This is a genomic window from Streptomyces odontomachicola, from assembly GCF_039605595.1.
In the GTDB taxonomy this organism is placed as follows: Bacteria; Actinomycetota; Actinomycetes; order Streptomycetales; family Streptomycetaceae; genus Streptomyces.
The window spans coordinates 57077-282433 of record NZ_JBCFOK010000008.1; the positions used below are offsets into that span (position 1 = coordinate 57077).

A 225357-nucleotide genomic window follows, 5' to 3' on the forward strand; every position below is an offset into this window, starting at 1 on the left:
CACGGGCGTGCGCTGCAGGACGCGCTTGCCCCAGGCGAGGGTGCGCTCGTAGCCGTCGGCGGTGCGCAGGGTGGCCAGCCGGTCGGCGAGGCCGCCGATGGTGGGGGCGTACGAGCGCCCGTTGTCGTTCACGACGATGACCAGCGGGCGGTCCCGGCAGGCGCTGATGTTGTTCAGCGCCTCCCAGGCCATGCCGCCGGTCAGCGCGCCGTCCCCGATGACCGCGACCACGCGGTGCCGGTCCCCGCGCAGCGCGTGCGCCTTGGCGAGGCCGTCGGCCCAGCCGAGCACGGTGGACGCGTGGCTGTTCTCGATCACGTCGTGCTCGGACTCGGCGCGCGAGGGGTAGCCCGACAGCCCGCCCTTCCCCTTGAGCTTGGAGAAGTCCTGCCGTCCCGTGAGCAGTTTGTGGACGTACGCCTGGTGCCCGGTGTCCCACAGCAGGCGGTCGGCCGGCGAGCGGAAGACCCGGTGCAGCGCGAGGGTCAGTTCCACCACGCCCAGGTTGGGTCCCAGGTGGCCGCCCGTGCGGCTCACCTCGCGCACCAGGAACTCCCGGATCTCCGCCGCGAGCCCGTCCAGCTCCTCCAGGGTCAGCGCGTCCAGATCGCGCGGCCCCGTGAGGTGTTCCAGCAAGGTCATGGGCCTCCCCCCTCCGTTCCGTCCCGCTCCTGTACGCGCCCGCACCGCGCGGGTCACGTCCCCGTGCCCGTGCCCGCGCTCACTTGCCGCCCGCGACCGTCTCCCGCGCCGCGCGCAGCGACTCCTTGAGGGAGCCCATGGTCGCCAGGACGGCCGTGGGCTCGTAGCCGCAGTGCGCCATGCAGTTGGCGCAGCGCGGGTCCTTGCCGCGGCCGTACTTGCTCCAGTCCGTCTCCTCGATGAGCTCCTTGTACGTGGCCACGTAGCCGTCGCTCATCAGGTAGCAGGGCCGCTGCCAGCCGAAGAGCGAGTAGTTCGGGATGGCCCACGCGGTGCACGGGAAGTCCGCCTTGCCCTCCAGGAAGTCCAGGAAGAGCGGGCTGTGGTTGAGCCGCCACCGGCTCCGGTTGCCGCCGGCGAACGCCTTCTTGAACAGCTCCCTGGTCTGCTCGACCCCGAGGAAGTGCTCCTGGTCGGGCGCCTTCTCGTAGGCGTAGGCGGGCGAGATCATCATCTCGTCCACCTTCAGGTCGTCGTTGAGGTAGTTGAGCACCTCGACGATGGTCTGCGGGGTGTCGGTGTTGAAGAAGGTGGAGTTGGTGGTGACCCGGAAGCCGCGCCGCTTGGCCTCCTTCATCGCCTCCACCGCCTCGTCGAAGACGCCCTCCTTGGCGACCGACTCGTCGTGCCGCTCGCGCAGCCCGTCGATGTGCACGGCGAAGGCGAAGTAGGGCGAGGGCGTGAACTCGTCCATCTTCTTCCGCATCAGCAGCGCGTTGGTGCACAGGAAGACGTACTTCTTCCTGGCCACGAGCTGCCGCACGATCTCGCCGATCTTGGGGTGCATCAGCGGTTCGCCGCCCGCGATGGACACCATCGGGGCCCCGGACTCCAGCACGGCGCCGACCGCCTGGGCGACCGGCATGCGCTGCTTGAGCACTCCGGCGGGGTGCTGGATCTTGCCGCAGCCCTCGCACTTGAGGTTGCAGGCGTACAGCGGTTCCAGCTCCACGATCAGCGGGAACTTGTCGCGGCGCCGGAGCTTCTGCTGAAAGAGATAGCTGCCGATCCGAACGGTCTGGCGCAGAGGCATGGCCATGGTGAGTTCTACCTCCGTGGAAGCAGGAAGGAGTGATTCCACTCGAAGAAAGCGGACGTAGCGTTATGTAGTACGCAGAATGCTGATATTCCACCTCGAAGCGTTCCCACGCGGATCAGTTCGTGCCGGGGAGCGTCCACCACCACCCGTACGGCCGCAACCGGGCGCACGGGTGCACCAGCGGTAGCGGCGCGCAGCACGGCCGCCGACTCCATGTCGGCCGCGACGGCCCCGGTCTCCTCGCGCAGGGCCGCGCGCCGGTCCCCGCGGACCACGCGCCCGACCCCGGCGAGCGTGCCGGTGTGCACCGTGCGCCCCGGGCAGCTCTCCGCGAGGGCCCGCACCAGAACCTCCGTACCGGCGCATTCCGTACGGGCGTGTTCCGTGCGGGCATGCTCCGTACCGGCGCGTTCCGAGCGGCCGCATTCCGTACGAGGAACAGGCGCGCCCCCGGTGAGGTCCACGGTCTGCTCGGCCACCACCAGATCGCCCGGCCGCATGCCCGGCGCGAGCCCCGCGCAGAAGCCGGTGGCCAGCACGGCGGTGCCGCCCGCTTCCGGCTCCTCGCCGAGCGCCACGGTCACGGCGGCGCGCGCCGCACGCGGACCCATCCCGGTGCGCAGCACGGCCGCCCGCCCGGACGCGCCGCGCAGCGCCAGGCGCTCGATGCCCAGCGCACAGGCGAGGAGCAGCGGCCTCGGTACGGGCGGCCCGTGCATCAGCCGTCCCGGCGCGGCGGCCCGTCCAGTGCGCCCAGGCCGTCGCCGTGCAGATAGCGGCCGAGGGCGGTGACGGGGAAGACCATCCGGTAGAGGTGGTAGTTGATCGAGAAGTCCCAGGGGAATCCGGTCCCCGTGAAGTACGGCTCGTCCCACGAGCCGTCCTCCTGCTGGGTCTCCGCGAGCCAGGCGATGCCGCGCGCGACGGCCTCCGACTCCCGCTCCCCCGCCGCGAGCAGCGCGAGCAGCGCCCATGCGGTCTGCGAGGCGGTGGAGGCGCCGCGGCCCGCCCACGCGTCGTCGATGTAGGAGCGCTGGTCCTCGCCCCAGCCGCCGTCCTCGTTCTGCACCCGCACGAGCCAGTCGACGGCCCGCCGGACGGCCGGATGCGAGGTGGGCAGCCCGGCGGCGACCAGCGCGGGGACCACGGACCCCGTCCCGTACAGGTAGTTGGTGCCCCAGCGCCCGAACCAGGAGCCGTCGGCCTCCTGCTCGGCCAGCAGCCAGGTGATGCCCTTGCGGGTACGCGGATCGCTCTCCAGTCCTTCGGCCGCGAGCATCTCCACGACATGCCCGGTGACGTCCGCCGAGGGCGGGTCGATCACCTCGCCGAAGTCGCAGAACGGCAGCCTGTTGGGGAACGCGCTGGTGTTGTCCACGTCGAAGGCCGCCCACGCGCCGTCGGCCGACTGCATGCCGAGGTTCCAGCTCGCGGCGCGGGACACCGCGGCGTCCACCCGCGCGGGGTCGGGGTGCCGCACCCTGCGCAGTGCGAGGGCCACCTCGGCGGTGTCGTCGATGTCCGGGTAGGTGTCGTTGTGGAACTCGAACGCCCAGCCGCCAGGCTCGAGTTGGGGCCTGCGCTCCGACCAGTCGCCCTTGCGGTCGATCTGCTCGCCGAGCATCCAGTCGGCGGCCCGCAGCAGCGCCGGGTGGTCGCCGGGCAGTCCCGCGTCGGCCAGCGCGATGGTGGCCAGGCACGTGTCCCACACCGGGGACTGGCACGCCTCCACCATGCGGCTCTCGCCCTTCTCGTCCCACACGGCGAAGCGGTCCAGCGACTCCAGGCCGGCGCGCATCACCGGGTGGTCCAGGTCGTAGCCGAGCAGCCGCAGGGCGATCAGGGAGTACACCGCGGGGGGCTGGATGCCGCCCCAGCAGCCGTCGTTCTCCTGCCGCTCGATGATCCAGCGCGCCGCGTCCCGCAGCGCCGCCCTGCGCAGCGAGCGGACCGCGACGCCGCGGTACCTGTGCAGCACCTTGTCGAGCCGCTGGAAGACGCCGTCCCAGCTCGTGAGGGAGGCCGTCGGCTGCGGCGGGTTGGGGCGCGCCGGGTCCACGTGCAGCTCGTCGATCTGGAACGGGGCCTCGTGCACGGGCCGCTTCGCCGAGACCACGGTGAGCGGCACGATGGTCTGCCGCGCCCAGCAGCCGAAGTCGTAGATGTTGAGCGGGAACCACTTCGGCAGGTAGATCATCTCGGGCGGGAGCTCCGGCAGGTCCTCCCACTTCCACCAGCCGAAAAGCGCGAGCCAGATGCGGGTGAAGACCCTGCTGGACGCCACCCCGCCGCGCTCCCGTACGAAGGCGGAGGCGCGGGCCATGTGCGGCTCGTCCGGCGCGTCTCCCGCGAGCCTCAGCGCGACGTACGCCTCGACGGTGGTGGACAAGTCGCCGGGCCCGCCGTGGAAGGTGGCCCAGGTGCCGTCCTCGCGCTGCTGTGCGCGGACGTGGCGGGCGGCGGCGCGGGTGGTCTCCTCGTCGCGTACCCCGAGGAACTCACGGAGCAGCAGGTCCTCGGCGTCCATGGTGACGTTGGTCTCCAGGTCGCCCTTCCACCAGCCCGCGTCGTCCTGCCGCGCGAGGAGGTTCTGCACCGCGCGCTCAGCGGTCCGCTCGGCCAGCGCGGTCAACTCTTCCGGGGCGCCGAGGAGAGCGCCGGAGTCCGCCGCCCCGGCGCCCCCGTCGGTCGTGGCTGTCATCTCGTCCCCTTTCCGGCGTGCCCGATGTGCACGCCGTGTCTGGATTCAGCGAGTCTGCCCACGACGTCGCGCTCCGGCCAGCCGCCTTCACGCCGTATCCCGCATACGCCACACAACGACACCCACCCGACGTAAGAACGTTTTTCCGCCGCAGCGGCGAGTCGTCCGGCGGTGCGGCCCGGCGGTGACAGCCGAACCGGCTGCGCGGCCCGGCGAGTTGCATCGAGTGGAGTACGAGACGCACCCCGGCGAATCGAAGTTCCGGGTTCCGGCGCGGAGCCCCGGGAAGGGACGAGGCACGCAAGCCGCGGCCCGTAGCGCTCCGGAACCACCGGAACGCGGGGCCGCGGCTCACGCGCCGTCAGGCGCACTCAGCTCTGCCGCACCACGACGAAGTCCGCCAGCGCCACCAACTGGTCCCGCACGCGCTGCGGCATGTCGACCGGGTCGAGGGCGGCGATGGCGGTGGCGTGCTGCCGCTCCGCCTCCTGGGTGGTCCACTCGCGCCCGCCCGCCTCCTCGATGAGCGCGGCCCGCGCGGCGAACTCCGCCTCGTCGAAGTCCTCGAACTCGGCCTGGCTCTTCTTGGCGTCGGTCGTCATCAGGTCGGCCAGCCGCTTGGCCGCGTGCCCCTCGGCGTCCAGCGCGGCGACCACGGGCAGCGACTTCTTGCGCTGCCGCAGGTCGCTCCACGCCTGCTTGCCGGTCTCCTCCGGATCGCCCCAGATGCCCAGCACGTCGTCGACCGCCTGGAAGGCCAGTCCGAGGTGGTAGCCGTAGGACTCCAGCGCGTCCGCCGTACGGTCGTCGGCGCCGCCCAGCACCGCGCCGATGGACACCGCGCAGGCCAGCAGCGCGCCGGTCTTGTTGCCCTCCATCTCCAGGCACTCGGCGACGGTGACCCGCTCCCTGTGCTCGTACGAGATGTCCTGCGCCTGACCGTCGATCAGCTTCCGCGTGGCGCTGGTCAGCCGGCGCGTGGCGCGTCCTGCCTCGGGGGTGCCGAGCTCCAGGAGCAGTTCGTTGGCGAGCGCGAACAGTGCGTCGCCGACGAGGATGGCCTGCGCCGGGCCGTGCACCTTCCACACCGTGTCGCGGTGCCTGCGCTGCTCGTCGCCGTCCATCAGGTCGTCGTGCAGCAGCGAGAAGTTGTGCACCAGCTCGACGGCCACGGCGCCGGGGATGCCGGTCTCCGGCGTGGCCCCTGTGACCTCGGCGGACAGCAGCGCGAGCGCGGGCCGCACGGCCTTGCCCCCGCCCGCCTCCGAGGGGCGGCCGTGCGCGTCGAGCCAGCCGAAGTGGTAGGCGGCGACGGTGTCCATCGGGGGTGCCAGCCGGTCGACTGACGTGCGCAGCACCGGCATGGCGAGCGTGCGGCCGCGGTCCAGCAGCGCCCGTACGCTCTCGGTGTCGACGGTGCGCTGGTTCGCCGGGATCACAGGGTCTCCTCGTCGTTCTGTGCTGGCTGCCTCGATGGGGCTGTCGATGGTCATGCCACCGCCCTTCCTTCCGTTCCGGGCACCGGCTCGTCGTGCGGTCTGCCCAATGCGGCCAGGGCTTCCCTGGCGGCGGCCGCCCCACTGCGAACAGCGCTTTCCATAGTTGCTGGCCAGCCAGTATCGGTCCAAGCTCCGGCGAGGCAGACACCGGGCACCCCGGTGCGCGCTCCCGGGCGCAGCCGGCCCACTCCGGGAGCCGGATCGAAGGTGGCGGTGCGTTCCCGTGTGACGAAGAAGTCCCGTACCCGCGCGTCCCTCGCGGCGGGCAACAGGCGGGCCAGCTCCGGCAGATAGCGCTCGCGCAGCGCCGCGACCGGCAGGTCGATCTCCTCGGCGGCGGCGGACTGCGAGAGCGCCAGATACTGCCCCTCGGCGAGCCCCGAGGGCGCGGTGCGGTCGAAGACCCACTGCACGGGGCTGCCCAGCGCCGCGAAGAACGGGCGGCGCAGCACTTTGCGGTCGTACACGACGTGGACGTTGAGGATGGGCGCGTTGCCGATCTCCAGCAGGCGCCCCGGGTCCTCCAGCGCGCCCTCGGGGAGCAGCCCGTGCGCCTCCTCCTGCGGCACGGCGAGCACCACGCTGCCCGCCTCCAGGACCTCGCCGGGGCCCGAGCCGTTGCTCACCGCGACCCGCCAGCCGCCGCCCGTACGGGGCTCGATGGAGCGGGCCTTCGTACGCAGCATGGTGTGCACCCCGGCGCCGTCGAGCGCGGCGCGGGCCAGCCCGTCGTGCAGGTCGCCGAGGGGAACGCGGGAGACGCCGATGTCGGCCGCGCCGGGGTCGGAGAGCAGCCCGGTCTTGAAGACCATGGCCGCGAGCCCCATCGAGGCGTGCGGGGCCGTGGCGTTGAGGGTCGCGCGGCCGACCAGGTCCCACAGGGCCTCGACGGCGCGGTCGCTCTGCCCGTGCCTGCGCAGCCAGGTGCCGAAGTCGATGCCGTCGAGGGCCGGGTCGGCGGGGTCGATGCCCTTGAGCGCGAGCGCGGCCCGGCCGACGGCGGCACGCTCGGCGAGCGAGAGATGCGGGTACGTGGCGAGGCTGCCCAGCAGATGCAGCGGCACCGGCAGCGCGGTGCGCCGCAGCCTCCCCAACTTCGGCTTGTCCGGGGCCACATCGAGCACCGGCACGTCCATCCTGCGCTGGAGCGGCGCGAGCCCCGCGGCCCCCACCCTGTCCAGGAACCACTCATACGCGGTGCAGCAACGCAGGTGCACATGCTGCCCGTTGTCGATGGTGAGCTCCCCCGCGGGGGAGCTGCGGCGGAAGGAGAAGGCGAGACCGCCCAGCCGCGGGCGGGTCTCCAGCAGCGTGACCCGCACGCCGGCATCGGCCAGCCGGAGCGCGGCGGTGGTGCCCGCGAGCCCCCCGCCGATCACCAATGCGCTGTCGGGGCGGCCCCGTTGGCCGTCGTCCCCGCTGCCGTCTCCCCGTCTTCCGCCGTCCGGTCCGCCCTCATACGGGCTCATCTGACCACGCTCCCGCTTCCGCCCGCTTGCGTGCCGCCTGCCGCGCGTCCAGCCCCGACAGGCCGCGCACCGCCACGTACGCCTTCTGCCGTGCCGGGAGGCTGACGCGCTCCCGCAGCACCGCGTACGGGTCGGCGGCGATGCGGGCGAGCAGCCGGTGGTAGATCCCCGCCATCGCGGCGACGCAGGCTCCGGAGCGCCGGTCGAGCAGCGGCAGCAGCCGGTACCCCTCGGCGAACAGGGCGCGTGCGCGCCGGACTTCGAAGTGCACCAGGCCCGTGAAGTCCGCTCCCGCCTGCAGCGTGCCGCCGGCGAAACCGGCGGCGCAGCCGAACTTTTCAAGATCCTCCGTCGGAAGGTACGTGCGTCCGTCGTCCGCGTCTTCCCGAACATCCCGGAGAATATTGGTGAGTTGGAGGGCGAGTCCGAGTGTGTCGGCGTATTGCGGGGCGCGCGAAGCATCGCGTACGCCCGGCAGCGTACCGAACACACCGAGTGACAGTCGCCCGATCGCCCCGGCAACGCACCTGCAGTAGTCCTGGAGTTCGTCCCAGGTCGCGTAGGTCGCGCCGTGCACGTCCAGCAGGACGCCGTCGATCAGTTCGTCGAGGCCGTGCAGCGGGATGGGATAGTGCCGCGCCGCGTGGCTGAGGGCGACCGCGACCGGGTCGGTGTCGTCCTCGGTCACCTCGCCCGACCTGATCCCGGCGAGCAGCCGCCGGGTCTCCTCAAGGCGCCGCTCCTTGGCCCGCTGCTCCAGCGCGCCGTCGCCGATGTCGTCGACGCGGCGCGAGAAGGCGTACAGCGCGGACATCGCCTGCCGCTTGCCGGCCGGCAGCAGCCTGATGCCGTAGGCGAAGTTGCGCGCCTGCTGGCCGGTCACGGTCTCGCAGTAGCTGTACGCCGCCGCCACGGCGGGAGGCAGCGACGCCGCCGGCCTGGCTCTGTCCACGGTCAGGTCACCCCTCTCTGCGCAGGGTCGCGAGCACTTCGCGCACCAGCGCACGCTTGGTGGGCCGGGGAGGTCCGTTCAGTACGTCGTATCCGGCGCCGCGCAGCGCCCCCACGGCCGCGCGGCCGCCCCCGGCGAACCCCGCGAGCAGCAGCCGCAGCCGCCCGCGCACGCTCAGCGCCAGCGGGGTGCCGGCGCCCAGCATCCGCAGCGCGCGGTCCGCCTCGTACGCGACGAGGGTGCGCAGCGAGGCGCCGGCCGAGGGCGCGGCGAGGTCGGCCTCGCCCACCCGGAACCTCTCCATGTCCTCGGCGGGGAGGTAGATCCGGTCCCTGGCGAGGTCCTCCGGCACGTCCTGGAGGTGCTCGACGATCTGCAGCGCGGTGCACACGGAGTCGGAGAGGCGCACGCGCTCGGGTGTGGCGGTGCCGGTGATGGCCAGAACCAGACGTCCCACGGGGTTGGCCGACAGCTCGCAGTAGTCGAGCAGTTCGCCGTGGGTCGCATAGCGGCGGACCTTCTGGTCCTGCCTGTTGGCCTCGATCAGGCCGAGGAAGGGCTCGACGGTGAGCCCGGCCCTGCGCACGGTGGGTACCAGGGCCGCGAGCAGCGGGTGTTGCGGGGGCGGCGCGCCGTGCTCGGCGGCGTCGAAGGCGCGGCGCAGCCCCGCCTCGAAGGCGTCCAGCAGGGCGAGCCGGTCGGCGGCGCGGCCCGGGTCGACGCCGAGCAGCGCGGCGTCGGGGCCGCCGGGCACGAGGTCGCCGTCGCCGATGTCGTCGACGAGGCGCGCGTAGCCGTAGACGGCCATCAGGTCGTCGCGCCACGCGTGGGGCAGGAACCGCGGTGCGACAGGGAAGTTCTCGCGCGCCGCCTTGGCGAGCACGGCGCGCGCGTGCGCATCCGCCTCCGCCGTCACCAGGTGCTGCCAGTAGCCATTGCCGTCACAACTCCGTTTCTACACTGTCACCCCATATCAGCCCATTTCGGACACGCCGTACGAAGCAGGCCTACGGGTCCCCCCAGCGACAAGGCAGCACACGGGCTGCATGCGCGGATATCCCCTGATTCAGTACCCGCACAGCCTACGCCGGAGGCTCTGACACCGTAGGGGCGAGGAGAGTTGAAAACCGGTCAAGGTGCGCCAAGACCGGCCGTCGCCGGGCACAGCGGACGCACCACCCTGCCGCCGGGGCCCGCGCCGCATAAGCGGAAACCCGGCCGTCCTCGCGCGGGCGCGCGGAGCGGGCCGGGCGCCGCACACGACGGCGGCCCCGGCGCTCTGGGCGCCGGGGCCGCCGTTTCGCCGGTCGCCGGGGACCGGGCCGGGCTACTTGCCCGTGAACTTCTCGTATTCCTTGAGGACTTCCTCGGTGGGGCCGTCCTGCACCAGCTCGCCCTTCTCCAGCCACAGCACCCGCTCGCACGTGTCGCGGATGGACTTGTTGTTGTGGCTGACCAGGAAGACCGTTCCCGCTTCCTTGCGCAGTTCGCGGATCCGGGCCTCGGAGCGCTTCTGGAACTTCTTGTCGCCGGTGGCCAGCGCCTCGTCGATCATCAGGACGTCGTGGTCCTTGGCCGCCGCGATGGAGAACCGCAGCCGGGCCGCCATGCCGGACGAGTAGGTGCGCATCGGCAGGCTGCTGAAGTCGCCCTTGTCGTTGATGCCGGAGAACTTGATGATGTCCCCCGCGCGCTCGTTGACCTCCTCGCGGGTCATCCCCATGGCGAGGCCGCCCAGCACCACGTTCCGCTCGCCGGTGAGGTCGTTCATCAGCGCCGCGTTCACGCCGAGCAGCGAGGGCTGCCCGTTGGTGTAGACGCGCCCCGACTCCGGCGGCAGCAGCCCGGCGATGGCGCGCAGCAGCGTCGACTTGCCCGAGCCGTTGGTGCCGATCAGGCCGATGGCCTGGCCCTTGTACGCGGTGAAGTTCACGCCCTTGACGGCGTGCACCTCGCGGACGCCGCCGCCCGGCTTCCGCTTGATGATGCGGTTGAGCGCCGCGGTCGCGCTGCCCTTGCCCTTCGCGCCGCCGTACACGCGGTAGACGATGTGCAGGTCCTCCGCGATGACGGTCGGGACCCACTCGCCGGGCGGCGCGTCCTGCGGTTCCGGGCTCGCCACCTCGGCCTTCTCGGTCTCCTCAGCCACGGCCATAACGCTCCTCCGCCTTCCAGAAGAAAACAAATCCGCCGATGCCGAAAATCAGGGCCCAGCCGAGTGCGACGGTCCACACGTGCGGCGGGAGATCACCGCGCTCGTATCCGTGGATGAAGGCGAACCGCATCAGGTCCATGTAGACCGACATGGGGTTGGCCATCGCGATGTCGGTCAGCCAGTCGGGGGCGCCGGCCCGCACCTTGAGCATGTAGCGGAGCGGGAACATCACGCCGGACGCGTACATCCACGTGCGCATCACGAACGGCATGAGCTGGGCGAGGTCGGGCGTCTTGCTGCCCATCCTGGCCATGATCAGGGCCACGCCGGCGTTGAACAGGAACTGCAGCGCCAGTGCGGGAAGCACCAGGAACCACGACCACGTGGGGTAGTGGCCGTAGCAGAGCAGGATGACGACCAGGACGATCATCGAGTACAGAAGCTGCTGGAGCTGCTGTAGACAGATCGAGATGGGGAGCGAGGCGCGCGGGAAGTGCAGCGCGCGCACCAGGCCCAGGTTGCCCGAGATGGCCCGGACGCCGTTGAGCACCGAGGTCTGGGTGAAGGTGAAGATGAAGACACCCGTGACCAGGAACGGAATGTAGTTGTGCTTCCCGCCGGGCACACCGGCCCGGCCGTCGAGCAGCAGCCCGAAGATGAAGTAGTACACAGCCGCGTTCAGCAGCGGCGTCGCGACCTGCCACAACTGGCCGAGCTTCGCCTGGCTGTACTGCGCCGTCAGCTTCGCCCTGGAGAAGGCGAGGATGAAGTGCCGCCGGTCCCACAGCTGCCGTACGTACTCGGTCAGCGAGGGCCGCGCCCCGCTCACCGACAGGCCGTACTTGGCCGCGAGTTCGGCCGGCGCCAGCCGGTCGTCGGGCGAGGGCGGCGGTGTCACGCCGACCGCACCGCCGTGCGTCTTCTCGCTCACGTTGGAAACTTTCGTCCTCACACTGCGCAAGTGAATGCGGCCGGTCGTGGAGCCCGGCCGATGCTGTCAGATCCGAGCTTGTCAGATCACCGGAGGCCGGCCGAGCCGGGTCAGCCGCCATACCGTACGCCACCGCATCGGACGCCGCGGACCGCAGGGTGTGGTCCAGCCCTCCTTGAAGCCGCCCAGCCAGGCGCGCAGCGCGGGCCGCGAGGGGCGGCGGGCCAGGGTGAGCAGCAGCCACACCCCCAGGTAGACCGGCACCAGCGGCGCGGGCAGGTTGCGGCGGGCGAGCCACACGCGGTTCCTGGCCACCATGCGGTGGTAGACCGCGTGCCTGCTCGGCGGGTGGGTGGGGTGGGTGAGCACCATGTCGGCGCGGTAGTCGATCATCCAGCCCGCGTTCAGCGCGCGCCAGGCCAGATCGGTCTCCTCGTGCGCGTAGAAGAAGTCGTCGGGAAGCCCTCCGACCTGCTCGAACACCTTCGTACGCACGGCATTGGCGCCGCCCAGGAAGGTGGTCACGCGGGAGGAGCGCATCGGGTCGGCGGCCCGCAGCCGCGGCACGTGGCGGCGCTGGGTCTCCCCCGTGTCCGGGTCCGCGATGCGGAAGCTGATGATCCCCAGCTCGGGGTCGGCGGCGAACGCCTCGCGGACGAGCTCCGCCGTGTCGAGGTACGGCAGGTCGCCGTCGTCGTCGAGGAAGAGCAGCGCGTCCACCTCGCGCCCCCCGGGGCCGAACGCCTCGATGCCGACGTTGCGGCCCCCGGGGATGCCGAGGTTTTCCGGAAGCTCAACCGTCCGTACACCTTCGGGCAAGGCGGGCAGCGGCGCGCCGTTGCCCACCACGACGGTCTCGATCCGGTCGCCCTCCTGCTTGGCGACGGAGTCCAGCAGGGCGCGCAGCTCCTCGGGGCGGTTGCCCATGGTGAGGATCACCGCGCCCAGCTTCATGGGCCCGCGCGTGTCCATCTTCCCTACGCTCCCCATCACTTGAGCCGGCTGGAGACGAGTACGGACACCAGGTGCAGCAGCGTCTGCAGGACCGCGATGCCCGCGAGTACCGCGACGCCGAGCCGCGAGAAGAACAGGTCCCCGCGTACGGCGTCGAGCACGGACAGCAGGAAGACCAGCAGCGATGCCTCGATGCCGAGGATCAGCCTGTGGAACTTCAGCGCGGCGGCCGCCTTGCGTGCCGAGGCGACGCCGGACGAGCGCGGCTCGGAGGCCGCCTCCTTGACGGGCGGCAGCCCGCCCTGGTGGCGCGCCACGCCGACGAGGTCGGTCTCCGCCTTGATGAGGACGGCGCCGAGCGCGGCCACGGTTCCCAGGAACGCCCACAGCCAGTCGATGCGGCCCTCGCCCCAGGGGTCGGCCGCGCGCATGCCGAAGCCCACGAGGACCGCGGCGTCGCACAGGTACGCCGCGACCCGGTCGAGGTAGACGCCGGAGAGCGAGAACTGCTTCTTCCAGCGCGCGACCTCGCCGTCCACGCAGTCCAGCAGCAGGTAGAGCTGCACCATCACGACGCCGAGCACCGCGCCCCACACGCCGGGGACCAGCAGGGCCGGCGCCGCGAGGGCGCCGGCCAGCGTCATCAGGTACGTGAGCTGGTTGGCCGTGACCCGCGTGGTCACCAGGTGCCGGTCCACACGCAGCGAGAGCTCCCGCATGTAGAGCCGGCCCGCCCAGTGCTCACCGCTCCGTCTGTCCTTCACGCCCTCGGGGTGAACGACGGGACGGAGTTCAGCTACTGATGGCTTGTGCATAGTCGGCGTACGCGTCCCTGATCTGGTCGGCGGACAGGTCGAGGTGTTCCAGGATCGTGTACCTGCCGGGGCGGGTCTGCGGCGCGTACTCGACCACCTTCACGAACTCCTCCTCGGAGAAGCCGATGTCGGTGGGCAGCACGGGCAGGCCGTGCCGCCGCAGCACCTCGACCATCAGGCCCGCGGTCTCCTTGTCGCCGCGCAGGTGCGTGGCGAAGGCGGCGCCGAGCCCGCACTGCTCGCCGTGGCTGGCGGCGCGCTTGGGGAAGAGCAGGTCGAAGGCGTGGTTGATCTCGTGGCAGGCGCCGGATGCGGGGCGGCTGTCGCCCGCGACCGACATCGAGATGCCGGTGAGCACCAGGCCCTCGGCCAGCACCTGGAGGAAGCTGTCGTCGCCGACGCCGCCCGGGTGCCGCAGCACGGCCTCGCCGGCCTGCCGCGCGATGGCCGCCGCGAGGCCGTCCATGTCCTCGCCGCGCACCTCGTGGCCCAGCTCCCAGTCCTTGACCGCGGAGATGTTGGAGATCGCGTCGCCGATCCCGGACCGTACGAAGCGGACCGGGGCCTCCCTGATGACGTCCAGGTCGATGACGACCGCGATCGGGTTCGGCACACCGTAGGAGCCGCGGCCCGCGTCGTTGTCGAGGGTCGCGACCGGCGAGCACAGACCGTCGTGCGAGAGGTTGGTCGCCACGGCGACCAGCGGCAGCCCGATGCGGGCAGCGGCGAACTTCGCGCAGTCGATGATCTTGCCGCCGCCCAGGCCGACGACCGCGTCGTAGCGCCCGGACTTCATGGCGTCCGCGAGCTTGATCGCGTCGTCGATGGTGCCGCCGCCGACCTCGTACCAGTCGGCGTTCGGCAGCTCGGGCGAGAAGCGCTCGCGGAGCGCCGCGCCCGAGCCGCCGCTGATCGCGAAGGCGAGCTTGCCGTTGGAGGAGATCCGCTGATCGGCCAGCAGGCCCGCCAGGTCGTCCAGGGCGCCGGCGCTGATGTCAACGACAACCGGGGACGGGATGAGGCGGGTCAGTACCGGCATGCGATGTCACGGCCCTTCGCGAGGTCGTCGTGGTTGTCGATCTCGACCCAGTCGACGTCGCCGATGGGCGCGGTGTCGATGCGGAAGCCGCGGTTCACCAGCTCCTGGTAGCCGTTCTCGTAGAACTCCTGCGGATCGCGCTCGAAGACGGCCTGCAGCGCGTCGGCCAGCTCCTCGGCGGCCTCCTCCTCGATGAGGGTGACGCCGATGTACTCGCCCTTGGCCTCGGAGGGGTCCATCTTCTTCGTGATCCGGGTCATGCCCTTCTCACCGTCGAAGACGACCTTCATCTCCTCGTCGGCCAGGTCCTTCACGGTGTCCAGCGCGAGGATGATCCTCTGGCCCTTGCCGCGCTCGGCGAGCAGGGTCTTCTCGACCGAGACCGGGTGCACGGTGTCGCCGTTGGCGAGCAGCGCGCCGCCGCCGTTCTTGATGACGTCGCGGGCGCACCACAGGGAGTAGGCGTTGTTCCACTCCTCGGCCTTGTCGTTGTCGACGAGGGTGAGCGAGACGCCGTGCTTCTTCTCCAGCGCCTCCTTCCGCTCGTAGACGGCCTCCTTGCGGTAGCCGACGACGACCGCGACGTCGGTCAGACCGACCTCGGCGAAGTTGCTGAGGGCGATGTCGAGGACCGTGGTCGCCTCCTCGCCCTCCCGCTCGGGGCCGACCGGGACGAGGGCCTTGGGGAGGGTGTCGGTGTAGGGGCGGAGACGCCGTCCGGCGCCTGCGGCCAGCACGAGGCCGATCATTCGGGTTCTCCTGTTTCGTCGTGTACGGCGGGTGCAGCTGAGGACACCCAGAAGCGGATGCTCTCGATGAGCACCGCGGCCGCGATGACCACGGCGAGGGCGGTCAGCGCGATGGTGAAACTCTGCCCGGGGCCCCCGTCGCCGCCGAGCCACAGGGCGGCGGCGAGGGTGACCACCAGGGTCCGTCCTTCGTGCCCCCCGATCGCCCGCACCAGCCGGTGCGGAGGCGCTCCGGTGCCGCCGCGGATGCGGTACACCGTGTCGTAGTGATGGTAGGCGACCGCCGCGACCAGCCCGAACGCGGCGGGAACCGCGCCACCGACGCCCGAACGGGCGGCAAGGGCCAGAATGACGGTGTATTCCGCTGCCCGGAAGAGGGGCGGAACGAGCCAGTCCAGCGCGCCCTTGAGCGGCCGGGCCACGACCACCCCGGACAGCAGCGCCCAGACCAGTGCGGCCAGGCACGGCCACCAGGAGCCGAGCGGCGTCCAGTACGTGACGGCGAGCAGCCCCGCCGAGCCCAGCAGCGCCAGCGCGGGAGCACCGAGCCGGGGCAGCCGCACCCTCCGGAAGGCCGCGGCCGAGCCAGCGGCGAGCGGGCCCACGTCGGCGAGGTCGGCCAGCGCGCGTGCGGCCCTGTCGGTGCGCTGCGCCCTGCGCGTGAGGGAGCGCAGCAGGCGGCCGGCTGTGGTGTAGCAGGCCGCGAGGGCGCAGCCGATGAGCAGCACCACGAAGGTGATGCGCGGGGTGGTGCAGGCGGTGAGCACCGCGATGAGGAACCAGCGCTCGCCGATCGGCAGCACGATCATGCGGCGCAGCCACACCGTCCAGCCGACGCTGTCGAGCTTTCCCGAAAGGGCTGCCGTGGGGCTGGTGTTGGCGGCGGCGTCGTGGTTCGCCTCGTTGAAGGAGAAGTCCACGATGTGCCGTACGGCTTGCAGGACCATGGCGCCGAGGGCGAGGGCCCACACGTCGTCGCCCGCGCGCGAGGCGCCGATCGCCAGGCCCGCGTAGTAGCTGTACTCCTTGGCCCGGTCGAAGGTGGCGTCCAGCCAGGCGCCGAGCGTGGAGTACTGGAGGTCGTAGCGGGCGAGCTGCCCGTCGGCCGCGTCCAGGACGAAGGAGGCGAGCAGCAGCACACCCGCGGCTATGAAGCCCCAGCGCTCCCCCGTGCCCGCGCAGCCCGCGGCGATCAGGGAGACCAGCAGCGAGGCCGTGGTGACCTGGTTCGGGGTCAGTCCGCGGCGGGCCGCCCAGCGGGCGACGTAGCGGGAGTAGGGGCTGATGCAGAAGGTGGTGAAGAAGCCGTCGCGCGACTTCACGGCGGAGCGCAGCCGTACCGATTCGTCGTCCACGGCGGCCACGGACCGCTCGGCCTCGGCGCGCGCCGCGGCGTCCTCGGGGACGGCGGCGGTCAGCACGCCGAGCTCGGGGCGCTGCACGGCGACACCCTCGGCGTCCAGTGCCTCCACGGCCGCGTCGAGCAGCCGCGTGTGCGCGGGCTCGGGCGGATGGCCGAGGTGCGCGGTCCGGTGCGGGTCCTGGTCCAGCTCGTCGAGCGCGGAGGAGAGGTCCTCGGCCGTCGCGGGCCCGCGGCCCAGCGCCCTGCTGGCGGTCGCGCCGTGCGCGGCGACCGGGGTCTGCGGGGCGCCGGTGGCGGCCGCCACGGCGCGGGCCAGCGCCCTGCGCACCTCGGGGCGCGCGGTCAGCGCGCCGGGTACGGCGGCGGCGGGGAAGCGGGGGTCGGTCAGCGCGAGCCGCAGGGCGTGCCGGTGCCCGACGAAGCGGGGGTCGACCAGGGCGACGCGCTGGCCTGCCGGAACGGCGGCGAGCCGGTCGGGCACCTCGGCCGCATCGGCTGCCACGCACACGTCGAACCCGAGCGCCCGCAGATCGCCTTCGAGCGGCGAACCCGCGACCGGCGGACCGGTGAGAATGGCGGTCGACAGAACGAACTCACTCCTTGGAAGCTCTTGCGCACCCACCGCTGTGGCCTGGGGAAACGGCCGTGCTGAGGGTCGGGACGCGCCGCCGCACGGGGGCAGGCGGGCGCGCGTCGGCAGAGGCTATCCGATCGACGGAGCGAGCATTTACCGCGCGTTCACCGGACCAGTGTTGCTCGGCCGCGGCACAGCATGGTCGATCATGGCCATGGCGCACAAACGCCGGAGCCCGGCTGTGACCGACCCCGCGCCGGATAGGGTGCCGATATGACGTGGTTGATCACAGGTGGGGCGGGTTACATCGGTGCGCATGTGACGCGCGCGATGATCAGGGCCGGTGAACGGGCCGTCGTTCTCGACGACTTGTCCAGCGGTGTGCCGGAGCGTCTGGAGCACCTGCGCGAGCAGGGGGCCGAGGTTCCGCTGGTGCGGGGCTCGCTGCTGGACGGCGAGCTGGTCGAGCGGACGCTGCGCGAGCACGCCGTGGACGGAGTGATCCATCTCGCGGCCAAGAAGCAGGTCGGCGAGTCCGTCGAGCGCCCTCTGCACTATTACGAGGAGAACGTGCAGGGCCTGACCGTGCTGCTGCGCGCGCTCGACGCGGCCGGAGTGCGGCGCTTCGTCTTCTCCTCCTCCGCCGCCGTGTACGGCATGCCGGATGTGGACCTCGTCACGGAGGACACCCCCTGCCTCCCGATGAACCCGTACGGCGAGACCAAGCTCACGGGCGAGTGGCTGGTGCGGGCCGCGGGCCGGGCGCAGGGGCTGAGCAGCGCGTGCCTGCGCTACTTCAACGTGGCGGGCGCGGCCGAGCCGGAGCTCTCGGACACCGGGGTGTTCAACATCATCCCCATGTACTTCGACGCACTGACCCGCGGCGAGGCCCCGCGCATCTTCGGCGACGACTACCCGACGCCCGACGGCACCTGCGTGCGCGACTACATCCACGTCGAGGACCTGGCCGAGGCCCATGTGGCGGCGGCACGGCGGCTCGACCCCGCGGGCGCGGGCGGCGACCTGACCCTCAACATCGGCACCGGCACCGGGGTCTCGGTGCGGGAGATGGCCGATCTGGTGGCCGAGGTGACCGGCAAGAAGGAGCCCGCTGCCGAGGTGGTCCCGCGCCGCGCGGGCGACCCGGCGCGGGTGGTGGCCTCGGCGGAGCTGGCCGCGAAGGAGCTCGGCTGGACCGCGCGGCACGACGTGCGCGAGATGGTCCGCTCGGCCTGGGAGGGCTGGGAGCTGCGCTCGGCGGGAGCGCGCTGAGCCGGCGCCGTACGGGACGGCCGTGACGCTGTACGGGACGGCCGTGACGCCGTACGGGACAGCCGTGACGCCGTACGGGACAGCCGTGACGCCGTACGGGACGACCGTGACGCGCTCGCACGAAGCGATGTGCGAAGCGGCCGTTCCCCCTCCTCTCTCCACCCCCTCCGAGGCCCGGTCACCGGCTGACCTGCGGGGACAAAACCGCAGGTCAGGGGAATGACAACGGTATTCGGCTTCGCGTTGCCAGATACCCCCGGGGCCTAGTTCACTGATCTCGCGCCGGGCCGGTTCGCGGGCCGGTGAGCCGTACCGGGAGGGGATGCGGAGATGGGTGCTGGACACGATCACGGCGGGCCGCCGCCGACGGGTGGCACCGCCTCGGCGGCGTACCGCACGCGGCTGCGGATCGCGCTGTGCATCACGCTCGGCGTGCTGGTGGTCCAGGTCGTCGGCGGGCTGCTCGCGGACTCGCTGGCGCTGCTGGCCGACGCGGGGCACATGGCGACCGACGCGCTCGGCCTGGGCATGTCGCTGCTGGCGATCCACTTCGCCAACCGTCCGGCGACCGAGCGGCGTACCTTCGGCTTCGCGCGTGCCGAGATCCTCGCCGCGCTCGCCAACTGCCTTCTGCTGCTGGGCGTCGGCGGCTTCATCCTCTTCGAGGCCGTCGACCGCTTCCTCGACCCTGCCGAGACCAAGGGCGGGCTGGCGATGGCCTTCGCCGCCGTGGGCATGGTCGCCAACATCGTGTCGCTCTCGCTGCTGATGCGCGGCCAGAAGGAGAGCCTGAACGTGCGCGGCGCCTTCCTGGAGGTGCTGGCCGACACGCTGGGCTCGGTCGCGGTGCTGGTCTCGGCCGCGATCGTGATGGCCACCGGGTGGCAGCCGGCCGACCCGATCGCCTCGCTGCTGATCGGCGCGATGATCGTGCCGCGCACGGTGCGGCTGGCCCGCGAGGCGCTGGACGTGCTGCTGGAGTCGGCGCCCAAGCACGTGGACGTGAGCGAGGTGCGCGAGCACATCCTGTCCGTCGAGGGCGTGGAGGATCTGCACGACCTCCATGTGTGGACGATCACTTCGGGGATGCCGGTGCTCTCGGCGCACGTCGTGGTGGCCCGCGAGGCGCTGGACTGCCGGGGTCAGGAACGGATACTGCACGAGCTCCAGGAGTGCCTGGGCGGCCACTTCGACGTGGAGCACTGCACGTTCCAGCTTGAGCCGCGCGAACACGCCGCGCACGAGGCGCATCTGTGCCACTGAGCGCCGGGGCGGCCGAGGGGGTCGGGCGTACGTACGGGGAACGGATCAACCACCCGCTTTCGTGGTAACGCGGGGCACCGGCGTGGTGCGGCAGACTGGGGGCCTGTCCAGGCCCGCTCAAGACAGAAGGATGCACATGGCGAACAGCGCAGCGGCTCCGGTGATGCTCGAACTCGTCGACGAGGACGGCACGACGATCGGCACCGCCGAGAAGCTCTCCGCCCACATCGCCCCGGGCAGGCTGCACCGCGCCTTCTCCGTCTTCCTCTTCGACACCGAGGGACGGCTGCTGCTCCAGCGCCGCGCGCTGGGCAAGTACCACTCCCCCGGTGTGTGGTCCAACACCTGTTGCGGGCACCCGTATCCGGGCGAGCTGCCGTTCGCGGCCGCGGCGCGGCGCGTGGGCGAGGAGCTGGGGGTGGCCCCGGCGCTGATGCGCGAGGCGGGAACGGTCCGCTACAACCACCCGGATCCCGAATCGGGCCTGGTGGAGCAGGAGTTCAACCACCTCTTCGCGGGGGTGGTGACCGCCGAGCTGCGGGCCGACCCCGAGGAGATCGCGGAGACGGCGTTCGTGACGCCGGACGAGCTGGAGAAGCGGCAGCGCGCGGACGTCTTCTCGGCGTGGTTCGACACGGTGCTGGACGCCGCGCGGCCCGGGGTCCGCGAGGTGACGGGGACCGCGCCGGGCTGGTGAGGCGAGCGCCACGGGGAGCTCGCGCAGACCTGCGGGAATCGCGGGGATGACGGGGGACGAGCGGAGAACGGGTGGTCTGGGCGGCGGCTAACGCGGAGTCAGCGGGAGCGCCGCCCAGACCACTTTGCCGCCGGAGCCGGTCTGCTCGACGTCGCAGACTCCTCCGGCCTCCAGGGTGACGGTCTTGACCAGCAGCAGGCCGCGGCCGCCCGTGTCCTGCTGCTCGGGGTCGGCGATCAGCGCCTTGGGCCGATACGGATGGCTGTCCTCGACCGAGACGCGCACGGTCGCGGTGTCCAGCGCCACCTCGACGCCGATCTCGGGCGAGAGCAGCGCCGCGTGCCGCACGGCGTTGGTCACCAGCTCGGAGAGGATCAACAGGACGCTGTCCAGGACGTCTTCGTGCACCCTGTCGCCCTGGCGGCGCAGCAGATCGCGCACGGTGTGCCGGAGCTCCGGCACCGAGGCCTCGCGGGCCGGCCTGGTGAACCGCCAGGTGCCCTCGCGTCTCCGGACGACGGCCTCGGGCAGCAGCCCGGCGGGCTCCTGCACCGGGGTCACCACCGGCGTGACCACCGGCACCGGACCGCCTGCCGGTCCGCGCGCGTCCGGCGGGAAACTCCCGCGGCTCTCCATTTCTTCGGCACCCCGCTCTCTCGGTGTACGTGCATCTGTACGTGATTGCTGTACTTGCATCTGTACGTGCATCGAGTGTTGATAAGCGGAGGCCCTGGTCCGGTCCACTGACCGCAAGTCGGCACTTATCGATGGCAAATGACAACGGATGCCCACGCCGATCAGATCTGTGACTGATCTTGCATCGGAGTTGGCAGTCCCGCCGGGAGGTACGCGGCTAGCATCCGCGCATGGAGCCAGCCCAGCCCGCGCAGCCCGCTCTGCTCGCCGAGACCGCCGACGGCGTCGCCACCGTCACCCTCAGCAACCCCGCGAAGCGGAACGCGATGACGCCGCAGATGTGGCGCCGCCTCCCGGAGATCCTCAAGGAGCTGGCCGCCGACCCCGCGGTGCGCGTGCTCGTGCTCACCGGTGCCGAGGGTACGTTCTGCGCGGGCGCCGACATCTCCGCGCTGCGTGAGACGGCGGACGGCGCACAGGGCACGGGCGGCACGGAGGGCACCAGCAGCACGCAGAGCCTCGCGACCGAGGCCGAGGAGGCGCTGGCCGCCTTCCCCAAGCCCACGCTGGCCATGGTGCGCGGGCACTGCGTGGGCGGAGGGTGCCAGCTCGCCGCCGCCTGCGACCTGCGGTTCGCCGCCGAGGGCGCGCTGTTCGGGATCACCCCGGCCAAGCTCGGCATCGTCTATCCGGCCTCCTCGACGGAGCGGCTGGTGCGGCTTGTCGGCCCCGCGACGGCGAAGCACCTGCTCTTCTCCGGCGAACTGGTCGGCGCCGAGCGCGCGTTGCGCACCGGACTGGCCGACGAGGTGCTGCCGGACGGCGAACTCGGCGCGCGCGTCGCGGAGTTCGCCCGCACCCTCACCACCAGGTCGCTGCTGACCCAGGCGGCAGCCAAGGAGTTCGCCGACGGCGCGGCCGACGCGGACCGCGTGGCGCACTGGGCGCGCGAGGCCGCCGCGTCCGGTGAGGCGGCCGAGGGCGTCGCCGCGTTCCTGGAGCGCCGGACGCCCGCGTTCCGCTGGACCGTGTGACGCGGAGGGGCCAGGGGTGCCCGGCCGGGAGACGTACAGGCCCGGCGGCCGGAACCGCGTGCTCCGGCCCTTTACGGTCCTTGACGGGGCCAGCCCTTCAGGTGCGATCTACCCGGGGGTAGCGTGCGGGCATGACGTCTCTCCCGGAGCGCGCCGGGCGCCGGTGCCACAACGTGATCAACCCCCTGCACTCCACCGTGTACTTCGCCCCTGAGCTGGGCAAGGAGCTGGCCCCTTACGGGATCGAGGACACCGGCGCCGTCTACCTCGCGGGGCGCGCGGCGCCCATGGGAGCGGTCGGCGCGGGCGCGGTGACCGCGACGTTCTACAACTTCAGCCACACGCTGGTCGCCCGCTATGTGCCCGAGGTGTGGGAGCACGCCTCCCCCGACACCGTGATCGCGGCCCGGCTGCGCGCCGTGGACGGGACGCTGCGCCGCCTGCTCGGCGACGAGGCGGTGGGCTCGGAGGAGCTGGCCGAGGCCGCGCGGCTCGCGCTGCGCGCCGCCGAGGGCTGCACGCGCCCCGGGCGCCCGCTCTACGCGGCCAACGCCGACCTCCCCGTACCCGAGGCGCCGCACCTCGCGCTGTGGCACGCGGCGACCCTGCTCCGCGAGCACCGCGGGGACGCGCACATCGCGGCGCTCCAGACCGCGCGCCTCGACCCGCTGGAGGCGCTGGTCAGCCACACCGCGACCGGACGCGGGATGGCGCCGAGGGCGGTGCTGGAGACCCGCGGCTACAACGAGCAGGACTGGGCGGCCGCGCAGCAGCGGCTCCGCGACCGCGGGCTGCTGGACGGCGCGAACGAGCTGACCGAGGAGGGCACCGCGCTCCGCAAGCGGCTGGAGGCGGAGACCGACCTGATGGACGCGGGGCCGTACGAGCACCTGGGCGCCGAGGGCGTGGCGCGGCTGACCGAGCTGGGCGAGAAGTTCTCCGGCGCGGTGCTGGAGGCGGGCGCGTTCCCGGCCTCGATGTTCGGCAAGGGCTGAGCCGCGGGAGCCGGAGGGTCCGGGCTCCGGAGGGGCGGACCGGGCACGTCCGGGAGCCCCAACGGGACCTCGTACGCCGCTTGTTCGGGTGCCCGGCGTGGTTTACGCGGGTCGGGCGCGGCAACCCGTGGGCGCATGTTCCGAGCGATAGCCGATGCGCTCCGCATGATCGGCAGCGCGATCGCGACCGTGGTCACCCTCCCCTTCCGGCTGCTGGCGCGGCTCTTCGGCGGTCTGTCGGGGCCGCGTCGCAGGAGGGTCTGACCCGCGACACGCCCGGCCGCGTCCGCGCGGTCGGGCGTGCGCCCCGCCGCTCCGTCGCGCGGCCGTACCGGCGGCTGGCCCCCGGGCTGTCGGAGGCACCTGCCAGAATGCAGGCCCAACGGGGACAACCAGCACCGAGAAGGCGGAACGAAGCATCGTGACGACGACCATCGAAGGCAGGATCGCCGAGGAACTCGGCGTACGCGAGCGGCAGGTCAGGGCCGCTGTCGAGCTGCTCGACGGCGGGTCGACCGTGCCCTTCATCGCGCGCTACCGCAAGGAGGCGACCGAGACCCTCGACGACTCCCAGCTCCGCACGGTCGAGGAGCGGCTGCGCTATCTGCGGGAGCTGGAGGAGCGCCGCGACGCGATCCTCGAGTCCGTCCGGTCGCAGGGCAAGCTCGACGAGGAGCTGGAGGCGCGGATCAGGGCGGCCGAGACGAAGGCCCGCCTGGAGGACATCTATCTGCCCTTCAAGCCCAAGCGCCGCACCAAGGCCCAGGTCGCCCGCGAGGCGGGTCTTGAGCCGCTGGCCGACGGGCTGCTGAGCGACCCCACCGTGGAGCCGCAGGCCGCTGCCGCCGCCTTCGTGGACGCGGAGAAGGACGTCAAGGACGCCGCGGCCGCCCTGGAGGGCGCACGCGCGATCCTGGCCGAGCGGTTCAGCGAGGACGCCGACCTGATCGGCGAGCTGCGCGAGCGCATGTGGTCGCGCGGCCGGCTGGCAGCGAAGGTGCGCGAGGGCAAGGAGGAGCAGGGCGCCAAGTTCAAGGACTACTTCGAGTTCGCCGAGCCCTTCACCGCCCTCCCCTCGCACCGGGTGCTGGCGATGCTGCGCGGCGAGAAGGAGGAGATCCTCGAGCTCGACCTGGAGCCCGAGCCGCCGGAGGACACCGTGGAGGGCGCGCCTTCCGCGTACGAGGAGTCCGTGGCCCGCCACTTCGGGATCTCCGACCAGGGGCGGCCCGCCGACGCCTGGCTGCTGGAGACGGTGCGCTGGTCGTGGCGCACCCGCATCCTCGTCCACCTCGGCATCGACCTGCGGCTGCGGCTGCGCACCGCCGCCGAGGACGAAGCGGTCGGCGTCTTCGCCGCCAATCTGCGCGATCTGCTGCTCGCAGCCCCGGCCGGCACCCGCGCGACGCTGGGCCTCGACCCGGGTCTGCGTACGGGCGTGAAGGTGGCCGTCATCGACGCCACCGGCAAGGTCGCGGCGACCGACACGATCTATCCGCACGCCCCGGCGAAGAAGTGGGACGAGTCGCTGGCGAAGCTGGCTGCCCTGGCCGAGGAGTACGGGGTCGAGCTGGTCGCCGTCGGCAACGGCACCGCCTCGCGCGAGACCGACAAGCTCGCGGGCGAACTCATCGCGAAGAAGCCGGAGCTGGGCCTCACCAAGGTGATGGTCTCGGAGGCCGGCGCCTCGGTGTATTCGGCCTCCGCCTACGCCTCGCAGGAGCTGCCCGAGCTGGACGTCTCGCTGCGCGGCGCGGTGTCCATCGCGCGCAGGCTCCAGGACCCGCTGGCCGAGCTGGTGAAGATCGACCCGAAGTCGATCGGGGTCGGCCAGTATCAGCACGACCTGTCCGAGGTGAAGCTCTCGCGCTCGCTCGACGCGGTCGTCGAGGACTGTGTGAACGGCGTGGGCGTCGACGTCAACACCGCCTCCGCGCCGCTGCTCTCGCGCGTCTCCGGCATCGGCTCGGTCCTCGCGGAGAACATCGTGGCGCACCGCGACGCCAACGGCCCGTTCAAGAGCCGCAAGGAGCTCAAGGACGTCTCGCGGCTGGGCCCGAAGGCCTTCGAGCAGTGCGCGGGCTTCCTGCGGATCCGCGGCGGCGACGACCCGCTGGACGCCTCCAGCGTGCACCCCGAGGCGTATCCGGTGGTGCGGACGATGGTGAAGTCGGCCGAGACCGACGTGCCCTCGCTGATCGGCAACACGGGCGTGCTGCGCTCGCTGAAGCCGGACGACTTCGTGGACGACGCGTTCGGCCTGCCGACCGTGACGGACATCCTCAAGGAGCTGGAGAAGCCGGGGCGGGACCCGCGTCCCGCGTTCAAGACGGCCAGCTTCAAGGAGGGCGTCGAGAAGCTGGGCGACCTGTCGGCCGGGATGGTCCTGGAGGGCGTGGTCACCAACGTCGCCGCGTTCGGCGCCTTCGTGGACGTCGGCGTGCACCAGGACGGCCTGGTCCACGTCTCCGCCATGTCCAAGCAGTATGTGAGCGACCCGCGCGACGTGGCCAAGCCCGGCGACATCGTGAAGGTCAAGGTCCTCGACGTGGACGAGGCGCGGAAGCGGATCTCGCTCACGCTGCGGCTGGACGACGAGCCCGGCGCGGGCGGAGGTTCCGGCGGCGGCGAAGGCCGGCGCCAGCGGGGCGGCGGCGCGCCGCGACAGCGCGGCAACGGCGGCTCCGGCGGCAACAACGCCAAGGGCGGCAACGCCGGCGGCAAGGGCGCCAAGCAGCAGTCAGGCGGCAAGGGCGGCGCCCGCCGCCAGCAGTCCCCGGACAACAGCGAGATGGCCGAGGCACTGAAGCGCGCGGGCCTCGCCTGAGCGGTCCGAGCTGGTACGAAGCGGCCCCCGGCGACACCATGTGCCGGGGGCCGCTTCGCGCGCTCACACGTACAGATGCATGTGGCGGGCCTCGAACTCGTCGGGGTCCCAGTCCTGCGGGAGCACATCGCCCATGGCCCACACATAGGCGAGGGCGGTGCCGCCGCCCTTGAGCGCGAGCTCCTGGACCACGTACTCCGGACCCTCGAAGTCGTCGAGGCGCCGCCACTCGTCCCCGGAGAGCCCGGTCAGCACGCGCCCCCGCACCAGGCCCGGCTCCGCCGGGACGAGCCCCGGATAGGGACGCCCCCGCAGCGCCGCGGCACGCCAGCCGGGCGCCTCAGCGGGCGTGCTGTCCGGTACGCGGCCGAGGAGCGCGGTGAGGACGGGCGCGAACCTGAGGGTGCCGTAGACGAAGAGGCGGCGGTCGGGCGGCGCGGCAGGGTGCATGCGGACGACTGTAGGCGGCGGGCCCTCAGAGCTCGGTCATGACCTCATCCAGGCTCTTCTTCTGGATGTCGGGGACATGGGCGTCCTCCGCCGGGTAGCCGACGGGGATCACGTAGGCGGCGCGCTCCTCCGGCGGGCGGTCGCAGACCTCGTTGAGGAAGCGCATCGGGCTCGGGGTGTGGGTCAGGGTGGCCAGGCCCGCCTGGTGGAGGGTGGCCAGCAGCAGGCCCACGGCGATGCCGACGGACTCCTTGGTGTAGTAGGGGCGCGGGGTCTCCGGGCCCTTGTGCACCTCGAAGACCACGATCACGGCGGGCGCCGTCTCCAGGAACGGCTTGTGCTCGTCCGTGCCCAGCGGCGCGAGCGCGCTCAGCCACTCCTCGGAGGCGCGGCGCCCGTAGAACTCCCGCTCCTCGGCCTCGGCCGCCTCCCTCAGCCGCCGCTTGCGCTCGGGATCGGTGAGGACGACGAAGCGCCAGGGCTGCACGTTGGCGCCGCTCGGCGCGGTCGCCGCGGTGCGCACGGCGCACTCCAGCACGCCGTCGGGCAGCGGGCGCGGGTCGTAGTCGCGGACCGTGCGGCGCCGGGCCATCACGTCGTGGAAGGCGCGGGCCCGGTCCAGCGCCTCGTCGGCGGGGACGGTCATGGGGCTGAGCGGGACGGTGGGGTATGCGGGTGCATCGGCCATGCGCGGAGCATAAAAAGCTTTGCGCGTCCGGCGCGAGAGGCGTACTTTCGCCAATGTCTCTGCTCCCGGCGATTGGAAGGCCGTTGCGCATCTGAGGTCCGAGACACCGTGTGCTCCGCGGCAGTGCTCCGTGACCGGTCCCCGTGATCGTTCCTGTGCCCCTGCTGCGTTCCGCCCGCCACTGTGCTTACCCACGGGGCGTCGTGCGGTGCCACGGGTGTGACCTCATGAGGCGAACGGCCAGTGCCTCCCGGGCTCTCTTTCCGCCCCGGTGCCGGTCCTCCCCTCCGTCCCTGCCGGGGCGCGGTGTCTCCACGTGCTGCCAGACGATCACCACGAGGAACACCCCGGGAGCCGCCCATGTCCGCCTCTTCACCCACCACGTACATCACCTGCCGCGGGCTCACCTTCGGCTGGGCCGACGGCACGCCCGTCTTCGACCGCTTCGACCTGACCGTCGGCGCCGGGCGCACCGGCCTGATCGGTCTCAACGGCACGGGGAAGTCGACCCTGTTGAAGCTGCTCGCCGGGGAGCTGACCCCGGCTGAGGGTTCGGTGCGCATCGCCGGCGAGGTCGGCTATCTGCCGCAGAACCTCACGCTGGACACCGGGCTGCGGGTCGATCAGGCGCTGGGCATCGCGAGCGCGCGGGCCGCGCTGCACGCCATCGAGGCCGGTGACGCCTCGGAGGAGAACTTCGCGGCGGTCGGCGACGACTGGGACGTGGAGGAGCGCACCCGGGCGATGCTCGACCAGCTCGGCCTCGGGCACGTCACGCTGGACCGCACGGTCGGCGAGGTCTCCGGCGGCGAGTCGGTGCTGCTCCGCCTCGCCGCACTGCTGCTGCGCAGGCCCGACGTACTGCTCCTCGACGAGCCGACGAACAACCTCGACCTGCACGCGCGGCAGCGGCTGTACGAGGCCGTGTCGGCGTGGACCGGGGTGCTGGTCGTGGTCAGCCACGACCGGGAACTGCTGGAGCGGGTCGACCAGATCGCCGATCTGCGCGGCGGCACGGTGCGCTGGTTCGGCGGCACGCTCTCGGCGTACGAGGAGGCGCTGGCCGTGGAGCAGGCGGCGGCCGAGCGCACGGTGCGCGCCGCCGAGTCCGATGTGAAGCGCCAGAAGCGGGAGCTCCAGGAGGCGCAGCAGAAGCTGGCCGTGCGGGCGCGCAACGGGCGGAGGCAGCAGTTGGCCGGCGGCATCCCGAAGATCGTCGCGGGCGGCAAGAAGCGGGCCGCGCAGGTCTCGGCGGGCAAGCACCGGATCATGCACGAGGAACGCCTGGAGGACGCCAAGGAGAGGCTGGACGAGGCCGAGGAGCTGCTGCGGCAGGACGAGGAGATCCGCGTGGACCTCCCGCACACCTCCGTACCCTCCTCGCGCCAGGTGCTGACCCTCCGCGACCTGGAACTGCGGTACGGGGCGCGGGCCACGCTCGATGTGCTCGGGCCCGAGCGGATCGCGCTGGTGGGGCGGAACGGTGCGGGCAAGTCAACGCTGCTGCGCACCATCGCGGGGGAACTGCCGCCCGAGGACGGCGAATTGGCGGCCCATGTGCCGCTGCGCTATCTGCCGCAGCGGCTGGATCTGCTCGACGGCGAGCTGTCCGTGCTGGAGAACGTGGCGCGCTTCGCGCCCGGCGCAGGCGGCAACCGCATCCGCGCGCAGCTCGCCCGCTTCCTCTTCAAGGGCGCCCGTCCGGATCAGGCCGCCGGCACGCTGTCGGGCGGCGAACGGTTCCGCGCGACGCTGGCGGCGCTGATGCTGGCCGAGCCCGCGCCGCAACTGCTCATGCTGGACGAGCCGACCAACAACCTGGATCTGGCCAGCGTCCGGCAGCTCCGCTCGGCGCTGGCGTCCTACCGCGGCGCGCTCCTGGTGGCCTCGCACGACATGCCGTTCCTGCGCAGCATCGGGATCACCCGGTGGCTGAGGCTCGACGGCGAACTGGCCGAGTTCACGCCCGACGAGGAGGAGCGGACACCCCCGGACCTCCCGTGACGGGCGTTCCGCGGATAGCGTCGTGTTCATGGTGGACACGATCGTGGTGGGCGGCGGAGTCATCGGTCTGACGACGGCGGTACGGCTCGCGGAGCGCGGGCTGTCCGTACGGGTGTGGACCAGGGACCCCGCCGCCGAGACCACCTCCTCGGTGGCCGGAGGGCTGATCTGGCCGTATCGCATCGAGCCGCGGGAGCGGGCGCTGGAGTGGGCGGTGCGCTCCTTCCGGGTGTTCGCGGCGCTGGCCGAGCAGCCGGAGCGCACCGGGGTGCGGCTGATGCGCGGCACGATGAAGGAGAACGGCGACGGCGTACCGCCCGAATGGGAGGCCCTGGTGGGCAGCCCGCCACGCGCTCCGCTTGTCGACATGCGGACCTATCTCCCCTATCTGCGCGACCGTCTCGAGGTGGCCGGCGGCAGCTACGAGCAGTGCACCCTGCGCTCGCTGGACGAGGCGGCGCGGGAGGCCAGGACGGTCGTCAACTGCACGGGCCTCGGCGCCCGCGAGCTGGTGCCCGACCCCGGGATGCGGGCCGTGCGCGGCCAGTTGGTGATCGTGGAGAACCCGGGCCTTGAGGAGTGGTACGTGTCCACCGACGAGGAGAGCGGCGAAAGCACCTATGTGCTGCCGCAGCCCTTCGGCGCGGTGCTGGGCGGCACCGCCCACGACGGCGAGGAGCAGCGGGAGCCCGACTCCCTCGTGGCCGAGGCGATCGTGCGGCGCTGCGCCCGCATCCACCCGGAGCTGGCGCAGGCGCGGGTGCGGGAACACCGGGTGGGGCTGCGGCCGTACCGCGAGAGCGTCCGCCTGGAGGCCCAGCGCCTGCCCGGCGGCGGCCTGCTGGTGCACAACTACGGGCACGGCGGCGCGGGCGTCACCGTCTCCTGGGCCTGCGCGGAGGACGCGGCGCGGCTGGTGCGGGAGGAGACGCCGCAGGAGGGCTGAGCGCGCGGGCTTCCGGCGGGGCCGCGGTGTGCGGCCCCGCCGTTCCGTACAGATCGCGCCGTGCGGATCGAGCCAGGTCAGCGGCAGTTCTGGACCGGTGTGCCCTCGGTCAGCGAGTAGGCAGCGCGCTTGTCGAGGAGCAGCGGGACGAGGGAGCGCTGCGACTGGCGGAGCGGTACGAAGGCGCCGTCGCCCGTGTGCTTGGCGCGCACGCCGTGCAGGGCCAGTTCGTCGCCCACGTCGCGCAGTTGCTTCGCGGTGAGGCGGTAGCCGCAGGGCGGGTCCTGGAGCACCTTGTCCTTGGCCGGCGCCTCGTTGTCGGCGCCGCCGAGGTAGACGGGACCGCGGTCGGCGAAGCCGGAGAGGCGGGCCGCCGCGGTGGCCGCCTCGATGCGCGTGCGGTGCTCGCGCGCGAAGGCGAAGGCGCCCTTGAGACCGGCGAGTTGAGAGTTCACGCGGCGGTTGTGGTTGACCGCCCGGTCCTTCTTCTCGTCCTCGGTGAGCGGGTCGACGCGGGTCTCCACGAGCTGGCCGACCGCGTGCTTGACCCCCACCGTGTTGCGCAGGATCCGCTCCTGGCCGTCCCCGGCGACCTGCTTCACGGGCTCGCCGGTGTGCGGGTCGGTCCAGATACCGTAGGTGCCGGTGGTGAAGCCCGCGCGCTCGGCGCTGGGCCGCACGTACTGCTCGGCGAGCGCCTGCGACTCGCGGTGCACGGGGCCCGAGGCGTTGAGGTTGCGGGGCCACAGCGCGAGCAGGTCCTTCACGTAGTACGGGGCGTGCGCTCCGTATTCGTGCAGGTCGTAGACCGTGTCCGGGCGGAAGTCGCGGAAGAGCCGCGCGAAGGTGCGGGCCTCGCGGGTCTTCAGCGCGATGTGGTCGCGGTTGATGTCGACGCCGTCGGAGTTGCCCCGGGTGTCGGCCGCGCGGCCCTCGGGGTTGGCGGTGGGCACCACGAGCACGCTGGTGTGCTGCAGGAAACGCCGGGTCTCCGGGTCCTTCGCGAGGGCCAGGTCGCGGATGGTGGACAGGCACGCCTCGCGGCCCGAGGGCTCGTCGCCGTGCTGGCTGCACAGCAGCATGACGGAGTTCCCGCGGCGCACGGAGGACGCGTCCGGCGGGGCGTCGGCGCCGATCCTCACCAGCCGGAGCGGGCGGCCCTCCTTCGTCGAGCCCACCTGCTCGACGGCCGTGCGGGCGCTGGCCCTGTCCACCGCCGCGAGGAACCTGCCCTCGTCCGCCTGCGAGGTCCACTCCTCACCGTGGCTGCGCTCGAAGCCCGTACGGGGGCGGTCGCGCGAGTCGTCGGCCGCCCCGGCCGGCGCCGTGAGCACCAGCGGGGCCATGACGGCGCCGGTGGCGGCCAGGGCGAGGGATCTCCACGGAGTGCGGCTGTACCGCGTGCGTTTCGGCATGCGCGGACGCTATACAGCGGCACACGCGTACGAAAGAGGGCGTACCGCGGCTGGTCGAGAGCCCACCCGGATGTCGGCCTGATGACGGTCCCATGAAAGGAGGCACTGTGGACATGTGTGCGGGTGCCGGAGTACATACCCTTCGTGGCAGGTGACACCTGACACCTGTTGAGGCACCGCAACACGGCGGTGCCGTAAGGGGGTTGGAGGACACGTGCGGTACAGATACATCGCTCCGGCGGCGATCACTGCGGCTCTGGTGCTGGCGATCCCGGCATCCGCAGCGGAACCGTCGCCCGGGTCGGCGGGGATCGGGGACCCCTACTACCCGGACTACGGGAACGGCGGGTACGACGTCTCCCACTACGACCTGCGGCTGAAGTACCAGCCGAAGGACGACAAGCTGGAGGGCACCGCCACCCTGCTCGCGACCACGAAGCAGGAACTCTCCCGGTTCAACCTGGACTTCGCGCTGAACGTGAGCGAGATACGCGTGAACGGCAAGCCGGCCACGTTCGCCAAGTCCGGTGCGCACGAGCTCGAGGTCACCCCGTCGGCCCCGCTGGCCAAGGGCCAGCGCGTCACCGTGGTGGTCCGCTACGCGGACACCCCGTCCAAGGTGAAGGTCGGCGGGAGCAGCAACTGGCACCGCACCAGGGACGGCGGTGTCGCGGCCAACGAGCCCGAGTCCGCCTGGTGGTGGTTCCCGAGCAACGACCATCCGCGGGACAAGGCCACGTACGACGTGAGCATCGCCGTGCCGAACGGCACCCAGGCGATCAGCAACGGCACGCTGCAGTCGGAGCGTTCGCAGGCGGGCTGGACCCGCACCGCCTGGCGTTCGGACAAGCCGCAGGCCACCTACCTGGCCACGCTCGCGGTCGGCAAGTTCGACGTGGTCAAGGACAAGACCGCCAGTGGACTTCCGGTCATCAACGCCTACAGCAAGGACCTGGGTGCGAACGAGGGCGCGGCGCGGGCCAGCGTGGACCGCACCGCCGAGGTCACCGAGTGGCTGGAGCAGCGCTTCGGCCCCTACCCGTTCAACTCGGTCGGCGGCTATGTGCCGAGCGTGGACGCGGGCTTCGCGCTGGAGACCCAGACCAGGCCGTTCTACGGGCAGAACGCGTTCAGCAGGGGCTCCAACGTGTCCGTCGTGGTCCACGAGCTGGCGCACCAGTGGTACGGCGACAGCGTGTCCGTGAACAACTGGAAGGACATCTGGATCAACGAGGGCTTCGCCGCCTACTCGCAGTGGCTGTGGTCCGAGGACCAGAACGAGGGCACCGCGCAGGAGCTGGCGGACTACACGTACGCCTCGCGGGACGCGAGCGACCCGTTCTGGAAGGTGAAGCCGGCCGATCCGGGCGCGGGCAACGAGTTCCACAGCGCCGTCTACGACCGCGGCGCGCTCGCGCTCCAGGCGCTCCGCAACAAGATCGGCGACAAGGACTTCTTCGAGATCCTGAAGGGCTGGCCGGCCAAGAACGCGTACGGCAACGCCACGGTGGAGGACTTCATCGCGTACGCGGAGCAGGTCTCCGGCGAGCAGCTCGACGGGCTCTTCGACACCTGGCTCTACCAGCCCAAGAAGCCCTCGGCGCCCGCGGCGCAGTCCGCGAAGATCGCCAAGCAGGGCCTGGCGGGCAAGGGCGCGCCGAAGCAGCCGAAGTCCTGGAAGCAGATCCAGCAGGCCAACAAGAGCGCACACGCGCACTGACCCGCGCGCGCTGAGCTGAGCCCCGTGCACTGCCCTCCGCCCCGGTACGCACGCCGCGGCGGAGGGCGGCGGGGCTTCCGGGCGCCCGCCTCCGCCCGCCCGGAGACCTGCGCCCGGAGACCTGCACTCGGCGACCCGCGCCTTAGCCGTAGATCTCCGGATGCGCCGCGCGGGCCCGGCGGGCGCGTGGCATGAAGCGGAGGCGTGCGGGGAGCAGCGGCACCACGGTGCGGGTGACCGCGCCCAGCCGCCGCAGCTTCCGCTCCTGGTGTTCGGTCCACTCCAGGTCCAGGGCGCGGCGGGCCTCCGGCGGCATCAGGCCGATGATGCCGAACCGCATCAGCGACGCCACCCGCGGCATCAGCCAGGGCCACAGCAGCTTCGCCGCCAGGCGGAACGGGGCGGGGCCGCGGTCGGGCGGCGGGAGGTACCGGGTGACGTCGGTGAGTTCGCGCACCACGAGGGTGGGCTCGGCCTCCTCGGCGAGCTGCTTCTCGTAGTACGGCCAGAACTCCTCGATGGTCTGCGGCATGTCGCGGTCGTTGATACCGAGCACCCGGCCGACCCGCAGCCACTCCGCGTACAGCCGCCGCTCCTGCTCGGGGGTGATCTCGCGCCACAGGTAGGGCATCGCGTGCCGGAAGACCGGGAAGCCGGTGGCGTGCACCCAGGCGTAGTGCTGCGGCATCAGCGAGTGGTAGTCCCGGCCGTACGCGTCCGTGCCCTTGATCGACCTGTGCAGCCTGCGCAGCCGCCGCCCCTCCTCGGCCGCCTCCTCGCCGTCGTACACCCAGCGCAGCACGCTCTCCACGGAACGCTCCAGGCGGCCCCAGGGGTCGGTGCGGAAGACCGAGTACGCGTCCACGCCCGCGCCCACGGCAGGGCGCGCGACCTGCATGGTCAGCGCGGCGGGCAGCATCATCACGGTGCGGATGTCGCCGGAGATGCTCCACAGGACGCCGCCGGGAGGCGGGGGCTCGGGCAGGGCCTCGCGGTCCTCGTCCCTTTCCATGTCGTTACGCCGTTTCCGCTGCTCGTGCTCGGTGTTCACGCTCCTCATGATGCCCCCAGCGGTTCACGGGCGCGCGGGTCTGTGCCCGGTTTGTGGGTGTTCCAGTACGCGAGGGCGAGGAACCCCGCGGTGCGCAGCGGCGGCGGCGTGAGGGCCCCGGCGATCCGTACGAGACGCGCGAAGCGGCGCAGCGAGCGGGCGTCCTTCTCGGTGAAGGGCTGGCCGAACCGCTCGCGCAGCTCCTCGGGCAGGCCGCCCACGGTGACCACCCGCGCGTAATGCGCGGCGACCTTGCCGAGCGGCCTCCACAGCACGCCGGGCACCCAGCGGAAGGGCGGCTTCTGCGGCGCCGTGAGCTCCTCGAAGACGTCCTGGACCGACGGGTTCATCTCCAGACGCGCGGCGACGACGCGGTCGTAGTAGTCGAGGAACGCGGACCAGTCCGGCGGCATGTGGTGCTCCTTGAGCCCCCATACGCGGCCCACGTCCCGCATCTCGCGGTAGTACTCCTCGGTCTGCTCCGGGGTGAGCGGCCTGCCCAGCAGCCTGTGCCCGTCGACCGCTCCCTTGACCAGGGTGGCGTGCACCCAGTGGTACGCCTCCGGGTTGAGCGCGTGATAGCGGCGGCCCTGCTCGTCGGTGCCCTTCATCGGCTTGTGCACCTCGACCAGGCGCCGGGCCTCGGCCTCGGCCGCGCGCTGCCCTCCGTAGATGACGGTGGACAGGGAGCTGAGGGTGCGGCCGAGGCGCTGCCAGGGCTCGGCGCGGAAATTCGAGTGGTCCTTCACGCCGGCGCCGACCACCGGGTGCGCGACCTGGAGCACCAGGAGCTGCGGGCCCATGAAGATGTTGCGGTTGTCGCCGAAGAAGCGCCAGGCCATGCCGCCGCGCCGGGGCGAGCGGACGGCCGAGGGCGCGGGTGCGGGGGCTTCGCGGGCGGGTGCTCGGGGTGCGGGGCTGGTCGCCATGGTCCCCTCCGTGGCTCGCAATTGAATCCGTGTCAGGAGTGTTGACGCGCTCCGTGAAACAAGTCAATAGTCTCTGTAACTTTGATTCACCGCTGGACTCACACTGCTTCACCCGACCAGGAGGGGGCCGCCAGATGGCCGTTGCAGAGCGGGAGTTGACGAACCGGCAGGGTGCGCCGGGACCGCCGGAGGGGCGGATCCGGTGGAAGCGCACGGCGTGCATGCTCGTGCCCGGGGTGCTGTGCGTCGGCGCGGTCGCGGTGGCGCTGGCACAGGGCGCGGTGGCCGCCTCGTTCGCGGTCTCGGGCAAGAACGTGAAGGCCAGCGTCAAGGAGCTGTCGGGCTCGGGGATCACCGCGTTCCCCGCGTCGACCTCGGGCAAGGGCGGTAAGGCGCACCCGGTGATGCTCGCGACCGTCCGCCAGGGGCAGGCCAAGGGCGTGTGCGCCTCGATGGTGCAGAAGGTCCCGGTGCTCGGGGACGTCTCGATCGTCGTGCGCGCGGCGGAGAGCAGACCCGCCGAGGCGAACAACGTGATCGTGAACGCCGACGCGCTGCTCGACGGCGAGGGCGAGGTGTCGGGCGCGCAGGTCGGCAGGGACGCCTCGACGCTCACCGGGATACCCGGGAGCGCGGGCCCGCAGGGCCTGTTCGGCATCCAGGCCGACAAGGCCGTCGCCAAGAACATCAAGGGCACCGCGTGGGCGGCGAACGGCGGTTCGCTCAAGGCCAGCGGGCTCAAGGTCGAGATGCGCCAGGACGGCAAGCAGTGCTACTGACCCCGGTCGAGAGGAACAGCCCGTGCTCACCTTCGTCTTCGGCTTCCTCGCCGAGCTGAGGCGGGAGACCGGCTCCTGGCTGGACCGGATCCTGCCGCTCCCCCGGCTCCGCCGCCCCTTCCGCGCCTGGCGGCGCAGCCGCCCGCTGTGGCCCGGCGTGCTCACCGCGGTCGCCGGGATCGTGCTGATCGCCCCGCCGATGGCCCCGCTGCCGCTGATGCTGCGGGTGGGCATCGGGGCCATGTCGGGCGTCGGCATCGGCGCCGTGCTCGTCGCAGGCGGCATCTGCTTCGTCGTGGCGCCGAGCCAGCGCCTGTTCGCCTCCGTGGTGACCGCCATCGCCTCCATCACCTCGCTCGCCACCAGCAACCTCGGCGGCCTGGGCGTCGGTTGCGGCCTCGGCCTGCTCGGGTCGTCGCTGGCCTTCGGGTGGACGCCTGATCCGGTGCGTACGGAGGGGGCGGGGCCGGTACGTACGGAGGCGCACCACGAAACCTCCGCGCCCGAGTCGGAGGTGCCGGAGGTGGAGGCCCCAAAAGTCCGCAGGGGCAGCGCGCCTAGGGGCGTGACCGCGCTGTCCCTCGGGATGCCCCTGGTGCTGGCCGCGGCGCTGACCGCCGCGCTGCCTCCGCACACCGCGTCGGCTGCGGAGAGGTGCGACCGTCCGACCTGGCCGTTCACGGACGTTCCGCTGCCGGGCACGTCGTGCGAGGGCGGCTCCGGCGGTGGCAGCTCGGGGTCCAACGGCGGCTCGGGGAGCGGCGGTTCGGGCGACGTACGACTGCCGCACCCCGGCAAGGGGCTGCCCGACCCCGGCCGGGACAAGGGCGAGAAGCCCGGCAAGGACGCCTCGGACAGCGGGGACAGCACGGACCCCGGCGACCCGCGGCAGGGGCCCGCGCGCTGGCAGGTTCCCTGCGCCGCCGGCGCGGACACCGGCGGGCGCGACAACCCGCCGACCGGCGAACCCCCGTCCCGTGGCGGAGAACCGCAGGACCCCGAGGTGGCCAAGCGCGGCGAGATCAACGATGACGACGACTACTCGCCGCGCCGCCCGCCCCTCGTGGTGGGCGACCAGCCGGGTCCGGGCCGCGCGGGCTATCCGGTCTCGCCCCGCTATCCGGAGGTGCGGTCCGACCGGCTCACCGCGTACAACGCCGTCATTCACGGCTCGACGTACCTCAGGAAGAAGGGCGGCGGGCGGATCAAGGTGCTGTGGGTGCACGCCGACCGGCTCGTGGCGAAGAACTACCACCTGGAGGTGCGGGGTCCTGACGGTACGAAGCATCGGCTCGACACGCAGCTCGACATTCCCAACGTCGACGTCTACGCGACCTATCTGAACGGCTCCGTCGAGATTCCCAAGCTGAATGTGAACACGCCGAAGATCTGCGTCGGGGCCGACGCCATTCCCGCGAATCTGCCGGTGGCCGTGCAGCTCCCGGCGCTCACGATGGACCCGGTGCGCGCCGGGCAGGTCCTGGTGGACGCGGACCGGGTGGGCTTCTCCGGCATGCGCACGGACCACGGGAAAACGCGCTGAGAACACCCGCCGAGGAAGGGAGTTGCCCATGAGCCGGTACGGCCGCATGCGCCGGATCCAGCGGATGGACCCGGAGCGCGACTACGAGGAGATCTTCCGGCAGATCACGCTGTACGAGTTCCCCTGGGACTACCAGCAGGGCGTGAGCATCGCGTTCCTGCGGGACTACGGCATACCCCGGATATCGGAACTCCTCGACCGCACCCAGGAATTCGAGAAGGCGGGCCAGAAGCGCTACGACGACACGCTGCTCTTCGCCTACGAGATGTCCGTGGACGGCTTCGGCTCGGAACGCGGAAAGGCGGCGGCCCGCCATCTGAACCGGATACACGGGAAGTACCGCATTCCCAACGAGGATTTCCTGTACGTGCTGGCCACCACCGTGGTCGGCCCGAAGCGGTGGATCGAGCGCTTCGGCTGGCGCCCGCTGTGCGCCAACGAGCGGACGGCGATGGCCCTGGTGGGGCACCGCATGGCCGAGGTGATGGACATTCACGGCGCGCCGCGCACGATGGAAGGGTTCGAGCGGCTCCTCGACACGTACGAGGCGGAGATGTTCGCGTACCACCCCGCCAACCGCCGGGTCGCCACCGCCACGTTCCGCACCATGGCCTCCTGGTATCCGGCGCCGCTGCGGCCCTTCGTCGGCCGGTTCTCGCTGGCCCTGCTGGACGGGCCGCTGCTGAGCGCGCTCGGCTTCCCGCGCCAGCCCGGGTGGCTGCGCGCGCTGGCGGCCGCCGCGCTGCGCACCCGCTCCACGCTGCTGCGGCTGGGTCCGGCGCGGCCCCGGTGGCGCCCGGCGAAGCTCAAGCTCCGCTCCTATCCGTTCGGCTACACCCTGGACGACCTCGGTCCCGCCTGGGCGCACAACCGCCCGCTCAAGCCGCTGCCGGAGGAACGCGAAGCGGACCAAGGCGGCGCCACCGTCTCCGACCTCCGCGAGGAAGCCTCATGACCAGCACCGGAGCGGGTGACACCCGCAGTGCCCGCAGCTTCTTCTCCCTCTCACCCGCGACCGGCGAGCAGCTTGCCGAGTACCCCGTGCACGGCGACGAGGAGGTACGGGCAGCGGTCGGCCGTGCGCGCGAGGCGGCCTCGGGCTGGGCCGCCGCCGGCTGGAAGGGCAGGCGCGCCGCGCTGCTCGCCTTCAAGCGCGCGCTGGCCTCCCGTACGGACGAGCTCGCCGAGACGATCACGGCCGAGACCGGCAAGCCCGCGCACGACGCGCGCGCCGAAGTCCTGCTGGCCGTCGTGCACCTGGACTGGGCGGCCCGCAACGCGCGGCGTGTGCTGCGCCGCCGCCGGGTGCCCTCGGGTGTGCTCTCCGCGCATCAGCGCGCGCTCCTCGCGTACCGCCCGTACGGCGTCATCGGCGTGATCGGCCCGTGGAACTACCCCCTCTACACGCCCATGGGCTCGGTCGGCCACGCGCTCGCCGCCGGCAACGGCGTGGTCTTCAAGCCCTCCGAACTCACGCCCGGCGTGGGCGTGTTGCTGGCCCGCGTCTGGCGCGAGACGGTCCCGCGGCACGCGGGGCTGCTCAACACCGTGACCGGCATGGGCCCCACCGGCGAGGCCCTGGTACGCGCCGGAGTGGACAAGGTCGCCTTCACGGGGTCGCCGGGCACGGCGCGGAAGGTGGCCGCGGTGTGCGCGGAGAGCCTGACGCCGCTGGTGGCCGAGGGCGGCGGCAAGGACGCGGTGCTGGTCGGCGCCGACGCGGACCTGGACGAGGCGGCCGAGGCCGTGGTGTGGGGCGCGATGTCCAACGCGGGGCAGACCTGCGCGGGAGTGGAGCGCGTGTACGCCGTGACCGAGGTGCACCCGCGGCTGTGCGAGCGCATCGTGCAGCGCGCGCGGGAGCTGAGCGTGGGGCCTCAACAGAACGCCGCTTACGGCCCGTTGACGCTTCCCTCACAGGTGGGGACCGTCGAATACCACGTGAAGGAGGCCATCGGCGCGGGTGCGCGCGCCCCGCTGGGCGGCCCCGAGTCGGTGCGGGCGCCGCATGTGCACCCCGTGGTGCTGGTCGACGTGCCCGAGGACTCCCCCGCGATGCGCGAGGAGACCTTCGGTCCTGTGGTCGCGGTGAACGCGGTGCGGGACCTGGACGAGGCGGTGGCCCGCGCCAACGCCTCCGGGTACGCGCTCGGCGCCGCGGTCTTCACCGGCTCGCGGCGCACGGGCCTCGCGGTGGCCGAACGGCTGCGCGCGGGCGCGGTGTCGGTGGGCTCTGTGCTGGGCTTCGCGGCGATCCCCTCGCTGCCGTTCGGCGGCTCGGGCGAGTCCGGGTACGGCCGCGTCCACGGCGACGAGGGGCTGCGGTCCTTCGCCGTGCCGCGCTCGGTGACGGTCCGCAGGATGCGCCCGCCGGTGGACCTCATGTCGTACGCGACCCCGCAGGCGAAGGCCGCGAGGGCGGTCGAGCTGGCACGCCGTGTGCACACGCGCCGTTGAGGCGCCGGGAGTCGGGCCGCAGGGTGATCACGGCGCGCCGCGGAACGCCCTGCGGTACGCCGCCGGCGTGGTGTGCAGGGCCGCGCGGAAGCGGCGCCGCAGGTTCGTGGCGGTGGACAGCCCGGTGCGCGCGGCGATGGCGTCCACCGGCAGGTCGGTGCTCTCCAGCAACTCCCGCGCCCAGTCCAGCCGCTGGGCCAGCAGCCACTGGCCAGGACCCACGCCGAGCTGCCCGGTGAAGCGGCGGGCCAGGGTGCGCGGGGACACGGCCGCCCGCTCCGCCAGTTCCTCCACCGTGATCCGCTCGCCCAGCCGCTGCCGCGCCCACTCCAGCAGCGGCGCGAGCGAGTCGCAGGGGTCGGGCGTCGCGGAGGAGCCCACGGGAGGCGCCGCGTACTGGAGCTGCCCGCCCTCCCGGTGCGGCGGCGTCACCATATGCCGGGCCACCTGCGCCGCGTGCGCCGCGCCCCGGTCCTCGCGTACGAGGTGCAGGAACAGGTCCACGCCCGCGCCCGACCCGGCGCTGGTGGCCACGTCGCCGTGGTCGATGTACAGCACGTCGGGCTCCACGGTGATCCGCGGGTGCCGCCGGGCCAGTTCGCCGGCCAGCCGCCAGTGGGTCGTCGCCGTACGGCCGTCCAGCAGCCCGGCATCGGCGAGCACGAAGGCGCCCGAGCAGCTCGTGACCACCCGGGCTCCGCGCGCGTGCGCCGCGCGCAGGGCCTCGACGAGCGCGCCGGGCACGGGCGCCGACGCGGGGAACCAGCCGGGCACGAGGACGGTCCCCGCGCCTTCGAGCGCCTCGAGCCCCTCCCGTACGAGGAGTTCGGAGCCGGTGTCGGTGGCGACCGGGCCGGGCTCCACGGCGCAGAGCCCGAACGCGTACCGGTGCGGGAGCTCGCCGTGCGGGCCGAACACCTCGGCCGCGCAGCCGAGCAGATACGAGGAGGCCGGAGGGTGCGCCACGGCCACGACCCGGTGGGGAGGCGGCGTCGAGGCCACGGAGGCTGTCATGACAGCCCAGCATGCCAGGGGTGGCAGGAAAGTGCTCCACCACGTCAGAACAGACACTGGGGCGGCGTGCCGCGCCCAGGCACGGTGGAGTCATGACCACAGAAGCGCGCGAAACCACCGAGTACGCCTCCGAGAAGAACGGCCCCTCCTCCCCCGGCTACGAGTGGGCGCTGCTCTCCGGGGCGCCCGTCCACGAGCTCTTCCCCGGCATCCGGCTGCGGCCCCTGTGGCAGGGCGGGGCGGCGGGGGCCAAGGCCCAGGTCGTGGAGTTCGACCCGGGCAGCACGTGGGAGAACCCCGACGTGCACGCGCCGGGGCCGGAGGAGGTGTACGTCGCCTCCGGCACCTTCAACGACGGCGAACGGGACTACCCCGCGGGCTCGTTCATCCACGCACCGGCCGGCTCCTGGCACGTCCCGCAGTCGGCGACCGGCTGCACGCTGTTCGTCTTCTATCCGGAGGGCTGACCTCCGGACCGGCCTCAGCGGGGAGGGGTGCGGCCGGGGCCACGGCGGTCCGAGAGCAGTGCGAGCTCTCAGCGGTCCAGCAGCGGTGCCAGGTAGCGGCGTACGAATTCCCGCGCCTGGTCCGCGTCGTCGAGCTCGAAGACGCTGACCGGGTTGAGCAGGAACGACGTGGTGATCCGCACCATCAGCTCGGCCACCGGCACCGGATCGCGCTCCGGCCGCCCCTCCACCCGCTGCGCCCTGCGCAGCCGCGTCGCCAGGTATTCGCGCATCGCCACGAACGTCGGCCCGGACTCGACCGTGAGGAACGGCAGCATCGTCTCGGGCTCCAGGCGCAGCAGCCCGCCGATCAGCGGGTGGTCGCGCACGTGCCGGAGGAGCAGCACGAAGCCCTCCTCCATCCGCCGCTCCATGGTGGGCACTTCGGCCACCGCGGCGTCGACCTCGGCCACGAAGGCGCGGTACTCGCGCATCAGGCACTCCTGCACGAGCTGGTCCTTGTTGCCGATGCGGCGGTAGACGGTCACCCGGGAGACCCGGGCGCGCTTGGCGACGTCGTCCACCGTGGAGCGGCGCAGCCCGAACGTCATGAACTGCTCGCGCGCCGCGTCCAGGATCTTCTCGCGCAGCTCGTCGCCCTCGGGGGCGGGGGCCAGCGCGCGGGCGAACAGGGACGCCTCGTCCCGCACACCGCTGCCGCTTCCCTCTGTCGACGGTGCTTCGTTGACGGCCATCGGCCCGCCCCTCCCTGAGCTCTTCTCCCCACTCAACCACACGGCATCAGCAACACAGATACTATCCCAATCACTTTGTTTCAGGGCCCTGCGCAGGGCAGCTCAGGAGGCGTCGATGCGGTTCTCCCTCTCTCCGGAACAGCAGGAATTCGCGGCCGCCGTACGGGACTTCGCGCGCCGCGAGTGCGGCACCAAGGAGCAGCGGGACGCGCTCGCGGCGGAGAGCGAGGGCCCGCACAGCCCGCGCCTGTACGCCAGGCTGGCCGGGCTGGGCTGGCTCGGGGTGTGCCTCGGCGAGGAGTTCGGCGGCGGGGGCGGCGGCATGACCGAGGGCTGCCTCTTCCTGGAGGAGTCGGCGTACGGCCTGCTCCCCGCCGGCGGCTTCGTCACCTCGGTCATCACGGCCAAGGCGTACGAGCGCTTCGGCACCGGCGAGCAGAAGCGGGAGGCGGTCGGCGGCGCGGCGGCCGGCGAGGTGCTGTCCATCGCCATGTCGGAGCCCGAGGCCGGTTCCGACGTGGCCGCGCTGCGCTGCTCGGCCGAACGCCGGGCGGACGGGGGCTGGTTGATCGAAGGACACAAGACGTGGATCTCCAACGCGCATCTCGCCCGGCACATCCTGCTGGTCGCGCGCACCGGGAGGGAGGGCGGGAAGCACGAGGGGCTGACGATGTTCCACGTCCCCGCCGGCACACCGGGCGTGGAGATCCGCTCCATTCCGACCATGGGCGGACGCGAGGTCAACGACGTGTACTTCACCGGCGTACGGCTGCCCGCCGAGGCCGTGGTCGGCGCCGTCGGCGAGGGGTGGGACCAGTTGATGGCCGGGCTGAACGCGGAGCGGCTGTTCCTCGCCGCGAACATGCTCGGGCTCGCCCGCCGCGTCTTCGACGACACCCTCGAACACGTCCGCACCCGCGAGCAGTTCGGCCGACCCGTCGGCTCCTTCCAGGCGCTCCGGCACCGGCTCGCCGACCTGGCCACCGAGCTGGAGTGCGCGCGGCTGCTGGTGTACGACACGGCGGCGCGCTGCGACGAGGAGCCGGCGAGGCTGTTCCCGCGCGAGGCGTCGATGGCCAAGCTCAAGGCCACGGAACTGGCCAAACACGCCGCGCTGGAGGGCATGCAGATGATGGGCGGCTACGGCTACGCCACGGAGTACGAGATGGAACGGCACCTGCGGCAGGCCGTGGTGTCCACGGTGTACGGCGGCACCAGCGAGATCCAGCGCGACATCATCGGCAGGTCGTACGGGCTCTGACCCCGTGCAGGGGTTACCGGCGGTCCGCCCCGCGAACGCGGCGCGTGCGCAGGTGACGGTGGCGTGAACGGGACGTTCCCGTACACCCCACCTGCCACAGGGGTTGCTCAACACACATATATTGGTCCGGCGTTGATCGGAAACCTGCGGCCTCCGCCCTCCCCTGCCCGGACCTGACCTGTCCCCGAGGACCCTGATTGATGACCCCCGACATACCCGCGCCCAGCCGGACCAGCGCGGCCGGCGCGGCCGCGCGGCGGTCGCCGCGGCCCGGCACAGGAGCGGCACTCGCCCTGCTGGCCGCCGTGGTGGTCACCGCCGCCGCCTGCCTGCTCGCCGTCTCGGCGACGCCGACGCCGCAGCGCGCCGCCGTCGCCTGGGGCGGCTCGGCGGCCGCCGTCCTGCTCTGCGCAGCCGTCACCCTCGCCGCGTACCACCGCCTCGAAGCGCGGCGGCTGCGCGGCGAGATCGCCGACCGGGACGGCGAACTCGCGGCCCGGGACGCGGCGGCGGCCGCGCGGGAGACGGCGTACGAGCGGTTCGCCACCGAGACCGTGCCCTTCGTGGTGGAGCGGCTGCGGCAGGGCGCCTCGGCCGAGACCGCGCTCGCCTCGGCGCCGCCCACCGAGACCCGCGCGCAGCGCGACGTGCTCACCACCCTCGCGCGCGAGGTGCACCGCGGCGAGGGGCTGCGCGCCTCCGCGATGTCCGCGTGCGCCAACGCGGCGGGCCGCGTCCAGGCGCTGTCCACCTCCATGGCGGCCGACCTGCGCGACATGGAGCACCGGCACGCGGACGAGGAGGTGCTCGGCGACCTGCTCCACCTGGACCACCGCGTGGCGCAGGCGGGCCGGCTCGCGGACTCCATCGCGGTGCTGACCGGGGCCCGTTCGGGCCGGCGCTGGGCGAAGCCGATCGTGATGGAGTCCATCCTGCGCGGCGCGCTCGGCCGGATCAGCGGCTACCAGCGTGTGCGGCTGCACTCCACCAGCACAGCGGCGGTCGCGGGGCACGCGGCCGAGGGCGTCATGCACGTGCTGGCCGAAATCATGGACAACGCGGCGAACTTCTCCCCGCCGACCTCCGAAGTGCACGTGTACGTGGAGGAGGTGACGGCCGGCGTGGTCGTCACCGTCGAGGACGGCGGGCTCGTCATGGGCGAGGTCGCGCTGCGCCGGGCCCAACAGGCCGTCTCCGGCGAGGCGTTCGACCTCTCGGCGCTCTCCGGCTCCCGGCTGGGTCTCGCCGTGGTGGGGCGGCTGTCGCGCAAGCACGGCCTCAACGTCTCCTTCAGACCCTCCGCGCACGGCGGCACCGGCGTGGTCGTGATGCTGCCGCAGGAGCTGATCACCGAGGCGCGGGCCGGCGCGCCCGCGCGGGAGGCCACTGCGGCACAGCCCTCCGCGCCGGCCACTTCGGCGCGGCCCGCTGCGTCGGAGCCCGCGCCGACGCCCCAGAGCACCACCCCCGCGCCCGTGGAGTCCGCTCCCGTGCAGTCCGCTCCCGCGGCGCCCGCTTCCCCGGCGCCCGCTCAGGAGCCCGCCGTGGAGCAGACCATGCAGTTGCGCCCCGAGGACATCGCGCAGCACGTACCGGAGCAGCACTCCGAGCGGAGCGGCGAGCGCACCGGCGAACACGCGAGCACCGCCGACACCGCGCCCGTCGGGCGCGGCGCCGGACACCCCGCCGAGCGCACGGCGGAGCGCCCCGCCGAGCGCACCGGCGAGACCCGCCTCCCCGACGTACCGGAGACGCCGCCCGCGGCCGAGGTCGGCGAGAGCGGGCTGCCCAAGCGGCGCAGGGGGCAGACCCTCGCCGCGGCGCAGCAGCAGCGCGAGCGCGCGCGTGCGGCGGAGAAATCCGCCGACCGCGGCGCGTCCCGCCCCTCGGGCGCCCGCTTCGGCGCGTTCCGCCAGGCCGTGCAGGGCGCGCAGGAGGCCCGCGACGGCGAAGGCCGCACCGACACATCCGACACCGGCCGGGACACCGGCTCTCCCTCCCCCACGACCGCCTCTTCACGCGCGGAGGACGACACCGAATGATCACCGACAGCAAGCTGGACTGGCTGCTGGAGAACCTGCTGGAGCGCACGCCCGGCACCCGGCACGCGCTGGTGCTGTCGCGGGACGGGCTCAAGCTGTGCCGCACGCCCGAACTCACCGTCGACCAGGCCGACCAGCTCGCCGCCATCTCGGCGGGCATCCAGTCGCTCTCGCACGGCGCCTCCGTGGAGTTCGGCACCGGCGGCGGCGGAGTGCGGCAGGCGATGGCCGAGTTCTACGGCGGCATCCTGTTCGTCGTCGAGGCGGGCGACGGCGCCCATCTCGCGGTCGTGGCCGACGAGGAGGCCGAGGTCGGCGTGATCGGGCACAACATGAACGAACTGGTCGAGCAGCTCGGCGAGTACCTCAGCGCGCCGCCCCGCGAGGCCGGCGCCGGGAACGAAAGCAGCGGGCCGGCATGACCCGCGCGGGCCGGGACGAGGACCCGGACCGGCTGTACACCCTCACCGGGGGCCGCAGCCGGTCCGACGCAGACACCTTCGACCTGGTCACACTCGTGGTCAGCGAGTGTGACCCGGCCCCCGGGATGCAGTCGGAGCACCGCGCCATCCTCCGCATCTGCCGCCATCCCACGGCGGTCGTGGAGCTCGCCTCCGACCTCGGCCTGCCGGTGAGCATCGTCCGCATCCTGCTGGGCGACCTGCTCGCCGCGGGGCGGATCACCGCTCGCCACCCGCGCGTTCCCGACGCGGCCGACTCTCTCCCCGACCCCGAGATCCTGAAGCAGGTGCTCGTTGGACTCCGCAATATCTGACCCCCGCGCGGGCGGCCCGGCGGCGCCCGGCAGCGCCTCCGCGCGTACGGACGCCCAGCAGGGCCCGGACGCGCAGGAGCGCCCGGCGCTCGCCGACACGGCGAACAGCGGTCTCAAGATCGTGATCGTGGGCGGCTTCGGCGTCGGCAAGACCACCATGGTCCGCTCGGTCAGCGACATCAGGCCGCTGAACACCGAGGAGACGATGACCCAGGCGGGCGAGGGCGTGGACGACGTCTCCGCCGTCGACGGCAAGTCGACCACCACGATCGCCTTCGACTTCGGCCGGATCAGCCTGAACGCGCAGACCGTGCTGTACCTGTTCGGCGCCCCAGGACAGGAGCGGTTCTGGTTCCTGTGGGACCGGCTGTTCAGCGGGTCGCTGGGCGCCGTGGTGCTGGTCGACACCCGCCGCCTCGCCGACTCCTGGTACGCCATCGACCGCCTGGAGCAGCACGGCACCCCGTTCGTCGTCGCGCACAACGACTTCGGCGGCCCCCGGCACACCCCCGAGCAGATCCGCGAGGCGCTGGACCTGCCCGAGAGCGTGCCGCTCGTGGAGTGCGACGCGCGCTCCAGACCGTCCAGCCGCGACGTGCTGATCGCCCTCGTGAACCATCTGTACGCCCTGTCGTCCGCATCCGCGGGGTCATCGGCCTCCACGGCGCACCCCGCCTCCGCGACGTACTCCGACCAGGCGGACACCGCAGCCAGGGAGACCTCACCGTGACCACGCCCAGCCCGCAGTCAGCCGCGCCCGGCACGGCGCCCGGTGCCGCGCAGCCGCCCGCCGGGTGCCCCGCGCACGCCGCCTTCGCCGGCGCCGTGCCGATGAGCGGCCCGCGCTTCCAGAACGACCGGGCCGAGCTGTACCGCGAGCTGCGCCGCGAGCACGGCGCGCTCGCCCCCGTGACCCTGCCGGGCGACGTGCCGGGCTGGCTGGTGCTGGGCTACCGCGAGCTGCTCCAGATCACCAGCAACCCGCAGCTCTTCAGCCGCGATTCGGACCTGTGGAACCTGTGGCCGCAGATCCCCGCCGACTGGCCGCTGATGCCGATGCTGGGCAGGCAGCCCTCGATCCTGTACGAGACCGGCGACCGGCACGCGCTGCGCTCCTCCCTGGTGAGCGAGTCGCTGGAGGCGGTCGACCCGTTCGAACTGCGGCAGCACGCCGAGCACTTCGCCGACCGGCTGATCGACGCGTTCTGCGGCAGGGGCGAGGCTGACCTGATCGCCGAGTACGCCAAGCTGCTGCCCGCGCTCGTGCTGGCCAGGCTGTACGGCTTCCCCGACGAGGACACGCCGCGGCTGGTGAAGGCCGTCAACGACATGATCGACGGCGGCAAGGACGCGCTGGCCGGTCGCGATCACAACATGGCCGCCATGAAGCAGCTTCTGGAGTGGCGGCGGCAGCTTCCCAGCGCCGACGTGGCCAGCCGCATGCTGCACCACGAGCACGCGGGCGAGTTCTCCTTCGACGAGATCGTCGAGGACATGATGGTGAACATGGCCGCGGGCCACCAGCCGACCGCCGACTGGATCGGCAACTCGCTGCGCCTGATGCTCACCGACGACCGCTTCTCCGCCTCGCTGACCGGCGGCCGGCACAGCGTCGGCGAGGCCATGAACGAGGTCCTGTGGGAGGAGACCCCCACCCAGAACGTCGCGGGCCGCTGGCCCACCCGGGACACCCAGCTCGCCGGGAAGCGGGTGCAGAAGGGCGACCTGCTGATCCTCGGCCTCGGCGCGGCCAACACCGACCCCCAGGTGCGCCCCGACCAGAGCGTGTTCACGGGCGGCAACAACGCGTTCTTCTCCTTCGGGCACGGCGACCACCGCTGCCCCTACCCCGCGCAGGACATCGCCGAGAGCATCGCGCGTACGGGGATCGAGGTGCTGCTCGACCGGCTGCCCGACGTGGACCTGGGCGTCGCGCCCGGCGCGCTGGTCTGGCGCTCCTCGCCGTGGCTGCGCGGACTGGAGTCGCTGCCGGTGGAGTTCACGCCGACAGCGGCGGTGGGAGGCCGCGCGTGAGACGCGGCGTGTCCCGTGGTGTTTCCCTTACGGAGGAGGACCGCTCATGACCTCGTGCCCCGTGACCGGCCGGGCCGGCGACGTACCGGAGGACGCACGCGTCGTCCTCGACCCGCTCGTACGCGATCTGGTCGGCGAGGGCGCGAGGCTGCGCGCCGCGGGCCCGCTGGCCGCGGTGGAGCTGCCCGGCGGCGTACCGGTGTGGGCCGTCACCCGGCACGCCGAGGCCCGGCGGCTGCTCACCGACCAGCGGCTGGTGAAGGACATCGGCCACTGGGACGCGTGGCGGCGCGGCGAGATCCCGCGCACCTGGCCGCTGATCGGGCTGGCCGATCCGGGGCCGAGCATGCTGACCTTCGACGGGCCCGAGCACCGGCGGCTGCGCACGCTGGCCGCGCAGGCGCTCACGCCGCGCCGGGTGGAGGCGCTGCGGCCGAGGGTCGAGGCGATCACGGCGGAGCTGCTGGACGAGCTGGCGGATCATGCGGGCTCAGGACCCGGTTCCGGCCCCGTCGATCTCAAGAGCGCGTTCGCGTACCGCCTCCCCATGGCCGTCATCAGCGAGCTGATGGGCATCGACGCGGCCGACCATCCGCGGCTGCGGGAGCTGTACGACGGCTTCTTCTCCAGCGTGACGCCGCCGGAGCGGGTGCCGGAGATCATCGCCGAACTCTTCGCGTTCTTCCGCTCGGTGGTCGAGGCGAAGAAGGCGGCACCGGCCGACGACCTCACGTGCGCGCTGCTGGCCGCGGCCGAGGACGGCGACCAGCTCACCGAGGACGAGGTCGTCGCGACCCTCCAGGTGATGATCGCCGCGGGCCACGAGACCACCATCAGCCTGATCGTGAACGCGGTCGTCGCGCTGCTCACGCACCCCGGGCAACTGCGCATGGTGCTGGCCGGCGAGGTGTCCTGGGACGCGGTCATCGAGGAGACCCTGCGCTGGAACGCGCCGACCACGCACGTCCTCATCCGCTTCGCGACGGAGGACGTCGAGGTCGGCGACGCGGTCATCGGCAAGGGCGAGGCGCTGATCGTGGCGTACGGCGCGATCGGCCGGGACGAGACCCAACACGGCCCGGACGCCGAACAGTTCGACGTGACCCGCCCCCCACCGAACCGCCACCTCTCCTTCGGCCACGGCCCCCACGTATGCCCCGGCGCCCCGTTGTCCCGCCTGGAGGCAAAGGTCGCACTCCCGGCCCTCTTCGCCCGCTTCCCGGAAATGTCTTTGGCGGTCCCGGCTTCAGACCTCCGCAACAAACCGGCGGTCACACAAAACGAGCTCTACGAGCTGCCGGTACATCTGACCCCGTAGGCCCCCGTACTAGCTGTGGGCAGTCGTTCCGCAGGGGCGGAACGGGTGGGCACAGCGGACCGCGGCCCCGGGCACCGGCGCAACCACGCACGCAACGGGGCCCGGGGCGAAGCCCCGAAAGCTAGCCGCGGACCCGCTTACGGACCGCGAACCACCCACCGACAAGCGCCACCGCAATAACCGGCACCAACATCAACGTCTTCCGCCCCACCTCGGGATCCCCCCACATCAACACGATGATGCTGAGCAGGAAGAGAATCGTGAGGATCTCCGTCACGGGAGACCCGGGCAGCCGGAACGAGGGCCGCTCGACAAGCCCCTGCTTGGCCCGCCGCACGAACACCAGGTGACACAGCATGATGATGCACCACGTGCTGATGATCCCCAGCGAAGCGATGTTGAGCACGATCTCGAACGCCTTGCCCGGCACCACGTAGTTGAGCCCGACGCCCAGCACGCACACGGCGGAGGTCAGCAGGATGCCTCCGTACGGCACCTGGCTCCGGTTCATCTTGCCGGTGAACTTCGGCGCTGACCCCGCCATCGCCATCGACCGCAGGATGCGCCCGGTCGAATAGAGCCCGGAGTTGAGGCTGGACATGGCAGCCGTCAGCACGACGAGGTTCATCACGTCGCCCGCCGCCGGCACGCCCACCTTGGACAGCACGGTCACGAACGGGCTCTGCCCGTCGGTGTATTCGCCCCACGGCAGCAGCAGCGCCAGCAGCAGCACCGAGCCGACGTAGAAGAAGCCGACCCGCCACATGATCGCGTTCACGGCCTTCGGCACGACCTTCGCGGGCTCGGCGGTCTCGCCCGCGGTGACGCCGACCAGCTCGACGCAGGAGTACGCGAAGACCACGCCCTGCATCACGATCACCACGGGCATGACGCCCTTGGGGAAGAAGCCCCCGTGCTCGGTGAGCTGATGCAGCCCCGGCGTCGAACCACCCACCGGGTGCGCGGTGACCAGCAGGCCGATGCCGATCAGCATGAAGACCACCAGCGCCGCGACCTTGATGATCGCGAACCAGAACTCCAGCTCACCGAAGATCTTCACCGAGATCATGTTGATCGCCAGCACCACGGCCAGCGCCACCAGTGCCAGCACCCACTGCGGGATGTCGGTGAACAGGCTCCAGTAGTGGGTGTAGAGCGCGATCGCGGTGATGTCGGCGATGCCGGTGGTGGACCAGTTCAGGAAGTACATCCACCCGGCGACGTACGCGCCCTTCTCGCCGAGGAACTCGCGCGAGTACGACACGAAGGAGCCGGAGGAGGGGCGGTGCAGCACCAGCTCGCCCAGCGCCTTGACCACGAAGAAGGCGAAGAGGCCGCACACCGCGTACGCGATGGCCAGCGCGGGCCCGGCGGAGTGCAGGCGGCCGCCCGCGCCGAGGAAGAGGCCGGTGCCGATCGCCCCGCCGATGGCGATCATGTTGATGTGTCGGGCCTTGAGGTCCTTGCTGTAGCCGGTGTCCCCGGCGTCCTGCGCGCCCTCGGGAAGTCCGCTCGTCCCGCCGGATGGCGGTGGGACGTCGGCCTGGAGAGTCTCTTTGCTCACGGCTGGTTCAACTCACTCTGGTCGGGCCATGGGTCGGCCCACCGCGTTCAACCACCGGTTCCGTCGAGCAGGCCGAGGCGTCACCTTTCCGTGCGTTGACCAAGTACGCGGTGGCGTACATCACATTCGGAGACATCTCACATGCCGGACGGGAACATTCTTCCCCTCGGTAACACCCGCCTCACGAGGGGTGACCGGCGTCACAACTCCCGTACGCCTGCAGGGGTTACACGTATGCCTGAGTTACACGTACTCCTCGGCGAGAAGCCGCTCATTCCGCTGACGCGTCCTGACGGGCATGCGGTCCACCAGCCCGGCGATGGTGACCTCGCGCAGCGAGGCCCGCCACGCGTCGTCGGCGGCGTCCATCGCGGCGTGCACCCCGCAGGGCTTCGCGCACTCCTCGGGCGGCACGGCGCCCGCGCCGCGCTGCCGGATCTCCTGGCACTGGAACGGGCGCGCCGCGCCCTCCACCGCCTCCACCACGTCCAGCAGCGTGATCTCCCCGGCCGGGCGCGCCAGCCGGTAGCCGCCGCGCGGCCCCGGGGTCGCCTGGAGAACTCCGGCCCTGGCCATCGCCTGGAGGTGCTTGGCGAGGTTGGTCTCGGAGACCCCGTAGTGCCGGGCGAGCGTGTCCCGGCGCAGCGTCCGCGCGTTCCCGGCGAGCGCGAGCAGCGAGGCGCAGTGCACGCCCCACTCGACCCCTTGCGACAACTTCATGCCCGCAGTCTAAAATCCGGGGATCGTGGATACTCGACATCCGGAATCGATGACGCGTCACCCGTCTCCGTCCCTCTCGCCGCGCACCGCGGGCATGCTGGCCGTGCTGCTCTCCGCCGTCTTCCTGGCCCAGTTCGACTTCTTCGTGGTGAACGTGGCCGCGCCGTCCCTCGGCAGGGAGTTGCACGCGGGCCCCGCCGCGCTCGAACTCGTCGTGGGCGGCTACGCGTTCGCCTACGCTGCCGGGATGATCACCGGCGGCCGGCTCGGCGACCGGTACGGCCACCGGCGCGTGTTCGTGTGCGGCGTCGCGGGCTTCACGCTCGCCTCGCTGCTGTGCGGACTGGCGCTCACGCCCGCCCAACTGGTCGCCGCGCGGCTGCTCCAGGGGCTCGCGGGCGCGGTCATGGTGCCGCAGGTGCTGGCCGTGCTCACCGCCGCGCTGCCGTCCGGCGGGCAGCGCAGGGCGCTGGGCTGGTACGGGGCGGCCTCCGGGCTCGGCTCGATCGCCGGTCAGGTGCTGGGCGGCCTGCTGCTCGACGCCGATCTGTGGGGTCTGGGCTGGCGGGTCGCCTTCCTGCTCACCGTGCCGGTCGGCGCCCTCGCCGTACCGGCCGCCCTGCGCCTGCTCCCCCGGCTCCCGCCCGCCGAGCGCCCCGCGCGCCTCGATGTGCGCGGGGCGCTGGGCATCGCTGGCTCGCTAGGTCTGCTGCTCGCACCGCTGACCTTCGGCCGCGAACAGGGCTGGCCCGCCTGGACCTGGGCGTGCATGGCGGCCTCGCTCCCGGCCGCCGCGCTCACCCTCGTACGGCAGCGAGCGCTGCTGCGGCGCGGCGGCTCCCCGGTGCTGGACCTGTCCCTGCTGCGGGACCGGGTCTATGTGTGCGGGCTGGCGGCGGGCGGTGCCTTCCTCGCGTACTTCGCGAGCTTCATGTTCACCCTGACGCTGCTGTTGCAGGACGGGCGCGGGTTGTCGCCGCTCGCCGCGGGCTCGGTCTTCGCGCCGATGGGCGTCGCGTTCGCGTGCTCCTCGCTGCTGGGAGGGCGCGCGGTACGCAGGTTCGGGCTGCGGGCCGTACGGGGTGGGGCGCTGCTGATCGCGCTCGGCCTGCTGTCCCTGCGGTGGGCGTCCGACGCCCCGCTCCCGTGGCTGGTGGCCGCCCTGGTCATGATCGGCACAGGCAACGGCCTGGTCCTGCCCCGCCTCTTGGGCATCTCCCTCCTGCGCATACCGCCGACGAGCGCGGGGGTGGGCGCAGCGATGCTGACAACGGTCCAGCAGTTCGGAGGAGCAGCGGGGGTGGCGGCGGTGGGGACGACGGGGGCCCAGGCGGGGTTGGTGCTGTGCGTCTGGGCGCTGGTGGGTGTGGTCCAGCGCACCGCCGGGCGCGCCTGACCCCACCCCGCGCCCAACGAAGGTCACCCCGCATACAGTGCGTCCAGCACACCCGCGTACCGCTCCCGGATCACCCGCCGCCGCAACTTCAACGAGGGCGTGAGCTCCCCACTCTCAGGCCCCCATTCCTCCGACAGCAGCCGATACCGCTTCACCTGCTCAGCCCGATTCAGCCGCGCGTTGGCAGAGGCAACGGCCCGCTCGACCTCATCCCGTACGGCGGGATGCGACGCAAGTTCCGCGTCGGGAACGTCAATCCCCCGCGCCCGAGCCCACACAGGCGCCATCTCCGCATCCAGCACGAGCAACGCCACCAGATACGACCGCCCGTCCCCGTGCACCAGCGCCTGCCCGATCAGCGGGTGCTCCTTGAGCGCGTTCTCGACCAGCGCGGGCGACACGTTCTTGCCCGAGGAGGTCACGATCATCTCCTTCTTGCGGTCGGTGAGCCACAGGAAGCCGTCCTCGTCGATCCGCCCGATGTCCCCCGTCGCGAACCAGCCCTCGGCGTCCGTCCCCGGCTCCACCGTCCCGTCCGCGCGCAGATACCCCTCGAAGACCGTGCGCCCCCGCACCTCGATCTCGCCGTCCTCCGCCGTACGGATCTCCAGCCCGTCGATCGGCTTGCCGACCGAACCGAGCCGGAAGGCCGCCGGACTGTTCGTCGTGGTCACGCCGACCGTCTCGGTCAGCCCCCACGCATCCATGATCACGATCCCGAAGCCCGCGAAGAACCGCACCACCTCCTGCGGCATCGGCGCCGAGGCACTCGCCGTCCACACCAGCCGGTCGAACCCGGCCAGCGCGAGGAGCGGTTCGAGCACCTCGGCCCGCGCCTTGCGGTAGGCCGCGTCGAGTTCGGCCGGCGGCTCCTCGCCGCGCTCCCGGCAGCCGACGTGCTCGCGCGCCGTCTCGTTCGCCGCCTCCACCGCGGCCCGCTGCTCCTCCGGCAGCATCGCGAGCCCCGCGCGCACCGAGGCCGCCAGCTTCTCCCACACCCGCGGCACCCCGAAGAACTGCGCCGGATGCAGCTCCTTCGCCGTCTCCGCGACCTGCCCGGGGTCGGAACACAGATGCACGTGCGCGGCGCGGAAGACCGGCAGGTAGATGCCGAGCATGCGCTCGGCGATGTGCGCGAAGGGGAGGTAGCAGATGTGCTCGACGTGGTCGGGGAGTTCGACGGCGCCGTCCAGCGCGAGCCCGTTGAGGATCACATTGCGGTGGCTGACCACGACGCCCTTGGGGTCGCCGGTGGTGCCCGAGGTGTAGACGACCGTGACCGGGTCCGTCGCTTCGATGGCGCGCCATGTCCGCTCGAACTCCTCCGGTTCGTACGGCCGCTCCAGTCCCTCGTACGGGGTGTGCCCGCCCACCGCCTCCGGCTCGGCCACCACCAGCCGCTCCAGGCGGCTGCCCCGCGCCCCCAACAGCGGCTCCCAGCGGGCCACTTCTCCCGCGCCCTCCACCACGGCGAGCCTGGCGCGGCTGTGCCGGACGATGTGCGCGATCTGCTCGGGCGCCGCCGTGCCGTACACCGTGACCGGCACCGCGCCCAGGTGGGCGAGCGCGAGGTCGGAGAGCCAGTGCTCGGGGCGGTTGCCCATCATGAGCAGGACGTGTTCGCCGCGCCGGACGCCCAGCGCCGCGAAGCCGACGGCGAGGCGGGCCACGCGTTCGCGCGCCTCGGCCCAGGTGAGGGTGGTCCAGCCGCCCTCGCCCTTGTTCGCGCCTTCCTCGCCCGTACGCCAGGACAGCGCGGGGAGTTCGCCGTGGTCCTGCGCGTTGCGCGACATCAGTGCCGGGATGGTGAGGTGGGCCGGGTCGTCGCCCGGCAGTCGCAGAATCGTGGTCATGACGGCCTCCGGTCAGCGGACGGAATGGTGCCGTGAACATGGACGGGTGCGCTGCGTGCGGGAGGCCCGGTGCGCCCGCGGCCTTCCCTCGGGCAGCATTGGATTACAAGAATGGTGCGACAGCAACACTGTTGAACATGATGGGCACACGGTGCCGCCGAGGGACCGAGCCGGAAGGAGCCACGCGCGATGGGTCAGGAGCACGGGGATCGGCGGGCGGACGCCCACGAGCAGGGGCGGAAGCAGGGCCGCGACCAGGCGCGGGAGCGGAGCGGGCGGGAACGCCCCGAGCAGGCGCCGCAGGAGCGTGCGGCTTCGCGGGAGGAGCAGCCGGCTTCGCGTGAGGGGCAGCCGGCTTCGCGTGAGGAGCAGGCCGACGACCTCGCCGAGGGGCTGACCGTCGACCAGCTCGCCGCGCGCGCCGGCGTGACGGTGCGCACCGTGCGCTTCTACAGCACCCGCGGCCTGCTGCCGCCGCCCGCGATCGGCCCGCGCAGGGTGGGCAGATACGGCCCCGACCACCTCTCACGCCTCGCCCTGATCGAGGAGCTGCAGAACCAGGGCATGACCCTCTCCGCGATCGAGCGCTACCTCCAGCGGCTGCCCGACGACATGACGCCGCACGACCTCGCGATACACCGGGCCCTGGTGGCCTCCTGGATGCCGGACACCGTGGACGAGGCGAGCCGCGCGCAGTTGGAGGGGCGCGTGGGGCGCGAGTTGACCGATGACGACCTCAAGCGCCTGGAGGCCATGAGCGTCCTGGCGGTCACCGAGGACCCGGACGTCTTCCGCATCGACCCGAGCCTCGTACACCTGGGGGTGCGGCTCCTCGACGTACCGATCTCGCAGGAGACGCTGCTGGCGGCGCGCGAGGTGATGATCGAGCACACGCGGTCCGCCGCACGCGAGTTGAGCCGCCTCTTCAAGGACGAGGTGTGGAGCCCCTACCGCGAGCGCGAGGCCGATCCCGAACAGGTCGAGCGCATGAAGGCGCTCTCCGCCCATATGCAGCCGATGGTCCTCCAGGCCCTGGTCACCGCCTTCCAGCGGTCGCTGAACGAGGAGCTGCGCGGCGCCTTCCCGAGCGAGCGCCCGCCGCGTACGGAGGCGGCCCGTACGGGGACGACTCGGACGGGGACGACTCGGACGGACGCGGGCTGAGCCCAGGGGCCGGTGGCGGCGCCGCACCGCACCGCCACCGGCCCGTCCTCGGGGCGCGCCCCGCTCAGGTGTCGCTGAACACCTCGCCCTTCTCCGCCTTCTCCGCCAGCAGCGCCGGGACCTCGAACCGGTCCCCGTACCGCGCCTGGAGCTCGCGGGCGCGGGCGACGAAGCCGCGTACGCCGTTCTCTCCGCCGGTGCGGCTCTCGTAGCCGTTGATGTACTGGATGACGCCGCCGGTCCAGGCCGGGAAGCCGATGCCCATGATCGAGCCGATGTTGGCGTCGGCGACCGAGGTCAGGACGCCCTCCTCGAAGAGCCGGACGGTGTCCAGCGCCTCGGAGAACAGCATCCGCTCCTGCATGTCCTCGAAGGGGATGTCCGGGGCGTCCGCTCCGGTCTTCGTGAAGTGCTCGCGCAGGCCCGGCCACAGCTTGCCGCGCTTGCCGTCCTCGCCGTACTCGTAGAAGCCCCCGCCGCCGCTGCGGCCCGGGCGCCCGAACTCGTCGACCATGCGGTCGATCACGCCGTCCGCCGGGTGGTCGGGCCAGCTGCCGCCCTCGGCCAGGATCGCCCGCTTCGTCTCCTCGCGGATCTTCCGGGGCAGGGTGAGGGTCAGCTCGTCCATGAGCGAGAGAACCTTCGCCGGATAGCCGGCCTGCGCCGCGGCCTGCTCGACCGTAGCCGGCTCCACGCCCTCGCCGACCAGGGCCACGCCCTCGTTGATGAAGTGGCCGATGACGCGCGAGGTGAAGAAGCCGCGCGAGTCGTTCACCACGATCGGCGTCTTCTTGATCTGGCGGACCAGGTCGAACGCGCGGGCCAGCGCCTCGTCCCCGGTCTTCTCGCCCTTGATGATCTCGACCAGCGGCATCTTGTCCACCGGCGAGAAGAAGTGCAGCCCGATGAAGTCGCCGTCCCGCTTCACGCCCTCGGCCAGCGAAGTGATCGGCAGGGTCGAGGTGTTGGAGCACAGCAGCGCGTCCGGCGCGACGATGTCCTCGATCTCCTGGAACACCTTGTGCTTCAGCTTCGGGTCCTCGAACACCGCCTCGATCACCGCGTCGCAGCCGGCCACGCCCTGCGGGTCGGAGGTCGGGGTGATGCGGGCCAGCAGCGCGTCCTTCTTCTCCTGCGTCGTACGCCCGCGCGAGAGCGCCTTGTCGAGCAGGCCCTCGGAATACGCCTTGCCCTTGTCTGCGGCCTCCTGCGACACGTCCTTGAGCACGACGTCGATCCCGGCCTTGGCACAGGAATACGCGATGCCCGCGCCCATCATCCCGGCGCCCAGCACCGCGACCTTGTTCACCTTGCGCTCGGCCGGGCCCTGCGGGCGGCTGCGCCCCGCGTTCACGGCCTGGAGGTCGAAGAAGAAGGCCTGGATCATGTTCTTGGAGATCTGGCCCGTGACCAGCTCAACGAAGTAGCGCGCCTCGATGACCTGCGCGGTCTCGAAGTCGACCTGGGCGCCCTCGACCGCGGCGGCGAGGATGTTGCGCTGCGCCGGGTAGGGCGCGCCGCCGGTCTGCTTCTTCAGATTGGGCGCGAACGCGGGGAGGTTGGCCGCGAACTTCGGGTTCGACGGCGTACCGCCCGGAATCCTGTAGCCCTTCACGTCCCAGGGTTGCTGCGACTCGGGGTGCTCGTCGATGAAGCGGCGGGCCGCGGCGAGCATCTCCTCGGGGGTCTCCACGACCTCGTGGACGAGGCCGACCTCCTTGGCCTTGGCCGGGAAGTACTGCTTGCCCTCCAGCAGCACCTTCATCAGCGCGTCGGCGATGCCGAGCAGCCGTACGGTGCGGACCACGCCGCCGCCCGCGGGCAGCAGGCCCAGCGTGGACTCCGGGCAGCCGATCTTGGAGCCCTTGGCGTCCAGCGCGACGCGGTGGTGGCAGGCGAGGGCGATCTCCAGGCCGCCGCCGAGGGCCGCGCCGTTCATCGCGGCGACGAGGGGCTTGCCGAGGGTCTCGATGCGGCGCAGGTCGTTCTTGATCTGCATGCCGGCCTCGAAGACCTGCTCGGCGTCCTCGGGGCGCGCCGCGATCAGGTCGTTGAGGTCGCCGCCGGCGAAGAACGTCTTCTTCGCCGAGGTGACGATGATGCCGCGTACGGAGTCCCGCTCGGCCTCCAGCCTGTCGGCGATGGCGGTGAGCGAGCTCTTGAACGCCGCGTTCATGGTGTTGGCCGACTGATTCGGGTCGTCCAGGGTCAAGGTGACGACGCCGGTGTCGTCCTGCTCCCAGCGGATGGTCGTCGGTGCTGCGGACTCGGACATTGCGGTTTCTCCAGGAAGTCTCAGGGGGTGGGAGGTCGGCGGGATCGCGCTGCGTGCCGCTACAGCCGCTCCACCACCGTGGCGATGCCCATGCCGCCGCCCACGCACAGCGTGGCCAGCCCGTACCGCTGGTCCCTGCGCTCCAGCTCGTCCACCAGGGTGCCGAGGATCATGGCGCCGGTCGCGCCCAGCGGGTGGCCCATGGCGATGGCGCCGCCGTTCACATTGACCTTCTCCAGGGGCAGGCCCATGTCCTTCACGAAGCGCAGCACCACGGCGGCGAACGCCTCGTTGATCTCGACCAGGTCGATGTCGTCCACGGTCAGACCGGCCTTGGCCAGCGCCTTGCGGGAGGCGGGCGCCGGTCCTGTGAGCATGATCGTGGGGTCGGCTCCGGAGACCGCGGCCGACACGATGCGGGCGCGCGGTGCCAGTCCGTACCGCTCCCCCACCTCGCCGCTGCCGATCGCCACCAGCGCCGAACCGTCCACGATCCCCGAGGAGTTGCCCGCGTGGTGCACGTGGTCGATCTCCTCGACCCAGTGGTACTTCTGCAGCGCCACCGCGTCGAAGCCGCCCAGCTCGCCGATGTCGGCGAACGAGGGCTTGAGGCCCGCGAGGGAATCGGCGCTGGTGCCGGGGCGGATGTGCTCGTCGCGGTCCAGCACGGTCAGGCCGTTGCGGTCGGCCACCGGAATGACCGAGCGCTCGAAGCGGCCCGCCTTCCACGCCTCGGTGGCCAGCTCCTGGGAGCGCGCGGCGTACTCGTCCACGTCGCGCCGCGAGAAGCCCTCCAGCGTCGCGATCAGGTCGGCGCCGATGCCCTGCGGAACGAACCTGGTCTCGTGATTCGTCATCGGGTCCAGGTGCCAGGCGCCGCCGTCCGTACCCATCGGCACCCGCGACATCGACTCCACGCCGCCCGCGAGGATCAGGTCCTCCCAGCCGGAACGGACCTTCGCGGCCGCCAGATTGACCGCTTCGAGGCCCGAGGCGCAGAAGCGGTTCTCCTGGACTCCGGCCACGGTGTCCGGCAGCCCCGCGGCGATGGCGGAGATCTTCGCGATGTCGGAACCCTGGTCGCCTACGGGGCCGACCACGCCGAGCACCACGTCGTCGATGGCAGCCGGGTCGAGGTCGGGAAAGCGGCGGCGCAGCTCGTGGATCAGCCCGACGACCAGGTCGATGGGCTTGGTGCCGTGCAGCGCTCCATTGGCCTTGCCGCGCCCGCGCGGGGTGCGGATCGCGTCGTATACGTACGCTTCTGTGCTCACGGTCAACAGCCTTTCGGGGTACGGATCATGCGGTGCGGTGGTGTACGTATCGGGTGCGGGGCGGCGGAGGAGCCCGGGCCGGCCCCGGGCCCGGAAGGTTTCATGCCGGGGCCGGATGACCCCAGGCCAGTCCCGGAAGACCTCAGGCCAGTATCGAGCGGCCGATGATCTCCTTCATGATCTCGGTCGTGCCGCCGTAGATCGTCTGGATGCGCCCGTCGGTGAAGGCGCGGGCGATCCGGTATTCGTTCATATACCCGTATCCGCCGTGCAGTTGGAGGCAGCGGTCGGTGACCCGCTTCTGCAGCTCGGTCGCCCACCACTTGGCCATCGAGGCGTGTACGGCGTCGAGCTCGCCCTTCGCGTGGTCCTCGATGCAGCGGTCCAGGAAGGCGCGGGTGACGGCGCACTCGGTGGCCATCTCGGCGATCTCGAAGCGGATGTGCTGGAGCTTGGCCAGCGGCCGCCCGAACGCCTCGCGCTCCTTCACGTACTCCTTCGTGAACTCCAGCACGTGCTCGGACGCCGCGATCGCCGCCACCGCGATGCCCATCCGCTCCTGCGCGAGATTGGTCATGAGGTGGATGAAGGCGCCGTCCCGCTCGCCGAGCAGGTTCTCCTTGGGGACCTTGACGTCGTTGAAGAACAGCTCCGCCGTGTCCTGCGACTTCTGCCCGATCTTGTCGAGGTTGCGGCCGCGCTCGAAGCCCTCCATGCCGCGCTCGACGACGATCAGGCTGAGCCCCTTGGCGCCGCCGTCGGGCGTCGTCTTCGCGACGACGACCACCAGGTCGGCGAGGATGCCGTTGGAGATGAACGTCTTGGCCCCGTTCAGCAGCCAGTGGTCGCCCTTGTCCTCCGCCGTCGTACGGATGCCCTGCAGGTCGGAGCCGGCGCCCGGCTCGGTCATCGCGATCGCGGTGATCGTCTCGCCGGTGCAGAACCCGGGCAGCCAGCGCCGCTTCTGCTCCTCGGTCCCGAGCGAGGTCAGATACGGGCCGATGATGTCGTTGTGCAGCCCGATGGCCAGCCCGGCGGCACCCGAGCGCGCGAACTCCTCGGCCAGCACGGCCGCGTAGCGGAAGTCGTCGACCCCGCCGCCCCCGTACTCCTCCGGCACCGCGATGCCCAGCAGCCCCTGCCGCCCGGCGGCGAGCCACGCCTCACGGGAGACGATGCCGTCCTTCTCCCACTGCTCCTGGTGCGGTTCGGCCTCCTTGGCGAGGAAGGTGCGGACGGTCTGGCGGAACGCCTCGTGGTCCTCGGTGAAGATCTGGCGCTTCATACTGGCGTGCTCTCCTTCGAACGAACCGCTGGGTGCGTGGTGTTGGGGGACCGCTTGGGCGGTGCGGGCCGCTCAGAGCCAGCCCTTGACCTTCTCGATCAGCGCGGCCGGGTCGTCGTCCACCGGAACGACGTTGAGCATGGTCACGCCCGCCTCCCGGAACGCCTCGATCCGCTCGCGCACGTATCCCTCGGGCCCGCACAGCGACACCAGCTCGCAGAACTCCTCGGGGACGGCCGCCTCGGCCTCCTTCTTCTTGCCGGCCAGATACAGGTCCTGGACCTTCTCCGCCGCCTCCTCGTATCCGTACGCGCGGGCCACGTCGTTGTAGAAGTTCTTGCCCTTGGCGCCCATGCCGCCGATGTAGAGCGCGATCACCGGGCGCATGAACTCGCGCACCGCCTCGGTGCCCTCGCCCACCGCGAGGACCGTGCCCGCCGCGATCTCCAGCGGCCCGCGCTCCGGGTCACGCTTCGCGCGCCCCTCGGCCAGCGGCCCGCCCCACACGTCCTTCGCCTTCTCCGGAACGAACAGATGCGGCAGCCACCCGTCGGCGATCTCCGCCGTCATCCGCACGTTGGCCGGGCCCAACGAGGCGATGAAGAGCGGGATTTCGTCCCGCACCGGCTTGGTCAGCATCTTCAGCGGCTTGCCCAGCTTCCCGCCCTTCTCGGGCGGCAGCGGCATGTCGGTGATGCCGTGGTGGTCGATGTTCTCCCGCCGCCAGATGCGGCGGCACAGCTCCACGGTCTCCCGCGTACGGCCCAGCGGCTTGTCGTACGGCTTACCGTGCCAGCCCTCCACGACCTGCGGCCCCGAAGCCCCGAGCCCCACCATGGCCCGGCCCCCGGAGAGCGCGTCGAGCCCGGCGCCGGTCTGCGCGATCAGCGCGGGCGTCCGCGAATACACATTGAGGATCGCGGACCCGATCTGCATCCGCTCCGTGCGCGCGGCCAGATACCCCAGGATCGTGGGCGAGTCGAAGCCGTACGCCTCGGCCACCCACACCGCGTCCAGCCCCGCGGGCTCCAACTGCGCGATCTTGTCGGCCGCTTCCCGTGGATCACCGGCGTACTGGAGTGTGGTGGAGATCTTCATGCATCGCCCCTGCCCTCGGCGTTCTTGGATTCCCCGGCGTCTTCCGTCTCCTCGGCGCCCGCGTCCAGCCCCGGGATGCCCCATTCCCTGGCCACCTCGGCCGCGTCGGCGCCGGGCTGCGCGGGGGGCCGGGTGATCGCGCCGGGCGTCGCGGAGAACCGGGGCGCGGGCGCCGGCTGCGTGATCCCCCCGTACTCCGTGAACGTCCCGCGCGCCGCCAGATGCGGATGCTCCGGCGCCTCGCGCAACGAGAGAACCGGCGCCACACACGCGTCGGACCCCTCGAAGACCTCCGTCCACTCCTCCCGCGTACGGGACTTGAAGCGCGCGGCGATCACCTCGCGCAGCTCGCCCCAGGCGGCGATGTCCTCCCGCGCCGGTGCGCTCTCCTCGATCCCCAGCAACCGCACGAACTCGGCGTAGAACTGCGGCTCCAGCGCCCCCACCGCCATGTGCCCGCCGTCCGCTGTCTCGTACGTCCCGTAGAACGGGCTGCCCCCGTCCAGCAGATTGGCACCCCTGCGGTCCTGCCAGCCCCCGGCCGCGACCATCCCCTGGATCATGGCGGTGAGGTGGCTGGTGCCGTCCACGATCGCCGCGTCGACGACCTGCCCCTCCCCGCCCTCGGCCCGCGCGTGCTGCAGCGCGGCCAGGATCCCGATCACGAGATACAGCGAACCGCCCGCGTAGTCGCCCAGCAGATTCGCCGGCGCGCAGGGCGCCCCGTCCGCCGGGCCCGTCATCCCGAGGGCCCCGGTGAGCGCGATGTACCCGATGTCGTGCCCGGCCCGCTGCGCGAGCGGCCCGTCCTGGCCCCAACCGGTCATCCGCCCGTAGACGAGCCTCGGGTTGCGGGCGAGGCACTCCTCGGGCCCCACGCCCAACCGCTCGGCCACACCCGGCCTGTATCCCTCGATCAGCGCGTCCGCCCGCTCCACCATCCCGAGAACGGTGTCCCGCTGCGCCTCGTCCTTCAGGTCGAGCACCACGGAACGCTTATTCCGGTTGGTGACGTCGTACGCCGGATCGATGGCCAGCGCCGGCTTGCCCGGCCGGTCCACCCGCACCACGTCCGCGCCCAGGTCGGCGAGCAGCATCGCCGCGAACGGCCCCGGCCCGATCCCGGCCAGCTCCACCACCCGCACTCCGCGCAACGGCCCACCGCCGCCCGGTCCTCCGGATGCGCTCTTCGCCCGCGATGCCGCCGTCGCCATCAAGCCCCCAGCCGTATGACACAACTGATGTAACACCAGGGATGCTAAGAACGCGTTTCACTTTCCACAAGCCCCCGCGAGACCCCCGCTCCCCCGCCCCCGAGTGGCGTCCACCACAACCCCGGCCGTGGCGGCGGCAGTTGGGGAGCGGCGGTCGGGGAAGGGACGGGAGGAGGGGAGGACGGGGAGGGGCCGCGGAATAGCGAGGAGGGAGCGGGGAGGTGAGGACTGCGTCTGGCTGGCCTCCGGTTTTGTGTTCCGTGTGGCGCTGTGGCCCAGTGCGGCCGGGGGATCGGGCTTCTTGCAGGCGGGGCTCGGGCGCGTTGCAGGCAGGCTCAGGCGCGCGGGCCGCTCACCGTATTCGCTCCGCCGCCGCGGCCTCCGCATCGGCGTCCTCACCCACGTACCGCTGCTGCTCCTCAACGGAGGGCCAGCGTCCGCCGTTTCGCCAGTAGCCCTGGATCTCCTCCAGCTGCCGCCCCTTCGTCTCGGGCGCCGTGGCCGCCGTGAACACCAGCGCCAGCAGCGCCAGCACACCGAGCCCCGCGAAGGTCCAGGCCGCTCCGGCCCACGACATGAGGGAGGGGAAGAACTGGGCGATCAGCATGTTGGCCACGAGGTCGGCCGTGAGCATCACCGAGGCGCCGACGGCCCGGTACCTCGCGGGGAACGCCTCGCTCGCGTAGACCCAGATCAGTGAACCGAAGCCGAAGTTGTACGCCGCGGTGAACAGCAGCACCGCGACGAAACCCACCCAGGTCGCCGAGCCGCTCACCGCGCCGGTGCCGAACACCGCGGTCAGCAGCGCGAGCATCGCCAGCATCACGCCGATCCCGGAGAGCAGCACCCGGCGCCGGCCGAGCCGGTCGATGATGAGCACTGCCAGCACCGCGGCCGCCAGTCCCGCGACCTGGACGAAGGCAGGCAGCAGGAAGTTCTGCCCGTCCCCGGTGAAGCCCATCTCCTCGAAGATGGCCGGGCTGTAGTAGGTGACCGCGTTGATCCCGGTGATCTGGCAGAAGAAGCCGAGACCGATCACGAAGGTGGCGGCCCGGGCGTACGGCTTGCGCAGCAGCGCCGCGGCGGAGCCCCCGCTCTCCTCGCTCAGCGCACCGTTGATGGCGGCGATCTCGGTCCGCGGGTCCACATCGGGATCCGTCCGCGCGAGGACCTGCTCCGCCTCCTCCGTGCGCCCCTTCAGCACATACCAGCGCGGGGTGTCCGGCAGCCGCAGCAGCGGGATCACCAGCAGCGCGGCGGGAATCGCCGACAGCCCGAGCATCCACCGCCAGTGGCCGCCGCCGGAGAGCCCCCAGTTCACGAAGTAGGTGAGCGTGATCCCCGCGACGGTGGCCACCTGGTACGCGGCGACCGCGGCACCCCGGATGCGGGCCGGCGTGGACTCGGCGACATAGAGGGGAGCCGCCACGATGGAGACGCCGATCGCGATCCCGAGCAGGAACCGCACGATGTCGAGCACCACCACGTTCGGCGCGACGGCGGAGAGCGCGACGAACACCGCATAGGACGCGGCGACGATCAGCATGGCCGGCTTGCGCCCGAGCGCGTCGGCCAGCTTGCCGCCGATCAGCGCGCCGAGGATCGAACCGAGCACGAGCACGCTGTTCACGAGCCCCTGCTCGGCTGAGGTCAGGTGGAAGTCCTTGCTGAGGAAGACCAGGGCGCCGGAGATGCTGCCCGTGTCGTATCCGTAGATGACGCCGACGACGGCGCCCGTGAGGGCAAAGAGGCGGCCGGTCCGATACCCCTCGGCAGCCAGCTTCGGTGATGGCGTTGCTGTGGTCATGTGCGGGGCTCTCTGCGTGGAACTGCAAGGCGAGTGATTGATCACGTCACTATTCGCCGCGCTTCGCGCATCTGTCAACACCCCTCGGCGGGGCCTTCGAGGGTCGCTCCGCCGCTGCGAGCAGGACAGAGAAGGCCCACAAATAGGCGCTAATCCGGGCTTACCGCTCACCGGTCGCACCTCGCCCCTTCACCCGGAGGAGGTATGGACGGCGCGACGAAGCTGCGTAATATTGATTGAGGCGAAGCTTTGAAATGCAGAAGCGAGCACAAGCGCAAGATCATCCAAGAGGGAGACCCCGATGACCGGGACCGTGCACATGGAAGAGGAACTGCGCAGCCAGCCGGAGACCTGGCGCGAGGCGGCGCGGCTGGCCTCGGCTCCGGGGCTGCCGGAGCGGGGCGCGCGGGTGGCCGTGGTCGGCTGCGGCACCTCGTGGTTCATGGCCCAGTCGTACGCGGCGCTGCGCGAGGCGGCGGGCCACGGCGTGACCGACCCCTTCGCCGCGTCGGAGGCCTCACTTGGTGCGGAGCGCGCATACGACGCCGTGGTCGCCATCACCCGCTCCGGCACCACCACGGAGGTGCTGCGGGTGCTGGAGCAGATGAAGGGCCGCATCCCGACGGTGACCCTGCTCGGCGCCCCCGGCACACCGGCGGTGGACCTCTCCGACGAGACCGTGGCGCTCCCCTTCGCCGATGAGCAGTCAGTCGTCCAGACCCGGTTCGCCACGTCGGCGCTCGCCCTGCTCCGCGCCCACCTCGGAGAAGACCTCTCCCCCGCGATACGCGACGCCGAGGAGGCGCTGTCCAGCCCGGTCGAGAAGGAGTGGGTGGAGGCCGAGCAGTTCTCCTTCCTGGGCACCGGGTGGACGTTCGGCCTCGCCAATGAGGCGGCGCTCAAGATGCGCGAGGCATCGCAGAGTTGGACGGAGTCCTACCCCGCGATGGAGTACCGCCACGGGCCGATATCCATCGCGGCCCCCGGCCGTGTCACCTGGCTCTTCGGCGACTCCCCCGAGGGCCTGGAGTCCGATGTCGCCCGCACCGGCGCGCAGTTCGTGCACCACGCGAGGGACCCGTTGGCCGACCTGGTGCTGGTGCAGCGAGTCGCGCTGGAGCGCGCGCGTGCACGGGGCCTGGACCCGGACAACCCGCGCAGCCTCACGCGCTCCGTGATGCTCGACGACTCCTGAGGCGCCGGCTCCACGAGGGCTCGGCATGGGCTCACGCGGCGGGGTCTTGGCTTGCCCGCGGGGCGACGCCATGGCTCCTCGCCGCGGGGCCTCGGCTCCCTCACGGGCTGACACCGCGGCCCCTCGTCTCGGGTCCACGCCGCGAGCTCGCGCATCGGTCCGGTCGCGGGCCCGCCCCATCCGCCCACGCCACTGCCCTCTGTCCTCCGCACCGGAGCGCGGTCGCGACACCGCGCCCCGCCCCTCCCCACCTCCATATCCCAGGCCTCTCAGGGAAGTTCGCCTCATGACTCTCTCCCCCACCGCATCCATCCTCGACGGCGCGCGGGCCTCGGGCTCCGGCGCTCCCGCCTTCAACATCATCCATCTGGAGACCGCCGAAGCCCTGGTCGCGGCGGCCGAGCGGGCCGGTACACCGCTGATCCTCCAGCTCAGTGAGAACTGCCTGAAGTACCACGGCAGTCTGCTCCCGCTGACCCGCGCCACCCTGGCCCTGGCCGAGGACTCCGAGGCGCAGATCTCCGTCCACCTGGACCACATCACGGACGCCGCGCAGATCCGCGAGGGTGTGCGGGCCGGGGTGCGCTCGGTCATGTTCGACGCCTCGGCCCTGCCGTATGCGGAGAACGTCGCGGCGACGGCCGAGCTCACCTCCTGGTGCCATGAGCACGGCGTGTTCGTGGAGGCCGAGCTCGGTGAGGTGGGCGGCAAGGACGGCGTGCACGCACCGGGCGCGCGCACCGACCCTGACGAGGCCCTCTCCTTCGTGCGCGAGACCGGGGTGGACGCGCTGGCCGTCGCGGTCGGTTCCTCGCACGCGATGCGGGAGCGCACGGCCGTGCTGGACAAGGAGCTGATCCACACGCTCGCGGAGAAGCTGCCCGTGCCGCTGGTGCTGCACGGTTCGTCGGGGGTGCCCGACGAGGAGCTGCGCGCGGCGATCACCGCGGGGATGACGAAGATCAATATCTCCACGCATCTGGTGTCGGTCTTCACGCAGGAGATACGCAGGATCCTCGCCGAGGACCCGATGCTGATCGACTCGCGCAAGTACGTGGGCCCCGCGCGCGAGGCCGTGACGCAGGAGGCCGCGCGGCTGCTGGGCGTGCTCGGGACGCCGGTACACGCCGGATAGGCTCCGGTCAGCACGCCGGGGTGTCACAGGACACCGGACGGCGGGTGCAGCACAGAACAGGGAGACAGACCACGTGAAGCGCCACGAGCGGATGAACGCGCTGCTCGAGCTCCTCGGCGACCGGGGACGCGTCGACGTCGAGGAGGCCGCCACCGCCCTCGAGGTGTCGGCGGCCACCATGCGCAGGGACATGGACGCCCTGGCCGAGCAGCAGTTGCTCACCCGCACCCGGGGCGGCGCGGTGCTCAGCTCCGTCACCTACGACCTGCCCCTCCGGTACAAGCGCGGTCACCACGCGGAGGAGAAGCAGGCCATCGCGCAGGCGGCGGCGAAGATGGTGGAGCGCGGTCACGCGGTCGGTCTCTCCGGCGGCACCACGACGACGGAGATCGCCAGGGCGCTGGCGGTCCGCCCGGAGTTCGCCGAGCCGGCGCCCGAGCCGCACCTGACGGTGGTGACCAACTCCCTCAACATCGCCAACGAGCTGGCGGTGCGCCCGCAGATCAAGATCGTGCTGACGGGCGGGGTGGCGCACTCGCGGTCCTTTGAACTCATCGGCCCGTACAGCGAGTTGGTGCTCCAGCAGATCTCCATGGACATCGCGTTCATCGGTGCGAACGGGGTGGACCCGGAGCGGGGCGCGACGGTTCACGACGAGGCGGAGGCGCGGATCAACCGGCTGATGGCGGAGCGCGCCGCGCGGGCGGTGGTCGTGGCGGACGGTTCCAAGGTGGGCACGCGGTGCTTCGCGCGGATCGGCGGGGGCGAGGTGTTCTCGACCTTCGTGACCGACGGCGGGGTGCGGGAGCCGGTGCGGCGGGAGTTCACCGACCGGGGGCTGCGTGTGGTGACGGCGAAGGTTGCTCCCGAGGGGGACTGACCGGGCCTCGGGCGCCCTGGCCGGCCCCTCCGGCAAGGGTCGGGCTCACAGGAGGTACGCGTACAGCCGCGCATGGCCGGGCGGTCCACCTCGCCGAGGCCGGGCGCAGGGTGCGGGGTGTCGGTCAGCGGGGCTCGGGGGGTGCCAGTGGTCGCCGTCCGGTGTTGGGGTCGACCCGGTCGCGCAGGGTGTCCTGGACTGCGAGGGCTTCGGACTCCGTACGGGGCCAGGGGGCATCGTCGTTCATGGGAGGGACACGGTATACGGGGGCGCTCGACCGGTTGTGCGGGGCCAGCGTGTGAACGGGGCATCCAGGGCCTCCGGCCTGCCCGGATTCATGCGGACCGAGTGTCACAATGCCGGACATGGAGCGAGCTTCTGCACAGGCGCTGACCGGCCGGGACGGCATGAGTACGGACAGGGGCGCGGCCGGGGACCGCCCGCCCGGCGGCTCCGCGGGGAGCGGTGCCGGCACCTCCTATGCGTGGCGCGCGCTCGGAGGGCAGCGGGCTCTGCTGGAGCGGCTCCACCACACGTACAGGGACGGGGTGCTGCCGGCTCGGCTTCCCGTTCGCGAGCTCGCGCGCAGCACGGTGGCCACCTGTGCCCTCGCGGCGGCCGAGCTGGCCGCGGTGCGCGCCTCCAGCAGCAGGGTGGCGCCGGTGACGGTGGACGACGGGGCGGTGGCGGCCGCGTTCACCAGCGAGCGCCATCTGCGGATCGACGGGCGGGAGACGGTCAACTTCGCACCGCTGTCCCGCTTCTGGCGCACGGCTGACGGGTGGGTGCGTACGCACGCGAACTACCCGCATCACCGTGCACTGCTGCTCGCCGCGCTCGCTGTCCCCGAGCGCGGCGAGGCGGACGAGGTGCTGGCGCACCGGGTCGCGGCCCAACTGGTGCAGCGCAAGGCGGAGGAGGTGGAGCAGGCGGTCTTCGCCAGGGGCGGGCTCGCGGTGGCGGTGCGCTCCCGCGAGGCGTGGGACCGGCACCCGCAGGGCGTCGCGGCGTCCTCCCGCCCGCTGCTGAGCGTCGATGCGCTGGACGGGGCGGAGCCGCTGCCGTTCGCGCCCACCGCGGGCAACACCCTCGCGCTGCCCCTCGCCGGGGTGCGGGTGCTGGACCTCACGCGGGTCACCGCGGGCCCCGTGGCCACCCGCACGTTGGCGCTGCTCGGGGCCGACGTGCTGCGGATCGACCCGCCGAAGTACCCGGAGTTCGCCGAGGCGCACGCGGACACCGGGTTCGGGAAGCGGTCGGTGTCGCTGGAGCTGGACAGCCGTGCCGGGCAGGCCCGGTTCGAGGAGCTGCTGGGGTCGGCGCATGTGGTGGTCACGGCGTACCGGCCGGGCGCGCTGGACAGGTTCGGGCTGGCCCCCGAGTCGCTGGCCGACCGGCGCCCGGGGCTGGTGGTGGGGCAGATCAGCGCGTGGGGCGGGTACGGGCCGTGGCACAGGAGGCGCGGGTTCGACAGCCTCGTACAGGCGGCGACCGGTATCGCGAAGGCGGAGGAGGACACGGAGTCGGGCGTTCCCGGTGCGCTGCCCGCGCAGGCGCTGGACCACGGTTCCGGTTACCTGCTGGCGGCGGCGGTGATGCGGTCGTTGACGGAGCAGCAGGAGGGGAGGGCGGGTTCCCGGGTCGTACGGCTCGCGCTGGCGCAGACCGCGCACTGGCTGCTGCACGGGCACGGGCTGCCCGGCGGCAGGACGGAGGCGGGGGATGCCGCGCCGGCCGCGGAGCCCCCGTACGACCCGGCGGACTGGATGGCGGAGTGCGACAGTCCGCTGGGGCGGCTGCGGCATGTGGTGTCGCCGGTGCGGTACGAAGGGGCGCCGGAGAGGTGGGCGCATCCGCCGGGAGTGCTGGGCGGCGACGCGGTGGAGTGGCGCTGACGTTCGCGGTGCGCGGGGCCGTGACCTGCGGCGACCGAGCCCACCGGGGCGCGGGCTAGGCGGTGGAGAGCAGCCATTCGGCCAGGGCCACCGCGGCGAAGCCCAGGGCGAGTACCGCGGTGGCGACCCGGGTGCGGCCGCGGCGGCTGAGGCCGATGGCGGTGCCGGAGAGGATCAGCGCCATGCCGTAGAAGCCGACGATCAGTACGGACGGGGCGATGGTGAGGCGGACGACCAGGGCCACGGCCACCGCGGTCATGACGGCGGCCGAGACCGCTATCCGGACGCGGCGGGCCTGCCGCGGGGTGAGGCCGGGTCTGTCGTCCGCATAGGCGGCGTGCGGATCGGTGCCGTCGGGGTCGGAGTCGTCCGCGTAGGGGGCGACCTGGGCGGCGTCGTCCCGGGCGGCGGTGTCTGCTGCTGCGTTCAGGGGGCCGTCGGCGTTGTCTGCGGAGGCGAGGGAAGAGGCGGTGGAGCCGACGGGGTCGTGCGGGGCTGGTCCCTCGTGGTCCCGGACATCCCCGGAGGTGTCGGCGTCGCGCGCCTCGGCGTCGTCGAAGTCCTCGGTGGCTGTGGTGTCTTGGGAGGCGGGAGAGGTCGCTGAGGTGTCCGGCCTGCGGGCGGAGTCGGCTTCGGGCATGACGGGGAGCGTATCTGGCCTGCACACAAATTGCCGGATACACCCATGAGGCCCGGCCGTTCCTCCGGCCCCTCCCCCGGCTGCGCCGCCGACCGCACACCCCATGTATCCGGCTGTTCTTCCTCCCGCACTCCGGTGACCGCCGCCCGCGCCGCGCGGGCCAGTGCGCGGCGGGTGCCGTGGTTCGCGGGGTTCAGCGGTGGATGGACCGTGACCTCGGCGTACAGGTCCCGGGCCGCGATCACCCGGCGCAGCGAGGTGAGCAGCGTGTCCTCGCCCACGAACGCGGGCCGTGCGGTGGGGAGTCCGGCGGAGGTGCGGTAGCGGAGGGTGACCGGGCGGACCTCGGCGCCCGCGTCGAGCGCCGCTTGGAACAGGGCGTTGCGGAAGGCGCCCTCCGCCCTGCCGCACCGAGTGCTGCCCTCCGGGAAGACCGCGACGCTGCGGCCCGCGCGGAGCAGGGCGGCGACTTCGGCGACCGTCGCCGGGAGTTGCCTGAGGCGTTCGCGGTCGATGAAGACGGTGCCGCCGTAGGTGGCGAGCCGGCCCAGTACGGGGTAGGCGGCGACGTCGGACTTGGCCACCATCCTGACCGGGCGCACCGCGGCGAGCAGCGGGATGTCCAGCCAGGAGACGTGGTTGGCGACCAGCAGAGCGGGACGCGGTGCGCAGCCGCGACCGCCGGCCGGCGCGCGACCGCAACCGCCGCTCGCCACAAGCTCGTTGATGCGTACCCGCACCCCGGTCGCGCGGACGAGTGCTCTGGCCCAGCCCCGTACCACCGCCGCACGCCCGCGGGCCGCAGGCGAGAACGCGATGCCCGCGACCAGCACTCCGCACAGCGCGGACCAGCGGAGCGCGCGCCGCGCGGGCCCCGCCGCGCGCCCACTCCCCCGCGGGGGCAGGCAGCGCAGCGGGGTGCAGGGCGAGGTCGGCTTCCAGGGGTTGGCCCGGCCGCTCTCCGCCGTGGACGAATCCGGCACGGACGAAGGGGACACCAGGGACGCGACGTGGAATTCCGCGAAGTCCGAGAACTCCCCGAACTCGCCGGACTCCGCGAAGCCGGCGACGGAGGACATCACGGCGCCGCGGGTGCCATCGAGAGGAAGTGCCGCAGATAGCGCGGGTCGATGTCGCGCACGTTGAGCAGCACGTACAGGTCGGCGACCCCGAAGTCCGGGTCGTGCGCGGGCTCTCCGCAGATGCGGGCGCCGAGCCGCAGGTAGCCGCGGAGCAGCGGCGGCAGGGTGTAGCGGGGTACGGACACCGGGCGCGGGCCGTCCTCCGGCGGGAGCCAGGGGAGCCGCGGCCGCACCCGGTACTCCTCGGGCGCCATGTGCCGGGCCGCGACGGTGTGCCACACGTGCGAGGCGAGGGCCCCGCCGTCGGCCAGGGGCACGGAGCAGCAGCCGGCCAGCCAGGTGTGGCCCATGGTCTCCAGGTAGCGGGCTATCCCGGCCCACATGAGCGCGATGACGGCGCCGTCCCTGTGGTCGGGGTGCACGCAGGAGCGGCCGACCTCGACCAGGTCCTCGCGCAGCGGGGCGAGCCCGGAGAGGTCGAACTCGCTGTCCGCGTAGAGCCGCCCGGCGACCCTGGCGCGGTCGGGCGGCAGCAGCCGGTAGGTGCCGACCACGGCGCCGGTGCGCTCCTCGCGTACCAGCAGGTGGTCGCAGTAGGCGTCGAACGGGTCGGCGTCCAGGCCCGGTTCGGGGCTGTGCAGGCGGGCGCCCATGCCGTCGGCGAAGACGGTGTGGCGCAGCCGCTGCGCCGCGCGCACCTGGTCCTCGTCGGTCGCGAGGGACACGGTGTAGCGCGGCGCAGCCGGCGGGGCGTGCACGGGTGCGGGTGCTTGGCTGAGGGACACGGCGATCTCCAGTGCGGCGGGGCGAACGGAACGGATCTGTCACCGCCTGGATTTCCGCCCCGGCTGGACGGGAGTTGACGCGGCCGGAGAGCGCGGATGTGCGCTCCCTTAACTCACGCCGCCGGCCACTTCACGCCACCGGGCGCCCGCCACGCCGCCGAGCGCCCGCCACGCCGCCGAGAACCCGCACGCGTACGCCACCGACCCCGTACGCCGCCGAGCCCGGCCACCGCCGCCGCGCCCACCGCGCCACCGCCCCGCCGCTCCTCAGCTCCCGCCCGCCCAGCTCTTCAGGTCCGCCTTGGTGTCGAAGGCGCCGACGTTCTTGTCTATCGGGTGGTTGGTGTACTGGTGGAACTTCCAGGGGTGCTGGATGCCCGGCTTGCCCGGATTGCCGTTGTAGTGCGCGATCCACAGCCCGTCGCCGGGGAAGGACGTGGTGTCGCGGTTCAGCCAGAAGTTCACGCTGCAGTAGAGCAGCACCTTGTGCTCGGGGCGCTTCCGCTGGACGTATTTGATCCAGTCGTCCTTCTCCCCGTTGCTGACGGCGCCGTCCTCCCAGTCGAGGACGAGGATGTCGCCGGCCACCAGGTTGATCTTCGACAGGAAGTAATCGGCCTGCGCCTGCATGCCGCCGTCGCGTACGAAATGGTAGAAGCCGGTCACGAGTCCGGCGTCGCGCCCGGTCTTGCGCTGCGCGACCCACTTGGGGTTGGTGTACGACCTGCCCTCGGTGACCTTGATGAAGACGAAGTCCAGACCCTTGGTGCTGTAGTTCTCCGGCTGGTACGACGCGACATCGATGCCTCTGATCATGAACGGCCCCGCTTCCTCGAATGCCCGGCCCCCGTCCGGGACCGGGTAACCGTGGGATACCCGGCGCTCCTCGCCGCGTACCTCCCGCGCGCCCGCCGCACGGTACGCGGTGCGGGAAGCCGCCGCCCGGACTCTCCCCTCCCGCACCGGCTGTTGGCACAATCCCCGACGGACCGGAGACCGGCCCTGCTCCACCTCACCCACACATCGGCATCCGGACACCCGGAACGGAAGAAGGTGGCACCCGTGCGGTTCAGCTATGCGATGCTTCCCGACTATCCGCTGCAGCAGTCGCTGGCCTCCATACGACTGGCGGACGAGCTCGGATTCCACGCCTGCTACGCGGCGGACGAGACCTGGCACAAAGACCTGTGGCTGCTGTTCGCCGCGGCGGCCGGGCAGACCGAGCGCATCCGCCTCGGCCCCAGCGTCACCCCGGTCACGCTGCGCGAGCCGACCCTGGTGGCCCAGGCGCTCGCCACCCTCGACGAGCTCTCGAACGGGCGCGCCGAAGGGGTGCTGTCCAGCGGGAACTTCGGGCTGCTCGCCCAGTACGGCATCGACTGGGCGGCGACGAGGCCGCTGTCGCGCACCAAGGAGGCGCTGTCCGTGGTGCGGACGCTGCTGGACGAGGGCAGTATCACGCGGGACGGCGAGTTCTACTCGTACCAGGGCCTGTTCACCTTCGCGCGGCCCGTGCAGGAGCGGGTGCCGCTGAAGCTGGGCGCGATGCGCGGCCCCAAGTCCTTCGAGGCCGCCGGCGAGTTGTCGGACGGCTGCCACCACGCGCTGAGCTACACCGCCGAGGCGTACGAGTACGCGGTGCGGCACATCAGGGCGGGCGCCGAGCGCGCCGGCAAGGACTGGCGGGACCTCGACATCGGCGCCTGGGTGGTGTTCTCGGTGGGCCGGGACGGCGCGAAGGCGAAAGAGGCCGCGCGCAGCATGGTCGGCATCTACGCCTCGTCCATGCCGGAGGAGCAGCTACGCCGCAACGGCGTTGACCCCTCGCAGCTCAAGCCCGTGATCGACGCGATCGGCGCGGGCGACCTGGCCCGCGGGATCGAGCTGACGGACCCGGAGGTCGCCGAGGCGCTGTCGGTGGCCGGCACGCCGGAGGAGTGCGCGGAGAAGATCCGTACGCAGATCGCGCCGAGCGGCGTGAACCACGTCATCTGCGCGCTCACCGACCGCGATCTGGTGAAGACCTTCACCGGCCGCGATCTGGAGGGCGCTCCCGACGTGAACAGCCAACTGCGGCTGATCCACGACGAAGTGATGCCCGCCTTCGCCTGAGCCGGGCGAGGGCACCCGAGCCGGGCGCGCGTACGGACGCCGGGGCGCCGTCCCACTGCGGGGCGGCGCCCCCCCCTTCCCACCTACGAAGGGATCAGCAGGCGCGGCGCCAGGCGTCCAGGTCGAGGCGCTTGCGCAGCGAGCTGAGGCCGAGCTTGTCCGAGCTCTTGCAGAACTCCTCCGGATCCAGCTCGTATTCGACGTGGAAGACGGCCTTCTTCTGAGCGATGAACGGCTTGAGCTTGGCGCACTCGCCGTACTGCGCGCACTCCTCGTTCACCGCGAAGTCGAAGTCCTTCACGAGCTGCGGGATCTGGTCCAGGTCGTTCTTGAGCCCGACGGCGAGGCCGCGCTCGTGGGCGAGCCCGGACAGCATCCGGTTGTACGCGAGCTGGTGGGCGGCGGTGAGCGGGAAGCCCGTGCGGTTGCGGTACGCGTCCATCAGGTCGGGCTCCACCGCGTCGAAGCCCTTCTCCTCGCACATGTCCATGCGCGCGGCCATCAGCGGGCGCAGCGTGTCCAGCTGCCGGATGTCGAACCAGCGCTCGCCCTCCCAGCCGTTGCCCCTGCCCCGCAGCGCCTTGGGGAAGCGGTGCGCGTCGGGGCGCCAGTCCTCCCAGGCGCCCGCGTTGATGTAGCAGATGGCCTTGCGGCCGTCCTCGTGCAGGCGGGAGACGGTGCGCGCGGAGTTGTCGAAGCCGTCGATGTCATAGACGGGTACGTCGACGCCGGTGTCCACGCGCCCGGTGAGCTGCCACTGCCAGTCCGTACCGGGGCGCGGCCTCCAGTGGTCGCCGGCGCCGGCGCGGTCCTCGGACCCGGAGCCCCCGGTGAGCGGCGCGCACCCCGCGAGCGCCGCGAGCACCCCCGCCAGGAGCAGGACGGTCACGCGTCTCAAGTGGCATGTTCTGCCCGGCATTCGAGCCTCTTCTGTTGTGGTTCGGTCGCAGGAGGACCGGTCCCCCCGGTACGCCTCCCGTGGCCCGCGAAGGCGGCCACACGGTCCGCAATCTTCGCATAACCGGAATGCGGCACGGTGCCCGGGTTGAGCACCACGGCGTGCGCGCCGAGTTGCCCCGCTGTGTTCAGCGGGCCCCCACCAGCGGGGAGTTGGGGCGGGCCGCCTGCCACAGCGCGGTCAGCGAGGCGCCCAGCGTGATCTCCGGGCGCCAGTCCAGGACCGCACGCGCCGCCGAGATGTCGGCGCACTGCCACGGTACGGAGGCCGAGCCGTCCGACACTGCGTTGCCCCAGGTCAAGCCGCCCGAAGCCAAGCCACCTGAGGCCAAGCCGCCCGAAGCCGAGCCGCCCGCGATCGCGCGGTCCGCGCCCGGTGCGCTCTCGTGGATGCGCCCGGAATAGCCCGCGACGCGCGCCAGTCCCCCGGCGACCATGCGGAGCGGATGCGCCGTGCCGCTCCCGATGTTGAGCACCCGCGGCAGCGCGGCGGCCTCCGCGCCCGGACCATCCGCACCACCCGAGCCCTCCACGCCCTCCGCGCCCGGGCCGCCCGCACCCCGCAGCACCGCCCGCACCACGGCCCGCGCCACATCCCGTACGTCCACGAAGTCCCGGTGCGCCGAGAGGTCGCCGACCCGCACCGCGCGCACGGGTTCGCCCTCACCGGCCGCGGCCAGCGCCCTGCGCAACTGGACCGCGAGGCGGCCGGGCAGCGACGGGGCCGGGGCGCCGGGGCCCACGGGGTCGAACACCCGCAGCACGACCGCGTCCAGTCCTGAGCCGGTCACCGCGAGGGTGCCGGCGAGCTTGGTCGCGCCGTACACGCCGAGCGGGGCCGCCGGTGCGCTCTCCGGCACCGGGGTGCGCCCGTCGTTCGCCCCGTACTCGGCGGCCGAGCCGAGGTGCACCAGCCGGGCGGCCGGAGCCGCGCGGCGCAGGGCCTCGCAGAGCACCGCGGGGCCGCGCGCGTTGACGGCGGCGAGCGTCGCGGCGTCGCCGCCGACCGTGCCCGCGCAGTTCACCACCGCGTCGGGGCCGAGCGCCCGGAGCTGGGGCGCCAGCTTGGCGGGGTCGGCGGTGGCCAGGTCGAGGCGCAGGCAGGCGCCGGGCGAGCGGCCGCCGGAGAGCACCCGCACCCCGTCGGCCGCGCGCAGCGCCCGCTCGACATGGCCGCCCAGGAACCCGCTGCTTCCCAGCACCAGTACGCGCACGTCAGGCCCCCTCGGCGAGCCGGCGGCCGGGGGTGCCTGGCCCGGCGGCCGCGCTGAACGAGGTGGCTTCCTGGCTGAACGGGGATCCCACGCCCCGCAGTTGGTCCCGTGGCGCGGACCGCAGTGCGCCCCGCGGTCCCTCTCTCGGTACGTCCCGCGGCGCGGCCCCCGCCGCGGCGGCGCGAAGTCTTCGGCCCATCGCTCTTACCCCCCTCGGGCGCGCCGCGCGCACGTGTCGGCGACGCGGAGCGCGGTGCGGATGCAGTACGGACGCGGTGCGGATGGCGGTGCGAACGCTGCGGGGCGCGGCGCCGCACCCCGTCTTCCCCTCCCGGCGGAGCGCCGTCGGCGCGGGGCTCCCCTCCCCGCGCCGACGGGCTCGGCTCGTACGCACGAGGGCCCTGTGCGGGCCTGACCGCCGGAGGAGGCCGGGGCTCCTCCGGTGGCCGCCACATATCTTGCGTCATGTCCGGAGCTTCCGGTCACCACGGCCGGTGAAACGTTCTCGGTCGGCGCCACCCGGTGACCGGATCCGATCGCCTCCGTCCGCATCCGGTCCCCGCCGCTCCCCGACCTGGGGTCACGCCCTCTTCCGGCGCCCCTGCCTGCGACGAAGCACATCCGGCGGCCGCGCTGACCAGCCGGTCACATCCGGTTGCCGGGCGAACGCGGAGCGCGTTCGCCGCTCGCAAAGAAGGCCGAATCCATACAGTCCGGGATGCGAGACAGTTCCGGAACTTTCCGGCTCCGCCGCCGGCCGGACACCGCGCCGTCCCCGGCGCGCCGCTCCCCGAGCCGGGCCCGCCGCGTCGAGGATCGGGGCGGAGGCATGCGGCACACCGGCGCGGGAACACGTCGGCACCCCGCATCCGTCCTCCCGTAGGAACCCACCGCAGAACCGACCAGGCAACACCGATCAGGCAGAACCGACCAGGCAGAGAGGTACCCCATGGCCACCAAGCGCGCCGCACACACCGTCTGGACCGGCGACCTCATGGAGGGGTCGGGGACGGTCACCTTCGACTCCTCCGGCATCGGCGACTACGCGGTCTCCTGGCCGGCGCGCGCCGAGGAGCCCGAGAGCAAGACGAGCCCCGAGGAGCTGATCGCCGCCGCGCACTCGAGCTGCTTCTCGATGGCGCTGTCCAACGGCCTGACCACGGCGGGCACCCCGCCCACCCGGCTGACCACCGGCGCCGAGGTCACCTTCCAGCCGGGCACGGGCATCACCGGCATCCACCTCACGGTCGAGGGCGAGGTCCCCGGCCTGGACGAGGAGGGCTTCGCCGCGGCGGCCGACGACGCGAAGAAGAACTGCCCCGTGAGCCAGGCCCTCACCGGCACGACGATCACCCTCGACTCCAAGCTGGCCTGACGGCACCGGCGCTCACCGCACAGAGCACAGAGCACCCCACACGCGAGGAAGCGAACCGTGCCGGAACTCCCCGAAGTCGAGGCCCTGCGGGACTTCCTGGACCGGCGGCTGAGCGGCCGTACGGTGCGGAGCGTGCTGCCCGTGGCGGTGAGCGTGCTCAAGACGTACGACCCGCCGCCCACCGCCCTGCACGGCAGGGAGATCGCCGGGGTGGCCCGGCACGGCAAGTTCCTCGACGTGTGCTTCGCGCCCGCTGAGCGCGAATCCGCCGGCGCCGCGCCGCACTTGGTCGTCCATCTCGCCAGGGCGGGGTGGCTGCGCTGGCAGGACAGCCTGCCGGCCGCTCCGCCCCGCCCCGGCAAGGGGCCGCTCGCGCTCCGCCTCACGCTGGACGGCGGCCAGGCGGCCGAGGGCGGCGAAGGCTTCGACCTCACCGAAGCGGGCACGCAGAAACGCCTCGCGGTGTACGTGGTCCCCGACCCCCGCGACGTCCCCGGCATCGCGAAGCTGGGCCCCGACCCCCTCGCGCCCGGCTTCACCCCCGAGGCGCTGGCCGGTCTGCTGCGCGGTCAGCGGCACCGCATCAAGGGCATGCTGCGCGACCAGAGCGTCGTCGCGGGGATCGGCAACGCGTACTCCGACGAGATCCTGCACGCCGCGAAGATGTCCCCGTACCGCATGGCCGACGACCTCACCGAGCGCGAGGTGGCCGTCCTGCACGAGGCCGCCGTGACCACCCTGCGCGACGCCGTCGAGCGCTCGCGCGGGCTCGCGGCGGGCGAGCTCAAGGCGGGCAAGCGCTCCGGGATGCGGGTGCACGGGCGCACCGGGGAGCCGTGCCCGGTGTGCGGGGACACCATTCGCGAGGTGTCCTTCAGCGACTCCTCGCTGCAGTACTGCCCCACCTGCCAGACCGGTGGCCGACCCCTCGCCGACCGGCGCATGTCGCGGCTGCTGAAATAGCGAGATGACAGACGCTGACACGACGGCCCCCGCCGCGGCCACCGACGCCCGACGCCCGTACGACATCGTGCTGTTCGGGGCGACCGGGTTCGTGGGCGCGCTGACGGCCGAGTACCTCGCCCGGAACGCCCCCCAGGACTGCCGCTGGGCCCTCGCGGGCCGCGACCGGCACAAGCTGGAGCGGCTGCGCGCCCGCCTCGCCGCGCAGAACCCGGAGACTCCGGGACTCGCCGAAATCCCCCTCCTCCACGCCGACGTCCAGGACCACGGCAGCCTGCGCGACATCGCGGCGCAGACCCGCGTGCTGGCCAGCACCGTCGGCCCCTACATCCGCTTCGGCCTGCCGCTGGTCGCCGCCTGCGCCGACCTGGGCACGGACTATCTGGACCTCACCGGGGAGCCGGAGTTCGTCGACCTCGTACACCTGCGGCACCACGCGCGCGCCCAGGAGACCGGCGCCCGCCTGGTGCACGCGTGCGGCTTCGACTCGGTGCCGCACGACCTCGGCGCGCGGTTCACCGTGGAGCAGCTTCCCGAGGGCGTTCCGCTGCGCGTCGAGGGGCATGTGCGCACCAACGCGATGGCCTCCGGCGGCACCTTCGGCAGCACGCTGCTGGCGTTCTCGCGCGCCGACCGGATGCTGCGCACCGCGAAGGAGCGCCGCCGCGCCGACCCGCGCCCGAAGGACCGCCGCGTGAGCACGCCGACGGACCGGGTGCGCCGCTCCGCCGAGACCGGCATGTGGGCGGTGCCGCTGCCGACCTTGGACCCGCAGGTCATCGGCCGTTCGGCGGCGGCGCTGGAGCGCTACGGGCCCGACTTCGAGTACCGGCACTACGCCGCGGTGCGCAGGCTCCCCATGGTGGCGGGCGGCATCGCGGGCGTGGGCGCGCTGTTCGCCGCGGCCCAGCTCCCCGCGGCGCGGAGGTTCCTCTCCGCGCGGCTCGCGCCGGGCGAGGGCCCGGACGAGGCGCGGCGCGCGCGGAGCTGGTTCTCGGTGCGCTTCGTGGGGCGCGGCGGCGGGCGCCGGGTGGTCACCGAGGTGTCGGGCGGCGACCCGGGCTACGACGAGACCGCCAAGATGCTCGCCGAGAGCGCTCTGAGCCTGGCCACCGACGAACTCCCGGACACCGCGGGACAGGTGACCACCTCGGCCGCGATGGGCGGAGCACTCACCGACCGCCTGGTGAAGGCCGGCCTGACCTTCCGCGTCCTGGAGGAGTCGGCCGACCCCGCGACGGCCTGAGCCGCCGCCGAGCGCCGACGGCCGACCCCTCCAGGTCGCCTGACCCCCCGTCAGGACACCTCCGTACGAGGTGCCCGCGGGCCCCTCCGTACGCGGTGCCCCCGGTTCCGCCACCCGCGGCACCGCGTACGGAATCCGCCTCCGTATCTGTCACTCAGTCAGCCCCATTTCCGTGCGCGGCCGCTGACGGCGGCCGCCGCGTGGGAAGCAGTGGTGCAGCAGGAGCACAGACGGGCGGCGCACGCCACCCTGCCGGGCCGCGCGTGCCCGCCGGCCCACGAGGAACGGCGAAGCGGAGGCGGAGCGATGACCGACCGTACGACGACGGGACACACCAGCCAGGGAGACGGCGGCCCAGGTCGCACCAGCCGCAGAGCGGTGCTGGGGGCGGCAGCGGCGGTGCCGCTGGCCGGGGCGGTGGCGGGGTGCCAGATGCGGGCGGGGGTCGCGGGATCCAACGGCGACCGCTCGCCCTTCACCGGGGAGCAGGGCAGGGGCGGCAAGGTCCTCGCCGTGAAGATCGACAACATCCGCTCGGCCCGCCCCTCGGTGGGCCTGGAGCGCGCCGACATCGTCTACGCGGAGCAGGTGGAGGCCGGGCTCAGCAGGCTGATGGCGGTCTTCTCCTCGCGCTTCCCGCGCCGCGTCGGCCCGGTGCGCAGCGCGCGGGAGTCCGACCTGGAGCTGCTGCGCCAGTTCGGCCGGCCGATCCTCGCGTACTCCGGCGTGCAGTCCAAGCTCCAGCCCGCGCTGGACGCCGCGCCGCTGACCCCGCTGATCCCGGAGAAGACGAAGGGCGTCTACGAGCGCAGCGCGGAGCGGAGCTCGCCGCACAACCTCTTCCTCAAGCCGGACCAGGCGCTGCGCGCCGCGCCGAAGGCCGGGGACGCCGCCGACATCGGCTTCCGCTTCGGTCCCGCGCCGTCCGGCGGCCGGGCGGCCTCGCACCGCTCGGTGCGCTTCCCCGACGCGCGCTTCGACTTCGACTGGTCGGCGCGGAGCGGGCGCTGGCTGGTGTCGATGGACGGTTCGCCCGCGAAGAGCGAGAACGGGCCGCGGCTCGGCGCCGCGACCGTGGTGCTCCAGCACGTGAAGATCCGCAGCTCCTCGCTGCGCGATGTGAACGACGAGGTCTCGCCCTACAGCGAGACGGTGGGCTCGGGCCGCGCCGTGGTGCTGCGCGACGGCAAGGCGTACGAGGGCCGCTGGTCGCGTCCATCGCCCGCCGATGGCACCCGCTTCACCGGCCAGGACGGCCGCAGCCTGCCCTTCGCGCGGGGCCCGGTGTGGGTGGTGCTGGCTCCGGCGGAGTGAGCCCCGGGGTTCACCTCCTGGGCAACACCCGTTCCACAAACCTCTGTTGACTCATTGTCAGCGCCCGTGCGGTGCTGGCAGGCTCTCCTCGCCGTGATCGTCGGGTACGAGCGTCCGGACGGAGAGTCGTGCACATGGGGATGGGTGGAGCGGGCCGCGCCTCGCGCAGGAGCGTGCTGTGGGCCGGAGCGGGAGCCGGGATCGGCGCGTCCGTACTCGGCACCGCCACCGGCGCGCGGGCGGCCGTGCCGGACGCGGCGCCGCGGGAGGCTCCCGGCGCGGCGGGCCCCGGCGGCGCGTACCTCGTCGGCCGGGGCGTCGCCGACGCCACAGGCGAGGTCGCCGAGGTCGGGATGATGGGCTACGGCCGCGTCGACCAGCAGGCCGAGGGGCTGCACATCCGGCTGCGGGCGCGCGCGTTCGTCGTCGCCGAACGGGAGCGCCCGGACGACCGGATCGCCCTGGTGGTCGTCGACTCGCCGATGATCTTCGAGAGCGTGCGGCAGGAGGTGCTGCGGCGGCTGGCCGAGCGGTACGGGGATCTGTACGGCTCCCGGAACGTGCTGATCAGCGCCACCCACACGCACTCGGGCCCCGGCGGCTACTCGCACCATCTGCTCTACAACCTCACCACGCTCGGCTTCCACCGCGGCACCTTCGAGCAGATCGCCGAGGGCATCACCGAGGCGGTCGTCCGCGCCCACGAGGACGTGGCACCCTCCGACCTCACCCTCACCCACGCCGAGTTGCACGGCGCCAGCGTGAACCGCTCCCGCGTCGCCTTCGAGCGCAACCCCGCGGACCTGCGCAAGCACTTCCCCGACGCCGTCGACCCGCAGACGACCCTGCTGCGGGTCGAGCGGGGCGGGCGCGCGGTGGGCGCGGTCAACTGGTTCGCGGTGCACGGCACGAGCATGTCAGGGGACAACCGGCTGATCAGCTCCGACAACAAGGGCTGCGCCGCGCTGCACTGGGAGCGCGAGGTCGAGGGGGGCGACTACCTCACCGACTACGACAACGGCGGCAGCCCCTCCTTCGTCGCCGCCTTCGCGCAGACCAACGCGGGCGACATGTCGCCCAACCTCTCGCTCAAGCCGCCGACCACACCCCAGGACTTCGCGCACACGCGGGAGAACGGGCTGCGCCAGTACGAGGCGGCGGCGCGCCAACTCGACAGCCGGGGCGCGCGGTTGAGCGGCGGCGTCGACGCGCGGCTCGTCTACATCGACCTGTCGGACGTGACCGTGGACCCCGAGTACACGGGGGACGGGCGCACGCACCGTACGGCCAAGCCGGCGGTGGGCGCCTCGATGGCGGCGGGCAGCATGGAGGACGGCCCGGCCTTCCCCGGTTTCGAGGAGGGCGAGAACCCGTTCTGGGACGCCGTCTCCGACAAGATCCTCTACACCGCCTCGCCCGAACTGCGCGAGGCCCAGGCACCGAAGGGCGTCTTCGCGCCGGTCGGCGAGATGAACCGGCTCTACCCCTGGGTCCAGGAGCAGGTCCCCGTACAGCTCCTGCGCATCGGGCGGCTGCATCTGATCGGCATCCCGGGCGAGGTGACCATCGCCGCCGGCCTGCGGCTGCGCCGCACGGTGGCCGGGATCATGGGCGCCGAGCTGGAGGACGTGCTGGTCGCGGGCTATGCCAACGCCTACATCCACTATGTGACGACGCCCGAGGAGTACGACGCGCAGCAGTACGAGGGCGGGAGCACCCTCTTCGGGCGCTGGCAACTGCCCGCGCTCCAGCAGACCGCGGCGCGGCTGGCGCGCGCGATGCGGGACGGCCGTTCCCTCCCGCCGGGACCTGTCGCGCCGGACATCTCCGACAAGGCGCTGTCGATGCAGCCCGGCGTGGTGGTGGACGCGCCGCCGCTGGGCAAGCGGTTCGGCGAGGTGCTGCGGCAGCCGCGTACGTCCTGCGGGCCCGGCGACCGGGTCACCGCGGTCTTCGCCGGTGCGCACCCGAGCGCGGCGCCGCACCGGGGCGGCACGTTCCTGCGGGTGGAACGGCGTACGGAGGACGGCGGTTGGCGCACCGCGGCAGACGACGGGGACTGGAGCACGGCCTTCCGCTGGAAGCGGGACGGCGTCGCGGCCTCCCGCGTGACCGTGACCTGGGACGTGCCCCGCGACGCCGCCCCCGGCACCTACCGCATCCGCTACACCGCGCACGCGAAGGCGGCCGGGGGCGTGCGGCCCATCTCCGGGACGACCTCCGCGTTCACCGTCCGGCGGGCGGGCTGACGGGGCACCGCCCCGCGGGCCGTCCCCGCTGCGGGCTCCAGCCAGCCGTCGACCACGTCGAGCAGGTCCTTCAACGCGTGGACCGTGGCGTCGGGTTCGGCCTCCTCGCCGCGCTCCTCCTCGGGGATGGCGCTGTGCGGGACCCACACGGTGCGCATGCCGGCCCGCCGCGCGCCGTAGACGTCCTCGAAGAGCCGGTCCCCCACGTACGCGCAGGTGGCGGGGGTCTGCGCGCCGACGCGGTCCATCGCGAGGCGGAAGATCTCCGGGTGCGGCTTGGTCCAGGCGACCTCGCTCGAATACACCGAGGCGTCGATGAGCCCGAGCACGCCGTCCCGCTCGAAGATCTCGCTGTGCCAGTGCTCCGACCACAGCGTGTTGGACAGCACCCCGACGCCGAGGCCGCGTTCGCGCAGCCCGCGCAGCACGGTCTCGCCGTCCGGGTCGAGGTGGGTGTGCGCGTCCCAGGCACGGCGGTACGCGGCGAGCGCCTCCTCCCCCGGTACGACGCCGGCCGCGGCGAACACCTCGTCCAGCGTGGCCGAACAGTGCGTCTCCCGGCACTTCGCCGCCAGCTCCCGCTCGGCCGCGTGCAGCCGCGCCCCCAGCTCCTCCGCGTTCCCCGGCGCGATGACCCCGGCGGTCTCGCGCCAGATGCCGGGCACGTCGACCGTGTGCCAGGGCGTCAGCGTCCCGGCCCAGTCGAAGATCACATGCGTCACGCGGCCGTCCACGGTGCTCCGCCTCCTCGTTCGTCTGCTGCGTCCCGCGCACAGTGTGGTTTTCGGGGGCACGCGCTGTCGTCCCGTTTTCTGCTGCGCCCCGCGCCACGCTCCGTACCGCACCCCGCGCTACACCCCGTACCGCCGCACCGACTCCTCCTCCTGCGCCAGCCGCCGCAGCGCCGTCAGCACCGGCTCGAAGAGCACCGTGCCCACCAGCGCCCCCTCCACCTTGGCCGCCTCCCCGGGCAGGGTCTCCATGAAGTCCAGGTCCATCGAGGCGGCCTGGTGCATCAACTCGGCGTAGGGCACGAGCCGTTCGTCCGGGAAGGGGTAGCCCAGGCCGGTCAGCGTGGCGAGCGCGACGACGAGCGAGCGGTGTGAGGGCGAGAGCGCGGCGAGCTCCTGGGCGCTGGACCAGCCCAGACGCGCCAGCAGTTGGGCCACCACTTCCTCCGCGCGCGCGTAGTCCGCCGCGGGGAGCTCGGGTTCGGGGGCCGAGGGCAGCTCCCACAGGGCCGCGCCCAGGCGCATCGTGCGGCCGAGCTCCTCGTTGTCGGCGTGCGCGAGGACCTCGCGGACGGTGGCGACCGGGAGCCGGCCGACCTGGATCAGCGCGCGGACCAGCCGGAGGCGCCTGAGGTGGGCCTCGTCGTACGAGGAGGTGGTCGCGGTGACCCGCTCGCCGGGCGGCAACAGCCCTTCCCGCAGGTAGTACTTGATGGTGGCGGTGGGAACGCCGCTCTGCTCGCTCAGTTCTGACAGCCGCATCGCGAAGGAACCTCCGGGATTGGGTAGCGCGGCTATCCCATCACGGCTAGCTTGGATAGCACTCCTATCCAAGACGCCCGTCCAAAGGGGGCCTCCATGCCCAAGCCCATCCGCGGCCGCACGACAGCGGCGGCCGAGGGAGAGGTCGCGGTCCTGCTGATCGGCATGCGCATCAACCACTTCTGGGCCGTGCACCAGTGGGTCCCGGTGATGCGCGCGATGTTCGTCATGCTCGCCGAGCTGGCCAAGGCGCCCGAGCGCGGACTGCTCGGACGGGTGCTGCTCACCGCTTCGCCGCGCACGTACTACGTCGTCCAGTACTGGGAGTCCCAGGAGAAGCTGTACGCCTACGCCACCTCCCCCGACGCCTTCCACCACCACGCCTGGAAGCTGGTCAGCAGGAAGGAGCGGGAGGGCAAGGTGCGCGGCCACGTCGACCTGTGGCACGAGACCTACATGGCCCCCGCGGGCAAGTACGAGTCCATCTACTACGACATGCCGCCCTCGGGCCTGGCCCGGGCGCACGGCGTGCTCCCCATCGAACAGCGCGGCCGCCGCGCCGCAGACCGACTGGCACACGGGGCGCACACCTGACAACGGTTTTCAAAAACCCGCCGCGCCCACTACCCTCCCACCCATGTCCACGCCGCACCCCCGCTCCCGCCCCCTCCCCGTCACCGTGCTCTCCGGGTTTCTCGGAGCCGGGAAGACCACCCTGCTCAACCACGTGCTGCACAACCGCAGCGGGCTGCGCGTCGCGGTGATCGTGAACGACATGAGCGAGATCAACATCGACGCCTCGCTCGTACGGGACGGCGGTGCCGCGCTGTCGCGCACCGAGGAGCGGCTGGTCGAGATGACCAACGGGTGCATCTGCTGCACGCTGCGGGACGACCTGCTGGTGGAGGTCGAACGGCTCGCCCGCGAGGACAGGTTCGACCACCTGCTCATCGAGTCGAGCGGGATTTCGGAGCCGATGCCGGTGGCGGCGACCTTCGCGTTCCCGCGCGACGGTGACGGCGGCACGCTCAGCGACCTCGCCGCGCTGGACACCATGGTCACCGTCGTGGACGCCGCCGCCTTCCTCGCCGAGCTGGCCGACGGCGACGAGCTCGCGGCCCGCGGCCTCGATCAGTACGAGGACGACGAGCGCACCGTGAGCGATCTCCTCGTCGACCAGGTCGAATTCGCCGACGTGCTGGTGCTCAACAAGCTCGACCTCGTGGACGCGGAGCGGCGGACCCGTCTGGAGGCCGCGCTCACCCGGCTCAACCCGCAGGCGCGCCTCGTCCCCGTACGGCACGGCGCCGTGGACCCCGCCGACGTGCTCGGCACCGGCCTCTTCGACCCGGAGCGCGCCGAGCAGGCCCCCGGCTGGGTCATGGAGCTGAACGGCGAGCACACGCCGGAGACCGAGGAGTACGGGATCTCCAGCACGGTGTTCCGCTCCCCGCGCCCGTTCCACCCGGGCAGGCTCTGGGAGTTCGTGACCGAGGGGCTCGGCGGCGGCGAGCACGAGGGCGGGTACGGCGGCCGGTACGGGGAGGTGCTGCGCTCGAAGGGGTTCTTCCGGCTGGCGAGCCGGCCCGGGGTCGGCGGCCTGTGGTCGCAGGCCGGTTCGGTGGCCCGCTTCGAGCCCTCGGGGCACCACGAGGACGGCGGCGGCCAAGGGCAGGAACTCGTGTTCATCGGCACCGGGTTGAAGGCCGAGGCCCTGCACGCCGCTTTGCACGACTGCCTGCTGCGCGAGGGCGAACCGGCGCCGTCGGCCGCAGACGACCCCTTCCCGGAATGGGACTCACCCCTCGCCCCGCACTGATCGCACGGGCTTCTCCGACCCCGCCGACTTCGCCGCCAGCCGCCGCTCGTCCGGCCACCGTACGGACGTCGCCCAGCCGCACCGCTCGAAGATCCTGATCAGCCGCGCGCTGGAGTCGATCTGCCCCCGCAGCACCCCGTGCCGCGCCGAGGTCGGGTCGGCGTGGTGGAGGTTGTGCCAGGACTCGCCGCCGGAGAAGGGCGCGAGCCACCACACATTGCCCGACCGGTCGCGGGAGGCGAAGGGCCGCGCACCACTCACGTGGCAGATCGAGTTGATGGACCACGTGACATGGTGCAGCAGCCCGACCCGTACGAGCCCCGCCCAGAAGAAGGCGGACCACGCGGCGCCCGCGTCCCACGCGCCCTCGCCCCACAGCCCGCCGGCCACCGCGGGCGCCGCGTACGAGAAGAGGACGATCAGCGGCTGCCAGCGGGCGACCCGCAGCAGGTCGCGGTCGGCGAGGAGGTCGGGGATGTAGCGCTGCTGGTTGGTCTTCTCGTTCCTGAAGGTCCAGCCGATGTGCGCCCACACCATGCCCTTGAGCACGGCCCGCACCGAGGTGCCGAAGCGCCAGGGCGAATGCGGATCGCCCGGCCTGTCCGCGTACTGGTGGTGCCTGCGATGGTCGGCGCACCAGGTCAGCGGGTCGCCCTCGACGGCCATCGTCCCGGCCACCGCCAGTGCGATCTTGAGCGGGCGCGCCGCCCTGAACGCGCGATGCGTGAAGAGCCGGTGGAAGCCGACGGTCACGCCGTGCACGGTCACCGCGTACAGCACGGCGCCGATCACCAGGTCGTGCCAGGTGACGCCCCACCCCCACAGCACGACGACGGACGCGATCACCGCGAGGAACGGTACGCCGACGAAGACCCCCACCACGGCGCGGTCCGCCGCCCCCATCGGCTCGCCCCAGGCGGCGTCGCCGTCCCGCAGTCCTCCCGGTGCCTCGGCCGTACGCGTCCCTGCCATGCCGCCTCCTCGGTCATCCCGTACGAGTGGCCAGGACACTACGGACGGCCGCACACCCCCCTCTACGCACTCTCCGCACACCCTCGCCCCGCCCGCCCCTCACTCCCCTGACAAGACGGCCGCCCGCTCCCGGGCCGCGTGACGCTGCTCTCCTTCTTTTGCACCTTGTTGCAAAAGAAGGCCGCCGCGCACTACAACCGAGTCATGACTGCCGCGTACCCGCACCTCCTCAGCCCCCTCGAACTCCCGCACCACACGCTGCCGAACCGCGTGCTCATGGGATCCATGCACACCGGACTCGAAGAGGCCGAGCGCGGCTTCGAGCGGCTGGCCGCGTTCTACGCCGCGCGCGCTCGCGGCGGCGTGGGCCTCATCGTGACCGGCGGCTTCGCGCCGAACGCCGAGGGCGCGGTGATGAAGGGCGCGGCCAAGCTCAGCACCGAGGAGGAGGCGGCCGAGCACGCCGTGGTGACCGAGGCGGTGCACCGCGAGGGCGGGCGTATCGCGCTGCAGATCCTGCACAGCGGGCGCTATGCGTTCAACGAGGACCTGGTGGCGCCGAGCGCGCTGCAGGCGGCGATCAACCCGTTCACGCCGCGCGCCCTCACCGGGGACGAAGTCGAGGCGACCGTCGAGGACTTCGTGCGGACGGCCGAACTGGCGCGGCAGGCCGGGTACGACGGCGTCGAGATCATGGGCTCCGAGGGCTACCTGATCAACGAGTTCACCGCGCCGGCCACCAACCACCGCACCGACGAGTGGGGCGGCAGCGCGGAGAACCGGATGCGCTTCCCCCGCGAGATCGTGCGCCGTGTGCGGGAGCGCCTGGGCCCGGAGTTCCTGGTGATCTACCGGCTCTCGATGCTGGACCTGGTGCCGGACGGCGCCACCTTCGACGAGGTGGTCACGCTCGCCAAGGAGATCGAGGCCGCGGGCGCCGACCTCCTCAACACCGGCATCGGCTGGCACGAGGCCCGCGTCCCCACCATCGCCACCTCGGTGCCGCGCGGCGCGTACGCGTGGGTCACCAAGCGCCTGATGGGCACGGTCGGCGTACCGCTGGTCGCGGTGAACCGCATCAACACCCCCGAGACCGCAGAGGAGTTGCTGTCCGGCGGCTACGCCGACATGGTCTCGATGGCCCGCCCGATGCTCGCCGACCCGGACTTCGTCGCCAAGGCGGAGCAGGACCGCGGCGACGCCATCAACACCTGCATCGGCTGCAACCAGGCGTGCCTCGACCACACCTTCCAGGGCCGCATCACGTCCTGCCTGGTCAACCCGCGCGCCTGCCACGAGACCGAGCTCGTGCTCTCCCCCACCCGCCGTGCCAAGCGCGTCGCGGTCGTGGGCGCCGGGCCCGCCGGGATGGCCTGCGCCGTGTCGGCTGCCGAACGCGGCCACGCGGTCACCCTGTTCGACGCGGCCGAGGAGACCGGCGGGCAGCTCAACCTCGCGCGCCGGGTCCCCGGCAAGGAGGAGTTCGACGAGACCCTCCGCTACTTCCGCACCCGCCTCGCCGAGCTCGGCGTCGACGTACGCCTGGGCACCGAGGTCACGGCCGCCGAGCTGGCGGCGCAGGAGTACGACGCGACCGTGGTGGCCACCGGCGTCACCCCGCGGATCCCGGAGATCGCCGGGCTCGGCCACCCCAGCGTGGTCGGCTACCTCGACGTGCTCAGGGGCCGCGCGACCGTCGGCGAGCGGGTCGCCGTGCTCGGCGCGGGCGGCATAGGCTTCGACGTCGCCGCCTACCTCACCGACCCGGGCGACCGCGCGAGCCTCGACACCGCCGCGTTCGCCCGCACTTGGGGCATCGACATGGAGCACGCCGAGGCGGGCGGGCTGCGCGCGCCCGAGCGCCCCGCGGCGCCGCGCCAGGTGCACCTGCTCCAGCGCAAGACGTCCAAGGTCGGCAAGGGACTCGGCAAGACCACGGGCTGGATCCACCGCAACGAGCTCAGGCACCGCGGCGTGACCATGGTGGCCGGCGCCTCGTACGAGCGCATCGACGACGAGGGCCTGCACCTCAGCGTGGACGGCGAGCGGCAGGTGCTGCCGGTCGACACCGTGGTGCTGTGCACGGGGCAGGAGCCGCGTCGCGGCCTCTACGACGAGCTGGTCGCGGCCGGAACCGGCGAGGTCCACCTCATCGGCGGCGCGGAGGAGGCGGCCGAGCTGGACGCGAAGCGGGCGATCCTGCGCGGGACGGAGCTGGCCGCTTCGCTCTGACCAGCCTCGCGTTCGTTCCGGACAGCCACGCGTTCCGGACACCGCGGGCCCGCTCCGGATCCGCGCGCGGGCCCGCGCCCGCCGCCCGTCGTTCCTAGGATGGCCGCCATGTCACTGCCGCACGCGATCCTCACGGCCCTGCTGGAGAAGCCCTCATCGGGCCTGGAGCTGACGCGGCGGTTCGACAAGTCCATCGGCTACTTCTGGTCGGCCACCCACCAGCAGATCTACCGCGAGCTGCGGGAGCTGGAACGGGCCGGGCGGGTCCGCGCGTTGCCCGCCGAACGCCCGGCACGCGGACAGCGCAAGGAGTACGAGGTGCTGCCGGCGGGCCGCGAAGAGCTCGCCCGCTGGACCGCCGCACCGCAGGACCCCAAGCCGGTGCGGGACGCCCTGCTGCTGCGGATGCGGGCCGCCGCCGTGGTCGGCACCGAGGGCCTGGAGGCCGAGCTGCGGCGGCACTTGGAGCTGCACGGGAAGCAGCTCGCCGAGTACGAGGAGATCGAGCGCCGCGACTTCCCCGAGGACCGGGCCCGTACGGAGGAGGACCGGCTGCGGCACCTCGTGCTCCGCGCGGGCATGGACATGGAGCGCTTCTGGCTCCAGTGGCTGACCGGCGCGCTGGCCGAACTCCGGAGCCTGTGAGGGGGCTGCGCGTGCGCTGTGCGGGGCCGGTGCGGGAGCCGGTCCGAGGCGTTGCAGCTTCTCGCGTACGACGCAAGGCGGGAGCCCGCGCAGCTCCGCCGGACCGGGGAATCCGGCGCCGCCCCGTCGTGCCGTACCGGCGCCCGCGCCGCACGGCGGCAGGCTGAGGGGAACGCACACGCCGCCAGCAAGGATCGGGAACACATGCCGAACGCCATCGCCTTCACCGAGTACGGCCCCGCCGAGGTGCTGCACCCCCTCGAGATCGCCCAGCCCGCACCCGGTCCCGGGCAGGTGCGGATCGCCGTCCGCACGGCCGGCGTCAACCCGCTCGACTGCAAGCTCCGCAGCGGCGTCCTGCAGCAGGTCTACCCCGTGCAGTTCCCCTCCGTTCCGGGCCTGGAGGCGGCCGGCGTGGTCGAGGCGCTCGGCGAGGGCGTCACCGAGCTGCTGGAGGGCGACGAGGTGCTGGGCCCCACCCTCACCGGCGCCTACGCGGAGAGCGCCCTCGCCTCGGCCGAGGCCCTGGTGATCCGCCCCGGATCGCTCTCCTGGGAGGAGGCGGCCGGCATCCCGACGGCCGCCGAGACCGCGTACAGGCTGCTGGACCTCCTCGGCCTCCAGCCGGGCCAGACCCTCCTGGTGCACGGCGCCGCGGGCGGAGTCGGCACGCTGACCGTGCAGTTCGCGCGGGCCAGGGGCCTGCGGGTGGTCGGCACGGCGAGCGCCGCCAACCACGACTACCTGCGCACCCTCGGCGCCGTGCCGGTGGAGTACGGGGAGGGCCTCGGCGAGCGCGTGCGGGCCGCTGCGCAGGACGGCGTGGACGGCGCGCTGGACCTGGTGGGCAAGGGCCATGTGCTCCCGCTCTCCATCGAGCTGACCGGCAGCCCCGACCGGGTGATCACCATCGCCGACGAGCACGGCCCGGAGTACGGGGTCCGCTTCTCCAACGGCACCGAGGGCGACTTCACCCGCGCCGCGCTGACCGCCGCGCTCTCCCTCCAGACGGCGGGCACGCTCCAGCTCCCGGTGCACCGCACGTACCCGCTCGACAAGGCGGCCGACGCGCACCGCGAGAGCGAGACCGGCCACGTGACCGGCAAGATCGTGCTGACCGTCCGGGACGATGCCGGAGCGGCCTCGACCTCCTGAGGGTGTACGGGGGTCGGGCGGCGGTTGTGTGTGTGGCGGCTGGGCGCGGCGCTCGGCCGCCGGCGCGTGCCGGTGGCCGGTTGCCGGTGAACGGTGGCCCGCGGCCCGGTGGACGGTGGCCGGTCAGTGGTGGCCCGTGGTCCGTTCCGCTCAGCCGTCGGCGCGCGTGAGCACGTGGACGGGGCCCGGGCCGCCGCTCGCGTGGCGCGCGGTGAGGCCCGCCGCCGCCCACTCCTCGCGCAGCTCCGCCTCCGGCACGACCCACCAGTCGTAGTCGACGGCAACGCGGTGCAGCAGCGCACCGTCCCGCACGTCCTTGACCTCGTACGTCATGTGCCACACGATCCGCCCGCTCCCCGCGGGCTCGGCACCGGCCCACCCCTCGTACGCCCGCTCCCCCACCACGGCGCCGCCGCCGCGCTCCCGCTCCAGCACCGCGGGGTGCTCCGGGCGCGGGGCGCCGACCAGCGCGGCTCCCCCGGGCGCCAGCGCGTCGGCGATGCGGGACCACAGCTCCCTGCGCTCGGCGGGCGGGAGGTGGCCGACCACGTTCAGCGCGAGCAGAGCGCGCAGCGGGCGCGGGAAGGGCACGCTCAGCGCGTCGCCCGGCACCACCGTCACATGCCTGCGCAGCGTCGGATCGTCGGCGACCCGCGCGAACAGGGCCGTACGCATCGCGGCCGACGGCTCCACGGCGGTCACCGGCACGCCGGGCAGCGCGGCGCACACGGCCCGCAGCCCGCGCCCCGTGCCGGCGCCGATGTCCAGCGCGGCGCCCGCACGGGCCGTCAGCTTCCCGAACTCCGCGCACACCAGCGGGCCCAGGGTGCGCCACTGGGACTCCAGCAGCAGGTCGATGTACTCGGCCGACGACCGGTACGGATCCGTACTCCCGCCGTCCCGGCTCCGGCCGTCCCCGGCTGGCTCTGACACGCGGCTCCTCCGGCACGGAACGGCCCCCGCCCGCGGACTGCGACTGCCCGCCGGGCGCTTCCGCGGGCAGCCTCGCAGAGCGCGTGCCGCGGGCGCGGCTCCGACTCCGCGTGCCGGTGCGTGTGTTGGGCCGATCGGCCCGCTCCGGGTCCCCGGCGCGTAGGACGGGCCGTGGCACCGTGCCCGTCTGGACCTTGCGGTCCCGCCGCTCAGGCGCTCCCGCCGCTCAGGCGCCGCTCAGCAGCTCGGCGAAGGTGTCCGGGTCGTGCGGAAGCCCGCGGAAGGCCTCGCGGAACTCCCACTGCCCCGCCTCGCCCCGTACGAACTCGGCGACCACGGCCGCCGTCGCGTCGGCCGCCGCGGCGAAGTCGTTGCGGGTCAGCTCCGTGATCCCCTCCTGCACCCGCACGTCGGTGCTGGGCACCTCGGCGAAGGTCTTGCGGCCCTCGCGCTGCTGGACGGCCACCGCGATCACGACCCGTGCGTACGACTCGGCGAGCCTGTCCAGCTCCAGCGTCATGACCTCGTCGGCGCCGAAGCCCTGGCCCGTACGGCTGTCGCGGTTGAGGGTGATGGTGCCGTCCGGCGACCTGGAGTCGAAGTGGACGAGATAGTCCGGATCGCCGTGCGGGTCCTCCGACGTGTAGGTCCCGGCGACGATGTCGAGGTCGTTGTCGGGCTCGCCCGAGGGACTCGGGTCCCACCGGAGCGACACCTCGACCTTGTCGATGATCCCCTTGCTGATACCGCTGCTCACCTGGGGCTCCCCCTCAGTCCTGCGTCACTGCTGCTCCGCGCCCAACTCTATGCCCCGGCACCGGCATTGGGACCAGCGCAGGCCCCGCACCGGCGGCTCCGGCGGCCTGGGTGCCGCGCTTTCTAGAATGGATCGCGCCACATCCCCCTCCCCGCCCCCGTACGCAGCAGAGGAGAGTCCCGGTGACGGACGCGCACACCCCCGGCTCACGCGCCGGCGCCCCGCCCAACGGCCTGGTCGGCGTCGGCGTGATCACGCTGGACGGCGAGCACCGCGTGCTCCTGGGGCTCGGCCACGACGGACGCTGGGAGCTGCCCGGCGGCAAGGCCGACCCCGGCGAGAGCTTCGAGCGGGCCGGAGTGCGCGAACTGACCGAGGAGACCGGCCTGTCGGCCGGCCCGGACCAGGCCAGAGTGCTCGCCGTCCTGATCGACGAGCGCGGCGACATGCCCCGCGTCACCGCGGCCGCGCTCGTGAACGGCGCGACGGGTGCGGCGCGGGTGACCGAACCGGACAAGATCGTGCGCTGGGAGTGGTTCGCGCCGGACGCGCTGCCGCGGCCGCTCTTCGCGCCCTCGGCGGCCGTACTCCGCGCCTGGCGCCCCGACCTGGCCCTCCCGCCGGACGGCTCCCACCACTACAGGCTGGCCTGACGCCTGACCTACTGCACGGACGCCTCCCCGTCCACGTACACCCAGGCGCCGTCCGCGCGCGCGAAGCGGCTGCGCTCCTCCAGTACACCGCTCCGCCCGCGCTCGGTGAAGTGCGCGCGGAAGGTCACCGTGCCGGTGGCGTGGAACGCGCTCCCCTCCGAGGTCTCCACGATCTCCAGCCCCGTCCACCGGGTGCCGGGGTCCAGGTCGATGCGCGGCGGGCGCGTGTCGGGGTGCCAGGTGCGGAGCAGGTACGCCGTGTCGCGCGCGGCGAAGGCGCTGTACCGCGACCGCATCAGCCCCTCGGCGGTCGCCGCGGCGCCCTCCCCCGCGTGCAGCCGCCCGCAGCACGCGGCGTACGTACCGCCCAGCCCGCACGGACAGGGGTCGCCCCCCTTCGGAACGGCTGCCTGACTCCCCTGCCCTGAACGTCGTGACCTGCGCGAAGACATGCCCCCATTCTCCTACGCCCCTTTATGAACCCCACATTGCACTCCCATGACACCCCGCCTATCCCCCTACCGCTCCCCACTCCCCTTCCCTAGAGTCGAAGACATCAACACGGCCGTGTGCCCGAGTGGTTGAGGGACTCGCCTGCAAAGCGAGTTACGCGGGTTCGATTCCCGCCACGGCCTCGGTGGAGCGGGTCGATGACCTGCGCCGAATGAGGGGCGGTCCCGAGCGGGGCCGCCCTTGATCGTTTCTGGTCTCAGTTCGGGTCTCAGTTGAGGCTCGCGAGCCTTCCGTACGGTCACCTCCGGCACCTTGAGAGAGTGTCGCTGTGAATGAGAACACTCCGGGTGGGAAGGCGTGCCAGAACCTGCTACGGCTCGCTACGTCAATTACGAGCCAGTGATGGCGGCCCGCCGAGCCCTGCCTCAGACACCTCTTCTTCTAGGTTGGGCATGGGTGAGCTGCACTTCAGCCGTTGCACCGAGCCGCACTGGACATGGGACATCCTGTACGTGATGCCATCGAAGAGCGGGGGCTTCCTCGTAGCCGGCCTCTCTTGATCCTGAATGTGGTTCGCCGCTTCCGGACGCGCCACAGCTACGGCGGTACGAGCGAGGCGTCGTACGCGTCATCTACTTCGCCACCACCCTCGGCATGGTCGTTGTGGTCGCCTACGTCGAAGCCTGAAGAGGGTGCACGTACGCTGCACCGTGGTCCCGTTCCACCCCTTCCGTTCCGGATCACGCTTTGACGTGCCGTTACTGGAGAACGCTCAGGGCCTGCACACTGTGTGCGCTCTGGTCGCGACCCCACCGTCTAATGAGCTGGCCGCGCAGCCCAGCAGTTCGGCGCCGCCCACGGGGGAACTGGCGGCCCCGCATCCTCACCGCAAACCCCTGGGCGACACGGATGCATCCAGCTCCCCTGCACGGAGCTGTGCAGGGCCGGAAGTCCCCCGTCACGTTGGCTTCGAGCGCATCCGAATGCCAGTTAACAGACCAGGGCGAGAAGGATGGGTTCCGGAGCAGCGAAAGCCCGGACAATCTGTCCGGGCCTGTGAGGTCAGTGACTTAACCTGCTGTTGCGCCGTCAGGCCATCGCCGTAGCCGCCGTGTTGAGGATTGCGTCCCAGGGCAGGGGCCGGCCACCCGCGCCCTCGCGGGATTCGTACAGCGGCCAGACGTCATTGCCCTGCACAACGTGCACTCCGGCACTCTCCAGAGCTGCCACGTGCTGCTTCCACGCGGGATGCCGCGCGTGTGCCGCATTGATCCGCGGAAAGAGCACGACACCGACGTCCAAGGTGCCGATGGCTTCGTGGACTTGGGTCAGCGCCTGGTTGTCGGAGACGCTCAGGGCGAGCTTGGCGACCGTGTTGGCGGAGGCCGGTGCAACGACGCAGCAGTCGACGGGAGGGTGCGGCCGTGCCTCACCCGGGAGCCGCGGCGTGGACCGCACGGGTAGCCCGGTAAGTTCCTCCAGGAGCTCCAACTCGCCGACTGCTCGCAGCCATTCGTACGCGGTAGGCGTCAGGGTGACGGCGACCCGCCACCCACGGTCGAGGGCAGGAACGACCAGGCCGGTACGCAGCTCCTCCAGCCCGCCAGCCCCCGTCCCCACAACGCCCAGCACCTGGCGACCGTCGTCCGTACTCCCGTCGCTCACTGCACCGCCTTACACGCTGAGCCATCGCGAACAGCTCGGAAGACCTGGCGCCACCCGTTACAGGGCTCCGCTTCATCAGATCGCGCAGGGTTACCCACACCCGGGGATTGTTGCGTACAAGCTGCGGCGATGTCCGCTCCGCCGTACGCAGGAGCTCTCTCTGTCCCGCGAGGCACAGCGCCCGCGCGAAGTCGATGCGGTGGGACACGCTGCGCTCCACTGGCATGTGGTCGACCTCGACCTGGCCGTGCTCGACCACGTACGGGATGTTCTCCAGGTCGAGCTCGGCGGAGAGCCGATGCAGCATGACGTTGGTCGGACCGAAGCTGGTCTACCAGAGGTTCTGATCACTGCCGAGCCGCTCGGCCAGCACCTCAGCACGGCTGAGGAGGTCGGTGGCGCTGCTCCGGTCCTGGTGCCGCGCGGCAGCGACCGCGGCCCAGAGGTGAATCATCCCCAGGAGGCTCAGCGCCGCGAGGTCATCGTCTTCGAGCTGCGAAGTGAGCCATTCCGCGGCCGTGCTGCCGAGCTCCAGGGCGTCGTCGTACCGGCCGTTGGCGACCAGCGCGTGGGTGCCGAAGCGGGCGGCGGAGACGAGCGAGGGCGGGTTGTCGGACTCGTCAGCGGCCTGCATGGCACGCTCGGCGGCGAGCCAGGAGAGGTCGGACTCGCCGACCTTGGCGAGAGTGGTGGCGGCGAGGTGATACGTACGAGCCGAGACCGCCCCCCTCTCGCCCGCGGCCCGACCGCTTGCAGCGTCCTCAAGACCCTGCGCAGTCTGGAGAAGCCCCGGCAACACAGCGACGACGTGACCCAAACGCCCGCTCTGGTAGTCGTCCCAGCAACGCTCGACGGCAGCCGCAGCATGCCGCGGCCCGGGGATCTGAGCCTCGGCGGTGGGCCCAAACAGCAGCTTCGAAGGCCGCCGCGGGCTCATGAGCGCATCACGCACAGCCGGCACGTCATCCAACTGCTGCTCGTCTTCCATGAGCACGGGCTGCCCAAGCAGGTCCCCGAGCGGCACCCGCAACACTCGGTCCGCTGACAACGGTAGCTGCAATGAGCATGCAGGGAAGGATCTCGGGGCCCGGACACTCTGTCCGGGCCCCGAGATCCTCGGAGTGGTGCTCGCAGGTGAATGGGACAAGTGTTGAAACCAGCCTCAGCGGACCCATAGCCCGTGCATCGTTCGCTGTCCCCTACAGCAGCTGGAGAAGGTGTCGCGCTGCTCCAGCGACAGACCCACCTGCTGGACAAAGCTAGCCAAGTTAACGCCTGATGCTGATGTTGACCTTAACGGCGGTTCCTCCGGTGATTGCTGCTCCGAACATCGCTACAGGTGGGACTGCCGCAATGTGATCAGTGAAGATAAGGACGATGATCGCCAAGGCAGTGAGTGTGCCTGCCAGTGCGACGGCCCAACGCATGACGTGAACGGTCGGGCTGATTCGCCCGGATCGGCTGCTGGGCTTGGCTCGGGCCATCATGCTGTGCTCCTCCGGGGCGCTGAAGCGATGTACTGCTCTTGTTGACGCATCTGACGATGCGCCTGCGCACCGGCCTCACCAAGCGGTTTGATGTTGTTCAGGCGACAACGCAAGGTTGTTCTGAACAATCACCTGGGGGTACAAGGATGGGTACGAAGCGGCCGGGGCGGCCGTGGGCCCCACCGCGGGGCCGCTGCCCGGAGATCAACCACATAGCCGAGGCGGTACGAGCCTGGCTAGATGAAACGTCAATGACCGTTGTCGCCTTTCACCAAGCCCTGACCACGGAGCACTTCCGCGACCAACGTGTCCCGCCGCTGCGCAAGTTGCGTGACCTACTATCTGGTGACGGCCTGCCCTGGGAACTAGTGGAAGCAGCAGCAGACGTCTGCTTCCCTCATGAACGCGCGGCCAACACTGCTGCTCGTCTCGCCCCCCTCAAAGAGCTGTGGCGAGCCGCTCAGGCAGCACAGGCAACGCCGACTGGCGGCGAGGCGCTGCCGGCTGTGACGCGTGAACTCCTGGAAGCCAAGGACCGAGCCATCGCTGCCTACCAGGAGATTGACCGGGCACGGCAGGCATACCAAGCCAGTGAGCAAGGGCGCCTACAAGCGCTGCAAGCGGCAACTGTGGTACTTGCTCTGCTCGGTCAGTCGCAATCCAAGATCGCCGAGCTGAAGCGAGAGATCGATGCTCTCCAGGGACGTGCCACACCTGCCCCGGATCAACTAGCGACGGCTCAGAAGCGTTTGGAGCGGGCTGTGGGCCAAGAGCAGGGGCTGCGTAACGAACTGGCCCGCGCCGAGCACGAACGCGATACCGCACAGCAGGTGGCGGACCATGCCGCTCGGCGGATCAATGAACTGGAAGACGAGGTCGCCTGGCTTAAGTCACAGGTGGGCGGCGAGTACGAAGAGGCTTCACTGGCGCCTGCAGTGTTGCCTGGCACCGAACGGGTGACCGATGGTGGAGATGACGCCGCGTTGGACGATGTCGACCGCACACTCGACAAGGTCCGTGCCTATCTCGATCTTGGACACGAAGCCATCCAGGAAGCTGCCGACGAAGTCGGCTGGTCAACTACACATCAGACAGAACAACAAGACGTCACAGTCGTGACCGGACACGTCGTTGAGGACACGCAAACGCAAGCTGAACCCAACCGACCGGACACGTCAATGTTGTCCCGAACTACCCGGGACAACCAAGAACCTGCAGGTGAGGCACCTACGGGCACGGACCGCCACCAGTACGTCGGCGCTGCAACTCGACGTATCGCACGGGGAATAGACCTCGACGAAACACTGCTGGGGCTCTGCCACGCAACAGTGCCAGCGTTTTCTGACACGGCTCTAGTGTATTTACGTGACCCGCTTCCGATAGGTGAAGCGCGACCAGTCGGCCCACTCGTACTGCAGCTTCGACGCGTGAGAGAGATACCAACAGAGTCCCCAAATGACTGCGGAACACGCACCGAAACGCCCGCAGAAAGAGTGACCGTCAAACTCGGCGAACCATTGGCAGAGGTATTGCGTAGCGTGCGGCCCGTACTGGGAACGACACAGGAGGCCACGGAATCTCTGCGGGAAATATTCGGGTCTGCCGTTGAGCCGACAACCGGAAGTCGATCCATAATAGCACCGCTGCGCGGGCGCCGCAGAGTGATCGGCATGGTGGTATTTCAGCGTACCCTTGAGCGGGAAATATTCGAACCTGAGGATCTACTGATCGCCGCCCAGCTCGCCACACACGCCGCACTGGGCGTAGAGAAGTCCACTCCTACACAGGAGGGCGACTTCGCGGACCACCTACAGCGAAGCATGCTGCCGATGGAGTTGCCAAATTCCACCAAAGTGGAACTGGCTTCTTTCTATCTACCAGTGGAGAATACAACAAATACTGGCGGCGACTGGTTTGACGCGATTCAGCTCGAAGACGACCGAGTTGGCTTGGCAATTGGGGATGTAGCAGGGCGTTCCGCAACCGCAGCCGCACACATGGGGCAACTGCGCACCAGCATTCAGGCGATGGCCGAGATGGAATCTGCACCCAACGAACTACTTCGGCGTCTCGACATTCAGGCACAACGTCTAGACATCGGAAAATTGGCTACATGTACGTACGCCATCTACAATCCGAACCTCAACCGCGTCACGCTGGCAAGCGCCGGACATCCACCACCTATTATGTTGCACCCTAACGGAGTGACCGAAGTCTTGCCTGTACCGCCTGGTCCACCAATTGGGGTTGGCGTGATGACTAGAAGGCACTTCCCATGTGAGGCCGTGGAGCACAAAGCACCACCTGGATCAATACTTATATTGTATACAAATGGGCTAGTCGCCTCGCGAACTCAAGAAATTGAAGACGGAATAGAAAAACTTTGCCTGTTGCTCGAAAAATTCACGCGCAACACAAATAAGCCAGTATCGCTGGATGGGCTGTGTGATGCAATCTTGGATACACTAAATCCTGGTGACCGAGATGACGATATGGCCCTGCTTGTCGCTCGCCAGCGCGGAACCTAGGACGCACCAATTCGACATGCACACCTGCGGCACCGTCAAGCCGCAGCAGCCTCACGTCAGGGCCGATCCCCGCGCCCCAGGAGACGGACCGGACCTCGTTGTCATCGCTGCTGCCATCCAGCGGTCTCACTCCTGGTCTCATTCACCGACGTCCGCGCCAGGCCGGGGCCGGTCACCCTGTCCGCCGCGTACCAGCTCAGCCCTCATTCGAACACTCTCGAACGCCAACTGGCAGACCTGCCAAGCGAGTTACGCGGGTTCGATTCCCGCCACGGCCTCTTGGAAGGGGGCGGTCCCGGGAGGGGCCGCCCCCTTGAGCGTTCCTGGCGGTACCTGCGGTGTGCGTGTGTCACCAGTGGGTCAGGTCGTGGACGGAGACGCAGTACGGGTCCGTCGCGTCGGAAGGGTTGAAGGCGAGCTCGCCGTCTTCCACCAAGGTGGGCAAGGCGGCGGCCAGGCCGGTCAGGCCCGGGGTGACGGCGCCGTTCTCATCGCGCAGACGAACGTCCAGGCCAGTGATGTCGGGCAGGTGGTGGCCGTCCACGTACGGCGAGCGGTGCTCGCGTCCAACAGCAGGAAGCCTCGCAGCCGCAGCCAGCCCTCTGACTCCTGATCAGCCCCCGCTCGTGCGGAGGGAGAGGGGAGCAGGTCGACCACGGCCGCGCGCAGGGCGTCGGCGAGCGGGAAGACCGGCGCCTGCAGGAAAGTCCGGATGGCTTCCTGCGCATCCAGTACGGGGATTCCGGAGGCGTCCCGCGGCGCGCGGTCCACTCGACTGGGCAGTTCCTCCAAGCGGATGAAGTGCCGCAGCGCGGCACACAGTTCATCACCGGGGACGTTGCTGCCGTGGTCATCGGTCAGCGGCACGTCGCAGGCGAAAGAGGCATCGAGGCGGTGTCCGTCCCACAGCACGACTCGGCCCGCACCACGCCGTTCAGGCGGATCAAGCGCTCCCCTGACCAGAAATGCCGTGCTGGCAGAAAGAGGTTCGGCGACGAACCGCAGCATGCTGTGCGACAGATCGCTCTGGAGCTCGGCGAGGCCTTTGTCGTCCCAGTGCGCGGCCGGCTCACCTTCGGCAGCCGACTCGCTGCCATGCCCGGTGCTCATGTGTTGTTCACCGCGTCGGGGCACGTGTTGTGGGCCACACGCTGGCAGTACGCGGTGATGGTGCCGATCTTTTGGCTGTCGTCGGCGAGTTTGTACCTGCCGTCTTCGGTCTTGTAGTAGTTCTGCACGATCACCGACCGTCACTGTCCTTGCTGGTGAACTTCTCCACGCTCCAATGATTGGTCTCGTGTCGGGCGGCCTCCACCCCGTCGGCGCCTCCGACCGCCTGGGGAGAGAGGGAATATAGGGCGGGCGCTGAGACTCCGGGGCGGGTATTCCCGACCTTCACGGAGGACTTCATGAGACACCAGAGACGCTTGGCGCGGTCGGCCGCCGCCGCGTTGGCCACCGCCGCGCTGGCCGTCACGGGGCTCACCGGCCTCGCCCCCTCGGCGAGTGCGGCGGCGCAGGCCTGCACGTACCGGCCCAGCCAGTTGCCCGTGCCGAGCGGTGCCACCGCCGGTGCCGTAACGACGGTGGCGGGCAAGGACCTCTTCGCTGGGGAGATCGAGTATCCGGCCGCCTCCCGGCTGACGAAGAGGCACGCGGCCATCTGGTCGGGCGGCAAGGTCACCGACCTGGGGACCGTCCCCGACGCCGACTACACCCTGGGCGTCAACGACATGAACGCCTCCGGCACCGCGGTCGGGTACGGCTGGAAGCTCACCGGGTCCAGCGAGGGCTGGCCGCTGGGGACGAACTACCCGTTCCGTTCCCGCGACGGCAAGCTGGAACAGCTTCCGGTGCCCGAGGGGGCGTACGGCCTCGTGGCGCAGGCGATCACGGAGAACGGGGACATCTACGGCGACGGATACCTCACCAACCCCAATTACCGCGAGGTCTTCTTCTGGCCCGCCGACAAGCCGGGGACCGTGACCCGGCTGAAGGGGTTCCCTCTCGGCAGCCGCGTCGAGGGCGTCGACACGGACGGAACGGTCGCGGTGACGGCGGTGAACGATCCCGAGGGGACCACCCGCCCCTACCTCTGGAAGGACGGAGTCGCCAAGGCCCTCACGTTGCCGTCCGGGGCGACGAACGCCACCATCTCGTCGATCTCCGGTGGCACGGTGGTGGGTGACGGCCAGACCGCCGACTTCAACCGTTTCGCCGTCACGTGGGGCAAGGACGGCCAGCCCAGGAAGCTGCCCGACGGCTATGGGACCAGCGCCGTCAACAGCACCGGTCTGATCCTCGGCACCTCGGGCAGAACCCACTCCGCCAAGCTGTGGCAGGGCACCTCCGCCCTGAGGACCTTGAGCGGCGACGGCCAGTTCTACACCCTCGGCGACGACGCGACCCTGGCCGGCGCGAACGCCCCGGCCGGCACCTCCTACCCTCGCTTCCCCGCCATCTGGCGCTGCTCCTGACCCCCTCAGCTTTGTCGGGGCCCGGGCGTCTCGTCCGGGCCCCGACATCACGGGCAGCTGAGGCTTCGAGTGGCAGTCAGCCGCCGAAGGTCGCTAGGAGGACGACCGGGTACAGCAGCGCGACGGCGCCGGTCGTCAGGGCAGCGATGCACTTGATGCGGTTGGTCCGCTGGAACAAGCCGGCGGAGGCGAGGGTGACCGCGAGGGCGCCGCACAGCACCGGGATCGCGATGCCGGCGTAGGAGGCCAGCACCGCGGTGATCAGGCCGACGACGCCGAGGACGAGCGAGACGGTCCCGTACATGGTGGCCGGGCTGTCCGTGCTGTCGGAGGTCATGACCCAAGGCTACGCGCGAGGCGACCGGGGAGGGTGCGAGCCCCGCATGCGTGAGGGGGCGCCCCCGCAGGGACGCCCCCTCGACAACGGAGCCTCAAGCTCAGCCGTTCGCGCAGGTGTTGCCGAAGGTCGGGTTGAGGAGGCCGACCACGTTGATCGAGTTGCCGCAGGCGTTGACCGGGATGTGGACCGGAGCCTGGATGTTGTTGCCCGAGGCCACACCGGGGCTGCCGATGGCGGCACCCTGGGCGCCGGAGTCGGCGGAGGCCGCGCCGGCGGCGCCGAGGAGGGCGGCCGCCGCGAGGGCTCCGGCTGCGAGGGTGGTGCGAACGCGCATGAGTGCTCCTTGTTGCTGGGCGTGTAACACCCAACACCCTGCGCTATAGCGGGAGTTGAGAAACGCCGAACGGACCTCCGCACCCCCGAATACACCCGATCAGGTGGCCTCGTCGGGGCGCGGTTCGTACGCGTGCGCGGACTCGGGCTCGCTCGCCGCCCAACTGGCCAGCAGGCGGAGGGACTCGGCGGAGGCGGAGCCCGGCTCCGCGTGGTAGGTGATGATCGCCTGGCCCGGGTCGCCGGGGAGGGTCAGCGTCTCGTACGAGAGGGTCAGCGGGCCCACCACCGCGTGGTGCAGGCGCTTGGCCCCGTAACTCTTCTCCCGTACGTCGTGGTCGGCCCACAGGCGGCGGAAGTCCTCGCTCTTCACGGAGAGTTCGCCGATGAGGGAGCAGAGGCGGGCGTCGTCGGGATAGCGGCCGGCGTCCAGGCGCAGGCTCGCGACGACGTCGGCGGCCTTGCGCTCCCAGTCGACGTACAGCTCGCGGGACGCGGGGTCGAGGAAGACCAGCCAGGCGAGGTTGCGGTGGTCGGGCGGCAGCGCGGGGAGGTGGTCGGCGACGAGGGCGCGGCCGAGCCTGTTCCAGCCGATGATGTCGAGGCGGCGGCCGACCACATAGGCGGGGACGCCCTCCATCGCGTCGACGAGCTGCTGGAGCTCGGGCCGCACCCGCTCCGGGCGCGCGGGAGCCCTGCGGCGCCGGGAGACCGGGCGGACCAGGTGGGTCAGGTGGTCGCGCTCGGCGGCCGAGAGCCGGAGCGCGCCGGCGATGGCGTCGAGGACGGCGGTGGAGACGTTCTGCCCTCGCCCCTGTTCGAGACGGGTGTAGTACGCCACACTGACCCCGGCGAGCTGCGCCAGCTCCTCGCGCCGCAGCCCGGGGACCCGGCGGCGGCCGCCGTGCTCGGGCAGCCCGACGTCCTCGGGCCGCAGCCGGGCACGCCGCGACCGGAGGAACTCGCTCAGTTCGGTGCGCTGGTCCATGCCTTCCACTATGCGACGAGCGTCTACGCGGCGTGGACGCCGAGGGTGGTACTGCCGGTGGTAGGCACGCCGGGCGTAGGCACCGCATGCGTAGGCTCAGCAGGGTTCTGGCTGGTCAGAGGCTTGCCAGGCACGGTGGAAGCATGACGAGCAAGACTGTTTCCGCCTACGCCGCACCGGCACCGAAGGCTCCGCTGGAGCGCACCACCATCGAGCGCAGGGCGCTCGGTGAGCACGACGTCCTCATCGACATCAAGTACGCGGGGATCTGCCACTCCGACATCCACACGGCCCGCTCCGAGTGGGGCGACAACTCGGACGTCTTCCCGCTCGTGCCCGGCCACGAGATCGCCGGCGTGGTCTCCGAGGTCGGCCCGGGCGTCACCGCGTACGCCGTCGGCGACCGCGTCGGCGTCGGCTGCTTCGTGGACTCCTGCCGCGAGTGCGAGAACTGCCTCGCGGGGCTGCAGCAGTACTGCACCGGCGAGACCGGCATGATCGGCACCTACGCGGCGACCGGCCGGGACGGGCAGCCCACCCAGGGCGGCTACTCCACCGCCATCGTGGTGGACGAGAACTACGTCCTGCGCATCCCCGAGGGCATCTCGCTGGACGCGGCCGCACCGCTGCTGTGCGCGGGCATCACCGTGTACTCGCCGCTGGCGCACTGGGGCGCGGGCCCCGGCAAGAAGGTCGCCGTGGTCGGCCTCGGCGGGCTCGGGCACATGGCCGTGAAGATCGCGCACGCGATGGGCGCCGAGGTCACGGTGCTCAGCCAGTCGCTGCGCAAGAAGGACGACGGGCTGCGGCTCGGCGCCGACGACTACCGCGCGACCTCGGACGACGCGACCTTCACCGAGCTCGCGGGCGAGTTCGACCTGATCGTGAACACGGTCTCGGCGAACCTGGACATGAACGCCTACTTCGGGCTGCTGCGCACCGACGGCACGCTCGTCCAGCTCGGCGTGCCGGAGAACCCGCTGCCGGTCGTGCCCTTCGCGCTGATCGGCGCGCGCAGGTCGTTCGCCGGTTCGCTGATCGGCGGCATCCCGGAGACCCAGGAGATGCTGGACTTCTGCGCCAAGCACGGGATCGGCTCGGACATCGAGGTGGTCAGCGGCGAGCAGATCAACGAGGCATACGAGCGGGTGCTCTCCAGTGACGTGCGCTACCGCTTCGTGATCGACACCGCCACGATCTGAGGCACCGCCTCCGGCGGTCCCGGCCGCCCCCGCTTCAGCGGTCCGAGTGCAGCATGCACTCGGACCGCTGTCGTACGGAGCGGTACGCAGCGAAGGCCGGGCGGCGCTTACGCCCTGCTCTCCAGCAGCTCCGCCGTGCTCAGGCACCACGCCCTCGTGTCCGACTCGTACGCGCGCCCCCGCAGGCACGTGAGGTACGGGCCGACGCGGGCCGCGGTGCGCAGGTAGCTCTCCTCGTCCTCGCCGCCCCGCAGGTGGGCGAGGATCTTCTCGTACAACTCCAGCTTCGCGTCGGCGAGTTCGGCACGCGCGCGCAGTTGCCCGATCACCTTCTCCGCGCCGATGTGGTCCACGGCGTGCACCTTCACCAGCAGGTCGTCGCGGATGAAGGAGGCCCGCATCGGCTGGGCGGCGAAGCGCTCCAGCTCGGCCATGCCCGCCTCGGTGACGGTGAACAGCCGCTTGTTGGGGCGGGACTCCTGCACCACTTCCCTGCCCCGTACGAGGTCGGCGGCCTCCAGTTTGGACAGCTCGAGATAGAGCTGCTGCGGCGTCGCGTGCCAGAAGTTGGCCATGCCGCTGTCGAAGGTCTTGGCCAGCTCGTATCCGCTGCACTCGTCGTCCAGCAACGCCGTCAGCACCGCGTGGCGCAGCGCCATCTCTCCGCTCCCTTCCCCGCGCACCGCCCCCCGCCGGGCCGGTCACTCGTCCACGACAGCATAGACAAAGGTGTGAGTAGTCAGTTTATTGACTATGTGCCGCGGCGCGCGCAGACTCCACCGCGTAGGCACACCGCCACTGCGCAACTCCAACTGCCCCGCGGGGCACGACGACCGGAGACGAGATGGCCGAGTACACGAACCCCTACAGCGGCGGCTTCAAACCGGTACGCGAGGAGGTCACCGCCCACGATCTGCCGGTGACCGGACGCATACCGGCCGAGCTGAACGGCCGCTACCTGCGCAACGGCCCCAATCCGATGAACCTCGACGACCCGACTCTGCACCTGTTCCTCGGCGAGGGCATGGTGCACGGCGTGCGGCTGCGCGAGGGCCGCGCCGAGTGGTACCGCAACCGCTGGGTGCGCTCCGAGCACGTCGCCTCCGAGCTGGGCGAGCGGCACCCCGGCGGCGCCTCCGTGAACCTCGGCGACGCCGCCTGCAACACCCATGTGATCGGTCACGCCGGGCGCACCCTCGCGCTGGTGGAGTCGGGGCCGCGCCCGTACGAGCTGACGTACGAGCTGGACACCGCGAGGCGCGGCGACTTCGGCGGGACGTTGCCCGGCGGGTACACGGCGCACCCCAAGCTGGACCCGCGCACGGGCGAACTGCACGCGGTCTGCTACCAGTTCGGCGACGACCAGGTCCGCTATCTCGTGGTCTCACCCGAGGGCAGGGTGACCAGCAGCATCGGCGTTCCCGCCGCGCACCAGCCGATGATCCACGACTGCGCGCTGACCGAGCGCTATGTGGTGCTGTACGACCTTCCGGTCACCTTCAGCGAGGAGCTGGCGCGCGGCGGCGCCCAGCTTCCGTACGCGTGGAACGAGCGGCGGCCCGCGCGCATCGGCCTGCTGCCGCGCGCCGGTACCGGTGCGGGGGTGCGCGAGGGGGCGGCCGAGGGCACGGGCGTCCCGCAGTGGTTCGAGGTCGAGCCGTGCTGGATCTTCCACACGCTGAACGCGTACGACGAGGGCGACGCGGTCGTGATCGACGCGGTGCGCTACGACCACATGATGCGCGACGCGCGTCTTGAGGGCAGTCCGCTGCCCACCCTGGACCGCTGGACGCTGGACACCGCGACGGGCAAGACGACCCAGTCGCGGCTGGACGACAGGCCGCAGGAGTTCCCCACGGTGAGCCCGGCGGCGGTGGCCGGAGCGCACCGGTACGGCTACGCGGCGGTGACCCCCGACATCAACACCCACCTCACCGAGCAGCAGGAGCTGTCGAGCCTGCCCGACGACGCCTTCGGCGACGCGCTGCTCAAGCACGACCTGACCGCGGGCAGCGCGCAGCGGCGGCCGTTCAGGAGCGGCGCCTATGCGGGCGAGCCGTTCTTCGTACCGTCGGCCACGGCCGCGGCGGAGGACGACGGCTACGTGATGTCCTTCGTGCACGATCCGGACCGCGGTGCGACCGACCTGCTGATCCTCTCCGCGCAGGACTTCACCGGGGACCCGGTGGCCGCGGTCCACCTGCCGGTGCGCGTACCGCTGGGCTTCCACGGGAGCTGGGTGCCGGACGCGGCGTGAGACGCGCGGCGCCGAGGGCCCGACTACGCCCCGGCGCCGCGCAGTTCGCGGTCCACCGCGCGCAGCAGGGTCAGCAGCATGCGGTTGAGCGGTACGTCGATGCCGTGCCGCGCGGCCGCCCGTACGACGGCGCCGGTGATGTGCTCGTGCTCCAACGGGCGGCCGGCCAGGCGGTCGTAGAGCATCGAGGTGCCGCCGTCGGGCGGGACCGAGGCGTTCTGCTTGAGCGCGCGCCGCACGTCGTCCTCGCCGACCTCGGCGCCCTCGGCGCGCGCCACCGCCACCGCCTCGCGCAGGATGTCCTGCGCGAGCGCGCGCACCTCGGGCTCGGCGAACAGGCCCATGCGCTGCTGGAGAAGCGAAGTGAGCGGATTCGCGGCCAGGTTGGTGAACATCTTGCGCCACGCCGCCGTCGTGAAGTCCGGCACGGGCCGCACCTCCAGGCGGCTCCCGGCCAGCAGCGCGGCCAGCCGGTCCGCCGCCTCGCCCTCGGGTACGTGGAGGTGGTTGGCGGTGTGGTGGACGATGCGGCCGGGGCCCGTGCGCTCGACCGCCATGAACGCGAGGGTCGGCAGCAGCGCGGTGCCGGGCGGCACCAGGGGCGCCACCCGCTCCTCGTGGTCGACGCCGTTCTGCACGACGGCGACGGTGGTGCCGGGGCCGCAGAGCGCCCGCAGCCAGCCCTCGGCGCCGGGGGTGTCCTGCGCCTTCGTGGTGAGGAACACCCAGTCGGCGTGCGGGGGCCGGCCGTTTTCGCTCAGCTCGTCGGGGCTGGTCACGACGCGTACGGGCGCGTGCACTGTCTCGCCTCCCGTGTGCACGGTCAGCCCGTCCACGGGGGTGCGGACGCACAGGGTCACGTCCGTCGCCGCCGGGCCGCACTCGTACGCGAACGCCGCGAGCAGGCCGCCGATCGCGCCGCCGCCGATCACCGCCACCCGCGCGGGAGAGGCGGCGGAGGGGGTGGGTGCAGGATGCATGCGGGAATCCTAAGCACCCGCTCCCGGCGCGTGAACAGGTCTTCTCCGAGGGGCCAGGGAAGGTTCCGGGTCTGAACGGGTGATCCTGGAGCGCCGCCGCAACCTGTGAGCCGCCCCCTCGCGTGAGGGGAGGCAGCACCACAGTGAGAGAGAGGCGGTCACCATGACCGATCTGCACGCCATGCCCGAGCGGCCCGCGCACGCCGTGCCGGAGCGGCCGTCGAGCGCGGCGCGGCGCCTCGCGGCGAGTGACGCGCACCGGCTCACGCTGCAGAGCAAGCTCACCGAGTTCGGCATCCCGCCGGCGCCCGAGGACCGGGGCGCGCTGCGGCAGTTGGCCGAGCTGGACGACGTGTCGGTGGACGCCGTGATCCGCTGGCTGACCTGCGCGGCCGAGCTGGCGGCGCGGGCTTCGCGTGTGCGGGCCGGGGTGTACGGGGCGGGGACGGCGGCCGAGGGGGCTGCGGCCCCGGCCCCGGCCCCGGAGCGGCGCGCGCGTGCGACTGCCGAACCGCCTCGTACGGCTGCCGACCCGCGCATCGCGCCGGATCCGCGCAGCGATCCCCGGCTGCTGTCCTGGTAAGCCGTTCCTGGCAAGCCGTTTGTCCTGGTAAGCCGCTACCGCGCGGCCCGGTCAAGCCCTCTCCCCCTCGGCTCAGCGCCCCGGCTCCACGATGTCGGCCGCCGGGCCCTCCGCGTACGGGTCCGCCAGACCGGTGCCGCCGACCGGGGCGTCCTCCCAGGTCAGCGCCTTCCAGCCCTGGCCAGGCGCGCCGTCGAGCACGACCACTCCGGTGTTGCTCAGGGGGTGGGCCGCGGCGAACTCCACGTCGAGGTTCTGCGCCCGGGCCGCCGTCCACATGCGGATGGCCGCGCCGTGGCTGACCAGCGCTGCGGTGCCCTCGCCGCCCGGCAGCGCGCGGTGCGCCTCGGCGACGACCGCGTCGAAGCGGGCCAGCGCCTCGTCGCCGCTCTCGCCGCCCGGCATGCGCAGCGCGGTGTCGCCGCCCGACCACGCGAAGGCGGTGGACATGTACGTGTGCGCCGCCTCGTCGTCGGTGCGCATCTCCATGTCGCCGGCCGACAGCTCCCTGATGCCCTCGCGGATCTCCGGTACGAGGCCGCGCGCCGCGGCCAGGGGTGCGGCGGTGAGCTGGGTGCGGACCAGCGTGGACGCGTAGAGCACGGCGATGTCCTCGCCGGCCAGCGCCTCGGGCAGCGCGGCGGCCTGCCGTTCCCCCAGCTCGGTCAGTCCTGGCCCCGGCGCGCCGGTGTCCAGCGCGTGCACGAGGTTGGAGGGGGTCTGGCCGTGGCGGATCAGCAGGAGGCGCATGCGGGTTTCTTCCGTGCGGTGACTGTTTGGGCGGTGACTTTTTTGTACGGGGCACGTGACGGTGCCGCCCTATACGTCGTACGCGGCGAAGCCACCGCCTGTAAAGCCGCCCCCGTGCCCGGGGCCCGCTCCGCACAGCGGCCGCTCAGCGCTCGCTCAGCTCCGTCGTCAGGCGCTCCAGGGCCGGAAGGGCCTCGGCCAGGGTGTCCCGGTCCTTGCGCGGGAGGCGCGCGAGGGCCTGCTCGATCGCGTCGCGGCTCGCCGCGTCGTAGCGGTCCAGGAGTTCACGGGCCCGGTCCGTCGCCGTGAGCTCGACGGCCCGCAGGTCGGTCTCCGAGGCCTGCCGCCGCACCAGCCCGTCGGCCGTCGCCGAGCGCACCAGATTGCTGACCGTCGACGGGGAAACCCGGAGCCGGGCGGCGACGGAACGGGTGCCCAGCGGCCCCCAGGCGACCAGAACGCGCAGCAGCTCGATGTGCGCCTCGGGCAGGTCGGGCAGGTTCTCGGCGGCCCGGGTCGAGCGCAGCACGGCGCGGCGCAGCGGCCCGAGCAGCCGGCTGAGGTCGGCGGCGGTGTCCATGCGGCGATTCTCCCAGCGGCGATCACCTCCACCGCACACCTGCCCCTGCTCCTGCTGCTCTCCTGCTCCCTGCTCTCGCGAAACTGTTTTGCAGCAAACTTGTTTTGTGGCAAACTCAAATACGGAGGGGGAACGGGAGGGGACCACCGCACGACCGCCCGAAGGAGGCACCATGTCCACCACCGTCACCGAGCCCGTCCTGGAGCAGGACCTCTCCGGCATCACGGGGAAGCGCTTCATCTACACGTACGCGAACGGCTGGCAGTACGAGATGTACGTGAAGAACGCGCGGACCATCGACTACCGCATCCACACCGGGATGGTCGGCGGGCGCTGGGTGAAGGACCAGGCCGTCGACCTCGTACGGATCGACGACGACGTCTACAAGGTGTCCTGGACCGAGCCGACCGGCACCTGCGTCTCGGTGAACGTCTCGCCCGCCCGGCGCCTGCTGCACGGCGTGATCTTCTTCCCGCGCTGGGTCGAGGAGCACCCGGAGCGCACCGTCTGCTTCCAGAACGAGCACCTGGCCGAGATGGCCGCCTACCGCGAGGCGGGGCCCGCCTACCCCGTGCACGTCGTGCCGGAGTTCGCGCGCATCACCCTGTTCGAGGACGTCGGCGAGGATGACGAGAGCGTAGTCGCCGTCGGCCCCGCCGACCTGCCCGCCGGATTCGCCGACCGCGCGAACTGAGGGGCAAGCGGCGCCAGTTGGGCGCCGCTGACACGGTCGGGTGCGGTCGGCGCGTGCTTCGCTGACGCGTCCGGGGGTGCCACCAGGTCACAGTCCAGTGACCCCGGGCGGGGGCCCTGCACCGCGGTGATTCGCGTGGTGTTGGGTGGGCGTAAAGATCCGCAGCGTGAACGAAGGGGGAATCGTGGCGCGGAGCACGACCGCACAGCGGGCCGCACAGGCCGCCGCCTCGGTGGCAGAGGGCGCCGACCCGCAGGAGCTGGCCGAGGAGGAAGTCCGCAAGCGGGCCAAGGGCTCGCGCGGCGGCGGAAAGGGACGGCGCGGCGGGAGCCAGGGCGCCTCGGGCGACGGCTCCAGGGACGACGGGCTCGACCCGAGCGACTTCCCCGGGGCGCGCGAGCACGACGGCGGCATCGACACCTATATGTCGGAGCAGACCGTCCCGCTCGACCAGGCGGGCGAGGAACTCAACCGCAGCGAGCAGCGCCGCGAGGAGGGGCAGAAGGTCCACGCCATCTGCCCCATGGTGCTCCCCAAGGGCCGCTCCCTCGTCAGCATGCTGCCGGTGCTCCTGCTGCTCGTCCTCGGTGCCGTGGGCAGCGCCGTCGTCGGGGCCACCGGAGCGGCGGTGCTGACCAACCCGCTGTTCGGGGTGCACTACTGGGTGCTCTCGCTGCTGGCCGTCGGCTTCGTGTGGTGGAAGCAGGGGATGGTGATGGTGCCCGACGGGTGCCAGGCGCTGATCACCCGCTTCGGGAAGCTGGAGCAGGTGACGGGCCCGGGCCGGGTCATCCTGCTCAACCCGTGGAAGCGGGTCTCCTACATCATCAACACCACCCGCGAGTACCCGTTCAACGCGCCGGTCCGTGAGGCCCCCACGAAGGGCGGAGTGCTGGCGTCGATCGACCTCTTCATCCAGTTCCGGATCAGCGACCCGGTGGAGTTCGTCTACACGCTCGGCGCCGTGCGCGGCTTCCAGGAGAAGCTGAACAACGCCGTGAGCGAGACGATCCGCAGCCTCATCTACGAGCAGGAGGCGTCCGGGATCTACGACATGGTGGGCGAGGACACCGGCCGGCTGCTGGAGCAGCTCAACGGCCAGTTCAGGCCCGCGGTCGAGCTGACCAACGCGAACATCACGCACGCCGAGCCCTCGGACCGCGCCTACCGCATGGACCTGGCCGCCCCCGAGATGGTGCGGGTCGCGAAGGAGGCGTACACCCACGAGTACGCGCTCCAGCTCCGCAAGGAGCAGGACGAGGGCGACCTGACCAAGGAGCTGGCGGGTCAGCAGGAGGAGCTGTCCGCGATCCAGGCCGAGATCGCGCAGTACCAGGCGCAGATGGACACCGCCGTGGAGCGGGAGACCAACCGCGCCGAGGCGCTGGCCCGCCAGCGCTACGTACAGGCCGAGTCGGAGGCGAAGGCCAACGCGGCGCTGCTGGAGGCCCAGTCGCTGGACATCCGCGCGGTGACGGCGGCCGAGGCGCCGGAGATCCTGGAGTACCGCTACCAGCAGCAGGTCCTGGACACCCTGGAGAAGGTCGCCGACCACCTGCCGCGGCTGGTGCGCATCGGCGGCACCGCCGAGGAGGCGGGCGTCGACTTCCTCGCGCTGGCGCGCGAGCTGGTCGGCGAGCGCGGCGCCGAGCTGTTCGGCGAGGGCGACATGGCCGCGATGCGGGACCGCCTGCGGGAGGTCTCGGAGCGCATCGCGGAGCGCGAGCCGCAGATCAGGGAGCTGCTGGAGGCCGAGCGCCCGACGGTGCCCGGTACCGAGGGCGAGACGGAGTCCGGTGAGCCCGGGCCCGCTGAGCCCGGCCCCGGCGCACACGTACAGCACGCGCAGCACGCCAGCGACGTCGACGAGGAGGCCGGTCAGTGAAGTCCCGCATGAGGTCGGTCATCTCGGAGAAGGTGGCCCCCTGGAACGAGGTCGCGCAGCTCCTGCGCAGCGGTGAGGCCGGACACCTGGTCCCCGTGATCATCCCCAAGCACCGGCAGCGCCTGTGGTGGATGCTGCCGCTGTGGCTCGGGGTCTTCTCCGTGCTGTCGGGCGTGATGCTGAGCATCGGCGCGGCCGGCGCGGACAGCGGCCTGTCCACGGCCGCGTACGGGACGCTGGCCACGGTCGCGTACGTGGCGGGCGTCGCGCTGCTGGTCATCGGCGTGCTGTGGTGGTGGCGCTCCTCGATCGTGGAGATCGAGCAGGGCACCGTCGGCATCCTCACCCACTACGGCGCGATCACCCGCACCCTCGACCCGGGCCGCCACTACCTGTGGCACCCCTGGTCGCGGGTGGACTTCGTGGTGGACGTCGCCACCGAGAACCCGTACTCGGCGCCCGTGGTGGCCTGCCCGACCCGGGAGAGCGTGCCGCTGCGCTCGATCGAGTTCTTCCTGAAGTTCCGCATCACCGACGCGGTGCTGTTCGTACGGTCCATCGGCGCGGGCAACTTCGACCTGGTGCTCTCCAGCGCGGTGCAGGACGCGATCCGCCAGCGCGGCCGCCAGGTGCAGACCGAGAGCGCCTACGACCTGCGCGGCTCGGACGTGGCCGACATGCAGAACCTGCTCAACAGGCAGCTGGAGCGCTACGGCGTGCGCGTCACCGGCAGCAACATCCCGGACGTGCAGCTCCCCGCGCAGTACCAGCAGCACCTGGCCACCCAGGAGCGGATCGCCAAGGAGCGGACCGCGTACGAGCAGGAGTGGGGCCTCAACCGCAAGCGCCGCATCGACAGCCTCACGATGGACATCGAGCGCGCCAAGAAGGTGCGCGACGCCCGCATCGTCGAGGTCAAGGCCGCGCTGAACAAGGCCCGCGAGGACGTCGCCGACCTGCTGGAGCGGCAGGAGACCGAGGCGCAGCGCGTGCGCTTCGAGATCGAGACCGGCGGCCGCAGCGGCCTGATCTCCGCTGAGAACGAGGCGCGCGCCCAGCGCGCGCTGGCCACCGCGTACCGGGACAACCGCGCGGTGCTCCAGTACGAACTGGCGCGGCGCCGCCTCGAAGTGGGCGCCGAGCTGGCCGGCAAGGCGCCGCAGCCGGTCGTGGTCCGCACCGACGGCGGCTCGGGCGGCGGCGACACCTCGGCGCTGTCCACGCTGCTGGCCGCGCAGTTGCTGCCCGGCCTGAGCGGCACGGCGCACGCCAACGGCGGCGGCCAGCTCTCGCAGAGCGCGCTGCGCGCGGCGGCGGACGCGGCACGCAACGAGGAGTAACGGGGCGGGAAACCTCCCCGTACGGGCGGCCTGCGGCGCGATACGCCGCAGGCCGCCCGTGTTGCGCACGACAGGTGTCTCTTTACGGCAGCCCGTGCACGTGCGGCCCCACCACGCTGGACCACGCGTTGCCCGCCGTCGCGTCCCAGTTGGTCGACCACGTCATCGCGCCGCGCAGCGCGGGGTAGGTGCGCGGCGGCTTGAAGGAGCCGCATCCGGTGCCCCGCGCCAGGAAGTCGAGCGCGCTGTTCACGGTCTGCGGGGAGACGTAGCCGCTGCCCGCTCCGCGCGGCGAGGCAGGCACGCCGAGGCCGACCTGCGAGGCGTCGAGGCCGCCCTCGAGCTGGATGCAGGCGAGCGCGGTCAGGAAGTCGACCGAGCCCTGCGAGTAGACCTTGCCGTCGCAGCCGAGCATCGAACCGCTGTTGTAGAACTGCGTGTTGACCACGGTGAGGATGTCCTTCACGGCCAGCGCGGTCTTGAAGTACTCGCTGGACGTGGACTGCATGTCGAGGGTCTGCGGCGCCATGGTCAGCACCAGTCCGGCGCCCGCCTTCGCGGAGAGCTGCCGCAGCGCCTTCGTCATGTACGTGGAGCTGAGCCCGTTCTCCAGGTCGATGTCGACGCCGTTGAAGCCGTACTCCTTCATCAGCACGTACGCGCTGTCGGCGAAGGCCGTCGCCGCTGCGTCGCTGTTGACCGCGACGTTGCCCTTCTCGCCGCCGACGGACAGCACGACGCTCTTGCCCGCGGCCTGCTTGGCCCGGATGTCGTCCTTGAACTCGTCCACGGAGCCGTAGCCGACGGCCGGGTCGAGCGTGAAGTCGATCTTCCCAGGCGTGGCCGTGGCGTCGGCGAAGGAGACGGCGATGATGTCGTACGGGTCCTGCACGTCGCGCAGCTTCTGCACGGCCGCGCCGTTGTCGAAGTTCTGCCAGTAGCCGGTCACCGCGTGCCGCGGCACCCCGGGCCCCGGATTGCCGCCGCCGTCCTTCGTGGTCGCGGTCACCGCGGCCGACTTGGGCGACTCGCCCGCGTCGTTGGCGGCGGCCACCTGGAAGGAGTACGAGGTCTTCGCGCTCAGCCCGCTCACGGTGGCCGAAGTGCCGGTGACGGACGCGGCCTTGGCGCCGTCCCGGTACACGGTGTACCCGGTCGCGCCCTTCACCCCGTCCCAGGCGAGCGTCACCGAGGAGGCGGTGGTGCCGGTGACGGCGAGGCCGCTCGGCGTGCCCGGCACGGTGGGCCCGGGTCCGCCGCCCGCGTCGGGCCCGAAGACGGAGAGGTCGTCGGCGTAGTAGGCACCCTGCCCGTACCAGCCGTGCGTGTAGAGGGTGACCGAGGTCGTGCTCGGGCCGGTCTTGAAGCCGGTGGTGAGCTGCTTCCAACTCCCGCTGTCCGGCGTCCAGGTGGAGACGTCGGTGGTGCCGGTGCCGGACACCCCGAGGTACGTGTAGCCGCCCTGCACCCACCCGCTGACCTTGTAGGTGGAGTCCGGCTTGACCGCGACGGTCTGGGTGCACCTGGCGTTGTCCTGGCCGGCGGGGGTGGCCTTGAGCGCGGCGGTGCCGCCGTGCACGGGGGATCCGACGGTGCTGCCGCTGCCGCCCGAGCAGCTCCAGCCCGCCAGCCCTGACTCGAAGCCCCCGTTCCTGGTGGCCTCGGCGTCGGCGGCCTGTGCGGCGCCCGCCCCGGTGAGGACGGTCGCCGCCCCCAGTGCGAGGGCGACGGCGCCCCCGGCCCATCTTCGTAACGGCACTGCTGCCTCCAAGCGGAGAGGGAAGGCGGCGCGCGCCGCCGCGCGCAAAACTGGTCCAGACCATTCCTCCTGTCAAGGCTTCCGGCAGCGGATGTTTTCCAGAAGCGCCGCGACCGCCGGAGAGCCCGCGCCTAGGCTGACCGGCACCGAACCCCCACGAGCCGCACAGGAGTTGCCCTCATGCCGGACCCCATTCCGGACCCCTCGTCGCAGCCCTCGCCCCGGCCCTCCTCCCAGCCCTCGTCCGACCCCTCGCCGCAGCCCTCGCCCCCTCCCCCGCCGGAGATCGACACATCCGTCCCGCACTCGGCGCGGATCTGGAACTACTGGCTGGGCGGCAAGGACAACTACCCCGTCGACCACCGCGCGGGCGACGAGTTCGCGGCGCTCTTCCCCGGCATCGTGGAATCCGCGCGCGGCGCACGGCAGTTCCTCGCCCGCGCGGTGCGGCACCTCGTGCGGGAGGAGGGCATACGCCAGTTCCTCGACATCGGCACCGGGCTGCCCACCGTGGAGAACACCCACGAGATCGCCCAGCGCGCCGCCCCGGAGTCCCGCATCGTCTACGTCGACAACGACCCGCTCGTGCTCATGCACGCCCGCGCCCTCCTCACCTCCACCCCCGAGGGGGCGACCGCCTACGTCGACGCCGACCTGCACGACCCGGAAGCGGTCCTCGAAGCGGCCGCGCGCACGCTGGACCTCACCCGCCCCGTCGGCCTGATCCTGCTCGGCGTCCTGGGCCACGTACCGGACGACGCCGAGGCGCGGGCGATCGTGCGGCGGCTGCTGGACGCCGTCCCGCCCGGCAGCTTCCTGGCCCTGAGCGACGGCACGGACGTGGACGCGGCGCGCAACGAGGCGCACGAGCGCTACAACAGCAGCGGCGCCGACCCGTACCACCTGCGCACCCCGGAGGAGCTGCGGAGCCTCTTCTGCGGCCTGGAGCTCCTGCCGCCCGGACTGGTCCCGGTCAGCCGGTGGCGCCCGGACGCGGAGACGACGCCGAGCAGGTCCCTCACCTCCTACGCGGGACTCGCCCGTACGGAGTGAGGCCGGCGGCGACGCCGGGGACGCGCGGCGGCGTACGGCGTGCGCGCCGAGGCGAGCGGGTATCAGGGGTCCGTGACATCACAGGACAGTGAGAGAGCGGTGAATCCGCAGGCGGCGACGCACACGGACGGCGGGCCAGCGCGGCCCTCGCGGCGGGCGCTCGTCGCCGGTTCGGCGGGGAACTTCATCGAGTGGTACGAGTTCGGCGTCTACGGCTACTTCGCGACCGTGATCGCCGCGAACTTCTTCACCCCGCACGGCGGCGGTGAGCTGGAGGCCCTGGTCAAGACGTATGCGGCCTTCGCCCTCGCGTTCTTCTTCCGCCCGCTGGGCGCGGCCCTGTTCGGCCGCGTCGGCGACCGCGCAGGGCGCCGCCCCACCCTCATCCTCGTCCTGCTCGTGATGACGGCGGCGACCACGCTGATCGGCGCGCTGCCCACCTACGCCACGGCGGGAGCGGCGGCGCCGTGGCTGCTCACCGTGCTGCGCGCGGTCCAGGGGCTGTGCGCGGGCGGCGAGTTCGGGGGCGCGGTGGCGGTGCTGACGGAGTTCGCGCCGCGGGGAAAGCGGGGGCTGTACGGGGCGTGGCAGTCCTTCACCGTGGGGCTCGGGCTCCTCGCGGGCGCCGGATTCGCGGCGGTGCTGGCCCTCGCGATGGACGAGACGGCGCTGAACGCATGGGGCTGGCGCCTCCCGTTCCTGCTGACGCTCCCGCTGGGACTGGTCGCGCTGTGGGTCAGGCTGAGGCTGGACGAGACGCCCAACTTCGCGCGAGCGAAGGGGGCTTCTGGCCCGCCGGAGGCGGCTTCCGGCCCGTCGAAGGAGGCCGCGCGGGTACGGGGCGAGCGCGCGGAACCCGCCCCTCCCCTCCGCACCCTGGGGGCCATCGTGCTCGGCGCGGGCCGCATCATGGGCTGGTCGGCCGCCGGTTACACCTTCCTGGTGGTGCTGCCCTCGTACCTCCAGTCCACGCTGGACGCCAGCTTCCAGCAGGCCCTGGTCGCCACCGCGCTGGCCAACGCGGGCTTCACCGCGGTGATCCTCCCGGCCGGGCACCTCAGCGACCGGATCGGGCGGCGCGCCGTGATGCTCACCGGCGCCGTGCTGGTGGTGCTGCTCTCCCTCCCCCTGCTGCGCCTGCTCCAGGACAAGGACGCCTCGCAACTCGCGCAGGGCGCGGGCGTGTTCGCGGCCGGGGCGGTGGTCGGGCTGATGGCGGGGCCTGGACCCGCGATGCTCTCGGAGATGTTCCCGACCACGGTCCGCTACACGGGCCTGGGCCTCGCGTACGCGCTGTCCAACGCGGTCTTCTCCGGCTGCGCCGGCCTCATCATCACCGAGGCGGTGAACCGCACGGGCAACGCCGACATCCCCGCCTACTACGCCGCGCTGGCCTGCGTACTCAGCATCCCGGCCCTGCTCACCCTGCGCGGCGGCGCACACCGCCGCGCCCTCCACGACTGAAGACCGCGCCCGCACCCAGGAGAAGGAGCACCACGTTGCGCGTGATCGGCCTGATGTCCGGCACCTCCTACGACGGCATCGACGCCGCGGCGGCCGACCTCACCAGGGAGGGCGACGCGCTGGTGCTCTCCCCGCTCGGCTCGCTCACCTGCCACTACGGCGAGGAGCTGCGCGCCCTGCTGGCCGCCGCGCTGCCGCCCTCCCCCACGAGCCTGTACGACGTGTGCCGGCTGGACACCCTCATCGGCCGGTCCTTCGCGGGGACGGCGGAGCGCGCCGTGCGCGAACTGTGCGGCGGCGAGGCCGACTTGGTGGTCTCGCACGGGCAGACCGTCTACCACTGGGCGGAGGGCGGCCGCGTGCACGGGACGCTCCAGCTCGGCGAGGCCGCGTGGATCGCCGAGGGCACGGGGCTGCCGGTGGTCTCGGGCCTGCGTACGCGGGACGTCGCGGCGGGCGGTCAGGGCGCGCCGCTGGTCAGCGCCGTGGACCTGCTGTGGCTGCGCGGGCGCCCGGGCACACCGGTCGCCCTCAACCTGGGAGGGATCGCCAACCTCACGGTCCCGCACGCCGACACACCCCTCGCCTTCGACACGGGCCCGGCCAACGCGCTGATGGACGCGGCGGTCGTACGACTCACCGGCGGCGAGCGGCACTTCGACCGGGACGGCGCCCTCGCGGCCGCGGGCCAGGTGCACGAGCCGCTCCTCCGTACCCTGCTCGCCGACCCGTACTACGCGCTCCCCGCGCCCAAGACCACCGGCAAGGAGCTCTTCCACCCCGGCTATCTCCGCGACGCGCTGGCCTCCCTCGGCGAGGACGCGGAGAAGATCTCCGCCGAGGACCTGCTGGCCACCCTCGTGCGGCTCACCGCCGTGACCGCCGCGGACGCCATCCGCGGCGCCGGGGCCACCGAGGTGATCGCCTCAGGCGGCGGCACCCGCAACCCCGCGCTGCTGGCCGCGCTCCGCGCCGAGCTGGGCGCCGGGGTGCCCGTACGGCTCTCCGACGAGCTCGGGCTGCCGTCCGCCGCGAAGGAGCCCTTCGCCTTCGCCGTGCTCGGCTACCTGACCGCGCACGCGCTGCCCGGCACGGTCCCCGCCTGCACGGGAGCCCGCCACGCGAGCGTGCTCGGGAGCCTCACGCCGGGCGCGTACGGCTTCCCCCGCGTACCACCGGAGGCACAGGCGGCGCCCGCGATCGAGCGGCTGCGCGTCCACGCGCCCGCCTAGCCGGGACTCCCCCTTCGTGCCCCCCTCTGGCATATCTTGCTTTACAAGATATGCTGCCCCCATGGCAGCCAGGGATATGACGCGGACGGCGTTCTTCGTCCTCACCGTCCTCGCGGACGGGCCGCGGCACGGGTACGGGATCGTGCGCGAGGTGGAGGAGCTCTCCGAGGGGCGCGTCCAGCTCCGCATCGGGACGCTGTACGGGGTGCTGGACCGGCTCTCCGGCGACGGCCTGATCGAGCTGGACCGCGAGGAGGCGCACGGCGGACGGCTCCGCCGCTACTACCGGATCACCGAGGACGGCGCGGCCGCCCTGTCCGAGGAGGCCGAACGCATGGCGCTCGGCGCGCGCACCGCCACCCGGCGGATCGCCGCGCGGCGCCCGGGACTCGCCGGAGGAGAGGCATGACGAGCCTGCTGGAGCGGCGGTACAGGTCGGCACTGCGCCTCCTCCCCGCCTACTACCGCGAGCGGCGCGAGGACGAGATGGTCGAGGCGTTCCTCGACGGCGCCGAGGAGCGCAGCGGCGCACGGGACGCGGCGTCCGCCGAGGCGGCGCGCGAGGAGATGCGCCCGGCAGCGGGCGAGCTGGCGAGCATCGCGGTGCTCGCCGTGCGCACCCGGCTGGGCGCGGCGAAGGGCCCCGGCACCCCCGCGCGGTACGCGGCGGCCGGCGCCGCGGTGCGGATGTTCGGGCTGCTCGGGCTCCTGCTGCACGCGGCGAACGCAGTGACGGAGCGCGCGCTCGCGCTGGCCTGGCTGCAGGGCGCCTCGGTCGGTGACCGCGAGACGTACCTGGGGGTGTTCACCGGCCACGGCCTGCCCTCCTCCCTGCGCGAAGTGGCCCAGTGGCTGCTGCCGTTGTGCTGGGTGGGCGCGTACGCGGCGCTGACGCGGGGGCACCGGCGGGCCGCACTGTCCTTCGCGGTGTGTGCGGCGGTGCCCGCGCTGCTTTCCGTAGTGGACCTGGCCGACCTCGGGATGGCGCCGGACGCGCTGACCTTCGCGCACATCGCGCTCGGCTGGCTCACGGTGCTCGCGCTCTGCTCCGGCTTCCACGAGGACGCGCCCGCGCCGCGGCTGCCGCTGCTGCCGCCGGGCCAGGCGCTGCTGGCCATGTGCGTGCTGATGGGCGCCTCGGTCGCGGCGCTGCCGCCAGTGGCCGACGAGGTGTGGGCGCTGGCGACGGCCGTCCTCGCGCTGACCGTGCTCTGGTACGGGGCACGGGTGCGCGGCGCCGAAGCCACCGCCGACCCGGGCACGCCGCTCGCTCTCGCCGCGCTCGGCGCCCTCGTACTGGCCGTGCGCACCAGCGGGCTGCTCCTCTACCCCACCGGCGGACTGCCGCACACGATGCTGCTGTTCCTCTCCGTGCAGACCGCGGTCCTCGCGCTCGGCACGGTGGCGCTCGCGGTCTCCGGGCTGCGCCGGCTGCCTGCGCGTAAGCGGTACGGGGCCGAGGAGAGCGCCACGGGGTGAGCGGGGCGGGACCTCCGGCGCCTTGCCACTCTCCGTCCGGTACGCCACGTTTGCAGGGGGACCTCCCGCGGCAACCCGTCCGCCCGCGGGGTCCCGTACGGCGGCACGGCACGGCAGTACCGCATGGCACGCACGGTCGCTCGCAGCCCATACGAGAGGAGCGGACCGCCATGGCGTCCACGTCCACCTCCACCTCAGAACAGCCCGTCGGCGCGAACCCGGAGACCGACGCGAAGGGCGAGTTCGTCCGCTCCTCGCGGTTCTTCGACGCGCGGATCACCGCCGACGGCTCCTCGCCCTGGCCCGTGGAACCGGGCCGCTACCGGCTGGTCGTGAGCCTCGCCTGCCCGTGGGCGAGCCGCGCGCTGGTGGTACGGCGACTGCTCGGGCTTGAGGACGCGCTGTCCGTCGCGGTCGCCGATCCCCTGCAGGACGAGCGGAGTTGGCGCTTCACGCTGGACGAGGGCGGGCGCGATCCGGTGCTCGGGATCCGGTATCTGTCGGAGGCGTACGAGAAGGCCGAGCCCGGTTACGACCGCGGGGTCAGCGTGCCCGCGATCGTGGACGTGCCCAGCGGGCGGCTGGTCACCAACGCGTATCCGCAGATCACCCTCGACCTCTCCACGGAGTGGACCGCCCATCAGCGTGCGGGGGCTCCCGAGCTGTATCCGGAGGCGCTGCGCGAGGAGATCGACGCGGTCAACGAGCTGGTCTTCAAGGACGTCAACAACGCGGTGTACCAGGCGGGGTTCGGTGCCACGCAGGAGGCGTACGAGCGGGCCTACCACCGGCTGTTCGACCGGCTGGACTGGCTGTCCGAGCGGCTGGGGCGGCAGCGCTTCCTCGTGGGCGACACGATCACGGAGGCGGACATCCGGCTGTTCACGACGCTGGTGCGCTTTGACTCCGTCTACCACGGCCACTTCAAGTGCAATCGGCAGAAGTTGAGTGAGATGCCGGTGCTCTGGGCGTATGCGCGCGACCTCTACCAGACGCCGGGGTTCGGCGACACGGTCGACTTCGCGCACATCAAGCAGCACTACTACCGGGTGCACACGAACATCAACCCGACCGGGGTGGTGCCGGTGGGGCCCGACCTGGGTGGCTGGTCCGCCCCGCACGGCAGGGCGTCCCTGGGCGGCCGCCCCTTCGGCGACGGCACGCCGCCGGAGCCGCGGCCCGCGGCGGTGGGGCGCGCGTACGAGGCACTGCGGCCGTAGGCGCGGCCTGGCCCCGCTGGGTGGGGGGCGCTAGCGCTGGGGGCTGCGGTCCGCTGTGCCCACCCGTTCCGCCCCGACGGAACGAATGCCCACAGCTCGTGGGGGGGGAGGAGGGCGGCGCGGACAGCACCCGCAACGCACATCAGCCGTCCGCGTACGGGACCGTTCGCCAAGGGCTGTCCGGGTCCGTTGCCAAGGCCCGATGCGCAGCGAGCCCGGTGACGTACCACTCGCCGAACTGTTCCGCGTCGGCGGTGAGGCAGCGGCCCAGGAGGTAGCCCGCCGCGTACTCGTCCCAGGACGCGTACGCGGTCCGTGCCGCCGACCCCGCGCGCTCCAGCGCGCGCCGCGCCTCCTCCGCGCTCGCCAGCCGCGCGCCCATCCCCCGCCGCGCCGTCATCGACGCGCACCCCAGGTCCCACGCGGCGACCGACCGCACCGCCCCGTCGCCGGCGAGGATCCCGTCGGCGCGGAACCTCGCCTCGTACCGCACGATCGCGCCCACCAGCTCCCGCAGCTCCCGCACGCACGCGTCCAGCGCGGGGTCCTCTCCGGCGCGGACCCCCACCGCCGCGCGCAGCTCCGCCTCGACGCCCTCGCGCCAGCGCACCGGATCGGCCGTGCCGCCGTGCCGGGGCCGCGCACGGGGCCGGGCGCCCAGCACGAACTCCCAGTGCCAGGGCGACAGTTCGCGCCGCAGCAGCCGCTCCTGCACGTCCAGCCAGTCCTGCCGGGTGCGCACGCCCCAGCAGGCGCCGAGCCACTGGAGCTCGGCGCCGTGCCCGCGCCCGTGCCAGTCGGCGGCGTTCCACGGCTCGCCCTCCTCGTAGCAGGGCAGCGCGCCGCAGGCGAGGCCGTGCCGCAGATCGCCGGGCGCGGGCGTACCGGTGCGGCGGGTCAGCAGGCGGTTGCGCAGCGCCTCCGGATCGTGCAGCTCCTCGTGCAGCTCGGTCCACACCCGCCGCTCGTGCGGGTGCGCGGGGAAGAACCGGGCGCAGGGCGTCGCCGCGTTCACCGCGAGCACGTCCACGGCGCGCGGGCACGACCTGGCGATCTCGCCGAGGGTGGTGGCCTCGTACGCCAGATACGGGTGCGGGCGCGGCAGGACGCCCGCGGTGTAGACGTACGCGAGGGTGCGGCCGTCCTCCAGGCGGCGGGTCGCCAGCCGCCGCGAGGCGATGCGGCGGCGCCCGGTGCGGGTGAGCGGCACGGGGCGGTAGAGCCCCTCGGCGGCGATCCGCCGCAGATAGCCGTAGCTGTCGCCGCACCGCGCCAGCCGGTACAGCTCGCTCTCCAGATCGGTGGGTCCCTGCCACGGCCCCTGCCGCGGCGCCCGGATCGCCGGAACGGCGCGGTGCGGGCCCTCGTGGTCGTCCTGTTCGCCGGCTGTGTACACGGCTCCCCCTCCCTCGAAGCTCCGCAGGGCCCAACGAGGCGCGGGCGGGGGTGGTGACTGGTAGGGCGGCGCACGGCCGATGCGCGGCCCGGGGTAAGGACCGAAGCGCGGCCCGAGGTGGTGAGCGGGCACTTCCGGGGAACCCGGCCCGCGCACCGCGCAGACCCCCCGGGCGCGAAGGGAACCGCGGAGGGAATTCATGATCACAGAGCTGGTTTCGGTCCCCGTGTCGCCGGGCGGCACGGCGCTCGCCGGGGACCTGCACGTACCGGAGTACGCGCGCACCGTCGTGCTCTTCGCGCACGGCAGCGGCAGCTCCCGGCACAGCCCGCGCAACCGCGCCGTGGCCGGCGCGCTCCAGGAGGCCGGGCTCGGCACGCTGCTGCTCGACCTGCTCACCGAGGACGAGGAACGGGTGGACGAGGCGACGGCGCAGCACCGCTTCGACATCGGCCTGCTGGGCCGCAGGCTCACGGCAGCGGTGGACTGGCTGGCCGGGCACCCCGGGACCGCGCGGCTGTCCGTCGGCCTGTTCGGCGCCAGCACGGGCGCGGCCGCCGCCCTGGTCGCGGCCGCCGAACGGCCGGAGCGCACCGCCTCGGTCGTCTCCCGCGGCGGCCGCCCCGACCTCGCGGGCGCGGCGCTGCCCGGCGTACGCGCCCCGGTCCTGCTCGTCGTGGGCGGCGCCGACACCGAGGTGCTGCGGCTCAACCGGGAGGCGGCCCGTCAACTCCGCTGCCCGCACGAGCTGAGCGTGGTGCGCGGCGCCACCCATCTGTTCCCCGAGCCGGGCGCGCTGGAGCAGGTCGCCGCGCTGGCGAGCGACTGGTTCAGGTCGAGGGGCTGAGCGGGGCCGGCGTACCGCTCACGGCGAGGCGTCCAGCCAGGGCGGGAGGGGCCGGTAGACGGTGAGCGGTTCCGGTTCCTTGTCCACCGTCAGGTCGCGCGGCGCGGGCGCGGTCTCGCCGTCGTACGAGCACAGCGTGCCCGGCGTGATCTCGTCCAGGCGCAGCCCGCGAGCGCGCGCGGCCGCGTGCACGGGCGAGCGGTGCAGCAGCCCGGCCAGCGCGGCCGCCACCAGCCGGGTGCGCGCCCACCGCCCGGCCCGTACGAGATGGACGTCGAGCATCCCGTCGGCGAGGTTGAAGCGCCGCACCGCGCCCGAGCCGCCGCCCGGGGTCGCGTACGAGCAGTTGCCGGCGAAGAGCAGCCACAGCGACTGCCGCCGCCCGTTGACCTTCGCGGTGAAAGGGCGCGAATGGCGCAGCACGTGCACCGCGGCCACCACTCCGGCCGCCCATGGCCCCAGGCGTCCGCTCCAGCGCTCCCGCACCTCGACCAGGTCGCCGTACGCGCCGAGGCTGAAGGTGTTCACGAAGTGGCCGGGGGCGATGGCCCGTTCGTCCTCGCCGCCCTCCTCGGGCCGCGGGCCCGGGGTGAAGCGGGCCAGGTCGAGGGCGACGGCCTGGCCCTCGTTCACGGCACGCGCGGTGTCGTGGCAGGTGCCGACGCCGAGGTCCTGGGCGAGGTGGTTGCAGGTGCCGCCGGGCAGCACGGCGAGCGGCACGCCGTGCTGGAGCGCGGCCGTGGCGGCGGCGTTCACCGTGCCGTCGCCGCCGAACACGCCCAGCGCACCGCCGGATTCGGCCGCGCGCAGCGCCGTCTTCTCCAGCACCTCGGGCAGCGCGGCCGAGCCCGGCTCCCAGTGCGTCAGCTCGGCGCCCGGCAGCGCCTCGCGCACCTCGCCGGCGAAGGCGCCCGACCCCGACCCCGCGTTGGCGACCACCGACAGGCCGCGCCCGCCGGGCAGTCCTGGCGCCTCGACCAGCGGCTGCGCGGGCGGCGCCGGGGCACCGGGCTCCAGCACGGCCCGTACGAGGAAGGCTGAGGCGGCGCCTATCGCCGTGCCCGCGAGGACGTCGGCCGGATAGTGCGCGCCGGTGTAGACACGCGAGAAGGCGACGGCGGCGGCCAGCGGGGCCACCGCCGCGCCCCAGCCCCGGGACTCCAGCGCGACGCCGGTCGCGAAGGCGGCGGCCGACGCGGAGTGCCCTGAGGGGAAGGAGGTGCTGCGCGGCGTGCGCGTCAACTGACGTATCAGCGGCACCTCGTCGAGCAGCGGGCGGGAGCGCGCCACCGCGCCCTTGCCGAGGATGTTGACCGTGGCGGAGGCCACGCCGAGCGCGGCGATCCCCCGCACGGCACCCTTGCGTGCACGGGGTCCGCCGGCGCCCGAGACCACGATGGCGGCGGCCGTTCCCAGCCACAGCTTGCCGTGGTCGGCCGCGTGGCTCAGCCGCGGCAGCACGCCCTCGGCGCACGGCCAGTCGCGCCGCGCCACTCCGCGGAACACCGAACGGTCCCAGCCGCGCAGCACCTCGACCGCGCGGCCCACGGACGCCCCGGCCGCGCGCCGCTGCCGCGTACGCCTCGTCATCGGCTCCCCCTCCTCTTCCGCACTCCGGGTGTCAGGACCGGCTCTTCCGGCTGCCGGTCGGGCTCGCCTGCCCCGCGTTCCGGCCTTCCAACACCCCGGATTCCGCGCCGCCTTGTGCGGGGTCCTGAGCCCGCCCTTGTCCGTCGGCCTGCGCGCGGCGTGCCCTGCGCGCCTCGTACAGACCCCACAGCACGAGCGGGATCTGCGCGGGAACGCGGGCGCTGGCCGCGGCGCGGAGCGGGGCAGGACGGGTGCGCCAGTCGCGGGCCATCTGCACGTTCGCCGGGAGGACCGCGACGAACAGGCCCGCGGCGGCGAGGCTTCCCGCGCGCCGCGTGCGGGGGTGGGCCACGGCGGCGGCCGTGGCGAGTTCGGCGGCGCCGCTCAGATAGGTCCAGGTGCGGGCGCTCCCGGGGAGGGCGCGCGGAACGATGCCGTCGAAGAGGCGGGGCGCCGCGAAGTGCGCGGCGCCCGCGCCGGCCAGCAGACCGGCGAGACGGCGTACGGAGCGAGAGGCCACGGGCTTCCTTCCAGACTTCCGGTTCGGAGGCGGCGTGCACGGAGTGGACCGCCCGGACCTCCGCAGCCTAATTACGCACGGGTAGCAAGAGAAGGCGGCGACCGGTGAGCGCCCCGGCCGCACGCAGCGCGAAGCACCGCATAGACCCCATCTCCCCACCTGACAAGGCCATTTCGCGCCGTCGCTCGGGCATAACAAAAAATACGCTCGCTTTGTTCATGGGTAAGCTCCCGTCAGGAGCCGTGTTGCTGAACATGGACTGAACATGAACCGAGGAGAGTCCCATGCCTGTTCTGCCGATCGGCTGGGAGGGGTGAGCCGTGAGCCAGACACGAGCCATACGCACGCGGAGCCGGATCGCGCAGACGGCGGCCGTCGAGTTCGCGCGGTGCGGGTACGCGGGGACCTCGCTGACCCGCATCTGCACCGGGGCCGAGGTCACCATAGGGGCACTGACCTTCCACTTCTCCTCGAAGATGGATCTGGCCGACGCGGTGTGCGCGCGCGGCAAGGACACCACGCGCGCCGCCATCGCCCAGGCCGTCGCGGGGGCCGAGCTCTCGCTCCAGGCGATCGTCGACGTCACGCACGTCATCGCGCTGCTGCTGCGGGACAACGAGTGCGTGAGCGCGGCCAGCCGGCTGTGCCGTGAGGACCCGGCGGCGCAGCACGACTGGTACAACATCTGGCTTCCCACGGTGCGCGGACTGGCGGCGCAGGCCCAGAAGATGGGCGAGCTGCGGTCCGGCACCACCCCTGACGGCCTGAGCGTGCTGGCCGCCTGCCTGGTCTCGGGGGTGGAGTCCACCGCGCTGCAGGCCGCTGCGGGCGAGCAGGACGAAAGGCCCGTGCACGAGCTGCTGTCCGGGATGTGGGAGGGCGTGCTGCGCGGGATCGCCGCGCCCGAACTCGACGGCCGGGTGCGGCCGGAGAGCCGCGGCGCCGAGAGCGGTCAGGACCCGCGGCGCGCGGCCGCGAACGCACCGCCCCGCCCGGCGGGTTCGGGCGGCCGGGGGTAGGTCCGGGGCGGGCGAACCGGGCGGCGCCGGGCCGCGCGGCCGCTCAGCGGAACGCGTCCGCGTGCTTCCGCGCCCACGCCGCGTAGGACCCGGGCGGCCGACCGAGCGCTTCCGCGACGCCGTCCGCCACCCGTTCCTTGGCGCCGGCGCGCTGGCGCTCCGCGCTCCGCAGCCGCGCCTGTACGAGGACTTCGGGAAGGTGGCGGCGCCACCCGGCCAGTGCCTCGTCGACCGTGAGCTCCTCGCAGCGCACCGGCCGCGCCGTCGCCTCGGCGATCCGCGCGGCCTGGTCCCGCGCCGAGACCGGCTCGGGTCCCGTCAGGTCCCAGGCCCTGCCCTCGGCCTCCGGGTCGGTGAGCACGCGTACGGCCACGTCGGCGATGTCCGCCGGGTCGACGCACGCGTTGCGCGAGTCGGCGTGCAGCGCGCGCACCGTGCCCGAACTCCGCACGCCGGGGGCCCAGTGCAGCGTGTTGGTCATGAAGGCGCGCGGGCGCAGCAGCGTGCCGACGAGGCCCGAGGCGGCGAGCCGCTGCTCGTTCTCGCGCTGCCACTCGGTGAGCACGTCATCGGCGCCTGGATCGTCCACGGCCAGGGCCGACAGCTTGACCAGGTGCCGCACCCCGCTGCGCCTGGCCGCCTCGATCACGTTCTCGTCGTGCCGTGGCTCCAGCGGATCTCCCGTGACCACGAACACCGCGTCGGCGCCCGCGAAGGCGCGGGCGAGCCCCGCCCCGTCGGCGAAGTCGGCGCGCACCGGGTCGCCCGGCACACCGGCACGCGCGGCGGCGACCGGGTCGCGGGTCAGCGCGCGCACCGGAACGCCCGCCGCCGCCAGCCGCCCGGCCACCAGCGAGCCCACCGTGCCGGTTGCGCCGGTCACCACGACGGGCCCGGGCCCCGCCGCACTCTCCGCCGACTCCCGCCGCGCGGCGCCGTCCTGCGGCCTCGGCATCTCAGTCCTCCTTCCCGCGCCGGGGGTCCAGGTCGATCGCGGCGGCCGCTTCCGGGACGGCGATGCCCGGCAGCAGGTACCTCCACATGCGCACGATGCGCTCCGTCAGGTCCGCGCGGTCGGCGGCCAGGTGCGAATAGAGCTGGGTGCCGGTGCACGCGCCCACCACGAACTCGGCCACGTCCGCCGGGACCACGCCCTCCAGCAACTCGCCCCGGCGCCGCGCCGTTTCGAGCACCTCCGTCATGGTCGCCTTCCACCCCGCGAACGAGGTCTCGTCCCGCAGCCCGAAGCCGCCCTGCTCCACCGCCAGCCGCACACCGGCGCGCAGCAGCGGATCGACCCGCAGCACGTGCGACCACACCAGCGTGATGTCCACCAGCCGTTGCAGTCCCTCGGAGTCCAGCAGGGGCTCCACGACCGCGGACTGGCTGTTCATCACCTCCAGGGCCAGGGCCTCCTTGGAGGGGAAGTGGAAGTACATCGCGCCCAGCGTCATGCCGGCGCGCTTGACGATTCCGGACACATTGGATCCGGCGAAGCCGTGCGCGTCGAACTCCTCGGCGGCCGCGCGCACCAGCCTGTTCCGCGTGCGCAGCGCACGCTCCTGCTTGGGTTCGACCATCAGCTCCCCAACTGTCAACTCTCGACACGCAAAAAGAATGCCCTTTATGTTAATGCTTGACGGCCGCGCCTGCGGGGGGAACACCGGGGCGCGGTCTCCGGCTCCTGCCCCGGCACCGGGCCGCAGGTGTGCGACGCCGCGGCGCCCGCAGAAGCGCGCGCACGCCGCAGGAGCCTCTGACGACGTTCTGGGGAGGAACGCCCGTGACCCGGACCGCGCGCGCCATCAGCGCCGCATCCGCCTCGGCCGGTGTGCCGAAGGAGTACGTACACAAGCACGACGCCCGCGAGGTGCTGCTCACCGGCTGGCGCCCGGCGGGCCCGAACGCGGCCGAGGTCGGGGCCCGTTGGCCCGAGCTGCACGGCTTCTACGAGCCGCGGCACGGGGTGTACGACCCGCTGCTGTTCACCGAGACGGTCCGGCAGACCGTGCCGCTGCTGTCCCACGCCGCGTACGGGGTGCCGTTCGGCCACCGGCTGCTGTGGAACCGCCTGAGCTTCACCCTGCCCCCGACGCCCCTGCGCGCGGGGCCCGTCGAGCCGGTGCTGCGGGTCGCGCGCGCGGTGGCGAGGCGGCGCGGCGCGGGCTCGGACAAGCACGACACCCGCATCGAGGCGACGCTGGACGGCGCCCGGATCGCCACCGCGGCGCTGGACTTCAGCAGCGTGCCGCCCGGCCTCTACGCGCGGATGCGCGGGCGGTACGCGGATGCCGAGCAGGCGCTCTCGCGGGCCCCCGCACCCGGCCCGGCGGTCACCGCGTACCGCGTCGGGCGGGAGCGCGCGGCGGACGTCGTGCTCTCGCCCACGCCCGCGCGGGACCGGTGGATGCTGCGCACCGACCCCGCGCACCCGGTCCTCTTCGACCACCCGCTGGACCATGTGCCGGGCATGCTGCTGCTGGAGGCCGCGCGCCAGGCGGCGCACCTGACGAGCCGCCCCGGGCCGAGCGTGCTGACGGGGCTCGACGCGGTCTTCACCCGCTATGTGGAGCTGGACGAACCGTGCTGGATCACGGCGCGGGCGCTCCCCTGCGACGGGTCACGGGGCCGCCGCGTACGCGTCGTCGCCGAACAGGACGGCGCCGTGGCCTTCTCCGCCGACATCGCCTCGCTGCCCGCGGAGAACCTGGACGGCACGGTGCGTGCCGCGGGAGGCCGGGGCGCGGTGGCGGCCTGATGCTGCCGCCTGCCCACAGGTCCGCACCCCGCCGGGCCGCCGCGGCCGGACGTCGCGCGGACCGGCTCCGGCCGTGCGGGCGCCTGTCGGCGCCCGGCTTATCCCTGCGGCGTACGGCCGCGGCGAACGCCGATGACGTTCCGACGACGATCCGATGACATGTGCCCCGCCCGGTGCGGCGGGGCGCGGGGGAGTGAGCAGACATGAGGGGACAGCAGGGGATGCTGGCGGGCCGGACCGTGATGATCACCGGGGCCTCCAGCGGGATCGGCGCGGCCGCCGCGCGGCTCTTCGCCGCCGAGGGCGCAGCCGTGGTGCTGATGGCGCGCAGGAAGGAGCGGCTGCACGCGCTGGCCGAGGAGATCGCCGCGTCCGGCGGCCGCGCCGTCGCCGCGCCCGGCGACGTGACCTCGGACCTGGACGTGGAGCGCGCCTGCGCGACCGCCACGGAGACCTTCGGCGGGCTGGACGGCGCCTTCAACAACGCCGGCTGGGCGACCGCGGGGCCGCTGCTGCACGAGACGGCGACGGCGGTGTTCGACCGGGTGATGGAGGTGAACGTGCGCGGGCTGTGGCACTGCCTGCGCCACCAGATCCCCGCCATGCTCGCCTCGGGGAACGGGGGTTCGCTGGTCAACACCTCCAGCGTCGCCGGTGTGCAGGCGACCGGGGCCACCCCGCCCTATGTGGCGGCCAAGCACGCGGTGATCGGGCTGACCCGGGCAGCGGCCGCCGACTACGGCGAGCGCGGGATCCGCGCCAACGCCCTGGTCGTGGGCAGCACCAGGACCGAGCTGATGGACGAACTGCTGGCCGGCACGCCGGAGTTGGAGCCGCGGTTCGTGGAGCGCTCGGTGCAGCGGCGCATGGCCGATCCGGTGGAGATCGCCCAGGCGGCGGCCTGGCTGTGCAGCGACCGCGCCTCCTTCGTCACGGGGACCGCGATGCCGGTGGACGGCGGTTGGACGGCCGCCTAGGCGGGAGGACCGCCGCCCGGCCGGCACGAAGGACACCCGGCCGGGCGGGACGGGAGTGGCCGAAGAGACGGGAGTCACGTCCCGCTCTCCGGCCCGCTCTGACCTTGCGGAACGGGCCACGCGCCACCCCGCGCGGGGCCCGCCGGATGGTCATCGGCTTCTAAAAAAATAGCGAGCGCTCTATATTGTTTAAGCCACCACACCGGGGGAGGAATGATGGCTGCACGATCCCCACAGGCGGGGCCCGACGGCCCGCCCGTGCACATATCCGTCGATGCCCGCAGACGCCGACCGCCGTTCCGCACGGCCAGGCCGCGCCCGCTCCGCTGTCCGCGCGCCCGTTGTCGCAGCACCCCGCACGGCCTGGCGCCGCCGCTCCGGCGCCGCGCGTGCGGCCGCCCCGCAGGGGCCTGAGAACGACGCACCGGAAACCGGAACGCCGCCGCCCGGGGCACACCGTCCACCGGCGCCCCGGCTGCGGGCCGACCGCCGCCGCGCACCGCGGGCACGCCCGACGCACCGTCCGCCGGGCCCCGTTCGCGCCCCGCGCCGCACCTTCGCGAGCGCGACGGCCGCGGCGCACGGCCTCGTACGGACGCGGGAGCGCCCCCACGCGCACCGCGCACGGCGCCCGTTCCGCCACAGGGCCGGCCACCGCCGGGCCCTGCGAAACGACCGGACTGAGACACACCGGAGAGCTGCTCAATGGAATCGCCGCCAGGACTTCACGAACACGAACACCCCCTGCGTGGCCGCGTGGACGAGCTCCACGGCGCCCACGAGGCCCTGCACGCCGCCGAGCACGCGCGCGGCGTCGCCCTCGTCTTCGACGGCACGCCGGGCTCCGGCAGGACGCGGATGCTGGAGGAGGTCGGGCACATCGCGCGGCGCAGGGGCTTCGCCCTCGTACACGGCGTGCCGCGCCCGGGGAATCCCCCGGCAGGCCGCGCGGTTGTGCTGCTGGACGACGCGCACTGCGTCGGCGAGGAGGGAGCGCGCGCGATGGCGGGACTGATCGGGACGGCCGCCACGGCGCCCGCCCTGTGGTGCGTCACCCGGCGCTCGGGCTGGACGAACGGCACCGTCGACAGCGTGCTGAACGCGCTCACCGCGCAGCGCAGGTACTTCAGCCTGGAGCCGCTCTCGGAGCACGCGGCGCGCCGCCTCGCCGCCGACCTGCTGGGCGCCGAACTCGACGCGTCCGTCGCTGACTTGGTCTCCGAGGCCGCCGGGCACCCGCAGGCGCTGAAGGAACTCATCGAGGGGCTGCGCGAGGAGGGCGGCATCCGGGTCGGCGCGACGGCGCGGCTCGTCGGCCACGCGCTCCCCCAGCGGCTGCGCACCCTGGTGCAGCGGCTGCTCCTGGACTGCTCGCCGGAGTGCCGCCAGATGCTGCGGGTGGCCTCCGTGCTGAACAGACGCATCCCCTTCGAGACCATCTCGCAGATGCTGGACGTCGAGCCGGCGGCGCTGCTGCCGCTGCTGCACGAGGCCGACTCCACGGGGCTCGTCCGCACCGAGCAGGCCGATCTGGTCTTCTCCAGCCCCCTGTTCCTGCGGGCGATCCGCGAGTCGATACCGGTCGCGCTCCAGACCGCGCTGCGGCGGCAGGCCAACGCGCCGCGCCGGCGGGGCGGCAGCGCGGCGGGCGCCGCGGTGCTCACCCAGCGAAGACCGGCCATCAGGCCGCGCTCGCGCGGACGGCAGCGCCGCGTGCTCGCCGAGGCGCCCGCCGCGCCGCACACCCCGGCGAAGCCGTCAGCGGTCGCGCGGAGCGGCGACGAACCGCTCGCGGGCAACGTCGCGGACGCGGTCGCGCGCCCCGTACCCCGGCAGGCGTCCCCGTCCCGGCAGGCTTCCCCGTCGGCGGCGGGGCACGACGCCGCCTGGCAGGGGCTGACCAGCACTCAACGCGGCATCGCGCACATGGCGGTGCGGGGCTTCACCAACGGGCAGATCGCGGAGCGCGTCTACCTCTCGCCGCACACCGTCAACTACCACCTCCGCAAGGTGTACCAGGCACTCTCGGTGCGCTCGCGGATGGAGCTCGTACGCCGGGTGCGCACCCACCACGCTGCGCTCGACGATGCCTAGAAACCCCGGCCGGAGCGGCCGGTACCGCGGCGAAAGGACACCATGAGCGGTCTGGAGATCCGTGAGCTCGAGGCCTTCCTGGCCCTGGCCGAGGAGCTGCACTTCGGACGGGCGGGCGAGCGGCTGTACGTATCGCAGAGCAGGGTCAGCCAGTTGCTGCGGGCGCTGGAGAGCAGGGTCGGCGCGCGCCTGGTGGAGCGCACCAGCCGCCGGGTCAGGCTCACGCCGCTCGGCGACCACCTGCTGGCGGGGCTGCGGCCCGCGTACGACGCGCTGCAGCAGTCCGTCGACGAGGTGCGCACCGCGGCGCGCGGCATCGACGGGATGCTGCGCGTCGGCTTCCAGGGGGCGCCGGACGACCACGTCATGAACGCGCTCTCGCTCTTCCACAACAGGTATCCGGACTGCGTCGCCGACCTCGTCGAGATACCGCTCTCCGACCCGTTCGGCCCGGTGCACCGGGGCGAGGTGGACGCGGCGGTGGTGCTGATGCCCATGGAGGAGCGGGAGCTGGTGCTCGGCCCGGTCTTCTCGCGGCAGCCCCAGGCGCTGGCCGTCCCGCCCCGGCACCCCTTCGCGGAGCGCGAGTTCCTCACAGCGGAGGAGCTCGCCGAGTGCCCCCTCATCAGCGTGGGCGGGCCCGCGCCCGGGTACTGGCGGCACGCGCAGGCGCCGCCGCTCACCCCCGGCGGCCTGGCGGTGCCGTCAGGGCCTGCGGTCAACACGTTGCAGGAGGGGCTGTCGTTGGTGGCGGCAGGCCGCGGCGGGATGCTGCTGTGCCACCACACGGCGAGCTACTACGGGCGGCGCGCGATCACCTTCGTGCCGGTCGCGGGCATCGCGGACTCCTACCTCGGGCTCGTGTGGCGCCGCGACGCCGAGAACGCCCGCATCCGCGCCTTCTCGCAGGCCGTCGCGGCGACGGCGGACACGGCCGGCGTTCCCGCGCTGCCGGTACGGGGCGCGGACGAGGCGGCAGAGGTGGCGCTGGCCGGACTGCGGGAGGCCGCGCTGCGATGAGCGGTGGCGGCCGGGCGGTGTGCCCAGTCGCGCGAGGCGAGGACGGCGGCGGCGCCCGTCCCGGGACCAACCGGGGCGGGCGCCGCCGCCGTTGGCGTCTCCGGGGCCGGGGAACACCGGGGCCGAGACGACGCCCGCGGTGGCCCGCCCCCGCCGCTGACCTCGATCGATGCGTTCCGCTAATCGCTGCATTAGGGATTGGCCGTTGTTCTCCCGCGCCCCGGCCGATTTCCTGTGTGCATGACGAAAATTGACGAAGTCACAGAGGCTCCGCCGACCCCCGAGAAGTCGGCGCTGCGCGGCTGGCTCGGGGTCATCGCGGTGGCGGTCGGCACCTTCACCGTGGTCACCTCGGAAATGATGCCGGTCGGCCTGCTCACACCGATGATGGATTCCCTGCACATCGCCGAGGGAACGGCCGGACTCACCCTCACCATTACCGGTCTGGTGGCGGCCGTTTCCTCGCCGCTGCTGGTTTCCGCGCTCGGGAAATTCGACCGCAGAATCATTCTCTGCCTGTTGATGCTGGTACTGGTCGCAGGAAACCTGATGGCCGCCTTTTCGCCGAACTTCGGCGTCATGGTGCTGGCCCGCATTCTGGTCGGCATCGGCATGGGCGGCGTGTGGGCGATCGCCGCGGGGATTTCCGTACGCCTGGTTCCCGCCAAGTCGGTCGGCCCCGCCACTTCCCTTGTCTTCAGCGGTATCGCCATCGCCTCGGTGCTCGGCATTCCGGCGGGCGCCTATGTCGGCGCGGCGGCCGGATGGCGCGCGGCGTTCGTGGCGGCCGGCGCGCTCGCCTTCCTGGTGGTGCTCGCCATGGCGGTGCTGCTCCCCAAGCTGCCCGCTGAGCAGGCCGTGCCGCTGAGCGGCACGATGGGCCTGTTCGGCAACCCCCGGGTGCGCACCGGGCTGATCATCGTGGGCCTGCTGGTGACCGGCCACTTCGCCGCGTACACCTACGTACGGCCGGTGCTGGAGGAGGTCTCGGGCGTCGGGGCCGGAATGATCGGCACGCTGCTGCTGGTCTACGGCATCGCGGGCGTCGCGGGGAACTTCGCCGCCGGCTCGGGTGCCCGCCGCACCCCGCGCGGCACGCTGGTCACGATCAGCCTGGTGCTCGGCGCGACCGTGCTGCTGCTTCCCCTGCTGGGCGGTTCGCTGCTGCTGGCCACCGCGCTGATGGCGGTGTGGGGCCTCACCTACGGCGGCGTCTCGGTGAGCACCCAGACCTGGGTGCTGGCCTCGGCGCCCGAGGCGCGCGAGGCCGCGTCCTCGCTGTTCGTCGGCATCTTCAACGGGGCGATCGCGCTCGGCGCCCTGGTCGGCGGGCAGGCGGCCGACGGCGCCGGGATCACCTCGGCGATGTGGCTCGGCGGCGGTCTCGCGGTCCTCGCCCTGATCGCCACCCTGACCGGCCGCGCACCCGCGACGGGCAAGTTCTGACCGGCACGGGAGCACCGACCGCCCGCGGATCGGAACCCCTCGACCGCTGCCGGGCGGCACGCGCCGGAGCACGGGACGGGCGCCTGGGAACACACCGTTCCCAGGCGCCCGTTGCGCGTCCCGCGGTTGTCGTACGTGCTCGCCGCGCGCCCTCGCTCCGTAACCGCCCCTTCCGTACGCACCCCTTCGGCGACCGCCCACTCCGTACCCGGCCATTCCGTGAACCCCCGCCCCGCACGCGGAAGTGCCGCCGGCCGGAGCCGGCGGCACCTTGTCTGCCGGGGTCCGGCGACTAGGGGGTTTCTGACGGATCTCCGTGGGTGAAGGAGCGGCGTCCGGTGCCTGCTCTCGGCGTGCCGGCCGTAAGCCCTCGTACTGGGCGTACTCGGGCTTGCGGCCGGTGCGGCGAGAGCATGTGCCGGGCGTCGCGACGCCGCGGAGATCCGCCAGAAACCCCCTAGCCCCGCGCGCCGGCCAGGAACTCGGTGAGCGCGGCCGCCCATTCGGCGGGACGCTCCGCCGCGAGCGCGTGGCCGCAGTCGAGGGTGACCAGGCGGGCGCCCGGTATCCCGGCGGCGAGCTCGGCGGAGTGCGACGGGCTGGTGATCAGGTCCCCGGACGGCGAGACCACCAGCGTGGGAACCGCGATCCTGGCCAGGTCGGGCCGCACGTCGATGTGGTCGAACACGGCCAACTGCTCGTCCATGCCCGGCGGCAGCCCCGCGGCGAAGGCGGCGAGCTGCTCCTCGGTCTCCTCCTCGGTCCGCGCGTCCAGCCACGCGGTGCCGCCGACCACGAGGGACAGGTAGGAGGCCAGCGTCCTGCCGTCCTCGGCCGACCCGGTCTCGGCCGCGCGCCTGCCCAGCGCGCGCCAGGTGTCGATGACCATCCGCAGCCGCGGGTTGGGGCGGGCGAACCCCGCCGACAGTGCGAGCGCGGTCACCCGCAGCGGGTGGCGCGCCGCGGCCCGCACCGCGACCGCGCTGCCCATGGAGAATCCGGCGAGCGCGAAGGTCTCCACTCCCGCCGAGACCGCGCTTTCCACGAGGTAGTCCGCGAGTTCGTCGAGAGTGAGCTGCCGTCCCGGCAGCGGCGTCTTTCCTGAGCCCGGGTAGTCGGGGCCGACGACCGTGTGCCGCGCGGCCAATTCCTCGAGTACGGGGCCGAAGCTGTCCTCGATATCGCTGCCCGCACCGTGCGCCAGCAGAAGTTCGGGACCTGAGCCGCGGAGCATGGGCGGGGGTGCGGTGGAAATGTAGGTAGTCACCGTTCGAGATTAGCGGTGCGGGCATCGCCAACCGGCGTGCATTCGCGAGCTGTTGTGCGCCTCACAAAGGACTACCCGACCGGGTAGCCGACGCTCTGCTCGGGTCTACCCGGGTGAGTAGTGGATTACCGGATGGCGCGGAAATACGCTTCTCGAGTCCCAGCGCGAAGAAATCAACTCCGCTTGCCAGGAAAGGGAAAACGGTGTCCTCCTACCGCACTTACCCGCTCACCTCATACCAGCGCGACATCTGGGTCTCGGAGTCCCACGGAGAGCCGGACCCGCAATTCAACGTGGTGCTGCACGAAGAGCTCGACGGCGGCACGGACGTCGAGCTGCTGCGCGCCTGCCTGGAGCGTGCGCTCCGGCAGGACGAGACCTTCTCGGCACGCTTCGACGAGCGGGAGGGCACCCCCTGCCAGTGGATCGCCCCGCAGGACGAGGACACCGACGCGTGGGTCGCCCTCGTCGACCTCTCCGGCGAGCCCGATCCGGCCGCGGCCCGCGCCGCGTGGCAACGGCGGTCGCTGGCGCTGCCGTTCGCGCTGCGCCGCTCCCGGATGTTCACGGCCGCGATCCTGCGGGAGAGCGACACGGTGGCGCACCTGCACGTGAACGCGCACCACCTGATCGTGGACGCCTGGGCGCTGAACGAGCTCAGCCTGCGGATGTGGACCGACTACGACCGCAGGAAGGCGGGACACCCCGCCGTCCTCGCTCCTCCCCCCACGACGTCGGTCCTGCTCGCCGCCGACGCCGCCTACCAGGGCTCGGAAGCCCAGGAACGGGACCGCGCCTTCCACCGCGCGGCGCTGGAGGGCGTGGCCCCCGCGCTGTTCGGCCGCTCCCCCGCCGCCCAGGGGACTGGCGAACGGCCGCGCGCCCGGCACTCCTTCACGGTGCCGGCCGAGCAGGTGCGGGCCATCCGCGCCGGCGGCAGCTCGCCCTTCGCCTACCTCGCCGCGGTCTTCTCCGCGTACTTCGCCCGCGTGCACCGCACGTCCGAGCTGGTCTTCGGCGTTCCCTTCCGCAACCGTCAGGACGAGGCCGAGCTCCGCGCCTCGGGGCAGCGCGCGAACAGCCTCCCCGTGCGGGTGCCGGTGCCGGACGGGGCCACGCTGCGCGACCTGGCGGCCGGGGTCCGCGCCTCGACCGACGCGCTGCGCGGCCACGAGCGCCTGGCCCTGGGCGATGTGCTGCGCGCCCTGCCGGCCGACGGCACGGCGCCCCGGCAGCTCTTCGACATCACGCTGTCCTACCTGCGCCACCCCCGCCCCGACGCCGCGCGCCGCGCGAGCATCCTGGCGCCCGTGCACCGCCAGGACGCCCTGTCGGTGATGATCCACGCCTACGGCGACGACGCCGAGCTACGGGTCGACCTGGACTGCGCGCTCGACGTGTTCGGCGCCGACCTGCCCGTCGAGCGGGTCGCCGCACACCTCCAGGCGCTGCTCGACAACGGGCTCGCCCACCCCGAACTCCCGGCCCTCGCGCTCCCGTTGCTCGGCGAGGAGGAGCGCGCCGAGCTGACGCTGCGGGCGCAGGGCCCCGATGTTCCGTACGCGAGCGGGAAGACGGTGCACGGGCTCGTCTCCGAACAGGCCGCGCGCACCCCGGAGCGTACGGCCGTCACCTCGGCAGACGGTGCCGAGACGCTCGCCTTCGCGGCGCTGGAGTCCCGGTCCAACCAGGTCGCGCGGCACCTGCGGGAGCTGGGCGTGGGCGCGGGCGACCGGGTGGCGGTCATGATGGAGCGCAGCCCGCTGATGCTGGTGGCGCTGCTGGGCGTGCTCAAGTCGGGCGGCGCCTACGTACCGGTCGACCCCGGCTATCCCGGCGAGCGGATCTCCTATCTGCTCCAGGACAGCGGCGCCAGGGCGGTGCTGACCGACGAGGGCGCCGAGGCGCCGGCCGTGCCCCCGGAGGTTCCGGTGCTGCGCGCCGGCGATCTGCTGGAGGGCCCGGACGAGGCTCCGGCTCCGGTCGCGGGCCCGCGCGATCTCGCGTACGTCATCTACACCTCGGGCTCGACCGGCAAGCCGAAGGGCGTGATGGTCGAGCACCACTCGGTGGTCAACAGGCTGGCCTGGATGCAGAACCGCTATCCGGTCGGCGAGGGCGACGTGCTGCTGCAGAAGACGCCGATCTCCTTCGACGTCTCGGTGTGGGAGCTGTTCTGGTGGGCCATCGAGGGCGCGAGCCTGGCGCTGCTGCCCTCCGGCGGGCAGAAGGACCCGCGCGGCATCGTGCGGAGCATCGCCGAGCAGCGGGTCACCACCATGCACTTCGTGCCGTCGATGCTCGGCCCCTTCCTCGACCTGCTGGAGGACGAGCCCGGACTGCGCGCCGACGTCGCCTCCCTGCGGCAGGTCTTCTGCAGCGGCGAGGCGCTTCCCGCGGCCCGCGTCGAGCAGTTCAACCGGGTCTTCGCCGACGGCCCCGGAGCGGCGCCGAAGCTGGTGAACCTCTATGGACCGACCGAGGCCACGGTCGATGTGTCGTACTACGACTGCCCCGCTGACCCCGGGGCGCGGATCGAGCGGATACCGATCGGCCGCCCCATCGAGAACACCCAGCTCTACGTCATGGACGAGCACGGCGGCCTGCAACCAGCGGGCGTGCCCGGCGAGTTGTGCATCGGCGGCGTGGGCGTGGCCCGGGGCTATCTGGACCGCCCCGAGCTGACGGCGGAGAAGTTCATCGAGGACCCGTTCACCCCGGGCGGGCGGCTCTACCGCACCGGTGACCTCGCGCGGCTGCTCGCCGACGGGACCATCGAGTACCTCGGCCGCATCGACGGCCAGGTCAAGATCCGCGGCAACCGGGTCGAGCTGGGCGAGGTGCAGAACGCCCTCGCCTCGGTGCCCGGCGTCCGCGACGCGGTCGTCGTCGACCACCACTCCCCGGCGCGCGGCACCCATCTGGTGGCCTATTACGTCGCCGACACCGAGTTCGACGGGGCGCGCCTGCGCGGCGAACTGGCCTCTTCGCTGCCGGAGTTCATGATCCCGGCGCACTTCCTGCGGATCGACCGCGTGCCGCTCACCCCCAACGGCAAGGCGGACCGCCGCGCGCTGCCGGCGCCGCAGCACGCCGAGGGCCCCCGCGGCGCCGAGGACCGGCCGCGCGACGCGACGGAGACGGCGCTGTGCCGCATCTGGGCCGAGGTCCTCGGCCTGGAGCAGGTCGGCATCCACGACGACTACTTCGCCCTGGGCGGCGACTCCATCCTCATGCTGCGCGTCCGCGCACTGGCCGAGAAGCAGGGCATCCGCTTCTCCCTCACCGACCTGATGCAGCACCCCACGGTGGCGGGGCTGGCAGGGCGCACCACGGCGGCCGTCGGCGGCATGACGGAGCTGGAGCCCTTCGAGCTGGTCTCCGGGGTCGACCGGGCCCGGCTGGAGGGAAGGCAGGACGCGTATCCGCTCACCCGGCTCCAGCTCGGGCTGCTCTACCACAGCCGCGCCGAGGAGAACTCGGCCGTCTACCACGACGTGTTCCGCTACAGCTTCGTCCTCGACTGGGACGAGGCCGCCTTCCGCGCCGCCTTCGGCGCGCTGACCTCCCGCCACCCCGTGCTGCGCTCCACCTTCGACCTGGGCGGCTTCTCCGAGCCGCTGCAGATCGTGGACGCCGCGGCGCCGGAGGCGCTGGAGATCGCCGACCTGCGCGGCAAGGACGCCGAGTCCGCAGAGGCCGAGATACGCGGCCATGTCGAGGAACGCCGCTTCCACCGCTACGACTTCGAGCGGGGGCCGCTCCACCACTTCCGCGTCCACCTCTGCGAGGACACCGTCGAGCTGGTCCTCAGCTTCCACCACGCGATCCTCGACGGCGGCAGCGTCGCCAACCTCGTACGGGAGCTGCTGCAGGACTACCTGCACCGCCTGGGCGCGCCCATCGGCCCCGTACCCGAGCAGGCGCTGCCCTCGCCGGCCCACCACGTGCTGGCCGAGCGCTACGCGCTGGACTCCGAGGAGAGCCGGGGGTTCTGGCGGGAGTACCTGGCGGACGCGGAACCGCCCGGTCTCCAGTCCTTCCGGCAGCACAGGGCGCCCTCGGAGCCGGAGATGCTGACCCGCGTGGTCGACCTGCCGGACGAGCTCACCGCGGCGGTGCGCCGCCTCGCGGCCGAGCGCCGGCTTCCGGTGAAGTCCGTCCTGTTCGCCGCGCACACCTTCACCCTTGCGCTGTACGGCGGCACCCGGGACGTGACCACGGGCCTGGTCACCCACGGCCGCCCCGAGCACGAGGGCTCCGAGCGGATCGCGGGGCTGTTCCTCAACACGGTTCCGGTGCGCCTGGACGCCGCGCCGGCGAGCTGGGCCGAGGGGGTCGCCGAGGCCTTCCGGCAGGAGCAGGCGACGCACGCGCACCGCCGCTACCCGCTCAGCTCCATCCAGGAGGACCTGGGCGCGACCGTCTTGGACACCGCCTTCAACTACATCCACTTCCGGCAGCTCTCGGAGGTGTTCCGGCTGCCGGGCGTGGCGATGCGCGACTTCCGCACCTGGGAGGAGACCAACTTCCAGTTGCTGGTCAACGCCATGACCGATCCGACGGACGAGCGGATACGGCTGCGCGTGGACTGCCACGGCCGTACGTTCACCGCCGAGCAGGCAGACCTCTACACCGACGGCTTCACCGCCGTGCTGCGCCGGATGGCCGAACACCCCGACGAGGCACCGGACTTCGCCTTCCTGCGCCGCGGCACGGAGGCGTACGGGGCGGAGGCGTACGAGGCGGACGCGGGCCGGGCCGGCGCCCCCGCGGGGCAGCCCCTCGACGTCGTACGCGCCCTCGAAGCGCAGACGGCCCGCACTCCGCACGCCCCCGCGCTCTCCACCGGCACGCTGAGCTGGACGTACGCCGAACTCGGCGCGGCGTCCGACCGCGTGGCCCGCAGGCTCATCGCGCTCGGCGCCGAGCCGGGGGCGCGCGTCGGCATCGCCATGGAGCGCTCCCCCGAGGCCGTCGCGGTCATCCTCGGCGTGCTCAAGGCCGGGGCCGCCACCGTCCCGCTGGACACCGGCTACCCGCAGGAGCGCCTCGCCGACATGGTGGAGCAGGCGCAGCCCTTCAAGGTCGTCTCCGACCCGGGGACGGCCGACCAACTGGCCGCGCCCGAGCACCTGTTGGCGGCCGAGGAGCTGCTGTCCGCCGCGCCGCAGGAGTCCCTGGGCGAGCGGGAAGGGCCCGCGGAGCACGCGCTGCCGTCCCTCGCGCCCGGCTCCACCGCGTACGTCCTGTTCACCTCGGGATCGACGGGCCGGCCCAAGGGCGTGGCCCAGGTGCACAGGACGCTCGCCCACCTGATCGCCTGGCAGAACGGCAGGGCCAGCGGGGTGACCGGCGGGGTCACGGCGCAGTACGCGCCGCTGAGCTTCGACGTCTCCTTCCAGGAGATCTTCTCCACGCTCTGCGGCGGCGGCACCCTGCGCCTCCTCACCGAGGAGGAGCGCCGGGACATGCCCGCGCTGCTGCGCCTCCTGGACGCGGAGAAGGTGGAGCGCATCTGCCTGCCCTACGTCGCGCTCCAGCAACTGGCCGAGACCGCCGACACCCTGGGCCTCGTACCCCGGCACCTGAAGGCGCTGCTCTCCTCCGGCGAGCAGCTCCGGGTCACCGACGAGATCCGCGGGCTGTGCGCCGCGATCCCCGGGGTGCTGCTGGAGAACCAGTACGGGCCGACCGAGTCGCACGTGGTCACCAGCCACACCATGGAGGGCGACCCGGCGCTCTTCCCGGCGCTGCCCCCGATCGGCACCGCCGTCGACGGCTCGGGCGCCGAGGTGCTGGACGAGCGCCTGCGCCCCGTGCCCGCCGGCGTGCAGGGCGAGATCTACCTCTCCGGAGCCTGCCTGGCCGCCGGATACCTGGGCCGCCCCGACCTGACGGCCGAACGCTTCCTGCCGCACCCCTCCGGCGATCCGGACAGGCGGCTCTACCGCACCGGCGACCTGGGCTTCACCCTTCCCGACGGCGGCATCGTGTGCCTGGGCAGGGCGGATTCGCAGGTGAAGGTGCGCGGCTTCCGGGTGGAGCCCTCCGAGGTGGAGCTGGCCATCACCCGCTTCGCCGCCGACCACCCCGGCATCCAGGAGGCGGCCGTGGTCGCCCGCACCCGCGAGGGCAACGACTCCTTCCTCGCGGCCTTCCTGGTCGGCGACCCCGAGGAGGCGGCGCTCGACCTGCTGGGCAAGCAACTGCGCAGCGTCCTCCCCGAATACATGATCCCCTCGCACTACGAGTGGCTCGCGGCCCTGCCCCTGACCCCCAGCGGCAAGCGGGACGACGCGGCGCTGCGCAAGGCGCCGCTCTCGGTGGGCGGTTCCGGTGACGCGACCGCGCCGCGCGACCCGTACGAGCAGGCGCTGGTGGAGATCGTCGCCGAGCAGCTGCACCTGCCGGCCATGGGTGTCTTCCAGGACATCTTCGCGCTGGGCGGCACCTCGCTCACCGCGATGCGGCTGGTCGTGCTGATCGAGCAGCGCTTCGGGGTCCACGTGCCGATGGCGGACTTCGTCGCCGCGCCGACCGTGGCGGCCCTCGCCGAGCGGCTGCGCAAGGGCGGCGGGGACGTGGCCTTCGACCCGCTGGTGCCGATCCGCACCGGCGGGGAGCGGCGGCCGATGTTCTTCGTGCACCCGATGGGCGGCAACGTCCTGTGCTATGTGCGGTTCGCCAAGTACCTGCCGGACGACCAGCCCTTCTACGCGCTCCAGGCGGCCGGCGTCGAGCCGGGCACCGACCCGCTGCGCAGCGTCGAGGACATCGCCGCCTCCTACATCGAGGCCATCCGGCGCGTGCAGCCCTCAGGCCCGTACGTCATCGGCGGCTGGTCCTTCGGCGGCTTCGTCGCCTTCGAGATCGCCCGCCAACTGCGCGCCGCGGGCGAGGAGATACAGCGCCTGGTGCTGCTGGACACCACGGCGCTCAACCCGGGCCGCCGCCTGACCACGGGCGACGACGCGCTGCTGGGCTGGTTCTTCTGGGAGCTGCTGTGGCTCCAGCGCGGCGGCGACTCCCCGCTGGAGGTGATCCCCGCCGAACTGACCACGCTGGAGGAGAAGTTCGACTTCATCGCCCAGATGGCCATCGACGACGGGGTGCTCCCCGCGGGCAGCACGGGCGCGGTCGTACGCCGGCTCTTCCACGTGTACGAGGCCAACTGGCGGGCCGCGTTCGCCTACCGGCCCGAGGTGGCCGACCAGGACATGGTCCTGATCCACGCCTCCGAGCCGCTGCCCGAGGTCCTGGACTCCATGCACACCGCGATCGACAGCATGCACAGGGACCCCTCGAACGGCTGGCGGGAGCGCACCCGCGGCGAGCTGGCAGTGATCAATGTTCCCGGCGACCACCTCACGATCATGGAGGAGCCCCACGTGGGCCACATGGTCCAGGTCGTCATCGATGCGATCGGGCAGTGAGATGACTCAGACACGACACGGCAACCGCACCCCGGAAGGCCGGAAGAAGGCCCTGGTGGCCGGGGCCGGCATCGGCGGACTGACCGCGGCCGTCGCGCTGCGCGAGGCCGGCTTCGACGTCACCGTCCACGAGCGGGCGAGCGAGCTGCGGGCCGCGGGCTCGGGCCTGTCCGTGATGAGCAACGCGATCACGGCACTCCGCTCCCTCGAGGCGGGCATCGAGCTGGAGAAGCACGGCAGGGTCCTGGAGACCTACCACGTCAGAACGGCGGGCGGGCGGCTGATCAGGGAGTTCCCCTTCCCCGACATCATCTCCAGGCTGGGCGTGCCCAGCGTCCTGATCACCCGCTCCGACCTCCAGCAGGCGCTGCTGGACGCCGCCGCCGGGATACCCCTCACGCTCGGCTCGCAGGTCGCGGGCTACGAGCGGGAGGAGTCCGGCGGGGTCAGGGTGACCTTCGAGAACGGCACGGAGGAGCACGCCGACGTCCTGGTCGGCGCGGACGGCTTCCACTCCGCCGTGCGGCGGCAACTGGTGGGCGCGGGCGAGGAGTCCACGGACAGCGGCTACATCGTGTGGCTGGCCGTGCTCCCCTTCTCCCACCCGCACTTCGCGCCCGGCTCGGTCACCCACTACTGGGGCAGCGGCAAGCGCTTCGGCATGGTCGACATGGGCGACGGCCGCCTCTACTGGTGGGGCACCAAGAACATGCCGGCCGCCGAATCGCACGCCTGGCAGGGCGGCAAGGAGGACGTACGGCGCGCCTACGCGGGCTGGGCACCGGTGGTGCAGGACGCCATCGACGCCACGCCGGAGGAGTCCATCCTCGCGGTGCCCTCGCGGGACAGGCCGTTCCTGGAGCGCTGGGGCAGCGGCCCGGTGACCCTGCTGGGCGACGCGGCGCACCCGATGCTCACCAGCCTCGGCCAGGGCTCGGGCATGGCGATCGAGGACGCGGTGGTCCTGGCCCGCAACCTGCGCGGCGCCGCCGACATCCCCCGCGCGCTGCGCCGTTACGAGGACGAGCGCAGGGAGCGCACCCGCGGCATGGTGGCGGCCTCCCGCGCGATCAGCACCTTCGAGCAGTCCGAGGGCCCGGTGCGCAAGGCCGTGCGGGACGCCTACTTCAGGTTCCTGCCGCGGAACCGGCTGACCCGCACGCTCGAGGACGCGCTCACCTTCACCGCCCCGTCCGCCTGAGCACCGGAACGACCGAGTACCGGAACAGGAGAGAACCTGTGTCACTCACCACCAGACCCCTGTCACCACACGGCCGTTCGGTCCTGGTCACCGGGGCCTCCTCGGGCCTCGGCAAGGCCTGCGCGCTGACGCTGGCGCGGAGCGGCTTCCGGGTCTTCGCCGGGGTACGCGACCTCGCCGCCGGCGAAGAACTCGCCGCCGAGGCCGGCGCTGGCCGCATCACGCCGCTGCGCATCGACGTCACCGACGGCGAGACCATCGACGCGGCGGTACGCGAGGTCACCGCCGCACTCGGCGGCCAGGGACTGTGGGCCCTGGTCAACAACGCGGGCATCGCCGTCTCCGCGCCCCTGGAGTGCGTCACGCCCGAGCGGCTGCGCAGCCAGCTCGACACCAACGTGGTCGGCCAACTGGCCGTCACCCAGGGCTTCCTGCCGCTGCTGCGGCGCGCGGGCGGCCGGGTCGTCAACGTCACCTCGGGCCTCGGCAGCGTCGCGCTCCCCTACATGGGCGCGTACGCGGCGGCCCAGTTCGCCAAGGAGGCGATCTCCGACGTGCTGCGCAGGGAGCTGCGCCCGCACGGCGTGGCCGTCTCCGTGGTGCAGCCAGGGGCGATCATGACGCCGATCTGGGGCAAGCTCGCGCACGGCGCCCGCACCTCGCTGGACGCGCTGCCCGAGGCGGTGCTGGAGCTGTACCGCATCCCCTTCAACCGCTTCCTGCACCAGAACGAGCAGCACGCGCGGCACAGCCGCACCACGCCGGAGGACTTCGCGCGGGCGGTGCTGCGCGCGCTGACCGCCGAGGAGCCCAGGACGCGCTACCGCGTCGGCAGGGACGCGGTCTCCTCCGGCGTGCTCAAGCGGGTCCTGCCCGACAAGGCGCTCGACCGCCGCCTGAGGCCGCTCGCCGAGTGACCCCACGAGCGGGGGCGGCCGGGACACCACGGACCCGGCCGCCCCCGCTCCGGCCCGCTCCCCCACCGACATCCCGCGCAGGAAGGCCACTTCAGTGACTGCCACTTCAGTGACTGCGACCGACACGAAGACCACGCGGGGCCCGGCGGCCGGCGCGGGGCCCGCCGCCCGCGCGGACCTGCTGCGCCGCCACCGCCCCACCCTGGAGCGTGCGTTGGAGGTGATCTCCACGCGCGAGAGCTGGTCGCCGTTCCCCGAGGGCGAGGAGGGCTATCCGCCGGGCGCCGCAGCCGACGGCGAGGCGGCCTTCCGCGCACTGCTGGACCGCCCCTTCGACCTGGACCAGCCGGGCGGCGACGGCGCCGTGGGCCCCGCGCCCGAACAGGGCGGCGAGATCTCCCCGTACGGCTTCCCGTTGGGCGTCTCCTACCCGCACGCCGATGCCGACCGGCTGCTGCCCGCGCTGCGGGACGCGCGGGAGGGCTGGGCGGCGGCCGGGCCCTGGGAGCGCGCCGCGGTGTGCGCCGAGATCCTCTTCCGGCTCAACTCCCGCGCGCACGAGCTGGCGCACGCGGCCGTGCACACCAGCGGCCACAACTTCCTGATGGCCTTCCACGCCGGTGCGGTGCACGCGCAGGACCGCGGCCTGGAGGCGGTGGCGTACGCGCTGCGGGAGCAGACCCGGATCCCGTACGAGGCGGTGTGGAGCAAGCCCATGCCGGGCGGGCGGCCCTTCGTCCTCGACAAGACCTTCACGGCCGTGCCGCGCGGCGTCGCGCTGGTGGTCGGCAACCGCGTCTTCCCCGCGTGGAACGGCTATCCGGGGCTCTTCGCCTCGCTGGCCACCGGCAACTCCGTGCTGGTCAAGCCCCATCCGCGCGCGGTGCTGCCGCTGGCGCTGACCGTGCGGACCGCGCGCGAGGTGCTCCGCGAGGCGGGCTTCTCCCCCGACCTGGTGTGCCTCGCCGCCGAGCGCCCCGGCGAGGAGCTCGCCGCCTCGCTGGCCGTACGCCCCGAGGTGCGGCTCATCGACTACTCCGGGACCACCGCGTTCGGCTGCAGGCTGGTGCGCGAGGCCGGGCAGGCGCGGGTACGCACGGCGACCTCGGCCGTCAACGCGCTGCTGATCCACTCCACCGCGCACTACCGCGACATGCTGGACAACCTGGCCTTCTCCCTCGCCCTCTACAGCGGCCAGCTGTGCACCAGCCCGCAGAACCTGCTGATCCCGCGCACCGGTATCGCCACGGACGAGGGCCACAAGAGCTTCGCCCAGGTGGTGTCCGACCTCGGCGACGCGCTGTCCACGCTGCTCGCGGACGACGGCACCGCGTGCGCCGTCCTCGGCGCGCTGGTCGGACCCGATGTGGCGGCGCGCGTGGAGCACGCGGCGACCGGCGCGGTGGGCCCCGTAGCGGTGCCCTCGCGTACGGTCGCGCACCCCGACTTCCCCGGGGCGACGGTCCGCACGCCGCTGGTCGTACGGCTGGACGCCGACGACCCCGCCGACCTGGCGACGCTCAAGACCGAGTGGCTGGGCCCCGTCTTCTTCGCCGTGGCCGTCGACTCGGCCGCCGCCGGCACCGCGCTGCTGCGCGAGACGGCCCAGGAGTGCGGCGCGCTGTCGGCCGGCGTCCACACCACCTCGCCCGAGGTGGAGGAGGAGCTGGAGCGCGCCTGCGCCGCCGCGGGCGTGCTGCTCTCGGTGAACCTCCGCGGCGACTGGTACATCACCCAGTCCGCCGTCTACTCCGACCTGCACTCCACCGGCCTCAACCCCTCGGGCGACGCGCCCTATTGCGACGGCGCCTTCGTGGCCGACCGCTTCCGCACCGTGGAGGTACGCAGATTCCGCGAGCCCTCCTGACACCCGGCCACGGCCCAACGGCCCCGCAGCGCCCCACACATCACCGAACCGCAGGGAGGTTCCCCATGCCCGAGCTCGTACTGTCCCGGAACTGGCCACACCACGCGACGCCCGCACCGGCGCGCCGGTCGGGCTGGCTCGGCGACGCCCTCGCCGAGGAGCCGGACGACGGCCGCAGCCCCTCGCTCCAGGACGAGCTGCACTGCGACGTCTGCATCGTGGGCGGCGGCTTCACCGGCCTGTGGACCGCGATCGAGCTGCTGGAGCGCGCACCGGGAACCGACATCGTCCTCCTGGAGGCCGACGTGTGCGGCGGCGGTGCGAGCGGGGCCAACGCCGGGTTCCTGATGCCCATGTGGGCGCGGTTCAGCAGCATGGTGGCGATCGGCAACCACGAGGAGGCCAGGTGGCTGGGCGAGTGCTCGGCCCACGCCGTGGAGGAGATCCTCGGCTTCGCCGACAAGCACGGCATCGACGCGGGGCAGCGGCGCGGCGAGTGGATGCTGGCCGCCTCGTCACCGGCCCAACGGGGCGCCTGGCAGCGGACACTGGAGGACCTGCACCGCGCCGGGATCGAGCCGCTGCGGCAGATCTCGGGCGCCGAGGCGAACGCGGCGGTCGGCACCGGTTCGCACTACGGCGGCGTCGTCGACCCCGGCTGCGCCACGCTCCAGCCGGCCAAGCTCACCCGCGGGCTGCGCCGGGTGGCCCTGGACGCGGGCGTACGCATCCACGAGCGCACTCCCCTGCTGGCCCTGCGCACCGGCCCCGGCGGACGCACCGAGGCGGTCACCCCGTACGGCAGGGTGACCGCCGACCGCACCGTGCTCGCCCTCAACGCCTGGGCGGGGCAGCTGGAGGATCTGGGGCGGCGCATGGTCACCATCGCCAGCGACACGATGCTCACCGAGCCCGTGCCCGAGGTCTTCGACGAACTGGGCTGGGGCGAGGGCGTCTCGGTCTGCGACGCGCGGCGGCGGCTGAACTACTACCGCAGGACCCCGGACGGGCGCCTGCTGTTCGGCAAGGGCGGTGCGGGGACGGCGTACGGCGCAACCGGGCCCGACACCCTGTGGGGGCCGCCGCTGCGCGGGGCCGAGATGCGGGCGCAGCTCCGGCGGCTGTTCCCCCGGCTCGCCGAGGCGCCGGTCGAGTCCGCGTGGACAGCGCCGGTCGAATACTCCGTCACCTCGCTGCCCTTCGCCGGCTGGCTGCGGACCGTTCCCAACGTCTGCTACGCCACCGGCTACTCCGGCGACGGCGTGGGCCCCTCCCGCCTGATGGCCAAGGTGCTCGCCTCCCTCACCCTCGGCGTCAGGGACGAGTGGTCGCGCTGTTCCCTCGCCACCACGCCGGGCGGCCGCATACCCGCCGACCCGCTGCGCTCCCTCGGCACCCGTGCGCTGATGCCCGCGCTGCGCGCGGTGGAGGCGCGCGAGGACCGCGGCGGCCGCGCGCCGCGCGCGGTCAAGCGGCTCTCGGACATCGACCCGTCCGCCTTCCGCAGCCGGCGCGGCGACCGGGCGGGCGCGGGCCGCTGACCTGCGCGTACGGCTGCGGTACGGGCCGCGCCGCCGTCGCGCACGCCTCGCTGCCGCACAGGATGCGCACCTCATAGGTGCATGCGTGCGCGCTCACGCACATAATGAGGGCGAGCGACCCGTACGGCGCCGGAAGGGGAACCGCGTGAGCGCGCACCACACCCACGAGCACGGACACACCCACGAGCACGGACACACCCATGAGCACGGGCACACCCACGAGCACGGACACGCCCGCACCCGGCTGCTCCGGTGGCGGCACCGCCTCGGGCACGTGCTGAAACCGCACTCGCACGAGGCAGCGGACAAGGTCGACCGCGCGCTGGAGTCCTCGGCGCGCGGCATGCGGGCGCTGTGGATCTCGCTCGCGGTGCTGGGCGCGACGGCGGCGGCGCAGGCCGTGGTCGTGGCCTGGTCGGGCTCGGTCGCGCTGCTCGGCGACACCGTGCACAACGCGGCCGACGCGCTGACCGCCGTGCCCCTGGGCATCGCCTTCGCGCTGGGCCGCCGCGCGGCGAACCGCCGCTTCACCTACGGGTACGGCCGCGCCGAGGACCTGGCGGGGGTCGTCATCGTGCTGACCATCGCCGCCTCGGCGGTCGTCGCCGCCTGGACCGCCGTCGAACGCCTGCTGGCGCCGCGGGAGATGGAGCACGTCGGGGTGGTCGCGGCCGCCGCGGTGATCGGCTTCGCCGGGAACGAGTGGGTGGCCCGCTACCGCATCCGCGTCGGCCGCGAGATCGGCTCGGCCGCGCTGGTCGCCGACGGGCTGCACGCGCGCACCGACGGATTCACCTCGCTCGCCGTCCTGTTCGGCGCGGGCGGCGCCGCGCTCGGCCTGCGCTGGGCCGACCCCGTGGTGGGCCTGCTCATCACGCTCGCGATCCTGCTGGTGCTGCGGGACGCGGCGCGCGAGGTGTTCCGGCGGATCATGGACGCCGTCGACCCCGCGCTGCCGGAGGCGGCCGAGCGCGCGCTGCGCGGCGTCGAGGGCGTACGCGAGGTCGGCGAGCTGCGGATGCGGTGGATCGGTCACCGGCTGCGCGCCGAAGTGGCGGTGGTCGTCGACGGCGCCCTCTCCGTACGCGCGGCGCACGACATCGCGGTGCGCACCGAACACGCCCTGCTGCACGCCCTCCCGAAGCTCTCCGCGGCCCTGGTGCACGCCGACCCCGCGCCCGTACCGGGGGAACGGGATCCGCATCACGCGCTGGCGCACCATCTGACGGCGTGAACAGCGAGCCACCGCGTGAACCGCTCAGCGGCCGCCCTTGCGGCCGCGCCCGCGCAGCGCGTGCTCGATGGCGTAGAACACCGGCGGCGTGACGAACATGAAGAACCAGTTCCCCGTGGCCCAGCTCAGCCCCACAGCGGCCACGCCGCCCAGCGGCACGGCGGCCCGCGAAAGCGGCCCCCTGGTGCCACCCTCGGCCACCTCCCCCTGCCCCTTCTCCGGGACGGCGACCTCCCCGCGGCCCTTCTCCTCCCCCTCGAACTCGGGCCCAGGCTCCGGAAGATCCGTGAACAGCGCCCGCACTTCACCCCGCGTGCGCGCGGCATCCAGCCGCTCCGCCCGCCCCTCGTACTCCTCGACGGTCAGCCGCCCCACCCGAAGATGCACGGCCAACCCCTCGAACGCCTTCTCCTTCTCCTCGTAACCGACCAGCAATCCGGATGATTTGGGCTCCTCCACGCAAGCGAGCATATGCAAGAAGGCAGAAGCGGGTCGATGTACGAGCCACGGAGGGACCGGGAGAACGGCCCGCGCCGCACGGGGGAACGCGGCGCGGGCCGAACTACCAGGGTATTAGGGAGAGTTACGGGGTGGGCAAGCGGGGCCCGGGGCGGGGTCCGGGTCAGGGGAAGGTGAGGATCGGCTTGATCGTCTCGCCCTTGGCCGCCGCCTGGGCCGCCGCTTCGGCCTCCGCGAAGGGGTACTCGGCGATCAGGCGCTCCACCGGGAGCCTGCCCTGGCGGTGGAGCCCGACCAGGCGCGGGACGAACTCGGCCGGTACGACGTCGCCCTCGATCACCCCGTGCAGCGTGACCCCCTTGGTCATCGCCGCCATGGTCGGGAACTCGGCCTTGCCGATGCCGACCAGCGCGAGCGCCCCGCGCCGCCGCAGCGCCGCGATGGCCTGGGTGATCACCGCGGGCTGCCCGGTGGTGTCGATCGCGTGCTGCGGGCCGCCGTCGGCGAGATCGCGTACGGTCGCGGCGACGTCCTCCACGGCGCCCGGGTCGATCGCCTCCTTCGCGCCGAGTTCCTGGGCCAGCGCGCGGCGCGAGGCGACGGGATCGACGACGGTCACCCCGCAGCCCTCGGCGACGGCGGCCATCACCGCGCTCAGGCCCACGCTCCCCGCGCCGAACACGACGAGGCCCTCCTCCGCCGCGGGCCGCAGCACGTTGAGCACCGTGCCCACGCCGGTCTGCACGCTGCACCCGAGCGGCGCGGCCACCGCGGCGGGCAGGTCGGAGGGCACCTTCACGGTGTTGCTCTCGTACGCGACGGCATGCGTGGCGAGGCTCGACTGCCCGAAGAAGCCGCCGTACACGGGGGAACCGCCGTCGGTGAGCGGCGTGCTGCCGTCGCTCCGCGCGCCCGCCGCGTTGAGGGCGCTCGCCGAGGTGCAGTACGCCGGGTGCCCCGCCGTGCACGGCTCGCACGCGCCGCAGCTCCGGAAGCTGAGGCACACCGTGTCGCCCGGGGCCACGGTGGTCACGTCCTCGCCGACGGCCTCGACGACGCCGGCGCCCTCGTGGCCGAAGACCATGGGCAGGCGGGCCTCGGGCCAGACCTGGCGCATGCTCAGGTCGGTGTGGCAGATGCCTGCGGCGGTGATCCTCACCAGGACCTCGTCCCGCCGGGGCGGTTCGAGCTCCAGCTCACGCGTGGTGAAGGGGCCGCCGGGCGACTCGACCACGGCTGCCTGGATGCGCATGCGGGTTCTCCTTGGGGTCGGTTGAGGGGCTGGTGACGGGGGCTGGTTGAGGGGCCCGCGCGGGCTCAGTCCCGTTCGAGCAGGAAGTAGAAGTGGCGGCCCTCGTCGAGGACGCCCTTGCCGTTCATGACGCCCAGCAGCGTGTCGGCGTCGACGGCCTTGAAGTGGTCGAGCACCGGCTGCCCGTCGTAGACCATCGTGGCGGTCACCTCACCGCGGAACTCCACCGGCCACAGGCTCGCCTCCCCCTTGCCCAGCTCCACGTTGGAGTAGAGCGCGCCGTCCTCGCCGCGGCAGATCATCGGCTCGGCGCGGGAGGGCGAGTGGAAGTGCTTCCCGTACCAGGCGGCCGCGCCGAGCATGCCCTCCACCCGGTGCCCCGTGGAGAACGCGCTGCCCCGCCACATGCCCAGGATCTCCTCGGGCCGCACCGTGTCCAACGCGGCCCAGATCAGGTCCAGTTCCCCGGTCTCGGCCTCGCCTCCCGCCTCGCGGATGGCGGAGATCCGCTCGCGCGCCTGCTGGGTGTCCATGCGGGGTGTCCTCTCGTCGGGGGCCGCGTTCGTCGTCGACCGGGCCACGTTCACTGGTCCACGTTCACTGGGCAACGACGCTAGCTGGCGGGTTCAGAGCGCGGAATCCAGGTCCGGTGCGACCTCGGCGAGCAGGGCCTCCCCCTCCGCCGGCGAGAGCGCCGCGTACTCCCGCTGCACCTGCCGCCACCACCGCGCCTCGTCCTCCGTACGGGAGAGCGCCTTGCGGGGCAGCGCCTCGGAGACCTCGCCCGAGGGGAGGCGCAGGCCGCGGGCCGCGGCGCACAGCGCGGCCCTGATGTAGAGCGCCTCGGCCGCCGCCTGCGGATTGGGCGGGTCCTCCGCCTCCTCCGCCGCCTCCTCGACCGCGTCCTCCGCCGCGTGGAACAGCCCCGGCGGCGCGTACCCCCGCAACTGCTCGACGCCGTCCGCGATCTGGTGGACGCGCGAGCTGAGCCGCACGCCCAGCGGCAGCGACCAGTCGGTGAGATCGCGCCACAGCGGAGTCGGCCGGCCCGCGCCCCGGCCCCGCCCGGGGAGCGCGTTCTCGAAGGCCAGGTCGGGGAAGACCCGGATCAGGTCGCGCCACAGCGGCTCCAGCTCGCGCAGCAGCCGGAACCCGGCCCAGCGCGCGACCGCCGCGCGCACCGTCGGGATGCTGGACCCCGCGGAGAACGTCACCAGCAGCAACGGCGGCATGACGCCCGTGAGTCGGGCGACCGTCGGCGCGAGCTCCCGCCCGGCCTCGGGCGCCGCGACGGCGGCCCAGATGAAGACGGTGCGGATGACCACGTACAGCATCCCGATCACCATCGCCAGCGCCATCAGCGACAGCCCCGTACGCAGCGGCCGGGTCTCCGCGCGGCGCGCGGCGCTCGCCCACTGGTAGCCGGTGACGGAGCAGGAGGCCGCCAGGTACGCGTAGATGACCGACAGGAAGGCGGCGGCGCCCCACTCCCCCGCGTGCTCGGCGGCGAAGTCGACCGAGCCGCCCCCGCCCCTGCGGTCGACCAGCGCGAAGAACGCGAAGGTCAGCGCGACCACCACGCCCAGCGCGACGCGCGGCGAGATCCGCGCGATGAAGCGGGAGATGACCACGTAGCGCGGCGGGCTCTCCTCGTCGCTGCGCCCGTACGCGGCGCCCACGTACGCGATGATCGAGGCGATCGCCGCGGTACCGAGGCACTCCTGCGCGAGTACGGAGACCTCCGCGACCGGCGCGTGCGCCACCGAGGCCGCGACGGCCGGGGTCTGGAGCCAGGCTGAGGCCGCGAACCCGGCGTAGCAGCCGCACAGCGCGCGCCGTTGCAGATCGCCGTAGCGCAGCGAGGCGGGCGCGCGCCACAGCGCGACCACCGTCAGGAAGACGGCGGCCGTGTACTTGAAGAAGGCGAGCGTGAACAAGCGGTGCCGTCCTGGTCGTTAATGGGCCTGGTCGCGGGGGCCGCGCGGCGGCGCCACCGGGTGGCTGAGGGTGTGTTCCAGGCGGCTGACCAGGTCGTCCCCGGCGGGGCCCCGGCGCCGCGCGATGCGCTGCTCGATGAGGTAGGCGCCGAGCTCGGCCTCCTGCTCCTGCACGGTGCCGTAGCGCGCACGCGCCTGGACGGTCACCTCGCGCCCGTACCGCTCCACCAGCCGGCGCAGCCCCTCGCCCGGCAGGAGTTCCCGCAGCTCCTCGGTGGAGAGGGTGGTGAAGTGCTCCAGCCACTCGTGGACGATCTCGTGCAGGATGACGTGCTCGGTCTGGCTCTGGGTGGGGCGCGGCCGGTACAGGATGATCGTGACGTCCTCGCCGAACCGGGCGCGCAGGCCGCACGCCTGGCGTATGTCCTCGCAGTGCGGGACGGGTGCCAGGCGTATGCGCTGGCCGCGCAGCGCCTCGATGTTGGCGACAAGACCGCCGATGCTGGGCTCCTCCGGCAGGGGAAGGTCCCGCAGTCGCCGCTCGGTGTGCTTGCGCAGCTTCCTCAGTGTGAACACGCCCGCCCCTCTGGCCCCTTACGTCGTCGCCTCCACCACACGCGACGCCGGCCGCCGATCCTTCCAGTGATCAGGTACATGCACAAAAGAGCCCGGGAGGCGGCACGAGGAGACGACACGAGGAAGCGGTACGAGGCGGGAGGCGGCACGAGGAAGCGGTACGAGGCGGGAGGCGGTACGTGGCGGCGGCGCGCTAGTCCCCCTTCTCCGCCTTCGCCTCCGCCACCAGCGCGTTCAGCTTGGCGAGCATGTCAGCCGACAGGCCGTCCTCGCCCCGGAGCTGGACCGCCACCCCGCCGTCGCGGTGCTGCGCGAGGAAGCGGACCGTCTCCAGCACCTGCTGCACCATCTCCTCGTCGGACTGGAAGAAGTGCGGCGTCACGTCGAACACGGCGGCCAGCCCCTGGAAGAGCAGCGCCTCGGGAACCTGCTCGAAGATCTCCTCCGGCTCCCGCTCACCGGTGCGCAGCGCGCGGATCTGGCTGGGGCGCACGAGCCCGGCCACGTTCGCGCGCTCGTTGATCGCCTCGGCGATGTCCGCGTCGGTCGGGCGACTCCCCGAGGGCAGGTGCGTCAGGAGGTGGGTGATCTTCTCCGCGAGGGTGGTCGGCGTACGGAGCGCCGCCGGGGTCTCCGGGCCCGGCTCCTCGCTCGGCTCCTCGCCGAACGACCGGTTCTCCGCGGCCCGCAGCTCCTCGACGGTCACGCCGTAGCGGGGGGCCAGCTTCTCCGCGTACTGCGGGTCGAGCCTGCGCACCCGCCGCTCGGCGTTCCGTACGGGCACCGAGCTGCTGGTGCCGATGATCTCCGCGGCCGCCTTCCGCGAGATCCCGGCGTCGCACCGCAAGTCCTCCAGGTCCGGGGCGCCTTGACGGGGAAACAGGTCGTCGATGTCCTCGCCCAGCGCCTCGGCGAGCGCGCGCAGCTTCTCCGGCGGCGGGGTGGCCTCCCCCGCGAACCACGCGCTCACCCGTGGCGGGGTGACCCCGACCCGTTCCGCGATGGTCTTCTTCTGGACGTCGCGGAGCTGCCGCGCGCGCCGAAGACGGCCGGCATCGAATTCGCGTTGCACCGGGGGCTCCTGAGCTGCTGTAGGGGGCGACAGAAGGACTCTAGAACACCGGCTTGATCACGCCGCTGAAGTCCGTTAAGTTTCGTGATCGAGGGAGCGCGGGTCTCCTCTCCGGCGCCCTGCAGCCCCTCGCCCCTTGGTGACGCGCGTCCACACCGCGCCGTCCCTCGGACCGACCCGGCCGGTACCGGGGGAGTTTCTCCGGCCGGGCCGGTCCGCCCCAGGACCGGCATGGATGCACCACCTCCCCCCCCCCTCCACCACACGACACCGGACCGCACAACCCCACCCCCCACACCACCGCAGTGGGCCGGGCTCCGCTACGGGGGTACGGAGCGCGGCCCACTGCGGGTCGGTACGTGGAGGGGTGTTGCGCGGTGGTGGGGTGTTGCGGTGGTGGGGCGGTCGTACGGGGGTGTCGCGGCGGGCCTGCGCGGCGGGTCGGCGGGGCGGGTCGGCGGGGCGGGTCGGCGGGGCGGCGCGGTCGTACGGGGAGTCCCCCACTCACTCCTCATCCGCGCTGGTCAGGGCCTCGGTGACCATGCGGGTGGCGAAGTCGGGGTCGTCCGTCATGCGGTTGATGCGCTCGGCGAGCAGCAGCGCCGTGGCCTCCAGGGGCGTCATCTCGTCCTGGGTCCAGCCCCCGTACTGCTTGCGCCACAGACTCGGGCTCAGCCCCGTACCCGCGGCGACGAGCAGTCCGGCCATGGTGGGGACGGCCTCGGGCGGCACACTCCTGGGCATCATGCGCAGCGTGGCCACCATGTCGGGCACCACATGCGCGATGACGTCCTCTTCGTGGTCCTCGTACGCGAGCCGCAGCCACCGCATGTAGAGGTAGACGAGCGTGCAGGTGCCGTCGATCACGCCGTCGGCTCCCCCGGGCCCGAGCGAGGCGATGAACTGGCCCACCATCGCCCGCTGTTCGGGATCGGACTCGGTCCGCCCCTCGTGAACGCCCTTGAGCCGCGAGTCGATCATCATGAGCGCCGCGCTCACGTCTCCGGCCGGGGCGTACCGCGGATCACAGGACGACGACACAGACTTCCTCCAACCACACCAACCAACCCGGCCGCGACCCCGCGACCCCGCACCCCCGAACGGTAGACCCCCGGCACCGTGGGGGTCCGGCGAACGCGGGGAGAGGACCGGTCCGTGGGGAGGTGGGGCGATGCGGGAGCGGCCACACCGGCAGGTTGGCCCACCACTCCGAGATGAGCAGGGCAACTCCTAGGCTCGCCTCGATCGAGAAGTGAGGCGTGGGGTTACGGAGACTCCGCGGACGTCGTCGCTGCGTACGTACGCCACGAGGAGGCACCATGGTAATTCCCATTCATAACCCCAGCGGCGACCGGGAATTGCGGCACGGCGAGAGACTCGTCCGTCTCGGCGGACCGCTTCCGATGGTCGGCGTCACCGTTCTGGTGATCTCCGGCGGAATCGCCGTCAACGTCTGGGGGCTTGACGCAGTGCCTCGCTGGTTCTTCCCTGCTTGGGTTGCCGTGTTCTCCGCGATCGCGCAGGGACTCATCTGGTCCGGCATGCACTTCCTGCGACGCGCACGGGGCTGGAGCAGCGGCGCCGTCGGATACTTGTGGCTCGGCGCCGCAGTCAACTCCCTGACCCTCACGTACCTGTGGCCCTACCCCTTTCTCCTCATCCCTTGGCTCGCCCCCGCAATCGGCACCATCGCCAAGCGCCGCCTCGCCCGTGAGGACGCGCGAGGACATCGACACGCTCACTCGGGGCAATGCGATACGTGACAGCCTGAATTCCGGGCCGCCCAGCGGTATTTGGCCGGGGCAGCCCTCCTTTACCCGCGCGGAAAGGCACGCGGCGGTCGCTGTCGTCATGTCGTGACGGGCCCACCGCTGCCGGACACGCAGGCCGACACACAAGCCGGACGCGCAACACAAGCCGACGCGCAACCGGACGCACAAAGGGGGCGGCCCCCATGACCGCCCCCTCCGCTCGGCGGATCCCTCATGGACCCGCCGCACGCCCCCGCCTCAGTCGCGTTCCGCGTCCGCCGGCAGCCTGCGCAGCTTCATGTCGTCCGCCGTGCTCGCGTCGAAGCCGAAGTCCAGCATCTTCGCCGCGTCCTTGTACCGGTCCTTGCTGTTCAGGATGGCGCCGGTCAGAGTCTTGCCGTCGCGCGTGGCGGCGAACACCAGGCAGCTCCCCGCCGCCGTCGTGGTGCCGGTCTTGATGCCGACGACGCCGTTGTACGAGCCGAGGAGCTGGTTCGTGTTGTCCCACGAGTAGGTGCGGGTGCGGCCGTTCGCGGCCGGCGCGTCACCCTTGTACGTCTTGGACTTCACGACCGTACGGAACGCGTCGTGCTGCATCGCGTCCTCCGCCAGCTTGGCCAGATCGACGGGCGTGCTCTTGTCCGAGGCACTGCCGTCGAAGGAGTTGAACTGGGTCTTGTCCAGACCGAGTTCATCGGCCTTCGCGTTCATCTTCGAAACGAAGGACTTGGTCCGCGCGGCGGTCGTGTCACCGTCGCCGAAGGTGTCGGCCAGCGCGAAGGCGGCGTCAGCGCCCGAGGGCAGCAGCGCCGCGTAGAGGAGCTGATTGACGGTCAGCTTGTCGCCGGTCTGCAGGTCGGCCTGGCTGGTGCCGTGCTCCTGCACGTAGTCGCGGTACTCCTGCTTCACCTCGACCTTGCGCTCGAGGTCGACGCCCGGGGAGTCGAGTACGACGTCGGCGACCATGATCTTCGCAGTGCTGGCCAGGGGCCGGGGCGTGTCCGCCGCCTTGGCGAACTTCGTGTCGCCGCCGTCCAGCAGCGCGGCACCCTTGGCGGCCACGGTGGGCGGCTCGGGTGACGCCACCGCTGTGGCGACGAGGGGGGTGGCGACGAGAAGCGCGACGCCGCCGGCTGCGGCGGCGAGCGTCTTCCGCCTGGTCAGAATCTTGGCAGCCAAGAAGGGGTGCTCCATATCTGTGTTGTTGGTCATGGCGCTGCGGAGGGGTACAACCGAGCGCTCATATGAGGGACGTCACTACACAGCAGTTCGGTTGTCACCCAACATGACAATTCTTCACGGAAGTCGACAGGACACGACACCGACCCCCACCATCCCGCGCTCAACTCCCGTACCACCGCGAGCGGTTCGTTCAAGACCCGTCGTGACACCGCGGACAACACTGACCGCATGACCGAGCAGAACTTCACCCCCGCACTGGGCCGCCTCCCCCTCCCCCGCCTCTACGACTCCGTGATCGCCCTGACGCGGGAGCGCCTGTGGCGCAGCATGCTCGCCATGCACGCGGGACTCAGACCGGAGGACGTCGTGATCGACGTCGGCTGCGGTACGGGGTCGACGGCCCTGCTCCTGTACGGGATCGAGCCGGGCGCCCGCGTGATCGGCGTCGACCCCGACCCGGAGATGCTGGCGATCGCCCGGCGCAAGGCGCAGGCGGCGGGCGCCGAGGGAGTGGACTGGCGGGCCGGCATGGGCGACGCACTGGAGGAGGTCGTCGACACCGGGAGCGCCGACACCATCGTGTCCAGCCTCGTACTCCACCAGTGCCCCGTAGCGACGAAGCGGGCGATCCTCGCCTCGATGCGCGAAACGCTGCGCCCCGGCGGCAAGGTGGTGATCGCCGACTTCGGGCGGCAGCGCACCCCGTTGACGCGGCTTGCCTTCCGCGTGGTGCAGCTGGCGGACGGCCGCGAGGACACGCAGTTCAACGCCGACGGACGGCTGCCGGGGCTCATGTACGAGGTCGGCTTCCGCCACGTACGCGAAACCGGCACCGTCTCCACGGTCAACGGCTCGATCTCCCGCTACACGGCCCACCGCACCTGAGTACCGCGGCACCCACGTCACTCACGCCCGCAGCGCCCGTACGACTTCCGAAGGCGTGACCCCCATCATCCGGCGCATCTCCCGCGTGAAGTGGGCCTGATCGGCGAAGCCGCCCGCGAGCGAGGCGTCGCTCAGCGACCGCCCCTCGCGCAGTGCCTCGGCCGCGCGGGCGAGCCGCCGCCAGATGCGCCAGCGCGTGAGCGGCATCCCCAACTCCTTGCGGGCCAGGGCACGGAGCCGCTGCGCGGAAAGCCCGACCTTGGCGCCCAGTTCCACCATCGAGATCGGCTCGTCCATCGCGTCCAGCAATACGTGCATCGCGGCCAGCAGCCGTACGTCGAGTTCGCGCGACGGACGGCCGCTGGCGAGCCGCACGTCCTCCACACGCAGAGCGCGCATTCCGGGGGCCGGGGTGATGCCGTCACCGCATTGCAGCCGCAATTCATCGGCGAACGCGCCGTGCGGCTCGACGAAGAAGGTACGCATCACCGCCACCGGAGCCAGCCGGTGAGCAACCATAGGAGGAACGATCAGCGCCGCCTCCCGATAGCGGCTCCCGGACGCATCATCCATGCCCACGTCCCCGGAGACACCGACGGCCACCTGAAATGCGGCATGCCGATGAACACCACTCCCGGAAACACCCCCTTGATAGAACGCATAACCGTCCCCGACAGCAAAACGCACCGCCCCCGCCCCGTCCCCGTACGGCATCGCTATAGCGTCCCTCCAGCTCTCACGGTCCCGCCGCCGCGGCGACGGAGGGGCCCATCGCCTTCCATGCGCGGTTGACCGACGGACGGCCCGACACCGACGGACGGCCCGACACCGACAGTCGGTCATCACTGGACTCATCTGGGCACCAGCCGTAATGACGCACCAGTTCGCCACGGACGCGATCGAAGTGGCGCAGGCTCTTTCGCACAGGGCGCCTTCCAGTAGATGAGGCATACGGGCTCGTCGAGACCGAGATAGTCGGCGATGGCTCGGACCGGTGGCCTGGACCGGCGCTACCGCGATGTGCCGCCGGCTTCGACGCCGGAACCGTGCGGGTCGGGCCGCGCCCGGCCGGCGGCCCCCGCGGGCGCAGCCGGCATGGGGGTGCGGAGGGCTGTTTCCTGTCCGCCGACCCCATCGTGGGCGGCAACGCCTATGGCTACGTCAACGGCGACCCGCTGAACCGCTGAACCGCTGAACCGCTGAACCGCTACGACCTCAACGGCAAGTGGGGCTGGTTCGAGAAGAAGTGGAAGCGTGTCAGGAGAAGCCGCTTCGGCCGGTGGGTCGGCCGAACCCTCAACCAAACCATCGGACTGGGCTTCAGTGTCGGCTGTAGTTCACCGCAAGGGGCGTCGTCCCGGCCCGCCGTACGCCTGGACCGACGCGAGCTGTCAACCTTCCACGACGGCCTGGCCGGGCCTGCGGTCCGGCCGGGGGCCCGGTGCGGCGAGCCCGCTGAGTCCGGCTGGTACCGGTTTCACAGCGCGATCACGATTTTGCCGTGCACGTGCCTCTCGGCCTGCATCGTCACGGCTTCGCGAATCCGCTCGGGCGGGAAGGCCGCCGCTATCGGCACCGTGATCTCGCCGGCATGGATCGCCTCGGTGATCCGTTCCATGGCGCCCGGAGCCGCATCGAGGGCGCCCATCTTGCGCACACCGGGCGGCGGGGCGGGTCCGTCGGCCACCACGGAGATCCGCTCGGGTGCCACACCGAGCTCGAGCGCGGTCTCGGCCGCCTCCCTTGCGAACAGGTCGGTCGCGGCGGTGATCCCCTCGGGCGCCAAGGCCCGCACCCGGTCCGCCAGGCCGGGACCGTAGGTCACGGGTTCGGCGCCGAGCCCGCGCAGGAACTCGAATGTGCCCTCGGAGGCAGTGCCCAGCACCCGGGCCCCCGCAAGCTTCGCCAACTGCACGGCAAAGACGCCCACGCCGCCCGCCGCGCCACCGATCAGGACCGTGTCCCCGGTACGGGGCCCGATCGCGGCGAGCGCGGCGGAGGCCGTCAGACCGGCCACCGGAAGCGTGCCCGCCACCTGGTCACCGATGCCCTCCGGAGTGGGCCACAGCGATGCCGTGGGCGTCTTGACCAGCACGAAGTCGGCGACGGACCGGCCGATCGCGGCCCCGAACACCCGGTCCCCTGCGGAGAATCCGGAGGCCTGGGCGCCCACTTCGTCCACCACTCCGGCGAAGTCGCTGCCGAACCCGGCCGGCAAGGTGATCCCGAACCGCGCCGCCATGTCGGGCCGGTTGGTGATTTGCCAGTCCATCGGATTCAGCCCGGCGGCCGTGACCCGGACACGCACCTCGTCCGGCGCGGCGTGCGGCTCGGGCATCTCCTCCAGTTCGAGAACTTCGGGACCGCCGAATCGCCGATATCGCACAGCTTGACTCATCGGAGAACTCTCCTCGCCAGTGATGGGACTTGGTCTCATCGACCCTACACCAGTGATGGGACCAAGTCCCGTACACTGCTCCCATGGCTCGCTGGCAACCCGACGCACCCGGACGACTCGCCTCTGCGGCCCTCGACCTCTTCGAGGAGAACGGCTACGACAACACGACCGTGATCGAGATCGCGGAACGCGCGGGGCTCACCAAGAGCACGTTCTTCCGGCACTTCCCGGACAAGCGCGAAGTGCTCTTCGACAGGAGCACGTTGAGCGGGCTCCTCGTCGAAGAGATCGCCTCGGCGCCACCGGTGACCGGGCCTCTCGACGCGGTGGCGGACGCGCTCGATGCGCTCGGCCGGACGTTCTTCACCGCCGACCGCCGCGAGTTCAGCCGCCGTCGCCAGGCCGTGCTGAACGCCCATACGGAACTGCGTGAACGCGAAGCCCTGAAAAGGGTCGACCTCACCTCCTCGATGATCGAGGCCCTCGAACGCCGCGGATTCCCGAGCCTGACCGCGCGCGTGGCCGCGGAACTGGGCTCGCTCGCCTGGAAGATCGCCTTCGACTGGTGGATCGAGCCCGACAACAGCGAGGGCTTCGGCGCGCTGGCACGGCGAGCACTCTCCGAAGTGCGTGCGGCCGACGCCGCGATCTAGCACTGCAGCAGCACTTCACCATTCCCGCTGGTCAAGTGGGGCTTTTCGAGTCCATCGGGCTGATGCGGTGTCAGCTTGAGGGCTTGCGGAAGCCGTCCGCCCCGCGGGTGCGACCGGCGTCTGCGGGCACCCCGCCGAGAATGCGGGGACAGGCAGCAACGGGCCTGCGGGCGGCCGAACTTGACGAGCCGTTCTTGCGGGTGGGCGGCCGGTTTGGCCGGGGCCCGACGCGGTGCGGGATGACCTGCAGGAGTATGCCGCCGAGCGGCTCGGCGCGTCTTGCACGGCGGCTCTTGACGGTCGCAAGCCTGATGACGCTGGTCCTGAATGTGGCCGAGCCACTGCTGACCGGCCAGCTTGGCAAGACCGCCTTCGACTCCGTCGGACCGGTACTGCCGATCGACTGGGCGGCGGTCGGCCCCGGCCTCCTCAGAGCCATCAGCACCGCACAACCGGCTCCGTTCATGCCATCGCCGTCGCGAGAGGAGCTCTGCGATCAGCAGGCCCCAACTACCCGACAGGTTCCGAGCCACGAGCAGACCCTGCTCTCCCAGGCGCGCGAGGAAGACACCCAGCACTGGCGGACACACCACCGCCCCATCTCCGCCGAGACCCTCCGCAAACGACTCCACATCGGAATCGCCAAAGCCCGACAACTCGTCAACACACCCCGCAGCGGAGGCTCGGCGCAGCCTCAGGCCACCGAGACGGGACGACTCCACCTCCTCGAATAGAGGACCCAACGAGGTCTGGGGATCATCCCGTAGGCGCGGGGCCGAGCGCCCGCGCGGCGCCGACACGGGCCGACGGGACGGAGCCGCGGGCACGGACGAGGCCCCGGCGCCTTCGGCGGGGTGCCGCGGCGGCCGGGGCCTCGGAGGTCGGTCGTCGGTTCCGGGTCAGCTGACCCGGTTCAGCTTCCACTGGTCGCCGTCCTTCTTGCAGTTCCACTCGGAGGGCGCCGGGTCCAGCTTGTGGGCCTCGTCCGTGGCGGCCTTGAGGCAGGCGTCCTGGGTGGGGTACAGGTCGCCCTCGGCGGCGGAGGCGCTGCCGGCGGCGAACAGGGAGAGGCTGGAAGCGGCAGCCGCGCCGGCCAGGACCAGGGCCGCCTTCTTGTGGAACGTGCGCATGAGTCTCTCCTTTGTTCGATTGTCCGTGTCGGTTCAGACGGACTGTTCAAGATCGACTTGATCATGGGCCCGGCGGATCGCTCAACCGTGCGAAGTGCCCTGTTACGCGACCATGACCGAGCGCGGACGTGCGGAACGCCTGTGAGGGGCAGAGGCGTTCGGCCCGGCCCCAGCAGAGCCCGAGACAGCGGCGCTGCGCACTCGGGCCTTTGCTGGTCAGGTTCCGGTTTCGGTTCCGGCTTCGGTTCGAGTTCCGGTGTCGGCTGCGCTTCCGGACGCGGGGCCGGCGGCGGTCTCCGCGGGGGCGGGCGCGGGCAGTTCGGCTGCCACCAGGGAGCCGCCGCCGGGCCGTGGTCCCGTCTCGATGCCGCCGCCCGCCAGCCGTACGCGCTCCCTCAGCCCGATCAGCCCGTGGCCACCGCTGGGCGGCGGCGCCCGTACCTCGGCGTACACGTCGAGCAGGTCGGCGCGGACGGCGTCCAGGCCGGTGAAGGAACGGAGTTCGATGGCGGGTCCGAGGTCACGTGTGGGGCCTCCAGGCGGCACGGCCTTGTGCAGGCGACCAGACCCATCACGCGGGACGAGTCTTGGCGGACGCGGCAGCCAACGAGTTTCTCCATTGGCCCCGGCCAGCGCGCACGCTGCCGGGGCCAATGAAGGGACTCGTTGAAGACTTCTTCACGCCACATATCAGTCGCTTCCCTCCGCGCGCCCGCTTGGCTGTCTCACCGCGTTGCGCCCCTGCTGCTTGGAACGATCGCGAGGCGCAGGCGGGGGGGGAGGGACCGCTCCATCCTTCCATTACGCGAGCCACCCCTCCGATGCGCCGCGCATAGGGAGTTCTGCTTCCGCGTGAGCCGCCGGCCCTGAAGAAGAACGGGTAAAGAATCCCCGTTTCGCGCCTCCGCCCGGTCATCCGCCCCCGGGGGGAAGCCTCAACGGGCTGCGCCGAAACTCCGCCGCCAGGGCCGTTCCGGCGAACTCAGCACCGGTCAAACCACACAGGAGCAGGCCGGGGCGACCACACCGCCAACGAGCCCCGCACAGCACCGACAACGAACGAGGCCCTGACCGTCACCGGTCAGGGCCTCGTCTATATCGGTCCGCTCGCGCGTTGGTCACGCGGTTGGTCACGTGGACCCATACGACCAGGGCAATTTCCTGGTCAGGGCCTGTTGATCATGGTGTCCGAGGGGGGACTTGAACCCCCACGCCCGATAAAGGGCACTAGCACCTCAAGCTAGCGCGTCTGCCATTCCGCCACCCGGACTAGGTGTGTGTCGTCCGCGGGCCCTTGGGCGTCGCGGCGACACGGAGACTGTAGCAAGAGTTCGGAGTGGGTTTCACCTGCGTTATTCGACATATGGTCCTGGTGTGAGTGGAACGTCCGGATATGTCGTTGTGGAGCGGCGGCCCCGGCCGCTGTCGCCGTTGCGGGAGCATCTGCGGGACACCTTCTGGTTCGCGCCGGTGGTGGGGCTGGTGGGGGCCGCGGTGCTGGCGTGGGCGTGCGGGGGCGTCGACGTGTGGATCGTGGACGTGCTGCGCGGCACCGGGGACGACGGGCTGCTGCGGGAGGCGGTGCGGTTCACCGGCGACGCCAAGGGGATCGTGAGCATGGTCGGGCCCGCGATGCTCACGTTCATCGGGGTCGTGTTCTCGATTTCCCTCGTGGCGATGCAGATGGTGTCGGGCCAGTGGTCGCAACGGGTCATGCGGCTGTACGTGCGCAACCGGATCACCAAGGGCACGTTCTCCGCGTTCCTGGCGACCTTCGTGTTCGCGTTGCTCGTGCAGACGCAGTACGACACCGAGCGGGACATCCGCTATGTGACGGCGGTCCCCGTGGCGACCAGCGCCGTCGCGGTGGGGCTCGTGGTGCTGAGCCTGCTGCTGTTCATCGCGTACGTGAACTCGATCATGAAGCTGATGCGCGTCAGCCACGTACTGGACCGGATCGCCAAGGAGGCGGCGGGGACACTGGGCGCCGACGCCGAGCCGTACGAGGGGGAACCGCCGCCCCCGTACGACCGGGTCGTCAGCTACCGCGGGCGGAGCGGGGTCCTGCGGGACGTGCACGTCGCGCGGCTCGTGCGGATCGCGCGGCGGCACGGGGTGGTGCTCCATCTGCTGCCCCGCATCGGGGACTTCCTGGTGCCGGGGACACCGGTGTTCGGGGTGTCGGGCGAGGCGCGCGGGCGGCTCGGCGCGCGGGGGCTGTGTGCGGCGCTGAGCGCGGGGGTGGAGCGGACGTTCCACCAGGATCTCGGCTTCGGGCTGCGGCAGTTGGCCGACATCGGGCTGCGGGCGCTGTCGCCCGCGGTGAACGATCCGACGACGGCCGTGCAGTGCGTGGACCGGATCGAGCAGTTCCTGGGGACGGCCGCCGCCCGGCCCCTGGGGGTGCTGCTGCACAGGGACCGGGGCGGCGGCGTACGGCTGGCGCAGGATCTGCCGGACTGGGCGTCGCTGGTTGACCTCGGTTTCGCGGAACTGAGGACGGCGGCGGCCGGGAATCCGCAGGTCTCGCGGCGGCTGGCGGCGGCGCTGGATGACCTGCTGCGGCTGGCCCCCGAGGAGCGGGCCAGGCCCCTGCGGGAGAACCGGCGGCTGCTCGAACGCGCCGTGTTGGCGCGGGTGCACGACCCGGACGAGCAGCGCTTCGCGCTGGAGGCCGACCGCCAGGGCATCGGCTGATCACGGACCGGAAGGCAATTCCTGGGCCCAGCCCCGCCCCGCACAGCCGCTACGCCGCCTCCGGCCGCAACCGGTACTCCGGGAAGTTGCCCGGGAGTCGCTCGCCCGGCGGGCCCTCGGTGACCGCCCGTACGAGGAGGTCGCCGCCGACGAAGGCGCCGCGCCAGGAGGCCCCGTAACCGCCGAAGAGCTCGGAGCGGTCGCCGCGCGAACGGGGCGTCCCGTGGCCGGTCTTGAAGGCGCGGATCTGCGGTGCGAGGCGCTCGTACAGCTCCCGGTCGTCCGTGGAGAGGGTGGCGACCAGGGCGCCGTTGCTCGCGTTCATGGCGGTGAGGAGCTCCGCCTCGGTGTCGGCGAGTACGAGGGTGTCGACAGGGCCGAACGGCTCGGCGTGATGCAGCGGGGAGGCCGGCGGCGGTGAGAGGAGCGTGGTCGGAGGCAGGTACGCGGAGGTGTCCTGACCTGGGAGGAAGCGGCCCTCGGCGAGGGTGCCGCGGTGCAGAGGCACCGCGCCGCGGTCGACGGCCTCGGCGGTCCGGCCGGCGAGCTCCTTGGCCTTCGCCGCGTTGATGAGGGGGCCGAAGTCCAGTTCGGGGAGCGGGTCTTCGGGGTGCGCGACGGCCAGCGGGTGGCCGAAGCGGAGGCCGCGTACGGCGGGGAGGTACGCGGCGAGGAAGTCGGCGAAGGCGGAGCGCTGCACGACGAAGCGCGGGTACGCGGTGCAGCGCTGCTTCCCGTAGTCGAAGGTCTTGCGCAGCAGCGGGGTGAGGGCCTCCCAGCCGGTGAAGTCCCAGATGCCCCAGCAGTTGAGGCCCTCCTGTTCGAGGATGTGGCGTTTGCCCAGGTCGGCGACGGCGGTGGCGACGCGGGCCCCGGTGTCGCGGCCGCCGACGAAGGAGACGCAGCCGATCTCCGGGGCGCGCACCAGCACTTCGGAGAGCTCGCCGCCGCTGCCGCTGAGCAGGGTGAGCGGCAGGCCCTCGCGTACGGCGAGCGCGCAGGCCAGGGTGAGCGTGCAGAGGCCGCCGTCGGTGGGGGTCTTGGCGATGACCGCGTTGCCCGAGAGCGCCTGGACGAGCATGGCGTGGGCGAGCACGCTCATCGGGTAGTTCCAGCTCGCGATGTTGGAGACGGGGCCGTGGAGGGGCGCGCGGCCTTCGAGCATGCCGTCGATGTGGTCCACGTACCAGCGCACTCCGTCGAGGGCGCGGTCGACGTCGGCCTGCGCCGCCTTCCACGGCTTGCCGATCTCCCATACGAGGAGCAGTGCGAGGGTCGCGCGGTGCTCGGCCAGCGCGTCCAGCGCGGCGGCGACGCGGGCGCGGCGCTCCGGCAGCGCCAGGTGCCGCCACGCGCGGTGCTGGTCGAGGGCGGCGCGTACGGCGGCGCCCGCGGACCGCGCGTCGAGCAGGGGTGGGCCCGCGAGTGCGCCGCCGTCGACCGGGCTGGTGGAGGGCAGCGGGGTGCCGTCCGCGTGCCAGGTGCCGTTCCAGAGGTTGCGGACCCGGCCGTCGGCGCCGAACGCTTCGGGCGCGAGGGCCACGCAGCGGGCCCAGGCGTCGGGCCAGGACATACCGGGCTTGAGCATGAGGGTCGGGGTGGAGGGTGCCTGCGTCGTTCCCATGTGAAGCTCCGCTCTCGTTGCACGTACGGGCGGGGATGGGCGTGCGGGGTGGTGTACGAACTCAGGTGTGCGCTCCGGGCGTTGGGCCTCCGGGCATGGGGCTCCGGGTGTGGGGCTCCGGGTGTGGGGCTCCGGTGTCGGGGTCGGCCTCGAACGCGCCGAGGCAGTCGGTGTGCGCGGTGCCGACCACCGGATCGCCGCCGATGCCCACGCAGGTGCTGAAGCCGATGTCCCGCAGCTCGTGCATGAGCTGGTACGTGAGCGTGCCGGACTTGGACACCAGGCCCAGCGGGCCCGGCTCGGGCGCGATGTCGGCGGGGATGATGCCGGCGACGGACTGCCCCGGGCTGATCAGACCCGGGCAGTTGGGGCCGACGATGCGGGTGCCGCGCTCCTCCGCGTACGCGCGGAAGGCCACCGTGTCGTGCACCGGGACGCCCTCGGTGACGACCACGGCGAGCGGTGTCCCCGCGTCCGCCGCGTCCTCGACGGCCGTACGCGCGAAGGGCGGCGGCACGAACAGCACCGACACGTCGGCGCCCGTCGCGCGCACGCCCTCGGCCACGCTGCCGAAGACCGGGAGCGTGCGGTCCTCAAGACGCGCCGTGCTGCCCGCCTTGCGCGGGTTGACGCCGCCCACCACCTCCGTACCGGCGGCGAGCATCCTGCGGGTGTGCTTCGCGCCCTCGCTGCCGGTCATGCCCTGGACGAGGACCCTGCTCTCCTTGCCGAGATAGATCGACACGCCGTGCCTCCTCTCGTGACGGTCGGGCCGCGGTGGCGAGTTCGGCGGCGCGTCGGGCGGCGCCGTCCATCGTGGGGCGCTGCTCCAGCAGCGGGTGCGGGCACGCGGCGAGGAGCTCGCGGCCGCGCGGCGCTGTTCCCGTCGAGGCGCACGACCAGCGGTTTCGTCAGCCGTACGCCGTCGAGCGCGGTCACGACGCCCTCGGCGACCGCGTCGCAGGCGGTGATGCCGCCGAAACGTTGACCAGGACGGAGCGCACTGCGGGGTCGGCGAGGACGAGGGAGAGCGCTTCGGACATCACGCGGGCCGAGGCGCCGCCGCCGATGTCGAGGAAGTTCGCCGGGCGCGCCGCGCTGCCCGCGACCGCGTCGAGGGTGGACATGACGAGCCCGGCGCCATTGCCGATCACGCCGATCACGCCGACCTCGCCGTCGAGCCGTACGTAGGCGAGGCCCTGCTCGGCGGCCCGCGCCTCCAGGGGGTCGCCGGCGATCTCGGCGTCTCCCCAACCCGCGTGCCGGAAGCGGGCGTTGGCGTCCAGCGTGATCTTTCCGTCGAGCGCCACGAGGGCCCCGCTCCCGGTCCGTATGAGGGGTTCACCTCGACCAGCAGCGCGTCCTCGGCGATCAGAACACGCCAGAGCGCGCACAGCACTTCGGCGGCGTCCCGCGGGAGCCCGGCGGCCGTGGCGATGCGGGCCGCGGCCGCCGGCGTGACGCCCTCCGCCGGGTCGACCGGCACCCGCGTGACCGCGCCGGGGCGGGCCGCCGCGACCTCCTCGATCTCCATTCCGCCCTCGGCCGAGGCGCAAGGCGGCACTCCGAGCCTCCTCCGGCGTGTCGGCGATTTCGGCGTCCGGCACCAACACGCCGTGCTGCGCCAGGAGTTGGCGTTCCTCGTACACGTACAGATCCATCCGCGCTCCTCGTGTGTGTCCGGCCGGCTGCCGTGTCCGGCCGACTGTGTGCATCCGGCCGGAAAGGGCCGTCGTCGGAAACGAATCGCTGCGCGCCCCCTGGACATCACCCGGACTCTGCGGGATAACGAGTTTCATACAGGATAACGTCGACTGTATGCAATCTCCGGTCACGGCCCGGTGGTTGGCGCCGCAGGTGCGGCACCAGTGCGCCGACTCCCGGGCGCAGAGCGTGCGAAGGGACGCGGATCTCCATGCCCGAGGAAGCGGAACAAGGCCCCCAGCAGGAGCGGATATCCGGCGGTCATCTGGTCGCCAAGGCACTGAAGGCCGAGGGCGTAGAGGTGATCTACACGCTCTGCGGCGGCCACATCATCGACATCTACGACGGCTGTGTGGACGAGGGCATCGAGGTCGTCGACGTACGTCATGAGCAGGTCGCGGCGCACGCGGCCGACGGCTACGCGCGGCTCACCGGCAAGCCGGGATGCGCCGTCGTCACCGCGGGCCCCGGCACCACCGACGCGGTGACCGGCGTGGCCAACGCCTTCCGCGCCGAGTCACCGATGCTGCTGATCGGCGGTCAGGGAGCCCACACCCAGCACAAGATGGGCTCACTCCAGGACCTGCCGCACGTGGACATGATGTCGCCGATCACGAAATTCGCGGCCACCGTGCCGGACACGGCGCGCGCCGCCGACATGGTCTCGATGGCGTTCCGCGAGTGCTACCATGGGGCGCCAGGCCCCTCCTTCCTGGAGATACCCCGCGACGTGCTGGACGCGAAGGTGCCGGCGGACGGCGCGCGGGTGCCGGAGGCCGGGCACTACCGGGCCTCCACGCGGCAGGCCGGCGATCCCGAGGCGGTCGAGAAGCTCGCCGACCTGCTCGTGCACGCCGAGCGCCCGGCGATCCTGCTGGGCGGCCAGACCTGGACCTGCCGCGCCACGGACGCGGCCACCGAGCTGGTGCGGACGCTCGACGTGCCCGCGTACATGAACGGCGCGGGGCGCGGCACGCTGCCGCCGGGCGACCCGCACCACTTCCAGCTCTCGCGCCGGTTCGCCTTCTCCAACGCCGACCTGATCGTGATCGTGGGGACCCCGTTCGACTTCCGCATGGGGTACGGGAAGCGGCTCTCGCCGGACGCGACCGTGGTGCAGATCGACCTGGACTACCGGACGGTGGGCAAGAACCGGGACGTCGACCTGGGCATCGTGGGCTCGGCCGATCTAGTGCTGTCCGCGGTCACCGAGGCGGCCTCCGGGCGGCTGAACGGCGCGGCGGCGCAGCGCAAGGCGTGGCGGGAGGAGCTGCGCGCCGCCGAACAGGCCGCGGTGGAGAAGCGGTTGCCGCAGCTGCGCTCGGACGCCTCGCCGATCCATCCGTACCGGCTGGTCAGCGAGATCAACGACTTCCTGACCGAGGACTCGATCTACATCGGGGACGGCGGCGACATCGTCACCTTCTCCGGGCAGGTCGTGCAGCCCAGGTCGCCGGGGCACTGGATGGACCCGGGGCCGCTGGGCACGCTCGGCGTCGGCGTCCCCTTCGTGCTGGCCGCCAAGCAGGCGCGCCCGGACAAGGAGGTCGTGACGCTCTTCGGCGACGGCGCGTTCTCCCTCACCGGCTGGGACTTCGAGACCCTGGTGCGCTACGACCTGCCGTTCGTCGGCATCGTCGGCAACAACTCCTCGATGAACCAGATCCGTTACGGCCAGAAGGCCAAGTACGGCGAGGAGCGCGAGCGGGTCGGCAACACCCTCGGCGACGTCCCCTACGACCAGTTCGCGCGGATGCTCGGCGGCCACGGCGAGGAGGTGCGCGAGCCCTCGCAGATCCGCCCCGCGCTGGAGCGCGCACGGGAGTCGGGCAAGCCGTCGCTGATCAACGTCTGGGTCGACCCGGACGCCTACGCGCCGGGAACGATGAACCAGACCATGTACAAGTGAGGTGAGCTCTGTGACCAGCATGAACATGAGTGAGGGCAGGGCGCTCGACGGCGTGCGCGTCCTCGACATGACGCATGTGCAGTCGGGTCCCTCGGCCACCCAGCTCCTCGCCTGGCTCGGTGCCGACGTGGTGAAGCTGGAGGCGCCGAGCGGGGACATCACGCGGAAGCAGCTCCGCGACCTCCCAGACGTGGACTCGCTCTACTTCACGATGCTCAACTGCAACAAGCGGAGCATCACCCTCAACACCAAGTCGCCGCGCGGCAAGGAGATCCTCACCGAGCTCATCGCGCGCAGCGATGTGCTGGTGGAGAACTTCGGGCCGGGCGCCGTGGACCGGATGGGCTTCACCTGGGAGCGGATCCAGGAGATCAACCCGCGGCTGGTGTACGCCTCGATCAAGGGCTTCGGAGAGGGCCCGTACACCAACTTCAAGGCGTACGAGGTCGTCGCGCAGGCCATGGGCGGATCGATGTCCACCACCGGCTTCGAGGACGGCCCGCCGCTGGCCACCGGTGCGCAGATCGGCGACTCCGGCACCGGCGTGCACACCGTCGCCGGCATCCTCGCGGCGCTGTTCCAGCGCGAACGCACCGGGCGCGGACAGCGGGTACAGGTCGCCATGCAGCACGCGGTGCTCAACCTGTGCCGGGTGAAGCTGCGGGACCAACAGCGGCTGACGCACGGGCCGTTGGCGGAGTACCCCAACGACGACTTCGGCGACGAGGTGCCGCGCTCGGGCAACGCGAGCGGCGGCGGGCAGCCGGGCTGGGCGGTCCGGTGCGCGCCGGGCGGGCCCAACGACTATGTGTACGTGATCGTGCAGCCGGTGGGCTGGCAGCCGATCTGCGAGCTGATCGGCCGGCCCGAGCTGGCCGAGGACCCCGACTGGAGCACCCCCGAGGCGCGGCTGCCCAAGCTGGGCAAGATGTTCCAGCTCATCGAGGAGTGGTCCGCCACGCTGCCGAAGTGGGAGGTGCTGGAGGCGCTCAACGCGCGCAACATCCCCTGCGGCCCGATCCTCTCCACCAAGGAGATCGTCGAGGACGCCTCGCTGGCCGACAACGGCATGATCGTGGACGTGCCGCACCCGCAGCGCGGCAGCTTCACCACCGTCGGCTCCCCCATGAAGCTCTCCGACTCCCCCGTCGAGGTCACCGCGTCTCCCCTGCTCGGCGAGCACAACGAAGAGGTGTACGTGGGCGAACTCGGCCTGGGCGAAGAGGAGATACGGCTGCTCGAGACGGACGGAGTGATCTGACCCATGGCGGACGCGAAAGCTGTGCGCGAAGTGCTGGAGGACGTACGGGCCGACGGCAGGACCGCGCTGACCGGGCCCGAGGGGCGGCGCGTGGCCGAGGCGTACGGGATACCCGTGCCGGCCGAGGGGCTGGCCGAGTCGGCTGACGAGGCCGTCGCGCTGGCCGACCGGATCGGGCCGCCGGTGGCCATGAAGATCGTGTCGCCCGACATCCTGCACAAGACCGAGGCGGGCGGCGTGATCACCGGGGTGTCCTCGGCGTCGGCGGTGCGCGGCGCGTTCACCGAGATCGTCGCCAACGCCCGCGCGTACGACGCGAAGGCGCGCGTCCACGGCGTACAGGTCCAGCAGATGGCGCGGCCCGGCACGGAGGTGCTGGTCGGCACGGTGACCGACCCGACCTTCGGCAAGGTCGTGGCCTTCGGGCTCGGCGGCGTGCTGGTGGAGACGCTCAAGGACGTGACCTTCCGGCTGGCGCCCGCGAGCGAGGAGGACGCGCTGTCCATGCTGGACGGCATCCGCGCGGCGGAGGTGCTGCGCGGCGTGCGGGGCGGCGAGGCCGTGGACCGCGCCGCGCTGGCCGGGCTGATCCGCGGCGTGTCCCAACTGGCCGCCGATTTCCCGGAGATCACGGAGATCGACCTGAACCCGGTGTTCGCCGCGGCGGACGGCGTACAGGCGGCGGACATCCGGATCCTGCTCGGGGACGGTGCCCCGAAGGAGCGGCGCCGCTACTCCAAGGAGGAGATCCGCACGGCGATGCGGAGGCTCATGCAGCCGCGCTCGGTCACCGTGGTCGGCGCCTCCAACGAGCCGGGGAAGATCGGCAATTCGGTGATGCGGAACCTCGTGGACGGCGGTTTCCCCGGCGACATCCACCCGGTGAACCCGAAGGCCGATGACATCCTCGGCCTGAAGGCGTACAAGACGGTGAAGGACGTGCCGGGCGAGGTCGATGTGGCGGTCTTCGCGATCCCCGCGAAGTTCGTCCCCGGCGCCCTGGAGGAGGCCGGACGAAAGGGGATACCGAACGCCGTGCTGATCCCCTCCGGCTTCGCCGAGACCGGTGAGCACGAGCTCCAGGCGGAAATCGTGGCCATCGCCGAGCGGTACGGGGTGCGGCTGCTGGGGCCCAACATCTACGGCTACTACTCGACGTGGCAGGACCTGTGCGCCACCTTCTGCACCCCGTACGACGTGCGCGGAGGCGTCGCGCTGACCTCGCAGTCGGGCGGGATCGGGATGGCGATCCTCGGGTTCGCGCGGAGTACGAAGACCGGTGTCTCGGCGATCGTCGGGCTCGGCAACAAGTCCGACATCGACGAGGACGACCTGCTCACCTACTTCGCCGAGGACCCGCACACCGAGGTCGTCGCCATGCACCTCGAGGACCTCAAGGACGGCCGGGCCTTCGTGGACGCGGCGCGCGAGACCGTACGCGAGAAGCCGGTCGTGGTGCTCAAGGCGGGCCGCACGAGCGCGGGAGCCAAGGCGGCCGGTTCGCACACCGGGGCGCTGGCCGGGGACGACGCGGTGTACGACGACGTGCTGCGGCAGGCGGGCGTGATCAGGGCGCCGGGCCTCAACGAGATGCTGGAGTACGCGCGGGCGCTGCCGGTGCTGCCGACGCCGCGGGGCGACAACACCGTGATCATCACGGGTGCGGGCGGGTCGGGGGTACTGCTCTCCGACGCGATCGTGGACAACGGGCTCCATCTGATGGAGATCCCAGCGGACTTGGACGAGGCGTTCCGCCGCTTCATCCCGCCGTTCGGCGCCGCGGGCAACCCCGTGGACATCACGGGGGGCGAGCCGCCCTCCACGTACGAGGCGACGATCCGGCTGGGCCTGGAGGACCCGCGCATCCACTCGCTCGTGCTGGGCTACTGGCACACCATCGTCACCCCGCCCATGGTCTTCGCCGAGCTCACCGCGCGGGTCGTGGCCGAGGCGCGCGAGCAGGGCATCCACAAGCCGGTCGTGGCCTCGCTGGCCGGGGACACGGAGGTCGAGGAGGCGAGCGCGTACCTCTTCGAGCACGGCGTGCCCGCCTACCCCTACACGACGGAGAAGCCGGTCGCGGTCCTCGGCGCGAAGTACGCCTGGGCGCGGGCCGCCGGGCACCTTCCACCGGGACCCGTGTCATGAGGGCCCGGCCCGCGAGGGCGGCTTACGACTGAGGCGGCAGGACGCACCACCCCGCGGCCCGACGCGGATCGGCGCGGCTCGACGGGGCGACGCACAGAGGGATTTCGACAGGGGGCGCTGACGGAAACCTTCTCCATGCAAGGGGTGCGACATGACAACCACCGAAGTGCCGTCGGCCGTCCCGTACCGCGAGGTGACCGACCGGAACGGGAGGGTGTACCGGGTCGGTGAGACCGACCGGGACATCATGGGGCGACCACGCTGGGTCATGGTGCTCTGTCCATGGATCGGCATGCTGGGCATCAGCTCCTCGGAGTACGCGTTCACCTCGGCCGAGGACACCCTGCACACGGCGCACGCGTGGAGCAGCGGGCACATCTTCTGGCTCATGGGGGTCTGGGTCTTCTTCCAGGCCGCCATGGCCTTCCCCGCCGGCCAGTTGCGGGAGAGCGGCAGGCTGCCGGCGCGGAACGCGATGATGCTCGGCGCCGCGGGGACCTTCCTCGGCTATCTGGCGCTCGCGTTCGCGCCGCATGTCGCGCTCGCCTACCTCGGCTTCGGCGCCTTCAGCGGCATCGGCGCCGGGCTGGTGTACGCGACCTGCGTGAACATGGTCGGCAAGTGGTACCCGGAGCGCCGCGGGGGCAAGACGGGGCTGGTCAACGGGGGTTTCGCGTACGGCTCCGTACCCTTCGTCTTCCTCTTCACCGGCTACATGGACCTGAGCAACTACCAGGGCGTGCTGGTGCTGGTGGGGGTCGTCTGCTGTCTGGCGGTGGCGGCGGCGGGCTGGTTCTTCAAGGACCCGCCGAAGAACTGGTGGCCCTCCCACGTCGATCCGCTCAAGCCGCCCGCCGACAAGCGCATCGTGCGCTCGCTGGAGAAGAACCCGCCGGCGGTGAAGCAGTACACGCCGCGCGAGGCGGCCCGCACGCCGGTGCTGTGGATGATGTGGTTCTGCCTGCTGTGCACGGCCGGGATCAACATCTTCGGCATCGCCTTCCAGGTGCCGTTCGGCAAGGACATGGGCTTCGCGGGCGGCATCGTGGCCACGGCCATGTCGCTGAAGGCCGTGGTGAACGGCACGGGCCGGGGCGTCATCGGCTGGATCTCCGACAAGTACGGGCGGCGCAACACGCTGGTCATCGTGTGCCTGGTGCTGGGGAGCGCGCAGTTCGGGGTGCTGCTCTCCGGGTCGATGGGCAACATGCCGTTCTTCCTGTTCTGCTCGATGGTCTCCGGCTTCGGCGGCGGCGCGATCTTCCCGCTGTTCGCCGCGATGACCTCGGACTTCTTCGGGGAGAACTACAACTCCGCCAACTACGGCATGGTCTACAGCTCGAAGCTGGTCTCCGGGCTCGTGGGCTCGGGCATGGGCGCCGTGGTGGTGTCCGCGTGGGACTACCAGGGCGCGTTCGTCCTGGCCGGCTCCATCGGCATCGCCTCGGCCCTCCTGGCCCTCTTCCTCCACCAGCCGGGCAGGCCCAACGCCCGCCGCATCGTGCCCAATCCACACCCGATCAGCCGCGAGGCGATGTAGCGCGGGCCCGGCTTCGCCGGGTGCCGCCGTGAACGGCCCTCCTCCCACCGCGCCGGGAGGAGGGGCACATCCCACCCGAAATCGATCAGCCGCGAGGCGATGTGACATGACGGCAGAGGACATGGTCCGGGCAACTCCCCAACCTGTGCGCTTCGTTCGTGATGCGCAGGGACGGGAGTACCGGATCGGCGAGAGCGACCGCGACCTGCTCGGCTATCCGCGGCGCACCATGGTGTGGCTGCCCTGGGCGGCGATGCTGGGCATCAGCATCTTCGAGTACGCCTTCGGCGCCGCCGAGGCCACGCTCTCGCGGGCGCACCACTGGACGTCGACGGGCACCTTCTGGACGCTCAGCGTCTGGGTGTTCTTCCAGGCGGCCGTGGCCTTCCCGGCCGGAAGGCTGCGCGAGAAGGGCCTACTCAGCAGCCGCGCCGCGATGCTGATCGGCTCCGGCGCCTCGCTGGTCGGCTGCGTGAGCCTGGCGCACGCGCCGTCCATCGCGTGGGCGATCCTCGGCTTCGGCGTGCTCGGCGGCACCGGCTCCGGGCTGGTGTACGCGACCTGCATCAACATGGTCGGCAAGTGGTACCCCGAGCGCCGCGGCGGCAAGACAGGCTTCGTCAACGGGGCCTTCGCGTACGGCTCCGTACCGTTCATCTTCCTGTTCTCCTACGGCTTCGACGAGGGCAACTACCGGATGGTGCTCGACCTGGTCGGCCTGTACGTGCTGCTGCTCACCGCCATCGCGGGGATGTTCTTCAAGGACCCGCCGAAGAACTGGTGGCCCGCGCAGGTCGACCCGGTGGCCCGCGCGGCCGACGCCCGTACGGGGCGCGCGCTCGCCAAGAACCCGCCCGCCGCAGGGCAGTTCACGCCCCGCCAGGCGATCAGGACCGGCATGCTGCCGCTGATGTGGGCGTGCATGCTGTGCACGGCCGGCGTCTCGATCTTCGGCATCTCCTTCCAGGTGCCGTTCGCGAAGGAGATGCACTTCGGCCCGCTGGTCGCCGCGTCCTCGATGGGCGTCATGGCGATCATCAACGGAACGGGGCGCGGCCTGTGCGGCTGGCTCTCCGACCGGCTCGGGCGGCGCCAGACCCTCACCGGGGTGTGCCTGGTGCTGGGGCTGTCGCAGTTCGGGGTGCTGTGGTCGGGCACGGAGCACCTGGAGGTGCTGTTCCTGTTCTTCGCGTTCCTCTCGGGGCTCGGCGGCGGCGCCTTCTTCCCGATGTTCGCCTCCCTGGTGCCCGACTACTTCGGGGAGAACCACAACGCCTCCAACTACGGCCTCGTCTACAGCTCCAAGGTCGTGAGCGGCCTGCTGGGCAGCGGGCTCGGCGCGGCGGCCGTGGCGGCCTGGGGCTACGACGGCGCGTACGTGCTGGCCGGCGCGATCGGCCTGTTCTCGGCCGCGCTCTCCCTGACCCTGCGCCGCCCCTCGGCTCCCCCGCAGACGGCGGCCACGGCAGCGGCGGCGTAGCGGAGCGGCGCGCGGCGGTACGGGTTCGGCGGTACGGGGTACGGCGGCGCAGCGGGACGGATGGCGGCGGGGCCCGGGCACAAGGTCCCTACCGAGCACGCGGCGGGCCGTGGCCCCATGGAGAGCTCGTCCGCCGTGTGAGCCACTGCCCGAGTGCCCGAGTCGCCGAGCCGCCCGAGGAGATGGTCGATGTCCGCGCCGCTGCTCACGCCGGAGCGGGACGGCATCTCGGGCCCCGTACCGCCCGCGCCGCAGCCCCCGCAGGGGGACCGGCGCGGGCGGCGGCGTCCGCACGGGCGCCCCGCGCGGCTCCCCGACCGCTGGCGGGAGTTCCGCCGCACGCCGCTGTTCCCCGCGACGGTGCTGACGCTGCTGACCGCCGCGGTCGCGGGCCTGCTCGCCGGCACCTACTCGTACGTGATGGCCAAGCCCGAACCCCGTACCCTCCCCGTCGCCGTGGTCGGCGACTCGGAGGCGGAGCGGCGCGTGGTCGGCGCGCTCGACCGCGAGCTGCGCGCCTCCCTCGTACCGCACGAACACCGCACGCTCGCCGAGGCGCGCACGCATCTCGACCAGCGCAAGGACTACGCGGTGCTGTACGAGCGGCCGGGCGGGGCCTTCCGGCTGGAGACCTCGGGGGCCTCCGGCGCCTCGGTGGCCGAGGTGCTGGCGAAGGCCGCGCCGCACGCGGCGCGGGACACCGGCGCGCGGCTCACCGTGCGCGACGTCCACCCGCCCCAGCCGTCCGATCCGAAGGGCATCGCGCTCTTCTACCTCACCTTCGCCGCCGTCATGATCGGCTTCCTCGGCGCTGGCCAGCTCTCCGCGCACGCGCCCGGGCTGCTCGCGGGGCAGCGGATCGGGTTCACGGCCGCGTTCGCGCTGCTGGGCGGGTTGTGCATCTACGCGGTGGCGGAGTGGTGGCTGGGCGTGCTGGCGATGCCGTTCCCCGTGCCGTGGCTGATCCTGTCGCTGACGATGTTCGCCTCGGGGATGGTGTTCACCATGTTCGGGGCGCTGCTGCGGCGTTGGGCCCTGCTGCCCACGTACGGGCTGATGGTGCTGCTCGGGGCGCCCTCGTGCGGGGGTTCGGTGCCCACCGGGCTGCTGCCGCGGCCGCTGGCCGCGCTCGGCTGCTGGCTGCCGCAGGGCGCGGCGGTGGACGCGCTCAGCGCGGCGGTCTACTTTCCGCGCTGCCAGCCGGTGCGGTCGCTGCTGGTGCTGGGGGCGTGGGCGGCGGTGTCCTGCGCGGTCTTCTGGGCGTGGCGGCACCGGCATCCCGGCGGGCCCGCGCCGCCGGGCGGTGCGCACAGGCGGGCGGAGACGCGCCGCCTCCGCCCTTCCGCCGCGGGTTAGCCCTCGTCGCTATCCCTCGTCGCTTTCGCGGTTGTGGTACTTGCGGCGGGTGTGCTCGGTGTGTTCGCGCATCACCGCGGTGGCGCGCTCTCCGTCGCCGGCCGCTATGGCGGCGATCAGTTCGCGGTGCTCGATCCAGGACTGGGCGCCGCGCTGGCGGGCGACCGGCGTGTAGTACCACCTGACCCTGCGGTCCACCTGGGCCGCGAGCTCCGCGAGCACGGCGTTGCCCGCGAGTTGGATCACCTTCGCGTGGAAGGCGGCGTTCGCCTCGACGACGGCGTCCACCTCGTCGGCGGCGACCGCGGCCTCGCCGCGCTCGCACAGCTCCTCCAGCGCGGCGGTGCCCTCCTCGTCCGCGTGCGCGGCGGCGAGGCGTGCGGCCTCGGCCTCCAACAGCGTGCGTACGGTGAGGAGTTGGTCGGCCTCCTCCTCCGTCGGCTCGTGTACGAAGGCGCCCTGCGCGGGGCGCAGATCGACCCAGCCGTCGGTGTTGAGCCGCTGCAGCGCCTCGCGCACGGGCTGCCTGGACACCCCGAGCTGCTGGGCGAGTTCGCTCTCGACCAGGTGCTGGCCCGGCTTGAGCGACCGGGTCGTGATGAGTTCGAGCAGCGCGCCGTACACCCGCTCGCGCAGCGGCCCAGGCCGCTCCAGCTTGGGCACGGCTCCCTGCGGCAGTCCCGCGGACAGCATGTGCGGCCCCCCAATTGTGCGGTGGACGGTGGACATTGGCTTTTGTCTACAGTCTACGAGAGCGGGTGGGGGATCCACCGCCGCACATGGTGATCTGCAGCACGCGCGGAGGGGGTTGCACCTCTGCGCAGGCCACACTGCCACCGCCGGAGCGGCCCGCGGTGGTCACCTTCCGCCGCGGCGGAAAGGGGGTTTCGCTCACGCGGACGGCAGCCCCCCCTTCCCGCCGCAGCGAGAAGCAGCCCAGCGCCAGCCGTCGGCGGGCTTCGCTCGAGTCGCTACGCCGTTGCGAAGCGGGTCAGTACGTGGGACGGGCGGGCTCCCGGCAATGCGCGGGCGAACTGCTCGTAGTAAGCGAGCTCCTCCTTGTTGCGGAGGTCCGGCGCACCCGGGGCCGCGCAGGCCGCCTCGTACTCCGCATCCGTGTAGCGGGCCGTCCACAGCGGGCTCAACACCCCCTCCGCCCCGCTGCCCGTGCCGAACTGCTCCTTGCGGCGCCACAGGAGGCGGTCCGGGAGCCAACCGGTGAACGCCCTCCGCAGGTGGCCCTTTTCCATGCCGTCCTGCTCCAGGGCCTTGCACTCAGGCGGCAGCGACATCGCGTGGCCGATCACCTCCGCGTCCAGGAACGGCACGCGTGCCTCCAGACCGTGCGCCATCGTGACGCGGTCGCAGCGCTGGAGGTTCAGGCCGTGCAGCGACCCGATGGTGCGGCGCAGCTCCGCGTCCAGCGCCCCGGGCTCGGCATGCTGCCGGTGGTAATACCCGTACCCGGCGAAGAGCTCGTCCGCTCCCTCCCCCGTCAGCACCGCCTTCACATGCCGCGCGGCCAGCCGCGACAGGAACCAGTTCGGCACCGCGCTCCGGATCAGGCTCGCGTCGAACGACTCGACACACGCCACCACTTCCCCCAGCGCGGCCTCCGCCTCCCCCGCGTCCAGCAGCGCCTCGTGGTGCTCCGTACCGAGGAAGTCCGCCGCGTCCCGCGCCGCCAGCAGGTCGGGCGAGCCCTCCGTACCGACGGCGAAGGTCTTCAGACGCCGGCCCCGTTCCGCGTACGCGTCCGCCGCGACCGCGGCGACCAGGCTGGAGTCGAGCCCGCCCGACAGGAAGACGCCGACCTCGACGTCCGCCATCAGATGCCGCCGCACCGAGTCAGCGACGACCTCGTACGTCGCCTTCTCCACGGTCTCCTCCGGCACGTCCTCCCAGCTCACGCCGTCCTCCGGCGCGGGTACGGGGTCGGCGAACCGCCGCAGCCCGTCCTCCGGCGTCCAGTGGCATCCTGGCGGGAAGATCTCCGCGTACGGCAGCAACTCGGCGTCGAAGGCGCGGAGTTCGGAGGCGAAGTACACCGCGTCCTCGGTCCTCGCCCAGTACAGCGGCTTGATGCCGATGCGGTCGCGGGCCGCGACGAAGCGGCCGTCGGGCGTCGCGGCGCACAGCGCCCACATGCCGCGCAGCCGCTCCAGCGCGCCGGGCCCCCGCTCGCGGAGCAGCACCAGCGCCGCCTCGGAGTCGGAGGAGGAGGCGAAGCGGCCCTCGCCCAGTTCGGTACGGAGCTCGGCGTGGTTGTAGATCTCGCCGTTGCAGACGAGGGCCCAGTCGCGGCCCTCCCCGTACCCGCCGGTCAGCGGCTGCCGCCCGCCGTCCAGGTCCACGATCGACAGCCGCCGGTGGCCGAGCCAGGAGCGCGGGCCCACGGCGAGCGCTCCGCTGTCGTCGGGGCCGCGGTGCGCCAGGCGGTCGAGCATGCGCGCGGGGCCCGCGCCCGCGCCGCACTCCGTGCCGCGCCCCTCACTCGTAGTGCTCGTAGTGCTCGTACCTCGGTCCGTCCTCGTCCTGTACATGGCTGCGATTCCGCACATGCACGCGACCCTAGGCAGCTCGCGTGCAGATCCGACAACGGCTGTTGCTCCATACGCACGCCGACATGGCACCCTGTGCCCATGACGAACGACGCGGAAGCGGGCGTGACCAGCGCGGACACCGGACCCGTCGCCCCCTCGGGGCTCAGCAGCGTGCACCGCGCGCTGGACGTACTCCGGGTACTCGGCCAGGGCCCGATGCGGGTGCAGACGGTCGCCGAGGCGCTGGGCAAGGAGAAGACGCAGATCTCGCGCACGCTCAAGGCGCTGGCCGAGGCCGGTTTCGCGGAGCGGGACCCGCGCACGATGGAGTACCGCCTCGGCTGGCAGCTCCTCGCGCTCGCCGCCTCGGCCGGCGAGGACCGCCTCCGGCGGGAGGCGCCGGCGGTGCTGCGCGAGCTCGTGCACCGGCTCGGCGAACCCGCCTACCTCACCGTGCTCTCCGGCCACAGCGTGGTCACGGTGCTCACCGAACGCACCTCGCGCAGCCTCCAGGCGCACGAGTGGATCGGCCGCAGTTCACCGCTGAACTGCACGTCGGCGGGGCGGGCGCTGCTCCTCGGCCTGCCCGAGAGCGAGGTGTCGGCGCTCCTCGGCACCGGCGGCGAACCGCTGCCCGGCACCGAACACGCCCCGCGCGACGCCGAGTCGGTCCTGGAGCGGCTGCGCGGCGAGCGGACGCGGGGGTACGTGGTGGCCGCCGAGGAGTACGAGCCGGGGCTGGTGGGCGTGGCCGTGCCCGTACACGATCACCGCGGCGCGGTGGCGGCGGCGGTCAACGTGTCGGCGCCGGTCTTCCGGATGCCGCCCGAGGCGCTGCCCGAGGTGATCGAGGCGGTACGGGAGGCGGCGCACGCGCTCTCGGCGCGTCTCAACGGGGCGTGAACACGCAGAAGTTGAATGACTTACATCTGGCCAGGAGCCGCACCCGCTCTCTAGGGTCCGTGACCATGACCCCCGGCATACTCGACCGCTCCCGCAGCGTCGCCCCACCCGGCTGGAGCCGCTGGCTGGTGCCGCCCGCCGCGCTGTCGGTGCACCTCGCCATCGGACAGGCCTACGCGTGGAGCGTGTTCAAACCGCCGCTGGAATCGGCGCTCGGACTCTCCGGCACGGCCAGCGCCCTCCCCTTCCAGCTCGGCATCGTGATGCTGGGCCTCTCGGCGGCCTTCGGCGGCACCCTCGTCGAACGCCGCGGCCCCCGCTGGGCCATGACCGTCTCCCTCGTCTGCTTCTCCTCCGGCTTCCTGCTGTCCGCGCTGGGCGCGGCGACGGGCCAGTTCTGGCTGATCGTGCTCGGCTACGGGCTCGTCGGCGGCATCGGGCTCGGCATCGGCTACATCTCGCCGGTGTCCACACTCCTCAAGTGGTTCCCGGACAGACCCGGAACGGCGACCGGCATCGCCATCATGGGCTTCGGCGGCGGCGCGCTGATCGCCTCGCCGTGGTCGGCGCAGATGCTGGACGGCTTCGGTTCCGACCGCAACGGGATCGCCGCGGCCTTCCTCGTACACGGCCTGGTGTACGCGGCGTTCATGGCACTCGGCGTGCTGCTGGTGCGGGTGCCGCCCGAGGGGTGGCGGCCTCCGGGCGCGGCGCAGGCGCCCATCAGCGATTCCGCGGCCGCCGGGACTCCCCGCGTCTCGGCGCGCAGCGCCCTCCGCACGCCCCAGTTCTGGTGCCTGTGGGTGGTTCTGTGCGCCAACGTCACCGCGGGCATCGGCATCCTGGAGAAGGCCGCACCGATGATCACCGACTTCTTCTCCGCTACGGACACGCCGGTGACGGCGTCCGCGGCGGCCGGCTTCGTCGCCCTGCTCTCGCTCGCGAACATGGCGGGCCGCCTCCTCTGGTCCTCGGCCTCCGACGTGATCGGCCGCAAGAACACGTACCGCGTCTACCTCGGCGCCGGCGCGCTCCTCTACCTCGCGCTCGGCCAGCTCGGCGACTCCTCGAAGCTGCTGTTCATCTGCTGCGCGCTGGTGCTGCTGTCGTTCTACGGAGGCGGGTTCGCGACGCTGCCCGCGTATCTGCGCGATCTCTTCGGTACGTACGAGGTCGGCGCGATCCACGGGCGGTTGCTGACCGCGTGGTCGACGGCGGGCGTACTGGGCCCCCTCCTCGTGAACCGGCTGGCCGACTCCGCGGAGTCCACCGGCGGCTCCGGGCCCGTCCTGTACGGCACGTCCCTGACCGTCATGACGGGCCTCCTCGTCCTGGGCTTCGTAGCCAACGAGCTGATCCGCCCGGTGCACGCGAGGCACCACGTACGCGACACGGCGCCCGCCACGAAGGAGGCCACAGCAGATGACCACTGACACACCACCCCGCCGAAGGGGCCTGATCACCTTCGCGTGGCTGTGGGTGGGCCTCCCCCTGGCTTACGGCCTGTACGAACTGGCCCAGAAGGCGGCCCAGTTGTTCACGGGGTGAGCCTCCTTGCCGGGGCACGGACCTACCTCTGAGCTGACCGGCCTGCTGCGGACACCGCCGCCATGCCCGCACCCATGCCCGCACCGCAACACCTCGACCGGGGGCTCTCCGGGGGCCCGCTGCCCCGGGGCGTAGATCGGGACGTTGTCGCCCGGACACAGCTCACACAGGCCGAGCCGGCATTGGGGGGGAGAGCGGAGCGCGCCGTGCGGGGATCATGCGGCGCGGCCTCGCTCCGTCTCCTCCGCCGGGCGGAGACAGCCCGGGTCGGCGTCCCACTCACGCCCGCCGCCCGGGGGGCGAAGCTGTACGCATCCGCCCGCGTGGTCCATGACTTCGCCCATGCGGCCGGTCTTCGTGTCGACGGCCAGGGTTCCGATATCCGGCGCTGTCGTGCTGTCCATGTCTCAACTCCCGGCGCGGCCGACGGCACCTCGTGCACCGCCTGAGCGGTCGCCATGCCGCTGACGCTAGGGAGAAAGGCGGGGCGGCAGCCACGAACTTGCACTGACTTGCTCACCCATTGTCGCTGCAGTTCGGAGCATTGACGGGGGTTCAGTTCAGCGCAACTGTTGTGCAAGTCAGAGCAAGTGCTCGGGTGGGAGGCAGGCATGTCCGTGGAATTCATCGGCATCGATCCCGATACCGATCGCGATCACTGCCCTACGGTGTGGACGGACCGCGAGGCGGGCGAACTTCTGGTGCAGGGCTGGAAGCCGACGGATCCGGTGCGGGCCGCGTGCGAGGCGGCCAGTCCGGCGAAGGGGCCGGTCCCCGAGAGCGAGGCCATCGTGCGGATTCCGGCCCGCATGGTGCCGTTGATCAGGAAGGCGTGCGATGCCCTCGATGAGCGTCCCGAGCTTCGGTGAACTGCTGAGCCGGTGCCGGTACTCGGCCGTGCACCTGGAGATGCGCGACAGCTACGCGACCAACGAACGCTTCGAGGCGTGGAGGCGCGGCGAGCGGATCGACTGGGAGGACCGCGCATCCTGGTGGCACCCTTACGACCAGCTGATCGCGGACACCGTCGCACGCGGCGTGGCGGTCCGGCGGGCCCGCATCGTCTCGGAGCCGGTGAGCGAGTACATCCGGTGGGAGCACTACGTCACCCGCGCCAACGTGACGGCCGGTGAGCAAGTCCGCTGGCTGCCGCGCCGGTTGGCCTCTGACCTGGCCTTGCCGGGCAACGACTACTGGTGCTTCGACGGCGCTCTGCTGCGCATCCATCACTTCTCAGGTGACGGGGACGTCGTCGAGGACGAGCTCACCGACGACGCGGCTACGGTGAAGCTCTGCGCCACGGCGTTCGAGGCGGTGTGGAAGCGCGCGATCCCGCACGAAGCGTACGAAGTCTGAACACGGAAAGACCGGACAGCCAGCCCATGCCCCCGCATCCCCCGGCCCGCGTGCAAGAAGCGCGGGAGTCTCTCGCCGCCCGCCTGCGCGACCTGCGGCTCGATGCTGGGATCACGGCGCGTGAGCTGGCGGCCCGGTGCCACTGGAGCGAGTCCAAGTCCTCCCGGATCGAGCACGCCAAGACCCCTCCCTCCGACGCCGACATCCGCGCCTGGTGCCACGCATGCGACGCCGAAGAACAGGCGCCGGACCTCATCGCGGCCGGCCGCCAGGCCGACTCCCTGCACGTCGAGTGGAAGCGTCTCCAGCGCAGCGGGCTCCGCCAGCTCCAGGAGTCCTGGGTGCCGCTGTACGAGCGCACCCGCAACTTCCGCGTGTACTGCTCCAACGTCATCCCCGGCTTCTTCCAGACCCCCGGTTACGCCACCGCGCTCCTGTCCTCCATCGCGGCCTTCCGCGGCACCCCCGACGACGTGCGCGAGGCGGTCGCCGCCCGCATGGAGCGCTCCCGCGTGACCACCCGCGGCGACCACCGATTCGCCGTACTGATCGAGGAGTCCGTCCTGCGGCATCGCGTCGGCGACGCCGACGCGATGGCCGCCCAGCTCGGAGCGCTGCTCTCGTCGATGGCGCTGCCGTCCGTCTCACTCGGGATCATCCCGTTCGGCACCCAACGCAGCATGTGGCCGCTGGAAACCTTCACGATCTTCGACCGCGACCGGGTGCACGCCGACTCACTCAGCGCGGCCGTCACCCTCACCCAGCCGAGCGAAGTCGCCGTCTACGCCCAGGCCTTCGAGGAGCTCGGCCGCATGGCCGTATACGGGGCCGAAGCACGCGAGCTCATCACGGCGGCGCTCGCCTCATTGGGCGACTGAGCCCCACGGCCAGTCGCGACTGCTCGTACGCACCCCTTCGCGGACGCCGCAGACCAGGCGGAGGCCCGGCCGGAGGCGCGGAGCGTCGTAGGGCGGGCCGTCGCTCACGAGTCGGGCGCAACCACCCACCCGAATCCCGCCGCAGCGAGAAGCGACCACACGCGGACCCGACCGGCGGTCAAGACGCGAAGCAACCACACACGCGCAGCCGTCAAAAGCCTTGTCGGCCCAACTCGTCGTCTGTATACAGTATTCCATCGCCTCGCTCAGCCTCCCGGACAGACGGACGGAGAGCTCCATGAAGGTCGCAGTCGTCGGTGCCGGAGCCATCGGTGCCTATGTCGGGGCCGCGCTGCACCGCGCCGGCGTCGAGACCCATCTGCTCGCGCGCGGCCCGCACTTGGCGGCGATGCGCGACCGCGGCGTCCACGTACGCAGCCCGCGCGGCGACTTCACCGCGCGCGTGCACGCGACGGACGACCCGGCGGCGATCGGGCCGGCCGACTACGTGTTCCTCGGCCTGAAGGCCAACGCGTACGCGGAGTGCGGCCCCCTCGTGGCCCCGCTCCTCCACGACCGCACGGCGATCGTCGCCGCGCAGAACGGCATCCCGTGGTGGTACTTCCACGGCCTCGGCGGCCCGTACGAGAACCGCCGCATCGAGGCCGTCGACCCGGGAGGCCGGGTCAGCGCCGTCCTGCCCCCGGAGCGCGCGATCGGCTGCGTGGTGTACGCGGCCACGGAACTCGAATCCCCCGGCGTCGTACGCCACGTGGAAGGCACCCGGTTCTCCATCGGGGAGCCGAAGCCCCACACAACCCGTCCCAGCCGCTGCGACGCGTTCGCGGAAGCCCTGCGCGCCGGCGGCCTCAAGTGCCCCGTCGAGGACGACATCCGCAACGACGTGTGGGTCAAGCTGCTGGGCAACATCGCGTTCAACCCGCTCAGCGCGCTCTCCCGCGCGACCATGGCGCAGATCTGCCGCCACCAGGACACCCGCGCGCTCGTGGCGACGATGATGCACGAAACCCTCGCCGTGGCCCGGGCGTTGGGCTGCGAACCCGGCGTTTCCGTCGAGAAGCGCCTCGCCGGGGCCGAGCGCGTCGGCGAGCACAAGACCTCCACGCTCCAGGACCTGGAACGCGGCCGCCCGCTCGAACTCGACGTGCTGCTCGCCGCCGTGGTGGAGCTGGCCGCGCTCACCGGCACCCCGGTCCCGAAGCTCTGCGCGATCCACGCGGTGACCGACCTGCTCTCCCGCACCCTCAGGGACCCGGCCCCGGCGGCCTAGAGCCCGAGGCCCGCGACGTACGCGACGTATGCGACGACGACCGCGATTCAAGCCGAGGAGCACCACGCGATGACCTCGAAGATCCCGAAGAACCCACGGCAGCAGCGCGCACGCGGCAAGCAGAAGGACTACACGCGCCTCACCCACCCCCTCGTACGCGACACCCGCGACGAACCCTTCCGCCGGGCCACCTGGGAAGAGGCCCTGGAGCGAGCAGCGGACGGCTTCCGCCGCACCCACGAAGCCCACGGCCCGGACGCCTTCGGCATGTTCTCCTGCGCCCGCGCGACCAACGAGATGAACTACGTGGCGCAGAAGTTCGCCCGCGTCGTCATGGGCACCAACAACGTGGACTCGTGCAACCGCACCTGCCACGCCCCCAGCGTCGCGGGGCTGTCCGCCGCCTTCGGCTCGGGCGGCGGCACCTCCTCGTACGAGGAGGTCGAGCACACCGACGTGATCGTGATGTGGGGCTCCAACGCCCGCTTCGCGCACCCGATCTTCTTCCAGCACGTCCTGCGCGGCATCCGCAACGGCGCGCGGATGTACGCCGTGGACCCCCGCCGCACCTCGACCGCCGCCTGGGCGGAGAGCTGGCTCGGCCCGAACGTCGGCACCGACATCCCGCTCGCGCACGCGATCGGCCGCGAGATCATCCACGCGGGCCTGGCGAACCGCACCTTCATCGACCGCGCCACCAGCGGTTTCGAGGAGTACGCCGCCGAGGTCGAGCCCTGGACGCTGTCCGCGGCCGAGCAGGTCACCGGCGTACCGGCCGACGCGATCCGCGACCTCGCGCACGCGTACGCGACCGCCGAACGCGCCCAGTTGTGCTGGACCCTGGGCATCACCGAGCACCACAACGGCACCGACAACGTGCGCGCGCTGATCAACCTGTCCCTGCTGACCGGACACGTCGGCCGGTACGGCGCCGGACTCCAGCCCCTGCGCGGGCAGAACAACGTGCAGGGCGGCGGCGACATGGGCGCGATCCCCAACCGGCTGCCCGGCTTCCAGGACCTCCTCGACCCGGTCACGCGGGAGAAGTTCGAGGCCGCGTGGGAGTCCCCGATCCAGCCGCGGTACGGGCTGAACCTCACCGACATGTTCGCCGCCATGGGCACCGGAGCGCTCCGCGCCGTGTACTGCATCGGCGAGAACCCGGCCCAGTCCGAGGCCGACAGCGAGCAGGCGGTGGAGCATCTGCGCGCCCTCGACCACCTCGTCGTGCAGGACATCTTCCTGACGAGGACCGCCGAGCTGGCGCACATCGTGCTCCCCGCGACGGCCGCGTGGGCGGAGACGGACGGCACCACGACCAACAGCGAGCGGCGTGTGCAGCGGGTGCGCAAGGCGCTGGCGCCGCCGGGCGAGGCGCGCGAGGACATCGACATCCTCTGCGACCTTGCCCAACGCCTGGGCCACGACTGGAAGTTCGAGGACACGCGCGCGGTGTGGGACGAGCTGCGCTCGCTCTCGCCCGACCACTACGGCATGACGTACGAGCGGCTCGACGAGCACCGCGGCATCCAGTGGCCCTGCCCCAGCACGGAGCGGCTCGAGCCCTCGTACCTGCACGGACGCCTGTGGGACCGGGACCCGGAGCGGCGCGGCGCACGCGCCCCCTTCGGCATCGTGCACCACGACCCGCCCGTGGACCTGACCGACGACGAGTACCCCCTGCGACTGACGACGGGCCGCCGCCTCGACTCGTACAACACCGGCGTGCAGAGCGGGAGTTTCGCGTCGCCGCTGCGGCGCGGCGAGTACGTGGAGCTGAGTCCGGAGGACGCGGCGCGGTACGGGGTCGAGCCGGACGAGGAGGTGCGGGTCGTGTCGCGGCGCGGCACGGTGCGCGCGCCGGTGTGGGTGGACACCGGTCTGCGGCCCGGGCTCGCCTTCATGACGATGCACTTCCCCGACGAGGTGGACACCAACTCCCTCACGATCGAGGCCAATTGCCCGATCGCGGGGACGGCGGAGTTCAAGGCGTCGGCGATCCGCGTGGAGAAGCTGCCCGAGACGCTGTCCCGACCCGTTCGAGTGGGCTGAGGAGCCGCCATGGACCTGCACTTCGGCGACGGCAAGCCGACGGACGAGGAACGCGGGGCGGTGGACGCCCTGTTGGGCCCGCCGGAGTCCGCATGGGAGGGCGCGGACGACCGCAGCGACAGCGACCTGCGCTGGGCGCGCGGCGGGCGGGACGCCCGGGAACGCCGTGACCTGCTGCTTCCAGGACTGCACGCGCTGAACGACCGCGTCGGCTGGATCAGCGAGGGCGGCCTCGCCTACCTGTGCCGCCGCCTGACGGTTCCCCCGGCGGAGGCGTACGGGGTGGCCACGTTCTACGCGATGTTCTCGGTGAAGCCGCGGCCGGCGACGACGGTGCATGTGTGCACGGACCTGGCGTGTGGTTCCTCCCTGCGGAAGGCCATGGAGCGGGACTTCGGCCCCGCGGGCGAGCCCCGCGACGGCGCGGCGTGGCACCCGAGCCCGTGCTTGGGGCTGTGCGACAGGGCGCCGGCGGCGTTGGTGGTGAGGGCGGGGCCGGACGCGGACCCAGACGAGATCCCGTACGAGGGCTCAACAGACCCCCAGCCAGCAGGGGTTCGGGGGCGCAGCCCCCGAGGGGGGTCCGGGGGCGCTCCCCCGGTTTCGGGAAGGGGCGGGGCAGGGGAAAAGCCCCGCGCCACAGCGGCACTGGCGCCGACCACTCCGGGCGAAGTCATCGCCGCAGCCCGCGCCACGGAGGCAGCCCCCGCAGAACCGAACCCCGCAACCGCCGTACCCCAGTCCGGCGACCCAGCCCTCACTCTCCTCTCCCGCGTCGGCACCACCGACCCCCTCTCCCTCGACGACTACCGCGCACACGGCGGCTACGCGGCCCTCCGCCGCGCCCTCGCCCTCGGCCCCGCCGGCGTGATCCGCGAGGTCACCGACGCCGGCCTGCTGGGCAGGGGCGGCGCGGCCTTCCCCACAGGCCGCAAGTGGCAGGCCACCGCCTCGCAGCCCGCCCACCCCCACTACCTGGTGTGCAACGCGGACGAGTCCGAGCCCGGCACCTTCAAGGACCGTGTGCTGATGGAGGGCGACCCGTACGCGCTGGTCGAGGCGATGACCATCGCGGGCTACGCCACCGGCGCCCACCTCGGCTACCTCTACCTGCGCGGCGAATACCCGCGCGCACTGCGGCACCTGGAGAACGCCCTCGTACAGGCGAGAGCGCGCGGCCTGCTCGGCGAGGACGTGATGGGCAGCGGCTACGCCTTCGACATCGAGATACGCCGCGGCGCCGGCGCGTACATCTGCGGCGAGGAGACCGCGCTGTTCAACTCCCTGGAGGGGCTGCGCGGCGAGCCCCGCTCCAAACCCCCGTTCCCCGTCGAGAAGGGCCTGTTCGGCAAGCCCACCGCGGCCAACAACGTCGAGACCCTGGTCAACGTCCTGCCGATCCTGACGGGCGGCGCCCAGGCGTACGCCGCGATGGGGACCGGCGGCTCCACGGGCCCCAAGCTGTACTGCGTCTCCGGCGACCTCCCCCACCCCGGCGTCTACGAGCTCCCCTTCGGCGCGACCCTCCGCGACCTGCTCACCCTCGCGGGCGCGCGCCCCGACACCCTGCGCGCGGTGCTCCTCGGCGGCGCGGCGGGCGGCTTCGTAGGGCCCGGCGAGCTGGACATCCCCCTCACCTTCGAGGGCACCCGCGAGGCCGGCACCACCCTCGGCTCGGGAGTCATCCTGGCCATCGGCCGCGAAACACCCCTCCCCCAACTCCTCCTCCGCATCGCCGAGTTCTTCCGCGAGGAGTCCTGCGGGCAGTGCGTGCCCTGCCGCGTCGGCACCGTACGGCAGCAGGAGGCGCTGACCCGGCTGCTGGACCGCAGGGGCGCCGAGGCGGCCGAGGACATCGCCCTGCTCCGCGACGTGGGGAAGGCGATGCGGGACGCCTCCATCTGCGGGCTCGGCCAGACCGCGTGGAACGCCGTGGAATCCGCCATCGACCGCCTGGGGGCCTACTCATGACCGCCGTTCCGCTCGAACCCCCGCGCCGCCTCCTGGAATTCACCCTGGACGGCGACCCCGTACGCGTACCCGAGGGGTCCACGCTGCTGGACGCCTGCCGCACGGCGGGCAAGGACATCCCCACGCTCTGCCAGGGCGACACCCTCACGCCGAAGAACGCCTGCCGCGTGTGCATGGTGGAGGTGGAGGGCGCGCGCACCCTCGTACCGGCCTGCTCGCGCCGCGCCGAGGAGGGCATGGAGGTCCGCACCGGCACCGAACGCGCCCGACACAGCCGCCGCCTGGTACTCGAACTCCTCGCGTCCTCCACGGACTTGAGCACCACGCCACGCGCAGACGAATGGCTCACGGAATACGAGGCGGACCCGGCCCGCTTCGGCGCGGAGGCGGCCCGCCAGTCCTCAGGACCCAAGATCGACAACGACCTCTACGTCCGCGACTACGACAAGTGCATCCTCTGCTACAAGTGCGTGGACGCCTGCGGCGACCAGTGGCAGAACACCTTCGCCATCGCCGTCGCCGGCCGCGGCTTCGACGCGACGATCTCCACCGAGCACGACGCGCCCCTCCCCGACTCGGCCTGCGTCTACTGCGGCAACTGCATCGAGGTGTGCCCGACGGGCGCGCTGAGCTTCACGTCCGAGTTCGACATGCGGGCCGCGGGCACATGGGACGAGGAGCGCCAGACGGAGACCACGACGGTGTGCGCGTACTGCGGCGTGGGCTGCTCCCTCACCCTCCACGTCCAGGACAACGAGATCGTGAAGGTCACCTCGCCGCACGACAGCCCGGTCACCCATGGCAATCTCTGCGTAAAGGGCCGCTTCGGCTACCAGCACGTTCAGAACCGGGAGTAGCACATGGGACGGGTCACCGAGCGCAGGAAGGTCACCCGGATCCGCGAGGGGCGGGTCGTGGGGACGCGGCCCGACACGCTGGTCGCCGAGGAGCCGCTGGAGATCAGGCTGAACGGGAAACCGCTGGCCATCACCATGCGCACCCCCGGCGACGACTTCGCGCTGGCCGCGGGCTTCCTGGTGAGCGAGGGCGTGCTCGGTGCCGCCGCCGAGCTGTCGGGCATCCGCTACTGCGCGGGCGCCACGGACGACGGCGGCAACACCTACAACATCGTGGATGTGCGGCTCGCCGACGGTGTGCCGGTGCCCGACATAGCGCTGGAGCGCAATGTGTACACCACCTCGTCCTGCGGGCTGTGCGGCAAGGCCAGCCTGGACGCGGTGCGCACCACCGCGCGCTGGGACATCGACCCGGGCGGCGTGCGGCTCACCCCCGAGGTGCTGGCGTCGCTGCCGGACCGGCTGCGCGCGGCGCAGCGGGTCTTCGACCGCACCGGCGGGCTGCACGCCGCCGCGCTCTTCTCCGACGAGGGCGAACTCCTCGACGTACGGGAGGACGTGGGCCGCCACAACGCCGTGGACAAGCTCATCGGCCGCGCGCTCCAGAACGACGGGCTGCCGCTGCGCGAGTCCGTGCTGATGGTGTCGGGGCGGGCCTCCTTCGAGCTCGCGCAGAAGGCGGTGATGGCGGGCATCCCCGCGCTCACCGCGGTCTCCGCGCCGTCCTCACTCGCGGTGGACCTGGCCGAGGAGACGGGCCTGACCCTGGTCGGCTTCCTGCGCGGCGCCAACATGAACGTGTACGCGGGAGAGCACCGCATCGCGCTCCCCGCTCCGGCGGGCGGCGCCTGAGCGGCGGCCCGCTGCACGGGATCCGGCCCGGCCGGCGGGGAGCGCCCCCTGCGCCGGCCGGGCCCTTCCCGGAGAACTCCGCGTGGCGCGGCTGCGCGTCGACTTGTCCGGTTCATGCCCCGGTCGTACCTTCCGGCTCACGACATGGGACATCCCATGTCGTTCGTCGTGTGAAGGGACGAACGCATGACGCACCCCGTGCCACAGAGACCCCGCAGCTCCCGCAGACCTCGCAGACCGGCCCTCCCGGTCACCCTCCTCTCCTCCCTGGCGGTCCTCGGCGGCCTGCTCACCGCCACGGCGCCGGCCGGCGCCGCACCCCGGTCCGCTGACGCCCCCTTCGAGGAACAGGTCCTCTTCAAGCCCTCCGACGAGAAGGGCTACGCCTGCTTCCGTATACCGGCCGCCGTACGCACCGAGCGCGGCACCCTGCTGGCCTTCGCCGAGGGCCGGGTGGACGACTGCTCCGACGCGGGCGACATCGACCTCGTACTGAAGCGCTCCACCGACGGCGGCCGCACCTGGGGCCCGCTCCAGGTGATCAACCAGGGCGGCGGCGACACCCACGGCAACCCCGCGCCGGTGGTGGACCGGCGCACCGGGCGGATCCTGCTCGCCGAGACGTACAACAGGGGCCGCGGCGACGGCCGCAACTGCGAGCTGCCGTGCGACCGCAGGCCCCACCTCCAGCACAGCGACGACGACGGCCGCACCTGGTCACGGCCGCGCGAGCTGACGGACCAGCTCAGGCCGCCGTCGTGGAACGCCTGGTACGCGACCGGCCCCGGACACGCGATCCAGCTACGGCACGGCCGGCACGCGGGCCGCCTGGTCGTGGGCCTGAACGCGGAGAGCGCGCACGGCACGGAGCTGACACACGCCCACGCCGCGCTCGCCTACAGCGACGACGGCGGCCGCTCCTGGAGGGTGGGCGCCACCGACACCTACCCGTACGGGGCCGACGGCGGCATCCGGCAGAAGCCGCAGGAGCTGACGCTCGCCGAGCGGCGGGACGGCTCGCTGTACGTCTCGGCGCGGGAGACCGGGGGTACGGATCTGGGCCACCGTACGGCGACGGTGAGCCGCGACGGGGGCGCGACCTTCACCGCCCCCTTCCGCGCGCTGCCCTCCCTCTACACCCCCCAAGTCCAGGGCTCCGTCCTCCCCTTCGGGCCCGGCAGGATGCTGCTGTCCGCGCCGGCCGATCCCGAGCGGCGCCGCACGATGATGATCCGCAGCTCCTGGGACGAGGGCCGGAGCTGGGAGGGCGCCGACCGCGGGCGGGTGGTGACGCGCGACTGGTCCGGTTACTCGGATCTGGTGCGGGCCGATGCGGCGCACGCGGGGCTCTTCTACGAGGCGGGTCCAGTCGACGCCCGCGACGAGATGCGGTTCGCGCGCTTCACGGAGTCGTGGTTGGGGCCGCGGCGCGGGCCCGATCCGAGGACGCCGGATCTCGCGCCCGGGGCGCGGCCCGCCGCGGTGTTGGGCGGGGCCCGCCGCGTCTCGGGCCGTTTCGGCGACGCCCTGGCCTTCGACGGTGTGGACGACGCGGTCCGCCTGCCCTTCCGGCGCGAACTCCCCCTGGGCGAGCGGCCGTTCACGGCCTCCCTGTGGTTCCGCTCCACCGCTTCGGCTGGTGAGCAGCCGCTGCTCTGGATGGGCGGGGTGGGGGCTCAGCCCCATGTGCGGCTGGTCGGGGATCCCGCGCACGGTGCGCTGAACGCGGCGGTGCGCACGCCCGAGGGCATCACCGAGCTCTCGGTGAAGGTGCCGTTCTCCGACGGGGGTTGGCACCGCGCGGAGCTGCGCCGCGCGGCGGACGGCACGTTGCGCCTGACGGCGGACGCCACGACTTCGGAGAAGCCCGGCGTGCGCGGCACGGTCACCGAGGGCTCCCCCTTCGGTGTCCACGTGGGCCAACGGGTGGACGCCCGGGCGGAGTTCACCGGCGCGGTGGACGAGGTACGGGTGCGCACGCCCTCAGGCGACCTCCTGCACCTGCCCATGGACAGGCTGAGCCCGTAGGGGCGGAGGCGACCCCGTTGCGTACGGGGCGGGGCGGGAGCAGGGGCTGCGGTCCGCTGTGCCCACCCGTTCCGCCCCTGCGGAACGATTGCCCACAGCTCAAACGGGAGGCGGACACCCAACCTGCGGACGCCGCAGACCGGGCAAGGCCCGACCGGAGGCGCGGAGCGTCGTAGGGCGGGCCGTCACTCACAAGGCAGTCGGAACCACCCACCCGCATCCCGCCGCAGCGGAAAGCAACCACGTTCGGCGGCCGTCGGCGGTCAAAGCGCAAAGGCTCGGGCCCACCGCCCAAAGCGAGGCACCACGCAAAAGCCCTCAGTGCGAAGACGCGTCAGCCAGCGAGGGGGCTCCCTCATCACGTACCGGCCCCTCATCCGCAGGCTCTCCCTCGCGCGGCGACCACCGCCGCGCGAGGACCGCACAGACCATCAACTGCATCTGATGGAACAGCATCAGCGGCAGCACAGCGAGACTCGCGTGCGCGCCGAAAAGCACGGACGCCATCGGCAACCCCGCCGCCAGCGACTTCTTCGACCCGGCGAAGGTGATCGCGATCCGGTCCTCGCGCACGAAGCCGAGCCGCGGCGCCCCGTACCAGGTCAGGCACAGCATCACGGCCAGCAGCACCGCCTCGACGCCCACCAGCGCCAGCAGCCGCAGCGGGGTCACCTGGCCCCAGATGCCCTCGGTCATGCCCTGGCTGAAGGCGGTGTAGACGACGAGCAGCACGGAGCCGCGGTCCACGTAGCCCAGCACGCGCTTGTTGCGGGTGAGGAAGCCGCCGATCCAGCGGCGCAGCACCTGCCCGGCGATGAACGGCGCGAGGAGCTGGCAGGCGATGCCCAGCAGCCCGTCGGCGCTGAGCGCGGCCTGCCCGCCGATGAGCCAGGCGACCAGCAGCGGCGTGATCACCATGCCGAGCAGGCTGGAGTAGGTGCCCGCGCAGATCGCCGCGGGGACGTTGCCCCGCGCGATCGAGGTGAAGGCGATGGACGACTGCACCGTGGACGGCACGAGGCACAGGAAGAGCAGTCCGCTCTGGAGCTCGGGGCTCAGCACGTACGGGACGAGGCCGTGCGAGGCCATACCGAGCAGTGGGAAGACCGCGAAGGTGCAGGCCACCACGGCCAGGTGCAGCCGCCAGTGGCGCAGTCCGTCCACGGCCTCGCGGGTGGAGAGCCGGGCGCCGTACAGGAAGAACAGCAGCCCGACGGCGATCTTGGTGGCCCATCCGAAGCCCACCGCGACGCCGCCGCTCGCGGGCAGCAGCACGGCGAGGACGACGGTCCCGACGAGCAGGAGGATGTACGGGTCGACCAGTCGTGCTAGGCGGCGCATGATCTCCCTCGGTACTCTGCGGTGGCCCCGGCCGGTCGTGCCGGGCGGATACCACGGTACGGAAGTCTTCTTCCGGCGCGACGCGCAGGCTCGGCGGACCCGGCCCTCAAGATCGACGGGACCCTGCCCTCAGACCCTCCCCAGCCCCGGCAGGGCCCCGCTCGCGGAGGTTCCGTGCAGATATTCCGGCCACCTCGCAACGAGGGGGCACAGGCGTTCCGTTGTGCCCCCAATTGCCCGCCGTGACCAGCGATGACGCCCCTCCCTTCGACGCGGTGTATCAGATACGGTCGCTCGCGCTGTGTGTCATACAGCACGTCAGGAATGTCGAGGAGCACCCCCGTGCACGAGTTCACCGTCCCGCCCGTGGCAACGGCGCCCCAGGTCGGCGGGCTGGCTGACGTCGTCTTCGAGTACGCGGACGACGACCCGCAGCGGATCGCGCTGGCCCGCAAGAACGCGGCGGGCACCTGGCAGGACGTCCCGGCCGCCACCTTCCGCGACCAGGTCATGGCGCTGGCCAAGGGCCTGCTGGCCGAGGGCATCAGGTTCGGCGACCGCGTCGCGATCATGTCGCGCACCCGCTACGAGTGGACGCTCTTCGACTTCGCGCTGTGGACCATCGGCGCCCAGGTGGTGCCCGTCTACCCGACGTCCTCCGCCGAGCAGGTGTGCTGGATGCTGCACGACGCGGAGGTCTCCGCCGCTGTCGTGGAGCACGACGACCACGCGATGACCATCGCCTCGGTGATCGACAGGCTCCCCCGGCTCAAGCGGCTGTGGCAGCTCAACGCGGACGCCGAGGGCGAGCTGAGCCGCGCGGGCGAGGGCCTGGACGACGAGGTGGTGCACCGGCACCGGCGCGCCCTGACCCCGGACACGGTCGCCACGATCATCTACACCTCGGGCACCATGGGCCGCCCCAAGGGCTGCGTCATCTCGCACGCGAACCTCATGGCCGAGGCGGACAACATCGTCGGCAAGTACGACCCGGTGTTCCGCTCCAAGCCGGGCGAGCCCGCCTCCCTGCTGCTGTTCCTGCCGCTCGCGCACGTCTTCGGGCGGATGGTGGAGGTCGCGGCGATCAGGGGCCGGGTGAAGCTGGGGCACCAGCCGGTGATGGCGGCCTCCGCGCTGCTGCCGGACCTGGCCGAGTTCAAGCCGACCTTCGTGCAGGCGGTGCCGCACCTCTTCGAGAAGATCTTCCAGGCGTCCCGCCGCAAGGCCGAACTCCAGGGCAAGCTCAGCGTCTTCGAGAAGGCCGTGGACGTGGCGGTGCGCTACGCGGAGGCGGCCGAGGCCAAGAGCTTCGGCACGGGTCCGGGGCCGAGCGCGTCGCTCAGGCTCCAGCACCAGTTCTTCGACAAGACCGTCTACCACAAGCTGCGGCAGGCGATGGGCGGCAAGTGCCGGCACGCCATGTCCGGCGGCTCCGCGATGGAGCGCCGCCTGGGGCTGTTCTTCGACGGCGCCGGGATGCGGATCTTCGAGGGGTACGGGCTGACCGAGTCGACCGCCGCCTCGGTGGCCAATCCGCCGGAGCAGACCCGCTTCGGCACCGTCGGACGCCCGATCCCCGGGACGACCATCCACATCGCGGACGACGGCGAGATCTGGCTGCACGGCGGGCAGATCTTCCAGGGCTATCTGAACAACCCCAAGGCCACCCAGGAGACCCTGCACGACGGCTGGCTCGCCACCGGCGACCTGGGCTCGCTGGACGAGGACGGCTACCTCACCATCACGGGCCGCAAGAAGGAGATCCTGGTGACCTCGGGGGGCAAGAGCCTCTCGCCGGTGCCGCTGGAGGAGCGGGTACGGGCGCACCCGCTGGTCGCCCAGTGCATCGCGGTCGCCAACGACAGGCCGTACGTCTCGGCCCTGGTCACCCTCGATCCCGAGGCCGTGCAGCACTGGCTCCAGATGCGCGAGAAGCCCGAGCTCCAGCCGGCCGAGCTGGTGCGCGACTCCGACCTGGAGACCGAGATCCGGCGGGCCGTGGTCGCGGCCAACACCCAGGTCTCGCAGGCCGAGTCGATCCGCACCTTCCGGATACTGGCGGCCCAGTTCACCGAGGAGAGCGGTCTGCTGACGCCCTCGCTGAAGCTGAAGCGGAAGGCGATCGAGAACGCGTACGCGGTCGAGATCGAGGCCCTCTACCACAACTGATCACGGCTCTGACCTGCGGCTCCGTACGAGGTGGCCGGAAACTCCGGGTCCCGGGATGTGCCCCAAAGGGAATGCGCGGAAGGGGATGTTCGTTGATCCTGTCGGCAACGGATTCGTCGACATGGACGTGAGGACCGACCTCGTGAGCAACGTTCCCTCCATCACCCTCAACAACGGCACCACCATGCCGCAGCTCGGCTTCGGCGTCTGGCAGGTGCCGGACGACGAGGCGGCGAGCGCCGTTGGCACCGCGCTCGAGGCGGGCTACCGCAGCATCGACACGGCTGCGATCTACGAGAACGAGAAGGGCACGGGCCAGGCGCTGGCCTCCTCCGGCATCCCCCGCGAGGACCTCTTCGTCACCACCAAGCTGTGGAACAGCGAGCAGGGCTACGACAGCACCCTGCGCGCCTTCGACCGCTCCCTGGAGCGGCTCGGCCTCGACTACGTCGACCTGTACCTGATCCACTGGCCGGTCCCGGCCGAGGACAAGTACGTCGACACCTTCAAGGCCTTCAAGAAGCTGCAGGAAGAGGGCCGCGCCAAGGCCATCGGCGTGTCCAACTTCCAGCCCGCGCACCTCCAGCGGGTGATCGACGAGACCGGCACCACCCCGGCGCTCAACCAGATCGAGCTGCACCCGCACCTCCAGCAGGGCGTGCCGCGCGCCTTCCACGCCGACCACGGCATCGCCACCGAGGCGTGGTCGCCGCTCGGCCAGGGCAAGGACCTGCTCCAGGAGCAGGCGCTCCAGTCGATCGCCGAGAAGCACGGCAAGAGCCCGGCGCAGGTCGTGCTCCGCTGGCACCTGCAGATCGGCAACGTGGTGATCCCCAAGTCGGTGACCCCGCACCGCATCAAGGAGAACATCGACGTGTTCGACTTCGAGCTCGACGGCGGTGACCTGGACGCGATCGGCGCGCTCAACACCGACACCCGGCTCGGCGCGCACCCGGACGAGATGAACTGGCTCGGCTGACACGGGCCGTGCCCGCAGCGCCCTTTCGGGCCTCCCGTCGCCCCGTGCGGCTCCGGCGTATTGCCGGGCCGCACGGGGCGCCGTAATTTCCGGGCATGGAGCTTGAGTTACGGCATCTCAAGATAATCCGGGCGATAGCCGAAGCGGGCAGTGTGACCCGGGCCGCGACCGCGCTGGGCCTGGCGCAGTCGGCGCTCAGCGGTCAGCTCAAGAGGATCGAGCGGGCGCTGGGCGGCCCGCTCTTCGAACGGGGACGGTGCGGGGCGCGGCCCACCGCACTGGGCGAACTGGTGCTGGAGCGCGCCATGGTCCTGGTGCCCGCGATGCGGGAACTCCAGGACGAGGCGCTGCGGTTCACGCGCCGCAGGGAGAGACCCGAGGCCGTGCGGCGGCTGCGGATCGGCGGCACGCACGGGCCGCTCCTGGGCGGGCTGCTGGACCGGCTGGCCGACGCGTATCCGCAGGCCGCGCTCAGTACGTACACGGCCTGGTCGGTATGTGAGATCAGCGAGCTGGTCGCCGCGGGGCGTCTTGACTACGCGCTGGTGGGGGTGTGCGGCGACAGCCCGCCGCCCGCAGCCGACCGTCTCGACTGGCGGACGGTCGGCCGCGACGCGGTGCACGTGATGCTGGCGGCGGCCCATCCGCTCGCCGGGGAGCGAGAGTTGGAGCTGGGCAAGCTCGCGGCGGAGAGCTGGGCGTGCGTGCCGGGCGACGGCTGCTTCGCCGACTGCTTCGCTGCCGCCTGCGCGCGGGCGGGCTTCACCCCGGCGGCGCTGTACGAGGCCGACACCGCCTCGTGCATGCACCTGGTACGGGTGGGGCGCTCGGCGGGTCTGTGCAGGGCGAGCTCGGCGCCGGAGCCGGGGGTCGTCACCGTACCGATCGCCGGAACGCCGTTGCGGTGGCGGCACGTTCTGGGCTGGTCGCCGGGTGCCGTGCCGGGCGGGGTGGCCGAGCACGTGCTGGCCGAGGCGCGGCTGAGCCACGCGGAGGCGACCCGGCGCGCGGGCGCGGCCGGGGGCGCGCCGGGGTCCGCCATCTCACCGTGAGAGGGGGCAAGTGCTGGCTCCCCCGGGGCTGTTGAACCGACTACTTTCTCGGAGCACCCCCGACACGAGGAGAACACGATGCTCCGAAAGGCAGGCGTGGCAGCCGGAACCGCCATAGCGGCCGGCGCCCTCGCCCTCACCTCCTTACCCGGCACGGCGGGCGCGGCACCGGCTCCCTCGCCCTCCCGCGCCGCCACCGCGGCGCCCGCGGCCGACCCGGCCGTGCTCCACGCGCTCCAGCGGGACTTCGGGCTGACGGCGTCCGAGGCCGAGGCGCGGGTGGCCAACGAGTACAGAGCGGCCGGTACGCAGAAGGAGCTGGGCAAGAAGCTCGGCGACGACTTCGCCGGCGCGTGGCTGACCGGCGCGACCTCCCGCCTCGTGGTGGCCACCACGGACGCGGCGCAGCGCGACGCGATCACCGGCGCCGGCGCGAGCGCGAAGGTCGTCCGGCACAGCATGGCCGAACTCGACGCGGCCAAGGGCAAGCTGGACCGCGCCGCGCAGAAGGAGCAGGGCCGGGCGCCCGAGCTGTGGTCGGTCGACGTGCGCAGCAACAGCGTCGTCGTGCGCACGGGGAATCCGGCGGCGGCCCGTGCGTTCGTCGCGAAGAGCGGCGCCGACGCGGACGCGGTACGGATCGTGAAGTCGGCGGAGAAGCCGCGCACCTACTACGACGTGCGGGGCGGCGACGCCTACTACATGGGCGGCGGCCGGTGCAGCGTCGGCTTCGCCGTCACCAAGGGCACCCAGCACGGCTTCGTGACGGCCGGGCACTGCGGCAGGACCGGCACGGCCACCACCGGCTACAACCAGGTCGCCCAGGGCACCTTCCGCGGCTCGACCTTCCCGGGCAACGACTACGCGTGGGTCGGCGTGAACACCAACTGGCAGGCGACGCCGTACGTGAAGGGCTCCAGCGGGAACGTGCGGGTCGCCGGTTCGCAGCAGGCGGCCGTGGGCGCCACGATCTGCCGTTCGGGCTCCACCACCGGCTGGCACTGCGGCACGATCCAGCAGCACAACACCAGCGTCACCTACCCGCAGGGCACCGTGCGGGGCGTGACCCGCACCTCGGTCTGCGCCGAACCGGGCGACTCCGGCGGCTCGTTCATCTCCGGCAGCCAGGCCCAGGGCATGACCTCCGGCGGCTCCGGCAACTGCCGCTCCGGCGGTACGACGTACTACCAGCCGGTCAACCCGGCGCTGCAGGTGTACGGGCTCACCCTACGAGTCGGCTGAGTGTTCAGCTAGCGCCGTGGCCCGCCGCGATCTCCTCCACGCGGCGGGCCAGTGCGATGTCCAGCTCCGTGATCTTTCCGCCGACGCTGTGGGTGTTCACGGTGAGCGCGAGGGTGTTGTAGCTGAGCGTCATGTCCGAGTGGTGGCCCAGCTCCTCCTGGATGGCGGCCACGTGGATGACCATGGCCGCGGCCGGCAGGTGCTTCGGGAAGGCGTACTTGCGCGCGAGCAGATCGCCCTCGACGCTCCATCCGGGCAGGTCCCCGAGAGCGTCCTCGATCTCCTTGGCGGTCAGCGGCTCCGGTGCCATCTCTTTTCCTCACGCCGGGGAAACAATGCCTGTCCCCTCAGCGTATGGGGCTCCCCCGTGATGGGGCATCTTCCCCGCTATGACCGCCGGTCGGGTCCACTGTGGGCCGCCTCCCGCTGCGGCGGGATCCGGGTGGGTGGTTCCGACAGCCTTGTGAGTGACGGCCCGCCCTCCAACGCTCCGCGCCTCCGGTCGGGCCTTGCTCAGCGCAAGGCGTGGTCGCTACCGAAGTGCGAGTTGCGGCTTGCTGTGGGTCGCTTGCCGCCCGCCCCGTCCCGTACGCAACGGGGCCATTGACGCGCCCCGCGCGACCATGCACGCTCCGCCGCATGGTCAGCACCCTGAACGTGCCTCTCATCGACCTCTCCGAGTGGTACAGCGGAGACCCCACGAAACGCGCCTCCCTCGCCGCCCGCGTCGACCGCGCCTGCCGCGAGGTGGGCTTCATGCAGGTCACGGGCCACGGCGTACCCCGTGAGACCGCCGAGGGACTCGCCGCAGCCATCGACGGCTTCTTCGGCCAGGCCCCCGAGGACAAGCACCGCTGGCGCACCCCGGACCCCGGCATCAACCGCGGCTACAGCCCCCCACGCGCGGAGAAGCTGAGCCACAGCCTCGGCGTCGCCTCCCCCGAGGACCTCTTCGAGGCGTTCAACGTGGGCTCGGAAGCCGGCGAGCGTCCCCCGACGGGCGCGGGCGCCGACGCCAGCCCCGAGGACCACTCGCCCAACATCTGGCCGCAGGGCGTGCCGGGGTTCAGGCCCCGCGTGGAGGCCTGGTTCGGCGAGGCGAAGCGCGTCGCCGAGGACCTGACCGACGTGTTCGCGCTCTCCCTCGGCCTCCCGGAGGACTTCTTCCGCGCACGCTGCCGCCGCTCCATCGACGTGCTCCGGATGAACAACTACGCCCTGCCGCCCGGCGAACACCGCGTCGACACCGGCCAGATGGGCATGGGCGCCCACACCGACTACGGCATCGTCACCGTGCTGTGGGCCGACGCGGTGCCCGGCCTCCAGATCCTGGACGGCGACGGGGAGTGGCACGACGTGCTCCCCCGCGAGGACGCGCTGCTCGTCAACCTCGGCGACATGCTGGCGCGCTGGACCAACGAGCGCTGGCTGTCCACGCTGCACCGCGTGCTGCCCCCGACGGACGCCGAGGGTCGCCTGGTGCGGCGGCGCTCGGCCGCGTACTTCCACGACGGCGACCCGGACACGGTCGTGGAGACCCTGCACGGCTGCGTCTCGGCCGAACGCCCCGCGCGGTACGGGCCGATCACCGTGCGCGAGCACCTGCGCCAGAAGCTCGCGGGCTCGCGGGGCCTGGAGCTGAACGAGGAGGCCGGTCGCGAGGCAGCTCGCCTCAAGTAAGCGGCAGCCCGCCTCAAGTAACCGGCGGGCGAAAGGGAGTTCACGGCACGGCGGTCCCGTACGCCGCGAGCAGCCCCAGCAGCGCCGCGCCCGCGATCAGCCAGGCCACGTAGTCGCCGATGTGCCCCGACTGGAGCCGCCGCACGGGGTGCATCGCGGCCGCCAGGCGTCCCGGGCGCGGGCTGCGCACGCCGAGCGCGGCGATGCCGCAGGCCAGCGCCGTGGAGAGGAGGCCGAGCAGCACGCCGGAGAGCGTCCAGGAGGCGGGCACCGCGTGGACGGCCGGGGCGGTCGCGCCGTCCAGCACGGCGGCGGCGTACGCGTGGTGCCCCGCGAGGAGCCGACCCGCCCGCCCGGCGCCCTCGGCGAGCCGCGGCACGAGGCCGGCCGCCAGGGTGAGCGCGAGCAGCGCGGCGGGCACGGCGAGCATGGTGGCGGGCGCGGCGCCGAGCCGTTCGTGCTCGGCGGTCTCGGGGTCCTCGTCGCCCGTGGTCTCCTCGCGCGCCGCGCCGCCGCTCTCGTAGGGGCGCGGGCCCATGCCGCGGAAGATGCGGGCAGCCGCGCGCAGCACCGCTCCCCCGGTGACCGCGGACACCAGCACGAACAGGCCGGTCAGCCAGTGCGCGTACTGGCCGGCGGCCTCCTCGGCGACCGCCTTTCCCAGCGCGGAGCCGAACGGCGGCAGCCCGCACAGCCCGAGCCCGCCGAGGGTGAACAGGACGCCGGTGACGGGCATCCCCCGTCCTCTGCCGTGCAGTTCGTGCTCGTCCACCGAGCCGCTGCGGTCCAGCAGCACGCCCGTGCAGGCGAACAGCGCGGCCTTCACCCCGGCGTGCCCGAGCACATAGAGCGCCGTCCCGGCCGCCCCCTCCGGGCTGAGCACGGCGATCCCGGTCAGGAACAGCCCGGTGTGCCCGATGGTGGAGAAGGCGAGGAGCCGTTTCAGGTGGCGCTGCTGCCAGCACATCGCGGCGCCGAGCAGCGCGGTGACCACCCCGACGGTGAGCAGGGTGCGCTGGGCGACCTCGTGCGGAACGCCTCCGGCGGTGGCGAAGACGGTCCAGTACACGCGGGCCGTCCCGTACACGCCGAGCTCCACCATCACGCCGGACAGCAGCAGGCACACGGGGGACGGCGCGACGGCGTGCGCGTCCGGGAGCCAGAAGTGGAAGGGCACGGCCGCGGCCTTGGTGAGCAGGCCCGTCAACAGCAGCACGAACGCGGCCAGCACCAGCGGGTCGCTGTCGTGGTGCTCCAGCGCCCGCCCGAGCTGGGCCAGTCCGAGCTCGCCGGTGCGCGCGTACAGCAGGGTGATCCCGAGCAGCATCGCGTACCCGCCGAGCGAGCCGGTGACCCCGAAGGCCAACGCGCCCTGGAGCGGCCGCCGTTCCTCCACGCGGTAGCCGGTCAGCGCGTAGGCGACCACGCCCATCAGCTCGTAGCAGACGAAGAGGTTGAACAGGTCGCCCGTCAGGCAGAAGCCGCACATCCCCGCCTGGAAGACCAGGACGAGGGCGGGGAAGGAGCCGCGCTGCCGTGCCTGCGGCTCGCCGAAGTACCGCCAGGCGTAGACGAGTACGGCCACCACCAGTACCGACACCAGCGCCGCGAGGCCCAGTCCCGCGGGATCGCCGGTGAGCGCGATGCCCACGCCGCGCCCCTGGGCGTCCGGGCGCCAGCCGCCCAGCCACTCGACGGCGTACGACCGCTCGGGGCCGAGGGCGCTCAGCGCCGCGACGGCCAGCGCTGCGGTCGCGGCGGCGACGGCGCAGCCGACCGTCTCGCAGACCACCCGGGGCAGCCGCCTTCCCGCCGCGACCAGCAGCGCCGCGCCGAGCAGGGGTACGGCGACGAGCAGCGGCAGCAGCGGCGCGGGGTTCACCTGCCGCTCACCCCTTGAGCTCGGAGAGCTGGTCCGGGTCGACGGTGCCGTACCGCTTGCCGAGCTGGAGCGCGAGGGCCAGCAGCAGGGCGGTGACGGTGGCGCCGACGACCACGTCGGTGAGGGTCAGCGCCTGCACGACCGGGTCCACGACGGGGGCGCGGGCGGGCGCGTCGGAGAAGACCGGCGCGGTGCCGCCGCGCCGGTAGCCGACGCCGAGCAGCAGCACGTACGTGGAGGACTGGGCGACCGTGAGGCAGCCGACGGCGTGCAGCAGATTGCGGCTGGTGACCAGCCCGTACACACCGATGAGGAAGATCCAACCGGCGGTCAGGTACGGCAGGTACGTCATCTCACGCGCCCTCCGGGGCGATCTCGACGGCCTGGTCGAGGAAGCGGGCGAGCAGCACCACCACGCCGCAGGCGACCTCCATGCCGACGGCCGCGTTCAGCACCGGGACCGTGCCGCCCGAGGCGAGGGTGTTGAAGGTGCCCGTGGGCAGCACGTTGGCGAGGAAGGCCGAGCCCGCGAGCATCGCCGCGAGGCCGGTCACCAGGTAGGCGCCCTCGGCCACGGCGTCGCCCACCTCGTACGGGCCGAGCGGGCGGATGCGCTCCAGCGCGGGGTAGTCGACCGCGACGTACAGCAGGTGCAGCGCGGTGGCCACGACGACACCGCCCTGGAACCCGCCGCCGGGGCTCAACTGCCCGTGCGCCACCACATAGAGCCCGGTCACGAGCGCCACGGGCAGCAGCGCCAGCCCGTAGCCGCGCACCCGCGCGGGCACCCGCACCGGATGCGGCCGGGTGATCTCCTCGTCGGGCGCGCGGCGCAGCAGCACGACGGCGCCGAGCACCGCGGCGAACAGGATGGTCTCCTCGCCGAGGGTGTCGAAGGCGCGCTGGTCGAAGTTGACCGAGGACACGGCGTTGGCGGTGTGCCGGGAGAGCGCGGCGCGCACGGCCCGTTCGCCGTACGGGTGGAAGCCGCCGCCGAAGCCGGGCAGCCCCGCACAGGCCAGCGCGAACAGCGCCGCGAAGACGGCGGCGCCCGCCAGGAACAGCCACACCCTGCCGCGCCGCGTCACTCCCCGCCCCCTTCACGGTCCCGCGTGCTCTCCCGTCGCGCGCTCCCCTGCTCCGCGCTCTCCTCCTCGCCGAAGCCGCTCTCCTCCTCCGGCTCGCTGCGGTCGCGGCCGCGCCCCTGCCGGACCTTGCGCACCGCGAGCAGCATCATCAGCGGCGTGACGGCCGAGCCGACGGCGAGCTGGGAGAGGGCCACGTCGGGGGCCTGTACGAAGGTGAAGAGCAGCGCCAGGGCCAGGCCGAGGAAGGAGAGCACCATGGCCTGCCGGACCGGTTCGCGGTTGAGGACGGCCGCGGTGGCGGACGCGGCGACCAGCAGCAGGGCGAGGGCGATCAGCACCTGGCTCATCGGGCGCCCTCGCCGCGTCCGGCGCCGGTCGTGCCGACTCCGCGCTCCCCGCCGGCTCCGGGCTCCGCGCCGTTGCCGGCCCCGCGCTCCGTACCCGTCCCGCGCTGCGTCCCCGCGCTGGTGAGCAGCGTGCCCGCGAGCAGCAGCACGCCGATGACCAGCACCTTCGCCGACTGCCGCGTCAGCCCCTCGGTCACGCACAGCGGCAGCACCGTGAGCGGCACCCCGGTCAGCGCGGTCCAGCGCACCAGCCGCGCGCGGGGCAGTCCGCCGCTGAGCCGGGCGAAGACCAGCGTGCCGGTGGGGCCGAGCACCGCGAGCACCAGCGCCAGGTCCAGGTACGCGGGCCGGCCGAAGCCGCGCGAGGCGAGCAGCAGCGCGAGGCCGCCGAGCAGCGCGGCCAGGTTCTGCCCCGCGATGCGCGCGCCGGGCGGCCCGTACGCCACCCGCCACAGCACCGGCAGCAGCGCGGCCAGCGGTACGAGCGCGGCCGCCAGCCAGCCCGGCGACTCCCTCACCCGCGCTCACCCCGCCGCTCATCCCGACGCCAGGACGCCTGCCGCGCGGCCCGCGCCGCCAGCGCGCCGAGCAGCGCGACGGCCGCGCCCACCGCGGTCTCCAGGGGGTCGATGCTGCTGATCAGCACGAGCCACAGCCCGGTCAGCGCGGCCCACCAGGCGAGCACCTCCGCGACGCCGCGCACTCCTCCGGCCACCCGGCACCTCCTCGCGCCGCTCGCTGTGGGCGCCCCCGAATCGCAGTACCGGTACCACGCCCCGGCGCGGCCCACACGCGCCCGAAGGGGTAGCGGGCCTCCCGGAGGTGCGGCGGACGCCCGGGGGTGTGGCGGGCCCCACCCCCGGTGCGGGGGCGCACCCCCGGGGCGTTAGGCGGTCTGCGCGGCTGTCCGCGCGCGCCGCGCCCCGCGAGGCTCGATGCCATGACGACAGTGACAGAACAGCACGTCAACTCGCCCTCACCACAAGGGAGTTCGGACACCGGCACGCGCGGCAGCGACTACGCGCGGCTCAGCCGCAGGGTCGCCGAGGCGGGGCTGCTGGAGCGCAGGCCGGGCCATTACGCGGTGCGGCTGCCCCTGGTGGGCCTGGCGCTCGCGGCGGGCTGGACCGGGGTCGCCGTGCTCGGGGCCGGCTGGTGGCAGCTCGCCGTGGCGTGCTGGCTGGGGCTGGTGTACGGGCAGCTCGCGCTGGTGGCGCACGATCTGGCGCACCGTCAGGTGTTCCGCGGCCGGCGGGCGAGCGCCGTGGCCGGGCGGCTGGTGGGCAACCTGGGCATCGGCATGAGCTACGGCTGGTGGATGCACAAGCACACCCGCCACCACGCCAACCCCAACCACGAGGAACTCGACCCCGACGTGGCGCCCGACATCCTGGTCTGGTCCCGCGAACAGGCGCGGCAGGCGCGGGGGCTGCCGCGCTTCATCGGCAGGCACCAGGCGGCGCTGTTCTTCCCGCTGCTCACCCTGGAGGGCTTCAACCTGCGCTGGTCGGGCATACGGGCGCTGCGCGAGCCGCACATGAAGCGCCGGTGGGTGGAGGGCGGCCTGCTGTTCGCGCACCTCGCGGCGTACACGACGGCGCTGTTCCTGCTGCTGCCCGCCGGGACGGCGGTGGCCTTCCTGCTGCTCCACCACGCGGTGTTCGGCGTCTACCTGGGCTCGATCTTCGCCCCGAACCACAAGGGCATGCCCACCCTCACCGGCGACGACCGCCCCGACTTCCTGCGCCGCCAGGTGCTGACCTCGCGGAACGTACGGGGCGGGCGCCTGACCGACCTCGCGCTGGGCGGGCTCAACTACCAGATAGAGCACCACTTGTTCCCGAACATGCCGGCCCCCCAACTACGCCGAGCCCGCCCCTTGGTCCGCGCCTACTGCGCCGAACTCGACATCCCGTACCACGAGACGAGCCTGCTCGGGTCGTGGCGAGAGGCGCTGCGTCACCTCAGGGATGCGGGGGAACCGCTGCGCGAGGCCGCGGGCCGCTGAACCTGCGGTGCGTTAGCGGGCGTCGGCCGCGACCAGCTCGGCGTCAGCCGGCGAATCGGTGGAGGCCACTTCGGCCTCCTCGCCCCCGGGGGCGGCCGTCGCCTTCGCCCGATCCCGCCGCGCGGCCAGCCACACATACACCAGCACACCGGCGAAGAGGAACAACACGCCCTGGTACACCGCCTCGTAGCCGGCCCCAGCGACGAGCCACAGCGAGAAGCCGAAGGCGAGCACGGCGAGCACGCCGTCGCGGATGAGCCGGCCCCGGTTCACCCGGTCGGTGCGGCCCACGGCCAGGAAGTAGAGCTGCGCGGCGGTGGAGAGCAGGTACGGGACGGTGGCCGTGAAGGTCGTGATCAGCACCAGGCTGTTGAAGGCCCCGGTCGCGCCGCCGCTGAAGTTGGCGATGGTCAGCACCGAGGCGAGCACCGCGGCGACCAGCACGCCGACGGTCGGCACGCCGCGCCGCTTCCGCTCGAAGACCTTGGGGAAGAGCCCGTCCTGCGCCGCCGCGTACGGGGCCTGCGCGCTGAGCAGGGTCCAGCCGTTCAGCGCGCCGAGCATGGAGACGACCGCGGCGAGCGCGATGACGGTGCCGCCCCAGTGGCCGCCGAACATGGCGTTCACGGCGTCCGAGAAGGGCGCGCTGGAATCCACCAGCTTGTCGTGCGCGACGAGCCCGAACACCGAGACGGTGCCCAGCAGGTAGACGGTCGCGGCGCCGAGCGTACCGAGCACGCTGGCCCGTCCGACGTTGCGCCGGGGATTGCGCACCTCGCCGGCGCTCATCGACGCGGACTCCACGCCGAGGTAGCTGAACAGCAGGATCGCGGCGGCGGCCGTCACGCTGCCGACCGGGCCCTTGCCGTCGGAGGTGAAGGAGCCGAGGTTGCCCGAGTCGAAGAAGAACAGTCCGCCGACCGCCACCAGCAGCAGCGGGATGAACTTCAGCACCGTGGCCACGACCTGGACGGCGCCGACATAGCGCGTGCCCGCCAGGTTCGAGAGCGCGGGCAGCCAGATGCACACCAGCGCCGCCGCGATGGTCACCGGGGTCGAGTCCTGCACGGGTATCAGCACGTCCAGGTAGCCGACGGCGGCCACGGCGAGCGCCGCGTTGCTGACCCAGGTGGTGATCCAGTACGCCCAGGCGCCGAGGAACCCGGCGAAGTCGCCGAAGGCTTCGCGTGCGTACACGTACGGGCCGCCGGTGCGCGGATTGCGGTGCGCGAGCTTCCCGAAGACGAGCGCGAGCGCGACGGCGCCGACGGTCAGCACCACGAACGCGAGCAGGCTGACGGTGCCGAACGGGGCGACCGAGGCGGGCAGCATGAAGATGCCGCCGCCGATGATGTTGCCCATGACCAGGCACACGGCGGTGGGAAGCCCGAATCTCCGCGCGTGCGGGGAGCCCTCACCCGCGGCGGGGGTCTCCGGTACGCGCTCGTTCTCCCGGAGAGCGGCGGGGGTGGTGGACATGCGTCGGTTGAGCCTTTCGCGAGCTGCGGAATGGACGGCGATCGCGTAGCCCTGGCAGGGACCGCATGACTGTATGCCGGGCGAACACCGATCCGGAAGAGCGAATTCCATGTTCGGACTCCGGACGCCGCATTCAAAATCACCGCCCGAATTCCGCCGCCCCCGGGCAAGGAACCGCAAATCCTCCGCCGCGCCGCCCTTTTCGCGCGCATTTCCTCCACCGCCCACTGACGCGAAGCGTCAGTACAACGCGGCGTCCGCAGCCCGCACGGCATCCGCACCGGAAGCGGAACCAGCATCGGCAGTCGGCGCGCCAGCGCCTTCCGCACTCTCGGCGAGCCACCCCCGCAGCACCCCGTGCACCCGCTCGGCGCCGACAAGCGAGCCACCCTCCGGCAGAGGAGAGGAAAGCTCGGCCGGAGACAGCAGAAAAGCGACGTTCTGCTCGCCGCCCAGACCACCGTGAGAACCGATCTGCTCCTCGAAGGCGTGCACCGAACCGTCGGGACCCACCGAGGAATTGATCATGAGGTCGGCGACATGCGGAAACCCCGCGGTGCGCCGCACCGCCTCCGCCGCGCCCTCGCCGAACGGCTCCAGCGGGTCGTCCCCGATCACCTTTCCGGTGTCCAGCCGGTGTTCGGAGCCCCCGGCCCCCAGCACCACGTCCCCGTACCGCTCGCTGCGCACCAGCAGGAACCCGATCCCGGGGTGGTCTGCCAGCGCCCGCAGCAGCGCGGGGTGCCGCGCCTCGATCTGCTCGCGGCTCATCCGCACCGGCACGTCGGGGAACGAGACGAGACCCAGGTTTCCCGAGGCCAGGACCACGGGCCCGGCGCCGCGCGACGGCCTGCGCGGCGGCTCCTCGGCCGCCGCGTGCCGGTGGTGCGCGCGCCCGTCCTCGGGCCGGTGCAGCGCGGCACGCGCCGCCGAACGCGCCTCGGCCCCGCTGGGCGTGCGGCCCGCGCGGCGCGGGACAGGCAGCCCGCACCCGGCCCGCACGAGGTCCTCCAGGCTCAGCCCGTACGCGCCCGCGAAGGTCTCGCCCTCGCTCTGGCCGTGGTCGGAGAGCAGCACGATCCGGTAGGGGCGCGGGGCGCGCGCGGCGACCTTGAAGATCAGGCCGAGCGAGCGGTCCAGCCTGCGCAGCACCTGCCGGGTGTCGCGTCCGTACGGGCCCGAGTGGTGCGCCACCTCGTCGTACGCCACGAGGTCCGCGTACACCGCCGTGCGCCCGGTCAGGATGTCGCCGAGCACGGCCGCGACCACCACGTCACGCTCGACGACCGTGGCGAAGGCGCGGATGAACGGATAGAGCCCGCCGCGCGAGACGCGGGGCCGCTCCTTGCGCAGCCGGGAGCGCAGCGACTGGCCGAGCTCGCGGAACACCTCGGCGACGAAGGAGACCACGGTGCGGGTCGCGTTGGCCGGGTCGGAGAAGTAGGCGAAGTAGCCGGCCCGCGACCTGTTCTCCTTGCCCCGCCGGGCGGCGACCGACAGCACGAAGGCGACCTGCCCCGCGCCGCCGGAGAAGAGGTTGCCGCGGCTGGCGCCGTCCAGCGCGAGGAGCCCGCGGTCGCCGGTGCGCGCGACCGCGCGCCGCTGGAGCTCGGCGGCGCTGGAGGGCCGGTTGCTCACCATCACCTCGCCGGTCTCCTTCTCGTACCAGCGGAACGCCGGAACGTCGTGGTTGGAGCCGTGCAGGATGCCGAGCTGGCTGCCGCCGGTCTGGCTGGACCAGTCGGTGCGCCAGGGGTGCAGCCGGTGCCCGCCCTCGACCAGGGCCGCGACGTTCGGCATGAGCGGCGGCGTGCCGTCCTCGCCCTCGCGCAGCGCGTGCCGCAGCCGCTCGTGCCCGAGCCCGTCGAGCTGGAGGAAGACCGTGCCGGGCGTGCCGCGGCAGCCGCCGCGCCCGGACTGCGCGTCCCGCCTGCGGTCGCGGTCGGCGAGCCGGGAGAGCCTGCGCCGGTACGCGTCGTCGTCCCGTACGGCGAGGAAGGTGCTGGTCGCTGAGGAGGCGGCGGACATCACGGCGGCGACCACGACGGCCATCTGCGGGTTGGTCTCGCCGCGGTCGTACGGGATGAGGTGCAGCGCCAGCCACAGCAGCGAGCCGTTGAGGAAGAAGACCAGGCCGCCCAGCACGGCGGCCGGCACCAGCAGCAGCGCCCGGACGAGAACCGGCCACACCAGCGCGCTGAGCAGGCCGAACGCCCCGGCTCCCGCGGCCGCCGTGACGCCGGTGACGGTGGCGCTGTCCCCGTCCGTCGACTGGAGTCTGAAGTCCGGGAGGATTCCCGCCAGCACCAGCATGGTGACCGTGGAGACCGCCCACACGGCGAGCACCCGCAGGGCCGCTGCGCCGAGTTTCCGCCAGGGAGGCAACCGCAGCCGCACGCCCCGCCTCCTTCGTACGCTCGCGTCCGCCCGGAGGGCCCGGAGGAACGGACAAGCTCCACTTTTGCATACGTCCCCACTCCGGACGGGCGTCGGTGCCGTGCACGTAAGGTCGGGGGAACGGGTCGGCGAAGGGCCCGGCGAGCAGCAGGCGAGGGCCGGAAGAGGGCCGGCCGAGGGCCCGGCGTCACCGCGGAGAGGAGCGTTCCCGTGCCGGTGGAGGTCACATGGTGGGGGCACGCGACGGCGGCGGTCCGCGACTCCGGGGTCACTCTGCTGACCGATCCGCTGCTGGTGCGCCGCATGGCGCATCTGCGCCGCCGGCGCGGCGCGCTCCCTCCCGCCTCGGCCCTGGAGCCGGACGCGGTGCTGGTCTCCCATCTGCACGCCGACCACCTGCACCCGCCGTCGCTGGCGCGGCTGCCGCCGGGCACCCGGGTGATCGTGCCGCGCGGGGCGCTGGCCGCCGTGCCCGGGCTGCGGCGCCTGACGCGGACGCTCACCTTCAAGGAGACCGACGTGGGGCACGCCGTCGAGGTCGGCCCGGTGACGGTGCGGGCCGTTCCCGCCGCGCACGACGGGCGGCGGCTGCCGTACGGGCCGCACCGCGCGCCCGCGCTGGGCTATGTCGTGGAGGGCGAGGAGCGCACCTACTTCGCGGGCGACACGGGGCTGTTCGAGGGCATGGCCGAGGCGGTGGGCCCGGTGGACATGGCGCTGCTGCCGGTCGGCGGCTGGGGCCCGTACCTGGGCGCGGGGCACCTGGACGCGGGCCGCGCGGCCGAGGCGCTGGCCGGGCTCGCGCCGCGGGGCGCCGTGCCGGTGCACTACGGCACGTACTGGCCGATCGGCATGGACGCGGTGCGGCCGCACGAATTCCACGCGCCGGGCGATGAGTTCGTACGGCTGGCGGCGCGCAGCGCTCCCGGCGTCGCGGTGCACCGGCTGGGGCACGGCGAGAGCGTGCGGCTGGAGTCGGCCGGATGACGCCGCACATGCTGGCGGCCGCTGACCGGCTCGGCGCGCTGCTGGACGGGGTGACGCGGGCCGCCGTGCCGCCGGAGTCCACCCAGCAGGCGATCGGCTATCCCTCGCTGTTCCTGCTCGTGGTGGTCGGCTCGCTGGTGCCCGTGGTGCCGACCGGCGCGCTGGTGAGCGGGGCCGCGGTGGTGGCGCTGCACCAGAGCGTGCCCGCGGTGTCGATGGTGATCGTGTTCGCGGTGGCCTCCGCCGCCGCCTTCCTGGGCGACATCGCGCTGTACTGGCTCGGCCGCCGCGGCGTCGGCTCCAAGAACGGCTCGCGCTGGCTCCAGGACCTGCGGGACCGCGCGGCGCCCGAGCGCCTCGCGCAGGCGCAGGAGAAGCTGCGCGCGCACGGCGTCGCGGTGCTGGTGGTCTCCCGGCTGATCCCCGCGGGCCGCATCCCGGTGATGCTGGCGTGCCTGCTGGCGCGCATGCGGATGCGGGAGTTCGTACGGGGCGATGTGCCGGCGTGCCTGGCCTGGTCGGTGACGTACATGCTGATCGGCGTGGTCGGCGGCACGCTCTTCCCCGAGCCGTGGGAGGGAGTGGCGGCGGCCATCGGTCTGACGCTGCTGATCAGCGGGCTGCCCGCGCTGTGGCGGAGGCTCAACCGCCGCCTGCACGCGGGCGGTTGACGCCAGGGTACGGGCAGGTGACGCCCGGCCGCCCCGTCGGGGAACCGGCCCGCGGTCGGCTCGGCCCCGCGCTCACTCCAGCACCCGGGAGCCCCCCACCGGCAGGTCCCACAGCTCGTGCCGGGGCCGCCCGGTCATCGTCCACGCGGCGTGCACCCGGGCCAGCGGCTCCAGCGGGGGTTCACCGGAGAGCAGGAAGGTGGCCCAGTGCATGGGGGCCATGTTGCGCGCGCCCACGTCGGCGCACGCCTTGACGGCCTCCTCCGGGTCGCAGTGCACCGGCCTGAGCATCCAGCGCGGGTCGTAGGCGCCGATGGGCAGCAGCGCCAGGTCGATGCCGGAGTAGCGCTCGCCGATCTCGCGGAACCAGTGGCCGTAGCCGGTGTCCCCCGCGAAGTACACCCGCTGCCCGTCCTTGTCGGTGAGCACCCAGCCGCCCCACAGCGACCTGCAGGTGTCGGTCAGCGTCCGCTTGGACCAGTGGTGCGCCGGTACGAAGTCGAAGCGGACGGTGCTGCCGCCGGGCGCGGGCAGCTCGGCGTGCTCCCACCAGTCCAGCTCGGTGACCCGCACGAAGCCGCGCTTGCGGCACCATCCGCCGAGCCCTGCGGGCACGAACAGCGGGGTGTGGCGCGGGAGCCGCTTGAGGGTGGGCGCGTCCAGGTGGTCGTAGTGGTTGTGCGAGATGACGACCGCGTCGACCGGGGGCACGTCCTCCCAGTCCACGCCGGGCGGGGTGACCCGCGCCGGGGTGCCCAGGATGCGGCGGGACCACACCGGGTCGGTGAGCACCGTGAGCCCGCCGATCCGCACGATCCAGCTCGCGTGTCCCGCCCAGGTCACGGCGACGGTGTCGGCGTCCACCGCGGGCAGCGGCGCGGGCTCGTAGGGCAGCTCGGGGACCTTGTTCAGCGCTTCGCGTGCCGGGCGCATGGAGCCCTCGCGGGCCATCCTGGCCATCGCGCGCACCCCGGGCAGCGGGGAGGTGAGCCGGTCGCCGAAGCCGCGCGGCCACAGCCGGCGCGCGCCGATCTCCACCGGCGGCGTCCCCCGCGCGCCGGTGAGCGTGCCGGCGGCGGCCGGGGCGTGCGTGCCCCCGCCGCCGTCCCTGGTGCGGTCCTGCCCTTCCGGTTCTGCCGGGGTTCCGGGGGCGGCACCACCCCGCGAGTACGCGGCTGCCATCTAGTCACGGCTCCCGTCTGTGAGTTCGGTGAGCGCTGAGCGCACTGCTGCCAACGCCCGGGTCACGGTGGGTGATTCCGGAGATGCGGCAAGTGTGAGGGAGTCCACTCCTTCCCACGGTTCCGCCTCCGCCGTACCCGCTCCCCCGCGCGCGGGCACGTCCGCCTCCACGAGTACGTCCGTGTCCAGCCGCACCCGCAGCGCCCTCCGCTCGTCGCCGAAGCGGTGGCCCCCGGTGGCGAACGGGCCGAGCCTGCGCACGAGTTCGGCCTCCAGACCCGCCGCGTCCCGCACCCCGCGCCGCTCCAGCCGCGGCCGTACGGGCTCCAGGTCGGCGTACAGGAAGCGGCCCAGGTGCGGCGGGCGGCACAGCGCTCCCGCGCCGGTCACCACCCGGTGCAGCGCCGCGGCGAGGCCGCCCCGCGCGCGGGCGCCCGCTGCGCGCCGCTCGCGCACCGCGTCGGGCTCGGCCAGCGCCTCGGAGACCGCAGCGGCGGCGGTGGGGGACAGCGCCGCGTGCAGCGACTCCAGCACTCCGGCCACCCCGTCGCGGAGCGCGCGGCCCGCTGCGGTGGCGGAGAAGCGGGCCGCACCCGCGTGCACGCCGGGCGGCAGCAGCGCCGCGTCGAGCCCTGTGAGCACCGCGGCCGAGCCCTCCTCGCCGCTGCCGCCGAGCATCTCCACGGGGCTGACGATCACCGTGTCGTGCGGGTCGTGCAGGGTGTCCCGCCAGGATTCGTCGCCGAGCACCAACAGGCCCTCGCCCGCGGCCGCTTCGCACACCTCGTGCAGCAGCTCGGGAGGGGCGGCCGTACCCGAGGTGCCGTCGGCGACGGAGAGCACCAGCACCCGGGGCGCCTCGGGCTCCGGCTCCTCCTCGCGGGCCCGGCGCACGGTCTCCAGCAGCGCGAAGGGGTCGGGCACGCCGCCGCACTCGGCGGGGACCGGCACGCCGTGCACCCGGCGCCCCAGGAGCCGGGCCGGTGCCGCGTACCAGGACTCGCACGGGCGGGGCAGCAGCACTCCGCCGCCGGTCACGGCCAGCACGGCGAGCAGCAGCAGCGGGGCGCCCGGTGCGACGGCGACCTGCTCGGGCGCGGTGCGCAGGCCGCGGCGGCGCCAGTACCCGCAGGCGGCCTCCGCCGCCGGATCACTGGTGCGCCGCATCCGTCTCCGCCCTCACTGCCGGCCGTACATCAGACACATCAGACAACCCGTGCAATACGTCCACTGTGGCAGACACCCTGGCAGACGGAAGGGTGGGCGGAGCGGGACGACACGTTCCGGTTCGCCGGGCAGCGGCCGCCCGGCGGGGCACGGCGCCGCTCGCGGGACCCGCCGTACGCCTACTGCGTACGGCTCAGCCGCCGCAGCTGCTCCTCGGCACCCCTGCCCCTGGTGTGCACGACGCCCTCGGCGAGGTCGTGCAGCTTGCGGTTGGTGCGCTGCGACAAACGGCGCAGCAGGGCGAACGCCTCGTCCGCACTGCACCCCACCACCGCCATGACGATCCCGCACGCCTGGTCGACGACGGGCCGGGTGCGCAGGGCGCAACCGAGCTGGTCGACCTCGGCCAGCGCCTCGCGGTAGCGGCGGTCGCGCACCATCACGGTGGAGGCGAGATCGCCGAGCAGCGCGGCGTTGCTGCACACCGCCTCGGCCAGCCGGTGCGGGCGGAAGGCGCACACCGTGACGGTCAGCGCCAGGTCCTGCCTGCGGTACGGGAGGGTGGCGGTCGAGCGCAGCCCGGCCTCCAGCGCCTTGGCCCTGAACCCCGGCCAGCGCTCCTCGCGCAGCAGGTCGTCCACGGTCAGCGGGGTGTTGGTGCGCAGCGCCTCCAGGACGGGGCCCTCGCCGGCCTCCCACTGGACCGCGATCAGCCCGGACAGGTCGGGGTGGGTGACCGCGAGCGGCGCGTCCGGCAGGGCGAGCTCCTCATCGGCGCCCGCCGCGAGATCGGTCGCGGTGGCGGCGGCGCCGCAGCAGCCCGGGGTGCAGCGCGCGGCCTGCTCGGCGAGCCCGGCCAGGCTGCGTCCCGGCGCGGCCTCCCCCGCCCGGTCCTCGGCCTCGAAAATGAGACGCTCGCCCGCGAGGGGCTGGGGGGAGCCGGCGATGGGTCGCTGAGGGGTCACGGCCGGACGGCTGCCCGTGCAGGGAGATCGGAAAACGGGGTGCCGCCAGGCCACCGCGGCACGGAATCGGACGAACTGCGGGCGGTCTCCCCGTGCGGTGGGCCGCCGGCGCGCGGCCACGCTACGTTGACGCCATGGCCGACGTTGAGGAGTACGGCGCCGAACTGGCGGATTTCCGCCGACGGGTGGAGGAACTGCGGGCCGCGCGCACCCTGCCGACCGCGGAACGCCTCACCGCGCTCGACGCGGCCCTGTTCGAGCTCCAGCACGCGGCCGAGGTGCTCTGGCCCCGGTACGAGGAGCTGGCGGCCGCGGGCAAGCGCACCGGAGGGCGCGGCGACCTCCACGAACAGCAGCTCCTGCGGGCCCTGTTCCAGCGGCTGCCGGTGGGCGCCGTGCTGCTGGACCGCGAGGCGGTGGTGCGCCGGATGAACATGGCGGCGACCCAGCTCTTCGGGCTGCGCGCGGGCTATGCGACGGGCCGGGCGCTGACCGGGTCGCTGGCGCACGAGGGGCGCGCGAAGTTCCGTTCGCAGGCGGCGGCCGTCGCGCGCGGCGAGGGCGCGCGCAGCCTGCGGGTCCAGCTCTTACGCCCGCCCGAGCCCGACGACGGCGGGCGGCCGACCGAGCCGCTGCGGGTGACGCTCACCGCGCTGCGGCCGCCGCAGGAGCGGCGCAACGCGGTGCTCGCGCTGTTCCAGACGGCCGGCGAGGGGCCCGCGACGCCCGCGGCCTCCGGCGCTCCCCCGGTGGCGCGGCACACCCCGCGCCCCGACCTGGACGAGATGACCCGGCAGGCCGAACTCCTCGACCTGGTCGACGACATGGCGGCCGCGCTGCTGACCACCCCGCCCGTGCGGGACCCGGTCGCGGCGCGCGCCGCGGGGGTGCTGCACCGCAGGTTCGCCGACTGGGTCGTGGTCGACCTCGGCGACAAGCCCCGGTCGCTGGTCCGCGCCGCCGTGCTCGGCGGCGACGAGGAGGTCCGCAAGGCGGTGGCCGAGCAGTGCCCCTCGGCGGCGCCGCTGGTCGTGGAGGCGGTGGAACGCGGTTCCGGCGCGCTCCAGGTGCGGCTGGAGGACCCGGAGGCGTTCGGCCGGGACGGCACGGGCTCGCCGGTGCTGGTGCGGGTCGGCGCCAGCTCGCTGATCTGCGCCCCGCTGACGGCCGGGGGCGGGACCGCGGCGGAGGCCGGGGACGGCTCCGGCGGCGGCGCGGCGGAGTACCCGGACTGCGCGCCGGGCGACACGGCCGCCGCGGGGACCGTGGTGGGCGCGCTGACGCTGGTCCGCAGCGGGAGCAGGAACGCCTTCGAGCTGGCCGAGGCGGGGGCGGTCGAGCGCATGGCCCGGCACTTGGCCCTGGCCCTGCTGCGCTCGGGCTGAGGCGTACGGATCCGTGCGCGCACGGCACCGCGCGTGTACGACGCGGGCCGGGCCCGGCACTCGCGGTGTCCGCAAGTGCCGGGCCCGGCAGGGTGGTTCGGCTCGGCTCACGCTGGGGCCTGGCTCACGCCATGGCCTGGCCTACGCCGCCGCGTACTCCTTGTCCTCCTGCTCCTGGTTCTTCAGGTCGGCGTCGACCTCCTGGTGTATGCGGTCGCAGGTGCGGCTGATCAGACGCGACACGTGCATCTGCGAGATGCCCAGCTGCTCGGCGATGCGGCTCTGCGTCATGTCGCAGAAGAAGCGCAGATACAGGATGCGCCGCTCCCTTTCGGGCAGCCGCCGCAGCCGGGGCTTGACCGCCTCGCGGAACACGATGCGGTCGAAGCCGGGTTCGGCGCTGCCCAGGGTGTCGCCCAGCGAGTACCCGTCGTCGGCGCCCGGGAGTTCGGCGTCCAGCGAGAGCGTGCTGTAGCTCTGCAACGCCTCCATCCCGACCAGTACGTCCTCCTCCGGCAGTCCGCTGTGCTCAGCGATCTTCGCGACGGAGGGACTGCTGTCGAGCGAGAGACTCAGCTCCCGCACGCTCGTGCGTACGCGATTGCGCAGTTCCTGGACCCGGCGCGGGACGTGGAGTCCCCACATGTGGTCGCGGAAATGACGCTTCACCTCGCCCACGATGGTGGGCACCGCGAAGCTCTCGAAGGCGCTGCCGCGGTCCGGGTCGAACCGGGCCACGGCCTTCACCAGGCCGAGCGCGGCGACCTGCTGGAGATCCTCCAGGGACTCGCCGCGGTTGCGGAAGTGACGCGCCAGCCGTTCGGCCATCGGCATCCAGGCCCGGACCACCGATCGCCGCAGCTCTTCCTTCTCGGGCCCGTCGGGCAGCGAGACGATCCGCCGGAACTCGGCGGAGGTGTCGGGCGCGTCGTCGTGGGGGTGGCGTGCGTGCTCGGCACGGGGGCCTACGGTCGTCATGTTGGTGCGCTCTCTCCCCATAGCGGTGGTGTGGTTCGAGCGGTCACCGCGGGAGCCGGCACAGGCGGGGCGAGCGGAACTGCCGCTGCTGGTCGCTCCCGCGGATGTGCCTTCCTTCCGAAGCACGTAGGAACACGAGTGCCCGGCGCCCGGACCGCAAAACTCCAGCGGGCGAGACGAGTTGCGGTCGCCTGGCATATGTCTCGAACCTTTCGCACCCACCGGCGGGCGGCCCCCGCGCGCGGGCCCCGGTTCCCGGTTTCCCCTGCCCCGGGCGCGGACACCCGGACCGCATGTCGGCACCCGAGGCGATGACGTACGGATACTTTCTGGCCTGCGAGGACTACGGCCCGCACGAACTGGTCGAGCAGGCGCGGATGGCCGAACAGGCCGGGTTCACCTCGCTGTGGATCTCGGACCACTACCACCCGTGGACGACCGCGCAGGGCCACTCGCCCTTCGTCTGGTCGGTGATCGGCGCGCTGGCGGGGGCCACCTCGCTCCCCGTGCAGACGGCGGTGACCTGCCCCACGGTGCGCACGCATCCGGCCGTCGTGGCGCAGGCCGCGGCGACGAGCGCGGTGATGCTGGGCGAGGACAGGTTCCGGCTGGGCCTGGGCAGCGGGGAGGCGCTCAACGAGCACATCCTCGGCACCGGCTGGCCGGAGGCTTCGGTGCGCCTGGAGATGCTGGAGGAGGCCATCGGAGTCATCAAGCAGCTCCTGACCGGCAAGGAGGTCAGCCACTACGGCAGGCACTACACCGTGGAGAACGCCCGGCTCTTCGATGTGCCGGACACCCCCGTGCCGCTCGACGTCGCCGGGTTCGGCGAGGCCGCGATCGAGCTGGCCGGGCGGGTCGGCGACGGCTTCGTGACGATGGACGCCGACGCCGAGGCGGTGGCCCGCTTCCGGCGCGCGGGCGGCGCCAGTTTCCAGCCGGTGCGCGGCGGCACCAAGGTCTGCTACGACACCGACCGCGCGAACGCCGTGCGCACCGTGCGCGAGCGCTGGCCCAACATGTTCCTGCCCGGCGAACTCCCCCAGGTCCTGCCCACCCCCGCGCACTTCGAGCAGGCTTCCGCGCTGGTCACCGACCAGCACGTGGAGGACTCGCCGGTGGCGTGCGGCGACGACCCCGAGGAGCACGTGCGGGCGCTGTCCGCCTACGCCGGGTTCGACGCGGTGCACGTGAACCAGATCGGGCCCGACGTGCGCGGCTTCTTCGACTTCTACCGCACCAAGGTGCTGCCCCAGCTCACGAGCTGATCAGAGGAGGGGTGCTTCCCGTGACCGAGAAGGTCTCCGACCATGTGCTGAACCGGCTGCGCGAATGGGGCGTCGAGCACGTCTTCGGCTACCCCGGCGACGGCATCAACGGACTCCTCGCCGCCTGGGAACGCGCCGGGAACAAGCCGCGGTTCGTGCAGTCGCGGCACGAGGAGATGTCCGCGTTCGAGGCGGTCGGCTACGCCAAGTTCCGCGGCACGCTGGGCGTGTGCGCGGCGACCTCGGGCCCGGGCGCCGTACACCTGCTGAACGGGCTGTACGACGCGAAGCTCGACCACGTGCCGGTGGTGGCGCTCGTCGGACAGACGGCGCGCAGCGCGATGGGGGGCTCCTACCAGCAGGAGATCGACGTCCACTCGCTGTACAAGGACGTGGCGAGCGAGTTCCTGGAGACGGTGACCGTCCCCGAGCAGCTCCCCAACGTGCTGGACCGCGCGATCCGCACCGCGTACGCGCGCCGTGCGCCGACCGCCGTGGTGATACCGGCCGACGTGCAGGAGCTCGACTACGAGCCGCCGGCCCACGAGTTCAAGATGGTGCCCTCCAGCCTGGGCGCGTCCGGCTACACCGCCGTACCGTCCGAGGAGGCCGTGGAGCAGGCCGCCGAGGTCCTCAACTCCGGGCGCAAGGTGGCGATCCTGGCGGGCCAGGGCGCGCGCGGCGCGCAGCAGGAGGTGCAGGAGGTCGCGGCCACGCTCAACGCCGGGGTGGCCAAGGCGCTGCTCGGCAAGGACGTGCTGCCGGACACCCTGCCGTATGTGACCGGTTCGATCGCGCTGCTGGGCACCCGGCCCTCGTACGAGCTGATGCGGGACTGCGACACCCTGCTGACGATCGGATCGAGCCTGCCCTACAGCCAGTTCCTGCCGGAGTTCGGCTCGGCGCGCGGGGTCCAGATCGACCTGGACCCGCACATGATCGGCATGCGCTATCCGTACGAGGTGAACCTCGTCGGCGACGCGAAGGCCACCCTGCGGCGGCTGCTCCCCCTGCTGCGGCAGAACACCGAGGGCCTGGAGTGGCACGAGAAGGTCATGTCCGACGTGGACCGCTGGTGGCAGGTGATGCGGCGGCGCGCGGAGGTGTCGGCCGACCCGGTCAACCCGGAGTGGGTGGCGCACTGCCTCGACCCGCTGCTGCCCGAGAACGCGCTGGTCACGGCCGATTCGGGCTCGGTGGCCAACTGGTACGCGCGGCACCTGCGCTTCCGCGGGGACATGCGCGGCTCGCTGTCCGGGACGCTGGCCACGATG

The 225357-nt window shown here is 72.5% G+C and carries 194 protein-coding genes, 2 tRNA genes and 2 pseudogenes (2 of these 198 only partly in view); 102 read left to right on the plus strand and 96 right to left on the minus strand.

Translation table 11 applies throughout. The features are described from left to right. The 15 genes from dxs to ABEE00_RS16610 form a co-directional block, all read right to left on the minus strand. Positions 1-642, minus strand: partial view of a 1-deoxy-D-xylulose-5-phosphate synthase gene (gene dxs / locus ABEE00_RS16540; protein ID WP_345746262.1) — the 5' end (the start) only. 1281 nt of this gene lie to the left of the window's left edge; the window shows 642 of its 1923 coding nt (coding positions 1-642); it begins with the start codon at positions 640-642; the stop codon falls past the left edge of the window. Positions 643-721: 79 nt separating this feature from the next. After that, complete coding sequence (gene hpnH / locus ABEE00_RS16545) at positions 722-1741, minus strand: adenosyl-hopene transferase HpnH (protein WP_345746263.1); 1020 nt, start codon at positions 1739-1741, stop codon at positions 722-724. A gap of 8 nt (positions 1742-1749) precedes the next feature. Then, the gene (locus tag ABEE00_RS16550) at positions 1750-2460 is read right to left on the minus strand and encodes a phosphorylase family protein (RefSeq protein WP_345746264.1); all 711 of its coding nucleotides are present in this window, start codon (positions 2458-2460) and stop codon (positions 1750-1752) included. Next, positions 2460-4442, minus strand: coding sequence for a squalene--hopene cyclase (shc, locus tag ABEE00_RS16555; protein ID WP_345746265.1), 1983 nt, complete (start codon positions 4440-4442; stop codon positions 2460-2462). Before shc ends, ABEE00_RS16550 begins: the two co-directional genes overlap by 1 nt. 371 nt (positions 4443-4813) lie before the next feature. Then, entirely contained in the window at positions 4814-5935 is a 1122-nt protein-coding gene (locus ABEE00_RS16560; protein WP_345746266.1) for a polyprenyl synthetase family protein, read from the minus strand. Beyond that, a complete protein-coding gene (gene hpnE, locus ABEE00_RS16565) occupies positions 5932-7410 on the minus strand; it encodes a hydroxysqualene dehydroxylase HpnE (protein WP_345746267.1) in 1479 nt (492 codons plus the stop codon). The genes ABEE00_RS16560 and hpnE overlap by 4 nt, the downstream gene beginning before the upstream one ends. Further along, the gene (hpnD, locus tag ABEE00_RS16570) at positions 7397-8368 is read right to left on the minus strand and encodes a presqualene diphosphate synthase HpnD (protein ID WP_345746488.1); all 972 of its coding nucleotides are present in this window, start codon (positions 8366-8368) and stop codon (positions 7397-7399) included. Before hpnD ends, hpnE begins: the two co-directional genes overlap by 14 nt. Position 8369: 1 nt before the next feature. Beyond that, entirely contained in the window at positions 8370-9281 is a 912-nt protein-coding gene (gene hpnC / locus ABEE00_RS16575; RefSeq protein WP_345746489.1) for a squalene synthase HpnC, read from the minus strand. Between the two features lie 408 nt (positions 9282-9689). Continuing rightward, the gene (locus ABEE00_RS16580) at positions 9690-10517 is read right to left on the minus strand and encodes an ABC transporter ATP-binding protein (protein ID WP_345746268.1); all 828 of its coding nucleotides are present in this window, start codon (positions 10515-10517) and stop codon (positions 9690-9692) included. After that, the gene (locus ABEE00_RS16585; protein WP_345746269.1) at positions 10504-11448 is read right to left on the minus strand and encodes an ABC transporter permease; all 945 of its coding nucleotides are present in this window, start codon (positions 11446-11448) and stop codon (positions 10504-10506) included. Before ABEE00_RS16585 ends, ABEE00_RS16580 begins: the two co-directional genes overlap by 14 nt. A gap of 81 nt (positions 11449-11529) precedes the next feature. Beyond that, a complete protein-coding gene (locus tag ABEE00_RS16590; protein WP_345746490.1) occupies positions 11530-12402 on the minus strand; it encodes a glycosyltransferase family 2 protein in 873 nt (290 codons plus the stop codon). A gap of 35 nt (positions 12403-12437) precedes the next feature. Then, entirely contained in the window at positions 12438-13217 is a 780-nt protein-coding gene (locus ABEE00_RS16595) for a CDP-alcohol phosphatidyltransferase family protein (protein WP_345746270.1), read from the minus strand. Beyond that, the gene (locus tag ABEE00_RS16600; RefSeq protein WP_345746271.1) at positions 13195-14256 is read right to left on the minus strand and encodes an iron-containing alcohol dehydrogenase family protein; all 1062 of its coding nucleotides are present in this window, start codon (positions 14254-14256) and stop codon (positions 13195-13197) included. The genes ABEE00_RS16595 and ABEE00_RS16600 overlap by 23 nt, the downstream gene beginning before the upstream one ends. Continuing rightward, positions 14244-15005 carry a phosphocholine cytidylyltransferase family protein gene (locus ABEE00_RS16605; RefSeq protein WP_345746272.1) on the minus strand — a complete coding sequence of 254 codons (762 nt, stop codon included), beginning with the start codon at positions 15003-15005 and terminating at the stop codon, positions 14244-14246. Before ABEE00_RS16605 ends, ABEE00_RS16600 begins: the two co-directional genes overlap by 13 nt. Next, positions 15002-16954 (minus strand): DUF5941 domain-containing protein, encoded by a 1953-nt coding sequence (locus ABEE00_RS16610; RefSeq protein WP_345746491.1) that lies wholly within the window; start codon positions 16952-16954, stop codon positions 15002-15004. The genes ABEE00_RS16605 and ABEE00_RS16610 overlap by 4 nt, the downstream gene beginning before the upstream one ends. A 261-nt stretch (positions 16955-17215) precedes the next feature. Here ABEE00_RS16610 and galE point away from each other — a divergent pair, with 261 nt between their 5' ends. The 3 genes from galE (at position 17216) to idi (ending at position 20174) form a co-directional block, all read left to right on the plus strand. Further along, positions 17216-18214, plus strand: a complete 999-nt coding sequence (galE, locus tag ABEE00_RS16615; protein ID WP_345746273.1) for a UDP-glucose 4-epimerase GalE — start codon at positions 17216-17218, stop codon at positions 18212-18214. A gap of 330 nt (positions 18215-18544) precedes the next feature. Further along, positions 18545-19477 (plus strand): cation diffusion facilitator family transporter, encoded by a 933-nt coding sequence (locus tag ABEE00_RS16620; RefSeq protein WP_345746274.1) that lies wholly within the window; start codon positions 18545-18547, stop codon positions 19475-19477. A 136-nt stretch (positions 19478-19613) separates the two neighbouring features. Then, positions 19614-20174 carry an isopentenyl-diphosphate Delta-isomerase gene (gene idi / locus ABEE00_RS16625; protein WP_345746275.1) on the plus strand — a complete coding sequence of 187 codons (561 nt, stop codon included), beginning with the start codon at positions 19614-19616 and terminating at the stop codon, positions 20172-20174. Positions 20175-20261: 87 nt separating this feature from the next. On the opposite strand, the gene ABEE00_RS16630 is transcribed toward idi, so the two are convergent. Further along, entirely contained in the window at positions 20262-20810 is a 549-nt protein-coding gene (locus tag ABEE00_RS16630; protein ID WP_345746276.1) for an ATP-binding protein, read from the minus strand. Positions 20811-21040: 230 nt separating this feature from the next. On the opposite strand from ABEE00_RS16630, the gene ABEE00_RS16635 reads away from it, so the two are divergent. The 4 genes from ABEE00_RS16635 (at position 21041) to ABEE00_RS16650 (ending at position 25666) form a co-directional block, all read left to right on the plus strand. Then, positions 21041-21844: an enoyl-CoA hydratase/isomerase family protein gene (locus ABEE00_RS16635; protein ID WP_345746277.1), complete on the plus strand. Its 804-nt coding sequence runs from the start codon at positions 21041-21043 to the stop codon at positions 21842-21844. Positions 21845-21975: 131 nt separating this feature from the next. Beyond that, positions 21976-22839 carry an SCO6745 family protein gene (locus ABEE00_RS16640; protein WP_345746278.1) on the plus strand — a complete coding sequence of 288 codons (864 nt, stop codon included), beginning with the start codon at positions 21976-21978 and terminating at the stop codon, positions 22837-22839. Between the two features lie 135 nt (positions 22840-22974). After that, positions 22975-23103 carry an LPFR motif small protein gene (locus ABEE00_RS16645; RefSeq protein ID WP_345746279.1) on the plus strand — a complete coding sequence of 43 codons (129 nt, stop codon included), beginning with the start codon at positions 22975-22977 and terminating at the stop codon, positions 23101-23103. Between the two features lie 157 nt (positions 23104-23260). Continuing rightward, positions 23261-25666 carry a Tex family protein gene (locus ABEE00_RS16650; RefSeq protein WP_345746280.1) on the plus strand — a complete coding sequence of 802 codons (2406 nt, stop codon included), beginning with the start codon at positions 23261-23263 and terminating at the stop codon, positions 25664-25666. Positions 25667-25729: 63 nt separating this feature from the next. Here the strand turns inward: ABEE00_RS16650 and ABEE00_RS16655 are convergent, their stop codons facing one another. Together ABEE00_RS16655 and ABEE00_RS16660 are read right to left on the minus strand one after the other, a co-directional pair. After that, complete coding sequence (locus ABEE00_RS16655; RefSeq protein ID WP_345746281.1) at positions 25730-26116, minus strand: gamma-glutamylcyclotransferase family protein; 387 nt, start codon at positions 26114-26116, stop codon at positions 25730-25732. A gap of 25 nt (positions 26117-26141) precedes the next feature. Then, positions 26142-26804: a nitroreductase family protein gene (locus ABEE00_RS16660; protein WP_345746282.1), complete on the minus strand. Its 663-nt coding sequence runs from the start codon at positions 26802-26804 to the stop codon at positions 26142-26144. A 360-nt stretch (positions 26805-27164) separates the two neighbouring features. Here ABEE00_RS16660 and ABEE00_RS16665 point away from each other — a divergent pair, with 360 nt between their 5' ends. After that, positions 27165-28808 (plus strand): ABC-F family ATP-binding cassette domain-containing protein, encoded by a 1644-nt coding sequence (locus ABEE00_RS16665; protein WP_345746283.1) that lies wholly within the window; start codon positions 27165-27167, stop codon positions 28806-28808. 28 nt (positions 28809-28836) lie between these two features. Continuing rightward, entirely contained in the window at positions 28837-29754 is a 918-nt protein-coding gene (locus ABEE00_RS16670) for an FAD-dependent oxidoreductase (protein ID WP_345746284.1), read from the plus strand. A gap of 77 nt (positions 29755-29831) precedes the next feature. Here the strand turns inward: ABEE00_RS16670 and ABEE00_RS16675 are convergent, their stop codons facing one another. Continuing rightward, complete coding sequence (locus tag ABEE00_RS16675; protein WP_345746285.1) at positions 29832-31169, minus strand: M14 family metallopeptidase; 1338 nt, start codon at positions 31167-31169, stop codon at positions 29832-29834. Positions 31170-31383: 214 nt separating this feature from the next. Here ABEE00_RS16675 and ABEE00_RS16680 point away from each other — a divergent pair, with 214 nt between their 5' ends. Further along, positions 31384-32889 (plus strand): M1 family metallopeptidase, encoded by a 1506-nt coding sequence (locus tag ABEE00_RS16680; RefSeq protein ID WP_345746286.1) that lies wholly within the window; start codon positions 31384-31386, stop codon positions 32887-32889. Positions 32890-33031: 142 nt separating this feature from the next. On the opposite strand, the gene ABEE00_RS16685 is transcribed toward ABEE00_RS16680, so the two are convergent. Both ABEE00_RS16685 and ABEE00_RS16690 read right to left on the minus strand, forming a co-directional pair. Next, positions 33032-33901 (minus strand): oxygenase MpaB family protein, encoded by an 870-nt coding sequence (locus ABEE00_RS16685; RefSeq protein ID WP_345746492.1) that lies wholly within the window; start codon positions 33899-33901, stop codon positions 33032-33034. 44 nt (positions 33902-33945) lie between these two features. Next, positions 33946-34869 carry an oxygenase MpaB family protein gene (locus ABEE00_RS16690; RefSeq protein ID WP_345746287.1) on the minus strand — a complete coding sequence of 308 codons (924 nt, stop codon included), beginning with the start codon at positions 34867-34869 and terminating at the stop codon, positions 33946-33948. Between the two features lie 134 nt (positions 34870-35003). Here ABEE00_RS16690 and ABEE00_RS16695 point away from each other — a divergent pair, with 134 nt between their 5' ends. The 4 genes from ABEE00_RS16695 to ABEE00_RS16710 are packed head-to-tail and all read left to right on the plus strand — an operon-like array spanning position 35004 to position 39648. Further along, the gene (locus tag ABEE00_RS16695; protein ID WP_345746288.1) at positions 35004-35648 is read left to right on the plus strand and encodes a DUF6230 family protein; all 645 of its coding nucleotides are present in this window, start codon (positions 35004-35006) and stop codon (positions 35646-35648) included. 22 nt (positions 35649-35670) lie between these two features. Next, positions 35671-37191 carry a DUF6114 domain-containing protein gene (locus ABEE00_RS16700; RefSeq protein WP_345746289.1) on the plus strand — a complete coding sequence of 507 codons (1521 nt, stop codon included), beginning with the start codon at positions 35671-35673 and terminating at the stop codon, positions 37189-37191. 28 nt (positions 37192-37219) lie between these two features. Then, a complete protein-coding gene (locus tag ABEE00_RS16705; protein ID WP_345746290.1) occupies positions 37220-38146 on the plus strand; it encodes an oxygenase MpaB family protein in 927 nt (308 codons plus the stop codon). Next, on the plus strand, positions 38143-39648 hold the full coding sequence (locus tag ABEE00_RS16710) for an aldehyde dehydrogenase family protein (RefSeq protein WP_345746291.1): 1506 nt from the start codon (positions 38143-38145) through the stop codon (positions 39646-39648). The genes ABEE00_RS16705 and ABEE00_RS16710 overlap by 4 nt, the downstream gene beginning before the upstream one ends. Positions 39649-39675: 27 nt before the next feature. On the opposite strand, the gene ABEE00_RS16715 is transcribed toward ABEE00_RS16710, so the two are convergent. Beyond that, positions 39676-40662, minus strand: a complete 987-nt coding sequence (locus tag ABEE00_RS16715) for a helix-turn-helix domain-containing protein (protein ID WP_345746292.1) — start codon at positions 40660-40662, stop codon at positions 39676-39678. 92 nt (positions 40663-40754) lie between these two features. Between ABEE00_RS16715 and ABEE00_RS16720 the strand changes: the two genes are divergently transcribed. Then, entirely contained in the window at positions 40755-41129 is a 375-nt protein-coding gene (locus ABEE00_RS16720) for a cupin domain-containing protein (protein ID WP_345746293.1), read from the plus strand. Between the two features lie 68 nt (positions 41130-41197). Here the strand turns inward: ABEE00_RS16720 and ABEE00_RS16725 are convergent, their stop codons facing one another. Then, positions 41198-41863 carry a TetR/AcrR family transcriptional regulator gene (locus ABEE00_RS16725; protein WP_345746294.1) on the minus strand — a complete coding sequence of 222 codons (666 nt, stop codon included), beginning with the start codon at positions 41861-41863 and terminating at the stop codon, positions 41198-41200. A 115-nt stretch (positions 41864-41978) separates the two neighbouring features. Here ABEE00_RS16725 and ABEE00_RS16730 point away from each other — a divergent pair, with 115 nt between their 5' ends. The 7 genes from ABEE00_RS16730 to ABEE00_RS16760 all read left to right on the plus strand — a co-directional run bounded on the left by ABEE00_RS16730 (position 41979) and on the right by ABEE00_RS16760 (position 49293). Continuing rightward, positions 41979-43124: an acyl-CoA dehydrogenase family protein gene (locus tag ABEE00_RS16730; protein WP_345746295.1), complete on the plus strand. Its 1146-nt coding sequence runs from the start codon at positions 41979-41981 to the stop codon at positions 43122-43124. A 200-nt stretch (positions 43125-43324) separates the two neighbouring features. After that, positions 43325-45166: an ATP-binding protein gene (locus ABEE00_RS16735; RefSeq protein ID WP_345746296.1), complete on the plus strand. Its 1842-nt coding sequence runs from the start codon at positions 43325-43327 to the stop codon at positions 45164-45166. Beyond that, positions 45163-45588, plus strand: coding sequence for a roadblock/LC7 domain-containing protein (locus ABEE00_RS16740; protein ID WP_345746297.1), 426 nt, complete (start codon positions 45163-45165; stop codon positions 45586-45588). The genes ABEE00_RS16735 and ABEE00_RS16740 overlap by 4 nt, the downstream gene beginning before the upstream one ends. Beyond that, positions 45585-45941 (plus strand): DUF742 domain-containing protein, encoded by a 357-nt coding sequence (locus tag ABEE00_RS16745; RefSeq protein WP_345746298.1) that lies wholly within the window; start codon positions 45585-45587, stop codon positions 45939-45941. The genes ABEE00_RS16740 and ABEE00_RS16745 overlap by 4 nt, the downstream gene beginning before the upstream one ends. Next, positions 45922-46671 carry a GTP-binding protein gene (locus ABEE00_RS16750; RefSeq protein WP_451918600.1) on the plus strand — a complete coding sequence of 250 codons (750 nt, stop codon included), beginning with the start codon at positions 45922-45924 and terminating at the stop codon, positions 46669-46671. The genes ABEE00_RS16745 and ABEE00_RS16750 overlap by 20 nt, the downstream gene beginning before the upstream one ends. A 101-nt stretch (positions 46672-46772) precedes the next feature. Continuing rightward, positions 46773-47975, plus strand: a complete 1203-nt coding sequence (locus ABEE00_RS16755) for a cytochrome P450 (protein ID WP_345746494.1) — start codon at positions 46773-46775, stop codon at positions 47973-47975. A 46-nt stretch (positions 47976-48021) separates the two neighbouring features. Further along, complete coding sequence (locus ABEE00_RS16760) at positions 48022-49293, plus strand: cytochrome P450 family protein (RefSeq protein WP_345746299.1); 1272 nt, start codon at positions 48022-48024, stop codon at positions 49291-49293. 121 nt (positions 49294-49414) lie between these two features. Here ABEE00_RS16760 and ABEE00_RS16765 read toward each other — a convergent pair whose 3' ends face one another. Both ABEE00_RS16765 and ABEE00_RS16770 read right to left on the minus strand, forming a co-directional pair. Next, positions 49415-50857 carry an amino acid permease gene (locus tag ABEE00_RS16765; RefSeq protein ID WP_345746300.1) on the minus strand — a complete coding sequence of 481 codons (1443 nt, stop codon included), beginning with the start codon at positions 50855-50857 and terminating at the stop codon, positions 49415-49417. A 243-nt stretch (positions 50858-51100) separates the two neighbouring features. After that, positions 51101-51577, minus strand: coding sequence for an RrF2 family transcriptional regulator (locus ABEE00_RS16770; protein WP_345746301.1), 477 nt, complete (start codon positions 51575-51577; stop codon positions 51101-51103). Between the two features lie 49 nt (positions 51578-51626). On the opposite strand from ABEE00_RS16770, the gene ABEE00_RS16775 reads away from it, so the two are divergent. Further along, positions 51627-52973, plus strand: coding sequence for an MFS transporter (locus ABEE00_RS16775; protein WP_345746302.1), 1347 nt, complete (start codon positions 51627-51629; stop codon positions 52971-52973). A 23-nt stretch (positions 52974-52996) separates the two neighbouring features. Here the strand turns inward: ABEE00_RS16775 and ABEE00_RS16780 are convergent, their stop codons facing one another. After that, positions 52997-54826, minus strand: coding sequence for an AMP-dependent synthetase/ligase (locus ABEE00_RS16780; RefSeq protein ID WP_345746303.1), 1830 nt, complete (start codon positions 54824-54826; stop codon positions 52997-52999). Positions 54827-55219: 393 nt separating this feature from the next. On the opposite strand from ABEE00_RS16780, the gene ABEE00_RS16785 reads away from it, so the two are divergent. Then, complete coding sequence (locus ABEE00_RS16785; protein ID WP_345746495.1) at positions 55220-55990, plus strand: MerR family transcriptional regulator; 771 nt, start codon at positions 55220-55222, stop codon at positions 55988-55990. Between the two features lie 64 nt (positions 55991-56054). Here ABEE00_RS16785 and ABEE00_RS16790 read toward each other — a convergent pair whose 3' ends face one another. The 6 genes from ABEE00_RS16790 to ABEE00_RS16815 all read right to left on the minus strand — a co-directional run bounded on the left by ABEE00_RS16790 (position 56055) and on the right by ABEE00_RS16815 (position 64943). After that, positions 56055-58265, minus strand: coding sequence for a 3-hydroxyacyl-CoA dehydrogenase NAD-binding domain-containing protein (locus ABEE00_RS16790; RefSeq protein ID WP_345746304.1), 2211 nt, complete (start codon positions 58263-58265; stop codon positions 56055-56057). A gap of 59 nt (positions 58266-58324) precedes the next feature. Further along, on the minus strand, positions 58325-59539 hold the full coding sequence (locus ABEE00_RS16795) for an acetyl-CoA C-acetyltransferase (RefSeq protein ID WP_345746305.1): 1215 nt from the start codon (positions 59537-59539) through the stop codon (positions 58325-58327). A 142-nt stretch (positions 59540-59681) separates the two neighbouring features. Further along, complete coding sequence (locus ABEE00_RS16800; RefSeq protein WP_345746306.1) at positions 59682-60824, minus strand: acyl-CoA dehydrogenase family protein; 1143 nt, start codon at positions 60822-60824, stop codon at positions 59682-59684. A gap of 72 nt (positions 60825-60896) precedes the next feature. Then, entirely contained in the window at positions 60897-61922 is a 1026-nt protein-coding gene (locus tag ABEE00_RS16805) for an LLM class F420-dependent oxidoreductase (protein WP_345746307.1), read from the minus strand. Next, positions 61919-63136, minus strand: coding sequence for a CaiB/BaiF CoA transferase family protein (locus ABEE00_RS16810; RefSeq protein ID WP_345746308.1), 1218 nt, complete (start codon positions 63134-63136; stop codon positions 61919-61921). Before ABEE00_RS16810 ends, ABEE00_RS16805 begins: the two co-directional genes overlap by 4 nt. Before the next feature lie 352 nt (positions 63137-63488). Beyond that, positions 63489-64943, minus strand: a complete 1455-nt coding sequence (locus ABEE00_RS16815; RefSeq protein ID WP_345746309.1) for a sugar porter family MFS transporter — start codon at positions 64941-64943, stop codon at positions 63489-63491. Positions 64944-65244: 301 nt separating this feature from the next. Here ABEE00_RS16815 and ABEE00_RS16820 point away from each other — a divergent pair, with 301 nt between their 5' ends. The 3 genes from ABEE00_RS16820 to ABEE00_RS16830 all read left to right on the plus strand — a co-directional run bounded on the left by ABEE00_RS16820 (position 65245) and on the right by ABEE00_RS16830 (position 68153). Then, positions 65245-66138, plus strand: a complete 894-nt coding sequence (locus ABEE00_RS16820) for an SIS domain-containing protein (RefSeq protein ID WP_345746310.1) — start codon at positions 65245-65247, stop codon at positions 66136-66138. 286 nt (positions 66139-66424) lie between these two features. Next, positions 66425-67273 (plus strand): class II fructose-bisphosphate aldolase, encoded by an 849-nt coding sequence (locus ABEE00_RS16825; protein ID WP_345746311.1) that lies wholly within the window; start codon positions 66425-66427, stop codon positions 67271-67273. 73 nt (positions 67274-67346) lie between these two features. Continuing rightward, positions 67347-68153, plus strand: a complete 807-nt coding sequence (locus tag ABEE00_RS16830; protein WP_345746312.1) for a DeoR/GlpR family DNA-binding transcription regulator — start codon at positions 67347-67349, stop codon at positions 68151-68153. Between the two features lie 124 nt (positions 68154-68277). Here ABEE00_RS16830 and ABEE00_RS16835 read toward each other — a convergent pair whose 3' ends face one another. Continuing rightward, positions 68278-68400, minus strand: a complete 123-nt coding sequence (locus tag ABEE00_RS16835; RefSeq protein WP_345746313.1) for a hypothetical protein — start codon at positions 68398-68400, stop codon at positions 68278-68280. 118 nt (positions 68401-68518) lie between these two features. Between ABEE00_RS16835 and ABEE00_RS16840 the strand changes: the two genes are divergently transcribed. After that, positions 68519-70048: a CoA transferase gene (locus tag ABEE00_RS16840; protein ID WP_345746314.1), complete on the plus strand. Its 1530-nt coding sequence runs from the start codon at positions 68519-68521 to the stop codon at positions 70046-70048. Positions 70049-70103: 55 nt separating this feature from the next. On the opposite strand, the gene ABEE00_RS16845 is transcribed toward ABEE00_RS16840, so the two are convergent. The 4 genes from ABEE00_RS16845 to ABEE00_RS16860 all read right to left on the minus strand — a co-directional run bounded on the left by ABEE00_RS16845 (position 70104) and on the right by ABEE00_RS16860 (position 73371). Beyond that, positions 70104-70307 carry a hypothetical protein gene (locus ABEE00_RS16845; RefSeq protein ID WP_345746315.1) on the minus strand — a complete coding sequence of 68 codons (204 nt, stop codon included), beginning with the start codon at positions 70305-70307 and terminating at the stop codon, positions 70104-70106. Between the two features lie 167 nt (positions 70308-70474). Further along, on the minus strand, positions 70475-71767 hold the full coding sequence (locus tag ABEE00_RS16850) for a lysophospholipid acyltransferase family protein (RefSeq protein WP_345746316.1): 1293 nt from the start codon (positions 71765-71767) through the stop codon (positions 70475-70477). Then, complete coding sequence (locus ABEE00_RS16855; protein ID WP_345746317.1) at positions 71767-72555, minus strand: GNAT family N-acetyltransferase; 789 nt, start codon at positions 72553-72555, stop codon at positions 71767-71769. The genes ABEE00_RS16850 and ABEE00_RS16855 overlap by 1 nt, the downstream gene beginning before the upstream one ends. Before the next feature lie 267 nt (positions 72556-72822). Next, positions 72823-73371 carry a glycoside hydrolase family 25 protein gene (locus ABEE00_RS16860; RefSeq protein ID WP_345746318.1) on the minus strand — a complete coding sequence of 183 codons (549 nt, stop codon included), beginning with the start codon at positions 73369-73371 and terminating at the stop codon, positions 72823-72825. A 246-nt stretch (positions 73372-73617) separates the two neighbouring features. Here ABEE00_RS16860 and ABEE00_RS16865 point away from each other — a divergent pair, with 246 nt between their 5' ends. After that, the gene (locus ABEE00_RS16865) at positions 73618-74667 is read left to right on the plus strand and encodes an LLM class flavin-dependent oxidoreductase (RefSeq protein WP_345746319.1); all 1050 of its coding nucleotides are present in this window, start codon (positions 73618-73620) and stop codon (positions 74665-74667) included. A 94-nt stretch (positions 74668-74761) separates the two neighbouring features. Here ABEE00_RS16865 and ABEE00_RS16870 read toward each other — a convergent pair whose 3' ends face one another. Both ABEE00_RS16870 and ABEE00_RS16875 read right to left on the minus strand, forming a co-directional pair. Continuing rightward, positions 74762-75586, minus strand: a complete 825-nt coding sequence (locus ABEE00_RS16870) for an endo alpha-1,4 polygalactosaminidase (RefSeq protein WP_451918601.1) — start codon at positions 75584-75586, stop codon at positions 74762-74764. Positions 75587-75752: 166 nt separating this feature from the next. After that, positions 75753-76838, minus strand: coding sequence for an NAD-dependent epimerase/dehydratase family protein (locus ABEE00_RS16875; RefSeq protein WP_345746321.1), 1086 nt, complete (start codon positions 76836-76838; stop codon positions 75753-75755). A gap of 949 nt (positions 76839-77787) precedes the next feature. Here ABEE00_RS16875 and ABEE00_RS16880 point away from each other — a divergent pair. From ABEE00_RS16880 to ABEE00_RS16900, 5 genes are all read left to right on the plus strand, one after another. Beyond that, positions 77788-78213, plus strand: a complete 426-nt coding sequence (locus tag ABEE00_RS16880; RefSeq protein WP_345746322.1) for an OsmC family peroxiredoxin — start codon at positions 77788-77790, stop codon at positions 78211-78213. A gap of 57 nt (positions 78214-78270) precedes the next feature. Then, complete coding sequence (locus tag ABEE00_RS16885) at positions 78271-79176, plus strand: Fpg/Nei family DNA glycosylase (protein ID WP_345746323.1); 906 nt, start codon at positions 78271-78273, stop codon at positions 79174-79176. A gap of 4 nt (positions 79177-79180) precedes the next feature. Further along, entirely contained in the window at positions 79181-80422 is a 1242-nt protein-coding gene (locus tag ABEE00_RS16890; protein WP_345746324.1) for a saccharopine dehydrogenase family protein, read from the plus strand. A 306-nt stretch (positions 80423-80728) separates the two neighbouring features. Continuing rightward, a complete protein-coding gene (locus ABEE00_RS16895; protein WP_345746325.1) occupies positions 80729-81736 on the plus strand; it encodes a DUF3048 domain-containing protein in 1008 nt (335 codons plus the stop codon). Positions 81737-81870: 134 nt separating this feature from the next. Then, entirely contained in the window at positions 81871-83985 is a 2115-nt protein-coding gene (locus ABEE00_RS16900; RefSeq protein ID WP_345746326.1) for a neutral/alkaline ceramidase, read from the plus strand. On the opposite strand, the gene ABEE00_RS16905 is transcribed toward ABEE00_RS16900, so the two are convergent. Beyond that, positions 83901-84719 carry an HAD family hydrolase gene (locus tag ABEE00_RS16905; protein ID WP_345746327.1) on the minus strand — a complete coding sequence of 273 codons (819 nt, stop codon included), beginning with the start codon at positions 84717-84719 and terminating at the stop codon, positions 83901-83903. The genes ABEE00_RS16900 and ABEE00_RS16905 overlap by 85 nt on opposite strands. A 117-nt stretch (positions 84720-84836) precedes the next feature. Continuing rightward, positions 84837-85478: a MerR family transcriptional regulator gene (locus ABEE00_RS16910; RefSeq protein WP_345746328.1), complete on the minus strand. Its 642-nt coding sequence runs from the start codon at positions 85476-85478 to the stop codon at positions 84837-84839. A 96-nt stretch (positions 85479-85574) separates the two neighbouring features. Here ABEE00_RS16910 and ABEE00_RS16915 point away from each other — a divergent pair, with 96 nt between their 5' ends. Next, the gene (locus ABEE00_RS16915) at positions 85575-86072 is read left to right on the plus strand and encodes a DUF4188 domain-containing protein (protein ID WP_345746329.1); all 498 of its coding nucleotides are present in this window, start codon (positions 85575-85577) and stop codon (positions 86070-86072) included. A gap of 43 nt (positions 86073-86115) precedes the next feature. Next, complete coding sequence (locus tag ABEE00_RS16920) at positions 86116-87297, plus strand: GTP-binding protein (RefSeq protein ID WP_345746330.1); 1182 nt, start codon at positions 86116-86118, stop codon at positions 87295-87297. Here the strand turns inward: ABEE00_RS16920 and ABEE00_RS16925 are convergent. After that, positions 87277-88269, minus strand: a complete 993-nt coding sequence (locus ABEE00_RS16925) for an acyl-CoA desaturase (protein ID WP_345746331.1) — start codon at positions 88267-88269, stop codon at positions 87277-87279. The genes ABEE00_RS16920 and ABEE00_RS16925 overlap by 21 nt on opposite strands. Before the next feature lie 204 nt (positions 88270-88473). Between ABEE00_RS16925 and ABEE00_RS16930 the strand changes: the two genes are divergently transcribed. The 3 genes from ABEE00_RS16930 (at position 88474) to ABEE00_RS16940 (ending at position 92301) form a co-directional block, all read left to right on the plus strand. Beyond that, on the plus strand, positions 88474-90501 hold the full coding sequence (locus ABEE00_RS16930; RefSeq protein ID WP_345746332.1) for an NADPH-dependent 2,4-dienoyl-CoA reductase: 2028 nt from the start codon (positions 88474-88476) through the stop codon (positions 90499-90501). Between the two features lie 108 nt (positions 90502-90609). Continuing rightward, positions 90610-91146: a PadR family transcriptional regulator gene (locus tag ABEE00_RS16935; RefSeq protein ID WP_345746333.1), complete on the plus strand. Its 537-nt coding sequence runs from the start codon at positions 90610-90612 to the stop codon at positions 91144-91146. 204 nt (positions 91147-91350) lie between these two features. After that, the gene (locus ABEE00_RS16940) at positions 91351-92301 is read left to right on the plus strand and encodes an NADP-dependent oxidoreductase (RefSeq protein WP_345746334.1); all 951 of its coding nucleotides are present in this window, start codon (positions 91351-91353) and stop codon (positions 92299-92301) included. A gap of 150 nt (positions 92302-92451) precedes the next feature. On the opposite strand, the gene ABEE00_RS16945 is transcribed toward ABEE00_RS16940, so the two are convergent. Both ABEE00_RS16945 and ABEE00_RS16950 read right to left on the minus strand, forming a co-directional pair. Further along, positions 92452-93234 carry a class I SAM-dependent methyltransferase gene (locus ABEE00_RS16945; RefSeq protein ID WP_345746335.1) on the minus strand — a complete coding sequence of 261 codons (783 nt, stop codon included), beginning with the start codon at positions 93232-93234 and terminating at the stop codon, positions 92452-92454. A gap of 226 nt (positions 93235-93460) precedes the next feature. After that, positions 93461-93991 (minus strand): TerD family protein, encoded by a 531-nt coding sequence (locus tag ABEE00_RS16950; protein ID WP_345746336.1) that lies wholly within the window; start codon positions 93989-93991, stop codon positions 93461-93463. 182 nt (positions 93992-94173) lie between these two features. Between ABEE00_RS16950 and ABEE00_RS16955 the strand changes: the two genes are divergently transcribed. Continuing rightward, positions 94174-94644, plus strand: a complete 471-nt coding sequence (locus tag ABEE00_RS16955) for a nucleotide triphosphate diphosphatase NUDT15 (protein WP_345746337.1) — start codon at positions 94174-94176, stop codon at positions 94642-94644. A gap of 8 nt (positions 94645-94652) precedes the next feature. Here the strand turns inward: ABEE00_RS16955 and ABEE00_RS16960 are convergent, their stop codons facing one another. Further along, positions 94653-95096 (minus strand): YchJ family protein, encoded by a 444-nt coding sequence (locus ABEE00_RS16960; protein ID WP_345746338.1) that lies wholly within the window; start codon positions 95094-95096, stop codon positions 94653-94655. A gap of 111 nt (positions 95097-95207) precedes the next feature. Between ABEE00_RS16960 and ABEE00_RS16965 the strand changes: the two genes are divergently transcribed. Beyond that, a tRNA-Cys gene (locus ABEE00_RS16965) sits at positions 95208-95279 on the plus strand. A 907-nt stretch (positions 95280-96186) separates the two neighbouring features. On the opposite strand, the gene ABEE00_RS16970 is transcribed toward ABEE00_RS16965, so the two are convergent. Continuing rightward, complete coding sequence (locus ABEE00_RS16970; RefSeq protein ID WP_345746339.1) at positions 96187-96762, minus strand: flavoprotein; 576 nt, start codon at positions 96760-96762, stop codon at positions 96187-96189. A 331-nt stretch (positions 96763-97093) separates the two neighbouring features. After that, the gene (locus ABEE00_RS16975) at positions 97094-97750 is read right to left on the minus strand and encodes a hypothetical protein (protein WP_345746340.1); all 657 of its coding nucleotides are present in this window, start codon (positions 97748-97750) and stop codon (positions 97094-97096) included. A 750-nt stretch (positions 97751-98500) separates the two neighbouring features. Here ABEE00_RS16975 and ABEE00_RS16980 point away from each other — a divergent pair. Next, positions 98501-100777 carry a PP2C family protein-serine/threonine phosphatase gene (locus tag ABEE00_RS16980; RefSeq protein WP_345746341.1) on the plus strand — a complete coding sequence of 759 codons (2277 nt, stop codon included), beginning with the start codon at positions 98501-98503 and terminating at the stop codon, positions 100775-100777. A 462-nt stretch (positions 100778-101239) separates the two neighbouring features. Here ABEE00_RS16980 and ABEE00_RS16985 read toward each other — a convergent pair whose 3' ends face one another. Both ABEE00_RS16985 and ABEE00_RS16990 read right to left on the minus strand, forming a co-directional pair. After that, a complete protein-coding gene (locus tag ABEE00_RS16985) occupies positions 101240-101887 on the minus strand; it encodes a hypothetical protein (protein ID WP_345746342.1) in 648 nt (215 codons plus the stop codon). Beyond that, positions 101884-102021 carry a hypothetical protein gene (locus ABEE00_RS16990; RefSeq protein WP_345746343.1) on the minus strand — a complete coding sequence of 46 codons (138 nt, stop codon included), beginning with the start codon at positions 102019-102021 and terminating at the stop codon, positions 101884-101886. Before ABEE00_RS16990 ends, ABEE00_RS16985 begins: the two co-directional genes overlap by 4 nt. A 165-nt stretch (positions 102022-102186) precedes the next feature. On the opposite strand from ABEE00_RS16990, the gene ABEE00_RS16995 reads away from it, so the two are divergent. Beyond that, positions 102187-103254, plus strand: a complete 1068-nt coding sequence (locus ABEE00_RS16995) for a hypothetical protein (protein ID WP_345746344.1) — start codon at positions 102187-102189, stop codon at positions 103252-103254. A gap of 76 nt (positions 103255-103330) precedes the next feature. Here the strand turns inward: ABEE00_RS16995 and ABEE00_RS17000 are convergent, their stop codons facing one another. The 3 genes from ABEE00_RS17000 to ABEE00_RS17010 all read right to left on the minus strand — a co-directional run bounded on the left by ABEE00_RS17000 (position 103331) and on the right by ABEE00_RS17010 (position 104915). After that, entirely contained in the window at positions 103331-103591 is a 261-nt protein-coding gene (locus ABEE00_RS17000; protein WP_345746345.1) for a hypothetical protein, read from the minus strand. A gap of 100 nt (positions 103592-103691) precedes the next feature. Further along, positions 103692-103928 carry a chaplin gene (locus ABEE00_RS17005; RefSeq protein ID WP_345746346.1) on the minus strand — a complete coding sequence of 79 codons (237 nt, stop codon included), beginning with the start codon at positions 103926-103928 and terminating at the stop codon, positions 103692-103694. 99 nt (positions 103929-104027) lie between these two features. After that, entirely contained in the window at positions 104028-104915 is an 888-nt protein-coding gene (locus ABEE00_RS17010) for a helix-turn-helix domain-containing protein (RefSeq protein WP_345746347.1), read from the minus strand. A gap of 143 nt (positions 104916-105058) precedes the next feature. Here ABEE00_RS17010 and ABEE00_RS17015 point away from each other — a divergent pair, with 143 nt between their 5' ends. Further along, entirely contained in the window at positions 105059-106117 is a 1059-nt protein-coding gene (locus ABEE00_RS17015; RefSeq protein WP_345746348.1) for an NAD(P)-dependent alcohol dehydrogenase, read from the plus strand. Between the two features lie 107 nt (positions 106118-106224). On the opposite strand, the gene ABEE00_RS17020 is transcribed toward ABEE00_RS17015, so the two are convergent. Then, entirely contained in the window at positions 106225-106776 is a 552-nt protein-coding gene (locus ABEE00_RS17020) for a PadR family transcriptional regulator (protein WP_345746349.1), read from the minus strand. A gap of 185 nt (positions 106777-106961) precedes the next feature. Between ABEE00_RS17020 and ABEE00_RS17025 the strand changes: the two genes are divergently transcribed. Further along, positions 106962-108374, plus strand: coding sequence for a carotenoid oxygenase family protein (locus ABEE00_RS17025; protein ID WP_345746350.1), 1413 nt, complete (start codon positions 106962-106964; stop codon positions 108372-108374). Positions 108375-108397: 23 nt separating this feature from the next. Here ABEE00_RS17025 and ABEE00_RS17030 read toward each other — a convergent pair whose 3' ends face one another. Then, positions 108398-109354, minus strand: a complete 957-nt coding sequence (locus ABEE00_RS17030) for a 2-dehydropantoate 2-reductase (RefSeq protein ID WP_345746351.1) — start codon at positions 109352-109354, stop codon at positions 108398-108400. Positions 109355-109517: 163 nt separating this feature from the next. Here ABEE00_RS17030 and ABEE00_RS17035 point away from each other — a divergent pair, with 163 nt between their 5' ends. Further along, positions 109518-109937 (plus strand): hypothetical protein, encoded by a 420-nt coding sequence (locus ABEE00_RS17035; protein ID WP_345746352.1) that lies wholly within the window; start codon positions 109518-109520, stop codon positions 109935-109937. Between the two features lie 72 nt (positions 109938-110009). Here ABEE00_RS17035 and ABEE00_RS17040 read toward each other — a convergent pair whose 3' ends face one another. Continuing rightward, on the minus strand, positions 110010-110687 hold the full coding sequence (locus ABEE00_RS17040) for a histidine phosphatase family protein (RefSeq protein ID WP_345746353.1): 678 nt from the start codon (positions 110685-110687) through the stop codon (positions 110010-110012). A 145-nt stretch (positions 110688-110832) separates the two neighbouring features. After that, entirely contained in the window at positions 110833-111267 is a 435-nt protein-coding gene (locus tag ABEE00_RS17045; protein WP_345746354.1) for a MarR family winged helix-turn-helix transcriptional regulator, read from the minus strand. A 172-nt stretch (positions 111268-111439) separates the two neighbouring features. Here ABEE00_RS17045 and ABEE00_RS17050 point away from each other — a divergent pair, with 172 nt between their 5' ends. The 3 genes from ABEE00_RS17050 (at position 111440) to ABEE00_RS17060 (ending at position 115186) form a co-directional block, all read left to right on the plus strand. Further along, entirely contained in the window at positions 111440-111961 is a 522-nt protein-coding gene (locus ABEE00_RS17050; RefSeq protein ID WP_345746355.1) for a phenolic acid decarboxylase, read from the plus strand. 184 nt (positions 111962-112145) lie between these two features. Then, a complete protein-coding gene (locus ABEE00_RS17055; RefSeq protein ID WP_345746496.1) occupies positions 112146-113846 on the plus strand; it encodes an SPFH domain-containing protein in 1701 nt (566 codons plus the stop codon). A gap of 8 nt (positions 113847-113854) precedes the next feature. Next, on the plus strand, positions 113855-115186 hold the full coding sequence (locus ABEE00_RS17060; RefSeq protein ID WP_345746497.1) for an SPFH domain-containing protein: 1332 nt from the start codon (positions 113855-113857) through the stop codon (positions 115184-115186). Positions 115187-115268: 82 nt separating this feature from the next. On the opposite strand, the gene ABEE00_RS17065 is transcribed toward ABEE00_RS17060, so the two are convergent. After that, the gene (locus ABEE00_RS17065; RefSeq protein ID WP_345746356.1) at positions 115269-116945 is read right to left on the minus strand and encodes a chitinase; all 1677 of its coding nucleotides are present in this window, start codon (positions 116943-116945) and stop codon (positions 115269-115271) included. Positions 116946-117125: 180 nt separating this feature from the next. On the opposite strand from ABEE00_RS17065, the gene ABEE00_RS17070 reads away from it, so the two are divergent. From ABEE00_RS17070 to ABEE00_RS17095, 6 genes are all read left to right on the plus strand, one after another. Further along, the gene (locus ABEE00_RS17070) at positions 117126-117998 is read left to right on the plus strand and encodes an SAM-dependent methyltransferase (protein ID WP_345746357.1); all 873 of its coding nucleotides are present in this window, start codon (positions 117126-117128) and stop codon (positions 117996-117998) included. Between the two features lie 99 nt (positions 117999-118097). Beyond that, complete coding sequence (locus ABEE00_RS17075; protein WP_345746498.1) at positions 118098-119462, plus strand: MFS transporter; 1365 nt, start codon at positions 118098-118100, stop codon at positions 119460-119462. Positions 119463-119497: 35 nt separating this feature from the next. Further along, positions 119498-120694 carry an anhydro-N-acetylmuramic acid kinase gene (locus tag ABEE00_RS17080; protein ID WP_345746358.1) on the plus strand — a complete coding sequence of 399 codons (1197 nt, stop codon included), beginning with the start codon at positions 119498-119500 and terminating at the stop codon, positions 120692-120694. A gap of 76 nt (positions 120695-120770) precedes the next feature. Then, positions 120771-121103, plus strand: coding sequence for a PadR family transcriptional regulator (locus ABEE00_RS17085; protein WP_345746499.1), 333 nt, complete (start codon positions 120771-120773; stop codon positions 121101-121103). Then, positions 121100-122173, plus strand: a complete 1074-nt coding sequence (locus ABEE00_RS17090; RefSeq protein ID WP_345746359.1) for a hypothetical protein — start codon at positions 121100-121102, stop codon at positions 122171-122173. Before ABEE00_RS17085 ends, ABEE00_RS17090 begins: the two co-directional genes overlap by 4 nt. Before the next feature lie 170 nt (positions 122174-122343). After that, positions 122344-123393, plus strand: coding sequence for a glutathione S-transferase family protein (locus ABEE00_RS17095; RefSeq protein ID WP_345746360.1), 1050 nt, complete (start codon positions 122344-122346; stop codon positions 123391-123393). Between the two features lie 142 nt (positions 123394-123535). Here ABEE00_RS17095 and ABEE00_RS17100 read toward each other — a convergent pair whose 3' ends face one another. Then, on the minus strand, positions 123536-124789 hold the full coding sequence (locus tag ABEE00_RS17100) for a DUF1266 domain-containing protein (RefSeq protein WP_345746361.1): 1254 nt from the start codon (positions 124787-124789) through the stop codon (positions 123536-123538). Between the two features lie 199 nt (positions 124790-124988). Here ABEE00_RS17100 and ABEE00_RS17105 point away from each other — a divergent pair, with 199 nt between their 5' ends. Continuing rightward, complete coding sequence (locus tag ABEE00_RS17105; RefSeq protein ID WP_345746362.1) at positions 124989-125636, plus strand: dienelactone hydrolase family protein; 648 nt, start codon at positions 124989-124991, stop codon at positions 125634-125636. A gap of 18 nt (positions 125637-125654) precedes the next feature. Here ABEE00_RS17105 and ABEE00_RS17110 read toward each other — a convergent pair whose 3' ends face one another. Next, a complete protein-coding gene (locus ABEE00_RS17110; protein WP_345746363.1) occupies positions 125655-127226 on the minus strand; it encodes a bifunctional phosphatase PAP2/diacylglycerol kinase family protein in 1572 nt (523 codons plus the stop codon). 31 nt (positions 127227-127257) lie between these two features. After that, complete coding sequence (locus ABEE00_RS17115) at positions 127258-127746, minus strand: DoxX family protein (protein WP_345746364.1); 489 nt, start codon at positions 127744-127746, stop codon at positions 127258-127260. 320 nt (positions 127747-128066) lie between these two features. Here ABEE00_RS17115 and ABEE00_RS17120 point away from each other — a divergent pair, with 320 nt between their 5' ends. After that, positions 128067-128765 carry a TetR/AcrR family transcriptional regulator gene (locus ABEE00_RS17120; protein ID WP_345746365.1) on the plus strand — a complete coding sequence of 233 codons (699 nt, stop codon included), beginning with the start codon at positions 128067-128069 and terminating at the stop codon, positions 128763-128765. 43 nt (positions 128766-128808) lie between these two features. Here ABEE00_RS17120 and ABEE00_RS17125 read toward each other — a convergent pair whose 3' ends face one another. Both ABEE00_RS17125 and ABEE00_RS17130 read right to left on the minus strand, forming a co-directional pair. Then, on the minus strand, positions 128809-129720 hold the full coding sequence (locus ABEE00_RS17125; protein WP_345746366.1) for an NAD(P)H-binding protein: 912 nt from the start codon (positions 129718-129720) through the stop codon (positions 128809-128811). A 1-nt stretch (position 129721) separates the two neighbouring features. Then, positions 129722-130345, minus strand: coding sequence for a ScbR family autoregulator-binding transcription factor (locus ABEE00_RS17130; RefSeq protein WP_345746367.1), 624 nt, complete (start codon positions 130343-130345; stop codon positions 129722-129724). Between the two features lie 203 nt (positions 130346-130548). Here ABEE00_RS17130 and ABEE00_RS17135 point away from each other — a divergent pair, with 203 nt between their 5' ends. The 5 genes from ABEE00_RS17135 (at position 130549) to ABEE00_RS17155 (ending at position 137060) form a co-directional block, all read left to right on the plus strand. After that, positions 130549-131523 (plus strand): ScbA/BarX family gamma-butyrolactone biosynthesis protein, encoded by a 975-nt coding sequence (locus ABEE00_RS17135; RefSeq protein ID WP_345746368.1) that lies wholly within the window; start codon positions 130549-130551, stop codon positions 131521-131523. Between the two features lie 203 nt (positions 131524-131726). After that, the gene (locus tag ABEE00_RS17140; RefSeq protein ID WP_345746369.1) at positions 131727-132500 is read left to right on the plus strand and encodes an SDR family NAD(P)-dependent oxidoreductase; all 774 of its coding nucleotides are present in this window, start codon (positions 131727-131729) and stop codon (positions 132498-132500) included. A 756-nt stretch (positions 132501-133256) separates the two neighbouring features. Beyond that, positions 133257-134594, plus strand: a complete 1338-nt coding sequence (locus ABEE00_RS17145; protein ID WP_345746370.1) for a helix-turn-helix transcriptional regulator — start codon at positions 133257-133259, stop codon at positions 134592-134594. A 42-nt stretch (positions 134595-134636) separates the two neighbouring features. Further along, positions 134637-135614, plus strand: a complete 978-nt coding sequence (locus tag ABEE00_RS17150) for a LysR family transcriptional regulator (RefSeq protein WP_345746371.1) — start codon at positions 134637-134639, stop codon at positions 135612-135614. 240 nt (positions 135615-135854) lie between these two features. Next, positions 135855-137060, plus strand: a complete 1206-nt coding sequence (locus ABEE00_RS17155; protein WP_345746372.1) for an MFS transporter — start codon at positions 135855-135857, stop codon at positions 137058-137060. A gap of 457 nt (positions 137061-137517) precedes the next feature. On the opposite strand, the gene ABEE00_RS17160 is transcribed toward ABEE00_RS17155, so the two are convergent. Further along, positions 137518-138327, minus strand: a complete 810-nt coding sequence (locus tag ABEE00_RS17160) for an alpha/beta fold hydrolase (protein ID WP_345746373.1) — start codon at positions 138325-138327, stop codon at positions 137518-137520. 203 nt (positions 138328-138530) lie between these two features. On the opposite strand from ABEE00_RS17160, the gene ABEE00_RS17165 reads away from it, so the two are divergent. The 6 genes from ABEE00_RS17165 to ABEE00_RS17190 all read left to right on the plus strand — a co-directional run bounded on the left by ABEE00_RS17165 (position 138531) and on the right by ABEE00_RS17190 (position 152523). Then, positions 138531-145763 (plus strand): amino acid adenylation domain-containing protein, encoded by a 7233-nt coding sequence (locus ABEE00_RS17165; protein ID WP_345746374.1) that lies wholly within the window; start codon positions 138531-138533, stop codon positions 145761-145763. 1 nt (position 145764) lies between these two features. Next, entirely contained in the window at positions 145765-146964 is a 1200-nt protein-coding gene (locus tag ABEE00_RS17170; protein ID WP_345746375.1) for an NAD(P)/FAD-dependent oxidoreductase, read from the plus strand. 38 nt (positions 146965-147002) lie between these two features. Continuing rightward, entirely contained in the window at positions 147003-147881 is an 879-nt protein-coding gene (locus tag ABEE00_RS17175) for an SDR family oxidoreductase (protein WP_345746376.1), read from the plus strand. 94 nt (positions 147882-147975) lie between these two features. Continuing rightward, the gene (paaN, locus tag ABEE00_RS17180) at positions 147976-149748 is read left to right on the plus strand and encodes a phenylacetic acid degradation protein PaaN (protein WP_451918602.1); all 1773 of its coding nucleotides are present in this window, start codon (positions 147976-147978) and stop codon (positions 149746-149748) included. Between the two features lie 65 nt (positions 149749-149813). Next, positions 149814-151289 carry an NAD(P)/FAD-dependent oxidoreductase gene (locus tag ABEE00_RS17185; protein WP_345746377.1) on the plus strand — a complete coding sequence of 492 codons (1476 nt, stop codon included), beginning with the start codon at positions 149814-149816 and terminating at the stop codon, positions 151287-151289. A 145-nt stretch (positions 151290-151434) separates the two neighbouring features. After that, entirely contained in the window at positions 151435-152523 is a 1089-nt protein-coding gene (locus ABEE00_RS17190) for a cation diffusion facilitator family transporter (protein ID WP_345746378.1), read from the plus strand. A gap of 24 nt (positions 152524-152547) precedes the next feature. Here the strand turns inward: ABEE00_RS17190 and ABEE00_RS17195 are convergent, their stop codons facing one another. The 7 genes from ABEE00_RS17195 to ABEE00_RS17225 all read right to left on the minus strand — a co-directional run bounded on the left by ABEE00_RS17195 (position 152548) and on the right by ABEE00_RS17225 (position 158860). Beyond that, positions 152548-152982 carry a DUF1707 SHOCT-like domain-containing protein gene (locus ABEE00_RS17195; RefSeq protein WP_345746379.1) on the minus strand — a complete coding sequence of 145 codons (435 nt, stop codon included), beginning with the start codon at positions 152980-152982 and terminating at the stop codon, positions 152548-152550. A 163-nt stretch (positions 152983-153145) separates the two neighbouring features. Continuing rightward, positions 153146-154234 carry an NAD(P)-dependent alcohol dehydrogenase gene (locus tag ABEE00_RS17200; protein ID WP_345746380.1) on the minus strand — a complete coding sequence of 363 codons (1089 nt, stop codon included), beginning with the start codon at positions 154232-154234 and terminating at the stop codon, positions 153146-153148. 65 nt (positions 154235-154299) lie between these two features. Next, positions 154300-154767, minus strand: coding sequence for a DUF4334 domain-containing protein (locus tag ABEE00_RS17205; RefSeq protein WP_345746381.1), 468 nt, complete (start codon positions 154765-154767; stop codon positions 154300-154302). A gap of 93 nt (positions 154768-154860) precedes the next feature. After that, entirely contained in the window at positions 154861-156171 is a 1311-nt protein-coding gene (locus ABEE00_RS17210) for an MAB_1171c family putative transporter (RefSeq protein ID WP_345746382.1), read from the minus strand. An 18-nt stretch (positions 156172-156189) separates the two neighbouring features. Continuing rightward, on the minus strand, positions 156190-156747 hold the full coding sequence (locus ABEE00_RS17215) for a hypothetical protein (RefSeq protein ID WP_345746383.1): 558 nt from the start codon (positions 156745-156747) through the stop codon (positions 156190-156192). 193 nt (positions 156748-156940) lie between these two features. After that, positions 156941-157819 carry a helix-turn-helix transcriptional regulator gene (locus tag ABEE00_RS17220; protein WP_345746384.1) on the minus strand — a complete coding sequence of 293 codons (879 nt, stop codon included), beginning with the start codon at positions 157817-157819 and terminating at the stop codon, positions 156941-156943. A 504-nt stretch (positions 157820-158323) separates the two neighbouring features. Then, entirely contained in the window at positions 158324-158860 is a 537-nt protein-coding gene (locus tag ABEE00_RS17225; protein WP_345746385.1) for a hypothetical protein, read from the minus strand. A gap of 278 nt (positions 158861-159138) precedes the next feature. On the opposite strand from ABEE00_RS17225, the gene ABEE00_RS17230 reads away from it, so the two are divergent. Continuing rightward, the gene (locus tag ABEE00_RS17230) at positions 159139-159582 is read left to right on the plus strand and encodes a hypothetical protein (protein WP_345746386.1); all 444 of its coding nucleotides are present in this window, start codon (positions 159139-159141) and stop codon (positions 159580-159582) included. 246 nt (positions 159583-159828) lie between these two features. Here ABEE00_RS17230 and ABEE00_RS17235 read toward each other — a convergent pair whose 3' ends face one another. Further along, positions 159829-160749 carry a D-alanyl-D-alanine carboxypeptidase family protein gene (locus ABEE00_RS17235; RefSeq protein WP_345746387.1) on the minus strand — a complete coding sequence of 307 codons (921 nt, stop codon included), beginning with the start codon at positions 160747-160749 and terminating at the stop codon, positions 159829-159831. Positions 160750-160980: 231 nt separating this feature from the next. Between ABEE00_RS17235 and ABEE00_RS17240 the strand changes: the two genes are divergently transcribed. Further along, complete coding sequence (locus ABEE00_RS17240) at positions 160981-161637, plus strand: class I SAM-dependent methyltransferase (protein ID WP_345746388.1); 657 nt, start codon at positions 160981-160983, stop codon at positions 161635-161637. A gap of 21 nt (positions 161638-161658) precedes the next feature. On the opposite strand, the gene ABEE00_RS17245 is transcribed toward ABEE00_RS17240, so the two are convergent. Then, positions 161659-162351: a helix-turn-helix domain-containing protein gene (locus tag ABEE00_RS17245; protein ID WP_345746389.1), complete on the minus strand. Its 693-nt coding sequence runs from the start codon at positions 162349-162351 to the stop codon at positions 161659-161661. A 763-nt stretch (positions 162352-163114) separates the two neighbouring features. After that, entirely contained in the window at positions 163115-164035 is a 921-nt protein-coding gene (locus tag ABEE00_RS17250; protein ID WP_345746501.1) for an NADP-dependent oxidoreductase, read from the minus strand. A gap of 83 nt (positions 164036-164118) precedes the next feature. On the opposite strand from ABEE00_RS17250, the gene ABEE00_RS17255 reads away from it, so the two are divergent. Beyond that, positions 164119-164688, plus strand: a complete 570-nt coding sequence (locus ABEE00_RS17255) for a TetR/AcrR family transcriptional regulator (protein WP_345746390.1) — start codon at positions 164119-164121, stop codon at positions 164686-164688. 311 nt (positions 164689-164999) lie between these two features. Next, positions 165000-165422, plus strand: a complete 423-nt coding sequence (locus ABEE00_RS17260; RefSeq protein WP_345746391.1) for a hypothetical protein — start codon at positions 165000-165002, stop codon at positions 165420-165422. A 165-nt stretch (positions 165423-165587) separates the two neighbouring features. Here ABEE00_RS17260 and ABEE00_RS17265 read toward each other — a convergent pair whose 3' ends face one another. The 3 genes from ABEE00_RS17265 to ABEE00_RS17275 all read right to left on the minus strand — a co-directional run bounded on the left by ABEE00_RS17265 (position 165588) and on the right by ABEE00_RS17275 (position 167088). Further along, positions 165588-165818, minus strand: a complete 231-nt coding sequence (locus ABEE00_RS17265) for a hypothetical protein (RefSeq protein ID WP_345746392.1) — start codon at positions 165816-165818, stop codon at positions 165588-165590. 216 nt (positions 165819-166034) lie between these two features. Further along, positions 166035-166364 (minus strand): ATP-binding protein, encoded by a 330-nt coding sequence (locus ABEE00_RS17270; RefSeq protein WP_345746508.1) that lies wholly within the window; start codon positions 166362-166364, stop codon positions 166035-166037. Positions 166365-167000: 636 nt separating this feature from the next. Further along, positions 167001-167088: transfer RNA gene (locus tag ABEE00_RS17275), tRNA-Leu, on the minus strand. Positions 167089-167192: 104 nt separating this feature from the next. On the opposite strand from ABEE00_RS17275, the gene ABEE00_RS17280 reads away from it, so the two are divergent. Then, the gene (locus ABEE00_RS17280; RefSeq protein ID WP_345746393.1) at positions 167193-168515 is read left to right on the plus strand and encodes a DUF2254 domain-containing protein; all 1323 of its coding nucleotides are present in this window, start codon (positions 167193-167195) and stop codon (positions 168513-168515) included. A gap of 49 nt (positions 168516-168564) precedes the next feature. Here the strand turns inward: ABEE00_RS17280 and ABEE00_RS17285 are convergent, their stop codons facing one another. The 3 genes and pseudogenes from ABEE00_RS17285 to ABEE00_RS17295 all read right to left on the minus strand — a co-directional run. Next, entirely contained in the window at positions 168565-170139 is a 1575-nt protein-coding gene (locus tag ABEE00_RS17285; protein ID WP_345746394.1) for an aldehyde dehydrogenase family protein, read from the minus strand. A gap of 133 nt (positions 170140-170272) precedes the next feature. Continuing rightward, a pseudogene (locus ABEE00_RS17290) lies at positions 170273-170884 on the minus strand (CoA-binding protein); the annotation flags it as partial. Positions 170885-170912: 28 nt separating this feature from the next. Next, positions 170913-171691 (minus strand): annotated as a pseudogene (locus tag ABEE00_RS17295) (ATP-grasp domain-containing protein); the annotation flags it as partial. A 363-nt stretch (positions 171692-172054) separates the two neighbouring features. On the opposite strand from ABEE00_RS17295, the gene ABEE00_RS17300 reads away from it, so the two are divergent. From ABEE00_RS17300 to ABEE00_RS17325, 6 genes are all read left to right on the plus strand, one after another. Further along, positions 172055-173752 carry a thiamine pyrophosphate-binding protein gene (locus tag ABEE00_RS17300; RefSeq protein ID WP_345746395.1) on the plus strand — a complete coding sequence of 566 codons (1698 nt, stop codon included), beginning with the start codon at positions 172055-172057 and terminating at the stop codon, positions 173750-173752. 19 nt (positions 173753-173771) lie between these two features. Continuing rightward, entirely contained in the window at positions 173772-175013 is a 1242-nt protein-coding gene (gene frc, locus ABEE00_RS17305; RefSeq protein WP_345746502.1) for a formyl-CoA transferase, read from the plus strand. Positions 175014-175016: 3 nt separating this feature from the next. Further along, complete coding sequence (locus tag ABEE00_RS17310; protein ID WP_345746396.1) at positions 175017-177161, plus strand: acetate--CoA ligase family protein; 2145 nt, start codon at positions 175017-175019, stop codon at positions 177159-177161. Positions 177162-177312: 151 nt separating this feature from the next. Then, on the plus strand, positions 177313-178701 hold the full coding sequence (locus ABEE00_RS17315) for an OFA family MFS transporter (protein ID WP_345746397.1): 1389 nt from the start codon (positions 177313-177315) through the stop codon (positions 178699-178701). 106 nt (positions 178702-178807) lie between these two features. Continuing rightward, positions 178808-180181, plus strand: a complete 1374-nt coding sequence (locus ABEE00_RS17320; RefSeq protein WP_345746398.1) for an OFA family MFS transporter — start codon at positions 178808-178810, stop codon at positions 180179-180181. A 189-nt stretch (positions 180182-180370) separates the two neighbouring features. Next, complete coding sequence (locus tag ABEE00_RS17325; protein ID WP_345746399.1) at positions 180371-181537, plus strand: ABC transporter permease; 1167 nt, start codon at positions 180371-180373, stop codon at positions 181535-181537. A gap of 9 nt (positions 181538-181546) precedes the next feature. Here the strand turns inward: ABEE00_RS17325 and ABEE00_RS17330 are convergent, their stop codons facing one another. Continuing rightward, positions 181547-182230 carry a GntR family transcriptional regulator gene (locus tag ABEE00_RS17330; RefSeq protein ID WP_345746400.1) on the minus strand — a complete coding sequence of 228 codons (684 nt, stop codon included), beginning with the start codon at positions 182228-182230 and terminating at the stop codon, positions 181547-181549. Positions 182231-182508: 278 nt separating this feature from the next. Beyond that, positions 182509-183984 (minus strand): asparagine synthase (glutamine-hydrolyzing), encoded by a 1476-nt coding sequence (gene asnB, locus ABEE00_RS17335; protein WP_345746401.1) that lies wholly within the window; start codon positions 183982-183984, stop codon positions 182509-182511. A gap of 195 nt (positions 183985-184179) precedes the next feature. On the opposite strand from asnB, the gene ABEE00_RS17340 reads away from it, so the two are divergent. The 3 genes from ABEE00_RS17340 to ABEE00_RS17350 all read left to right on the plus strand — a co-directional run bounded on the left by ABEE00_RS17340 (position 184180) and on the right by ABEE00_RS17350 (position 186531). Then, the gene (locus ABEE00_RS17340) at positions 184180-184983 is read left to right on the plus strand and encodes an IclR family transcriptional regulator (RefSeq protein WP_345746402.1); all 804 of its coding nucleotides are present in this window, start codon (positions 184180-184182) and stop codon (positions 184981-184983) included. A 65-nt stretch (positions 184984-185048) separates the two neighbouring features. Beyond that, entirely contained in the window at positions 185049-186416 is a 1368-nt protein-coding gene (locus tag ABEE00_RS17345; RefSeq protein ID WP_345746403.1) for an L-lactate MFS transporter, read from the plus strand. Then, entirely contained in the window at positions 186406-186531 is a 126-nt protein-coding gene (locus ABEE00_RS17350) for an MFS transporter small subunit (RefSeq protein ID WP_345746404.1), read from the plus strand. Before ABEE00_RS17345 ends, ABEE00_RS17350 begins: the two co-directional genes overlap by 11 nt. 215 nt (positions 186532-186746) lie before the next feature. On the opposite strand, the gene ABEE00_RS17355 is transcribed toward ABEE00_RS17350, so the two are convergent. Beyond that, positions 186747-186935, minus strand: coding sequence for a hypothetical protein (locus ABEE00_RS17355; protein ID WP_345746405.1), 189 nt, complete (start codon positions 186933-186935; stop codon positions 186747-186749). Between the two features lie 207 nt (positions 186936-187142). Between ABEE00_RS17355 and ABEE00_RS17360 the strand changes: the two genes are divergently transcribed. The 9 genes from ABEE00_RS17360 to ABEE00_RS17400 all read left to right on the plus strand — a co-directional run bounded on the left by ABEE00_RS17360 (position 187143) and on the right by ABEE00_RS17400 (position 197816). Further along, positions 187143-187400 carry a hypothetical protein gene (locus tag ABEE00_RS17360; RefSeq protein WP_345746406.1) on the plus strand — a complete coding sequence of 86 codons (258 nt, stop codon included), beginning with the start codon at positions 187143-187145 and terminating at the stop codon, positions 187398-187400. After that, a complete protein-coding gene (locus ABEE00_RS17365) occupies positions 187369-187887 on the plus strand; it encodes a DUF6879 family protein (protein ID WP_345746407.1) in 519 nt (172 codons plus the stop codon). Before ABEE00_RS17360 ends, ABEE00_RS17365 begins: the two co-directional genes overlap by 32 nt. 26 nt (positions 187888-187913) lie before the next feature. Continuing rightward, a complete protein-coding gene (locus tag ABEE00_RS17370; RefSeq protein ID WP_345746408.1) occupies positions 187914-188765 on the plus strand; it encodes a helix-turn-helix domain-containing protein in 852 nt (283 codons plus the stop codon). Positions 188766-189063: 298 nt separating this feature from the next. Continuing rightward, complete coding sequence (locus ABEE00_RS17375; RefSeq protein WP_345746409.1) at positions 189064-190056, plus strand: 2-dehydropantoate 2-reductase; 993 nt, start codon at positions 189064-189066, stop codon at positions 190054-190056. Between the two features lie 69 nt (positions 190057-190125). Continuing rightward, the gene (locus tag ABEE00_RS17380) at positions 190126-192108 is read left to right on the plus strand and encodes a molybdopterin oxidoreductase family protein (protein ID WP_345746410.1); all 1983 of its coding nucleotides are present in this window, start codon (positions 190126-190128) and stop codon (positions 192106-192108) included. A 9-nt stretch (positions 192109-192117) separates the two neighbouring features. Then, the gene (locus ABEE00_RS17385) at positions 192118-194079 is read left to right on the plus strand and encodes an NADH-ubiquinone oxidoreductase-F iron-sulfur binding region domain-containing protein (protein WP_345746411.1); all 1962 of its coding nucleotides are present in this window, start codon (positions 192118-192120) and stop codon (positions 194077-194079) included. Beyond that, positions 194076-194936 carry a 2Fe-2S iron-sulfur cluster-binding protein gene (locus ABEE00_RS17390; protein ID WP_345746412.1) on the plus strand — a complete coding sequence of 287 codons (861 nt, stop codon included), beginning with the start codon at positions 194076-194078 and terminating at the stop codon, positions 194934-194936. Before ABEE00_RS17385 ends, ABEE00_RS17390 begins: the two co-directional genes overlap by 4 nt. Before the next feature lie 3 nt (positions 194937-194939). Next, on the plus strand, positions 194940-195788 hold the full coding sequence (gene fdhD / locus ABEE00_RS17395) for a formate dehydrogenase accessory sulfurtransferase FdhD (RefSeq protein ID WP_345746413.1): 849 nt from the start codon (positions 194940-194942) through the stop codon (positions 195786-195788). Positions 195789-195974: 186 nt separating this feature from the next. Then, positions 195975-197816: an exo-alpha-sialidase gene (locus tag ABEE00_RS17400; protein WP_451918603.1), complete on the plus strand. Its 1842-nt coding sequence runs from the start codon at positions 195975-195977 to the stop codon at positions 197814-197816. 318 nt (positions 197817-198134) lie between these two features. Here the strand turns inward: ABEE00_RS17400 and ABEE00_RS17405 are convergent, their stop codons facing one another. Next, positions 198135-199157, minus strand: coding sequence for a bile acid:sodium symporter family protein (locus ABEE00_RS17405; protein ID WP_345746415.1), 1023 nt, complete (start codon positions 199155-199157; stop codon positions 198135-198137). 342 nt (positions 199158-199499) lie between these two features. On the opposite strand from ABEE00_RS17405, the gene ABEE00_RS17410 reads away from it, so the two are divergent. From ABEE00_RS17410 to ABEE00_RS17425, 4 genes are all read left to right on the plus strand, one after another. Next, entirely contained in the window at positions 199500-201326 is a 1827-nt protein-coding gene (locus ABEE00_RS17410; RefSeq protein WP_345746416.1) for an AMP-dependent synthetase/ligase, read from the plus strand. Between the two features lie 142 nt (positions 201327-201468). Then, positions 201469-202305 carry an aldo/keto reductase gene (locus ABEE00_RS17415; RefSeq protein ID WP_345746503.1) on the plus strand — a complete coding sequence of 279 codons (837 nt, stop codon included), beginning with the start codon at positions 201469-201471 and terminating at the stop codon, positions 202303-202305. 95 nt (positions 202306-202400) lie between these two features. Beyond that, positions 202401-203357 (plus strand): LysR family transcriptional regulator, encoded by a 957-nt coding sequence (locus tag ABEE00_RS17420; protein WP_345746417.1) that lies wholly within the window; start codon positions 202401-202403, stop codon positions 203355-203357. A 78-nt stretch (positions 203358-203435) separates the two neighbouring features. Then, positions 203436-204599 carry a S1 family peptidase gene (locus tag ABEE00_RS17425; RefSeq protein ID WP_345746418.1) on the plus strand — a complete coding sequence of 388 codons (1164 nt, stop codon included), beginning with the start codon at positions 203436-203438 and terminating at the stop codon, positions 204597-204599. 4 nt (positions 204600-204603) lie between these two features. Here the strand turns inward: ABEE00_RS17425 and ABEE00_RS17430 are convergent, their stop codons facing one another. Next, positions 204604-204909 (minus strand): 4a-hydroxytetrahydrobiopterin dehydratase, encoded by a 306-nt coding sequence (locus ABEE00_RS17430; protein WP_345746419.1) that lies wholly within the window; start codon positions 204907-204909, stop codon positions 204604-204606. Between the two features lie 329 nt (positions 204910-205238). On the opposite strand from ABEE00_RS17430, the gene ABEE00_RS17435 reads away from it, so the two are divergent. Beyond that, complete coding sequence (locus tag ABEE00_RS17435) at positions 205239-206279, plus strand: isopenicillin N synthase family dioxygenase (protein WP_345746420.1); 1041 nt, start codon at positions 205239-205241, stop codon at positions 206277-206279. Between the two features lie 40 nt (positions 206280-206319). On the opposite strand, the gene ABEE00_RS17440 is transcribed toward ABEE00_RS17435, so the two are convergent. From ABEE00_RS17440 to ABEE00_RS17465, 6 genes are read right to left on the minus strand one after another with little or no spacing between them, the layout of a single operon-like run. After that, positions 206320-208161, minus strand: a complete 1842-nt coding sequence (locus ABEE00_RS17440; protein WP_345746421.1) for a complex I subunit 5 family protein — start codon at positions 208159-208161, stop codon at positions 206320-206322. A 7-nt stretch (positions 208162-208168) separates the two neighbouring features. Continuing rightward, complete coding sequence (locus ABEE00_RS17445; protein ID WP_345746422.1) at positions 208169-208513, minus strand: sodium:proton antiporter; 345 nt, start codon at positions 208511-208513, stop codon at positions 208169-208171. A 1-nt stretch (position 208514) separates the two neighbouring features. Next, complete coding sequence (locus tag ABEE00_RS17450; RefSeq protein WP_345746423.1) at positions 208515-209249, minus strand: MnhB domain-containing protein; 735 nt, start codon at positions 209247-209249, stop codon at positions 208515-208517. After that, complete coding sequence (locus ABEE00_RS17455; protein ID WP_345746424.1) at positions 209246-209596, minus strand: Na(+)/H(+) antiporter subunit B; 351 nt, start codon at positions 209594-209596, stop codon at positions 209246-209248. Before ABEE00_RS17455 ends, ABEE00_RS17450 begins: the two co-directional genes overlap by 4 nt. Further along, positions 209593-210114, minus strand: a complete 522-nt coding sequence (locus ABEE00_RS17460; protein WP_345746425.1) for a monovalent cation/H+ antiporter complex subunit F — start codon at positions 210112-210114, stop codon at positions 209593-209595. The genes ABEE00_RS17455 and ABEE00_RS17460 overlap by 4 nt, the downstream gene beginning before the upstream one ends. Next, positions 210111-210311, minus strand: coding sequence for a hypothetical protein (locus ABEE00_RS17465; protein ID WP_345746426.1), 201 nt, complete (start codon positions 210309-210311; stop codon positions 210111-210113). The genes ABEE00_RS17460 and ABEE00_RS17465 overlap by 4 nt, the downstream gene beginning before the upstream one ends. A 225-nt stretch (positions 210312-210536) precedes the next feature. On the opposite strand from ABEE00_RS17465, the gene ABEE00_RS17470 reads away from it, so the two are divergent. Next, the gene (locus ABEE00_RS17470) at positions 210537-211604 is read left to right on the plus strand and encodes a fatty acid desaturase family protein (protein ID WP_345746427.1); all 1068 of its coding nucleotides are present in this window, start codon (positions 210537-210539) and stop codon (positions 211602-211604) included. Positions 211605-211616: 12 nt separating this feature from the next. On the opposite strand, the gene ABEE00_RS17475 is transcribed toward ABEE00_RS17470, so the two are convergent. Then, positions 211617-213083, minus strand: a complete 1467-nt coding sequence (locus ABEE00_RS17475; RefSeq protein ID WP_345746428.1) for an amino acid permease — start codon at positions 213081-213083, stop codon at positions 211617-211619. A gap of 240 nt (positions 213084-213323) precedes the next feature. After that, positions 213324-215480: a phage holin family protein gene (locus ABEE00_RS17480; protein WP_345746429.1), complete on the minus strand. Its 2157-nt coding sequence runs from the start codon at positions 215478-215480 to the stop codon at positions 213324-213326. Positions 215481-215690: 210 nt separating this feature from the next. Between ABEE00_RS17480 and ABEE00_RS17485 the strand changes: the two genes are divergently transcribed. Then, on the plus strand, positions 215691-216467 hold the full coding sequence (locus ABEE00_RS17485) for an MBL fold metallo-hydrolase (protein ID WP_345746430.1): 777 nt from the start codon (positions 215691-215693) through the stop codon (positions 216465-216467). An 8-nt stretch (positions 216468-216475) separates the two neighbouring features. Continuing rightward, positions 216476-217138: a DedA family protein gene (locus tag ABEE00_RS17490; RefSeq protein WP_345746504.1), complete on the plus strand. Its 663-nt coding sequence runs from the start codon at positions 216476-216478 to the stop codon at positions 217136-217138. Positions 217139-217210: 72 nt separating this feature from the next. Here the strand turns inward: ABEE00_RS17490 and ABEE00_RS17495 are convergent, their stop codons facing one another. From ABEE00_RS17495 to ABEE00_RS17505, 3 genes are all read right to left on the minus strand, one after another. Further along, positions 217211-218320, minus strand: a complete 1110-nt coding sequence (locus ABEE00_RS17495) for an MBL fold metallo-hydrolase (protein ID WP_345746431.1) — start codon at positions 218318-218320, stop codon at positions 217211-217213. Further along, entirely contained in the window at positions 218321-219487 is a 1167-nt protein-coding gene (locus tag ABEE00_RS17500; protein ID WP_345746432.1) for an aminotransferase class I/II-fold pyridoxal phosphate-dependent enzyme, read from the minus strand. It abuts the gene before it with no gap. A gap of 179 nt (positions 219488-219666) precedes the next feature. Beyond that, the gene (locus ABEE00_RS17505; RefSeq protein ID WP_345746433.1) at positions 219667-220452 is read right to left on the minus strand and encodes an ANTAR domain-containing response regulator; all 786 of its coding nucleotides are present in this window, start codon (positions 220450-220452) and stop codon (positions 219667-219669) included. Between the two features lie 134 nt (positions 220453-220586). Between ABEE00_RS17505 and ABEE00_RS17510 the strand changes: the two genes are divergently transcribed. Then, positions 220587-221837: a PAS domain-containing protein gene (locus ABEE00_RS17510; protein ID WP_345746434.1), complete on the plus strand. Its 1251-nt coding sequence runs from the start codon at positions 220587-220589 to the stop codon at positions 221835-221837. A gap of 141 nt (positions 221838-221978) precedes the next feature. Here ABEE00_RS17510 and ABEE00_RS17515 read toward each other — a convergent pair whose 3' ends face one another. After that, complete coding sequence (locus ABEE00_RS17515) at positions 221979-222815, minus strand: SigB/SigF/SigG family RNA polymerase sigma factor (RefSeq protein WP_345746435.1); 837 nt, start codon at positions 222813-222815, stop codon at positions 221979-221981. A 293-nt stretch (positions 222816-223108) separates the two neighbouring features. Here ABEE00_RS17515 and ABEE00_RS17520 point away from each other — a divergent pair, with 293 nt between their 5' ends. Then, positions 223109-224083 (plus strand): TIGR03557 family F420-dependent LLM class oxidoreductase, encoded by a 975-nt coding sequence (locus ABEE00_RS17520; protein ID WP_451918604.1) that lies wholly within the window; start codon positions 223109-223111, stop codon positions 224081-224083. Positions 224084-224103: 20 nt separating this feature from the next. Beyond that, positions 224104-225357 carry the 5' portion of a thiamine pyrophosphate-requiring protein gene (locus ABEE00_RS17525; protein ID WP_345746436.1) on the plus strand. Its footprint extends 582 nt past the window's final position, so only the first 1254 of its 1836 coding nucleotides appear in the window; its start codon is at positions 224104-224106; its stop codon lies beyond the right edge, outside the window.

What these genes read in the sequence shown, in the direction of transcription:
- hpnH (WP_345746263.1), bottom strand. Translation starts at nt 1,741, where the DNA reads ATGGCCATGCCTCTGCGCCAGACCGTTCGGATCGGCAGCTATCTCTTT.
- ABEE00_RS16550 (WP_345746264.1), bottom strand. Translation starts at nt 2,460, where the DNA reads ATGCACGGGCCGCCCGTACCGAGGCCGCTGCTCCTCGCCTGTGCGCTG.
- shc (WP_345746265.1), bottom strand. Translation starts at nt 4,442, where the DNA reads ATGACAGCCACGACCGACGGGGGCGCCGGGGCGGCGGACTCCGGCGCT.
- ABEE00_RS16560 (WP_345746266.1), bottom strand. Translation starts at nt 5,935, where the DNA reads ATGACCATCGACAGCCCCATCGAGGCAGCCAGCACAGAACGACGAGGA.
- hpnE (WP_345746267.1), bottom strand. Translation starts at nt 7,410, where the DNA reads ATGAGCCCGTATGAGGGCGGACCGGACGGCGGAAGACGGGGAGACGGC.
- ABEE00_RS16580 (WP_345746268.1), bottom strand. Translation starts at nt 10,517, where the DNA reads ATGGCCGTGGCTGAGGAGACCGAGAAGGCCGAGGTGGCGAGCCCGGAA.
- ABEE00_RS16590 (WP_345746490.1), bottom strand. Translation starts at nt 12,402, where the DNA reads ATGAAGCTGGGCGCGGTGATCCTCACCATGGGCAACCGCCCCGAGGAG.
- ABEE00_RS16595 (WP_345746270.1), bottom strand. Translation starts at nt 13,217, where the DNA reads ATGCACAAGCCATCAGTAGCTGAACTCCGTCCCGTCGTTCACCCCGAG.
- ABEE00_RS16600 (WP_345746271.1), bottom strand. Translation starts at nt 14,256, where the DNA reads ATGCCGGTACTGACCCGCCTCATCCCGTCCCCGGTTGTCGTTGACATC.
- ABEE00_RS16605 (WP_345746272.1), bottom strand. Translation starts at nt 15,005, where the DNA reads ATGATCGGCCTCGTGCTGGCCGCAGGCGCCGGACGGCGTCTCCGCCCC.
- galE (WP_345746273.1), top strand. Translation starts at nt 17,216, where the DNA reads ATGACGTGGTTGATCACAGGTGGGGCGGGTTACATCGGTGCGCATGTG.
- ABEE00_RS16620 (WP_345746274.1), top strand. Translation starts at nt 18,545, where the DNA reads ATGGGTGCTGGACACGATCACGGCGGGCCGCCGCCGACGGGTGGCACC.
- idi (WP_345746275.1), top strand. Translation starts at nt 19,614, where the DNA reads ATGGCGAACAGCGCAGCGGCTCCGGTGATGCTCGAACTCGTCGACGAG.
- ABEE00_RS16630 (WP_345746276.1), bottom strand. Translation starts at nt 20,810, where the DNA reads ATGGAGAGCCGCGGGAGTTTCCCGCCGGACGCGCGCGGACCGGCAGGC.
- ABEE00_RS16635 (WP_345746277.1), top strand. Translation starts at nt 21,041, where the DNA reads ATGGAGCCAGCCCAGCCCGCGCAGCCCGCTCTGCTCGCCGAGACCGCC.
- ABEE00_RS16640 (WP_345746278.1), top strand. Translation starts at nt 21,976, where the DNA reads ATGACGTCTCTCCCGGAGCGCGCCGGGCGCCGGTGCCACAACGTGATC.
- ABEE00_RS16645 (WP_345746279.1), top strand. Translation starts at nt 22,975, where the DNA reads ATGTTCCGAGCGATAGCCGATGCGCTCCGCATGATCGGCAGCGCGATC.
- ABEE00_RS16655 (WP_345746281.1), bottom strand. Translation starts at nt 26,116, where the DNA reads ATGCACCCTGCCGCGCCGCCCGACCGCCGCCTCTTCGTCTACGGCACC.
- ABEE00_RS16660 (WP_345746282.1), bottom strand. Translation starts at nt 26,804, where the DNA reads ATGGCCGATGCACCCGCATACCCCACCGTCCCGCTCAGCCCCATGACC.
- ABEE00_RS16665 (WP_345746283.1), top strand. Translation starts at nt 27,165, where the DNA reads ATGTCCGCCTCTTCACCCACCACGTACATCACCTGCCGCGGGCTCACC.
- ABEE00_RS16670 (WP_345746284.1), top strand. Translation starts at nt 28,837, where the DNA reads ATGGTGGACACGATCGTGGTGGGCGGCGGAGTCATCGGTCTGACGACG.
- ABEE00_RS16675 (WP_345746285.1), bottom strand. Translation starts at nt 31,169, where the DNA reads ATGCCGAAACGCACGCGGTACAGCCGCACTCCGTGGAGATCCCTCGCC.
- ABEE00_RS16685 (WP_345746492.1), bottom strand. Translation starts at nt 33,901, where the DNA reads ATGGAAAGGGACGAGGACCGCGAGGCCCTGCCCGAGCCCCCGCCTCCC.
- ABEE00_RS16690 (WP_345746287.1), bottom strand. Translation starts at nt 34,869, where the DNA reads ATGGCGACCAGCCCCGCACCCCGAGCACCCGCCCGCGAAGCCCCCGCA.
- ABEE00_RS16695 (WP_345746288.1), top strand. Translation starts at nt 35,004, where the DNA reads ATGGCCGTTGCAGAGCGGGAGTTGACGAACCGGCAGGGTGCGCCGGGA.
- ABEE00_RS16705 (WP_345746290.1), top strand. Translation starts at nt 37,220, where the DNA reads ATGAGCCGGTACGGCCGCATGCGCCGGATCCAGCGGATGGACCCGGAG.
- ABEE00_RS16710 (WP_345746291.1), top strand. Translation starts at nt 38,143, where the DNA reads ATGACCAGCACCGGAGCGGGTGACACCCGCAGTGCCCGCAGCTTCTTC.
- ABEE00_RS16715 (WP_345746292.1), bottom strand. Translation starts at nt 40,662, where the DNA reads ATGACAGCCTCCGTGGCCTCGACGCCGCCTCCCCACCGGGTCGTGGCC.
- ABEE00_RS16720 (WP_345746293.1), top strand. Translation starts at nt 40,755, where the DNA reads ATGACCACAGAAGCGCGCGAAACCACCGAGTACGCCTCCGAGAAGAAC.
- ABEE00_RS16725 (WP_345746294.1), bottom strand. Translation starts at nt 41,863, where the DNA reads ATGGCCGTCAACGAAGCACCGTCGACAGAGGGAAGCGGCAGCGGTGTG.
- ABEE00_RS16730 (WP_345746295.1), top strand. Translation starts at nt 41,979, where the DNA reads ATGCGGTTCTCCCTCTCTCCGGAACAGCAGGAATTCGCGGCCGCCGTA.
- ABEE00_RS16735 (WP_345746296.1), top strand. Translation starts at nt 43,325, where the DNA reads ATGACCCCCGACATACCCGCGCCCAGCCGGACCAGCGCGGCCGGCGCG.
- ABEE00_RS16740 (WP_345746297.1), top strand. Translation starts at nt 45,163, where the DNA reads ATGATCACCGACAGCAAGCTGGACTGGCTGCTGGAGAACCTGCTGGAG.
- ABEE00_RS16745 (WP_345746298.1), top strand. Translation starts at nt 45,585, where the DNA reads ATGACCCGCGCGGGCCGGGACGAGGACCCGGACCGGCTGTACACCCTC.
- ABEE00_RS16755 (WP_345746494.1), top strand. Translation starts at nt 46,773, where the DNA reads ATGAGCGGCCCGCGCTTCCAGAACGACCGGGCCGAGCTGTACCGCGAG.
- ABEE00_RS16760 (WP_345746299.1), top strand. Translation starts at nt 48,022, where the DNA reads ATGACCTCGTGCCCCGTGACCGGCCGGGCCGGCGACGTACCGGAGGAC.
- ABEE00_RS16770 (WP_345746301.1), bottom strand. Translation starts at nt 51,577, where the DNA reads ATGAAGTTGTCGCAAGGGGTCGAGTGGGGCGTGCACTGCGCCTCGCTG.
- ABEE00_RS16775 (WP_345746302.1), top strand. Translation starts at nt 51,627, where the DNA reads ATGACGCGTCACCCGTCTCCGTCCCTCTCGCCGCGCACCGCGGGCATG.
- ABEE00_RS16780 (WP_345746303.1), bottom strand. Translation starts at nt 54,826, where the DNA reads ATGACCACGATTCTGCGACTGCCGGGCGACGACCCGGCCCACCTCACC.
- ABEE00_RS16790 (WP_345746304.1), bottom strand. Translation starts at nt 58,265, where the DNA reads ATGTCCGAGTCCGCAGCACCGACGACCATCCGCTGGGAGCAGGACGAC.
- ABEE00_RS16800 (WP_345746306.1), bottom strand. Translation starts at nt 60,824, where the DNA reads ATGAAGCGCCAGATCTTCACCGAGGACCACGAGGCGTTCCGCCAGACC.
- ABEE00_RS16805 (WP_345746307.1), bottom strand. Translation starts at nt 61,922, where the DNA reads ATGAAGATCTCCACCACACTCCAGTACGCCGGTGATCCACGGGAAGCG.
- ABEE00_RS16810 (WP_345746308.1), bottom strand. Translation starts at nt 63,136, where the DNA reads ATGGCGACGGCGGCATCGCGGGCGAAGAGCGCATCCGGAGGACCGGGC.
- ABEE00_RS16815 (WP_345746309.1), bottom strand. Translation starts at nt 64,943, where the DNA reads ATGACCACAGCAACGCCATCACCGAAGCTGGCTGCCGAGGGGTATCGG.
- ABEE00_RS16820 (WP_345746310.1), top strand. Translation starts at nt 65,245, where the DNA reads ATGACCGGGACCGTGCACATGGAAGAGGAACTGCGCAGCCAGCCGGAG.
- ABEE00_RS16825 (WP_345746311.1), top strand. Translation starts at nt 66,425, where the DNA reads ATGACTCTCTCCCCCACCGCATCCATCCTCGACGGCGCGCGGGCCTCG.
- ABEE00_RS16835 (WP_345746313.1), bottom strand. Translation starts at nt 68,400, where the DNA reads ATGAACGACGATGCCCCCTGGCCCCGTACGGAGTCCGAAGCCCTCGCA.
- ABEE00_RS16840 (WP_345746314.1), top strand. Translation starts at nt 68,519, where the DNA reads ATGGAGCGAGCTTCTGCACAGGCGCTGACCGGCCGGGACGGCATGAGT.
- ABEE00_RS16845 (WP_345746315.1), bottom strand. Translation starts at nt 70,307, where the DNA reads ATGACCGCGGTGGCCGTGGCCCTGGTCGTCCGCCTCACCATCGCCCCG.
- ABEE00_RS16850 (WP_345746316.1), bottom strand. Translation starts at nt 71,767, where the DNA reads ATGTCCTCCGTCGCCGGCTTCGCGGAGTCCGGCGAGTTCGGGGAGTTC.
- ABEE00_RS16860 (WP_345746318.1), bottom strand. Translation starts at nt 73,371, where the DNA reads ATGATCAGAGGCATCGATGTCGCGTCGTACCAGCCGGAGAACTACAGC.
- ABEE00_RS16870 (WP_451918601.1), bottom strand. Translation starts at nt 75,586, where the DNA reads ATGCCGGGCAGAACATGCCACTTGAGACGCGTGACCGTCCTGCTCCTG.
- ABEE00_RS16880 (WP_345746322.1), top strand. Translation starts at nt 77,788, where the DNA reads ATGGCCACCAAGCGCGCCGCACACACCGTCTGGACCGGCGACCTCATG.
- ABEE00_RS16890 (WP_345746324.1), top strand. Translation starts at nt 79,181, where the DNA reads ATGACAGACGCTGACACGACGGCCCCCGCCGCGGCCACCGACGCCCGA.
- ABEE00_RS16895 (WP_345746325.1), top strand. Translation starts at nt 80,729, where the DNA reads ATGACCGACCGTACGACGACGGGACACACCAGCCAGGGAGACGGCGGC.
- ABEE00_RS16900 (WP_345746326.1), top strand. Translation starts at nt 81,871, where the DNA reads ATGGGGATGGGTGGAGCGGGCCGCGCCTCGCGCAGGAGCGTGCTGTGG.
- ABEE00_RS16910 (WP_345746328.1), bottom strand. Translation starts at nt 85,478, where the DNA reads ATGCGGCTGTCAGAACTGAGCGAGCAGAGCGGCGTTCCCACCGCCACC.
- ABEE00_RS16915 (WP_345746329.1), top strand. Translation starts at nt 85,575, where the DNA reads ATGCCCAAGCCCATCCGCGGCCGCACGACAGCGGCGGCCGAGGGAGAG.
- ABEE00_RS16920 (WP_345746330.1), top strand. Translation starts at nt 86,116, where the DNA reads ATGTCCACGCCGCACCCCCGCTCCCGCCCCCTCCCCGTCACCGTGCTC.
- ABEE00_RS16925 (WP_345746331.1), bottom strand. Translation starts at nt 88,269, where the DNA reads ATGGCAGGGACGCGTACGGCCGAGGCACCGGGAGGACTGCGGGACGGC.
- ABEE00_RS16930 (WP_345746332.1), top strand. Translation starts at nt 88,474, where the DNA reads ATGACTGCCGCGTACCCGCACCTCCTCAGCCCCCTCGAACTCCCGCAC.
- ABEE00_RS16935 (WP_345746333.1), top strand. Translation starts at nt 90,610, where the DNA reads ATGTCACTGCCGCACGCGATCCTCACGGCCCTGCTGGAGAAGCCCTCA.
- ABEE00_RS16940 (WP_345746334.1), top strand. Translation starts at nt 91,351, where the DNA reads ATGCCGAACGCCATCGCCTTCACCGAGTACGGCCCCGCCGAGGTGCTG.
- ABEE00_RS16960 (WP_345746338.1), bottom strand. Translation starts at nt 95,096, where the DNA reads ATGTCTTCGCGCAGGTCACGACGTTCAGGGCAGGGGAGTCAGGCAGCC.
- ABEE00_RS16975 (WP_345746340.1), bottom strand. Translation starts at nt 97,750, where the DNA reads ATGGAAGACGAGCAGCAGTTGGATGACGTGCCGGCTGTGCGTGATGCG.
- ABEE00_RS16980 (WP_345746341.1), top strand. Translation starts at nt 98,501, where the DNA reads ATGACCGTTGTCGCCTTTCACCAAGCCCTGACCACGGAGCACTTCCGC.
- ABEE00_RS16985 (WP_345746342.1), bottom strand. Translation starts at nt 101,887, where the DNA reads ATGAGCACCGGGCATGGCAGCGAGTCGGCTGCCGAAGGTGAGCCGGCC.
- ABEE00_RS16995 (WP_345746344.1), top strand. Translation starts at nt 102,187, where the DNA reads ATGAGACACCAGAGACGCTTGGCGCGGTCGGCCGCCGCCGCGTTGGCC.
- ABEE00_RS17000 (WP_345746345.1), bottom strand. Translation starts at nt 103,591, where the DNA reads ATGACCTCCGACAGCACGGACAGCCCGGCCACCATGTACGGGACCGTC.
- ABEE00_RS17005 (WP_345746346.1), bottom strand. Translation starts at nt 103,928, where the DNA reads ATGCGCGTTCGCACCACCCTCGCAGCCGGAGCCCTCGCGGCGGCCGCC.
- ABEE00_RS17010 (WP_345746347.1), bottom strand. Translation starts at nt 104,915, where the DNA reads ATGGACCAGCGCACCGAACTGAGCGAGTTCCTCCGGTCGCGGCGTGCC.
- ABEE00_RS17015 (WP_345746348.1), top strand. Translation starts at nt 105,059, where the DNA reads ATGACGAGCAAGACTGTTTCCGCCTACGCCGCACCGGCACCGAAGGCT.
- ABEE00_RS17020 (WP_345746349.1), bottom strand. Translation starts at nt 106,776, where the DNA reads ATGGCGCTGCGCCACGCGGTGCTGACGGCGTTGCTGGACGACGAGTGC.
- ABEE00_RS17025 (WP_345746350.1), top strand. Translation starts at nt 106,962, where the DNA reads ATGGCCGAGTACACGAACCCCTACAGCGGCGGCTTCAAACCGGTACGC.
- ABEE00_RS17030 (WP_345746351.1), bottom strand. Translation starts at nt 109,354, where the DNA reads ATGCATCCTGCACCCACCCCCTCCGCCGCCTCTCCCGCGCGGGTGGCG.
- ABEE00_RS17035 (WP_345746352.1), top strand. Translation starts at nt 109,518, where the DNA reads ATGACCGATCTGCACGCCATGCCCGAGCGGCCCGCGCACGCCGTGCCG.
- ABEE00_RS17040 (WP_345746353.1), bottom strand. Translation starts at nt 110,687, where the DNA reads ATGCGCCTCCTGCTGATCCGCCACGGCCAGACCCCCTCCAACCTCGTG.
- ABEE00_RS17045 (WP_345746354.1), bottom strand. Translation starts at nt 111,267, where the DNA reads ATGGACACCGCCGCCGACCTCAGCCGGCTGCTCGGGCCGCTGCGCCGC.
- ABEE00_RS17050 (WP_345746355.1), top strand. Translation starts at nt 111,440, where the DNA reads ATGTCCACCACCGTCACCGAGCCCGTCCTGGAGCAGGACCTCTCCGGC.
- ABEE00_RS17060 (WP_345746497.1), top strand. Translation starts at nt 113,855, where the DNA reads ATGAGGTCGGTCATCTCGGAGAAGGTGGCCCCCTGGAACGAGGTCGCG.
- ABEE00_RS17070 (WP_345746357.1), top strand. Translation starts at nt 117,126, where the DNA reads ATGCCGGACCCCATTCCGGACCCCTCGTCGCAGCCCTCGCCCCGGCCC.
- ABEE00_RS17085 (WP_345746499.1), top strand. Translation starts at nt 120,771, where the DNA reads ATGACGCGGACGGCGTTCTTCGTCCTCACCGTCCTCGCGGACGGGCCG.
- ABEE00_RS17090 (WP_345746359.1), top strand. Translation starts at nt 121,100, where the DNA reads ATGACGAGCCTGCTGGAGCGGCGGTACAGGTCGGCACTGCGCCTCCTC.
- ABEE00_RS17095 (WP_345746360.1), top strand. Translation starts at nt 122,344, where the DNA reads ATGGCGTCCACGTCCACCTCCACCTCAGAACAGCCCGTCGGCGCGAAC.
- ABEE00_RS17105 (WP_345746362.1), top strand. Translation starts at nt 124,989, where the DNA reads ATGATCACAGAGCTGGTTTCGGTCCCCGTGTCGCCGGGCGGCACGGCG.
- ABEE00_RS17110 (WP_345746363.1), bottom strand. Translation starts at nt 127,226, where the DNA reads ATGACGAGGCGTACGCGGCAGCGGCGCGCGGCCGGGGCGTCCGTGGGC.
- ABEE00_RS17125 (WP_345746366.1), bottom strand. Translation starts at nt 129,720, where the DNA reads ATGCCGAGGCCGCAGGACGGCGCCGCGCGGCGGGAGTCGGCGGAGAGT.
- ABEE00_RS17130 (WP_345746367.1), bottom strand. Translation starts at nt 130,345, where the DNA reads ATGGTCGAACCCAAGCAGGAGCGTGCGCTGCGCACGCGGAACAGGCTG.
- ABEE00_RS17140 (WP_345746369.1), top strand. Translation starts at nt 131,727, where the DNA reads ATGAGGGGACAGCAGGGGATGCTGGCGGGCCGGACCGTGATGATCACC.
- ABEE00_RS17150 (WP_345746371.1), top strand. Translation starts at nt 134,637, where the DNA reads ATGAGCGGTCTGGAGATCCGTGAGCTCGAGGCCTTCCTGGCCCTGGCC.
- ABEE00_RS17155 (WP_345746372.1), top strand. Translation starts at nt 135,855, where the DNA reads ATGACGAAAATTGACGAAGTCACAGAGGCTCCGCCGACCCCCGAGAAG.
- ABEE00_RS17170 (WP_345746375.1), top strand. Translation starts at nt 145,765, where the DNA reads ATGACTCAGACACGACACGGCAACCGCACCCCGGAAGGCCGGAAGAAG.
- ABEE00_RS17185 (WP_345746377.1), top strand. Translation starts at nt 149,814, where the DNA reads ATGCCCGAGCTCGTACTGTCCCGGAACTGGCCACACCACGCGACGCCC.
- ABEE00_RS17200 (WP_345746380.1), bottom strand. Translation starts at nt 154,234, where the DNA reads ATGCGCATCCAGGCAGCCGTGGTCGAGTCGCCCGGCGGCCCCTTCACC.
- ABEE00_RS17205 (WP_345746381.1), bottom strand. Translation starts at nt 154,767, where the DNA reads ATGGACACCCAGCAGGCGCGCGAGCGGATCTCCGCCATCCGCGAGGCG.
- ABEE00_RS17230 (WP_345746386.1), top strand. Translation starts at nt 159,139, where the DNA reads ATGGTAATTCCCATTCATAACCCCAGCGGCGACCGGGAATTGCGGCAC.
- ABEE00_RS17240 (WP_345746388.1), top strand. Translation starts at nt 160,981, where the DNA reads ATGACCGAGCAGAACTTCACCCCCGCACTGGGCCGCCTCCCCCTCCCC.
- ABEE00_RS17245 (WP_345746389.1), bottom strand. Translation starts at nt 162,351, where the DNA reads ATGCCGTACGGGGACGGGGCGGGGGCGGTGCGTTTTGCTGTCGGGGAC.
- ABEE00_RS17250 (WP_345746501.1), bottom strand. Translation starts at nt 164,035, where the DNA reads ATGAGTCAAGCTGTGCGATATCGGCGATTCGGCGGTCCCGAAGTTCTC.
- ABEE00_RS17255 (WP_345746390.1), top strand. Translation starts at nt 164,119, where the DNA reads ATGGCTCGCTGGCAACCCGACGCACCCGGACGACTCGCCTCTGCGGCC.
- ABEE00_RS17260 (WP_345746391.1), top strand. Translation starts at nt 165,000, where the DNA reads ATGACGCTGGTCCTGAATGTGGCCGAGCCACTGCTGACCGGCCAGCTT.
- ABEE00_RS17265 (WP_345746392.1), bottom strand. Translation starts at nt 165,818, where the DNA reads ATGCGCACGTTCCACAAGAAGGCGGCCCTGGTCCTGGCCGGCGCGGCT.
- ABEE00_RS17285 (WP_345746394.1), bottom strand. Translation starts at nt 170,139, where the DNA reads ATGGGAACGACGCAGGCACCCTCCACCCCGACCCTCATGCTCAAGCCC.
- ABEE00_RS17300 (WP_345746395.1), top strand. Translation starts at nt 172,055, where the DNA reads ATGCCCGAGGAAGCGGAACAAGGCCCCCAGCAGGAGCGGATATCCGGC.
- frc (WP_345746502.1), top strand. Translation starts at nt 173,772, where the DNA reads ATGAACATGAGTGAGGGCAGGGCGCTCGACGGCGTGCGCGTCCTCGAC.
- ABEE00_RS17310 (WP_345746396.1), top strand. Translation starts at nt 175,017, where the DNA reads ATGGCGGACGCGAAAGCTGTGCGCGAAGTGCTGGAGGACGTACGGGCC.
- ABEE00_RS17315 (WP_345746397.1), top strand. Translation starts at nt 177,313, where the DNA reads ATGACAACCACCGAAGTGCCGTCGGCCGTCCCGTACCGCGAGGTGACC.
- ABEE00_RS17320 (WP_345746398.1), top strand. Translation starts at nt 178,808, where the DNA reads ATGACGGCAGAGGACATGGTCCGGGCAACTCCCCAACCTGTGCGCTTC.
- ABEE00_RS17325 (WP_345746399.1), top strand. Translation starts at nt 180,371, where the DNA reads ATGTCCGCGCCGCTGCTCACGCCGGAGCGGGACGGCATCTCGGGCCCC.
- ABEE00_RS17330 (WP_345746400.1), bottom strand. Translation starts at nt 182,230, where the DNA reads ATGCTGTCCGCGGGACTGCCGCAGGGAGCCGTGCCCAAGCTGGAGCGG.
- asnB (WP_345746401.1), bottom strand. Translation starts at nt 183,984, where the DNA reads ATGCTCGACCGCCTGGCGCACCGCGGCCCCGACGACAGCGGAGCGCTC.
- ABEE00_RS17340 (WP_345746402.1), top strand. Translation starts at nt 184,180, where the DNA reads ATGACGAACGACGCGGAAGCGGGCGTGACCAGCGCGGACACCGGACCC.
- ABEE00_RS17345 (WP_345746403.1), top strand. Translation starts at nt 185,049, where the DNA reads ATGACCCCCGGCATACTCGACCGCTCCCGCAGCGTCGCCCCACCCGGC.
- ABEE00_RS17350 (WP_345746404.1), top strand. Translation starts at nt 186,406, where the DNA reads ATGACCACTGACACACCACCCCGCCGAAGGGGCCTGATCACCTTCGCG.
- ABEE00_RS17355 (WP_345746405.1), bottom strand. Translation starts at nt 186,935, where the DNA reads ATGGACAGCACGACAGCGCCGGATATCGGAACCCTGGCCGTCGACACG.
- ABEE00_RS17360 (WP_345746406.1), top strand. Translation starts at nt 187,143, where the DNA reads ATGTCCGTGGAATTCATCGGCATCGATCCCGATACCGATCGCGATCAC.
- ABEE00_RS17365 (WP_345746407.1), top strand. Translation starts at nt 187,369, where the DNA reads ATGCCCTCGATGAGCGTCCCGAGCTTCGGTGAACTGCTGAGCCGGTGC.
- ABEE00_RS17370 (WP_345746408.1), top strand. Translation starts at nt 187,914, where the DNA reads ATGCCCCCGCATCCCCCGGCCCGCGTGCAAGAAGCGCGGGAGTCTCTC.
- ABEE00_RS17375 (WP_345746409.1), top strand. Translation starts at nt 189,064, where the DNA reads ATGAAGGTCGCAGTCGTCGGTGCCGGAGCCATCGGTGCCTATGTCGGG.
- ABEE00_RS17380 (WP_345746410.1), top strand. Translation starts at nt 190,126, where the DNA reads ATGACCTCGAAGATCCCGAAGAACCCACGGCAGCAGCGCGCACGCGGC.
- ABEE00_RS17385 (WP_345746411.1), top strand. Translation starts at nt 192,118, where the DNA reads ATGGACCTGCACTTCGGCGACGGCAAGCCGACGGACGAGGAACGCGGG.
- ABEE00_RS17390 (WP_345746412.1), top strand. Translation starts at nt 194,076, where the DNA reads ATGACCGCCGTTCCGCTCGAACCCCCGCGCCGCCTCCTGGAATTCACC.
- fdhD (WP_345746413.1), top strand. Translation starts at nt 194,940, where the DNA reads ATGGGACGGGTCACCGAGCGCAGGAAGGTCACCCGGATCCGCGAGGGG.
- ABEE00_RS17400 (WP_451918603.1), top strand. Translation starts at nt 195,975, where the DNA reads ATGACGCACCCCGTGCCACAGAGACCCCGCAGCTCCCGCAGACCTCGC.
- ABEE00_RS17405 (WP_345746415.1), bottom strand. Translation starts at nt 199,157, where the DNA reads ATGCGCCGCCTAGCACGACTGGTCGACCCGTACATCCTCCTGCTCGTC.
- ABEE00_RS17420 (WP_345746417.1), top strand. Translation starts at nt 202,401, where the DNA reads ATGGAGCTTGAGTTACGGCATCTCAAGATAATCCGGGCGATAGCCGAA.
- ABEE00_RS17425 (WP_345746418.1), top strand. Translation starts at nt 203,436, where the DNA reads ATGCTCCGAAAGGCAGGCGTGGCAGCCGGAACCGCCATAGCGGCCGGC.
- ABEE00_RS17430 (WP_345746419.1), bottom strand. Translation starts at nt 204,909, where the DNA reads ATGGCACCGGAGCCGCTGACCGCCAAGGAGATCGAGGACGCTCTCGGG.
- ABEE00_RS17435 (WP_345746420.1), top strand. Translation starts at nt 205,239, where the DNA reads ATGGTCAGCACCCTGAACGTGCCTCTCATCGACCTCTCCGAGTGGTAC.
- ABEE00_RS17445 (WP_345746422.1), bottom strand. Translation starts at nt 208,513, where the DNA reads ATGACGTACCTGCCGTACCTGACCGCCGGTTGGATCTTCCTCATCGGT.
- ABEE00_RS17455 (WP_345746424.1), bottom strand. Translation starts at nt 209,596, where the DNA reads ATGAGCCAGGTGCTGATCGCCCTCGCCCTGCTGCTGGTCGCCGCGTCC.
- ABEE00_RS17470 (WP_345746427.1), top strand. Translation starts at nt 210,537, where the DNA reads ATGACGACAGTGACAGAACAGCACGTCAACTCGCCCTCACCACAAGGG.
- ABEE00_RS17475 (WP_345746428.1), bottom strand. Translation starts at nt 213,083, where the DNA reads ATGTCCACCACCCCCGCCGCTCTCCGGGAGAACGAGCGCGTACCGGAG.
- ABEE00_RS17490 (WP_345746504.1), top strand. Translation starts at nt 216,476, where the DNA reads ATGCTGGCGGCCGCTGACCGGCTCGGCGCGCTGCTGGACGGGGTGACG.
- ABEE00_RS17495 (WP_345746431.1), bottom strand. Translation starts at nt 218,320, where the DNA reads ATGGCAGCCGCGTACTCGCGGGGTGGTGCCGCCCCCGGAACCCCGGCA.
- ABEE00_RS17500 (WP_345746432.1), bottom strand. Translation starts at nt 219,487, where the DNA reads ATGCGGCGCACCAGTGATCCGGCGGCGGAGGCCGCCTGCGGGTACTGG.
- ABEE00_RS17510 (WP_345746434.1), top strand. Translation starts at nt 220,587, where the DNA reads ATGGCCGACGTTGAGGAGTACGGCGCCGAACTGGCGGATTTCCGCCGA.
- ABEE00_RS17515 (WP_345746435.1), bottom strand. Translation starts at nt 222,815, where the DNA reads ATGACGACCGTAGGCCCCCGTGCCGAGCACGCACGCCACCCCCACGAC.
- ABEE00_RS17520 (WP_451918604.1), top strand. Translation starts at nt 223,109, where the DNA reads ATGTCGGCACCCGAGGCGATGACGTACGGATACTTTCTGGCCTGCGAG.